Genomic DNA, 221,150 nt, shown 5'->3' with positions numbered 1-221,150 from the left:
GGATCTTCTCCGCCCCCAGCGCCTCGATGCGATAGCGGGGACCGGAGACGTTGATCGCGCCGACCAGGCGGTTGCCGTGGCCAAAGATGGGGGCGGCGAAGGCGGCCGTTTCTGGGTCGCGCTCGCCGAAGGAAGCGGCGTACATCTGCTGGCGCACGAGGTCAAACCGCTTGCCGGCGGCGCCGTTGAAGGCGCACAGCACATGGCCGGAAGCGCCGCTGGTGAGCGCGAAGCGGTCGCCCTCACGCACCGAATCGCGCACCGCCTGCGCAGACTCGACGCGGTGCAGAACCACGCGCCAGTCGGCGTCCACGACGTAGAAGGAGGCGCCCTCCTTCAATTCCTCGACCAGTTTGCGCAGCACCGGCAGCACCAGTTCGCTGGCGTTGAAGTGCTTCTGGTACAGCGAGCCGAGGTACAGCACCTTGGAGCCGAGGCGGTAGCAGCCGTCGGAGTCGCGCAAGACATAGCCAAACCTTTCAAGCGACTTGATCAGGCGCAGCAGGGTGCTCTTGTAGAGACCCGTGCGCTTGGCCAGGTCGGCGAGCGTCGACTTCTCGCTGGTCAGGGCGTCGAGGATCGTCAAAGCGCGGTCAACCGCCGCCACGCCGGTTTCGTCAGTCATTCGAATTCCTCCAAGGTAGATATCGAGGGTCATCGGCATCGCAGTCCAAAGCTGTCCCCCAGGCAGCATTAATTGTCCTGTGCGTTCCGAGTTTGCCCTAGGTGTTTATAAATAGAACTCTATTATGATGGACGGAACGACCGATTGAAGCCCGCCTCTGAGCCAACCCACCGCATTGACCTTCTTTTCCAGCCCGACGGCCCTTGAACGATGAGCACTCCAGCACTTCCCAGATACGAGCATTACATCGACGGCGCGAGCGTGCCGCCAGCCTCCGGCCAGTACCTGCCGACCGACGACCCCTACACCGGCCAGACCTGGGGCGAGATCGCCCGCGGCAACGCCGACGACGTGGCGCTCGCCGTTGCCGCAGCGCAGCGCGCCTTTGAAGGCCCGTGGTCCCAACTCACGCCGTCGGAGCGCGGACGGCTGCTGTGGAAGCTCGCCGATCTGGTCACCGCCAATGCTCACCGTCTGGCGCTGATCGAGCAGCGCGACAACGGCAAGCTCGCCACCGAAGTGGTCGCACAGGTGCGCTACATGGCGGATTACTTTCGCTACTACGCGGGCTTGGCCGACAAGGTGCATAGCGATGTCATTCCTACTGACAAGAAAGGCGTGTTCGCCTATACACGCTATGAGGCGAAAGGCGTGGTGGCGATCATCACGCCGTGGAATTCGCCGCTGACGCTGACCAGTTGGAAGCTCGCTCCCGCGCTGGCCGCGGGGTGTACGACGGTGATCAAGCCGTCGGAATTCACGTCGGCATCGATGGTCGAGTTTGCCGCGCTGTTCGATCAGGCGGGTTTTCCGAAGGGCGTCGTCAACGTGGTCACGGGGCTGGGGCCGGAAGTCGGCGAACCATTGGTCACGCACCCGGACGTGGCGCACATCGGCTTCACGGGCGGCTCGGCCGCGGGGCGCAAGATCTACGAAATCGCGGCGCGCAATTTCAAGACCGTGACGCTGGAGCTGGGCGGAAAGTCGCCCAACATCGTGTTCGACGATGCGGACCTCGATCAGGCGGTCAAGGGCGTGGTGTCAGGCATCTTCGCGGCGTCCGGTCAGAGCTGCCAGGCTGGGTCGCGGCTGCTCTTGCAGCGCGGCATCCACGATCGCTTTCTCGAGAAGCTGACGGCCTTCATGAGTGACGTGAAGCTCGGCGATCCGAAGGACCCCGCGACACAGGTGGGGCCGATTTCGACCAAGCCGCAGTTCGAGAAGATCATGGGTTACATCGAAATTGCGAAGAAGGAAGGTGCTCGCCTGGTGATCGGCGGACGCAGCCGGCCTGACTTGGGCTGCGGCCAGTTCGTCGAGCCGACCATCTTTGCCGACGTGCGCAACGACATGCGCATCGCGCAGGAAGAAGTCTTCGGCCCGGTGCTGGTGGTGATTCCATTCGACGACGAGCAGGACGCAATCCGCATCGGCAACGACATCGACTTTGGCCTCGCCGCCGCCGTTTGGACGCAGAACCTCAAGCGGGCGATGTTGATGACCGAGAAGATCAAGGCCGGCACGGTGTGGGTCAACAACTACCGCGCGACGAGCTTCACGTCGCCGTTCGGCGGCTACAAGGAGTCGGGCATCGGGCGTGAATCGGGGACCGAGACGATCAAGGAGTACCTGCACACGAAGTGCGTCTGGGTCTCGTCGGACCTCGACGTGCCCAACCCCTTCATTCGCCGATGAACAGCATGACGACAATCAAGGCGCTCGCGGGCATCCGCGTGCTTGACCTGACCAACGTGCTGGCTGGCCCCTTGTGCGCCTACCAGTTGGCGCTGATGGGTGCCGAGGTGATAAAGGTCGAGGCACCCGACAGCGGCGACCTCGCCCGCCAGTTGGGCAACGACCGCTCGCTCAACGCAAAGCTGATGGGGTCCTCCTTTCTGGCGCAGAACGCGGGCAAGAAATCGATGACGGCGAACCTGAAATCGCCGCAGGGCAAGGAATTGCTGCGGCGCCTCGTCGCGTCGGCCGACGTGCTGGTCGAGAACTTCCGTCCCGGCGTGATGGAGCGCCTCGGCCTCGGCTATGAGGAACTGCGCAAGGACAACCCGAAGCTCGTGTACTGCGCGATCACCGGCTTCGGTCAGGAAGGCCCGATGCGCGACGCACCCGCCTACGACCAGATCATCCAGGGTTTGAGCGGCATGATGAGCGTGACCGGCGACGCGCAGAGCGCGCCGCTGCGCGCAGGCTACCCGGTGGCCGATACGGTGAGCGGCATGGTCGGCGCGTTCGCTATCTGCGCCGCGCTGCTGCGCCGCAACGCAACGGGCGAAGGCGGCTTCATCGACGTCTCGATGCTCGACTCAGCGCTGGTTGCGATGGGCTGGGTGGTCTCGAACTACCTGATCGCGGGCACCGAGCCGCAGCCGCATGGCAACGACAACTTCACCGCCGCGCCGTCGGGCACCTTCCGCACCGGATCTGGACCGCTGAACATCGCGGCCAACAAGCAGGACCAGTTCGAGACGCTGACCCGCGTGATTGGCCGCCCCGGCATCGCGCATGACCCGCGCTTTGCCGAACGCGAAAGCCGCAAGCAGCACCGTGCCGCGCTCACGCAAGAGATCGAAGCCGCGCTTGCCACGCGACCGGCGAGCGAGTGGGAACAGTTGCTGACCCGCGCCGGCGTTCCCGCGGGCAGCGTGCTCAACATGCCCGATGTGCTGCGCTCGGAACAACTGACGCAGCGCGAATTCGTCCAGACCTTCAGCAACGTGCCGGGCGCTGAGCGCGAAGTGCGCGTAGGGCGCACGGGCTTCAAGCTCTCCGGCGGCGATCCGCGCGCCGAGACGCCGCCGCCGGTACTCGGCGCACACACCGACGAGATCCTCGCCGGGCTTGGCTACACGGCGAGCCAGATCGCCGAATTACGTGAGGACAGTGCGATCTGAGATGAAACATCCATCGTGTATGACTTCCTTTCCCCGCTACGCCACGGAGGGCTGACATGGCCGACCTCACCCAGCGCCCACCCGAGCAATTGGTCAAGCAGGCCAGCGACTGGTGGTCCACGAGCATCGTGGACATCGAGCCGGGCAAGATTCATTTCCGCGGCTATCCGATTCAGGACCTGATCGGTCGCGTGAGCTATCCCGACATGGCGTGGCTGCTGCTGCGCGGCGAGTTGCCGACGCGCGAGCAGTCGGCGCTGCTCGAAGCGGCGATGGTGGCTGGCGTCGATCACGGGCCGCATGCGCCGTCGATCGCGATTTCTCGCATGGCCGTGAGCTGCGGTCTGCCAGTCAACGGCGCGATGGCGAGCGCGGTCAACGTGCTTGACGACGTGCACGGCGGCGCGGGCCAGCAGTGCATGGAACTGATGTACGGCATCGACCGCATCGCGGGCGACGGCGCGCCGCACATGGGGCACGTCGTCGCCGGCCTCGATGCCTTCATCGCCGAGCACGGCAAGATCATTCCGGGCTTCGGCCATCGCTTCCACGGTATCGATCCGCGGGCGGTGAAGCTCATGAAGATGGTCGATGAAGCGCGTGAACGCGGCTTCGTCTCGGGGCGCTTCGCCGTCATCGGCAAGCTTATCGACGAGGAACTCACGCGCCGCAAGGGCGCGCCGATTCCGATGAACATCGACGGCGCGACCGCCGCCATTTATTGCGAACTGGGCTTCGCGCCCGAACTCGGGCGCGGCCTGTTCGTGCTTTCGCGCTCGATCGGCATCCTGGCCCATGCGTGGGAGCAGAAACAGCAGAACGCCCGCATCAAGGGGCCGATGCCTCCGTCTATTCCCTATACCTACACCGGACCGGCCAAGCGCGCGGTCGAGCGTTGAACTTCACCTAAGGAGACACCATGAGAGAAACCATCGCCAAACAACTGGTCCGCGAGCTTGAGCGCCGCGGCGTCGAATACCTCTTCGGACTGTGCGGCCACACCAACATCGCCGTGATCGCAGCGCTGGATGGAGCCAAGGTCAAGTTCATGAACACGCGCCACGAGCAGGTCGCCGCGCACATGGCCGACGGCTATGCGCGGGCGAAGAAGAAGACCGCCGTGATGCTGTCGCACCTCGGCCCCGGCCTCACGAATGCGGCAACGGGCGTGGCGAACGCGGCCCTGGATTCGATCCCGATGGTGGTGATAGCGGGCGACATTCCGACGCACTACTACGGCAAGCATCCGCACCAGGAAGTGAACCTGCACGCCGACGCGGCGCAGCACGAAATCTACCGCCCCTTCGTCAAGCGCGCGTGGCGCGTCGACCGGCCCGACATGTTCGCGCAGATCCTCGACAAGGCGTTCCAGTTGGCCGAGAGCGGTCGTCCGGGGCCGGTCCTGGTGTCGGTGCCGATGGACATCTTCTCGGCGGAAGTCGATACCCGGCTGTTCGAGCGTCTGAGCCACCACACGCCGCATCTGCTCAAGCCCTCGCTCGATGAAGTCGTCGCCGAGAAGATCGTGCGCACCATCGCCGAAGCCGGGAAGCCGGTGATCTATGCCGGCGGCGGCATCCTGCTGGCCGATGCCGCGGAAGAACTGCGCAGACTGGCCGAGCATCTCTCGCTGCCCGTGGCGCACAGCCTCATGGGCAAGGGCGCGTTGCCCGACGACCACCCGCTCGTGCTCGGCATGACGGGCTTCTGGGGCACGAAGTTCGTCAACGACAAATGCCTCGGCGCCGATTGGGTGATCGGCCTGGGCACGAGCTTCCGCGAGGCCGATTGCAGCTCGTGGGAGCCGGAGTTCACCTTCAGCTTTCCGCCGTCGAAGCTGATCCACATCGACATCGATCCGAACGAAATCGGGCGCAACTTCCCCGCGGACATCGGAGTGGTCACGGACTTGAAGGAAGCGCTGGTGGTGCTCAACCGCGTGGCGCGCCGCCTCTATCCCGAGGGCCGCAAGAACGAGGCGCTGGTCAAGGAGATCGCCCAGTACCACGCCGATTTCGTCAAGGGCAACGAGAAGTTGGCGCAGAACGACGCCTATCCGATGCAGCCCGAGCGCATCCTCGCCGCCGTGCGCCGCGTGTTGCCGCGCGATGCGATCATCACGACCGACGTGGGCTGGAACAAGAACGGCGTCGGCCAGCAGTTCCCGATCTATACGCCGGGCAGCATCCTCACGCCGGGCGGCTTCGCGACCATGGGCTTCGGCGCTCCCGCGGCGCTCGGCGCCAAGCTGGCCTGCCCGAACAAGGTGGTCGTGGCGCTCGTCGGCGACGGCGGCTTCGGCCAGAACCCGGCCATGTTGGCGACTGCCGTGGAAAGCGACATCGCCGTGGTGTGGGTGGTGATGAACAACAACGCCTTCGGCACCATCGCGGGTCTGGAAAAGGCCCACTTTGACACGACCTTCGGCACGGTGTTTACCAAGGACGGCAAGCCCTACTCGCCGGATTTCGCCGCCATCGCCCGCGCTTACGGCGCGGAAGGCGTCAAGATCGAGTCGGCTGCCGAGTTCGAAACCGTGCTGCAACAGGCGATTGCCGCCGGCAAGCCGTTCGTCATCGATGTCTCGATGTTGAACAACCCCGTCCCCACGGCGGGCCACTGGAACATCAACGACATCTACTCGCCGGGCAAGAAGGTGTCTCATGCATCAACGGATTGAAGCCCGGCGAGGGAACCAGCGCCAGCGCGGCTTCACGCTGCTCGAACTGCTGGTCGTGATGGTCATCATCGGCCTGCTCGCTGCCTACGTCGCGCCGCGCTACTTCTCGCAGGTCGGCAAGTCCGAGGTGCGCAGCGCCCAGGCGCAGATCGATGGGCTGCGCAAGGCGCTCGATACCTACCGGCTCGACACCGGCGCCTACCCGACGACCGAGCAGGGACTCGCTGCCCTGAACACGCGCCCGGCCAACACGGCGAAATGGAATGGCCCTTATCTCCAGCGCCCGGTGCCGGGCGACCCGTGGGGCAAGCCGTATCAATACAAGGCGCCTGGCGATCACGACGAGTTCGACCTGTTCTCCTTCGGCAAGGACGGACAGCCCGGCGGAACCGGCGACGCAGCCGACATCACGAGCTGGGAATAAAACGCATGCGGTTCGATGTGCGCGCTCTCGACGGGCAGCGGCGGGTCGTCTCACTGTCGCTCGAGGCCGCCGATGCCTCCTCGGCGACGGCGCTGGCGCAGGCCCAGGGGCTTGTGGTGCTGTCGACGCGGCAGCGCGCCGCTGCGGGCGCCGCGTTCGGCCGGCTTTTGAAGCAGAACTTTCCGCTCCTGCAATTCACGCAGGAACTCGTCGCGCTGCTGCGCGCCGGTCTCTCGCTGCCGGAAACGCTCGAAGTGATGGTCGAGAAGGAAACGCGGGCCGAGGTCCGCCAGGTGTTCGAGCAGATCCGCGGCGCGATCTATGAAGGCCGCTCTTTTTCGCAGGCGCTGCAAGGCAACGCGCGCCACTTCCCCGAGCTGTACATCGCCACCGTCCGCGCCTCCGAGCGCACGGGCGACCTGCCCGAGGCGCTGATGCGCTTCATCGAATACAAGGAACGGCTCGACCTGGTGCGCAAGAAGGTCGTCTCGGCCTCGATCTACCCGATGGTGCTGCTGGCGGTGGGCGCGCTCGTCACGCTGTTCCTGCTCGGCTACGTGGTGCCGCGCTTCTCCGAGATCTACGCCGAGTCGGGGCGCGAACTGCCGTGGCTGTCGCAGTTGCTGATCGACTGGGGCCGCATGATCAACCAGCACAGCCTGGTGGTCGGGGGCGTCGCGCTGGCACTGCTCGCATTCATCGCCGCGTCGGCCCGGCGCATCCCTGCGCTGTTTGGCCGGCTGATGCGGCGCATTCCGGCGGCGCGGCGGCGCTTGCTGGTCTATCACCTGGCGCGCTTCTACCGCACGCTGGCGATGCTGCTGCGCGGCGGCATTCCGATGGTTCCCGCGCTCGGCATGCTGGCGACGCTGCTGCCGGAAGACCTGCGGGCGCAACTGCTCGCGGCGACGCAACGCATCCGCGAAGGCGTCGCCACGTCGCAGGCGATGGGCGAGACCGGACTCACGACGCCTGTCGCCGCCCGCATGCTGCGCGTCGGCGAACGCAGCGGCGACATGGCCACGATGATGGACCGCATCGCCGCCTTTCACGATGAGGAACTGGCGCGCTGGGTGGACTGGTTCACCAAGCTGTTCGAGCCGCTCCTGATGGCGCTGATCGGCGTGGTCATCGGCGGCATCGTGGTGATGATGTACATGCCGATCTTCGAACTCGCGGGGAGTCTGAATTGACGATCGCCCCCGATCTGTTCGCGCAGGCGCGACGCCTCGCGCCAAGTCGCGGCCACACGATCGTGGCGACGCTCGAAGAACTTGCGGGCCTGGAACCCGAGGCGTTCACGCGCGAACTTGCGCAGTCGCTGCATCTGCGTTGCGCGAGCATCCAGGATCTGCACCGCTGGACGCCGAATTTCGAGCTGCTGCCGTTCTCCGACTGCATGGCGGCGCAGTTGATCGCGCTGACCGATGACGACGGCGCGCTGCGCCTCGTGACCGGCGACCCGTTCCGCGAAGACAATGCCGCCGCCGCCGAAGACCGCATCGAGCAGGCCGGCCATGCGCCGCAGCTCACGCTCGCGCATCACGCCGACGTGGCGGCCTACCTCGCTCGCCACGAAGAGGGCCTGTCGGCGATGGCCAACCTGCTGCCCGACGTGCGCGGCAAGGGCGAGCGCGACGTCGACGTGGAGGCCCTGTCGTTCCAGAGCATCACCGAAGACTCCAGCCCCGTGGTGCGGCTGGTGCGATCGACGCTCTATGACGCGCTCAAGGCCGACGTCTCCGACATCCACCTCGAAACCGGAGCGCACGGTCTGGCGATCAAGTACCGCATCGACGGCGTGCTGGTGCCCGTCGGCGCGGTCGGCGACGCCGAAGTAGCTGAGCAGGCCATCTCGCGCATCAAGGTGATGGCCCAACTCGACATCGCCGAGCGCCGTGTGCCGCAGGATGGCCGTTTCACTGTCGGCGTGCGCGGGCGCGAGATCGACTTCCGCGTCTCGATCATGCCCTCGACCATGGGCGAGGACGCGGTGCTGCGTATCCTCGACAAACAGCGCTTGGCCGACGAGGCGCGGGGGCTGACGCTCGATGTGCTCGGCTTCTCGGAACCCGACCGCGTGCTGATCCGCAAGCTCGGGCGCGAGCCTTACGGGATGCTGCTGGTGACCGGCCCGACCGGCTCGGGCAAGACCACCACGCTGTACGCGACGCTGACCGAGACCTACGACGGGCGCGACAAGGTCATCACGATCGAAGACCCGGTCGAGTACCAGTTGACGGGCGTGTTGCAGATCCCGGTCAACGAGCGCAAGGGATTGACCTTCGCGCGCGGCCTGCGCTCGATCCTGCGGCACGACCCGGACCGCGTGATGGTCGGCGAAATCCGCGATGCCGAGACGGCGCAGATCGCGGTGCAGGCGGCGCTGACCGGCCACCTGGTGTTCACCACCGTTCACGCGAACAACGTGTTCGACGTGCTCGGACGCTTCACGCACATGGAGGTCGATCCGTACAGCTTCGCCGCAGCGTTGAACGGCATCGTCGCGCAGCGGTTGGTGCGGCTGAACTGTCCGCATTGCAGCGTGCCGGCAGTGCCGCCGGATGAGTTGCTCAGCGAGTCGGGCATTCCTTTGCAGCAGGCCGCAAGCTTCCGCTTCATGGCTGGCCGCGGTTGCGGGCAGTGCCGCAGCACGGGCTTCAAGGGGCGGCGCGCCATCGCCGAAATCATGATCCTGACCGACGAACTGCGCGAAATGATCGTGGCGCGGGAACCGATCCGCAACCTGAAAGAAGCAGCGCGCCGCGGCGGCACGCGCTTTCTGCGCGACGCGGCGGTCGAACTGGTCCAAGAAGGGCTCACGAGCCTGGAGGAAATCAACCGTGTCACCTTCGTGGCGTGATCGCGTCGAGGTTTTCGTCGGGGCGCGGGAACTGCGCCTCGTGGTAACGCCGCGCGGCTGGAAGGCGCAGGAGTCGCGGCGCATCGTGCGCGAGACGCAGGACGCCGCCGCCGACCTCGCGGCGGCACTGGCCGAATCGACGCATCGCGGCTGTGACGTGAGCATCGTGCTGTCGAACTTTCACGTGCGCCATGCGGCGGTCGGCGATGCCGGGCTGCTCGATGGAGCCGCCGAACGCGAGGCGGCGGGACGGCAGGTGTTGCGCTCGGTGTATGGCGAGGCAGCGGATGACTGGCGCATCGTGATGGACGCGGACAGCACCGGCGTTGCCCTGGTGGCCGGCGCGGCGCGGTCGCTGATCGACGGCTTGCGCCACGCCTGCGCGAGCGTCGGCGCGAGCCGGGTGCGGATCCAGCCATTGCTGGCCTGCGCGATGAATGGCGCCTTGCTCGCGCTCGACAAGGACGAAATCGGCCACGCCGGCTGGTTCGGCGTGCTCGAAGACGACCGGCTGGTGCTGGCGACGCTCGACGGGGACGGTATCCGGGCCGTGCGCGGCCTGCGCATCCGCCAGGACGCGGGCGGCGAGATCGCGGCGATGCTGCAACGCGCGCGGCTGCTCGATGCGGATGCGTCAGGGCGGTCGCTGCTGGTGCTGGCAAGCGACCGCACCGTGCCGTTGGCGCTCGGCCCCGAATCCGACCTGCGGGTGCGAACCGTGCCGCTGACCGGCACGCTGCAGGGAGGCTGACGTGAAACACATCACCGACTTCCTGAGACACCCGCGATTCCGGAAAGCCGCCGTATTCACGCAATGGAGCGCCCACATGCGTCCCTTGCGCATGGATTTCATCGACAACCGCGTGGCGATGTCCCCCGCCGCGCTGGCCAGTCTGGCCGTGGGCGCGATCGCGCTCATCGTGGCGATATGGGGCTATTCGTCGGCCAGCGCCGAGCACAAGAGCCTCGCCGCCGCGGCCAACGTCGCGCCGGCTGCGGACCCGACGGCGCGCGAAAGCGAAGCCCGCCGCCGGGCCCGCGAGGTGGATGCGAAGCGCTCCGCCAAGGTGCTCGCCAACCTCACCGTGCCCTGGCCGACGCTCTTCACCGCGCTCGAATCCGCCGCTGGCGAAGGCGTCGTGCTGACCGGCCTGATGCCCGAAGCCGAAAACCGCCGCGTGCGCATCAGCGGCGAAGCGCGCCGCTTCCAGGACATTCCGATGTACACGAAGAAGCTGCTCGGAACCAAAGCCTTCGCCAACGTGCTGCTCCTCTCGCACGACACGCTCGACAACCGCCGCATCGCCTTCACGCTGCAAGCGGACTGGACGGAGACCGCCGCGCCATGATGAACAGGATCAACGTCATCGCCGCGCGCCAGTGGCTGATGCGCCACCGCGCCGCCTGGCTTCATGCCGCCGGCGCCGTGCTGCTGCTGGTGGCCGCGCTGGTGTGGGCCACGGCCCAGCGCCCGCTCTCCGCCGACAACGAGCGCCTGCGCGAGCTGGCCGCCGAAGCGGCGCAACGCCCGCGCGCCGCCGCCGCGCCCAGCCCCGCCGAACAGCTCAGCGCCTTCGAGGCCCGTCTGGCGCGCCCCGACGACGCCGTGCACATGGTCTCCGTGATCTACCGCCTCGGCATCGCCAACGGTCTCGAGATCCCCACCGGCGAATACCAACTGGAGCGCGTGCAGGACGACCGCATGCAGCGCTACCGCCTGAACCTGCCGGTGAACGGCAGCTATCCGCAGATCCGCGCCTTCATCCTCCAGGCGCTGCAAACCCTTCCCGTCGCTGTTGACGACATCCAGGTGCGGCGCGAGTCGAGCGGCGACAAGCTGCGGGCGCGGCTGCGTCTGTCCCTCTACCTGCTTCCCCCCTGAGCCATGAAGATCCCTGCCAAGGCTCGATGGAGCTTGTATGCGATCGCCGCCGTGTTGACCGTGGCGGCGATGTGGCTCGTCAATCGGCGCGAAGACGACGAAATCGTCAGGCCGGCGAGCGCCTCGTCGCCATCCAGGCAATCCGCGAAGCCCGCCGACGACGCGCCCGACCACCGCGCCCCGGCCGCCAACGACGCGATCGCGCGGCTCAAGCGGCAGGTCGAAGCGGCCATCGGCCACGGCGGCATCGATCCGTTTCGCGACGGGCCGACCGCCGAAGAACTCCAGGCCGCCGCCGCGGCGCAGGCGGCCGCGGCGGCGGTGCAGGCCGTGGCGATGGCCCAGCAGCAACGCGCTGCGGCAGAGGCGCCGCCGCCCCCCCCACCGCCGCCATCGCCGCCCTTCCGCTACCTTGGCCGCTGGAAAGAGCAAGGCCGCACGCTGGCGTTCCTGCAATCCGGCGACCACGTGGTGCAGGTCGATGGCCCCGGGCCGCTGGACGGCACTCCCTGGCGGGTCGTCGCGCTCGGCGACGACGTGGTCACGCTGCAAATTCCCAAAGGTCCCACGCACACGCTGACGTTCGATGCGCCGGGCAACGACGCGCCCGCGCCCTCGGCCGCCGCCCCAGCCGCTGCCGCCACAACCTCCGCAGCTGCCACACCTACAGCCGCGCCCGCGCAGACACCCCCCTCCACGCCGGCGCGCGCGGCCCCGTCGGCCACGCCCGCGCAAGAAACTCCATCCAATTCCGCCGGCCTCGAGCACGCCCCCGGCTGGGAAGAAAACTGACTCACCCCGACATGAACTGCCCCCACCGCTTCGTCCGCTCCCGCATCTCGCTGGCTGCGATTGCCCTGGCCCTGCTCGCCGGTTGCGCCTCGCCCGAACAGGCCCGCTCCGACGAAGCCGCCCGCCTGATCGCCGAAGGCCGCATCGAAGAAGGGCTTGCCGTGATGGACCAAAACGTCAAGGCCCACCCCCGCGACCGCGAGATCTACGCCGAGTACCAAGTGCAGCGCAACGGCATCATCCATCTGCTGATGCGCGAGGCCGACCGCTTGAGGTCGCTCGACAACCTCGATGCCGCCGAGGCCAATTACCGCCTCATCTTGCGTATCGATCCGCAGTCGGACCAGGGCCGCTCCGGGCTGGACGCCGTCAACCGTGCCCGCGTGCAGGACGCGCGCGTGCGCGAAGGTCAGGCCGCGCTGCAAGCGGGCGATCTGGTGCGCGCCGAGCAGGTCACCCGACTGGTTCTCTCCGAAGATCCGAACCACCGCGACGCCCGTGCGCTCGCCAAGGCCGTGACGACGCGGAACACCGACACCGACGCCACGCCGGTGCGGCTGCGCGAAGCGTTCAAGCGCACCGTGACGCTGGAACTGCGCGACGCGCCGCTGGCGACCATCTTCAGCATCCTGTCGAAAGCCGGCGAGATCAATTTCATCCTTGACCGCGACGTCAAGACCGACGCCCGCACCAGCGTCTTTGTGCGCGACAGCTCGATCGAGGACGTGCTCAAGATCCTGCTGATGACCAACCAGTTGAGCCGCAAGGTGCTCAACGACAACTCGCTGCTGATCTACCCCGCCACGCAGGGCAAGCAGCGCGAACACCAGGAACTGGTGATGCGCAGCTTCTACATCGCCAACGCGGAGGCCAAGCAGACCGCCGCGATGATCAAGGCGATGGTCAAGACCAAGGACATCTTCGTTGACGACAAGCTCAACCTGGTGATCATGCGCGACACGCCCGAGGCCGTACAACTGGCCGAGCAACTGGTCGCCACGCAGGATTTGGGCGAGCCTGAGGTGATGCTCGATCTCGAAGTGCTCGAAGTGTCTTCCTCGCTGGCCCAGACCCTGGGCGTCGAGTACCCGACGTCGATCGGCGTCTATGGCGTGGGCGTCGACGGCACCGTCCCCGACAAGGTCCAGATCAGCGGCCCCGGCAGGGCCACTGGGCTGCGCGCCTTCACCACCAACCCGCTGATGCTGCTGAACCTGTCGAAGAACGACGGCAGCAGCAACATCCTCGCCAACCCGCGCATCCGCGTGAAGAACCGCGAGAAGGCGCACGTCCACATCGGCGAGCGCGTGCCGGTGATCACCACCACCTCGACCGCCAACGTGGGCGTGTCGTCGTCGGTGAACTATCTGGAGACCGGGCTCAAGCTCGAAGTCGAGCCGAACGTGTTCCTCGACCAGGACGTGTCAATCAAGGTGGAGCTGGAGGTGTCGAACATCCTCGAACAGCTCAACATCTCCGGCACGGTGGCCTACCGCCTGGGCACGCGCAACGCCGCCACCACGCTGCGCCTGCGCGACGGCGAGACACAGGTGCTCGCGGGCCTGATCGACAACGAGGACCGCAAGTCCAACACCGGCATACCGGGCGCAAGTGACCTGCCGATGCTGGGCCGGCTGTTCCGCAACGAGACCACGACCGGCGCCAAGTCGGAGATCGTGCTGCTGATCACGCCGCACATCGTGCGCAACGTGACGCGGCCCGCACTGGTGCGGGCGCAGTTCCCCGCCGGCACCGACGCCGTGCCGGGCGCGGCGCCGCTGCGCGTCGGCAAGATGGAGCGCATGGAGATCAGCACGGGCAGCGGCGGGCCGGCGGTGGTGCCAGCCAAACCGGCTGCTGCGACGCCGAACCAGCAGGGCCTGGAGATCGCCGTCAGCGCGCCGGCGGAAGTCAAGGTCGGCGAGACGGTCACGCTGGACCTGAAACTGCCCGAAGGCACGACCGCCGCGACCGCGAAGGTGCAGATCAACTACGACCCGGCGGTGCTCAAGCCGATTGGCGTGGCGCCTGATTCGAGCGCCGGTCAGGGACAGACGACGGTCGAACTGTTCACCTCCGGCATCACCGGAGGCACGCCGTCGCGTCCGGGATCGGTGCGGTTCCAGGTGCTTTCCAAAACGCCGACGAGCACGGACATCGACATGCTCGTCGTGGAGTCGAACGCCCGCGTGTCGGTGCCGCGGACCTTCAACCTGTCGGTGGTTCAGTGATCGCCCTTTCCCCCCAAGCGCGGCGAGGGAACACGATGCGCGGGTTCACGCTGATCGAACTGCTGGTCACGCTCGCCATCCTGGCACTGCTGGCGACCGCCGCGGCGCCGATGGCGGAGTTGACCGCGCGCCGTATCAAGGAAACCGAACTTCGCCACGCGCTGCGCGAAATCCGCACCGCGATCGATGCCTACAAGCAGGCCGGCGAGGAAGGCCGCATCGCCCGCGCCGCCGACGCCACGGGCTATCCGGCCTCGCTCAGGGTGCTGGTCGATGGCGTGCCGCAGGAGAACGATCCCGCCAAACGGCGCATCTACTTCCTGCGCCGCGTGCCGCCTGATCCGTTCTACAGCGGCGCGTCCGTCAGCCGTCCGGAAGAAACCTGGGGGCTGCGCGCCTATTCCTCGCCACCGGACCGCCCTCAATCGGGCAAGGACGTGTTCGACGTCTTCTCGACCTCCCAGGCCACCGGCCTCAATGGCACGCCCTACAGCCAGTGGTAGCCCTATCCATCATGCCCAGACAACGCGGCTTCACCCTGATCGAACTGCTGGTCGTGATGGCCATCATCGCCACGCTGCTGTCGGTGGCGCTGCCGCGCTACTTCGGCTCGCTGGAACGCGCCAAGGAAGCCACGCTCAAGCAGTCCCTGGTGGTGATGCGCGACGCCATCGGCCAGTACTACGCCGACAAAGGCCGCTACCCCGAACAACTCGAAGACCTGGCAACGCAGCACTATCTGCGCGCAGTGCCGATCGACCCCGTCACCGGCTCACGCGAGACATGGCAGATCGTGCAGCCGCCGTCCGATGCCGCGAATCTCGCGGGCAACGTGTACGACATCCACAGCGGCGCGCCAGGCAAGACCAGCGATGACATCACCGACTTCTCGGCCCTGTAAGACCTGGCGGCAAAGCCAGGGCGGCTACACCTACATCGGCCTGCTGTTCCTCGTCGCGGTCATGGGGATCACGCTTGCCGCCGCGGGCATGGTCTGGCGCGTCCAGGCGCAGCGCGAGCACGAGGCGGAATTGATGTTCATCGGCCGCCAATTCACCGCCGCGATCGCCCGCTACTACGAAAACACGCCGGCCGGACAACGGCCGGGCTTCCCGTCCAAGCTCGAAGACCTGCTCGACGACCGCCGCTGGCCCGTGCCCAAACGGCACCTGCGGCGGATCTTCATCGACCCCATGACTGGAACGACCGAATGGGGACTGGTGCGCACGCCAGCGCCGGACAACCGCATCATGGGCGTTTACAGCCTGTCGAAAGACACGCCGATGAAGCAGGTCGGTTTCGGCTGGCCCTACGACGCCGGAGATCTCGCGGACTTCACGTCGGCACTCACCTACCGGGACTGGCGCTTCATCTATGTCGCGCCGGGAGATAGAGGGAGTTAAGGACACGCCGATCAATGAGCGCGACGGTGGGTGGTGAGTAAATCAGCACTTCCTTGGATTTAGAGGAATTGACGCCCGAGCCTCCGAAACTTGAATGAAAGAACACTCATGAAATCGATCTTCTCGCTGCGCAAATCCCTGCTTCTGCTGGCCCTGTGCCTTCCCGTGGCCGCCGCGCAGGCGCTGGCCGCCGGTGACGATGGGGGTGAGATCAGCAGCGGCGCTGGCGAAGACGTCCGTTACAACGGAGTCTGGAACGTTCACTTCGACGGCGGCGGCAGCGCCGTTCTGATCTTCTCGCCCCAAGGGGAGTCGTGGGTAGAGAAGGGCCGCGCGGTCATGCCCAAGGTCTGTCAAGGCAAGAGCCTGCCGCTGACGATCCAGGGCGGCACGGACAACGGCGTTCAGTTCACCGTCTTCGGCTCGCCCATCGACAAATCCTGCCCGGACATCACGTACGTCTTCAGGGTGGTTTCCGATGCCAAGGTGCAGACGCTGAAAGCCAGACTCCAGGGCGGCGGCGTGGCGACGATGACGCTGGCGCCTGCCAAGCGGGGCAAGAAGAATTAATCAGCGCCCTGCGTGCGGGATGCCCGCAACCCCGTGAGCGTCAGCGGGATCGCGGGCATCAAGCCGGCGTCGCCGTCGCCGGTTCTCCCGTGATCGTCGCAGCGGAGAGGACGAACCTGACCGACTGCGAATAGGAAAGAGGAAAGGCAAATGGCCCCGCGCGCGAAGCGCGGGGCCATTCAACCAATCAATACACCGTCACCTTGCCCGTGGACAGCGGGTTCGTGCAATCGTTGTAGAAGTAGTCGCCCTTCTTGCTGAAGGTGTACGAGTACGACTCGCCCGGTCGCAGATGCGGATCGAACAGACCTTCGAAGAACTGCGTGGCGCAGTACTCGCGGCTGTTGCTCTCGGGGTTGGTGAACGTCACCGTGGTGCCCAGCGGCACGCGCAGGTTGTTCGGGTAGTTACCCGCCGTCTGCGTCAGCCCGGCTTCGGCGCTCGTCGCCGTGGTGCGGCCCAGCAGCACGGTGTTGTTGACGGTCGAACCTTCGGTAGCCGTTCCGCCCACCGCACGGCGCGTGTCGATCGGCGCCGGAGCGGCAGCCTGCGTATGCGTGCCGCCGAGCTTGAAGGCCCACAGCTTGTCGCCGCGCGTCACCGCGTTGCCGTAAGGAATGCCCGTGCCGCCGGCATAGATGGCGACGTACTGCTCGCCGTCGATCTCGTAGGAGACCGGGCTGGCGCTGATGCCCGCGCCAGTCTGGAAGCGCCACAGTTCCTTGCCGTTCTTCGCGTTGAGCGCGATCAGGTTGCCGTCGGGCATGCCGATGAAGCCGACGTTGCCGGCGGTGCTCAGGAAACCGTTGCCATGCGCCAGGTCATAGGGTTCCGGAACGCGCCACTCGACTTCGTTGGTGCTGGCATTCACCGCCACGATGCCGCCGGACTGGTATTCACCGATGGCGCGCTGACCGTTGGAGCCTGCTTCCGTGTAGTGAGCGGCCGCCGAGACGGCATAGCCGGTGTAGAAGAGCCCCGTCTTCGGGCTGAAGGACTGGGCGTTCCAGTTGGCGCCGCCGTTGTGGCTCGGCGCCGTCAGAATCGGCTTCTTCTCGCCGAGGTTCTGCATCCAGAAGGCGTCGTACATGCAACCCTGTGCATAGTTCGGAACCGCGCGGTTCGGATTGCCGGGGATCGGACCGCCGAGGTCGGACGGCGCCACGCAGTCCTCCAGATAGCCGCCCTGGTTCGGGTACGGCTGGGTGGCCGAGGTCAACTGGCGCTCTTCCTGCGGTACGGACCGCTCGGTGATGCCCAGGGGCGCTTCGCCGGTCTTGCGATCGAGGATGAAGTACATGCCCGACTTGCTGCCGTAGGCCAGCACCTTGCGGTCCGCGCCATAGATCTTGACGTCGGCAAACACCGGAGCCATCACGTTGTCCATGTCCCAGATGCCGTGGTGGACGGACTGGAAGTGCCATTTGTATTCGCCCGTCTTGGCGTCCAGCGCGACGATCGAGCTGGTGTACAGGTTCGTTCCCGGACGGGTCGCGCCGTTTTGCGAAGAGCCGCAGCTGCGCGCATTGCCGAAGGTGTAGTACACCATGCCCAGTTCGAGATCGACCGCCGGGTGCATCCACGGCGCGCCGCCGCCCACGCGGGCACACGCCTCGGCGGCCACGGGGTCGCTGCCCCAGGTGGGAATGACGCCCGTCGGGTCGTCGCCATTGCGAGGCGTGCTGTAGAAGTGCCACTTCTCCGCGCCGGTCTTGGCATCAAACGCCAAGGCGGTGCCGACGTTGCCGTCGTTCGAGCCGGCATAGACCAGACCGTTGGCATACACCACCGCAGCCTTCTGAACCGTGCCGTAGTTGGCGTTGGCCTTGACCTTCCAGATTTCCGCGCCGGTTTGCTCATCGACCGCGGCCAGGTAGCCGCTGGCAATGGTGAACACCTTGCCGTCGCCGACAGCCGGACCGCGGCGCACGCCGGTGCCGCCCAGGTTGTAGGTCCACTTGATGGCGCCGGTCTTGCCATCGATGGCTTGGAGGTGGCCCTGCGCGGTTTCCATGAAGATCACGCCCTTGGAGACCACGGGCGAGCTTTGGTTGTCGCCGGTCGTGGCGCCGCCTTCGAGGTTGACCTGCCAGGCCGCGCCGAGTTGGCTGATGTTGTCCTTGTTGATCTGGTCCAGAACGCTGTAGTTCTGGTTGCCCAGGTTGCCGCCGACCTTGGGATGGTCCTTGAGCGAGTCCTTGACCGATTGCTTGGCCGCGGCGGCGTCGATGGTGGCCTGCGCCTTCAGTTCGGCCTTGTCCCCCTTGGCGTCGAGGAGTAGCGCATCCTTCTTCGCCTGGGCCGCGGCGATGAGGTCCGCTTTCTGCAGTTGAGCGTCAGCCACGGCGGCGGCCTTGGCCGCGGAATTGGGATAGGTCGCGGCCTTGGCGGCTGCGATCAGCGCATCGCCCTGCGCCTTGGCGGCGTCAACCAGTGCATCGCCATCGGCCTTGGCCGCATCGACGAGTGCCTGGCCGTCGGCCTTGGCCTCGGCCTTGATCGCCTGAGCAGCGGCCTGAGCCGCGGCATTGGCAGCCAGAGCCGAGCCGGTAAAGCCCATGACCGCTGCAGCGATCGCGAGCGTGATGGGGGACAGTTTCTTCATGTTGGATCCCTCGGTAGGAAAAGAGTTATGCGGGTGCGAGCGCTGGGGAGATTTCAGTCCCTTGTCGCCACGGACCCAAACACCGGCAAGGACGCCGGCGACGAACCGGATAGAAGCCTGGCCTGTGGCTTCGGGTGTCTCCTTGTTAGAAACAACGGGGCGGTTGGTGGGTTTTTGGTAGTTCTGTCTTACAGAACGCCATTCCATTACAGAATTCTAGACGTGGACGATCGGGCATCAACTAGGGTTGTCACCAGCGCCCGACGTTTTTGTGAAGGAACGCAAGATGACGCAGCCAACCGAAGCCCCGCGCTCGGGATCGCGGGGCGTTTCGCCCGCTTTGTTGGCCATCGGACAACGCCCGCTGTTCAGGCCGTCGCGGCCCAGCTGCCTTCAGAACCGATACGCCGCACTCATGCCCAACGTCCAGTTGCGCCCGGGGGCCGGCTCGAAGTAGCGGAAGTTGCCCTCGTTGACGATGACCGAGCCGATGTAGCGCTTGTCCAGAAGGTTGTCGATGCGCGCGAAGGCGTTGAATTCCCAGCGCTGCCAGTGCTTCACATAGCCCGCGAACAGGGCCACCAGGCCGTAGCCCGGCGCGCCGACAGTGTTGCGATCGTTCGCCTCGACGCTCGCCAGCGCGCGCAGCTCGGTGCCGGCGCGCCAACCGTCAGGCGGTACCCAGCCGAACGAGGCAAAGAACATCTGCGGCGCAATCCCCGGAATCTTGTTCCCCGCGGGCACGAAGCTGTTCGCGGTGCATGGGACCGTCGAGCAGAACGGATCGCTGTAGCGCGCGTCGAGCCAGGTGTAGGCCAACTGGGTGCGCCAGTGGTTCTCCGTCTCGTGCTGCCAGGCCAGTTCGAAGCCGTCGCGCTTCGTGCGGCCGGCGTTTTGGTAGGTGGCGCGGCCGCCGACGTTCGTGGCGGTCACGATCTCGTCATCCGTCCGCGTCTGGAACACCGCCGCCGTCAGCAGGCCACCCACGATCCGCGCCTTGGCGCCCACCTCGACGCTGTCGTTGGTCGCCGGCTGCAGCGCGAAGTTGAGCCCACCCAGGCCGTCCGGACGGTAGGACAGCTCGTTCAGCGTCGGCGTCTCGAAGCCCCGGCCCACCGAGGTGTAGAACGCCAGGTCGCGCGTCGCCTCGTAGCGCAACGAAGCCACGGGCAGCGTCTGCTCATAGCGCACGCTGCCGCTGTCGTTGACGTTGGCCCCCACGATGTAGTGGTCCTGCGAGTCGAAGTCGACACTGCTGCGGCGCACACCGGCTTCGAGCGTCCAGCGATCGGCGAAATGCCAGGTGCCCTGCACATAGGGGTCGAGGTTGTTGACCGTGTTGATCTCGTTGCGCCGCAGGCGGCCCTGCACGCCGAGGATCGGATTGGCCACGGAGCCGATGTAGTTCTCGTAGCCCGTGCGGTGCTCGCGCAGATCGTCGTAGTCCAGCCCCGCCACGAGTTCGAACGGGCGATCCGCCAGTTGCATCCTGGATGTCCAGCGCAGGTCGACGCCGCCAAAGTCGCGCGACAGGCCGATGACGCCGCCGGCACTCAACGGATTGACCTGCGCCGAAGGTGGAATGGCCTGGAACTGGCTGGTCTTGCGCTCGCCGCCGTAGACCATGAGTTGCAGCGAGTTGTCGGCATTGATGCGGCGATCGTAGGTGAGGCCTGCTTGCGTCTGGTCGACGGACTTGCGGGTGTTGAACTGCGTGGCCACCGTCGCGCTGCGGGGGTTCAGCGCGTACTGGTCGGCAGTGAGCCCCAATGGGTCCTGCGCATCCAGGTGCACGCTGTTGGCCACCAGGCTGAGGCGACTGCCGTCGTCGAAGGTGACACCCAGCTTGCCGTTGACGATGTCGCGCGTCGCTGCGCTGTGATCGCGGTAGCCGTCGGTCTCGAAGTGGGTGCCGCTCAGCAGGTAGTCCACTGCACCCGTGGAGCCACTCACGATGGAACCGATGCGCGATGTGCCGAAGCTGCCGCCGGCGATCGAGAAGCCCAGCTTGGGCGGGCCTTCACCAGTCTCCGTGAAGGTCTGGATCACGCCGCCCGAGGAGTTGCCATAGAGCGAGGAGAAGGGGCCGCGCAAGACTTCGACGTGATCGATCGAGCCGATGTCGATGTTGGAGGTCTGGCCCTGTCCGTCGGGCAGCGTCGCGGGAATGCCGTCGACGTACAGGCGCACGCCGCGCACGCCGAAGGTGGAGCGCGCGCCGAAGCCGCGAATGGATATCTGCAGGTCCTGCGCGTAGTTCTGGCGGTTCTGGATCTGCAGGCCCGGCACCGAGTTCAGGCTTTCGGAGAGATTCACGCCGAGCCGGCTGTCGCGCATGTCCGCGCCTTCGACCCTGTCAACGGAGCCCGCGACATCGAACACCGGCTCGGTTCCCCGAGGGGTGGAGACGGTGACCTCGCCAAGGGTCGGCGCGGCGGTCTGTGCATGGACCGCGAACGAAGAAATAGCCAGCAGGCAGGCGCCTGAGAAGACGTTGTTTTTCATGAATGAAGCGCTATGGGAAGGGCCAGCGGCTACGACTTCTTCTGCCTGTGCGCCAGCTTCATCGTGGCCGGGCCGTTGCCCCTGGCCGTGGCCTTCATCGTTTTGGCGGCGGCATCGACCGGATTGAACCGGTAGCTGATGTTGGGGCACTTGGGATTCACCGTCGAGGCGAAGACGGTGAACGAAAGGCCAAGGTCCGGGTGGGTGAGTTGCACCGTCAGCGGCAGCTTCTTGCCTTGGCAGACGGCGGGCATGACGGAACGGCCCTTCTCGGTCCAGAAGCCGTCCCAGTCATGCAGGTCCAGCACGGCGCTGCCGCCTCGGTCGAAGCGGACGTTCCACACGCCGGCGAACACGGGCGCGTCGTCCTTTCTGTCGCTGCCCTGGGAGGGAGCTTCCCTGTCGCCCCCGTCGCCGTTGATGTCTTCTTCGTCGTGACCATGCTGGCCGAAGACGGCGACGGGCAGGCACAAGGCCAGGAGCAAGAGGGATTTGCGCAAATTGAAAAGAGTCATGTCGATCTCACAAGCGTTTTACAAACGTTCTCTCAGAAAGAACAGAGTTTCAAAAAATGAACCCGCGAAGTTAAGGGACTCCCCCGCATACGTCAACGGGGACGAATCCGGAGTTCACAAAGAGCACAAAAAGGGGTTTTCCCTTGTACGCTCAAATTCAGAACACAGTTATGCTGCGCGGAACGATGCGGAGCGGCGCACCTAAAGTCCCGTCGCCCCCTTCGGAGCAAGACATCCACCCATTCACCCGGCGATCCGTCGCCTTACGAGGAGCTCTCATGAAAAACCTGTTCTTCCGCACCACCGTGTGCGCCGCCCTGCTCGCCTTCGGCGCCGCGGCGGCCAACGCGCAGGACGTCAAGGAACGCACGATCAAGTTCGGCCACATCAACAACACCGACCACCCCGTGAGCCTGGGTGAACACAAGTTCGCCGAACTGCTGGCCGCCAAGAGCGGCGGCAAGCTCAAGGTGCAGGAGTACCCAGCTTCGCAACTGGGCTCCGAGTTCCAGCAGCAGTCGGCCCTGCAGGGCGGCGTGCAGGAGATCAGCACTCCGGCGACCACATCCCTCGTGGGCATCGTCAAGGAGTTCGGCCTGATCGACTTCCCGTTCGCGGTGTCCACCTTCGAGCAGGCCGACGCCCTGCTCGACGGCCCGCTCGGCCAGGCGCTGATCGCCAAGCTGCCCGAGAAGGGCCTGGTGGCGCTGGGCTACTGGGACCTGGGCTTCCGCAACGCGACCAACAGCAAGCACCCCATCGCCAAGGTCGAAGACTTCGAAGGCCTCAAGCTGCGCGTGATCCCCAACCCGGTGTTCCTCGAAACCTTCAAGGCCTTCAAGGCCAACCCGGTGCCGCTGCCGTTCGGCGAGCTCTACAACGCGCTGGAGTCAAAGGCAGTCGACGGGCAGGAGAACCCGTTCTCGGTCATCGAGTCGAACAAGTTCTACGAAGTGCAGAAGTACCTGAGCGGGACCAACCACGTCTACGCCGCCAACATCCTGCTGGTGAGCAAGAAGTTCTGGGACAGCCTCTCGCCCACCGAGCAGCGCTTCATGAAGGAAGCCGCCGACGAGACCCGTGCCTACCAGCGCGCCGTCAGCCGCGAAGCGGCGCAGAAGTCGCTGGCGAGCCTGAAGGCCAAGGGCATGGTCTACAACGAGGTCGCGCCGGCCGAGACGGACCGCATGCGCGCGCTCGTCAAGCCCGTGACCGACAAGTTCGCGGCGAGCTACGACCCCGCCATCGTGAAGCTCTACAACGACGAGCTGGCCCGCATCCGCGCCAGCGCCAAGTAACGCCCCCGAACGTTCACGCCGAGCCTGTCGAAGCGCCGCACCGGCAACGATCAGGTTCGGCCGAACGGGAGCGGGGTGTTCCCCGTTCACTGAACGACTTGGGGTGGGCATCCTGTCCCACCCCTTCTTTTTCCCAAGGTACTTCCTCCCATGACATCCACTCTCGCGCCGCATTCACCCGAAGAGGGCGGCGGCGACGAACTCTGGTTCGACCGCGTCCTGCGCCGCTACTGCCGCTTCCTCGAATTCGCGATCGCCGGCTGCTTGGCGGGCATGGTGGTGCTGGTCTTCACCAACGTGATCCTTCGCTACGTGTTCAATTCGGGCCTCGACATCGCGGAGGAAATGTCGCGCTGGCTGTTCGTGTGGCTCACCTTCCTCGGTGCCGTGGTCGGCATGCACCGTCACGCCCACCTCGGCACCGAGGTGCTGGTCGGGCGGCTCGGGCCCGCCGGCCGCAAGGTCTGCCTGGTGATCGGCTATGTGCTCATGTTCATGGTCTGCTGGCAGTTGTTCAGCGGCTCCTGGACGCAGACGGTCATCAACTGGGACGTCTCCGCGCCCTCCACCGGATGGTCCATGGCCTGGGTCTATGGCGTGGGCCTGGTCTTCAGCGTGTCCGCCGCGCTCGTCCTCGCGGCCGACCTCTTCAAACTGCTCACGGGTCGCATCAGCGATGACGACCTGATCATCATCAAGGAATCGGAAGGCTGAAATGACGCTGCTGGTTTTCGTCGGCTCCCTGCTCGCCGCCATGGCGGTGGGCATCCCGATTTCGTTCGCGCTCCTGGTCTGCGGAAGCGCGCTGATGGCGTACCTGCACATGCTGGATCCGCAGATCCTGGCGCAGAACGTGATCAACGGCGCCAACAGCTACCCGCTGCTGGCCGTTCCCTTCTTCCTGCTGGCCGGCGAGGTGATGAACGTGGGCGGCCTGTCCAAGCGCATCGTCAACGTGGCCATGGTCATGGTGGGCCATGTGCGTGGCGGCCTCGGCTACGTGTCGATCGTCGCCGCCTGCCTGCTGGCCGCACTCTCGGGCTCCGCGATCGCCGATGCGGCGGCGCTGTCGTACCTGCTGCTGCCCATGATGATGGCCGCCGGCCACGACAAGGCGCGCTCGGCCGGCCTGATCGCCGCGGCGGGCAGCATCGCACCGGTGTTTCCGCCGAGCATTGGCCTGGTGGTCTTCGGCGTCATCGCCAACGTCTCGATCGCCAAGCTGTTCTTCGCCGGGATCTTCCCGGGCCTGATGCTGGCCGGGTCGCTGTGGATCACCTGGGGCTGGCTGGCACGGCACGAGAAGATCGAGCCGCCGCCCAAGGTCAGCTGGGGCGAGCGCCTGCGCGCCATCCGCGATGCGGCCTGGGCGCTGGTGATGCCGTTCATCATCATCATCGGGCTGCGCATGGGCGTTTTCACGCCGACCGAGGCGGGTGTCGTGGCGGCGGTCTACGCCGTGATCGTGTCGACCTTCGTGTATCGCGAGTTCAAGTTCTCGCAGTTGCTCGAGGTGTTCATCTCGGCCGCGCGCACGACCGCGCTGATCATGTTCATCATCGCCGCGTCAGCCGTGAGCGCCTGGCTGATCACTGTCGCCAACATCCCGGGGCAGGTCGTGGGGCTGCTGAGCCCGCTGCTCGACAGCCCGCGCCTGCTGATGGCCTGCGTCATGGTGATCGTGATGATCGTCGGCACGGCACTGGACATGACGCCCACGATCCTGATCCTGAGCCCGGTGCTGATGCCGCTGGTCAATGCCGCGGGGATCGATCCGGTCTACTTCGGCGTGCTGTTCATCATCAACAACGCCATCGGCCTGATCACCCCGCCGGTGGGCGTGGTGCTGAACACAGTGGCGGGCGTCGGCAAGGTGAGCATGGACTCGGTCACCCGCGGTGTGATGCCGTTCATGTTGGTGCTGTTCGTCATCATGTTCGCGATGGTGTTGGTGCCCGAACTGGTGACCGTGCCGGCCCACTGGTTCTACAAGTAACTTGCCTGTCGCCATTTGGCAGCACCCTTCCATCAACATGAGAGAACTGGTCCGAAAGCACATGAAAAAATTGGTACTCGCAAACTCCGTCGCCGCCATCCTGGCAACCTTCGCCCTTGTCGGCTGCGGAGGTGGGGGTGGAGGCGGAGGTGGCGCGGGCAGTGGCGGCGTCGCAGCCGTCCCGACGACGACCACGACCGAATCGGCCCCAGCGCAGGAAACGCCGGCGCCTGCAAAAAACCCCGTCCCCACGGAGGCGGCGGGTCCCGGCGTGACGCTGACACTGACGGATTGCGCACGGATCACCGGCAATCCGGTCCCCTCGCCTGCGATCACCGGGGCTGACATGCAGGAAGTCAACGACGTTCTTCTGAGCCAGGATGCCGCGCACAGCTATGACATGTTCCAGCGCTCACCCGCCGACGTAATGTGGTGGGTTCGAAGCTCGGGTAGGGCGGTGACGCTTGGCACGCTCGGAACCGGCGTTCATGAAACGAATCACGTCATCGATTTCCTGATATCGGCTATTTGCAGCGGAGATGGGTACTCGCGATACCTTCTCGATGGGCAAGTTCACTTGACCGGCACGCGCATGGGAGACACCGCAAATCGCGTGATCGTGGACAGCACGTATCCGGCGGCGTTGAAAGTCTCCCGCGCCGCGCGCTTCGACGCCTATATCACGGACACAGCTGGCAACTCGCGCAACGACTTTTCCTCGCTGCTGGACGAATTCAATGCCTATGCGGGTGCTGCCGCTCTGGAAGCGGCGGTGCGTGGCGCCCCCGAAATGGCCTATCTCTATCAAGAGAATGTCATGTCCGACGAAAACATCGGTGGCATGGTCGATTTCATGCTGTTCATGCAGCACTACCTGCTGGCAGCCAAATCCAGCAGTCCGCTGACGTACTCGGCCATTCAAGGACAACCCGATACCCTCGCATTCATGCAGGTACTCTGGACTCGGGCGGAGTCGGTGCTGGTGCGTGCGTACCCGCATTCGACCACTGCAACGGGCAAGGGTGGGACGATCGTCCCCGCGGATGTTTTCGCGGAAATCTATTCGCCGCAGATGCTCTCGGAGTTGGATGCGCTCGGCATCACGCACAAGGTCGCGGCCGACTGGGTCGGCACCTATCTCCATTAAGCCTGGGTCGCTGGGGCGAAATCGTGAGCGCCCCGCCCAGTCACCCTGCGCAGCCCGATGGTGTCAAAGCAATAGCTAAAATCGTTGTTATGCGCTTGACCCTCTTCACCGACTACTCGCTTCGCGTACTGTTGGTGCTTGCCACCCGCACCCAATCCCTGATGACGATTGCCGACCTGACCCACGCATATGGGATCTCGCAGGCACACCTCATGAAGGTGACTCACATCCTCGGCAAGTCCGGCTGGGTCGAGACAGTCAGAGGCCGCAACGGAGGCATGAGGCTGGCAGTGCATCCGTCCAGGATCAAGATCGGGACGGTGATTCGTCAACTGGAAAGCGACTTTGTCGTCGTGGAGTGCTTCGGCGCTGACAACCAATGCGTCCTGACGGGTGGATGTGAACTCGCCGCGGTGCTGGCCCGCGCGACCCGGGCATTTCTGGACGAGCTCGATCGCTACAGCCTGGCCGACCTGGCCAACGCCAGTCCGGCGCTCGCAGGCCTTCCCCTGTGGCAGGAGATCACCTGGCGATCGCCGGTCAAGAATCCTTCGGTCGATATCGTGCCCGGCGTGACGAACAGGCTTCTGCGCGAGACCCCGAAGAAGCGCTTGGTGCGAAAAAAGTCGGCGGCATGAACGGCGCCCCGAAGCCGTCAGCCGCGGTCGCACCACTCCAGCCCGTGGTAGTCGAAGCCATGCTGCAGTCCGGGTTTCACGATATCGAAATAGGGCGAGATGTCGAAGTCCCGCGGCGCGTACAGGCTGTGGTCCCGGATGTGCAGAACTTCCCGATGGCAGTGCCGACGGTCGGGGTCGTCGGCGTCGATGCGAGTAATGTCCGGCAGGATCGGATAGCGCAATGCCTGGAAGGCCTGCGCGATGAGCGTCGAGCAGATGGCGCGCGACGGATCGCCGCTGCCTAGCGCGATCAGGCGCCGCCGCCACCGTACCGGCACGGGTGGCATCGGAAGCAAGTAGCGCCCCAGATCGACCAGGTTCTTCAAGTCGTAGCCTTCACCGATGCGGTCGACTGCATAGTCGATCAGCCGCAGCACGTCCGGTGGCGAAAGCCCGACCGGGCGGCAGATGCGGGTGTGCATCAGGGTATACGCATCGAGCGGGACGGCACGCACGCCGAAGCGCAGGTCCGCCTCGACGAGCGTGCAGCGATTGGCATCGCCTGCTGCGCCGGGGATCGCATCGCCGACGAACAACGCCGCGTGCGACCAGTTGGAGTGGGTCAGGTACTTGATCGCCGCGCTGATCCTGGCGTTGCCTTCCACAAGCAGCACGTCACCGGGCCGCAGTGTCGCGACGAGCAGTTCCGGCGAGACCGTCGCGACCATGATGCCTTGCGTCTTCGGCGCACAGAGGTAGTCGGCAATCCGCTGTCCCAGCGCGGCGAGAAGCTTGTTCATGGGTCTTTCGGCTCTGTCAGGTCGCCGTTGGATGAGCGATTGTCCAATTCGGTTCCGAAATGGAGACGCGCATGCACGAGAGTCCACAGGGTTTGAAATGAACAATATTGCATTGAAAGTCCAATAAATGTCGTTGTACTTCTCGCCCGGGTTGACCGAACATTCACCCAAGAATGATCGTGGTGAAGGAGCCAAAAATGTCCATGACACAAGGAGCTTGGCGATGAATGCAAAGGACATCATGACTACGCCGGTCATCACCATCGCGCCCGACACCCAAGTGCGTGAGATCGTGGCGCTTCTGATCGAGAAGCGCATCAGCGGAGTGCTGGTCGCAGAGAACGAACGCGTCGTCGGAATAGTCAACGAAGGCGATCTTCTTCACCGGTACGAGATCGGCACCGACGGCGGCGCACCCGACCGCTCCTGGTGGGCACGATTGATCAGGCCCGATAGAAACTCGGTCGCCTACGTCAAATCGCACGCCGGCCGGGCTCAAGACATCATGACCCGGCACGTCGTTTCGATCACCGAGGACACGTCGCTCCGGCAAATTGCGTTGATCCTGGAGGCGCGTCACATCAGGCGTGTCCCTGTCCTGCGCGGCAATCAAATGGTCGGCATCGTGACCCGTGCCGATCTGATCCGAGCACTCGCCCAGAAGACGCAGGCCCTTGAGCAGCCCCACGCGCAGACAGACGAGGGCATCAGGCGGCGATTGCTGGCCGAACTGGAGAAGCAGCGATGGTGGCGTCCCGATTGGTCAGCCGTGGATGTTCGCGACGGCATCGTGAGCTACCGCGGCTTGCTCGAAAGCGAAGACGAGAGAAATGCGGCCCGCGTCGCAGCGGAAAACGTGCCCGGAGTTCGTGCCGTGGAAGACAATCGCATGCCGTGGGCCGCCTGGCAAGCGATGACTTGACGTGGCGCGCGGGCCCGAAGCGCATGCGGTCAGCACACGTCGCGGACCTCCTCGGAATCCGAATGAAAAGCGAGCTTCGCGCATTTCCATGCCGCGAGAAGCGTCGCACACCTGGAATGCCCACTCGCCAAGGGAACGCGTACAACCGCACCGACAGCGCGACCCAGGAAGCTCAGCCCAAGCGGTGTCAGAATCGACACGCGGCGCGCAGCAGGATCCGCGTCTCTTGGGCAAACCAGCGTGAACTCGAGCTGATCGCCACAACCCAGCATCTGGATCTGAACGGTTGAGTTGATGCTGGCGATGTCCACACGTCCGCAGTCCATCTGGCGAAGCGTCGCTTGCTTCAACAGCTTGAGGACGTGCTCGCCCAGGTTGAGCTCGACTTCGGCCAAGCGCAGCAAGCGTTCCGCAGTCCGGCTCAACAGCATCGATTCTTCCGCGGTGAGATAGCGTGCGCCGTTCACAGTGCCTGCCCTCTGTTCGACAAAAAGGCTCCCCGCCCGTCGACTCGCTCAACTTCGAGCCTCAGCTTCGCCGCGGCGCGCGTTGACGAACGATGGTCATGGGGCACGACCAACACATCGCTGGACGACCATGACAAGAGACGTTGCGCCACGCTTCCACAGAAGAACTCGGCGACCGCCGATCGGCGGCGTTTGCCAACCACGACCAGGTCGGCACCGACGTATTCTTGCTGAACCGCGGCCTGGCGCTCGGTGACGGCGAGGATTGATTTGATGTTCATTGGTCGTTCCTGGGTCGCAGAAATGGGAACCCCGCTGCTCCGTCATGAGATGACGGGGCAGTAGGAGTAAACGACGGGGCGTCGCGCCGGGCCGCTAGATCGAGTAGTCGCCGCTGGCTTCGGGCTGAAAAAGAACGGCTGCCACTTCGGCTGAAACTTCTTCTCCACTCGGCGTTTGCCATGTGGCGACAGAGCCAACCCGCAAGCCGAGCATGCTCATGCCCACGGGCGAGAGCACGGAGATGAATCCTGCGGCGGGCTCGGCATGACCCGGGTAGCAGACGGTGAGCTTTTGTCGACGCCGCGTACGGACGTCGACAAGCTCCACTTGCGAATACATCGTGACGATGTCGACCGCGACCTGGCGTGACGGGACGACTTCCGTTGCTGCCAGGAGGTCCGCGAGTTCCGGCGGCATGTGACCGTTGAGCAGCTTGGTGAGACGAGCGAAATCAAGCTCGGTGAGCGTACGCTCGCCCTGAATCGTTGCATGCATGGCGCACTCCAATCGAATGTGACCGAGCCGCAAAAAGCGGCGGTCACTACCGCGCGGGGCTTGTGCCCGGCGATCGATGGTCTGCGCTGAAAGGGAGGAAGTGGATCGCCGGGCTTAAGGATGTGCGGCCGGCTGACGAAGTCCCGGAGCAGTCACCGCGAACCAGCACGCGTGCAGGACAGCACCCGCCGAAAAGGGCATGGGCACTGCAGCTTTGCAGGTACTGTTGATGAAAGACGGAAGACGCATGCGGTCGAGTGTACGAGTGGCCGTCGACCCAATCAAGCAATGGCCTCATGGTTCATGCCAGATGGCCGCCGGCTGCGGAGTGACCCACTGCGCCGCGAGTTTGCATGACGATGACCCTACGTTCTGGTGCGACTCACGCTACACCTTTGAAGTGCAAACTTCCTCATGCTATGGTGCCTGCAAGCCCTTCTCCCAACCCCTTCGATGGACGTGATGCCAAGAATCCTGCCCCACTTTGACGAGATGCATGGCACCCCCGCTTGGGTGAAGGCGTGTTCGTCCGGCTCATCACTTCTTGCGACTTCGATGGTTCTTACGTGCCCCATTCAAGGCGTTCCTGCCTTTCTTGTTTGATGCGGTAGGCCGCGCGTCTCTGTGCGTTGAGCCAGACGTCACCTGCCGATCATTCCAACAAGCCGCTCATTCTCAAGTTACCGGTTTCGCGTCGGCGAAGCGGGAATGCGCCTTCATAGAGCAGTAGACGAGGAGATCCGCATGACAACAGACTTCATTCGATTGACGTATCTCGCACGGTCGCAGATCGCGGAGTACGAACGCGTTGCGTGGTTCCTGTTCGAATGTCTCGAGCGCGAGCGTCGGCTCAATCTCAAGGCTTTGTCAGCGAGTTCACCCCTTGTCTTCATGACGTTGATGTGTGGAATGCAACCTGCCTTCTTCTATCCGGCATCGACATTGACCTTCTCCGAAACCGAGGAGTGAATCACACCGTGTAGCACGATCATGGTCGAAAATGGACGCTCTGCGCAAAGACCCATACCGGTGCGTCTGAGAAAGCCTTTCCACCGATCCGAACAACACTTTCAATGAACACGATACTTCGCGCCTGGACGTTCTGGATCCTCACGCCTTTGCGCGAAGAGTGCAATGACCACTTGGAGCGCAGCAAGCTCAAGGAATACCGCTCGGTCGAAGGCTGTCAGCGCGCCGTCGCTTTGTTCCGTGATCTCGGCGACGGAAGTACCGAAGTGGCTTTCGTCTCAGTCTGGAATTCGATGGCCCACATTCGGGCGCACGTGGGGGAGGACCTCCAGAAATCGACCATCGATCCAGCAGACCGCCAAAAACTGCTCGACCGTGAGCCGACCGTGCGGCATTATGAAATGAATGTTCCGAGTGCGATCGGGGCGATGCCTCCAGAATGGAGAGCGCTGCTCGAGTGATCGGCCGAAGGCTTCGTCAATCCATGAAACGCAGTCCCACGAGCGCCGGGTCGAGGACGTGTTCCTCCATTCGATACGGAAACCTCGGAACCCAAGACATCAACGCGCCTCTAATCCATATGACACTCAAACGAATGTCGCGTTGAGAATGAGTAGAGGCAATCATGCAAAGCACAAGCGCTCTGGTCGAGCAGCACATCCGGGAATCAGAGGCGCGTCTCCGGCATATCGACGAACTAATGGCCCGGTCGAGCCAGCGTCCCATTGACGCGGCGGCAGCCCCTGAAGTGCACACACTGCTGACTCACACCAGAGAAACTCGGGCGAAGCTGGCGAAGGAACTTGAAGACCTCCGCCGAGGATGCGTCAACGGCACCGACCAAGCCATGATCCGCCGCGGCGAAGGTCTCAAATCTCTCCTGGAGGCGGCGGGAAGGCAATTCGAAAAGACCCTCTCCGGGATCTTTGACTGCCGCGGACTTTAGTTCCGCAGGAACGATCTTCGCCAAGCCTTCGACTTCAGTCTCGCAGCGGATGAAGCCTGACATACTCTGCCGCCTCCTCATCGGGCTGCTGGGTCAGGTGCATGAATTCGGCCAGACCGACAACCGTCGCCAAGATTGCAAGAATCAGGCAAAGCGGACCCACAACTCCGATGACAGTCGATAGGAGTCGGAATGAAAGGAACGTCGCCGCCACGCTGGTCGCAGCGGAGATCATCAGCATGCCCAGGGCCCGCGCTGCGACTGCCAAGCATCTCAACGAATATCTAGAGACCTGCATCGATATCGTGGAGGAAGCCAGCCGCGCCATGGTCACGATGGCGTGCATGGCGGTATCAGTCGCGCGCTACGGAGCGCTGTAGCGAGCTTCGCGAACTCGGTAATCAAGAAGTTCGCCTCGAATGAGGTCGCCGGGACCGCCGCCTCTCTCCGCTTCAACGCCGGCATCCGCGACCTCGGCACAAAGCTCCGCGCCGATCAAGCCATAGCGGACCGCCAACGCCTTGAGCAACTTATCCGGGTCGCACGCACCAGCATTCACTACCTCGCCTTCGATCATGGTGTCTTCCTTTCCGCGTAGTCGTGGTGACTGCCGCCGCGTTTTGTCACGATTCGGAGAACCGGCATCGTTCGACTGACTTCATCGCTTGGAGTTCAAGTCACGACGGAAAATTCGCACCAGAACCAGGCCGTGGATCCTGTGCAGACCTCGGGACGCCATTCGCTGATCAGTCAGTCAGCGTGACGATCTGATTCAAGGTCCCGCACGCCTCCTCGAGTACGTCCGGCGGCACCCGCTTCCAAGGATGCGCTTTGCCGCCCCGAGCCCGCCAATCAAAGGACTTGGGTTGATGCGCGAGCACATAGCTCACGACACCCTTGGCACCCGTGAAACGAACTGCAAAGGGATTCGTGTCGTTGTAAGCCGCAGTGGTCATCGGCAAGCCGACGACCAAGCTTGTACGGTCGTTGAACACTTTGGGAGACAGCACCAGCATCGGATGCATGTCCCTCATCTCCCTGCCAGCCTGCGGATTGAAATCGATCCAGATGATGTCGCCACGTTCGGGCACCCACCGCGGCCTGTCCGCCGCCATCAGAAGACTTCGGCGCCGACCCGTGCGCCCGCCATGATTTCGCCGCCATGGCGCTTCGGATCAAAGGCCTGGAGCTTTTGCGCCAGGCTCAGGGTTGGCTTGCCAGTGACGCGCAAAAAGATTCCACCTTCCACAACTTCAACACTGATGGGCACGCCGCGGGCAAGATGCGCCGCACGCGCCACCGGCGCCGTCAGGCGTACTGCGAGGCCGTTGCCCCAGGTCTGGACGGTCTGCTCGACTCGGAGCGAGGAGTTGGCCATGGCGCGCACACTTTCATATGTTGACACGAGTTTATACGTCGACGGCCTACGTGTCAACGTGTTGATACGCCCGTAGGCGAACACCGATGACCCGCTCTTCGTTGACAAGCGGCAATGGTTCTGTGGTGCTCGCGCCAGATCGGCTTCGCTGCCGTGGACGAAATAGTCCGGGTGATCATCCGCCCAGGGGGAGGCAGCGAGGTTTGTCCACGAAATCACCGTGCGGAATTCTCGGCTGCTGCAGCAACACGCAGTGCGTGCGCCGCCGCCGCCTCGGCGCCCGGCATGAGCAACAAGTCCTTCGTCACCACCGCGTTCGTCTGGATGATGCGCGCCACGCAGCCGGTCCAGCCAGTCTGGTGATTCGCACCGATGCCCGCACCCGAGTCGCCGTGGAAGTATTCGTAGAACAGCACCAGGTCGCGCCAATGGGGATCGTCGCTGAACTTGTGCGCGGCGCCGTGCGCCGGCCGCCGGCCCTCGCCGTCGCGCAGGAAGATTCGGCTCAGGCGCTCGCCCAGTTCCTTCGCGACTTCGAGGAGGTTCATCATCTGCCCCGATCCGGTCGGGCACTCGACCTTGAAATCGTCGCCGAAGTACGCATACAGGCGCGCCAGCGACGTGTAGAGCAGAAAGTTGATCGGCATCCATACCGGGCCGCGCCAGTTGGAATTGCCGCCGAACATTCCCGAGTCGGAATCGCCCGGCACATAGGCCACCTGATACGACTGCCCGCCGTGCTCGAAGACATAGGGGTGATCGCGGTGGACGCGCGACAGCGCGCGAATGCCATGCGGGCTGAAGAATTCGTTCTCGTCCAGCATGCGTGCGAGGATGCGGCGAAGCTTCTGTTCGTTGACGATCGCCAGCATTCGACGATTGGCCACGCCCGGCTCCTGCGGCAGATGCATGTTCGCCGCGAGTTCGGGATGCCGCATCAGGAACACGCGCGCACGTTCGCGGAACCTCGGCAGCTTTTCGATGATGTTTTCCTCGAACACGGCGACGCCGGCCAGCGGCAGCAGCCCGACGATCGAACGGACCTTCAGGCGCGTGGCGCTACCGTCCGGGAGGCGAAGCACGTCGTAGAAGAAGCCATCCTCCTCGTCCCACATCTCGTCCTGCCGCTCGCCGACGCGGTCCATCGCGCCTGCAATGAACAGCGTGTGTTGGAAGAACTTCTCGACGAACTCCTCGTACAACGGCTCGCTCAGCGCCAGTTCGACCGCGATGCGAAGCATCTGCTGGCTGAAGAACACCATCCATGCCGTCCCGTCGGCCTGGTCGAGGTAGCCGCCCGTGGGCAGTGGCGCAGAGCGGTCGAACACACCGATGTTGTCGAGCCCGAGAAAGCCGCCCTCGAACACGTTGGCGCCGGTACGGTCCTTCCGGTTGACCCACCAGGTGAAGTTGACCAGCAGCTTGGAGAAGGCGTACTTGAGGAACTCGATGTCGCCGTCGTCGCCGCGACGCTCCTTGTCGATCAGGAAAAGCTGCATCGTCGCCCATGCATGCACCGGCGGATTGACGTCGCCGAAGTTCCACTCGTAGGCGGGCAGCTGGCCGTTCGGATGCAGATAGTCGTTGCGCAGCATCAGGTCGAGCTGTTGCTTGGCGAAGTCCGGGTCGACCATGCCCAGCGGGATCATGTGGAACGCCAGGTCCCAGGCGGCGTACCACGGGTACTCCCATTTGTCCGGCATCGAGATGATGTCGTCGTTGAACATGTGGCCCCAATCGAGATTGCGCACCTTGCGGCGCTCCGACTGCGGCAGCTGGTTGCCCGCGCCGTGCTCGTCGAGCCAGAGATCGAGGTCGTAGTAGAAGTACTGCTTGGTCCACAGCATGCCGGCCAGCGCCTGGCGCATGATATTCGCGCGATCCGGGTCGTCCCGCACGGCGGGCGGCGTCATCGCTGCGTAGAAGTCGTCCGCCTCTTTCAATCGATTCGCAAAGATGGCATCGAAGTCGTCGAACGGCTTCGGCAACGTATCGGGCCCTTGGGTCGTCAACCGCAGGCGGACGACCTGCGACTGTCCGGGGCCGACATTGAGCTGGTAGTGGGCCGCCACCTTGGTGCCCCGCCCCGCGGGATTGACTGCAGCCGGGTCACCGTGAATGACGAAGTTGTGGATGCCATCCTTCACATAGGCTGACGCGTTGGTCCCGCCGAAGAGCCGCGCGTTGTTGGTTTCGTTCTCGGTGAAGAGCAACGGCACGTCGCCCTCGCCATGGAGGTAGTACTCGTCCAGCGATTCCAGGAACAGCGGATCGGTGTGACGGGCGCGGACGGTCGCAGGCCCGGTGGAGGCCACACGCTCCAGCACCGGCTTCGAGCCCCCACCCTGCTGCGTCCACGTGTTTCGGAACCACAGCGTCGGCAACAGATGCAGCGGCGCCGCATCAGGACCGCGATTGAAGGCGGTGATCCGCACCAGCACATCGTCGGGCGCCGCCTTCGCGTATTCGACGAAGACGTCGAAGTAGCGGTTGTCGTCGAACACGCCGGTGTCCAGCAACTCGTATTCCGGGTCCTGCTTGCCGCGACCACGGTTGGTGGAGACGAGGTCGTTGTACGGATAGGCCCCCTGCGGATACTTGTACAAGTACTTCATGTACGAGTGCGTCGGCGTCGAGTCGAGATAGAAGTAGTACTCCTTGACGTCCTCGCCGTGATTGCCTTCGCTGTTGGCCAGTCCGAAGGCGCGCTCCTTCAGGATCGGGTCGCGGCCGTTCCACAGCGCCAGGGCAAAGCACAGTATCTGGTGGTCGTCGCTGATGCCTCCCAGGCCGTCCTCGCCCCAGCGATAGGCGCGCGAGCGGGCCTGGTCGTGGGTGAAGTAGTTCCAGGCATCGCCGTTGTCGCTGTAGTCCTCGCGAACCGTTCCCCATTGCCGCTCGCTGAGATACGGCCCCCACTTCTTCCAGGCTGCGAGATTCGCATGCGCGTCGTCGAGCCGGCGCTTTTCCGCTGGTTCAGTGCTCATGGGACGTTCTCCTTGAGGAGCCATGATTGGGCACCATGTCGGCATGTTTGATCAAGGCAATCATCAATCCGGCGCAGCACGGAAGTCGGGTTTCTCCTGTAGGTGGCCCATGACGCGGCTCTTACCGTTGCCGCCTTTGGAGGAGACAAGCCCATGATGCGTACTGCCTGGTTTGTGGTCGCGTGTGTCACGCTTCTGTCGCAGACACCTTCGTGGGGTCGCGACGATCCTCCTGACATCGAGCGTCACACGCACTTCGGAAAGGTCGTCGGCGTCGACGACTCGAGAGACACGGGAACCATCGCATGGAAGGGCGTGCCTTTCGCGAAACCGCCGGTGGGCGCGCTGCGCTGGAAAGCCCCGGTCGACCCCGATTCCTGGAAGAAGACCAGGGCGACGCAACAGTTCGCCAATGCATGCGCGCAGTACGGCCGCATCTATGGCCCGGGCGCCAACAACCGCTACGACGCGACGATCGGAACGACGTTGAACCAGGCCGTGGGCAGCGAGGATTGCCTGTACCTGAACATCTGGCGTCCGGCGAACGACCGGGACGACCTGCCCGTCATCGTTTTCGTCCACGGCGGGAGCGACGTGTCGGGCTACACGGCGGACCCTGTCTACGACGGCGCGGCGCTCGCCAAGGCGGCCCATGCTGTTGTCGTGACAGTGAACTATCGCCTCGGCATCTTCGGCTTCCTGGATGTGCCGCAACTCAAGTCCGGCACGAATCCGGTCGAGGACTCCGGCAACTTCGCCCTGCTCGACATCGTCAAGGCGCTGGAGTTCATCCGTCGCGACATCGATGCCTTCGGGGGCGACCCGCGCAATGTCACGCTGATGGGACAGTCGGCGGGCGCCATCAACGTCTATGCGCTGCTGACTTCCCCGGTGGTCACGAATGCGCGCCACAAGCTGTTCCATCGCCTGGTGCCACTCAGCGGCGGCCTGTCGCTGGGCACGAACCTGCCTCCAGGCAGCATCCCGACGCTGAGCCCCGAATCGACATATCTCGCTCAGGGCAATGCCTTGCTCGCGAACCAATTGATCGCTGACGGCCTCGCCAGCGACGCCGCCTCTGCGACTGCCTACGCAGCCAGCCAGCCGCCCGCGCAGATCGCGGCCTATCTCCGCTCGAAGAGCCCGGCGACGCTGCTGGGCACCCTGCTCACCAAACTGGCCCCGCTCGGCTTGGCGGGCTCGGGCCCGATTCCCGATGGCGCCGTGTTGCCGGTCGACCCGATCGCGGCGATCCAGGGCGGAAACTACCTGCGGGTGCCGGTCCTTGCCGGCAATACGCGTGACGAGGCCAAGCTGTTTCCCACCTTCCTGGCGCTGTCGCCCGCACTCGGCGGCGTCAGCGGTCGACTCGTGAGCGATGCAACCCTGTTCTCGACGCAGTTCAGCTACAACCCCAACGGCCCGGCCACGGTGAGCATCGACCAGTGGATTCCCGCGCAATACCTGCCGGTGACGACGCCAGTCACGGGCTTCAATGCAAGGACGGATCTGCTGAACCAGGTGTTCTTCATTCCGAGCCGCAACAACATCCTCAACGCACTCAAGGCGCAGCAGAACGATGTCTGGTACTACCGGTTCGACTGGGACGTGGAGCCGGCACCATGGAACGACATCTACGGCGCCGCGCATGCATTCGACCTGCCGTTCGTCTTCGGCAATTTCGGGCCGTCTCTGTTCTCGAACATCGCGAACTCCACGGCCAACAAACCGGGGCGACTGCAGTTGTCCGACGCGATGATGAAGAGCCTGGGCGCCTTTGCCAGACGGGGCGATCCGAACGCGCCGCACGTGCTGGGCGTCACCTGGCAGACGTGGCCCTCGACGCTCATCTTCGACGCGACCGCGACGAGCAAGAAGATTTCCGTTCAATAGTCCGCACGCGCAGGGGCCTCGGGACCTGCGCCCGATTGAACCGTTTCCTCGTCAACTGGAATCAACCGTTCCAGTCGGCCAGTGCCGTCCGGGTCAGGATGGGCTGTGCCGAAGTTCAACGAGGCTTCGATGACCCCAGTAACACGTGCGAAGGCAGCGACGGCGTACAGTCCGCTGGACGCCGCCACTCATGAGCCTCTCATGCCGAGCATGCCCCTCGATGCCGTTCGCACGCACGACGAGGGCGTGGCGTTGGCCGAGCGCGCCGAGGTGGGCCTCCTCGGCCGAATCGCAAACGGCGAATTGCCGGCATTCGAGCAGCTCTACCGCGCCTATCACCCGCGACTCACACGCTTCCTCGACCGTTTGACACGTCGTCCCGGGCTGGTCGAAGAACTGCTCAACGACACGATGCTGGTCGTCTGGAACCGGGCCGCAACCTACAACGGCGCCAGCAAGGTATCGACCTGGATTTTTGCCATCGCCTACCGAAAGGCCATGAAGGCGCTGAGCCGGCTGGACGAGCCCATGCCGGAAGAAAACGAAGACGATCAACCCGCGCCGACGGAGTCCGGTCCCGAATACCACGCGGCGCAGTCGCAGATACGCGCAGCGTTGGCGCAAGCCATGGACCACCTCTCCTTCGAGCAGCGTGCGGTCGTCCACCTGACCTATTTCCACGGCATCGGCTATCGCGAGATCAGCGAGGTCGTCGGCTGCCCCGTCGACACCGTGAAGACGCGAATGTTCCACGCCCGGCGCAGGTTGAAGACGCTGCTCTCCGGCCGGCTGGAGGATTGGCTATGAGCGCCGCGCCGGGCCGCCCCAAGCAAGCTCGCACCGCAGTGCGCAGCACGGAGGTTAGCTTATGAGCGGGCGAGTCGTTCAACTCGGCACCGACCTGCATCAAAGGGTGCAGGCGCTGCTGCCGTGGTACGTCGGCGCAAACCTCGACGAAGCGGAACGTGCACGCGTCGAAGCGCACATCGCCGAATGTCCTCGTTGTCAGGCCGAGTTGGCCTGGGAACGGGAGATTCAGTCCGCCTGCGCACATTCAGAGCCCGCCGCCACCGGCAATGCCGACCAGGGATTCGCCTTGTTGCGCAATCGCATCGCCGCCGATGCGCCGCCGCGACAACGCCGAGGCGTCTGGGCGCGGCTGAAGGACCGATGGCTTGGAACCCCTGGGTGGACTCGCTGGGCACTGGCGGGCCAGTGCGTCCTGGTTGCGGCGTTGGGCGGCGTGCTGCTCGTTCAGCTTGCGCCCGATCAGCGCTACCGGGCACTGGGCGGGCCGGCAGGAGCCTCTGGCGCAACCGCCGGCGGCAACCTGATCGTGAGATTCCGGCCCGAGGCCACCGAGCAGGAAATGCGGCGCGTGCTGCGCGACAGCGAGGCGCGGCTGGTCTACGGGCCGACTGCGACCGATGCCTATCTGCTGGCCGTGCCGGCCGGCCTCGAAACGGCGGCGGTCCAGCGGCTGCGCAAGGAGAGCGCCGTGCTGCTTGTCGAATCGCTCGATGGCCGGGCGGCGCCATGACCTTGAAGTGGATTCTGGTCGCATGGCTGGTCGCCCTCACCGCCATCCAGCCGCCCGCGCGCGCCGCGCCGCCCGATCAGACCCCGGCAGTGGCTTCGCCCGCGGCCAATCAGCAGGTGCTGCTGCTGTTGCGCCTCCCGCCGGAGCACTATCGACCCGAGAATGCCTATTCAGGCGGCTATGGGGACGGCCCGGCGATCGGCGCGCGCCGCCGCGTGGCCGCCGCGCTGGCACGCGAGCACGGGTTGACGCTCATCACCAATTGGGTGATGCCGCTGCTGGGCGTGGACTGCTTCGTGATGGCAGTGCCGGACGACCAGTTGCCCGAGCGTGTCGCTCAGGACCTGTCTCGCGACCCACGCGTCGCCTGGGCCCAGCCGATGAACGTTTTTCGGACCCGCGGCCATGATGACCCGCTGTACCCGCTTCAGCCGGTGGAACAGGCCTGGCACCTGCTGGATCTGCACGAGATGTCCACCGGTCGCGACGTGCGCGTCGCGGTCGTCGACAGCGGTGTCGACGAGCAGCACCCCGACCTCGTGGGCCAGGTGGTGCTGAAAGAGAACTTCGTCGAAGGCCATCGCGACGTCCCAGAGGATCACGGCACGGCGGTCGCCGGCATCATCGCCGCGCGCGCAGACAACGGCGTCGGCATTGTCGGCGTCGCGCCGAACGCACGGCTGCTCGCGTTGCGCGCCTGCTGGCAGCAGAGCAGCCAGGCCACGCTGTGCTCGAGCCTGAGCCTTGCGATGGCGCTGCACTTCGCGATCACGCACGATGCGGCCGTCATCAACCTGAGCCTCAGCGGGCCGCCCGATCGCCTGCTCGACAGGCTGCTGGACGTGGCGCTTTCACGCCACATCAGCGTCATCGGTGCCGTCGATCGAAAGTTGCCGGACGGCGGCTTCCCGGCTTCGCATGCCGGGGTCGTGGCCGTCGCCGACGACACCGGCGAGCCGGCCTTGCCGCGCGCCCTGGTCGCACCCGGACGCGATGTACCGACCACCCTCCCCGGCGCCCGCTGGAACCTCGTGTCCGGTTCGTCCTATGCGGCGGCCCATGTGACGGGACTGTTCGCCCTGATGCGCGAGCGGTCGCCAGGAAATGCGGCGGCGCCCTCTTTCGCCAGCGTCGTATCTTTTCCCGGCGGAGGAATCAACGCTTGTGCCACACTGGCACGCGTCGCAGGCGATGATGCCTGCGTCCGCACCGTGACGCGCTCCACGATACCCTCCAACGTCCGTCAGTGACATGCCGACCGCCGGTCTGCGTGCCGCGCTCTGCCCCTCGTTGTTCCTCGTCTGCGGCGTCGCGTTCGCACAGGTCGGCGGGAACATCGCATTCCTCTCGGACTATCGCTACCGCGGCATTTCGCTCAGCAATGAAAAGCCGACGCTTCGCCTGAGCGCCGCCTACGACGATCCCGGCGGATGGTTTGGCGGCGCATCGCTCACGGAGGTGATGCTGTACCGGCCGCGTTGGCAGGTGCAGGTGCTCGGCTACGCGGGGTATGCGGGCCGGCTGTCGGATCGCCTCGGCTGGGAAGCCGGCGTGACCGGTGTTCACTTCGGCACGGATTCGCGCTACGACTACTACGAGGTGTTCACCGGGCTGAACGGCGAACGGTGGAACACGCGGTTGCACTATTCACCCGACTATTTCGGCAGCGGCACCCGCACGGCCTATGGCGAGTTCAACGTCGGCCTGCCCATCTCGGCCATCACACGCGTGACCGCCCACATCGGCGCCCTGATGCGCCTTGGCGGAGCCCCCCCCGAAGGCGGGGGCGTGAACCTCGATGGCAGCGTCGGGCTCGCCGTTGCGCGCGATGCGTGGGAAGTGCAACTCGCCTGGGTCGAGGGCGGCCGCAGCGCTGTCTACCCGACGGCCTACGCGCGAGCGTCGCGCGGCGCGCTGGTGCTGAGCGCGTCGCTGGCCTTCTGACTTTCTGAAGCGTGGACGCATGAACCTTTCGGCATAGGTGCGGAATACACCGGGCCCGGTCTGAAAGGAAATGCAATGAAAGCCTATCGCCTGAAGTTGTGCGGGCTCGCCTGTGCGAGCGCATTGATGTTGGCCGCCTGCGGCGGCGGTGGCGGGTATTCCGGTGGCGGGTTCGTGCCGGGCACTATCCCAGGCGCCGGCACCGCCTCTCCCCCCGGCATGGGCACCGTCACCGGCATGAGCTATGTCGCGACCAACCTCGTGTCTGATCTCTCTGCCGCGAACAACATCTATGGCAGCTCCGGCAGTGACGCGCGTCTCATCAATGCGTGGGGCGTGGCCTTCAACCCGAGCGGGTTTGTCTGGGTGGCGAACAATGGGTCGTCGACCTCGACGCTCTATGACGGCAACGGCGTTCCGCAATCATTGATCGTGTCGATCCCGCCCGGCGTTTCTGGCAACGCAATGCCAACCGGCATCGTCTTCAATGGCCATCAGGACTTCATGGTCACGGCAAACGGCATGTCCGGCGCGAGCGCTTTCATCTTCGCAGGACAAGCCGGCACGTTGTCGGGCTGGTCACCCGGCGTCGACATGACCCATGCGGTCACGGTCTTCGACGGCGGACCCGCGGGCACGGTCTACACGGGCCTCGCGCTTGCCAGCCAAGGCGCGTCGGACTTTCTGTACGCGGCGGATTTCCATCATGCGACCGTCGACATGTTCGACTCGAACTTCGCGAAGGCCAACGTCGCGGGCAGCTTCGTCGATCAGGCAATGCCGGCCGGCTATGCGCCGTTCGGCATCCAGGCGATCGGCGGTCAGATCTACGTCAGCTACGCCAGACAGGACGCGCAGGAGCTCAACCCGGTCGCGGGTGCCGGCCTCGGCGCCGTCGACGTCTTCGACACCTCGGGTCACCTCGTCACGCGGCTCGTTGCGCCCGGCGGCGCGCTCAATATGCCGTGGGGCATGGCGATGGCACCGGCCAACTTCGGGCCCTTCAGCAACGCATTGCTCGTCGCCAATACAGGCGACGGAACGATCAGTGCCTTCAACCCTACGACCGGCGCATTCATGGGGACGCTCTCCACATCTGCCGGAAACGCGGTCATGATCGATGGTCTTCGCGGAATCGCGTTCGGAAACGGCATCAACAGCCAGCCCACGAACACGCTGTTCTTTGCCGCCGGGCCCAGCGGAGGGACCCATGGCGTTTATGGCCGCATCGACAACCGTTGATTTCCCTGTCATCAAGGAGCAACTCACCATGAAACATGCAATCGTGATGTTCATTTCCGGCGTGTCCCTTGCCTTCAGCCTGTCCGCACTGGCCGCCGGCGGTGGTGGAGGTGGGGGCGGCGGCGGAGGCGGTGGAGGCGGCGGTGGCGGCAGCGAGGCGGTCAATGTCAATCCGGACCCCGACTTCAGGGCGGGCATGGCCGCGGTCGGCAAGGAGGACTGGAAGCAGGTCGAGGCGCACATGACCGTCTACGTCGCGCGCAGTCCCGGCGACGCCGACGCCTGGAATGAGCTCGGCCACGCGCAGCGCAAGATGGGCAACATCGATGCAGCGCTGACCTCCTATGACAAGGCGCTGAAGATCAACCCGAAGCACAGGGGCGCGCACGAGTATCTCGGCGAAGCCTATCTGCAGATGGGTGACGTTGCCCGGGCCGAGCAGGAATTGAAGGTGCTGGACAAGCTCTGCTTCCTGCCGTGCGAGGAGTACTCCGACCTGAAGGCGGAGATCGCGAAATACCGGAGCCAGCGCGCGGCGAAGACGGGGACGTGATGCTTCCGAGGGCGGCGCCAGGCTGCGCAGCATCGAATCTGCGCGCGGGCGCCGTGGCCCTGCTGCTTGCCGGGGCCCTTTGCGCCCAGGCGGCCGCCAACGTGCCGCAGGTCGAGATCGAGACCAACGGCCAAGGCGACTACATCACCGTGACGGCGTCCGCCGAGATGCTGGTGGACTCGCGCACGGTGTGGGCCGTCATCACCGACTACAACCACCTCGCCGAATTCATTCCCTACATGCTCACCTCCCGCGTGGTGCAGCGTGATGCCGACCGACTCCTCGTCGAGCAGACTGGCGAGTTCAACTTCCTCTTCTTCAGGCAGGCGGTGCAGACGCAACTGGCCGTCGTCGAATCACCTCAGCGGCGTGTCATGGCGCGCGCCGTCAGCGGGAACCTCCGGGAGATGGAGGGCCGCTACACCCTCGAGATACTGCCCGCCGGCACCGTACGCCTGAGCTATTCGGGTCGGGTGGTACCCGACTTCGCGGTGCCGCCGGTCGTCGGCAAGATCGTGGTGCGCAACATGCTCGCGAATCAGTTCACCGCGATGGTGAAGGAAATCGTGCGTCGCGATGCGGAGAAGGAGCGCTGAACCCATCGGCGGTGCTTCGAGGCGACGATGGACGCTACCCCGTGCATCGCCCCACAATTGAGCGATGAACAAACGACGCTTCCTCGGCACGGCGACACTCGCCGGCCTGCTCCCTTCGGTCCACGCAACAGCCGCTGAATCGACCCATCGGGGTCCCGGCCTTCTGACCGTCAGCGGTGCGATCGGCAAGACCAACAGAGGCCCCGTCGATCCGGCGCTCGATCAGCTCATGGTCAAGCATGGCGTCAAGTTCGACAAGGCATACGTCTTCGATCCCGAAGCCTTGCGCCGTCTACCCGCCGTTCGAATCCGCGCAACGCTGGAGTACGACGGCAAGATGCATTCGCTCGCCGGCCCGCTGTTGACCGGCGTCGTGGAAGCCGCGGGCGTGGCGGCTGCCGACGACGTCATGCTTGCCCTTCGCGCCGTGGACGGCTATGTCGTGCCGCTGAAGATGGCCGATGCGCGAAGCTACCGGATGATCGTCGCGACGGAAATCGACGGGACGCCGCTCGCGCTTGGGGGACTGGGACCGCAATGGGCGATCTATGAGGCCGATACGCTCGCCGCGTTCAAGGACAAGCCGCTCAAGGAACGGTTTGCGCTGTGCCCGTGGGGGCTGTACAGCATCGAGGTGACGCGCGGCTGATTGCGAAAGCCTGGCTTCAAAGGAGATTCCGATGACGATGACGAAAACGCAGGTGTTGGTGATCGGATTGGAGCCGAGTCTGGTCGACTTCAGCACGATGCCGGACATGAATGCCGACAAGGTTCGGGCGGGACTCGATGCGGATCAGGCAAAGCTTGCCGGCCTGGGCTACGAAGCGGAGCTCTGCCTGACCGACCTCGGGGAAACGGCTGCGGACGTGGTGGCTCGAAAGCTCTCTGAAAAGCCATTCGACTGCGTGGTCATCGGTGCCGGTATCCGGACCATTCCCACCTACTTTCTTCTCTTCGAGCGGCTGATCAACGTGGTGCACCAAGCGGCCCCTGGCGCCCGGATCTGCTTCAACACCAAGCCGAGCGACACCGCCGAAGCCGTCCGGCGTTGGGCCTGACACTCCGTGACATGACATAGATCAGCCGAGGCGGGCTGCGCCGTGGTTCAACCGGCTGGCGGCGACGCAGGCTCGCTCCAGAGCTTGCCGCCGGTTGCCCAGTCGTGCTTCGCGATGTCGTAGAACAGGATGTCAACGCCGTCGGGCGATCCGCCCAGTGTGCGGACGGTGGCCTCGGTCAAGGCTTGCGCGAGGGCGCGCTTCTGCTCGACCGTACGACCCTCGAACAGTTCGACGCGGATGGTGGGCATGTGAGTTCTCCAGATAAATCGTTCAATCGTTCAATCAACCAATCAGTCAATCCCGATAGCCTGGCGCGGCGCGGTCGAGCCGCCGCAGCAGGGCTGGCCATTCCACGTCGCCATCCCATTCGCTGCCGTCGCCGACCCATTCACGATAGGTACGCGCAGCGAGTTCGTCGCTGACCACTCGCACTTCGCCGCCCGTGGCCGCCATGGCGCGCAATTGCGCCTGCGCTGCGCGCTCGAGCAGGTGCATCAGCATCCAGGCCTCGGCCACGGTGCGGCCGACGACCAGCGTGCCATGGTTGTCGAGGATCAAGCCATCGAGCGCACCGAGATCCGCGACGAGTCGTCGTTGCTCATCGACGCCGAGCGCCAGCCCTTCGTAGGCATGGCGGCCGAGCCGCCGGTGCAGGCGCATCGCGTATTGCGAGGTTGGCTGCAGGCCGTTCGGCAGCATCGACAACGCCACACCCCAGGGCGTATGCAAGTGGATCACGCATTCGACCTCCGGTCGCGCGGCATGCACGGCGCCGTGGATCGCGAAGCCGCTGGGGTTCACGCGTGCGCCGGAGCCATCGACGACCTCGCCGCGCAAGTTGACCTTGACCAGGCTCGATGCAGTGATCTCGTCGAAAGTCGCGCCGAACGGATTCAGCAGGTAGTGGCCCGCCTCGCCGGGGACGCTGGCCGACAGATGGGTGTAGACGGTGTCATCCCAGCCGTTCTGCGCGGCCATGCGGTAGGCCGCGGCGAGGTCGACGCGGACCTCCCGCTCGGTGCGTGCCGGGCGTAGGTCGGCCTTGGCGTGCTGGTTCATGGCGCAACTTTAGCGGGTGAGGCAAAGTGGCGTGCACCACGCATGCATGAACTGACAAATATCAATGCGCGCAGTCGAGACGGTCAGATAATTATCGATCGCCGGCCGTGATTGCCGATCCAGGCGCGCAGACCAAAGAGGAGACCACGTTCGTGAAGCCTGAACTGGCGACTGCGGTGTTCATCATGGCTTTTGCCTCCGCCGCCTTGGCGCAGCAAGATCCGGCCATCCCCGCCTTCAAGTCCGTCGATTCGATGGAAGCGCGCGTACAAGGCTGCGCAACCTGTCACGGCCAAGGGGGACAAGGCACCGGCAACCCGTACTTTCCGCGCATTGCGGGCAAGCCTGCGGCCTATCTCTACAACCAACTGGTCGCCTTTCGTGATGGCAAGCGGGTGTATCCGCCGATGAACTACCTGGTGGCCTATCTGCCGGACTCCTATCTGCGGGAGATCGCCGAGCACTTCGCGAAAGAGCGGCCTGCCTTCGAACCGAAGCAACCGACCACTGCCCCGGAGTCGGTGATCAAGCGCGGCGCGACGATCGCCGTCTCGGGCGATGCGAGCAAGCAGATACCACCCTGCATCTCCTGCCACGGCCCCGGGCTCACCGGCATGGAGCCGGGCATCCCGGGACTGGTCGGATTGCGCTCCTCGTACATCGTTGCGCAGCTCACGCGCTGGCGCACGGGCAACCGGCAAGCGGCGCAGCCCGATTGCATGAAGCGCATTGCCGACCGCTTGTCGGAACAGGATGTGTACGCGGTGGCGACCTGGCTCTCGTCCCAGGATCCGCCGCGCGATGTTTCTCCCGCATCGTCCAACCTCCAGCGCATGCCCTTGTCGTGCGGAAGCCAGATGTAGGCCCCCATGCGGAGAGGAACACGCAACCTCCTTCTCGCCGCGTCGGCGATCGTGGTGGTGCTCGTCGCCGGCTTCCTCTACTTCATGCCCGGGTATCTGCCAACGGAGCCCGGCAAGGTTGAAGCGAGCCCGACGACCCAGGTGATCACGAGGGGCGAGTATCTGGCCCGCGCCGGTGATTGCATCGCATGCCACACCGCGCCCGGCGGCCAGCAGTTTGCAGGTGGCCGCGCGATGGAAACTCCCTTTGGCAGCCTCTTCGTTCCCAATGTCACCCCGGACGATGAAACCGGCATTGGCCGCTGGACCGCCGACGACTTCTATCGAATGATGCATCAGGGCGTCGCGCGCGATGGCTCGCTGATGTACCCGGTGATGCCCTTCGCCTCCTACACCAAGGTGACGCGCGAGGACTCGGACGCCATCTACGCCTACATGATGTCCGTGCCGCCGGTGAGCCAGCAGAACCGGCCCCATGAGTTGAAGTTCCCGTTCAATCAGCGTGACCTGCTGATCGGCTGGCGGGCGCTTTACTTCAAGGAGGGCGAATACCAGCCCGACAAGAGCAAGTCCGTCCAATGGAATCGCGGCGCCTACCTGGTGGAAGGCCTTGGCCATTGCGCGATGTGCCACACGGCCATCAACAAGCTCGGCGGCTCGAAGACGTCGCAGGAGTTCGAAGGCGGGATGATCCCCAACCAGAACTGGTATGCGCCTTCGCTCACGTCGAACCGCGAGGCAGGACTTGGCAACTGGAACCTCAAGGAAATCACCGACCTCCTGCAGGCCGGCATTTCGGATCGGGCCACGGTCTACGGGCCCATGGCGGAAGTGGTCTACAACAGCCTGCAGTACCTCTCCGACGCGGATGTCGAAGCCATGGCGGTCTATTTGAAGGAGCTTCCGCAGCGCGACTCCGAACCGCCGCCGCCGAGCAGCGCGCGGCTGGTCAGCCCGAACGTGATGGAGCTCGGCCGCAAGATCTACGCGACGCAGTGCTTCATGTGCCACGGCGAGGAAGGCAAGGGTCATCCGCCGCAGTTTCCGCCGCTCGCCAGTAATCAGTCGATCACGATGAGTTCGCCGGTGAATTCGATCCGCATGGTGCTGAACGGCGGCTATGCGCCCGGCACGAAGCGCAATCCGAAGCCGCACGGCATGCCGCCCTTCTCGCACATCCTCAACGACGACGAGGTGGCGGCGGTGGTGACCTATATCCGCGTCGCATGGGAAAACAGCGGGACGCCGGTGACCGCCGCCAGCGTCAGCGAATTGCGCACGCTCGTCCCCGAATAGCAGCAAGGAAGGCCCGCGCAATGGCAACCCACACCGATCTTCCGACCGCGGCCGAAGGCGCCGACCCGGCGCGGGAGGATGCGCGTGTCGACGACATCGTCGCGCGTGGACCGGCGGGCACTTTTGCCGTCGTCGGGCTCGCCACCTTCATCGTGGTCGCCATCGTCTTCCTCTTCTACTTTCTGGTCTACCTGCCGCGAGGAGCCATCCAGTGACTTCGATGAACGCCGGCGTGTCGCACGCATCGGAGGCGGTTGCTGCCGGGGCGGAAAGGCGCTGGGCGATCATCGTCATGCTCATCATCGCCCTGCTGCTCGTGATGATGATCTTCACCGGACTGCATTGGGCGTCGATGCCGCCGTCCCGCGTGGAGACCGTCGATCCGCGCACGCTGCACGTGTCGGGCGAGTTCGTCGAGAACAACCTGGGCACCACGGTCGATGCGAACGGCAAGGTCGTGGTGCGGCTCGTCGCGCAGCAGTATTCCTTCGAGCCGCAATGCCTGGTCGTTCCGGCCGGCGTGCCGGTCACCTTTCGCGCGACCAGCGCCGATGCCGTGCATGGCTTTGTCGTCGACAAGACGAACGCCAACGTGATGCTGATTCCGGGATTCGTCGCGACCTTCACCGCCACCTTCGACAAGCCCGGCGAGCGCCTGATGCCTTGCCATGAGTATTGCGGCACGGGCCACGAGGCCATGTGGGGTCATGTGCAGGTGCTGCCGGCCGACGAGTTCCTCGCCAAGGCCAAGGGCGCAGAGAGGATGAGCTGTGTTCCTCGCTAGAAAACTCGTGCTCGCGCACTTCTGGATCGCCTTCATCGCGTTCGGCGCGGCCATCGTGCTGGGTGAATGGCAGATGTTCGTGCGCAGCCCGCTCAGCGCGTGGGTCGGCGACCCCGAACACTACTACCGGTCGGTGACCGCGCACGGCACGGTGATGGGCTATGTCCTCCCGACGCTGGTGGCCATGGGCTTCGGCTACGCCATCAGCGAACTGGCGCTGAAGCAGCCGCTCATCGGCCTGCGCTGGGCATGGGCCGGCTTCTGGCTCGTGGTCGCCGGCACCGTGACGGCGGCAACGCCGGTCGCGCTGGGCCTTGCCTCGGTGCTCTACACCTTCTACCCGCCGATGATCGGCAGCCCCTTCTACTACCTCGGCATCGTGCTGGTGGTGGTCGGCTCGTGGATCTGGGTCGCGCTCATGGCGGTCAATCTGCGGGCATGGAAGAAAAGGAACGCCGGCGCAACGGTGCCGCTGGCGATGTTCGGCAACGTGGCAGGCGCCTACCTGTGGGCGTGGACATCGGTGGGTGCGGCGGTCGAGATCCTTCTCCTGGTCTTGCCCGCTGCGCTGGGCCTGACGGACACGATCAACGCCGGACTGGCACGCGTGTTCTTCTCATGGACGCTGCACGCCATCGTGTACTTCTGGCTGATGCCGGCCTACATCGCGTTCTACACGATCGTCCCGCGCGCCATCGGCGGGCGACTCTACAGCGACACGATGGGGCGCGTCGCGTTCGTGCTCTTCCTCGTGTTCTCGATGCCCATCGGCATCCACCACCTCTTCGCCGACCCGCAGGTGGGGGCCGGATTCAAGTTCATGCATGCGGCGTTCACGGCGATGGTGGCGGTGCCCACCTTCCTCACGGTGTTCACGATCGTCGCGTCGGTCGAGATCGCCGCGCGCTTGCGCGGCGGCAAGGGGATCTTCGGATGGGTGAAGGCGCTGCCCTGGGGCAACCCGATGATGCTGGCCGTCACCTTCTCGTTCATCATGCTGGGCTTCGGCGGCGCGGGCGGGCTCATCAACATGAGCTTCCAGCTCAACGAGACGGTCCACAACACGCAGTGGGTCACGGGGCACTTCCACCTGATCTTCGCGGGCGCCATCGTCATCATGTACTTCGTGGTCGCGTATGACCTGTGGCCGCAACTCACCGGCTGCAAGGCGCTGCCGGTCGGCCTCGTCAAGACGCAACTTTGGCTGTGGTTCGTCGGAATGATGGTGATGACCATGCCGTGGCATTGGGTCGGCCTGCTCGGACAGCCGCGGCGCATGTCGTACTTCGACTTTTCGAACCCGGCGCTCAGCAATCAGGGCTGGACGCTCGTCGCGGGGAGCCTCGGCGGGCTGATGCTGGTGCTGTCCGCCCTCCTCTTCATCTACATCCTGGCACGCGCGGGCAAGAGCGACGCGGCACCCGCGCCCTACAGCTTCAGCACGCCGATCCACATGCCTGCGACCACGCCGGTGGCATTGAACGGCTTCGCGCTCTGGGTCTCGCTGATGATCGCTCTCACGGTGGTGAACTACGGCTTTCCGATCGCGCAGTTGGCGTCGCTCCAGAATGCCTCGGTTCCTGTCATTCCCATTGGAGGCCGGTGATGCAGGAAGCCGGCATGTTCTCGTGGAGCAACCGATGGTTTCGCTGGAGCGTGCTCGGACTCGTTGCGCTGACCGCGGTGGCGCTGCTCGTGGGCTTCGTGTGGCTGCCGTCGAGGCACGGCGACTTCACCGCCAAGAGCGTCTGGGACAGCATCTGCCGGGCGGCAGGCGTGCCCAGCGAATGGACCGCCGCGGAGGAGTGGCCGAAGCCGGGCGCCGGCACGACCAACGTCATACTGACCAACGCCATGGGGCGCTCCGGTGCGGGCGACGCAACCGGCCGCGGCGCCACCATTGCCATCCAGCAATGCAGCATGTGCCATGGTGCGCAGGGCATGAGCGATGGTGGCTCGCCCAACCTCGCCGGACAGTATCCGGAGGTCATCATCAAGCAGTTGCATGACTACAAGCTCGGCAACCGGACCAGCGCATTCATGCAGACCATTGCCAACAGACTGTCGGAGCGCGACATCCAGGATGTCGCCGCGTACTACGACTCGTTGCCCAAGGCGCGCGCGGCGCCGGTGCATGCCGATGAACCGGGCGCACCGGCGCTGGTGCGCGTGGGCGATCCGCTGCGAAACATCGTGCCGTGCGTGGCGTGCCATGGCGGCATCGACCACAAGCTGGGCGCGCCGTGGCTGGAAGGGATGCCGAAGGAGTACCTGTTGAAGGAGCTGAAGGCTTTTGCGTCGGGCGATCGCCGCAACGACAGCTTCGGCCAGATGCGCAACATGGTGCGGCCCTTGACGGCACAAGAACTCGACAGCGTCGCGGAGTTCTATGCGCGTCGCGAGCCCGCGCGCGAACGCTGAATATCGCCCAGACTGCCTCACGAATTGAGAAAGTACTCCGCGCTCGAAGGCGGCCGCGCAGCCTGGATCCATCTCGATTGCCATTTGGCAGTCGGATCGAGAAACCCACCGACCTCGACCGGCGGCGGCTTTCCGGTGGCGATCAGCGACTTTCTCAATTTGTCCGCCAGCTTTGCACGCATGACGTAGTGGTCGTAGACATCCAGTACGTGGATCGCATAGGAAATCGCCAGCGCCTGATTGCCACGAATGATCAAGAGGTTCTCGTCGTTCTGGTACGACGCCTTGTAGCCAAGGTTGTGGCTGCCGGTGATCACCGTGCAGGCCACCGGGTCCAGCGGGTCGATGACGATGATCTTGTCGTGAATGATCGCGTGTCCGGCGCTCAAGAGCTCCGGCTCCAGGTCTCCCGTCTGCGCCGTGACCGCCGCGGCACGGACCATCGCGATTCGCCCATCCTGGCCCGCAGGCCACCAGATGGCCGGCGCCGGCAGCTTTGCCGTCGAGCCGTCCGGCTTCTTGTAGGTTGTCGGTTCGCCGGCGATCGATTGCGGCGGCAACGCACTGGGGTCGCTGATCGCGCCCTGCACGAGCAGGCCCGCCCGTTGAGCGGCAAGGGCCGCTGCCTCGCCAATGATGTTCTGTTCGCCTTTCACCCCGGGGAGGAAGGTCAGGAACAGGATCGCGCTGTTGGCATGCTCCATGAGCGCGTAGACCCGGCCGAGATCGACAGGCGTCGGCGAACTCGAGCTCTTGGTCTTCGTTTTCGTGTTCGGCGAGAACATCACCTCGATCGTCGTGCTGCCGTCGGCCAGCGTCACGGGTGCGATCGGCTTTGCGTTCGCGGTGCGGAGGTCCACGCCCTGCACACCGCTGTTCGGGGCGAAGCCGTCGATCTTCTTGTTGCCGTTCACGGGCATGCTGACGGCTTGCCCTGCCGGTTGCGGATCGTCGAGCAGGCGCTTCCAATAGTCCAGGTAGATCGCGGCCAACTGAGGGTCCTCCACCAGGATCGCATTGTTGGACTGGGTGCAGAGGCCGGTTTCCGTCCAGTTCGTGCTGCCGGTCAGCACCGCCAGCGCAACGCCGCCCTTCACGTAGATGGCGAATTTGTTGTGGCCGATGTGCGACTGGTTGTTGAAGAGCCGGTCCTGCACATTGACGGCGGAGGCAGCGTGCAGGCCCACGCGGGCATCATGGTTCTCGGTATCCCAGACCATCGGTTTCTTCGGCACCGGTGGATTCTTCTTCGGATTGGGATCCGTCGAGCCCGCAGTCGACAAGATGACATGCGCCTGTCCGGACTTCACCAGCTTGGTCAGGCGGCCGATCAGTTCGGGGTCGTGCAATTCGTACAGCGCCAGATACAGCTCGCCCCCGTCGCGCTCGGCCCGATCAAGCAACTCGAGCAGGAAAGAGAGCACGTCGGCCGTCAGGAACTCCCGGATCGGATCGCCCTCGACCGGGATGTGTTTCTTGAGCGTGGACAGCAACCCGGGTGTCACCCCGGTCGTCGGACCCGGTGCGACACCGGCCGGTTTGGTTCCCTGCACGGATTCCAGCTGCTGGAGCAGGTTCTGCGTGGACAGGATGCCGTTGGTGTAGGTTGCGCGAACCGACGCGCCCGCGGCGTGCGTGACGTCGATGGACGCAGTCGAGAAGGCGTTGTCGAGGATGAAGAGCTGCCTCGGATTGCCTTGGTAGCGAGGCTTTCCATTGGCATCCAGATAGATCGCCGTCGCGGAAGGCGGCACAGGTGGCCTGCCCGGAGCTGGGAGGCCCACGGGAACGATCTCGTAGTGGACCTTGAAGTCGATCGGACGCACCGTGGCCGTGTTTCGCGAGCGGCGCAGCGTGAGGTCGCGCCATTCATATTGCTGGATCGGCCAAACCGAGCTGTCCTGGTCGAGCCAGTCGGGATTCGACTGGTCCCTGAAGGCGATCCAGGTGGGCAGGATGCGCCGCTGGCCGGCGTCAGGCCCGGTCTCGTGGACCCGCGTGATCATGAAGCCGAGGCATTCCGCAATGGGCGCGTCGGCCTCCCATGCCAGATAGGCAATCTCGCCGTTGCACCAGGCACCGGCCTTGATGATCTTTCCCATGGCTTTTCCTCCGGATGGTGGATGGGGAGGACTTGCGCCGCACCGATCCCCGTTGCCTCGAAACCCTTGGGTGCGAGTTTGTACCGGGTGACGGCTGCTCTGATCATCAATTTTGAGGATGCATCTCCGTGCTCAGGGTCGGCATCGGCGCCGTAGCCGAAGGCCGACTTCAAATCCACGGCAAGCCCCGGCAGCAATCAGGCCGGTGACGGCGAGCGTCGCCGCGGTGTGAATGCCGACCGCGGCAAACGCCAGCATCAGCGAGCCCGATGCGGTGATCTCGCGCGCCGACGTGTCTCCCATGCAGATCGGGATCAGCGCCGGTACCAGCATCAATCCGGCGCCATGCGCGGTGGCCATCAAGAACGACCAGAGCGCCAAGCCGGCATGACCAGCCGGCGCGCGCGCCATCTTGGGCGTATGGCCGGTCAGGCGAACGATCGCACCGACGACAAGCAGCCCGGCCGCGACGGCTTGCAACACGCCCCGATTCATCGACAGGCCGAACGCCACCGCGGCAGCCACGAGCGCGATCGACGTGACGTGCCCGATCGCGATCGGCACCAGCGCCCGCAACGCCTGCACCCTGTCGCCTGAACGCACGCCCCAGGCGGCGGCAAACATCCAGCCGGTGGTGGGGTTCAGCCCATGGAGGGCGCCGACGCCCGCGACCACCAGCCACGGCCAGAGGTTTGCCATGACGCGTGCTCGATGATGTTCAGGCCGCGGCGGCGACGGGCGCAGGCTCGTAGCGATCGTGATGGCGCACCCAAGCCATGCCGTGCCCTGCTTGCTCGTCGCGGCCCTTGGGCGTGAGGTCCAGCATGTTGTAGGTGCCCATCATCACCTCCACGCCGCGACCGTAGGTCGAGTAGGTGTGGAAGACTTCACCCGCATCGTCCTTGTAGAAAACGCTGACGCCAGGCGCTTCCTCGCTCGGGAAGGCGCGCATGCTGAAGTTGTAGTTCACGTCGCCCTTGGCGCGCTCTTCGGGCGTAAAGCTGACGCCGAAGTCGTAGTTGAAATCGCTTCCGTTCGATGACACCCACTTGAACTGCCACCCCATGCGCTGGCGAAAGCGCTCGATCTCGGCGAGCGGTGCGCGCGAGACGACCAGCACCGTGACGTCACGGTGTTCGAGGTGGACCTGCATCCCGCCGATGTGATCGGCCATGTAGGAGCAACTCGGGCAGCCTTGCGCCCAACCCGGGCCCAACATGAAGTGCTGCACCAGAAGCTGGCGGCGTCCCTCGAAAAGATCCGCGAGGCTGCGCCGACCCTCGGGGGCCTCGAAAACGTAGTCCTTGTCGATGTGCGCCCATGGCAGCGCGCGGCGCTCGCTGGCGATCTGGTCGCGCAGGCGCGTCAGCTCTTTTTCGCGGGCCAGGAGTGCCTTGCGCTCGGCAATCCATTGCGCCTTCGGCACGACGGGATGATTCAGTGTGTTCATGATGTGCTCCTTGCAGTCACGACGGGTGGTCGGTTTTCGGGCGCCGCACGACGCGGATCTTTCCGCTCGATCCGCCGCCGCAATAGAAGAGATCCGCCCCGTCGGATTCGAGCCCGCTGACACCAGTGCCGCTCGGCATCTCCAGCCGCTCGAGCACGGTGCCGTTCGCCGGGTCGATCCGGCGAAGCTCGCTCTGCTCCCCTTCCCAGGTCGCGTGCCACAGCTCGCCGTCCACCCAGGTCACGCCGGTGACGAAGCGGTTGGATTCGATGGTGCGCCTGACCTTGCCGGTCTCGGGATCGATCTGGTGGATCTTGCGATCGCGGTACTCCCCGACCCACAGGCTGCCCTCGGCCCAGGTGAGCCCCGAGTCGTATCCGTGGCCGGGCGCCGGGATCGACGACATCACCTTGCCCGTGGCCGGATCGATCTTGTCGATGCGCTCCTCGGCGATCTGATAGAGGTACGTGCCGTCGAAGGCGGTGCCGGCGTCGCAGGCGCGGTCGAGCGTTTGCGTGGTCTCGCCGCTCTCGGGGTCGAAGGCGACGAGCCTGGTGCCGGTGGCGGCCCAGATGTGGTGGCCGTCGTGCGTCACGCCGGCGACCTTGCTGACGCCCTCGAAGGGGCCGTATTCGCGCACGATCTCGGCCGCGCGCACCGTGGCGTGGGGTCTGCTTCTGCTTGTCTTGCCGGTCATGTCGAGTTCCTTGTGATTCGCCGGGGCCCGGCGCGACAAGGCAACTCTATTCAATCGAGAGCGCAGCGGGGAGTAACAAGATCGTCGTGAATCCCGCGAGCGGCGGCGACAGCCAGCGACGCGCCCTCGCCTGCCCGATCGAACGCACCCTGCCGGCAGCTTCGAGATCGGCCAGGGCGCGCTGGACGGTGCGTTGACTGGCTCCCAGGGCCAGCGCCAGCGCCGAGGTCGACCAGGCTGCGCCGTCGGAGAGCAATGCCACCACCGACCCCTGGTCGCCATCGATCGGCGGCGCCAGGACGACGACGGCGCGCTCGCCGCGCGGCCGGAGCGCGAAACCCCGCGCGGTGGCCTCGACAAGCGCCAATTCCGTGACATGCGCGCGCAGGCGACCGACCTCGACCCGCAGGCGCGCCCGATGCGTCTCGTTGGCGTGGTGGGTGCGGAAAGCGCAGGCGATCAGCGTTTCCCGATCGACATCGCCGGGCCATGCCGCGGCGAGCGTACGCGCCAATGAGAACAGCACGGGCCGGCGCGCCAGCGGCCGCCACGCGTCGCCGACCTGCAGACCGCGACGGCAGGCATCGACAACCAATGCGTCCGAGGCCAGCAGCGCCGCAACCTCGTCGAGGCGCAACGCCTGCTCGCCGTCGACGGAAAGTCGCCGGGCCGCGGGCCGATCGAGCGCGGCCCGGGCTTCCGCCACCTCGGCCAGCAGCGCCGGCACGCCCGCGCGAGAGGCCGCCTCCTGCGCACGGGCGAGCGCCGCACGCGCCGCGCCGATGCGCAGCGAGCGCAGCGACAGTTCCGCCGCAGTCAGTTCGGCCACCGCCGCCAGCGACGGTGCCAGGCCACGCGCATCGAGCCGCGCCAGCGCCGCCGCGGCTTCCTCGAGGCGACCGAGCAGCAGGAGCCGTCGCGTCGCAATCAGCCGCGCCTGCACGGCATTCACGTGATCGGCATGCGCCTCGAGCGTCGCGGCCGCCGCAGCCAGCGATCGCGTCGAGCCGCCCAGATCGCGCATCGCCAGCGCCACTTCGGCCTCGGCGACGACGCAACGCGCACGCGCCAGGACTTCGTGGCTGCCGAAGGCGCGCGCGGCGCGGCGCAACAACTCGCGGGCGCGCGGATGCTCGCCGAGCTGGGCCATGGCGATGCCGCGCAAGGCCAACGCCGGCGGATCGTCGCGCAGCGCGATCCGCTTGAGCGCACCGAGTGCATCGCCGGCGGCAAGGGCGCGCCCGGAAGCGGCGATCAGGGAGTCCATGCCTGGGATGGGGCGGCGTCGTTGGTGACGCTGTTGGTCACCAGTCCCACGCTGGCCGCGATGTCGGCGAGCGTCGCACCCTTCACGCCCTGCTCGTTGAACCGCGAGGCGGCCGCGCTCAGGATGGCGTCGCGTTTTTCCTGGAAGCGTGCGGTCTGCGTTTCGCGTTGGGTCTCGACGGGCATCGTGTGGGAACAAAAGAGCGGGCGCGCCAATTATGCAGACGGCCGGCCGCGCGACCGCTCGGCGAGCGAATGGCATACGATTCCGGCGATGGCTACACAACCCTCCCCGCCGGTCTCGGATTCAAAGTTCGGACGGCCCGACCATGGGTGGAGACTGACCGCCTACACCATCATTTTCGAAGCCGACACGCGCGCTGGACGTCGATTCGACCTGGCGCTCATCGCCGTGATCCTGGCCAGCGTTGCCGTGGTCATGCTCGACAGCGTCGCTTCTATCCACGCCAAGCATGAAGTTTTGCTCGACACCCTCGAATGGGTCTTCACGATTGCGCTCACGGTCGAATATGTGGCCCGGCTTGTCTGCGTTCGGCGCCCCTTGCGCTACGCGAGAAGCGTGTTCGGCATCATCGATCTGCTGGCGCTGTTGCCCTCCTACATCGCGGTCTTCGTGCCCGGCGCGAATGCGCTGATCGATGTTCGGCTGTTGCGGCTGCTGCGCATCTTCCGGATCCTCAAGCTCACCGAGTACGTCGCGGAATTCGGAGCCCTCGGACACGCGCTTGCTTCGTCGAGGCGGAAGATCCTCGTGTTCATGGCCTTCGTGATGCTGGTCGTTGTGATCATGGGGACGCTCATGTACCTCGTGGAAGGACCCGAGAACGGCTTCACCAGCATCCCGACTGGCGTGTACTGGGCCATCACCACATTGACCACCGTCGGCTTCGGCGACATCGCACCCCATACGGACATCGGTCGCTTCATCGCTTCCATGATGATGCTGCTGGGCTGGGGCACGCTTGCCGTACCGACCGGCATCGTGAGTGCGGAACTCACCTCGCAACGACTGCGTCACGAACCCACCACACGCACGTGTCACGAATGCCTGAGCGAAGGCCACGCGCCTGATGCCAAGTTCTGCAGCGACTGCGGCGCCGAGTTGCCCCCGTGGCAGCGTCACTCCCCCAAGGCTGAATGAGTCGAGCGTGCTGGTAAGCGCCACAGCGCACGTCGGATTTTCCCTACACCAACGCAGCAGCTAAAGGACTATCTTCCGATACCAAATCGGGCAAGGGAGTGTGCTGCCGGAGATTGGGAAGAGAAGATGCTCAAAGCAATTGCGGTGGGCTTTTTTTTGGCGTCGATCATCTACGTGCACCTGCGCGGAAAAGAGCGTCACCGCTTCCGCAAGCAGTTGTTCGATCATTCCGCTTTCCTGGCCCCGCTCAATGTGATGCTCTACACGCTGTCCCGCGTGCCGACGACGCCCTACGTCAGCGTGGATCAATTCGAGGGACTGCGCGAGCTGGAGACCGAATGGGAGACGATCCGCGGTGAGGCCGAGGCCTTGGCGGCCCTTCGCCGCATCAAGGCTTCGGAGAAGAACGACGACGCGGGTTTCAACTCGTTCTTCAAGCATGGCTGGAAGCGCTTCTACCTCAAGTGGTATGAGGAATCGCCGCGCTCCGCCGCACGGTATTGCCCCCGCACCGTCGAGTTGCTGCAGCGCGTGCCCTGCATCAAGGGCGCGCTTTTCGCAGAGCTTCCGCCCGGCGCCGAACTCAAGCGCCATCGCGACCCCTACGCGGGCTCGCTGCGATATCACCTGGGACTGTCCACGCCGAATGACGACCGTTGCCGGATATGGGTCGATGGCGAACCCTACAGCTGGCGTGACGGCGCCTCCGTCGTCTTCGACGAGACTTTCATTCACTGGGTGCGCAACGACACCGACCGCACACGGCTGATCCTGCTGTGCGACCTGGAGCGACCCTTGCGCTTCCGTTGGGCCGAGGCGATCAACCGCGCCTTCGCCCGCTACGTGATGACTGCGGCGGCATCGCCCAATGATGTCGGCGACCGCACCGGCCTGATCAGCAGAATGTTCCGCATCTCGCTCGTCACCGGCCGGTGGCGGCGCCGCTTCAAGGCCTGGAACCCCACCGTCTACAAGTTCACGCGCTATGCGTTGATCGTGCTCGTGGCTGCCGTCCTGGTTCAGTGGTGACCTTCGACGCAAGGATGCGACGACGGCCTGATTGACGTCAAATCGACGAGACACATTCGAGTCTCGTCGAATGTCTCTCTGTTGATTCCCGGTACGTAATTCCCCTCACGCGTCCGTCAGATTCCGATCAGGAACAGGAAATGACCATGGGCGCCCGCTCTTGTGGAATCCGGAGGAATTCAGCGTATGAACCGAAATCTTGTCAGCGGTCTATTCCTCATGGCGATCTCACTCGCCTTCGGCCTTCAGGCGCTGCGTTACCCGATCGGGGATTTCAGTCGCGCGGGACCGGGATTGTTTCCCGCGCTGGTGAGTTCACTCTTGTTGCTGATCGGCGTGATCACCGTGATTCGATCGTTCTACGTCGAGCGCGTGCAACTGAACCTCAACTTCAAGAACATCGCCATCATCCTGGCGAGTCTCTGTGGCCTGGCACTGATTTCCACCTACGTGAACATGATCGTGGGGATCATCTTCATGGTGTTCTTCTCCACCTTGGCCGGCACTTCCTACTCGTGGGTGCGCAACGTCAAGATTTCCGCCGCCTTGGTCGCGATGGCTCTGGTCCTTCAAAAATTCCTCGGCTTGAACCTGCCGCTCTATTGATGGACGTCCTCAACAACCTGGCGTTCGGCTTTTCACACGCCCTGACCCTGCAGAACCTGCTGTTCTGCGCCATCGGCTGCACGGTGGGCACCCTGGTCGGCCTGCTGCCCGGCCTGGGCCCACTGGCCACCATCAGCCTGCTGCTGCCGCTGACCTACTCCATCCCCACCACGGGTGCGCTGATCATGCTGGCGGGCATCTATTACGGCGCGCAGTACGGCGACAGCGTGAGCGCCATCACGATGAAGATCCCGCACGCCAGCAGCATCGTCGCGTGCATCGACGGCTACCAGATGACGCTCAAGGGCAAGACGGGCCTTGCGCTGTTCACCGCAGGCGTCTCCAGCTTCATCGGCGGCTCGGTCGCCATCCTGGTGCTGGCGTTCCTGGCGCCCATGCTGGGTGAAGTGGCCTTCCTCTTCGGTCCGGCGGACTACTGCGCCATGATGATGGTGGGCTTCGTGTGCGTGAGTTTCGTCACCACGGGCAGCCTGCTCAACGGCCTGGCCATGTGCATGATCGGTGTGCTGCTCGGCACGGTCGGCACCGACGTGAACAGCGGGCTCGCGCGCTTCACGCTGGACCTGCCCTTCCTGATCGACGGCGTCGGCATCGTGAGCATCGCGCTGGGCTGCTTCGGCATCGCCGAGATCACGAAGAACCTTGATTCCCGTGAGGAACGCTCACCCTTCAACGGCAAGATCCACCTGATCCCGACGTGGGCGGAGTTCAAGCGGATCATCCCGAGCGCCCTGCGCGGCAGCGTCGTAGGCTCGTTCCTGGGGATCCTGCCCGGCGGCGGTCCCACGATTGCGCAGTTCGCGGCGTACGCCATCGACAAGAAGGTCAGCAAGTACAAGCACGAGATCGGCACAGGCTGCATCGAAGGCGTGGCCGGCCAGGCCGCGGCCGACGAGGCGGCAGCGCGCACCAGCTTCATCCCGCTGATGAGCATCGGCATCCCGGAGAACGCCGTGATGGCATTGATGCTGGCGGCCTTCATCATCAAGGGCATCCAGCCGGGGCCGAACATGATTGCCAGCCACCCCGAGCTCTTCTGGGGCCTGGTGGCCAGCATGTGGATCGGCAATGTCTTCCTGCTGGTGCTGAACGTGCCACTGGTGCGCTATTGGCTCTCGGTGTTCAAGATCCCATACAGCGTGCTGTTCCCGTCGATCCTCTTCTTCTGCTGCGTCGGCACCTACAGTGTGAACAACAGCCTGGAGGACATCTACATCACGGCTGCGTTCGGCCTCACGGGCTACATGTTCTTGCGGCTGGAGCTGGACGCCGCTCCGCTGATGCTGGGCTTCATCCTGGGCCCCATGCTGGAAGAGAACTTCCGCCGCGCATTGCTGCTGAGCCGTGGGAGTTTCACCACGTTCTTCACGCGGCCCATCAGTGGCACGCTGATGGCGCTCATTGCATTTTTCATCGGCTGGCAGGTGGTCTCGTTCGTCTTGCAGGTACGCAAGAAGAATGCGCTTCGACGGATGGTCGCCTCGCCTCCCGTGACGACGGCCGATGCTTGATACCGATGCGGAGCTCGACGACATGCTCTCCCGCCTGATCGTTGGCACCGGGCGCCGGGCCCGCCTCAAGGTGCAACTGCCTCCACGCTCGGCAACCGGCTGATGATGAGTTCGGCCATCGGCGACGGTGTGCGACCGCGCAGGGTGACGATGCCCATTTCCGTTGACAAAGGTGGCAGCCCGGTCACTTTCACCGGGTGAAGCTTGCCGGCCGCGACCTCCTTTGTCACGGAGGCATGCGTCGCAGCCAGGACCGAGTCACAGGCGAGCGCGACGTCCTTCAGCACCTCGACGTCGTCGCATTCGAGGGCCAGGGAGATTTCCGCCGACGACTCAAGGCCGAGAAGGCGACAGAGCGCCGCGCGCACGTCGACAGGCAACCGCACGGAGAGGACGCCATGCGTCCAGACCTGCTTCAGCGTGACGGAGCCGCCCTCCGTCAGAGGATGGCCGGCACGCACATAGAAGCCCCCCGGATCGCTGCGCAGCGGCCGGATATGCAGGTTGGGGTCCGAAGGGAGGTCCCTGTGGTCGGCAATGAAGAACTCGATGTCTTCCTCGAGCAGGCGCTTCAGCAGCAGTTGCCAGTTGCTGATCTCGACGCGCAGGTTGATGCCGGGAAACTCGCGCCGCATCGCGGCCAGCAGCGGCTTCAGGAAGGTGGCTGCGGGAAACGGACCCGCGCCGAACGCCGTGTCGCCCAGGCCGCGGCTGCGGTAGAGCTCGACGTCGCGTTCCAGGCAACGGCTGTTGAACACCAGTTGCCGGGCCCGCGCGACGACGAACTCACCCGCGGGCGTCGGCACCACCTCCAGCGTTCCGCGGTCGAACAACTGCAGTCCCAGCTCGGCTTCCGCCGCCTGGATGCTGCGGGTGAGCGCCGGTTGGCTGAGGTGCACCTGTTCGGCGGCACGGATGAAGCTTCGCCGGTCGGCGACCGCGACGATGTGTGCCCAGCGCTTGAGGTCCATGAGCCGCTCCTTCATTGGCAATTGCGTCCACTGCATTCATTCTTGACCAACTATGCATTGGACTCAATCGGAGTTCGCCTGAACAATCGCGCTCATTCCAAGAGCCCCGGCGTTCAGACACAGGACCCGGCCTGCCGATCAAAGCCAAGGAGACAACCTGGTGAATCTCATCCAAAACATCGTGCTCGTCGCGATCATCCTGTTTTTTGCCGTGCTGGAGATCCGCTCCGGCAAGCACGAACGCTTCAATGCCACCAAGGACGACACCAAGCTGGAACTGTTCATGTTCCTGGCGCTGCTGGCGGTGTCGCAGCCCTTCATCTTCGGGGTGACGGGCAAGCTGAGCGAACTGGCCATGCCCGGCCAGCGCGGGGCGTGGGCGCACCTGCCGTGGTGGGCCATGGGCGCGATCCTGCTGGTCGCCGACGACATGACGCAGTACTGGTGGCATCGCATCTCGCACTCGCCGCTGCTGTGGCCGCTGCATCGTGCGCACCACACCGCGCACTACATGAGCATCCGCATCACGTACCGGAACAACTTCTTCTACTACCTGATGATGCCGGGCCTGTGGGCTTCCGGCGTGCTCATCTACCTGGGTTTCGGTGACGCCTACCTCGTCTACATCGTGGTCAAGCTCACGGTGATCCTGGGCGCGCACAGTGCCGTGCCGTGGGATGCGCCGCTGTACCGCACGAAGTGGCTGCACCCCCTCGCCTGGGTGCTCGAACGCACGGTCTCGACGCCGGCCACGCACTGGGCGCACCATGCGCTCACCAACGACGACGGCATCGGGCACTACAAGGGCAACTTCGGCAATCTGCTGTTCATTTGGGACCTGATCTTCGGCACGGCCAAGATCACCCGTCGCTACCCGGCCAAGGTCGGTCTGCAGGACGACCTAACCTTCGGCAAGGAGCGTTGGTTCGTGGAGATGTTCTATCCGCTGATCCATTCGCGCCGCGCACACTCGGCCCTGGTGCCCGGCGGCAGGGCGTACGAAGAGACAGCGGCCGACGGGGATGCCAAGGCCGAACTTCACACGGCCACGAGGTAGACGTCAGCGCCATGAAGGCGCACCCACCCGCAGCGATTGGTTGTCAGTGCTTTCGGTGACGCGAGATACTGGCGCCGGACGATTGTTCGGCATTGCTGCGATATGGTGGGATCGATGTTCATCCAACCCGAGGTTGTCGCGACTCTCAAGCGCCGCATCGCGCGGGAAGGCTGGGCCATGGCGGGCGTCGGCACAAGGAACACAGCCGCGACTTTCGTGTACACGGTCGGATTGCAGAAAACCTTCGCGCATCCGGACTTGATCATGTTCGGCGTCGCACCGCCGCAGGCCAAGGGGGTCTTCGACGTCATCGCGGAACGTGTGAAGGCAGGCGAACCCGTGCACGAAGGCGTCATGGTCCTCGGCGCCGCGCGGGTTCCATTGATGCCACGGTCGGCAGACGCTTCACGCATCGAACTGCTGGTCCCTCCCCAGCTCGCACGCGGTCGCTACAACTACGTGCAGATCGTGTGGCCCGACGGAAAAGAGCGGTTTCCCTGGGAGGCCGGCTTCGACAAGAGGAGGCTTCGCTCCCAGTCGTATCTCTTCGAGGTCGGAGCGATCGAAACCCCCTGAGCCCCGGGAAATTCCTCGGGAAATCCCTCGCCTTTGCCACCTCGATTTTCTTGAAAGCTTTGCTGATAATGCGCATTACCAACTCGGTAATACGCATCAGCAAAGCCCCGTGCCCGCCGCTCGCCGCATCACACAGCAAGACATTGCCAAGCTCGCAGGCGTGAGCCAGGCGACGGTGTCCCTGGTGCTCAACGGCGCGGAGAACGCGCTGGCGCGCATTCCGCAGGAAACGCGCGAACGGGTGCAGAAGATCATTCGCGACACCGGCTATGTGCCCGATCCGATCGCCCGCCGCATGGCCAGGGGCTCGAACCGGATCCTGGGCGTGTTCACCTACGAGCCGGCTTTCCCGAACGCCCACGCCGACTTCTTCCTGCCCTTCCTGTTCGGTATCGAGGAGGAGGCGCAGGCGCGCGGCTACGACCTGCTGCTCCTGACCGGCGCAGGCGAAGGCGCCCAGCGAAAGATATTTGCGGAGGAAGGCCGACTGCGCATCGCCGACGGCTGCATCGTGCTGGGCAAGACCTTCGACCGGGCCGAACTCGCGCGGCTGGTGGCGGGCGACTATCCCTTCGTCGCGATCGGCCGGCGCGAGGATGCGGGCGGGCCCGTGCCCTTCGTCGGCGGCGACTACGCGACGGCCACCGGCGCGCTGGTGCGGCAGGCACGCGAACTGGGGCATCGGCGGCTGGCCTATCTGGGGTCGATCGGCCCGGCCGAATCGCCGCTGGATCGCTGGACGGGATTCACGGCCGCGCTCGGCAACGACCTCGAACTGGTCCTTCAATTGCCGGACACGACGGCCGACGACGGCGAGTTGCTCGATGCGTTGCTGGCCAGTGGCGCGACCGCGGCTTTCTGCGTCGAACTGGCCGATGCGGTGCGCCTCGAGCGCGCGGCAAGAACACGCGGGCTGGGGTTGCCGGCCGATTTCTCGGTCGTGGCGCTGGGCTCGCACGTCCGCACGGAAGGCAGCGGCACGCGCTTCGCGTCGTTCGCCATTCCGCGCGAGCAGATGGGCCGCCAGGCCACCGCGATGCTCGTGCGCCGCGTGGAAGGCGGCATGACGCAAGCGGTGCAACAAGTGCTGCTGCCCTGCGAGCCGATCCGCGGCGAAACCCTCGGTCCCGCGAAGGCGCGCTGAACCCTGCGAACTCACCCACTGGAACGACACAAGCATGCGAGAAATGAAGACGGACATCCTCGTGGTCGGTGGCGGGCTGGGCGGCGTGGCCGCCGCGCTGGGTGCGCTGGAAGCCGGCCGCACGGTGGTGATGAGCGAGGAGTACGACTGGATCGGCGGGCAACTCACCAGCCAGGCGGTGCCGCCGGACGAGCACAGCTGGGTGGAGCAGTTCGGCGTCACACGCCGCTATCGCGCGCTGCGCGACGGCATCCGGCGCTACTACCGCGACCACTACCCGCTCACCGCGGCCAGCCGCGCGTGGGACGAACTCAACCCGGGCGCGGGCTGGGTCAGCCGCATCTGCGCCGAGCCGCGCGTCGGTCTGGCGGTGCTCGAAGCCATGCTGGCGCCCCATCGCGGCGCCGGCCGCCTGACGGTGCTTCAACCGTACCGTCCCGTCGCGGCCGATACCCAGGGCGACACGGTGCGCGCGGTGACGCTGCGCCATCGCGACACGGCCGACGAGATCACGGTCGAAGCCGCCTTCGTGATCGACGCGACCGAACTGGGCGACCTCCTGCCACTGACGGGCTGCGAGTACGTGATCGGTTTCGAGAGCCAGCCCGACACCGGCGAACCGAGCGCGCCGACCACGGCGCAGCCGCACAACGTGCAGGCGGTCTCGATCTGCTTCGCGATCGACCACGTCGACGGCGACCACACCATCGACAAGCCGCGCAACTACGACTTCTGGCGTGCGTACCAGCCGCACTTCTGGGGCGGGCCGCTGCTGGGCTTCAAGGCGCCGAATCCGCGCACGCTGGAGATCACCGAGCGCTCCTTCACGCCCAACCCGGATGACGATCCCTTGCGGGTCGATGCCGACCAGCGCAAGAGCGGCGGCGACCAGAACCTGTGGACGTTCAGGCGCATCGCCGCGCGGCGCAACTTCACGCCGGGCGCCTACGCCTCGGACATCTGCCTGGTGAACTGGCCCATGATCGACTACATGGAGGGCTCGATCCTCGATGTGTCCGAGGCCGAGAAGGCGCGCCATCTGCAATCGGCGGCCGAGTTGTCGCACTCGGTCTTCTACTGGCTGCAGACCGAGGCGCCGCGCACCGATGGCGGCGCGGGCTTTCCGGGACTGCGGCTGCGCGGCGACGTCACCGGCACTTCGCACGGCCTGGCCATGGCGCCCTACATCCGCGAGAGTCGCCGCATCCTGGGCGTGACACGCATCGTCGAGCAGCACCTGTCGCATGCCGTTCGCGGCGACCAGGGCGCCGTGCGCTACCGCGACAGCGTGGGCGTGGGCATGTACCGCATCGACCTGCACCCGTCCACGGGCGGCGACAACTACATCGACGTGCCGTCCTGCCCCTTCGAGATTCCGCTCGGCGCCTTGCTGCCGCGCCGCATGACGAACCTGCTGGCCGGCGGCAAGAACATCGCCACCACACACATCACCAATGGCTGCTACCGGCTGCACCCGGTGGAATGGAACGTGGGCGAAGTGGCCGGGATGCTGGCCGCCCATTGCCTCGACCACAACGCCACGCCGCATCAGGTGCAGGCCGACGACGCACGACTCGCCACCTTCCAGGCGCTGCTGGCGCGCGCAGGCGTGGAAACACGCTGGCCCGACGTGCGCGCCTATTGATATCGAGACACCGAGGAGACCACCATGTTCCAACGCAAGAAGTCCGTCACGCTCCGCGCCATTGCCGGCGGCTTGGCCCTGTCGCTGGCCCTGGCCGCCGGCGCGTCGGCCGAGACCCAGCTGCGCATGACCATCTGGAGCGCGAATGAAGCGCACCTCAAGCTCTTCAACGGCATCGCCGAAGGCTTCAAGAAGGAACACCCCGACGTCACGGTCAGCTTCGAGTCGCTGCCCTTCGAGAACTACACCACCGCGCTGACCACGCAGATCGCCGGCGGCAACGCACCGGACATGGCCTGGATCTTCGAAACCAGCGCCTACGACTTCGTCAACTCGGGCGCGCTCGTGCCGCTCACCAAGGCGCTCGCCGCCACGCCGGGCTACAACGTGGCCGAGATCAGCCCGTCCGCCGCCGAGCGCTGGTCCAAGGACGGCGTGCTCTACGCCTATCCCTTCTCGACCTCGCCCTTCGCCGTGTTCGTCAACAACGACCTCATCCGAAAGGCGGGCGCCAAGACCCCGGCGGAACTCATCGCCGCCGGGCAATGGACGTGGCCCAATGCGATTGCGACCGCGCAAGCAGTGGCGCAGTCCGGCAAGGGCGGCCTGGTGGTGCGCGACTTCAACTACCAGGCATGGCAGTACCTGTCCTCGGTCTGGAATGCCTGGGGCGCGGCGCCCTGGAGTGCGGATGGCAAGCGCTGCACCTTCGCCGACAAGCCCATGGTCGATGCTCTGGGTTTCATCCACGACGCGATCTTCGTGAAGAAGGCGATCCCCGGACCGAACCAGAACGTCGACTTCTTCGCCGGCGACGCCGCGATGACGATCACGCAGATCAGCCGCGCTTCGCTGCTGCCCAAGGACAAGCGCTTCGATTGGGACCTGGTGCCGCTACCCAAGGGTCCGGTGGGTGACTACGCGATCGTCGGCCAGGCCGGCATCGGCGTGCTGAAGGCGGGCAAGGACGCGGCGATGGCGACCACATTCGTCGGCTACATGACCAACCCGGAGAACTCGGCCAAGCTGGCGCAGTTCTTCCCCTCGGCGCGCAAGTCACTGCTCAACGCCGAGGTGCTCGGCAAGACCAACGCGCTGCTTTCGCCGGCACAACTCGACAAGGTCGTGGTCTCGGGCATCTCGACCGGCAAGGTGATGCCTGCGCACACGGACTTCGCGCGGCTCCAGCAGATGGTGCGCTCCGGCCTCGACGCGGTCTGGCAGCCCCAGGCCGACATCCCGGCGGCGACACGCGCGATCTGCGCCCAGATCGGCCCGCTGCTCGCGCAGTAAGGCGCCGCTGCAAGCGCCATGGCTCGTTCACCAGATCCCGCGCCAGAGTTGCCGCTCGCCACGCCACGGCCGTTCTGGACGATCGCGCGGCGCGACAGCGTAGCGGGCTTGCTGTTCGCCGCGCCGCAACTGGCGGGCACGCTGGTGTTCGTGCTCGTGCCGCTGGTGCTGGTGTTCTGGTATTCGCTGCACGAGTGGAACGTGCTGGCCAACACCTTCAACTACACCGGCGCGCGCAACTACGAACTGTTGCTGAGCGACCCCACCCTGCCCGGCGTGCTGCTGGCCTCGGCGCTGTTCTCGGCCGGGCTGGTGGTCCTGAACATGAGCCTGGCCCTGCTGCTTGCCGTGCTGCTGAACCAGAAGCTTGCGGGCATCACTGTGTTTCGCACGCTGTTCTTCTCGCCAGTGGTGGTCTCGCTGGTCGCCTGGACCATCGTGTGGGGCTTCCTGCTGCAGCACAACGGCGGCATCAACGGCGTGCTCAAGTTGATGGGCGTCGAAGGGCCGAACTGGCTGCGCGCGCCCGCCACCGCCATGCTCTCGGTGATCGTGGTGCAGGTGTTCAAGAACGTGGGGCTCAACATGGTGCTCTTCCTGGCAGCGCTGCAGGGCGTGCCGCGCGAACTCTACGAGGCTGCACGCATCGACGGGGCGCCGCGCTTCAAGCAGTTCCGCCGCATCACGCTGCCGCTCATCAGCCCGACGATCCTGCTGACGTCCATCATCACGATCGTCGGCTCGTTGCAAGTGTTCGCACAGATCGCGGTGCTGACGCAAGGCGGGCCGGGCGTGTCGACGACGGTGCTGGTGTATTACCTCTACCAACAGACCTTTCAGTTCCATCGCTTCGGCTATGGCTCGACGCTGGCGATCGTGCTGTTCGCGATCGTTGCGTTGCTGACACTGGCCCAGTGGCAGATGCGCAAGAAGTTCGTCTTCCATGAACAGTGAGATCTCCGCGCGCATGAAGGTCGTGCTGTACGGGCTGCTGTGCGTGCTGCTGATCCCCTTCGTGTTCCCGACCTGGTGGATGCTGACGTCTTCGCTCAAGCCGATCAGCGACATCTTCGTGTTTCCGCCGCAGCTCTTTCCGACGCACCCGGACTGGAGCACCTACAAGCAGGTGTTCACGGTCCAGCCCTTCGCGCAGCAGTACTGGAACTCGGCATGGATCGCGGCGGTGGTGACGGCGGCCACGCTCGCCATCTCGTCAATGGCCGGCTATGCCTTTGCACGCATTCGCTTCCCCGGCGCCAATGCCTTGTTCGTCGTCGTGCTGACCGGCTTGCTGATCCCTTCCGAAGTGACCATCGTGCCGCTGTTCCGGATGTTCCTGAAGCTCGGCTGGGTCAATACGCACTGGCCGCTGGTGCTGATTCCGGTCTTCGGCGCGCCCAGCGTCTTCGCGACCTTCGTGATGCGCCAGTTCTTCATCGCGCTGCCACAGGAACTGGAAGAAGCCGCGCGCGTGGATGGCCTCGGGCGCTTCAAGATCTTCCGCACCATCGCATTGCCACTGGCGCGGCCGGCCCTGGCGTCGGTGGCGATCTTCACCTTCCTCCACAGCTGGAACCTGTACCTGGAACCGATCGTTTTCCTGTCGACGCCATCCAAGTTCACGCTGCCGCAGGCGCTCACGCAGTACACCGATGCCTACGGCGGGCCGATGTGGAACATCCAGCTTGCCGCGGCCACGCTCACCGCGCTGCCTGTGCTGATCGTCTTCGTGCTGGCGCAGAAGCAGTTCGTCGAAGGACTGGCCCACACGGGGCTCAAAGGCTGAGCTTCCACATCCCCATCTCGTTCATGGCAGAAGTCCTTCTCTCCGGAATCCAGAAACGCTTCGGCGCCGTGCAGGTCATCCACGGGCTGGACCTGCACATCCACGACGGCGAGTTCGTGGCGTTGGTGGGCCCCTCGGGCTGCGGAAAATCGACCTTGCTGCGCACGATCGCCGGGCTGGAGGCCGTCACGCACGGCCGCATCCGGATCGGCGGGCGCGACGTGACCGACCTCGATCCGAAGGACCGCGACATCGCGATGGTGTTCCAGAACTACGCGCTCTATCCGCACATGACAGTGGCGGCCAACATGGGTTTCTCGCTGGAGCACCGCGGGCGGCCGAAATCGGAGATCGCCGAGCGCGTGCGCTGGGCGGCCGACATCCTGGGGCTGGCGCAGTTGCTCGAGCGCTATCCGCGCCAGCTCTCCGGCGGCCAGCGCCAGCGTGTCGCCATGGGGCGCGCCATCGTGCGCGATCCGCAGGTGTTCCTGTTCGACGAGCCCCTGTCCAACCTGGATGCGAAGCTTCGCATCGTCATGCGCGGCGAGATCAAGGGCCTCCACCAGCGCCTCAAGACGACCACGGTCTATGTCACGCATGACCAGGTCGAAGCGATGACGATGGCGGACCGCATCGTGGTGCTCAATGCGGGCCGGGTCGAGCAGGTCGGCTCGCCGCTCGAACTCTTCGACCGTCCGGCCAATCAGTTCGTGGCGGGCTTCATCGGCTCGCCGGCGATGAACTTCATCCCCGGTCGCTGCATGTCGAAGGGCTTTGCAGCCGCAGGTGCTTTGTTGCCTCTCTCATCGGCTGCCACGCTCCTGCATGAGGGACGCGAGGCCGTCTGCGGCATCCGGCCCGAGCACTTCGAGATCTGTGCCGCGGGCGAAGGTACGCCAGCGCAAGTGCTGCTGGTCGAGCCACTGGGTTCCGAGACTCAACTCAGCCTGCGCCTGGGCGATACGCAGGTGATCGCCCTGTTCCACGATCGCCTGGCCATGGCGCCGGGAGATGTCATGCACCTGCGTCCGAAGACGGGCGCGGTGCATCTGTTCGACGCGGCAAGCGGCATGCGAATGGAAACCGGCGGGTGACCCCATCGTCTTCGACGGCAAAACAACTTCGCGCCAGTCTGCACTGGCCTCCGACCGGGACCATGTGCAAAATCGAGGCATGACTGAACCCGGTGAACTGTCCGACGAGGAACTGCTGGATCGCGCACACCAGCTTCGGCTGCTTGCGTTGCGCGGTCACCGCAATGCAAGAGGCGCGGCCCACCAGCATGAGGCCGAAGTGCGGCGGCGCTTCGGAACTCCATCGACAATGAGCGCTTCGCTCGAGTCGACGCCAGCCCGTCGGCGGCCGTTCTGGCGCTTTTGGTGATGAGGAGCGCGCCGCTTCAGCCGTTCCCAGCCAGCAATGCCTCTTCGAACAGCACAAGAAGGTGGCGCGCGAACAAGTCCATGTTCGCCGCACGATCACCGCTGCCGGTCTCGATGGTCCTGCTCTGCGTGGTCGCGCCAACGACGGCGACGCACACGTGTCCCGGCGCATCGCCATAGGGACTGCCCGAGGGGCCAGCCGCGCCGCTTTCACTGATGCCCCATGACGCGCGATGACTGTCACGCATCTTGCCTGCGACCATGACAGCGTAGGGCTCGGTTTCTGCGCGAATGCCCGCGACGTCGGCCGTCGTGAGACCGAGCAGCGCCTTGCCCGCACGCCTTGAGTAGACGACCGCGCCACCAAGGAAGAAGCGTGACGCGCCCGGTATGGCAAGCAGTGCGGCCGAAACAAGCCCGCCGGCCGACGATTCCACGACCGCAATCGTTTCCTTGCGCTCTATCAATATGGCGGCGACACGTTGCGCGAGGTCCGCGAGCGACGGAAGGTTGGAGTTTTCAGAGGTGACCATTTTTTGAGGGAGCACGGCTCAGTTCCAGGGCTGCATCGCCTTGGCGAAGTCGACGAAGGCGCGCAGCGGCGCTGGCAGGTGCCGGCGGCCGGAGAAGTAGAGAAAGGGTCCGGAGAAGCTCGGCCACCAAGGTTCGAGCACGGGCTCCAGTTCGCCGCGTTCGATGTAGGGACGCAGCCAGTCCTCGAACAGGTAGACGATCCCGCTGCCAGCCACGGCGGCGTCTACCGCGAGGTCGGTGGTCGCACCAATGCCGACGATCAACGGTCCCTTGGGATCAACCTTGATCAACTCGCCGCCGCGTTCGAACTCCCACGCGTTCATCGCCCCGCTCGCGAAGCGCCCGCGCAGGCAGGCGTGTTCCAGCAGCTCGCGCGGGTGCACAGGGCGGCCACAGCGATCGAGGTAGGCCGGCGACGCGGCGGTCGCGAAGCGCTGCACACGAGGGCCGATGGGAACGGCAACCATGTCCTGCTCGAGCCGCTCCTCATAGCGAATGCCCGCATCGCAGCCTTCGGCCAGCACATCGACGAAACGATCTTCCGCGACCACCTCGAGGCATATGTCGGGGTATTTTGCGAGGAAGGGCGGCACGATCCGTGGAAGGACGAGTCGCGCGGCGCTCACCGGCACATTGAGCCGCAGGCGACCGGCCGGTCGGTCGCGGAAGCCGTTCATCACGTCCAGCGCCGAGCGCACTTCACCGAGCGCTGGCGCCAGCCGCTCCAGAAGGCGCGCTCCGGCGTCCGTCGGCGCGACGCTGCGCGTGGTGCGATGAAGCAGGCGGACACCCAACCGGGTCTCGAGCCGACGGACAGCGTCACTCATGCGCGATGCACTGGTGCCAGCCACACGCGCTGCGCCGCGGAATCCGCCCTCACGGGCAACCGCCAGAAAGGCGGTGAGGTCTGCCAGATCATCCATCGACTGTCCTGATTTCCGCACGGCCTGTGCAGATTGCACTGGATTGTCGCGCAGTGCTTGCAGTTCTAGATTCGTGGCATCCCATCCATCGAAGGACTGTTCCATGACCGACATTCATCTCGCAGGCACCTACCGCCTTGGCTCCCGCACCGTCAACCGTCTGGGCTACGGTGCCATGCAACTCGCCGGCCCCGGTGTCTTCGGCCCACCCAAGGACGAGAAAGCCGCGCTCGCAGTACTGCGGGAGGCCATCGCCCAGGGCGTCAACCATCTCGACACCAGCGACTTCTATGGGCCGCACATCACCAACCAGCTGATTCGCGAGGCGCTGCATCCCTATCGCGACGACCTGGTCATCGTCACGAAGGTCGGCGCTTGCCGCGGCAACGACGGATCGTGGAACCCGGCCTTCTCCGCCGCGGACCTGGAACGCGCCGTGCACGACAACCTGCGCAACCTCGGTCTGGACGTGCTCGAGGTCGTGAACCTGCGCGCCATGTTCGATGTCCACGGCCCGGCCGAGGGATCGATCGAGGCGCCCCTGAGTGCGCTGGCCGAACTGCAGCACCGCGGACTGATCCGGCACATCGGCCTGAGCAACGTCACGCCCGCCCAGATAGGGCAGGGCCGCACGATCACCCGGATCGTCTGCGTGCAGAACCACTACAACCTCGCACACCGCGACGATGACGCCTTGATCGACCAGCTCGCCGCCAGCGACATGGCCTATGTGCCCTACTTCCCGCTGGGTGGCTTCACACCACTGCAGTCGAGCGCCCTGAGCGATGTGGCCGCACGACTCGGCGCGACGCCGATGCAGGTCGCCCTCGCGTGGCTCCTGCGCCGCTCGCCGAACGTGCTGCTCATTCCGGGCACGTCATCGATCGCGCATCTCAAGGAGAACCTCGCGGCTGCAACGCTCACCCTGGCCGCCGAAGATCTGGACGCCTTGGACCGCCTTGCATAGCGCAATCCCCCACGAAATCACGCGAATCCGTCGCGTCGAACTATCCTTCGACTCCCACCTTGTCGAGAGAAGTCCGATGTCCGACTCCGATTTCGAAAAACAACTGCAAAGCTGGCGCCACCACCTGCACCGCCATCCCGAGATGGGCTTCGACGAGAAGCGCACGGCGGACTACATCGCGCGGGTGCTGGGGTTGCTGGGGCTCGAAGTGCATCGCGGCATCGGGGGGACCGGCGTCGTCGGCAATCTCAGCGTGGGTGATGGCGGAGGGGTGATTGGCCTGCGCGCCGACATGGATGCGCTCGCCATAGCGGAAGCCGCCGAAGGCCGGGCGCACGCCTCGCTCCATGCGGGCTGCATGCATGCCTGCGGACATGACGGCCACATGGCCATGTTGCTGGGTGCTGCGCAACTGCTTGCGCAACGGCGGGATTTCTCGGGAACTGTCCGTTTCATCTTCCAGCCCGCCGAAGAGCACGGCCGAGGCGCGGCAGCGATGATGGCCGACGGCCTGTTCGAGCGCTTCCCCGTCGACGAGATCTACGGCGCGCACAACATCCCGGGCATGCCCACCGGCCACATCGCGACGCGCGTCGGCGGCCTGATGGCGAGCGAAGACAACTTCGTGATCCGCATCAAGGGCCGCGGCGGCCATGCAGCGAGACCGCAGATGGCGATCGATCCGTTGGTGATCGGCGCCGAGATCGTCCTCGCATTGCAGACGGTCGTCTCGCGTTCATTGGAGCCCGGTCAGCCGGCCGTCATCTCCTGCACCGAGTTCATCACCGACGGCATTCGCAATGCGATCCCGACGCACGTGATGATCAAGGGCGACACGCGCAGCTATTCACTCGAAGTCCAGGCCCTGCTGGAGCGGCGCATGCGCGAGATCTGCGATGGCATTTGCGGCGCGCACGGCGCGTCTTGCGAGGTCGAGTACACGCACGAGTTCGCGCCGACCATCAACTGGCCCCAATGCGTGCCTGTGGCGATCGCGGCGGCCACGGCCGTCGTCGGCGCCGACAAGGTCGATGCACAGGTGCCGCCGATGATGATTTCCGAAGACTTCGGCGCCTTCCTTCGCGCGGTGCCGGGCGCCTTCGTCTTCATCGGCAATGGCGACGGCGACAGCGCCGGCGCCATCCCGCTGCACAACGCACGCTACGACTTCAACGACGCACTGCTGCCTATCGGCGCCCGCTACTTCGCCGAGATCGCTCGCATCAAGCTTCCCCAAAGTGACAACTGACATGCTGTTCGCCAACCCGCAAGCCCGCCGCCAGCCCTACGACGACGCGCTGAAAGAGATCATGAACGCCGACCGCGCTCGCGAATGCCGGCGTTGGTTGTCGCCGTGGCATCAACTTCATCCGGGCGCGACGCCGCTTTGGAGCTTGCCGCGCCTCTCGCAGCGCATGTCGCTGGCGCAGATCGAGATCAAGGACGAATCGAAGCGATCGCCGCTCGGCAGCTTCAAGGTGCTGGGCGCGCCCGTCGCCCTGTTGCGATTGATCCTGCGACGACGGCCGGATCTCAAGCCCGACGATCTGCTGGCCGGTCGGCATGCCGATGCCTTGCGCGATCTCGTCGTCATCAGCGCGACCGACGGCAACCACGGACGCGCACTCGCTGCCGCGGCACAGAGCGTCGGATGCCGGTGCGTGATCGTGCTGCATGCGCATGTCAGCCCCGAACGGGAAGCACCGATCGCGGCCCTGGGTGCGGAGATCGTGCGCATCGCAGGCAACTACGACGAATCGGTGCAGGAAGCCGCGCGACTCGCGGCGCGCAACGGGTGGACCGTCGTGTCCGACACTTCGTACGAAGGCTATGAAGACATCCCTCGCGACGTGATGCAGGGTTATGGGGTGATCGCCGACGAACTGCTCGACGATGCGCCGGCCGGCCCCGCCAGCCCGTTCACGCATGTATTCCTGCAAGGCGGGGTCGGCGGATTGGCAGCCGGCATGGTTGCCCCGTTGTGGGAGCGCTATGGCGCCGAGCGGCCCGTGTTCGTTGTCGTCGAGCCCGAGCAGGCCGACTGTCTGCTGCAGAGCGCGCGCAGCGGCCGCGCCGATCGCGCCACCGGCTCGGTGGACTCATTGATGGCCGGGCTGGCCTGTGGGGAGACATCGCCGCTGGCCTGGCGCTTCCTGCAGCCGACGGTGGATTTCTTCATGACCGTGACCGACGACCAGGCGGTGCAGGCGATGCGCGCGCTCGCCGAAGGCGTCGCCGGGGACGTGCCCGTTCTCGCTGGCGAATCCGGCGCGGCAGGGCTGGCCGGCCTGATGGCGGCGATGGCCGATCCGGATATGGCGCGTCGCATCGGGCTCGACGCGTCGTCCCGCGTGCTGCTGGTGAATACCGAAGGCGCGACCGCGCCGGCCGTGTATGCATCGGCCGCTGGGCAATCCGCCGACGCAGTGCTTGCCGCGCAAGCCGACTGGCTTTCACGCGAAGGCATTGCCGAAGCTGACCTCATGGCGCGCATCGAAGCGCACGCCCGCATCGGCGCGATCGACGGCGGCGGGGTCAGCCGCGTCGCACTGACTGATGCGGACAAGGCCGGGCGCGATCAACTCGTGCGCTGGATGAAGGATCTCGGCCTCGACGTGCGCATCGACGAGATCGGGAACATCTTCGGGATCCGGGCCGGCATCGACGACGCAGCGCCGGTGATGACCGGTTCGCACATCGACACCGTTGCCACCGGCGGCCGATACGACGGCATCTACGGCGTGATGGCGGGCCTCGAAGTCATGCGATGGCTCGATCGTCACGGCGTGACGACCAGGCGCCCGCTGGTCGTCGCGGCTTTCACCAACGAGGAAGGCGTTCGCTTCATGCCAGACATGATGGGCTCGCTGGTCCATGCGGGCGGCTATCCCTTGCAGCAGGCCCTGGACACGAAGGGTACGGACGGCGCGCGACTCGGCGACGAGCTGCGACGCATCGGCTACGCCGGCGACATGCCTTGCGGCACGCTGAGGCCGCACGCCTTCGTGGAGTTGCACATCGAGCAAGGTCCCGTGCTCGAAGCCGAGGGTTTCGCGATTGGCGCCGTGCAGGATCTGCAGGGCATCTCATGGCAGGAGATCACGATCATCGGCCAATCGAACCATGCAGGCACGACACCGATGCGCATGCGCCGCGATGCCGGGTACTGCGCGGCGGCGATCGCGGTCTTCGTGCGCGAGTTGGCGGAGCGCTACGGCGGCGGCCAGGTGAGCACGGTCGGGGCGATCGAGCTGCATCCAAACCTGATCAACGTCATCGCATCGCGCGCGACGCTGACCGTCGACATGCGCAACACGGACGAGCCGACGCTGCAACGCGCGGAGCGGGAACTCGGGGAATTCATTGCGCGACTGGCGCGCGAGCAAGGTGTCGATATCAAATCCAGAACGCTGGCTCGCTTCGACCCCGTGGTGTTCGATCAGCGGCTTGTGCGCCGCGTCGAGGAGGCCACCGCATCACGCTGCCTGTCGCAGCGACGGATGACCTCGGGTGCCGGACACGACGCGCAGATGATGGCGCGCATCTGCCCGGCAGCAATGATCTTCGTGCCCAGCCAAGGCGGGATCAGCCACAACCCGCGCGAGTTCACGCGGGCGTCCGAACTCCGCAACGGCGCGAACGTCCTGCTGGACGTCCTGCGCGCGCTGGCGAACGAGTGACGATGTGAGCGCCTTGGCGCGGTGCGTCAGGGCTTCTGCTTTTCCGGCGCGTCGGCGTTACCGCCGCGGGCAAGTTCGCCTGCCTTGTTGGCTTCGCGTGCGGCGGCACGGCGCTTGGCATTTGCAGCCTTTCGGTCGGCCCTCGACACCTTCGGCGCCGCCGTCGGCTCGCTCTGTCCTTCTCCGATCTGCGGGCCACGTGCGGCTTCCTGGCCCGTCGTCTTGCGCTCGGCGCGACCGGCAGCTCGTGAGTCAGGCGTCTGCTTCGCCACCGGCGGTGCCTTGCCTTGTGCAGGATCTACTTCACCGCTGGACTGCGCAAAGGCCGACGTCGCGACCAGCTGGATCAGGGCAAAGCTTGCAGGCAGGAGAATCTTTCTCATTTGGACTTTCTTGAAGTTGGACAAACCCACCGCGTGGGCATGGGCATATTGCCAACTCTCGCTGTCCGTGTCCACCAATCCGGCCTGCGCTGCGTGGTGTCCTGCCCACGATCACGTCATTGCGACGCGCCCATGCGCGCGCTTCCTAGTGGGCGGCGCGGACCTTCAAGGTGGTGAAGTTCAAGAAATCGGTAGGCGCAAAATTCGACTCGGGTGCTTCCCGCTTGCGGGACTTGAGCACCGGTTGCGCGAAGTCCATGAAGTCGGTGGGCGCGAAGCCGATGTCGCGCGACACGGGCGCCTGCACCTGACGCTTCCTCGACTTCTCGCGCAGGCGGGCCAGGTCGGCCCGGACTTCTTCGAGCGTGCGCATCGGCTTCGTGGGTGCGACCTCTTGCACCTCTTGCCTCGGCGCCTCGACGGGTTGCCTGGTCACGGCAACAGGCGCGGCAGGTACAACCGGTGCAGCGGGCACCACAGGCGAAACAACGGGCGGCTCGACCCTGTGGGTTCGTGTCGGCGCCGTCGAAACTCTGCGTCGTACCGCGGCTCGCGGGGCCGGCCGCATCGGCACGGGCTTCGTGAGCACAGCCCACAGGCCATGGAGGATTCGATGGAACGTACCGAGAGAGTGGGATGCTTCCATGACACAGTTGGGCCAAATAAGGATTGGCGCGATTGTGTGACCGAGGCGACTGAAGCCAAATGGCCTACAACGCATCGCAACTGGTGAACTGCGCAAAATTCCACGCAGTTCGAACTTAGGTGTTCAGCGCTCCTCCTGGCATGCGCCGCGCGCTTTCTTCAGGGTGCCGATGGGGCAGCTGCCTTCAGATACGGCATCGGATCGACCGCATGTCCCCCGCGCCGAAGCTCGAAGTGCAGCCTGGTGACGTTCGAATCCGTGTTTCCCATTTCGGCGATCTGCTGGCCGGCCTGCACTTGCTGGTTCTCCCGCACAAGAATCTTGCGGTTGTGCGCATAGGCCGTCATCAGGTCGTTGTCATGCTTCACCATGACCAGATTGCCGTAGCCCCTCAGCGACGAGCCCACAAAGACCACACGTCCCTTTGCCGCCGCCACGACGGGGTCGCCAGGATTCCCGCGAATGTCGATGCCCTTGTTGGTGCCACCGTTGTATCGCCCACTGACCTGGCCTGAGGCGGGCCACAGGAACGTCCCTGCCGCGGTGCCGGGCGCCGGCGAAGCCGCTACCTTGGGTGCAATGGACGAGCCTGACTTGCCGGCAGCCGCTGAGCGCGTCTTGCCCTTGCCCTTTGCTTGACGTTTCGCCTGGCGCTGCGCCGGTGGCTTCGACGCCGCGAACTTGGGTGAAGCGGCGCTGGATGAAGAAGATGCAGAGTCAGCGCGCGCAGCCGTCGTCGAAGACGCAGCGCGTGGACGCGAACTCTCCTTGGGCGATGTGCCGCATGCGACGACGAGTGCGCAAAGAATCGCGCCGATCCCGAAACGGATACCCGAAACCAAGCTTGTACGTGTGAAGACTCCTGCCACCTGACTCCTAACCCCCCCGTTCGATGCGGCCAGCGGCCCGGACCCAGTAGAAGTCCTTGCCCGGCCGGGCGGGGCCAACCCGCAGCACGTGCCGACGGGTGGACTGGATCTCGTCTTCCGCCCCGCAGTAGAGCGGCAGCCCTTTCGCCGTCGTGCGGTGCGCGTCCAGCAACTCTCGCAATGGCACGCGGATGCTTTCGATCCCCTTCGACGACGACCGCACCGTCACGAATTCTCGCGACACGATCAGTTTGCTGGGCGCCTGGAACTCGACGGTCTCCATCAGCCGCCGAGTCTTCCAGATGGCCTCGACGGCCGGCGCCATCATCACCGAGTCGGGTGTCGAATAGCCTGGAAGATGCGCGCTGTTGGCCGCGGCGAGACAGGCGAGCAGGTGCGGCGTGAGCTCGATGCTGACGGAGCCGGAATCCACGGCGGCCGAGGCTTGTATTTCGATGATTGCGGTTCGGGCAAAGTGGCGCACGCTTTCCGCGATGGCGGCGCGCGCGCGCCGACGTCGGGCCCTGACATGTGCGTAGGCCGCCAGTCCCGCGACCGGCGAAGCGGCCGCGAAGACTTTGATCGCGAAGAGATCGTCCCCGGTGAATATCACCACCGCGTCCTCGGGCAACGAAGGTGGCGGCGCGCCGTGAAGAGAGAGTCGGTCATCGGAAGTGGTTCGTTCGCAAGTCGTTCCAGCGGTGACGCTTTGCGGAACGCATGTTACCTGCGAACCGCTGTTTCACAGGATAGACGCGCGCGTCGTGAGGGAAAGACTGGATCAGCTCCCGGCCACCCAGCGCTTCCACCAAGGGCGACGCGGGGCCGGTGGCTCTTCGGCGAGCTGTTGCATCAAGCTCGTCCTGACGCGCCGGCGCAATTCGACTTCCAACGCGTGCGCGACGCCGTAGGCCGATTTGTCTCCACGCGAGGCGCGAGCGCGCCACTCCATTGCATAGGCTACCAGCGCCTCCTCGTCGAGGCTGGCGAGTTCTTCATTGGAGGGGATGGCGGACATGGAACGATGGTCGCGAAAAGCAGGCTGCAATGGCGAGAATCTACACGAGGTCGGCACGTCAGGCCTTCCTTCTGTTGCGCAGCGCCATCGCGAAAGAAAGCTGCGCCACCACGCCCGAGGCCGCGAGCACCAGTGCCGACGACAGCGCGGGGTTGGACCCGATGCCGGCCAGCATGGTGCAGAACGCGCCGACCGCCATCTGCGTGAAGCCATACAGCCCCGACGCCGAACCGATGACCTGCGGGTCGACACTGATCGCCTGCGTCAGAGCCGCGGGCGAAGCACTGCCCACGCCGACGGTGAAGAGAAACATGGTCCCGATGATCAGCGGCACCGACAGGTGGTCCGACAAGACCGCCGCAAGGAACGCAAACGCGGCCAGCACGCTCACGGCATTGGCGCGGATCAGAAGACGATCGAGACTGACCTTTGCGATGAGACGACTCGTCAACGCACTGCCGAGCCACATGCCGGACACCAGGAAGGCGATGTAGATGCCTGATTCGTGCACTGAGCGATGCAGCTGATTCACGAAGATGAACGGCGCAGAGGCGATGAACGCATACATGGACGTCGTGGCGCAGCCTCCTCCCACCGAAAAGCCGAGGAAGGCCCGCGAACCCAGCAGGCGGCGATAGTTGCGCGCAAGCACCGAGACGCCACTGCCTGAAGACGGCGTACCCGTTTCCGGCAGCATGCGCCATGCGAAGAACAGGCACACGACGCCCAAACCGGTGAGCGCAAGGAAGACGGAACGCCAACCCCATGTCGTCGCCAATGCACCACCCGCGATCGGTGCAAGGCTCGGGCCCGCGGTGATCATCAGGTTCATCAATGCGAGCCGCCGCGCGGCCTCGGACGGCGCCGCCGTGTCGCGAACGATCGTCCGGCCCAGCACGAGTCCGGCACAGCCGCCGAGTGCCTGGAAGAGGCGCGCCGCAATCAGGACGTGAACCTGCGGCGCCAAGGCCGCGACAAGACCGGCCACCGTGTAGAGCGCAAGGCCACCCATCAATACCGGCCGACGCCCCAGCCAGTCAGCCAGCGGCCCGTAGAACAGTTGCCCGGTGGCAAGGCCGAGGATGTAGAGGCTGACCGTGCTCTGCATCGCCGCGATGCCCGTGCCCAGGTCTGCGGCGGCGCTCGGCAACGCGGGCACGAAGATATGCATGCCCAGCGTGCCGCTGAAGGTCGCCAGCGCGAGGAGCCAGAGCGGCGCGTGAACCGGGCGTGATGCATTGGGACTCGACATCACCAGCCCCCGCCCAATGCAAGGAACAGCGCGACCTGTTTGTCGGCCAGTTGCGCATCGGATGCGGCAAGCGCCGACTCGCTGGTTGCGAGCACACGCTCGGCATCCAGCGCCTCGAGATAGCCGGTCTTGCCATTGCGATAGAGCTGCCGCGCCTGTGTCGCGACGATGGCGCTCTGTTCGCGCGCGGCTTCCAGCGCGGCGCTGCGGTCGAGTTCGCGGGCATACGCGCTGAGCGCCGTTTCGGTTTCGCGCAGCGCCGTGAGCACGGTGCCGTCGAACTTCGCGAGTGCTGCGCGCGTGTCGGCATCGGCCTTCGCGATACGGGCTTGCGCTATGCCGTTGACGGGCAGCGACCATGAGATCAGCGGACCCAGGCTCCAGTTGATCGTGTCGCCATGGCCAAAGCCGCTGGTCGGCCCGGCGGATGCAGCAGCCAGGCCGAGCGTGACCTTCGGATAGAGGTCTGCGGTGGCCACGCCGATGTTCGCGGTGGCTTGCGCCAGACTGCGCTCCGCTTGTCGGATGTCTGGCCGTCGACGCAAGAGCGCGGCGCCGTCGCCAACTGGAATGGTGCCTGCCACGCGCGGTGGCTCGGTGCAGGCGGCGACGTCGGCCGGGAAGTCGCGCGGCATCGATCCCGTGAGCGTCGCGAGTCGAAAAAGCGCGCTGTCATGCTCTGCCTGTAGCGGCGGCAGCGCGGACTTCAGTTGTTCCAGTTGGGCGCGCGCACGCGCTTCGTCGATGGCGGCGACTCGCCCTGCACTGTGCAATCGTTCAGAAACATCGACTGCCTCCGCCTGCAACTGAACCGACTTCTGCGCGACCTGCAGGCGCAGGCCCAGCGCGCAGGACTGCGCATAGGCACGCGCTGTACCGGCGGCCACGTTCACTCTCACGAGGTCGCGACCGGCCTCCGCGACGCCAGTGCCGGCCTCGGCCGCTTCGATGGACCGTCGAATCTGGCCGAACAGATCGAGTTGATAGGACAGCGCAAAGCCGGCGTTGTAGAGAAACTCGTTCGGCGGTACGTAGCCCGGCTGCAAATACGACAGGCCCGACTCGTGTCCGAACACCGGCGCGCCTTCGAATGCGACGCCTGGCTTTTTCGCGCCAGCGACCTCCGCCTCGTTGGCGCGTGCTCGTTCGAGGTTCGCGGCTGCCTGCCGCAAGTCCGTGTTGTGGGCCAGCGCCTGCGCGACGAGTCGATCGAGCACGGGGTCCTCGTAGAGCCGCCACCAGTCAGACGGCAATGGTTCGGACGAGAAGGGATGGCTTGAAGCCTTGGCGGTGGCGTGCCCAGCCGCTTCGACGCCGGCAAAGGGCCGCGCGGCCGAGGGCTGGCTCGCAAGCGCTTCATCGGGCTGTCGGTAGTCGGGGCCGACCGGCGCGGTACCGCAGGCCGCGAGGCCCATCGCAGCGAGCAACGAAATCAGCCGCAACGCAAGATGACGATTCGGGTTCATCCTTCGTGCGCCTCACCGTTGGCCGCGTGCGTGCTTCCAGTGGTCTTCTCGACCACCTGCACCGTCACCGTCTGGCCCGCGATCAAACGAGCGCCTTCGGGCAACGCGTCGAGACGAACGCGCACGGGAATCCGTTGCGCCAGCCGCACCCAGTTGAAGGTCGGGTTCACGCTCGGAAGCAGGTTGGTGCCGGTGCTGCGGTCGCGTTCCGCGATGCCGGCGGCCACGCTTTCGACCGTGCCGCCCAGGACGGCGCCGCCGCCCATCTGTGTCACGCGCACGCGGTCGCCTGTATGGATGCGAGGCAACTTGGTCTCTTCGAAATAGCCTTCGACGTAGAACGAGTCACCGTCCACCAACGCCAATGCCGGCCGTCCCGCCGTTGCGTAGCTGCCTTGCCTCAGATCGAGGTTGGTGACGAGCCCCCCGGCTGGCGCCCGCACCTGCGCACGCTCGAGGTTCAGCGCCGCCGCATCGACCGCCACCGTGGCCTGCGCCACTGCGGCCTGTGCCTGGTCGAGACGTGCGCGCGTCTGCTCGCGTACTTCCTGCGAGACCAGCGTCTCGAGTCCCGTGTTCCGCGCGTCCTCGCGTCGCGCTTGGCCGAGCGTGACGCGCTGTGCGGCCAGTACGGCTTGGGCCTGACGGAGTGCGAGTTCGAAGCGCGCCCGATCGACCTCGAACAACAGCGCACCCTTGGCGATCGGCTGGTTGTCGTGGATGGGCACCGCCGTGACCAGGCCCGAGACGTCGGGGGCGATCTGGACGACGTTGGCGCGCACGCGGCCATCGCGGGTCCATGGCGCCATTTCGTAGTGGTCCCAGAGCCGGAACGCGGCCCATACAGCAGCCGCCACGACCAACACGGTAACCAGGATTCGGGACAACTGCATCGCCCATGCGATGCCTGTGGAATGGTTCTTCATCTTTGACTCATTGAAGCAGGGAGGTAGCGCGGTGAATGCCGTAGAGCAGCAACACATAGAGCGCCATGTCGAACAAGGCGGGGTGCCAGACCCGGCGATAGAAGCCCGTGGCGGCCAATGCGCGTCGCACGACCCACAGCGCGGGCAACGCAAGCAGGGCCAGCAGCATCAACCATGGAAAGTAGAGACCGTAGAAAGTTGCCTCGCCGATCATGGGGCGGCTCCTTCGGGAAGACTGAGCGCCGGCGGCGCCTTGGGAAAGAGATTGCGGCGAAGCCCCACCAGGGCCGTCACCGCCGAACGCCATTCGTCGATCGGTGCCGGAAAGCGCAGCGCTCGCTCCAGCGCCAGGTCGATCTTCGGCAGAAGGCTCGGCAACGCCTCGGCCTTGCGCCCGATGCCACGTGATGCAAAGAAGCGCGCGATGTCCGCCAGCAGTTCGGATACGGCCGGCAGCGGAAGCGCAGCGCGCGTCCGCTGCAGCGATGCGATGTCGACGCCGACGCGCAGATCGCGCAGCGCGTCGTTGGCAGGCACGCCTTCGATGGCGCCGCCTGCTTCGGACAGTCGCGGTGCCAGCAGGCCGATGCGGTCGAGCATGCGCGATACCTCGGCCTGTGCCCGATCGGGTGCCCGCGGCGCGGCCGCCATCGCGCCTAGTTCGCGCCATGTCGCTCGCTGGATGCGGCGCGCGCTCCAGTCGGCACCCACGGACCGCACCAGCCGCGTCACGCGTGCAGCCACGACGATGCCGACCACCTGCGCCAGGGTGCTGTTGATGAAGGTCACGATGTCGGCAGAACCCGTGTCGTGCAGCGCCATCGTTCCGGCCACACCGGTCAACAGCATCGCCATCGCGGCCATGAAGTGGCTCGGACGTCCGAGGTAGAGACCCAGCACGAAGAAGGTCGGCGCGCAGATCAGGACGAGCATGCCGAAGTCCTGCGCCAGCGGCAGCAACACCAGCACGTAGACGGCGGACAGCGGCACGGACCAGAGGGTCCATTTCAGGAAGGTATGGATCGCCGGCACCGGATCGTCCATCGTCGCGAAGAAGCTGCAGAAGACCGCGGCCATCATGGTCGCCGCGGAGCCCGAGGGCCAGCCCGTGAGAATCCAGATCGCGCTGCACAGGCAGATCGATATGACTGCGGCCAGCGCCGACAGCAGGGCCATGCCGTGATCGCGATGCAGTGCCCGGCTGTCCAGCGCGGATGTCCCCCGCGACGGGATCGCGGCGCCCGTCAATCCGTGGTCGATGTCGCGCCGCAATTGGTCGCACGCGTGCCAGCCATCGACGAGTTCTTCAAGACGCGCTGCCAGTGCGATTCGCAGCGCGCCATTCCAGCCGACAGCCATCTCGGGCGGCGGGTTGGTCAGGCGCTGGATGTCGTCTCGCAAGGCTTTCATCTCGATGGCGTCACCCGCGTCTTGCGCCTCGCGCGGGTGTTCGAGCCATGCGCCAACGCGCGCCAGCAATGCGGTCACCTCGGATGGCAGAGCGCCCTCCGCCTCTTCCAGCGCCTGCAGCAGTTGTTCGACAGCGGACAGCGTGGGCGTGAGCGCCACGACACGGTCCTGCATGCCCCTGATGGCGCCCGCTGTCCAGCGCAGGTGCGTGGTGTCGAAAGGAACGTGCGTGGACAGCAGCCGCAACTGCGTGATGTCGCCCGCCAGCCGGCGGCGATCGTCGGCGATCGCGCGCGAATCCGGTGCGATGAGCTTGCGGTGCGGCGCCAGCAGGTCGGCCATCCACTGCCTGGCGTCGCGCAGCGTGCGGTCGAGAAGGCCCAGCACGCTCGGCGCCAATCCGCTCGGAAGAATCACGCTGTGAACCAGGGTCGCGCAGAGGATGCCGATCCATATCTCTTCCACGCGGACCGTGGCGACGTCGAACAATGTCTGCGGCGTCTCGACGGAGGGAAACCCGATCAACGCCGCCGTGTACCCCGCGAGCATGAACACGTACGAACGCGGCGTGCGATCGAGCAGCGAAACATACAGGCAGAACCCCACCCAGAGGGCCAGCGCGAGCGTGAGCAGCTCCGGCGCGTTCGACAGGGCCGGAACCATCACCAATGTGACCGAGCTGCCGACGAGCGTTCCCAGGAAGCGGTAGATCGCCTTCGACCTCACGGCACCGGCGAGCGGATTCGCGACGATGTAGGCCGTCATCAGCGACCAGAACGGCCGCGGCAGTCCGACACGGCTTGCGCAGTACATGGCAAGCATGGCCGCGGCAAGGCTCTTGAGGGAGAAGATGACTTCCGCGCGCGAAAAGCGCGGAAGCGAGGGCAGGTTCATCGCGCTACTCCGCCGTCCCGCCCGCGTTGCCCGGCGCCCCGGGAAGCACGCAGCCAAGGCGCTCTTCCAGCGTCGCGAAGACGCGCAGACAAGCGGCCACGTCGTCGTCCGGAACGCCTTCGAACAGGTCGGCGCGCAATCGATGCAAGCTTTCCTCGATCTGCGCCTGCGCGGCCGCGCCAGTGGGTGTCAGGTGCAGCGTCTTGGCCCGCCGGTCGCTCGGATCTTCGCGGCGCTGGAGCAGACCGGCCGCCACAAGCTGGTCCACCGAACGGACCAGCGAAGGTCCTTCGATGCCCAGCAGATCGGCAATGGCGCCCTGCCGCACGCCGCTTCCCTGACGGCCGACCATCACGAGCGGCCACGCCATCGCCTGCGAGACCCCAACGTGCGCGACCGCCTTGTCGGCGGTCGCGCGGTACGCCCGCTGCAGGACAGACAACAGGATGGTCAGCGCCATGAGCGCTGATTCGCGCTCCTTGCCTGCGGTGGGCGTGGTGGTGGTGGTCATTTCTTCGCTCAATTAGATAGCTTGCTAACCATTATAGAAAATAAAGGGAAAACCCTAGCACCGGCTTAGGATGGTGCGTTTGGCGGGATGATGTGGAAACGAATGGTTGCCAAAATCGATGTCCCTGCACCACCTGCTCGCTAACTACGGGTATGTCGCCGTGTTGGCGGGCAGCCTGCTTGAGGGTGAGACCATCCTGATCCTGGCGGGCTTCGCCGCGCACCAGGGTCACCTGTCGCTGCCGTGGGTCATCGCCGTGGCCTTCTTCGGCGGAACCCTGGGCGACCAGATCTTCTTCTTCCTCGGTTGGCGCTACGGCGAAGCGCTGTTGAGGCGCGTGCCACGCATGGCGTCCAACGCAGAGCGAATCAACCGGTTGTTGATGCGGCACCATGCGTGGCTGATCGTCGGCGTGCGCTTCATGTATGGGGTGCGGATCGTCGGCCCGGTGGTGATCGGGATGAGCGATGTTTCGGCCCGGCGCTTCCTGTTTTTCAACCTGATCGGCGCGGCGATCTGGGCAGTCGCCGTGACCGGGGCGGGCTACCTGTTCGGCCACACGTTGAAATGGCTTCTCGCGGATGTGGAGCGTTACGAGGTGATCGCCCTGGTGGTCATCGTCACGCTGGCTGCGCTGGTGGCCCTGGCGCATCGCTGGCGGACCCGCAGGAAGTTGCCTCCTCACCGCTAGCCTCAATACTCGTCACTTAAGAATCCGAATCGTCGGCGTTGTCACGTTGAGGGTCMGTGGTCGCAACGTCCCCTGCCGATGTTGCGACCACGGACCCTCAACGTGACAACGCCCCATGACCATGACGATGACGACGCGCGAAGCAGACGGCTCAACACGACCCTTCAACCAACGCGGGCCCGCCATTCCATTGATGTCGCTTCTCTGGATTGCCGAGACGCTGGCACTGATAGCTAGTGGTAGTCGTCCTCACGCTGGTGCCGGATCGCTGCGACCACGACCTCCTTCTCGCTGACGATTCGAAACAACGCTACATATCCCGACGCCCCGAAAGGAATGACCAATTCTCGCTCGAGCCGGTCATCGTCGGCGATGCGGCAGGTGAACGGATTCGTCTCGAGGATTCGGAGTTCCGTGCGGATCGATGCCACTGCGCGACGCGGCAGATCGAAGTCCCCGTGTTGCAGCACCGATTCAATGAGAAAGTCCTCGAGACGCATCAGATCCTCAAGGGCCTCATGCGTCAGGGAGACGGTGTATGTCACGAACGAGCGGCTGTGCCGCGCTTTCCTCGCGCAAGTTGCGCCATCCGCGCATCAAGGCGCGCCTGCATTGCATCGAGCGCATCCTTCGCGGAGTAGTACTGACCACTCTTCTTTGCCCGCTCCAAGGATTCGCGGCCACGCTTGAGGAAATCCTGCTGCGATCTGCGCCGCTGAGCGGCTTGCACAGCCGCATTCTCCACAAACTGCGAAAGAGTTTCGCCCTGGCGTAGCACGCTTTCGATCTCTTTGCGCACGGCTGGTTCTACACGAACGGGCGGCAGCTGGGCAGTTTTCATGCATCGATTGTAGAGCAAATGCTATGCGATCGGCTCAAGTTCCTGCGGCTCGCTGTGCGACACTGGGCGAAGCCTTTCCGCATCTCAAGATTGGCGTCGTCCAGCCAGTGTGGCCGCAGGCCGAAGAGCGCACCTCCCGGTACCGTGCGGATCGGACCGTTTCCAGAAAGCTCAGATAGTTGGCTGAACTTGCACTGCGGTTTTCAATCCTCTATGCAAGTTCGAAAATCGACGCCTGCTCCCGCCACAATCTCCGTTCTGCCCCCTGAACACTCATGCAACCAAAGATTTTCTCCATCCTCCCGCTCGTCTTCGCGATCGCCACGGGCGCTCTGGTTCCCAACTCGGCGTCTTTCGCGGCCTCCCACGCCGCCAAGCATGCAACCCCTAAGAAGCCCACGGCCGATGCGCCTGCCCCGGCGCCAGTAGCCGGACAGACCGCTGTTGCCGGCGGGCCCCCAGCGCTCCCCGCCAAGGCATGGCTGTTGATGGACTTCGACTCTGGCGAGGTACTCGGCTCTGCCAACCCCGACGAACCGCTGCCGCCAGCGTCGCTGACCAAGATGATGACCAGCTTCCTTGTCGAACAGGCACTTCGCTCGGGCAAGCTCAAGAAAGACGATCTTGTCTCGGTCAGTCAGAACGCTTGGTGCCGTGGCTCGAGCACTGAGTCATGCATGTACCTGCCGCTAAACAGCCAGGCCACGGTGATCGACATCCTGCGCGGCATCATCATCCAATCGGGTAACGACGCGTCCAAGGCGATCGCCGAGCATCTGGCAGGCTCCGAAGAGGGCTTTGCCAAGCTCATGAATGCCGAAGCCCAGCGCCTCGGGATGACGCACACGCATTTCGTGAATGCGACGGGCCTGCCCGACCCGGAGCACAAGGCGTCTGCGCGCGACCTCGCGATCCTGGCGCGAGCGATCATCCGCGACAGTTCCGACTATTACCCGATCTACGCGGAGCGCGAGTTCAAGTACAACGGCATCAAGCAGGGAAATCGCAATGCCCTGCTCTACACCGATCCAACAGTTGACGGACTGAAGACGGGCCACACCCAGGAGGCGGGCTACTGTCTCGTCACTTCGTCCAAGCGCAACGGAATGCGCCTGATCACGGTGATCCTCAACACCAATAGCGCGCAGGCGCGTGCCGACGAGACGCGCCAGCTACTCGGGTGGGGCTTCGGCAACTTCGAGAAGGCCACGCCCATTCAGCCGAACACGGTAGTGACGACGGCCAAGGTCAACTTTGGCAAGGCCGACACTGTGGCCGCGGCTCTGGGGTCGCCATGGACGGTGACGGTGCCGCGTGGTCAGCAAGTGCAGACCTCGGTGCAGGTCAAGCCTGATCTGGAGGCGCCGGTGGCCAAGGGTGCGGTGATCGGCAAGGTGGTCGCGAACTCGAACGGCAAGCCGGTCGGAGAAGCGCCACTGATCGCGCAGGCCGATGTGGAACGCGCGGGCTTGATGCTGCGCACGTGGCAGCACGTGGCCAAGTTGTTTGGCAAATGAACGACGGCGACGCACGACGTGCCGTGATCTCGCGTGCCGCCACGTCGCGTTGATCAGGTGCTAGAAAATGTGGATCGGGGCAGACATACTTCAGAACGGCATTGTCACGTTGGCGATGACGGGTTGCAAAGCTGGCAAAGGACTGATGGCTCAGAAGGCGGCGGACGGATTTTGGGCACTGCCTGTGAACAGGCGCCATGCTTCGAATCGCGCGGCCAGATGTTTACGATAGAGCGAGGCGCGCAGCAGATGGCGCTTGATCGCAAAGTGCTGGCGGATGGGCCCGAAGCTTGAGAGAAAGCCTGGGTGCGCTCAGGCAGGCGGAAGCCATTGGCAAGCTGCGCGATCTCGGCCTTTGCGGCCGGATAGCTGCGCGGTTGATCGGTGACGATCTTGCGGGGAGCCTCCGGGCAGGCGGCGAGCACGCGCTTGAAAAGGCGTTTCGCTGCGAGCTTGTCGCGGCGCTCCTGCAGAAGAATATCGAGCTCGGCGCCATGCTGATCGACGGCGCGCCACAGCAAGTAGGGCTCGCCGCGCAGCGTCACGAACATCTCGTCCAGGTGCCAGGTCAAACCCGGCTTGCGGCGTGCGCCCTTGACGCGATGCGCGAAGCTCGCGCCGAACTTGTCGCACCAGCGCCGGATCGTCTCGTAGCTGACGACAACACCGCGCTCGAACAAGCAGCTCTTCGATGTCGCGCAGGCTCAGTTGAAATCGAAAGTACCAGCGCACCGCCTGGCTGATCACACCGCAGGAACCGATGACCGTGATACAGCGACTTCTTCTTTTGCATCCAGCAAGCTTATGCCATCGCCAACGTGACAATGCCTGCGTCTCTGTTGCGGGTGCGTGCCGACATCAAAACCCTATTCGATGTGCGCTCCCGTCGCCTTCACCATGACCCCGGCCGCCTCGTAGTCACTCTTCAGCATCTTGTTCAGCTCGCCGACGCCCATGCTGCCCGGCTCCATGCCCAAGCGCGAAAGCCTCTCCTGGACGGCGGTCTCCGCCAGCACTTTCTCCATGGAATCGTGGATCCGGTTCACTTCGGCGCGCGGCATGCTGGCGGGCGCCAGGATGGCGAACCAGGTGTCGTACTTGAAGCCGGAGAATCCGGATTCAGCGACCGTCGGCAACTCCGGCAGGAAGCGCGAGCGTTTGGCACCGGTGTAGGCGAGCAGCTTGATCCGAGGATCATTGCCAAAACCGGTCAGGGCCACCGTCGCTGCCATCGTGCCCTGTGCCCGACCGGACAGCACCTCGTTCACCGCTTCGCCCGTGGCCTTCATCGGGATGTGCTGCATCTGGGCGCCTGTCGTCGACAGGAAATGCGCCATGCCCAGATGCGTCGCGCCGCCGTTGCCTGCGGAAGCGTAGTTGAGCTCGCCAGGCTTGCTCTTGATCAGCTTGACGAAGTCCGTCAATGATCCGACGCCGAGATTGCCAGGTGCCGCAATAACGAAGCCCGAGTTGCCGACATAGCTCACGCCGGTGAAATCCTTGATCGGATCGTAGCCGGGGTTCTTGTAGAGATAGCTGGCGAAGTTGTGGCTCGCGGCTGTCATCAGCAGGGTGTTGTTGTCGGTGGCTCGGGCCACAGCGGTCGTGCCGATGCTGCCGCCCGCGCCCGGCCGGTTCTCCACGATGACAGTGGCGCCGAGCGCCTTCCCCAATTCAGTGCTGACGCTACGCGCAACCACGTCCAGCGAGGCACCACTGCCGTAAGGCACCACCAGCTTGATCACGCGCTCGGCGTGGGCGGCGCCGGCCGCGCCGGCAGACAGCAGCAGCATCAGCGCTGCGCGTCGGACGTTGAAGGCCATTGTTTTCATGCTTGTCTCCATTGATCGATCGATGCCTTACTTGGAAACAATCCGGTCTATCGCAGTTTCCAGTCGCCGATCGGATTCGTCCAGACGCCTCCGGATGGCCACCGTTGCCGCGACATCCTGCTCGACGCGCGCACGCGCACGGTCGATGTCTTCCTGCACGCGTTCAGGCGCTGGGCCGCCGGTCAGCTGGCGGGCCTTGACGCATTCCATCGGCGTGAGTGCTTTTTGAATCGTGGCCTCGGAAAGACCCAAGGGCTTTCCCATGTACTCGATCGAGGCCTCGTCCACCAGCACGCTGGTCACCCCAGCCTGGGTCAGTCCCTTATCGATGCCGATGCGCACCAGGATCGCAGTGATCTGGTGCGCAGTGCGGAACGGCAAGCCCTTCTCCAGAACCATCATGTCGGCCAGGTCGGTGGCGCAGATCCAGTTCATGGTGGTTGCATTGGCCAGCATGCGGTCCTTCTTGATCTGCAGGCTGGAGAGCACGCCCGTCATGATCTCGGTGGCTTCCAGCACGTCGTCCAGCGTTCCGCCCAATTGGCGCACGTAGCCCATGCAGACATCGTGCATTTCATAGAGGTACGAGGCCAAGTGACCGTAGGTACGGGCCGCCGCGCCGCGCACCCACATCAAGGTGTACGGATTCTTTTTCTGCGGCATGATGCTGCTCGTGCCGCAATACCGGTCGGCCAGTTCCACATACGAGAACTCGGTGGTGGACCAGAGGTACAGCTCCGAAGCGATGCCCGAGACATTCATCATCAACAGCGACGGCACCGTGTAGGCCTCGGCGGGCACGCCCAGCCAGCCGTCGAAGCCCAGCACGGCATAACGCGTGTTGGTGATGGTGGAGTCGAAGCCGAGCAACTCCGCCGTGCGTTCGCGGTTGATGGGATAGCGCGAGCCGGTCATGATCGCTGCACCGGCGGGACTTCGATTCACCCGGTCGTACAGCTGGGAGAGGCGCTCGAAGTCATTCTCGAGCGCCAGTTCCCACGACATCACGTAATGCGCGAAGGTGGTGGGCTGCGCATGTTGCGACCAGGTCGAGGCCGGCATCACAGTGTCGATGTGGTCCTCCGCCATCTTCACCAACTGTTTTCTGAGCGCGATCGACGCGTCCATCACCTTCAGGATGAATTCGCGGATGAAGATCCGGCTGGTGACGGCCATGAAGTCGCCCGAGCTGCGACCCGCGTGAATGCGGCCGCCGACTTCCTCCCCCAGCTGCGTGATCAGCCAGGCCTCGCCGGAATGCTCCCCGGCCGTGGTTTCCGCGCGCACGGTCTCGACTCCCATCTCTTCCATCCGGCGCAGCGCCTGAAGCATGGCGGACGCATCGGCGTTCGTCAGGAAGCCCTGCTCGGCCAGCATCACCAAGTGGGCCTTGTCGAAACGGTGGTAGATCTTGAATTCGCGCATCTGTTGCGCCGGATCGCCCAGCTTGGTGCGGTATTGCACCTCCTCCGCGTCCTCGGTCAGGCGGGCGCCTGCCTTGCGATAGGGCTCGCCCTTGGCGACCTTGCCGTAAATGCTTTGCTCGTCCATCAGTTGGTTCTCCTTGAGTTGATCAGTTCATTTCGCGCATGAGCGTCGCGCAGCCGGTGCCGCGCCCAAACGAGCCCAGTCGATCCAGGATGCGGTCGCAGCGCTCACGGCCGATCACCGGTGCTGCAATGGCCCGGAACTTGGCATCCACGCGCCTCGCCTGCTCCCCCTTGTCGGCAAGGGCGGCCCCGACGTCCAGGTGACGCGTCAGGGTGCGACCGTCGGCCCGCTGCAGCGTGACGGTGGATTCCGAAAGCCCCTGACCCGGGCCCAGCTCCACGTGCACACGCTCGAGCACCCTGCGCACGTGTTCCTCGCGCACGCCGTCCCAGGCCTGGAGGCTGCTGGTATCTATCCCCAGCAGCGCCAAGGCTGCCGCCGCGCGGAGACTGAACTTGGCTTCAAGGCCCGTGAATGGCTGCTGGATGTTGCAAATCGCGCAGGCCTGTCCCGCAGACACGTGAACTTGCACGACGTCATCAGCGGCCAGGCCGTGCTCATTTCGCAAGGCCAGAACGGCCTCGATGGTCGAATGCGTGCTGAAACAGGCCGCATGAATCTTGAAGATGCTGTGCAACAGATGCCAACCGCCGGCAGGCGTCGACAAGGCCTCTTCGACGTGGAAGGCGGCGCCGTGCGCGCGGCCGAATCCGCCTTCGCATTCCAGCGCGTCGATGCGGCTCTCGAATCCCTTGCTCGCCAGCAAGGCGGCCCTGACCCCCGCCTGCGCCGCCTGGCCGGCATGGAGCGGCTTGGCCATGCTGCCGAACATCGATTTCAGGCCCGCCGCCTGCGTCGCAGCCACGCCGAGCGCGTGGGCGGCCTGTGTCGGGGACAGCTGCAGCAGATGGGCACAGGCCATTGCCGCACCGAGGGTTCCGATGGTCGCAGTGGCGTGAAAGCCGTTGGCGTAGTGGTCTGGCGCCAGAAGCACCCCGAGGCGGCAAGCGGTCTCGTAGCCGGCGGCAAACGCCGCCACTACCGCGTCCCCTGGCGCGTCGCGATGCTCTGCAAGCGCGAGCAGCGCCGGCAGGATCGCCACGCTGGGATGTCCCGGCAAAGCCAGGTTCACGTCGTCGTAGTCCAGCGCGTGAGATGCCGTCCCGTTGGCCAGTGCGGCTTGCGCCATGCTGGCCTTGATGCCGCGCCCGACCAGAGTGGACTGTGGCGCGCCGCCCTCCTCCAGCACGGCGCGCGTGACGATCGCCGCGGTCGGCTCTTGCAAGCCGGCGAACGTGCAGCCCAGCCAGTCGGCGAGGCAATCCCGCGCGACGCCGCGGACAGCCGCAGGCATCTCCTCGTGACGTATCTGGAGGGCCTCTGTCGCCATTCGCATGGTGAGGCCCTGTTCGCGCTTGTCTGTCTCCATGCGCCGCATCTTGTCCGGGCTTCGTATTTGGAGCCAATGAATATTCTTCGGTACCTCATCACTTAAAGTGATGGCTTTTTCGGGGCATCGTCGTGAATCTTCGCCACCTTGAGGTCTTCCACGCTGTGATGCAGTCCGGGTCCGTGACAGGCGCCGCACAACTGCTCAACGTGACCCAGCCGGCGGTCAGCAACGTCCTGCGCCATGCCGAACAGCAACTCAAGTTCAAGTTGTTCGAGCGGATCGCAGGACGGCTGCAGCCCACGCCGGAGGCAACCGACCTTTTCCCTGATGTGCAGGAAATCTTCGGCCGCATCGAGACCCTGAACCGCTCGGTCGACCAGCTGCGCGACGGCCGCATCGGACGGTTGGCCATCGCCGCTTCGCCCACCTTCGTGAACGCCTATCTGCCTCGGGCGGTGTCGCGCCTGCACCGGCACAGTCCGGGGGCGCAGGTGACCATTCATGCGCTGCCGACGGCACGCGCCATCGAGGAGCGCGTGGCCAGACGGGACGTGGACATCGGACTGGTCTATGCGCCGGTGATGGACCCCAGCGTCGTGGTTGAGAAGGTGGGCAAATCGAGTGTCGTGTGCGCCGTGCCCGGCAAGTCGCCGCTCGCACGCCGCAAGCACCTGACCCCCAAGGATCTCGCCGGCCAGACTGTGGTGGCCACCGGCCCGGCAACGCGCACCGGCATGGCGATCCAACAGACCTACGGCGCGCACGGACTGGATTCCCCCGTGGTCGCCGTCGAGGTCAATTCGTCTCAAGCAGCCTGCTTGATGGTGGCTGAAGGCGTCGGCATCGGCTTGGTGGATCTGGCCACGGTGCATCAGTATCCACTTCCCGACGTCGTGTTCCGGAAGTTCCGGCCGCTTGTGGAACTCAGCCTGTGCCTGATCTTTCCGAGAGACCGGCCGCGTTCGCGGTTGGCGATGCGCTTTGCCGAGGGGCTGCGCGCGCAGTTCCTTGACGATGCGAAGGACGCAAACTCTTCGTCCGCTATCGAATAGGTGCGATCTCGCTTCGCAGTTGCAGCACCAGCATGCGCAGTCGGAGCGCGAGATCGCGCATCTGCGCGAGAGTCTGGCCGCAACGGCGGCCGCATTTTCGAGGCCCATGCGAAAGGCAAGAAAGCCGCATCGTCCGCGCGCGCCAGGAAACCTTCCAAGTGAGCGCTGCGTCGACGGACGCGATGGCGCGTGCGCCCAGGCGCCGGAACTTCAGCAATGTCGTCGCGTCGGGCACCGACTCGCGCGACAAGTCGATGCCCACGAAGTCGCGCAGCGACTGGCTATTGCACAGCGCCTCCTCCAGCGCCTCGTCGGCCAGACCGTACCACTGCTGAAGGCAATATATGCGCAGCATCTTGGACACGCCGATCGGTTGTCGACTCACGGCGCCCGCTCTTGGGGTGGAGCGGTTCGATCACCACGATCAACCGTGCCCAGGGCACAATGCGCTCCATCTCGGCGTCAGCTCAACGGGCACGATCCGTAGGCCGACCTGCGGAACATGTTCCTGCGCTTGCCGACGCAGCCACATAGCGACATCGACGAACTGCTTCCGCATCGCTGGCAGCAGAGCTGAACGTCCTGTCACGCAGGCTACCGTCCGCTGTGACCGTCGCCAAGATGTGTTCGTTCGCCGCATGCTCACACTCAAAGTCAGCAACGGGCGGCCGATCACGAATTACGACGTGGTGTCGCGTTGCAAGGCCAAACCTGGAGAAATGACCATCACGGATCCGTCGACCACCACCGCGAGGAACCCACTCGCGCGTGTGGGGCGCACTGCTGCGCCCTGGAATTCGCGTTCATCATTCGGCTGTGATATTCGCGGACTTGATGATCTGCGCCCACTTGCGCGTCTCGCTGGCGATGAACGCACTGAACTCGGCGCTAGTGCTTCCGCGCAGCTGCAGTCCAGCGGCCTCGGCTTTGCGACGGACATCTGCGTCGGCCACTGCAGCATTGATCTCAGCGTTTAATCGCGCGACGATGCTCGCTGATGTTCCTGCAGGCGCGAGCATGCCGTACCAGCCATAGCCGACGACGGAGGGCAGTCCCTGCTCCCGGAAGGTCTGCGCATCCGGGTAGAGCGGCGTGCGCTCTTCCGTGGCGACTCCCAAAACGCGCAGCCTGCCGGCTTGGATGTGGGGGACCGCAGTCGTGATGGCCGTCAAGGTGGCGTCGATCCGCCCGGCAAGAAGCTCGGTGTAGGCCGGCGCATCGCCACGGTACTGCACCACGATGCCTGTGACGCCAGCGGCGCGCAACAGGAGCTCGGCCGTCAGGTGAGGCGACACCCACGATGCGCGGTGCGGCGGCACGGCTGCATCTCAGCCAGCCTGCCATCAGCAAAATGCTCGGCGAGCTCGAGAGCTGCTTCGGGGCCAAACTGTTCGAACGCAGCCATCAAGGGATTCATGCGAACGCCTTAGGATCAAGTGCCGTACTCCGAGCGCGAGCAGTGCTGAATGAGCTGGCCTGCGCCACCGAGGACGTTGATGCCATGCAAAGCGGGATTACCGCAGTGTTGCGCGTGGGTGCCCCGTCGGTCACCGCGACCGTTCCAGCGGCCATCGTCGAGCTGCGGCGGCGAATGCCGGGCGCGGCCGTTCAGTTGCGAGAGGGCCGCGTCCATGAGCTCATCCATCGCCTGCTCGACGGCGAACTCGACTGCGTCTTCGGAGCCATCACTCCGGAGCTGATCTCCAGTGACGTGATCGGCTTGCTCGAGCCTGTCGTGCTGCTGAAGGACCAGCTGTGTGTGCTTGCGTCCAGTGCGAACGAGAGCGTGACAGGGCGGAGGTTGCGGTGGGCCGATCTGCGAGCCGCGCCGTGGGTGGTGCCACCGAAGGAAACGCTGGTGAGGCAAGCATTCATGACCGCCTTCCTCAACAGCGGCGTGACGCCGCCCTTACCGGTCATCGAGGCGATGTCCTCGGTGACTATCGGCACCGTGCTTCGCAAGGATCCTTCACTGGTGTGCGCGGTGCGACTGGAGCATGCGCTGGACGAAGTCGCCCGAGGCGGTGTACAGAGACTCAGAGTCCTGCCGCAGATCATCCTGCCCTCGTTCGGCCTGTTCTTTCGACGAGGCGGAACGAAGAGGCCTGCGATCCTCGTCGAGTTCGCAGATGCAATACGCTGCGCCAGCGGAAATTTCGTGCCGAAGAGGCGAGTAACCGGGAGATAGCGCCAGGGCCTCTCGTGGAAGAAAGTCGTGAAGCGCGACTACGACCGTTGGGGCGCCTACGTGAGACAGGCCAGGATCGCGCCGGAATAGCCCGTCTCGGCACGATCCGAACGCCACGCAGCCCATCGGCACGCTCGCTATCCACTGCGGACGGCAGCAACCCGTTGGCCAAGGCGTCGGCCAGGCGCTCGAGCGCGAAATCGCAAGTCCGGGCGTTGATAAGATTCAGCGGCGTCGCGTTGGCTCGCGACGTCGCAAGCGCAGGGCCGCATTTGGCCGTCTCACCACACCCCTGGCCAACCCTCAACAAATGAAATACCGATCGTCAGAAGAATTCCTGAACTGCGTTGCAACGCGCAATCCCGACCAGCCGGAGTTTCTGCAGGCTGTCGGGGAAGTGATCGAAAGCTTGTGGCCGCATATTCAGAAGCACCCCAGGTATGCGGACCACGGACTGCTCGACCGCCTTGTCGAACCTGAGCGGGCCATCATTTTTCGCGTGTCCTGGGTGGACGACCACGGCGATGTGCATGTGAACCGCGGCTACCGTATCCAGCACAGCTCGGCGATCGGGCCCTTCAAGGGTGGATTGCGCTTTCATCCCTCGGTGAACCTTTCGATTCTGAAGTTCCTCGCGTTCGAGCAGACTCTGAAGAATGCGTTGACGACGCTCCCCATGGGCGGTGGCAAAGGCGGATCCGACTTCGATCCCAAGGGGCGCAGCCCGGGCGAGATCATGCGGTTCTGCCAAGCCTTTGTGAGCGAGCTTTTCCGCCACCTGGGTGCCGACCGGGATGTTCCCGCGGGCGATATCGGCGTCGGCGCGCGTGAGATCGGGTTCATGGCGGGCATGATGAAGAAGCTCAGCAACAGCGCTGACTGCGTCTTCACCGGCAAGGCGTTGAGCTATGGCGGATCACTGATGCGGCCCGAAGCCACCGGTTACGGCGTTGTTTACTTCGTCGACGAGATGCTCCGGCAGGAGGGGCGCTCGCTTGAAGGTCTGCGGATCAGCGTCTCCGGGTCAGGGAACGTGGCGCAGTTTGCGATCGAAAAGGCCATGGCGCTTGGCGCCCGTGTCGTCACGGTGTCCGACTCGAGTGGCATGGTCTACGACGAGGCCGGTTTCACGCAGGACAAGCTGGCGCAACTGATGGAAGTGAAGAACCATCTCTATGGCCGGGTGGACGAGTACGCTCGGCGGGTTGGCGCCGAGTTCTACGCAGGAAAGCGTCCGTGGAATGTACCTGTCGACGTTGCGCTGCCCTGCGCCACGCAGAATGAACTCGGCGGCGAAGACGCGGCTACGTTGGTCCGCAACGGCGTGCGCTGTGTCGCCGAGGGCGCGAACATGCCCTCCACCATGGACGCCATTCGAACGTTCGAAGGCAGCGGCGTTCTGTTCGCGCCCGGCAAGGCCAGCAACGCCGGGGGCGTGGCAACCTCCGGACTTGAAATGAGCCAGAACGCGATGCGCATCTCATGGCCGCGCGAGGAAGTCGACACGCGGCTGCACGGCATCATGCGCAGCATTCACGAGGCTTGCCTTCAGCACGGCCGGCGAGAAGACGGCACGATCAGCTACGTGAGCGGCGCCAACGTCGCTGGATTTGTGAAGGTGGCCGACGCGATGCTGGCGCAAGGCGTCATCTAACCGTCCGGCGCTTGGCGTCTCGTGACGGGCCTCGTCATCAGAGAGCCCGGAGTCTTCAGGACGTGCAATCTGGCAGAGGCCGTGAGGACATTGGGTTCCGACGATTGCGGAATAAATTGAACCGCCTACACTCCCCCTCATGACGACCACCCTGATTTGCACCCACGCTGCCTTGGCTGCACTGCTTCTCGCAGTGAGCTACGCGAGTGCTGCCGCAAAGACGGCGCGTCGTCAGCTGACGCCAGCACATTCCTAAGCCCGGCGGTCCGCTCTCTCCCCTTTTAGCGCAACCATCCACCGCCGGGCACAAGCCCCGCGCGTTGGCGAACGCCATTCTCAGACGGCGTTCGCATTCGATGGAGTGCAGACATGCATGCAGTTGTTCACGACGAGCGCACGCTTACCGACCTTGATTTTGCCCGCCTGACGAAGCTTCCAAGCCAGCAGCTTCCACCCGCTCTCGCGGATTTGCTTGCCACCGCGGAGGTCACCAGCTCCCGCGCCGTCAACGCGGATGTCGTCACGATGTACTCACGCGCGGAAGTCGTCGACGTGCGCACGCGCCGGCGCCAGGTGCTCACGATTTGCTACCCGGGAGACGCCGAGCCCGTCGCGGGCTTCATTTCTGTGCTCTCGCCAGTGGGCAACAGCCTCTTGGGCCTGAAGACCGGTGACGTCGCCCGATGGCTCACACCGACCGGCGAGGAGTGCGCCGCCGAAATCGCGGCGATCCAGTACCAGCCCGAGGCCACCGGCGACTACTCCCGGTAATCCCCCCGACCACCAGGTCGACCACGGCTCGCCTGAGAGCCGCCGCACTCCGCACCCGCATTCCCGTGTCGCAATGCCTGCGCCGGGAGGCTGGCGCTAGCCATATCGAAAGGATTTGCCATGACCCCTCACTCCATCCTCGCTGTGACCGATTTCTCCCCGCGCGGGAACAACGCGCTGGCTCGCGCGGCCCTTCTCAGTGCGGAACACAGCTCGACGCTCGAGCTCGTCTGCCTGGCCTACTCAGGCGAGGCACCGCCTGCAGATGCTGCCACCAGGCTGGCGCACCACGCTACACAGCTCAGTCAGCGCCATGGCATCCGGGCACGTGCAGTGAGCCGCCGTGGCTTCACTGTCGAGGACCTTCTGCCTGAAGTGCGACGCGCTGACCTGGTCGTCTGGGGTACTGCGTCGGTGAAGGGTCTGCGGTCCTTCTTCATGGGCCAGCCGGTCGAAGAGCTCCTTCGAACCGCCAAGCGGCCCGTTCTCGTCGTGCGGCGCGAGGCCGAACATGATTACCGCAGCCTGCTTGTTGCCGTCGACTTCACGGAGGCGTCCCGCGGGCTTGTCGACCTTGGCTTTGCTCTCAGCAAGTCGGCCCAGGTCGAGCTCTTCCATGCGGTGAGCACGGCCAACGAGGGAAAGCTTCGGTATGCCGAGGTCTCGGATCGCGCCATCAAGGCCTACCGCAGCGAGTGCCGGCGCTACGCTCAGGACAGGATGTTCTGGCTGACGGATTCGTATGACTCCAGGCGCAATCGTGTGATGTCCGCTGTCGGCCACGGCGACGCTGCCAGGCAAACGGTCGTGCAGCAGCAGAACAGCGGCGCTGAACTCATCGTCGTTGGCAGGCATCCCTCATCGCGACTGAGGGACCTCTTCTTCGCAAGCACCGCGAGCAGGATTCTTGGCTACTCGAACACGGACGTCCTCGTGGTACCTCACGACTACGAGCCCGCGTCCAGCGCCACTGCTGCGAAGAGGCTGTCGACGGGCGAACCTGCAGTGCGCAGGGTCAGGGCCGGCGCACCCAAGCCACCTCACCTCCCCAATCCGGCTGCGGTGTTTGGCGGAGCATAAGAAGCCTCAGCCGAATCGATCAGCCTCGGATAGCTGCGACTTGCCCATCAGGAGAACAACGATGAACTTCCATTCCATTCTCGCCGTCACCGACCTTTCGCCGCAGGGCAATCGCGCAGTGCTTCGTGCTGCGATGCTCGCTGCACAGCAGCGCTCCCTGCTGAAAATCATGTATGCGCCGTGGGATCTTGGTGGTTCCACCAACACAGATGTCGAGCAGGACGTGAAGCGACTCGCCGCAGAGATCTACACACGCTTCGACATTCTCGTAAAGAACGTTGCCGACACCAGCGGACACCTGCAAGCGGTCGCCGAGGAAGCTCGGTGGGCAGACTTGCTGGTTGTCGGCGAACGTTGGAAAAAAACCGCCAAAACCTTCTTCTGCGGCCAACCCATCGAACGCCTGCAGCGCATCGTGCCTTGCCCGATCTTGTTGGCACGGCTGGAGGTGTTTCATCGCTACCGCCGGATTCTGGTGGCGATCGACTCCACGCCCAACTCCCAGAAGCTGTTGAAACTGGCTCGCTCGCTCGACGCTGAAATCGAGCCGTTCCACGCGCTGAGCACCAAGCGCGCGAGCGAATCGTCGACTGGTCGACGCAACCGGGTCGCCACCAGGATCGGCAGGAGCGATGTGGCGCGCCAGTCAGTCATTCAACAACAGCATTCCAACGCCGAACTCATAGTGGTCGGCAAGCGCAGGCGTTCTGGCTTCTCGGATTTCCTCTTTGGGAGCGTGGCACACCGCGTGCTGTGGTGGTCCAGGGGCGACGTTCTGTTGGTACCCCACGATCTGCGCATCGAGCCAAAGCCTCAAATGGACGCTATTCAATGGGCCGACCGTCGATGCACGGCTCGTGGCGCTCAGACCTTCCAATTTTCGAAGAGGTGATGTGAATGTTCAATAACGACAGACTTGCCCACTATCCGCTGCGGCAATCGCTGCTACCGGGCGCAAAAGGACTCCGGATCTTCGAGGAACGTGGCGTGGTGGAGTGGTTGTCACGCCCGGATCGATATCTCGTGGTGTGCGAAGGCCGGGGTGGGCGGATCTACGCCGCCGACGAGCGCTTCCTGGAAGAGGCGCAGCATGTGATTGGGAATGTGCATGACGCGAAGGTCGTCTTCCGCAAGCCCGAGATTCACACGTACATAGACCCCGAGTTGGACGCATGGGTCGAGCCCGTGATGTTTCTGCGCATCAAGGTTCCGCATGCCCATGCTCGTGAAGTTCTGGCCGAACTCAGTTTCCGGGGGGTACGGATTCTGGAGCAAGACATGCAGTCGTATGACCTGGTGATTCGTGCTGAAGGCCGACTTGTCAATCTCATTGGATTGGCGCGCATCGTCAATTCATTCGGACACGGTTCTGCCGCCTTCTGGACATGGCTGGACCGGTATGAACGAGCGATGACTACTTCTGTCGACCTACTCCGAGCCGAAAGCTGGGCAGCAGACGGGAAGACTCTTCCTGGATCGACACCTTCCAATCCCACGGGCTGACAGCCATGATCCTTGCACTGCCGTTTCCCCATTTCCGAATCCCTTTTCACCGCCCGGCTGAACTTCGGCTCGATGTCGACCCGTCCACGGACCGCGGCAAGTCGCTCGCGTCCGTTTACGACCGCATTCATAAGCCGGGCGACCCACTGCACGGCCTGCCGACCTTCGGTCTTCGCGATCCACATCTCAAAGTGCGCATCCGGGAGGCCGACGGCGAGCTCTACGCGTACGTCGAAGACATGCAGCGGCGATGTCTTGCGGGCTGCACGGTCTTCAACAGATTGGTCGAAGTCGACCGTCGGGCGGATCGACATCTTCGCTCTCCTCACTCACGCTATAGGGCGGAATACCAACGGCTGGGTATCGCAACGGCGGTTTACGACTGGGCGCTCGCCACCGGAATCTGCCTGATGACAGGGGCGCGTCAGTCAGCGGGTGCGCACGCCCTGTGGCGTAGTCTGGCGCGGCGCTACGAATCGGGGTTCGCCGAACTTCGCAACAAGAAGCTCACGTATCTGGGCCGTGATATTGATCCCGGGGATCTCGATCGACTGGAAACTCGGATGTTCTTGCTCCCGGCGAAGTGGTCGCTGCCACAGTTCTGCGCGGCGGTCGGAATGCAACATGTCCCGTTCTGAAACCGGATGCCTCCGCCGCAATCGGTTCAGGCGAAGCCGGCGTACTCGTATCGCGCGCGTGGCGCAGCGCGGCCGAACATCCGAGGCCTTTGGCGTCGCGCGCGAACGCTGATCGGGGAGGCAGTAGATCGCGCGTTGACCACGGCCGCCCACAGGGTGGCTTCGTGGGCGGCCTGAGAGGGCGTTGCGGATCGACGCACGGATAATTCGCACACTTCGATCCACCCCGACCTCCGATGAAGACGTTGAGCGTGGAGGTGGTCACCGCCAGGCCGCGGCTCTGGTAGGTGGGGTTGATCAGCGTGGCGAAGTCGTTGCCCTGCTGGAACCAGCCGCCCTGGCAGCCGCCGCCCAGCGGATAAATGAGACCACCGGTCCAACCCGCCGGGCGCGAGCTGGGCGACGGCGGCGGCTCGTTGAGCACGTCATGCAGGATCGCCGACTGGTACAGGCCGCGGTTGATGGTGCCGCTTTCCAGCCGCACCACGTAGGGCACCGTCTTGCCGTCAATGGTGAGGTAGCTCATGTTGGCCGGGTACGCCGTGATGCTCTCGGGGATGAAGCGCGTGTTGCCGCCCGAGGTGTTGCGGTAGTAGTAGTCCACCCGCGTCACGACCGAGCACTTGTCGTCGCCCGTGGGGGTGAGCGGCTGCCCGCCCATGCGGGTGAAGGTTGCGTAGCCGCAGACGAAGGGCTGCTCGTGCGGGCCCGAGATCATCGGCCCCGTCACGGGATAGGCCGTGAGCACCTGGTGCGCACGGTAGCCGCGGAACTTGGCCACCAGGTCGTTGTCGCCCGGCTTCAAGCCCGTGAGCTTGCCGACGAGTTTGCCGGTGGTCGGAAGCGTCTGGAACACGTCGGTCACGTCAACGTCGTTGAGCGTCACCCGGAAGTCCGCACTGGGCTGCGGCACCAGCTTTTCCAGCTCGACCAGGGCGTCGTCGCCCGACACCAGATGCGGCTTGGAAGACAGCACGTTGATGCGGATGGTCGGCGCGCTGTTGCGCGGCTCGCCGAGCACCGAGTTGTCAGACTTGGCGAACGTGGTGCCTGCCGTGCCTGTACCGCTGCTGCCGCTGCTGCCGCTGCTGCCGCTGCTGCCGCTGCTGCCGCTGCTGCCGCTGCTGCCGCTGCTGATGCTGCCATCGCTTCCCCCGCCGCAGGCGGCCAGGATGAGCGCCGCGCTGAGCGCACTCAGCTGCGCGGGCACGCGCCGGCTGCGAAAGACCTTGTCGATCGTGTTCATCGTCTCTTGTCTCCTTCTTGGACTTGCGAAAAGTGCCCAGGGCCGCGGTCCGCACCACCACCGCGCGGTGGCGCCCGATGCCGGGGCGCACGTCAATAGCAACGCACATGCCAAGCGAGGCCTTGCTTGCAAGTCCTTGAATTCAAAGGAGACAGGAGATGCCGCTCATGGTTTTCCCTGGCCTGGGCGGATGGAAAACCGCACGGCGGAAATCAGCTTTGTCCGGAAAATGGCACAGCGCGGCGAGCGACGGGATGCTGGGCACCCAATGGTTCTGTCGCGATAAGGCCGCGCTGGTAATCTTGTAGTCGGTGCACGATCGAACGAAAAAGGCCAAGACATGTCCGCAGCATCGACGTTCTACTCGTTGGCATTTTGATCGACCTGGAAGACCAGGGTCGCTCATTCCGGCGCTGCTACTGCGACAGAACCGGATCCCCCGCTTCGCTGCATCGCGCGCCAAGTCGCCGAGCACCCAGCTCGGACTGGGCAATGTCCTCAGCGACCTCACGACCGAGCCGCCGCGACAGAACCCCTATCCGGCCTCTTCGACGAAGGCTTCTTCGCGCTTGGATCGAATCGACGGCAAGAGTACGATCACCATCAGCAGCACAGTTGCGATCAGCAAACCCAACGAGATCGGACGCGTGACGAACACGCTCCAGTCGCCGCGCGAGAGGAGCAGTGCCCGCCGCAGGTTTTCCTCCATCATCGGCCCGAGAATGAGCCCGAGCAGTAGTGGCGCAGGTTCGCAGCCGAGCTTGATGAAGGCATAGCCCACCACGCCGAAGATCGCGACCAGCCAGATATCGAACACGTTGTTGTTGGTCGAGTACACGCCGATGGCACAGAACAGCACGATCGCCGGGAACAGCCACTTGTAGGGAATCGTGAGCAGCTTGATCCAGAGGCCGATTAGCGGCAGATTCAGGATCACAAGCATCAGGTTGCCGATCCACATCGACGCGATCAAACCCCAGAACAGTTCCGGGTTGCTGGTCATCACCTGTGGGCCAGGCTGGATGTTGTGGATGGTCATGGCGCCGACCATCAGGGCCATCACAGGGTTGGGCGGGATGCCGAGCGTCAGCATTGGGATGAAGGACGTCTGCGCACCAGCGTTGTTGGCCGCTTCGGGGCCGGCCACCCCGCGGATGTTGCCCTTGCCGAACGGAACCTCTCCTGTCTTGAGCCTTACTTTCTTTTCCAGTGTGTAGGACGCGAAGGCCGACAGCAACGCGCCACCCCCAGGCAAGATGCCGAGAGACGAGCCGAGCGCAGTGCCGCGCAGCACTGCGGGCAGCATGCGCTTGAAGTCATCCTTGGTCGGGAACAGGCCGGACACCTTGGCCGTGAATACCTCACGCTCTTCCTCGGGCCTGGCCAGGTTCGCGATGATCTCGCCGTAGCCAAACACGCCCATCGCAATGGCAATAAATCCCAGTCCATCCGTGAGTTCGGGGATGTCGAAGGTGTAGCGCGCAACGCCCGAGTTGACATCGGTGCCGACTAGGCCCAGCAGCAAACCGAGCAGGATCATGCAGATGGCCTTGATCAGCGAGCCGGAAGCAAGCACGACGGCACCGATCAGACCTAGGATCATCAGCGAGAAATACTCGGCGGGGCCGAACTTGAAGGCGATCTCGGTCAGCGGAGGCGCAAAAGCCGCCAGGATCAGCGTGCCGACGCAGCCGGCGAAGAACGAGCCGAGACCGGCGGCCGCCAACGCAGGCCCCGCCCGCCCTTGCTTGGCCATCTGGTGACCGTCGATCACGGTCACGACAGACGAGGCCTCGCCGGGGAGATTGACCAGGATGGCGGTGGTCGACCCCCCGTACTGCGAGCCGTAATAGATGCCGGCCAGCATGATCAGCGCGGCCACAGGTGGCAACGCGTAGGTGGCCGGCAGCAGCATAGCGATCGTGGCCGTGGGGCCGATGCCCGGCAAGACGCCGATCAGCGTGCCCAGCAGGCAACCAAAGAACGCGTAGACCAGGTTCTGCAGCGTCACCGCAGTGGCGAAGCCGATCGAAAGGTTGTTGATCAGATCAGTCATAGGTGCGGGTTCGTGTTCAACCGCTGATGAAGGTGGGCCACACCTGGAACTGCAGCTTCAGGCCGATGATGAAGATCAGGTAGCAACCGATGGCGAGCACGGTCGCGAGGATCAGTGCTAGCCTCATCGAGAAATTGGTGCCTGCCATGCACGCCACGATGACGAGCGCGTAGATCGCAATGATCAGTCCCATGGCCGGCAGGCCGACGCTATGCAGGCCCGCGAGCAAGATGCCGAATAGCAGGTTGGCGCCGATGACGAAGCCGAGTGGCTTCCAGGCGATCTTGCCGACCGGATCCCCGTCGACCGTCTTCCCAGTGAGCGATCCGGCGACCACCACAAGTCCCAGCGCCGCCAGCAGCACACCGACGATCAGCGGGAAGTAGCCCGGCCCCATTCGAGCCGCACTGCCGACGTTGTAGCTGGTGGCTCCCAGCGCGAACGCCGCACCCACGCAGGCGAACATGAGGCCGGAGACGAAGTTCTTCTTGCTCTTGATTGGCATAGGCGGTCTTCCCATTGATCAGAATGGGTTTGGTCATTTGCGCCGCAGGCGCAGCATGGAGCGAGGGCTTGCATGGAATCTGCGTTCGGCGCCCCAAAGAGCGCACCGCCTACGCGAGTCAGACAGCAGTCAGACTGCAGTCAGGTATGTCATGTTATGAGGATAAATACATCATGTTGTGAGTGAATACCCTCATGTGACCACGCCGCTGCTACATTGCATTGCCTCATCTCCTTCAGAGCCAACAATGTCCAGCACGCGGGGACCCATCGACAAGCAGCGTTTCGAAGCGCTTTCGGACTTCAGGTTCAGACTCCGAAGCTTCCTTCGCTTCAGCGAGGACGCGGCACGCGCCGAAGGCATTACCGTGCTTCAGTACCAGGTGCTGCTGCACACGCAGGGTTTTCCGGGGCGGGAGTGGGCCTCGATCAGCGAGATCGCGGAAAGGCTGCAGGCCCAGCCGCACGGGGTGGTTGCGTTGGTGTCGCGTTGCGAGGAAGCGGGTCTCGTCAGGCGCAGTTCAAGCACCACGGATCGCCGCCAGGTGGAGGTTCATCTGCTGCCTGCGGGCCGCGGGAAACTCGATGCGCTCGCCACCCAGCATGCGGACCATGTGGCCGAGCTTGCAGAGGTCGTGGCTTTCGCCAAGCGCACACGACTTTCCTGAAGCGTTGAGATCGCCCAGCGTGAGCATCGCCAGCCTCCGGTCACTCTACGAACGTCGCCAGACGCTGTACGAGCACCAAGTCTGGGCTCGCACCTATCTTGGACTGAACGACCTGGATGAGGTCCAGCGGCAGAAGCTCGAACAGGTTCTCGCGGTCGCTGCCCTGGAGGCCGCTCACCCGGACGACCTGGTGCGAACCGCCCGCATCTGGCTGTACGGCAGACGAATCATCATTCCAGGCTCACGCCGAATTGCCGACTGGGCCCGCAAGGCGTTCGACGCCACGGAGGCTGCGATGGCCGCAACGATCGAGACGGCGATTGGAAAGGCGGCGTTGCGCCCGGCCATCGATTGGGCTTATGCACCCTCCCCCGCAGCATCAGGCAGCCACTTGGAGTGGCTCAAGACACCGCCCCAGCGTCACTCGCGAGCACGATCGCGGAGACCCTGGAGAAGATCCGCGCCCTCAAGGCATTGTGGGTGCATAACTGGGCGCTGGATTCGATCGCCCTGAGCAAGCAACAGGCCTATGCGGCTCACGTCGTGATGCGCCGCCCATCGATGACCGCGCGCATCGAACAGCGACGCCAGGCTGTGGAGGTCGTCGATCCAGGACCTGCTAGCCTTGGGCTAGGTGGTCGGCCGACCGTCGCGGTGCCTCGGTGGGCTCAAGCGCCCGGGAGCGGCGCCTCGAAGTTGGACAGCAGCCGCTCCCTGCCGGCGAGCACGTGGCGTTCCGCCGCCGCCCGCGCGCGCGTGCGGTTCGATGCCGCGATGGCATCGTAGATCGCGCGATGCTCCACGTTCGAACGGCGCATGTTGCCCGGCGCGTTGAAGTACTTTCGCCGCACGAGGTGCAGTTCCTTCACGTAGTCGTCGTAGGCCTGATGGGCGCGCCGGTTGTTCGAAAGTACGAGGATCAGGGCGTGGAACTGCAGGTTGAGTTCGTAGTAGAGCGTGCCGTCCTCCGCCTCGCAGGCAGCGTCCATCGCTGCAAGCAGTTCCTCAAACTGCTTCTTGTGATCCTCCGTCAGATGCTCGCAGGCACGCTCGGCGGCGTAGCCGAACACGAGCGCGCGCAATTCGTAGATCTCGACCATCTCACGCAGCGACAGTTGCCGCACGAACACACCGCGGTTGGCGACGGCCGTGACGATGCCCAGGCCTGCCAGCACCTTGATGGCCTCGCGGATCGGCCCGCGGCTGGTGCCCATGCGCAACGCCAGCGCCGCTTCGTTGAGCCGCTCCCCCGGCTTGAATTCGCCGGTATAGATCAGCTGCTTGAGTTCAGTGACGATCGCGTCCGACAGTGCGGAACCACGAGTGCTGGAAGATGGGGGCGGCATGACCAATCCTAACGTCTGACGATGTGGGGGACCTTGCCGGCCAGCCCTTCACTCCACCTTGACGTTGGCGCTCTTGACCAGGTTGACCCAGAACTTGCTGTCTTCGGCCAGGAAGCTGTTGAACTGCTCGGGCGATTTCGAGAGCGACACCTCGGTCCCTTCGCGCGCCAGCGTTGCCTTGACCGTTGGCTGCTGCATGGCGCTGATGGTCGCGTCATAGATCTTCGCGACGATCGCAGGCGGCGTTCCGGCCGGCAAGAACATGCCGTACCAGAATTCGAGGTTGTACTCAGGCAGCCCCGCCTCCTTCATGCCGGGCAGCCCCGGCACCAAAGGCGAACGCTCTCGCGTGCTGACTGCGAGCGCGATCAGGCGCCCTCCGCTCGCCATCGGCAGCACCGAGGGCGAAGTGCCGAAGGTCAACTGCGTATCGCCCGCCATCACCGATTGGATCGCCAGGCTGCCCCCACGATAAGGAATGTGGGTCATGACCGCGCCGGTGACCTGGCTGAACAACGCAGCGCCCAGGTGCGGTGCCGAACCGTTCCCCGACGTGGAGTAGTTGAGCTTGCCAGGCTCCTTCTTCGCGGCGGCGATGAGATCGGCGACCGAGTGAATCCCGGTGGAAGGATTGACGGCCAGCACGAGCGGCGAAGTCGTGATCTTCGTGACGGGCGCGAGATCGCGCGCCGTGTACGTCAGCTTGGGATTGAGCGCGGGATTGACGGAAATGCTGCTCGGGCTCGCGATCAGCAGCGTGTAGCCATCGGGCGGTGCCTTGGCGACCAGATCCGCGGCGATGCTCGATCCATTGCCCGGCTTGTTGTCGACCACCACCGGTTGGCCGAGCGCCTTGCCCAATGAATCGCTCATGGCTCGCGCAACCAGGTCGGCTGCACCACCCGGCGCGAAGCCGATGACCAGCCGGATCGGTTTGTTCGGATAGTCGGCCGGCTGCGCCCACACCGTGCAGCCGAATGTGCACAGGCCAAGTGCCAATGCAAGGGTTTTCATCTTCATGCGCTTGTCTCCATTTTTTTGCGTTGTCTTGTCTTGGGATCAGGCCGCGGCCGGCATGCGCAGGACGATCTTTCCGATGTGGCCTCCGGCTTCCATGTGCGCCTTGGCGTCCTGAAGCTGCGAGAAGTCGAACACCCGATCGATCTGCGGCCTGATGACGCCGGATGCGATGTGCGGCAGCACGTCCGCGACGAAAGCAGGCACTGCGGCCGCCCGCTGCGCCTTGCTCCGCAGCTTGTTGGAAACCCCGAACAGCGTGAGCCGCTTTGCATGAAGCACCGCAAGGTCGAGGTCCGCATGCACGACGCCGTCGACGTAGCCCACGGTCGCAAGCCGGCCTTCGAAGGCGATGGCGCGGATGTTCTCCGCGAAGACCGTCCCGCCGACCGTGTTGACGACCAGGTCTGCGCCGTGCTGCCCGGTCGCCTCCATCACTGCTGCTGCGAAATCCGACGCGCGCGTGCAGAGCGCGACGTCCAGACCGAGGTGCTTCAGCGAAGCCAGCTTGTCCGCCGAACCCGAGGTGCCGATGACTTTCGCACCCAGGACCTTGGCAAGTTGAAGTGAGGCCACGCCGACGCCCGACGACACACCGTTGATCAGAACCCACTCGCCAGCCCGGAGCCGGCCCTGCAACACCAGCATGTCATACGACACGAGAAAGGTCAGCGCGACGCTCGCGGCTTCTTCCCACGACAGGCCGGACGGCATGGCCATCGCCTCGGCTCCCTCCATCAACGCGTACTCGGCAAACGCACCGGCGCATCTGCCCATGACCCGGTCGCCCGGCCTGAAGCGGGTGACTTCGGCCCCGACGGCGACAACCTCGCCGGCGCCCTCCCCGCCGATCGCCTTCCAGCTGCCGGCCTGGCCGTGCAGGCCGTGTCCCGCGACGAACTCGCCGCGGTTGAGCGCCGCGGCGTGCATGCGCACCAGCAACTGCTGCGGTCCGGGCTTCGGCACATCGGTTTCGCGCACTTCCAACACCGTGGCCGTGTCGGTCATCTGCATCCAGTAAGACTGCATGGTGTCTCCGATTCCCTGGCTAGCGGCCCTTGAAGACCGGCTTGCGTTTCTGCATGAAGGCCGTGCGGCCTTCGGTGTAGTCGGCGCTCTCGAAGCAACCGCGTATCAGCGACGTGCACAGCGCCAGGTCCAGTTCCGGCGAAGGCTTGAGGATCTCGCGCGTGATCGCCTTGCCGGCCGCCACCGTCAATGGCGCGTTGTCGGCGATGGCGTCGGTGTACTCGGCCAGCAGTTGCTCCAGCGCTGCCGGAGCGGCAACGCGTGTCACCAGTCCCAGTGACTTGGCTTCGACGGCGTCGATGCGACGGGCCGTGAAGAACAGATCCTTCGCTGCGCCGGGGCCGATCAGGTCGACCAGGTTCTTCATCGCCGAATAGCGGTAACCCAGACCCAGGCGCGCCGCTGGGATCGAGAACACCGCGTCCTCGGACGCAATACGGATGTCGCAGCTGATCGCCACATTCACGCCGCCGCCGATGCAGTAGCCGCGAATGCAGGCGAGCGTCGGCTTCGGGAAGTCGTGGATGCTCATCAGCGCCTCTTCGGCCATGGCTTCGTAGCGGGTCACGGCTTCGCGCGCGGCGCGCATATCCTCGAACTGCGAGATGTCGGCGCCGGAGACGAAGGCCTTCTCCCCAGCCCCCGAGAACACGACGAGACGCACACGATCGTCTTGCTGCGCCAGACGAAGCAGCGGCGGCACGGCTTCCCACATGTCGACCGACAGCGCGTTGTGACGCACTGGGTTGTTGAAACGGATGTGCAGCGTGCTTGCGTCGAGCCAGGTCTGGACGCGTTCGGTTGGGGATTCGTAGGTGGGATTCGACATGTTCAAAAAACTCCGGTCGCTTTCATGCGGGCGAGTTCGTCCGCATCGATGCCCAGTTCGCGCAGGATTTCCTCGGTGTGTTCTCCCCGGCGCGGGGCGGCGCGGGCGATCGTGCTCGGCGTGCGCTCCAGTTGCATCGGCTGCCCGACAAGGCGTTGCGGACCCAAGCTCGCCGAGACGACTTCCTTGACCATGCCCAGATGCTCGATCTGCGGCTCCCCGAAGACCTCGCGCATGTCGCTGATCAGGCCGCAGGCCACGCCGCCGGCGTTGAACTGCTCGATCCAGTGGCTTCGGTCATGCGTGGCAAGGCGCCGGTTGATCTCCGCGTTGAGCGCATCGCGGTTGACCGAACGCGACGGCTTGTCGTGATAGCGCACATCGGTGATCCATTCCGGCGCGCCGAGGATGTTGCAGAAGCGTTCCCAGATCTTGGAGCCGAACACCGCGATGTTGAGATAGCCGTCGCGCGCCTTGTAGACGCCCGTCGGGATGCTGGTCGGATGGAAGTTGCCCGCCTGCGTGCCGACCTCGCCATCGATCAGGTAGCGCGAGGTCTGGAAGTCCATCATGTAGACCATCGACTCCAGGAGCGAGGTGTGCAGCCACTGGCCGCGGCCGGAGGTCTCGCGCTCCAGCAGTGCAACCAGGATGCCCTGTGCCGCAAAGATGCCGGCGCACAGGTCGGCGATCGGAATGCCGACGCGCACGGGGCCGTCGCCCGGCAGGCCGGTCACTGACATCAAGCCACCCATGCCCTGCGCGATCTGGTCGAAGCCCGGTCGCGTCGCGAGCGGGCCGGTCTGCCCGAAGCCCGAGATGCTGGCGTAGACCAGCCCCGGGTTGTCCGCCGCCAGCGTCTCGTAGTCGATGCCCAGGCGGTATTTCACGTCGGGGCGGAAGTTCTCGACGACCACATCCGCGCCGGCAATCAGTCGCTTCAATGTCGCGATGCCCGCCTCTTCCTTGAGGTTCAGCGTGATGGAGCGCTTGTTGCGATGGGTGTACTGGTAGTCGGAGCCGTCCTGCCCACCGAGCGTGTCGTCACCGCGCATGTGTTCGGGCATCTGAACCTGAATGACATCGGCGCCCCAGTCGGCCAATTGCCGGCAGGCGGTCGGGCCTGCGCGCACCTGGGTGAGGTCGATCACGCGAAAGCGCTGCAGGGCGGGTGAGGCGGGCAGATGGGGCATTCGGAGAGGTGGGAGGAAGTGCTGGGATGCGCCAGATTGTTTTCATTTTATCTATAAGTGTCAACACTTATCGATGAAACGTGGACATTTGATGGAGTTGTCGTATACGATATGCCAACCTTGAAGGACATCCGGATGCTGCCCTGGCTCTCCGACACACCCGCCGACCAACGCTCGACCGTGCGCGACATTCCGCTGGCCAAGCTGGTCCGCGACGACATGCTGGCCATGATCCTGCGGGGTGAACTCCAGCCCGGCCAGCGCATCAACGAGCCCGACGTCGCCGCGCGCCTCGGCATATCGAGGGTTCCCGTGCGCGAGGCCCTGCGCGAACTCGAAAGCACCGGCCTGGTCGTGGCGCGCAAGCACGCGGGGGTGTTCGTCCGCGAGCCGAGTCCCGAAGAGGTGCGCGATCTCTACGAGATGCGTGGCGTGCTCGATGGCTTTGCGGGGCGGCGCGCGGCGCGGCTCGACGATGGCGCTCGCATTGCATTGGCCGATGTGCTCGATGCCTCCATCGTCGCCATGAACGCCGCCTTTGCCGCTCACGATGTACAGCGCTACTACCGCGAGAACCTTCGCTTCCACTGGGCCATCGTCAAGGCCGCGGGCAACAATGCCATGGCAGACACCTATCGGGGCATCGTCCAGAAGCTGCACCTGTCGCGCCTGAAGAATCTTTCGCAGGACACAGGCATGCGCGCGTCAATCACCGAGCACACCAGGATCGCCGCCGCCCTGCACAAGGGCGACATCGCCCGCTGCGAGCACCTGATGGCACGCCACGTCAGCGACGCCTACGCCCGCTTGCAAAGCACCCGGCGCTGACCGACAGCACAGCCGCTTCCCTCAAAAGCAAAAGGAGACATCCCATGCAACGCCGTACCTTCACCCTCGCAATCCCTTCGACCCTGCTGGGGCTCCATGGCATCGCGCACGCGCAGGCCTTCCCCAACAAGCCCATCCGCTACATCGTGCCGGTGGCTGCCGGTGGCGGCAGCGACATGGTGGGCCGCACGGTGACCGAGCGCTGGGGCAAGCTGCTCAACCAGACCTTCATCGTTGACAACCAGGGCGGTGGCGGCGGCGTGATCGCGTCGCAGAACACGGCGCGCGCATCTGCGGACGGCTACACCTTGATGCAGGGCTACGTCGCCACGCACGGCACAAGCCCGGCCACGCGCCGCGTGCCCTACGACCCCATCAAGGACTTCACCCCGATCGGGATGATCGGCGGCACGCCCAATGTGCTGGTCATCAATGCCGACGTGCCTGCGAAGGACTTCAAGCAGTTCGTCGAGTACGTGAAGAGCAACCCGAACAAGCTCAGCTACGGCTCGGCGGGCGCTGGCTCGCTGACCCACCTGACCATGGAACTGTTCAAGCAGCAGTTGGACCTGCAAATGACGCACGTGCCCTATCGCGGCGTCGCACCTGCCTTCACCGACCTGATCGGCGGCCAGACCCAGGCCATGTTTCCGGGCTTGGCCGCCGCCATGCCGCACATCAAGTCGGGCCGGGCGCGCCCCCTGGCCGTCACCGGCAAGACGCGCCATCCGCAAATCAAGGACGTGCCGACGCTCGAGGAACTCGGCCTGCAAGGCTTCGACGCCATGCAGTGGTACGGCGTGGTCGGCCCGGCCGGCATCCCTGCCGACGTGGTGCAGACGCTGAACAACACGCTGAATACGGTCCTCAAGGCGCCTGACATGGCCGAGAAGCTGTCGATCGAAGCCATCCAGCCCATGCCCATGACCTCGAAGGAGTTCGGCGACTACATCCGCGCCGATGTCGCGCGTTGGACCCAACTCGCGCAAGACCGACACATCCAGCTCGAAAACTGAGCCCTGCTCCCCTTCCCTTTCTTTCTCCTTCTTCAACCGATCACGCGAAGACTTTTCATCCATGGCCCGCAACACCCAGGTCGCCGCAGACCACAACGCCCCGCCCATCACACGCATCCTTGCCGACTACGTGGCAGGCCACGCCTCGCGCGGCTGGAGCGACGCGGTGGACCACGAGGCCCATCGCACCTTTCTCAACTGGCTCGGTTGCGCCGTGGGCGCCGCACGGCATGAGGCCGTCGAGGCCGCGCTGGCGGCCGTCAAGGAACTGCAACCCGCGCCGCAGGCCACGATCCTCGGGCGCGCCGAGAAGGTCGACATCGCGAACGCGGCGATGCTCAACGGCATCACCTCGCACACCTTCGATTTCGACGACACGCATCTCAAGACCATCATCCACCCGGCTGGCCCCGTGGCCTCGGCCCTGCTGGCACTGGCCGAGCACACCGGTGCGAGCGGCCGCGAAGTGCTCGACGCACTGGTGCTCGGCATCGACGTTGCCTGCCGCCTGGGCAACACCGTCTATCCCGAGCACTACGACCGCGGATGGCACATCACCGGCACTACCGGGATGCTCGGGGCCGCGGCAGGATGCGCGCGCCTGCTCGGCCTGGACGCGGACCGGACCGCGATGGCGCTCGGCATTGCCGCTTCGCAGCCGGTCGGCCTGCGCGAGCAGTTCGGCACCATGACCAAGCCTTTTCATCCGGGCGGTGCGGCGCGTGCCGGCCTGATGGCTGCGTTGATGGCCAAGCACGGCTACACCGCGAGCCCGAAGGCGATCGAAGCGCCTCGGGGCTGGGCGCAGGTGGTGTCGACGAAATACGCGTGGCACGAAGTCACCGACGAGCTCGGCGAACGTTTCGAGATTTCGTTCAACAGCTACAAGCCCTTTGCCTGCGGCATCGTCATTCATCCGAGCATCGATGCCTGCGTCCAATTGCGCGAGCGCGGCATCAAGGCCGAGCAGATCGAGCGCATCGAACTCAAGGTGCATTCACTGGTGCTCGAGCTCACCGGCAAGAAGGAACCGGCCGACGGCTTGCAGGGCAAGTTCAGCGTCTATCACGGCTGCGCGGCCGGCTTGCTGTTCGGCCGCGCCGCCGAAGAGGAGTTCGCCGACGCCATCGTGGCACGCCCGGACGTCGTCGCGCTGCGCCGCAAGGTCGTCGCGACGGTGGATGACCAGATCAACGAGGCCAGCGCCGACGTGACCGCGGTGCTCATCGATGGCCGTCGTGAGCATGTGTTCGTCGAGCATGCGATCGGCTCGCTGCAGCGCCCGATGAACGACGCCGACCTGGAGCGCAAGTTCCATGGGCTGTCGGACGCCATTCTTGGCGCCGAGCAGACCACCGCACTGTTGAACGCCTGCTGGGCGCTGGGCGGGGCTTCGGACGTTCGCGAATTGACCAGGCTGGCGCGCCCCTGAGTTCGGCCTCGGGAATTCACCTTTTCCAATCCTGGAACCCCCTCATTGTTTCCTGAGAACGAACACTGCAGTTCGTTTTGTGTTGTTTCTGCCCGGGTAATTTGCCCCAAACTCTCTTCCCTGAGAGGCAGCAATGAACACGACATGGAACTTCATCTTGGCCGGGGCAGTGACCCTGGCATCTGCGGCCGGAATCGTCACCGGCGAAGCCGCAAAGGGTGAGCTGAGGCTCGCCGAGGCGGCCACGACAGTCAGTGTCGCAAGCCCCGACGTGTTTGCGTGGCTGAGCCACAGCACGGCGTCCGTGGCTTCGGCCCAGTAGGAACGACAGGCGCGGGCTTGTCTTTCCTGCCGGGGCGAGGCAGAGTCGGGCATCCATTTTCCGGAGCCCATCCATGTCGCCCAGCCCGATCGAGATCTGGCACCGCCTCGTCAAGGAACGCGATGTGCACGGCCTCGATGCGCTTCTTGCCGATGAGGCGGTCTTCCATTCGCCGGTTGTGCACACGCCGCAAATCGGCAAGGCCATCACGAAGGGCTATCTGACCGCCGCCTTCGACGTTTTCTTCAATCCGTCGTTTCGCTACGTCCGGGAGTTCACGGGCGACCGCGATGCGGTTCTCGAATTCCAGGTCGAGATGGACGGCATCAGCGTCAATGGCGTCGACATGATCAAGTGGAACGACGACGGCAAGATCACCGAGTTCAAGGTGATGTTGCGTCCCCTGAAGGCCGTCAACCTGATTCACCAGAAGATGGCGGCGATGCTTCAGGCAAATCAGTAACTCCGGCCGCGAGAAAAGCCTGTGCACACATCGGTCCCTGCGGACAAACCGTCGGACCTGTCCCGCGTTTCAACCGGTCGGCTTCCTCCACCGGACGAAGTGCGGGCGCTGGTGAATGAGGCGTACGCGCTTTACAAGACCGCAGACGAGGGCAAGGTCGCCGATTACATCCCGGCCCTGGCAAAGGTACCCAGGGAGCTTTTCGGGGTCTGCGTCGTTTCGGTCGACGGCTCGATTCACGCCGTCGGCGACACGGACCACGCGTTCTCGATACAAAGCGTTTCGAAGCCCTTCGTTTTTGCGCTGGTCTGCGAGGCGATCGGGGCGGAAGAGGCTCGAAAGAAGCTGGGCGTCAACGCGACCGGAATGCCGTTCAACTCGGTGATCGCTCTCGAGATCAACAAGGATCGGACGATGAATCCAATGGTCAATGCCGGCGCAATCGCTGCGACAAGCCTGGCGCCGGGTTCAAGCGCGGAGGAAAAATGGCAGTTCATCCATGAAGGGCTGTCGCGCTTCGCAGGACGGAGGCTCGAACTCGATTCGGAAGTCTATGAATCCGAGTCGGAGACGAACATGCGCAATCGCGGGATCGCCAAGCTGCTCGAAGGCTATGGCCGGCTTTACTTCGATGCCTTGGAGGCCACCGACATCTACACGCGGCAGTGCTCGTTGATGGTCACGGCCAAGGACCTCGCCGTGATGGGTGCCACGCTGGCGGACGGCGGTGTCAATCCGCTGACGGAGGAGCGCGTCGTCGACGAGTCGGTCTGCAAACGCGTGCTCGCGGTCCTGGCGACGGCCGGGCTCTATGAACTCTCGGGCGACTGGCTCTACGAGATCGGCCTGCCCGGCAAGAGCGGCGTCAGCGGCGGCATCGTGACGGTCGCTCCCGGCAAGGGCGGCTTGGGCACTTTCTCGCCCGCGCTCGACGACGCGGGGAACAGCATCAAGGGTCAGCGCGTTTCGAAGTACCTCTCCGAAAAGATGGGCCTGAACCTGTTTGCGTCCAAGCCAGATCATTGAACGCGCCGGAATCCAAAACGTTCGCCTTGCGTGAAGCGCATGCGAGTGCAATATTCCGTGCCATGAAGAAATTGATCTCGGCAATGCTCCTCGCGATCGCAGGGCTCACGACGACCGGGTCCGCCATGGCCCAGTGGCACAACAGCCCCCAGTTCGATCGCGACCTCAGGGCTTGCGACCGGCGGGGCGTGAACTTCGACCGCTGCATGTGGGAAAGGGGCTGGCAGCGCGGCCCCGGCCAGCGGTGGAATCACAACCAGAACTGGCACCAGCCCCCTCGCCATCCGAACTGGCACAGCCCGCCGCCGAACCACTGGAACAATTCGCCTCCACGGCGCAATCAACCGCGACTGAGCGACATGCAGCAACGCGCCCTGGACAACTGCCGCCTGCTGCCGCCTGCCGAGCAGCCCAGGTGCCGCGCGACCGTGATGTCGACGGTGCGTCGATAGCGCGCGACGTGCTCAGAAGGCCGCGGGCCTCCATTTGAGAAGGCGCTTCTCGAGCGACGTCAGGAGGAAGTCTGCAGCCAGCGCCACCACGGCCAGCACGATCATCGCGGCGAACACGCCGCTCGCGTTGAAAGCGCCCTGCGCGGTCGAAATCAGCAGGCCGATGCCCTCTTTCGCGCCGAGGAATTCCCCGACCACGGCGCCGACCAGCGCAAAGCCGAAGCTCACGTGCAGGCTCGCCAGGATCCACGACATCGCCGAGGGAATGACGACCGACATCGTGACCTGCCGCGGCGAGGCGCCGAGGATCTGCGCGTTCGCAATCATGTACTTGTCAGCTTCGCGCACGCCCTGGAAGGCATTGCCGAAGACGACGAAGAACACCATCACCACGGCGAGCGCCACCTTCGACGCCATGCCCAGCCCCAATGCGATCACGAAGATCGAACCCAGCACCACGCGCGGAATGGAGTTGGCGATCTGGATGTAGAGGCTGAAGACATCCGACAGCAGCTTGTTGCGGCCCAGCAGGATGCCGCACACCACGCCGGCGATCGAGCCGATGAGGAAGCCGATGACGGTTTCTTCCAGCGTCACGGCGACCTGCATCCACAGCGAGCCCTGCGCGGTGCCTTCGCGTATCCACTCGACGAGCTGGTCCCAGATCATCGAAGGCATCGAATAGAAAAACGGGTCGATCCACTTGTGGCGGGCGGAAATCTCCCAGCCGCCGAGCACGACCAGCAGCACCAGCACGCGCAGCGAGATGATCATGGAACGTCGGCGGCGAATGCGCGCCTGCGCGCGCTCGGACTCGCGGGCCAGCGCGTCGTCGCTCAGGACGGCGGGCAGGACTAGTTCGGTCATTGTTGAAAAGGCTCCGGAAAACGAAATTCGGCAAGGGACTCAGGCAAGGACCACCTCTTGGCGAAGGTCGTCCCAGATGTGCTTCGAAAGCTCGATGAACTGCGGCTCGTAGCGCACCTGCGAGGTGATGCGCGGGCGCGGCAGGTCGATGTCGTAGACGCGCTTGAGCGTGCCGGGGCGTGCCGACAGGACAAACACGCGGTCAGCGAGCGCGATGGCCTCTTCGAGGTCGTGCGTGACGAAGACGACCGAGCCGCCCGTGCCCGACCAGAGCTTGAGCAGTTCGTCCTGCATCAACGTGCGGGTCTGCATGTCGAGTGCCGAGAAGGGCTCGTCCATGAGCAGGATCTCGGGGCTGTTGATGAAGGTCTGCGCCAGCGCGACGCGCTTGCGCATGCCGCCCGACAACTGGTGCGGGTAGTGCTCGCCGAACTTGCCGAGGCCGACGCGGTGAATCCATTCCGCGGCCATCTCGTGCGCTTCTTTCTTCGACTTGCCGCGGAACATCGGGCCTGCGGCGACGTTCTCGGTCACGCTGCGCCACGGGAACACCGCATCGGCCTGGAACACGAAGCCGATCCGCGGATCGATGCCCTGCACCGGCTGGCCCATCACCCGCACCTCGCCCACCGTGGGGCGAAGCAGGCCGGTGACCATGTTCAGCGTGGTCGACTTGCCGCAGCCCGTCGGACCGACGATGGCGACGAACTCGCCGCGCGCCACCGACATGCTGAAGTTGCGCAACGCGACCGTCGCGTTGCCGTCCGCCGAGATGAAGCGAAGCGAGACGTCGCGGAACTGGATGGCTGGCGTGTCCGCCGCGTTCGTCGTGTTCGTCACTTGGCGCTCGCTGCGAGGTAGGCGTTGGTGTAGGTCTTCGACAGGTCGATGTTCTTGCTCTTGATGAGCGGCTTGTAGGTGGCCAGCACCTTCAGCACCGTCTCGGGACCGCCCGCGGGCATCTTCGCGTCGGCGGTGAACATCGGAAGCGAGGCGCCCAGCGCTTGCACGTACAGGGCCTTGTCGCTGCCGTAGTAGTCGCGCGGCACCTTCTCGGCAATTTCCTCGGCGCTGTGCGTGTGGATGTATTCCATCGTTCGCGCGAAGGCGTGGGCCAGCTTCGCGGCCTGCTCCTTGTGCGATTCGGCCCATGCGTTCTGCACGTAGAAGCTCGCGGCCGGATAGAGGCCGCCGAGCGCCGCGCTCGTGTCCTTCTCGGTGCGCAGGTCGACCAGCACCTTGGCATCTCCGGTCTTGAGCATCTCGGAAACGGTGGGCTCGGTGGTCATGCCCGCCTGGATGCGGTCCTGCTTCATGGCCGCGATGAAGGTGTTGCCTGCGCCGACCGGCAACAGCGAATAGTCCTTGGTCGCGACGCCCTGGCGATCGGCGAGGTAGCGGGTGAGGAATTCGGTCGACGAACCCAGGCCAGTCACGCCCAGCGTCTTGCCCTTGGCGTCGGCCATCGTCTTGAAATCGGCTGCGGCCTTGGTCGACACCAGTTCGACTTCGCCCGGGACCTTGCAGAACACGGCGATCGCCTGGATTTCCTTGCCCTTGCTCTGCAGGTCGATGGTGTGGTCGTAGAAGCCGACCACGCCCTGCACCGCACCGGCGATCAGCTGATTCTCGGCATCGACGCCGGCCGGCTGCGATTGCAGCTCCACGGTCAGGCCTTCGTCCTTGAAGTAGCCCAGTGCCTCGGTGAGCTTGGCCGGCAGGTAGATAATCTTGTTGATGCCGCCGACCATGATCGTGATCGGCTCGGCAGCCTGGGCGAAGGGGGCCGCCGCTGCCAACGCGGAACACAGGGCGGTGGCAAGCAGGTTGCGGTGGAAAGCACGCATTGGAATGTCTCCTGGAGGCTGGAAGAAATGCCGCGCGACCGAGGTGTCGCAGGACGCGGCCAGTCTAGGTTTCGCGTTCTTTCAGCCGGCTTTCGGTGCATACCGCGATTTCCGCTGGTAAACCCTAGGCCGCACGGACCTTCGCCGGGTTTTCTAGAATCCCGCACCTCCATGAAACTCCTGCTCGTCGAAGACAACCCGCAACTCGCCCTATGGCTTGCCAACCTGCTGCGGGAACAGGACTTCGTGATCGATCACGTCGAAGACGGCGATGCCGCCGACCGCCTGCTGCAGCAGACCCGCTACGACGTCGTGTTGCTCGACCTCAACATTCCGGGTCTCTCGGGCAAGGGCGTCCTGCGGCGCTTGCGGGCGCGGCGGGATGATGTGCCGGTACTGGTCCTGACCGCGACCGCATCGCTGGACCAGAAGGTGATGTGCCTGGAGATCGGCGCCGACGACTACCTCGTCAAGCCCGTCGAAGTCCGTGAACTGGTCGCGCGCATCAAGGCGCTGGTCCGTCGCCAGGTGCCGGGCAAGGCCAACGACATCCTCTGCGGCGATCTGCACTATGACCTGCGCACACGTCAGTTCGCGCTCGCAGGCGCAGAGTTGGCGCTGCCGCCGCGCGAGCGCACGTTGCTGGAGACGCTGATGCTCAAGATGGGTACCACCGTTTCCAAGCCAACACTGGTCGACGCCATCTTCGGCCTCGACGAGGAAGCCAGCGCCGACGCCGTGGACCTCTACGTGCATCGTCTTCGGCGCAAGCTGGAGACGGCGCAGGCCACCATCATCACCCTGCGCGGCGTCGGCTACCTGCTGCGCACGCGCGACGAAGGCTGACTTGCTCGCAAGCCTGCGCGTGCGACTGGCGGCATGGCTGCTGCTGCCGCTGTCGGTGTTCGTCGGCGTGTGCGGCTACCTGAGTTGGCGCAACGCCGCGGCAGTGGCCGACTATGTGCAGGACCACGACCTGCTGGCCTCCGCCAAGGTCTTGTCGGAGCGCCTGATCTGGGAAGGCGACAACGTGCAGGCCAGCGTGCCGCCCTCGGCGCTGAGTCTCTTTGCCTCGCCCGATCGCGACCAGGTCTTTCTCAGCGTGACCGATGCTGCCGGCAACGTGCTCGCGGGGATGCCCGGATTCCCGCTGCCGGCGAAACGAAAACTGGTGGGTGTGGACCGCGCGCAGTGGTATGACACCGAGTTCCAGGGCCTGCGACTGCGCGCCGTCGTGACCCAGCGCGCCATGTACGACGTCGGCGGCGGCGCGGAGGTCACCATCGCCGTCGGCAAGACCACCCGCAGCCGGGATCACATGCTGCGCGCGCTCTGGCTGCCGACGGTCGGCTTCCTGCTGATTGCGCTGCTGCTGGCCATCGGGCTCACGACGCTGGCGCTGACCTGGGAACTCCGCCCGGTCCTTCGGCTGAGCCGGCAACTCGCGCAGCACGATCCGATGCGGCTGGATTTCGCGGTCGATCCGCGTTCGCTGCACACCGAATTGCGCCCCGTTGCCGAGACGATCAACGGCTTCGTCCGACAACTTCGTGCGCACTCCGAAGCGCAACGGCGCTTCATCGCGGACGCCGCCCACCAGTTGCGCACGCCGCTTGCGCTGCAAGCCTCGCAGATCGAATACGCGCGCTACACGCGGCAGCATCGCCAGGAGTGGGACACACGGCGCGCGGACATGGACGCCATGTGGGTCGCCATGCAAACCAGCAACCGGCGCCTCGTCGACGTCACCAACAAGCTGTTGCTGCTCGCCCAGGCCGAGCACCGCGATGCGTCCGCGAGCCTCGAGCGTGTCGACCTCGCGGCGGTGGCGCTGCACAGCATCGAGCAACTGGCTGCGCTGGCCGACCGGCGCCGCATCGATCTGGGGATGGAATTGCCCGAGAAGGCCGACACCGCATGGGTGGTGGCGCAGCCCGCGTTGCTCGATGCGCTGGTGAGCAATCTCGTGGACAACGCGCTGCGCTACACGCAGGAGGACGGCCGCGTGACGGTGCGAGTGCGCCGCATCGGCGATCAGGTCGAACTCTCGGTGGAAGACAACGGCCCTGGCATTCCGGCCGAAGCGATGGGACGCGTGTTCGAGCGCTTCTACCGCGTATCGCAGAACACCGACGGCACCGGCCTCGGCCTCGCCATCGTGCGCGAGATTGCGCGTGCATTCGGTGCCACCGTCTCGCTGGCTTCGAACGAGAGCGGCCGGACAGGTCTGCGCGCGTCGGTGTTGTTTGCGGCGGCAGGCAACGAAGACCGGGCGGCGACATAGGTCCGGCAGGAAGCGACGGTCACATACTCGGCTCCGTCTTGAACAGACCCCGAACATTCAGCGCGGCCAGGCAAACCTGCAAGGCGATCAGCGCCCAGGCGCCGGTGTGAAGCCCCCAAGCCACCCACAGGACATTGCTGAGCAGAAATATCCAGAAACCTGCATTGCGTCTGCCCCTTGCATTCGAAGCGACGAGATAGGCCGCCGCGATCGATGCCGCAAACGCGGGCCACTGCACGAGGTCCAGGAGTTCCATTGCCCCGGGGGTTCACCGGGAGAACAACGCAATCAGGATGATGATCGGGATCGGCACGCCAAGAAAATAGAGCAGAAGTGAGCGCATGTGAGTTCTCCTTGAGTCGAGGATCAGAGATCACGACGACGACCGCCATAAGTGGCCGCGAAGCTCGCCACGAAGGCACCGACCAGCATCGAGATCACGAGCCAGAGGGATGCATAGGCAGAAGCCTTGCGCGCCGCGTCCGCGGCCTCCTGTGCCTTGGCCTTCGCATCGTTGAGCGCCGCCTGGGCCTTGGCGAAGGCATCGGTCACGCGCTTCTCGGCATCTTGCTGACTGAGCCCTGTGCGCTGCGCCACGACTTGCCCCACGTACTTGCCGTCCTCGGCCGGCAAGGCGCCGGTGCGAATGCCGTTCATGAAGATGCGGGTGACTTCGGTGGTGATTACCGCATTGCTTCGCTCGGGCATCGTCGGCGCGCCGGTCGTTGCAGTCGACGCGGCGCCTGCATCGGCCGGAGCCGCCGCAGGTGCGCCGCCCTCTCGGCGGAACAGCGAGTCAATGAAATAGCCGACGGGGCCGGACGAAGAGTTGCTGGCGGAAGCCCCCGCGGCCGTCGCAGAGGCTGCGGCGGTTGCCGCACCGCCCGCCGCCGTGGCACCCGCCTGCGCACCTGCCCCGATGATCGATCCGACGGCGGATGTCAGAAGCGCAGCAGTGAGCAGCGTTGCGACAGCCCACGCCAGGAAGCCGTGCGCGGTGTCTCGGAAGTACACCTCATCGATGTCGACCCCTGCCCACTTGGTGCGCAGCCTGCCGGCCAGATAACCGCCCATGCCCGATGCGGCAAGTTGCGTGAACGACAGCCAAAGAATGGATGCGACGCCAATGGCCGTGGCGCTGGCGCCCCTGTTTGCCCACGGGCTGACCGTCGATAGCCCGAGGCCGGCGCCGAGCAGCAGAAGAACAAGCGACAAGGCTGCGGCGCCGGCAGCACCGGCAAATATGGCGCCCCATGAGACGCCACTGCCACCTGCGGGAAGCCCGCGCACGGACAAATCCGCCATATGGGCGGCGCCACGCGGCTCGGCGGTGGGGTTGATGCTGTACTCGGCCATCGCATTGCTCCTCGTGTGTGAAGGCTGCAATGTCCGTTTCGACGCGTTCGACCCTGGTCATCCAGCGGCCAGACGTCGAGTAGGCGATGGACCCACTTGGCCGCGCGATGAATTCCACGCCCGCCCGCGCCGGCGACAGGGTGCCTGAACCATCTCGGCAATCACGGTGGGAGAGGTCCTACCGCTAGTCAAGACGCAGCCGACACGCGTGCCGCGCCTGCGTACGGATGCTCCCCCACTCGTCCAAGTCAACAACCCAACCGGAGCCCACGATGCCGACCACCACGACCAAACGCGCCGCACCCGACGCCTGCAGCCTTCTCGACGCGGACCATCGCAGCGTCAAGAAGCTGTTCAAGGCCTATGAGGAGCTGACCAAGTCCAAGGCGGCCAGCGCCCCCCAGAAGAAGCGCGATCTGGCGCAGGAGATCTGCTCGGAGTTGACCGTCCACGCGCAGATCGAGGAGGAGATTTTCTATCCCGCCTTGCGTGAAGCGATCAAGGAGACCGACCTCCTCGACGAGGCCGAGGTCGAGCATGCCAGCGCCAAGGACCTGATCGCCCAGATTCAGGAGGCGACCGACGTCGATGACAAGTTCGACGCCAAGGTGATCGTGCTCGGGGAATACATCGATCACCACGTCAAGGAAGAACGCAACGAGATTTTCGTCAAGGCGCGTGCGGCGCACGGCCTCGACCTGATCGCCATGCGCGAGCAGCTTGAATCGCGCAAGGAAGAACTCATGGCCGAGCTGACCGCGACCGCATGACCATGACGCTCGCGCGCGCGGGCCTTCAGCCAGCACCAGCCGGGCCTTCGTCATCCAGGTACCGCGCGGTTGGCTGTGATACTGGATCACAGTGACCACAGCGGGCGACATCCTGACCCCCTCGTCTGGACAAGTACCTCTCCAGCCCGAAGTAGATCCCCACGGCGCCCGCGAGCGGGACCAGGTAGTAAACCGCCCGATAAGCCAGAACAGCGGCCACGAGCCTGCCCTGGGGAACGGTGCCCGATAGCAATGCCAGAAAGACGGCCTCCAGCACACCCAGTCCGGCAGGAACGGGCGTGACGACGCCGGCGATCGCCGCCGCCATGAGCACGGCGAGCACGATCGGATACGGGACCTCCATGCCCAGCAGCAGATACATGACAGCCCCCATGGTCGCCCAATGGCCCGCAGAGACAAGAAGCTGCGACAAGGCAAGGCCCGGCGCTGGAAGGCGGATCTTGCGCTTGCGTACTTGCCAGGTGCGCCCGCGGGCCATCGCACAGACAGCGACATAGGCGAGTGCCAACAGAATCATCGCCATGCCGAGCGCCTGAAGGGCTCCCGGCGTCAGATGAGATCGGGAAGGCGGTGCGATGGCCCCGGCGGCGAACAGGGTCCCCGCAACGACGCCATAGCCCATCCAATTGGTCGTCGCCCCCAACGCGATCAATTGTGCGATCGTGACCTCGTCGAGATTGGCGCGCGCATAGAGGCGCACGCGCGTTGCGACGCCTCCCAGCAATGCTCCGAGGTTCAACGTGAACGCATAGCTCGCCATGCCGATGCACCAGGTGTGCCAGCGCGGGAGCTCGTGGCCTGTGTGTCGCCTTCCCAGCAAGTCGAAGCACCCATACAGCATGTGGCTCAGGACAGCCATTGCAAGCGCCTCCAGCAGAACCGTTGGTGGGTATCGCCTCAGGCTTTTCCAGGCACCGGCCCAATCGATCTCATGCGCATGCGAAAGCAGCACGCCCAGGACAACGATCGACACGAGGATGAAGCCCCAGCGCCTGAAGACACGCAGGATCGTTTTTGTGTTGGCCATTGACGTGACGGGAACTTGGCGCCAATCACAGGCTGCGGCTGTCGGTCGAGAGCGCTGATTGCGGGTGCAAAAGGCGGACACCGCGGCATCGCGACCCCTCACTTGAATTTCTCGCCCCTCGCCTTTTCCTTACAACCACTCCCGCACGCCACGCACAACGCAATCCTTGCAACGGTGCAATCTCGTGCGGCGATCAGGCATTGAGAACTGCGAGGAGCCGATGAACACGTCCGACCCCAGCATTCGAAAGACGCAACACTCGACGCAACAGTCCGAAGAGTCCGTCCAAATCGAGGATCCTCGTTCAACGATGTCCCCGGGCGACGAGGCGCCGGCAGGTACGCCTTCCACCGGCCAAGCCCTCTGCCGCGTATGCGGTGGCTCCGGCCGCGATCCGGAACGCCGCGTGTGCCAGGCCTGCGGCGGCACCGGCAAAGTCACCGTCGGAATCGGCGGCGCCTGAAGACGGGAACGTGGCAAGGAGACGACGATGGCAACCGCTTTCCGAGAGCCCGCGAATCCCAACGGAGCGCCACTGCCCGAGGTCATGCCGACGCAAGCGGAGGCAAGGGCCTTGCAGCTTGAAAGCGCCGAAGCGGCATCACCTGCACGGCGCGAGGCATCGGCAGGCCCGCGGGGCCGTGCCGTTCCGCTATGTGGCGACCAAGGCCATCAGTCATCCGTTGCACGATGCGGACGCGGAGGGCCCGCGCGACTGGGAGGAGTCGCCTCACACGCTCAGCGACAAGACAGTGCCGCATCCGGTCATCGAGAGCTATCTGGGCGCTTTCAAGCACGTCAAATCGGTGACCTCTCGTTGCATCGCGGGAGCCGACCACGCGCTGTCGGATGAAAGAAGCCGGCAGGCCCACGGCATGCTCCTGGTATCGTGGATGACGGAGATGACCCTCGGCGCCCGCGCCGCGAGCGGGCTGCTGCGACCCGCACCGGGCAGTCCCGCCTAGCCGCGGGAGAGCGAGGCTCTGAAGGAGACCACGCGGTCCTTCGGCACACCGTCACTGGAGATCTCGAAAGGTCGAGTCCCTTGCAGTCTGGCCGGGCGGCAGGTGCACCAAGGTGAGCGCGGTCCAGCCTATCCGCAGACCTCGGCCCATCTGAATCAGCTGAAGCCCTTGCAGCGGCCGCAGAAGCTCATGAAACTTGTCATCGAGCGCGTTTTGCGAGGCCGTGCTCCGCTCGGTAAAGCCCAGCCTGTCTCGAAGCACCGGGTCCGGCGCCGAAGCCTCGCGACCAGCGCCTGTCGCAAAGTAGAGCTCTACCAGCACCCGCGCATGTGTGCTCGTCAGCTTGCCTCTTTCCGCCCCTAGAACCGTGGCCAGTGCTGCAGTGAACGCCGCGGGCGGAGCCTCCCATTGGCCCGGAGCAGCGCCCAACACGTCGAGCAACGTTCCGACCAGTGCCCAGCTGGGCAAGTGCAGGCGCCTTGGTTGACGGTCCCCGGCGACATCCAACGTGGCCGCCCGGACCGCCGCCGCCAGATTTCCGGTCAGGTATTCGGCCACTCCCTGCACCGAAGGCCACGGATAGATTTCGTTGCAGAACTCCGTGAGTTCGCTGGGTCGCTCCCGGCCGGTCGCAAGCGCTTCGAGCATCGCGCGGAAGACCAATTGCTCTTGCTCTGTCGGCACGGGTCGCCAAGGCTGCATGAGGACGCTCTCGGCCTTTGGCGCCAGGTCATCGAGTACGCCTCGTCGCAACACCCAGAGCAACCGCCTTCCGCTGGACGGCAAAAAAGTCTCGGGGTGAAAAGCGTTCCAAAGGTCGACCTGCCTCGACGGCGGCAATTCGGCCATCGCCGCATCGAAGGCGGCCTGGCACGAAGCCACCAGGCCGATGTACTCAGGAACGGTAAGGCGGCGCTCGCCACGCAAGAATGCGTGTCCGAAGACATGCGCTTCGCCATCCATTCTGAGCTCCCGAGTTAACCGACGAGCCAGAGTGTCGCACTACGAGCGCTTAAATGGGAACTTTTGTTTTCAAGCCTTGCAAGACGGGCGCGCTCAAACCCCCTCGATGATCCGGAGATCCCTTTCGGCCCCATCGCCCAGCGCGGCCAATGCAGCTTGGTAGTCGGGGCCGTCATGCGTGGCCGTGGCCTGCTCGACGCTGTCGAACTCGATCAACACGGTGCGCTGGGCCACCCCGAACTCGTAGACCTTGGCGGGCAGACCGCGCGCCAGGAAGCGCCCGCCGCCCGCAGTGATGGCGGGGCCCGCCAGCTTGGCGTAGGCCGCCAGTTTGTCGGCATCCTTGACGGCACGGTATGCGCTGACCCAATAGGCTTTTGCCATGGTGAATTCTCTTTCTCTGCTGCTGCGTCATCGAAATGGCCCGAGGCCACTGAATGGCCCTCGCGACATCGATCATATTTGAACGCCGAGGTTGTCGCGCTGAAGACTCAAGCCTCAAAGCGTGCCTCGAATCCTCGCCACATCAGATCCATCAAGAGATCCACCACCACCGGACGTTCGACCTGTTCGTTCTCGACCCACCACTTGGCCAGCTGCTCAGCCGCCCCCGAGAGCGCGTGGGCATGCATCACGACAAAGGGTTGCGCGACCTGGGGCATCAAGGGGGTGAGCAGTGCTGCGATTCGGTCGACCGTCTCGAATCGCATCCGCCTGGCCTCGCCGACGGCGGACCCTGCGACCGCAGCACCCCCGCCGAAAAGCAAACGCCACGCGGCACGATCCTGCTCCACGAATTGGAAATAGCCTTCGATGCCTGCACGCAAACGTTCGCGCCCAGTGGCGTCGACATGCGCGCCAGCTGCTTCCATCAGGCGCTGATCGAGGCAGCGTCGGGCCAGCCGAAGGCATGCCAGATAGATGGCGTCTTTCGCGCCGAAGAGGTTGTAGACAACAGGCCGGGTCACTTCGGCGGCCTCCGCGATGTCTTCCATCGTCGTCCCCTGGTACCCCTTCGAAATGAACAAATCGAGTGCAACGCCCAGGATCTGGCGCTCACGCGCGGGTCGCGGCAGTCTGAGTTTCTTCGAAGTGGGAGGAGTCAACTTGGTGCTTTCGACTTGTATTCGGTGGCCCGTATTGTGTCCGGGCGCTACGGCACCGGTCGGCATCGCCGCACTGAAAAACAAGAAGCCGGGACCGAATGGAGTCCATCCGATCCCGGCTCGGCCTTCATGGCCGCTCAACGCTCAGCCTACAAATCAGCAGGGCGGCCCTGGTCCGGCTTGCTGTAGTCGCACACGCCGGTGCCGAAGATCTGCAATAGCCGTTGCTCCTGGGCGACGCTGAAGAACACGCTGCCGTACGTACCGTCATGCAGAGCGCTGACGACCGGTTTGAGCGCGCACTTGAAGATCGATCCGGACACAGGTGCACCCGAAGCCACGCGGGCGTCCGAGTAGATCGGGAACTGCTTCGTGCAGGCGCCACCGTTCACAGTGTCGGCCACGACTTGGGTGCCGTCCGCCGAGAGCTGACCATCCCAGACGTGTGGGCCCGCCGCGATGACGCCGCCGTTGCTGTCATAGCACTGGTCCTGAACGCTGCTGGGGCGACTGCCGGCCAGCAACCACTGGGTCTCGGCCTGCAGCGCCTGCTGGACGTAGGGAGCCAGGCTGGCATCGTCGTCGCCCGTTGACGTCATCCAGATGGCCAGGTTGTCGGCATTGCCCTGGTTCTCGATCAGGCGCTGGCGGGCAGCGAATGGCTCGCGCGTCGCGTGTTCGTTCAGTCCGGCTTCGAGGTAAGGCTCAATGTGGATGAACGGCGTGTTGACCTTGCCACGGAAGACCAGGCCCGCCTTGTACGCATTCTGGATAGCGGCCAGGCTGGCTGCATTCGCGACGGTACGGGGCGCGATGTCGTTCGGGTTGCCGGCATGCGTCGAGGCCGATCCGTTGCGGGCGCTCCAGGGATCCCAGTCGCTCATGTTGCTCCCGTCGCCAAGATACGGGAAGCCCTCCGGCAGGAAGTCCTGCCCCGCCTTCCAGCCGCCGACGTGAGCGTTCAACGACAGGAACTCGTCGACCGTGATCTTGCCGGCCTTGAGCGCGGTCAGTCCGTACTGCACGCCTTCGTTGTCGAAGGTCGACGGCGTGGTGGCCGACGGTTTCGCGTTCGGGTCGCCGGCGAAGACTGTCACGACGTCGTTGAAGTAACCCCAGAAGGTCGACGCGATGCCCTTGGCGCCCAGCACCTTCAGGCTGCCGTCGGTGTAGTAGGTCTGGCCCCAGTACGGGTCCATGAACTCGGGGACGGCCCCTCGCCACTCTTCCATGCAGACATCCGAGCCTTTGACGGCGCTCGAGGTGCCCGGAAGGATCGCGTCGGTCGGCTTGGCGTAGCCGTCGATGCCGTGCAGGCCTGTGACCATGGCGCGGTTCGCCCAGGACGTCCATTTCGGGTTGACCACGCCGGTGCCATTGACCTGCGCATCGACCTTGTCGAAGTAGTAGTGCAGCAGTTCGCAGTCGCCGACCGGCGCAACCTGCGTCACCATGTCCGGGAAGTTCTGGATCGGGATGCCCGCGTCCAGCAGTCCGGGGTAGTTCTGGGCGAAGATCGTCTGCTGCACAGCGCCGCCCGAGGAACCCACCGCGAACGTGAAGCGCGGCTTGCCGTAGGCAGCCGTGAACTGCTGCTTGATCATGGACGCGGTCTGGCCGGAGAGCATCAGGTTATAGGTCGTGGAGGTGGCCATGCCGGACGACATCACAACCGCGTAGCCCTGCTGCAGCAGGTAGGGCATCTGTTCCTCCTGGCCCGGGTTCACGAAACCGCGCGTGGCGTTGCCGATGTGACCCTGGGTATGGCCGGTTCCCACGCCCCCGATCAACTGGAAGACGAGATCCTTGTTCCAGACCGATGTGTCGATCGCGGTCGGATTCTTCGGGTCCAGGTTGGGCGCCAGCATCGCGATGCCGTAGAGGAAGCGATTGATCGTCCCGCGTTCATAGCGGACGATGAACTTCACGCTCTTGCCGTTGACGTTGATCGTCGCCACGTCGTTCGGCGGATTGGCAGGATCGTAGGGAGTGAGGTCCGTGTTGTTGTTCGGGTCGCTGGCCTTCCGGTAGAAGTAGTCGACTCGCGTGGCCAGGCCGCAGTCGGCACTGTAGCCGATGACCTTGCCGTTCGAGTCCGTCACCGGGAGGCCGTTGCCGTTCTGGTTGTCGACGACAGGTTGTCCCATTCCGATCTGCTGGCTCACGCACGCAAACGGCTGTTGGCGCGGGTTGTCCGCCGCGATGGGCCCCACCTTCCCGATCTGCACGGGATAGTCAGAAGGGGCGCCGGGAACAGGAGCGCTGGGCACCGGAGCGCTGGAGACAGGACCACTGGGGGCGGGAGCGCTTGGACTCGGGGCAGCGGCGCTCGGCACGCTCGGAAAACTTCCTGAGCCCCCTCCTCCTCCGCAGCCATAGAGCAGCGTTGCCGCGGCCGCGGCAACAGTAATGGTTATCCGTTTGGACACGCTTGTTTCCTTCGTTGTTCGAGCACTCGGGATGAGTTCGCCTTGTTAACTTACAACTCTGTAAGTTACATGACTGTAATTTCCGAACGCGTGCTGCGAATCGGGGAAACCCCGGTGCCTCTCCCGGCGAGTCGATCACGAAGTTGAACGCGAGACGGGGGAAGTTCCGGAATCGCGAAGGTAGTCGTCCAAGCCCGCGATGTTCTGCACATGCGAGGACAGCATTTCGGCCAATTCATTTTGAAGGCGCTTTTCGCGCAATCGAGGCGTCAAGGTCTCGAGCTTCCTGGCCACCCACGCCTGGCCGCGATTGAGAAATTCCAATCGTTTTCTCAAATCCGGGATGGCCATCAATTTGTCGTAGAACTCGCCAGTGCGAGTGCTCGGCACTGCGTTGCAAGCTTGTATCGCGCGGATCAGGACACCGCACCACTTCACTTCGTCTTTCCATATGCCCCGTGCGATCACTCTCAGCGTGTCATCCTCGGTCTGGCGGGCAAGTTCCATCGACACACGAGCGCCGGCGCGTTCGGCCTCCAACAGTTCGTTCAGCGCGCCAAGCACCTCATCGTCGCTTGCGAGGTCCAGATAGGCCTCCTCCAACTCGCCCGCATAGCAGACCGGCGAGGAGACCTCAACCCTCTCGGCCACAGCTTCGGTGGCAACAAACAGAGACGCGGCCGCTTCGCGCGCAATGCTCTCGATACGCTCGCCCGCGGCCCGAACATCCCGGATGCGTGCAGCACCCTCCCCGGCGTACAAGGCCATGGCCTCCAGGTCGCCCGTCGTTGTTCGCAGAGGCGAGTCGGTGCTGAAAAGATAGATCGGTCGATCGGGTTCCCGGCCGATGGCCGTCAGTTCAGGCCCAAAAGGATCACCCCGATCGCCTCGGGTCACGCTGTTTTGCAGCACTCGAACCCGTGCGCCACGCGGCCAGTTGATGTGGAACGCTTGCGTCAGGATCGTGTCGCCGTCCCCCGCGTCGACGATCGCCTGCTTGTGGAAGTCATGAGCGAACGACTCCCGCGTCGCCAGCAAGGCCGTCCCCAGCATTGCGCCTTGTGCGCCGAGCGACAAGACAGTCGCCACGTCCTGACCATCTGCGATGCCGCCCGCTGCGAGGACGGGAAGGTCCACCTTGGCGAGCACGTCCGGAAGCAGGTCGCACAAGGGTTGGCTGCCGCGCACATGACCACCAGCCTCCCTCCCTTGCGCGATCAGGACTTGGGCACCCGCTTGCTGTGCCAGCACTGCCTCGTCGGCACTGCCGACCTGGCACATGACCAGCGCGCCCGCTTCACGCAGACGGCCGATGATGGCGTGCGAGAGATCCCAGAACAAGCACACCACGGGCACCTTCAGGTCGATGCAGGTCGCGACTTGTTCGTCAAGCAGTTTCTGATCCGTCGCGGCAGGAATGATGCTCACACCGAAGGGGCTGCTGGTGAGTGAACGAACCTTCCCGACCTCTTGCCGGATCAAGCCTGGCGATTCCCTCACCATGCCCAACAGCCCGAAGGCTCCCGCCTGGGTGACTGCTCCCACCAGTTCGGAGCGCGCAACCCCGCCCATTCCCGCCAGAACCAGCGGATAACGGCATCCCAGCAAATCGCACACGGGGCGATACAGCGCGCCGGAGCGCAGAGGCTCAACGGCCGGCAATCGATCAGACATCGCCATGGGCGGCTTCCTTTCAGCGGATGACCAGCACTGGGACTTTTGAATGAGTCAGGACCTGGTCCGTGTCGCTGCCGATGAGCAGCCGTGCAAACCCCGATCGCGCGTGAGAAGCCATCACGATCAGGTCGCAACCGTATTTGGCCGCCGCGGCGATGATCGCATCCGCAACGCCGTCCGAGACGGTGATTGAAGGTTTGAGTCGCACGCCGCTGGCTTCGGCGCGCGTCACCATCGGCTGCAGTGACTGTTCGGCTGCATCGACGGAGAGGGCTTCCGCACGGGCAATCTCGTCGGGCGTGAACACCGTCATGCCATCGAAGTAATTCATCGCGTATCGCGGCACGACACGCAGTGCGACGACATCCGCATTGCGCTCCATCGCCAGGTCGATCGCACGATCCACGGCCTTGTCGCAAAAGCGGGTGCCGTCCGTGGGCACCAGGATGTGATGGAACATGAGTCTTGTCCTTCAGGAAGATTGATCGAGCCGCAAGTCCTCTTGAGCGGAAAGCTCCGCCTCACAGGCACGCGCGCCAGTGATCTATCGTGTCCTGATCCATGCTCCATGTAAAACGACATTTATTGCCCGTTGAATGCAATGATCTTGCATTGATCTCGGTAGTCGCGGCCTTCGAACAGCGCGCTGTCACATCCAGCCCGGTTGTTGCATCTAAGGGGAAGGACTGCGAAGTCGCAAGTCCGCATCCCCGACGAAAGGGAATCAGAGCTCGCGCAATACCTCAGGTCGCTTTGACGGCGCTCTTCATCATTCACCACGGCAAGAAGACCCATGTTCCGAACGACAGAGACCTTGGACCCGATCCTCACGACCGGCCCAACGCCTGCGCCGATGAGCGCATCCGATCGCATCCGCTACCGGCTGATCGGTGCCGCCGCCCGCTACCACGCCAACGACAACATCTCGGCCTTCATCCTGCCGGGTGAACTCGAAGAGCTGAAAGCCGAAGTCGAGCATCGGATGCAGGAGGTGCTGCGTGCACTCGTCATCGACACTGAAAACGACCACAACACGAACGAGACCGCCCGGCGCGTCGCTCGCATGTTCCTGACCGAAGTCTTTCGCGGGCGCTATGTACCGATGCCGGCGATCACGGAGTTCCCGAACGCCTCGCGTCTCAACCAGATGATGATCATCGGCCCGCTCAACGTGCGCAGCGCCTGCTCGCACCACCTGTGCCCGATCATGGGAAAGTTGTGGATCGGCATCATGCCCAACGAGCATTCCAACTTGATCGGTCTTTCGAAGTACGCCCGTATCAGCGACTGGATCATGGGCCGCCCGCAGATTCAGGAGGAGGCCGTGATGATGCTCGCAGACGAACTGGAGCGGCGGGTGAAGCCCGATGGGCTGGCACTCGTGATGGCGGCGGATCACTCCTGCATGCACTGGCGCGGCGTCAAGGACAACGGCGCCAGCATGACCAGCAGCGTGATGCGCGGCGCCTTCCTGAAAGACGCCACACTGCGTCGCGAATTCCTGGCCTTGCTGCACGAGAAAAATTCCAGCGACCACTAGCGGTCCGCGTCCGTCGCGGGACGCCAATTACGGCTTCGAACGCCGGGTCCGCAAGACATCAGCCACGAGGAAAGCCAGTTCCAGGCTTTGCGATCCATTCAATCGCGGGTCGCAGGCGGTGCGATAGCGCTCTGACAGTGCCTCGTCGCCGAGGCCTTGGGCGCCTCCCCTGCATTCCGTGACGTCTTGTCCCGTCATCTCGAAGTGCAACCCGCCCGGATAGGTGCCTTCCTGCTGATGGGCCGCGAAAAATCCCCGCACTTCGTCGAGGATGCGACCGAAGTCACGCGTCTTGTAGCCGTTGGAAGAGGTGACGGTGTTGCCGTGCATCGGGTCGCAGGACCACACGGGCGTGCGTCCGGCATCCCGGACCGCGCGCAACAGTGGAGGCAGCGCATCGGCAACCTTGTCGCTGCCCATCCGGGCAATCATGACGACGCGACCAGGCTGCTGATCCGGGTCCAGACGATCCAGCAAGGCAAGCACATCTTCGGGCTTTGTGGAGGGTCCCAGCTTGACCCCCAGGGCGTTGTCGACGCCGCGGAGGTATTCCACATGGGCATCGTCGATGGCGCGCGTGCGATCGCCCAGCCAGAGCATGTGGGCAGAGGCGCCGTACGCGCGGCCGGTGTCCTCGTCATTGCGCGTGAGTGCCTCCTCGTAAGGCAGATGAAGCGCCTCGTGCGAGGTGTAGAACTCCACCGCATGCAGTTGTGGCGCCCTGGCAGCGTCAAAGCCACACGCCTCCATGAAAGCGAGCGACTGCGCGATGCGATCCGCCAGTTCCTCGAACCGCTCGCCCTGCGGGCTGCCGCGCACAAAATCGGCGGTCCACCCATGCACCCGGTGGAGATCCGCGAAACCGCCCTGTGCCAGCGCCCGCAGCAAATTGAGCGTGGCCGCCGAATGGGAGTAGGCGGTCAAGAGTCGTTCCGGATCAGGTGTACGCGCCGCGGTACTGAACTCGGCGCCATTGATGATGTCGCCCCGATAGGAAGGAAGGGTGACGCCCTGAATCGTCTCGGTATCGGATGACCTGGGCTTGGCGAACTGCCCGGCGATCCGACCGACCTTGATGACGGGGCAGGCGGCGGCGTACGTGAGCACGACGGCCATCTGGAGGATCACGCGGAAAGTCGACTCGACGGGCATCTGGCCCAGCTCGTCGAAGCTCTCGGCGCAATCACCCCCTTGGAGCAGGAAGGCCTCGCCGCGGGAGACGGCCGCAAGCCGATCCTTGAGCTGGGTGATCTCGCCAGGAAAGATCAGGGGCGGCAGGGAAGCAAGACGCGCCTCGACCGCCTTCAGCGCCCCTGCATCCGGGTACGTCGGAAGCTGCAGCGCCTTGCGTTGACGCCACGAGAAAGGTGACCAGGATTGCACGCCTGCGATGCTATTGCAGGTTCGGATGCCGGGATAGTCCAGGCTCACCTGGCGCGACGGGTGGGCTGGTATTTGTGTTTACTTTGGCATTAAATTCGAAGCTCGGCTGGTTTCCTTCTCTTCCGGCAAGTTTCGGGGGGTGTCATGAGAATTCAATCGAGTTCACGCTCGCCGGCGGTCGAACCGCTGCAGTCCATTGAAAATCAAGAGGTCGTGCGGAACCAGTACGAATGGACGCTGAGTTCCTTGGAGCGCGAATACCCGGTCATCGATCCTGACTCGAGCGAATACGACGAAGACCTGATGTTCGAGGTCTATCGCCGCTTGAAGCAGCTCGTCAGCAAGGACTCACCGCCAGCACGAGCCTTGGAGATAGCGGCCGCCGAAGTGCTTCGTCCATACGGCACGCATTGAGGGCGCGCTCGCTGCTCGCCTCCGTCCCGCCAGCGGACCCGTCGGTGGCATGGCCGCCTGCGCGAATGACACAGTGAGAGAGTCCGGCTCATGCAGAAACCCGCGCCTCTGCTGCGGGCCGGTTGGCGAGCACGAAGTCGGCGACCTGGATCAGCCCGGGAAAGATGCGCTGCGGATGCGAGTCGGCAATCGGAACGCCCGCGTTGTAGCCGTAGGGCACCGCCCAGGCGGCCACGCCGGCATTGCGCGCAGCGTCCATGTCGGTGCTCGAGTCGCCCACATGCGCGGCGCGGCGCGTGTCGCCGTTCAGCGCTTCGACCACGTGGCGCAGCACGCTCCCGTGGGGCTTCTTCTGCGGCAGGGAGTCGCCGCCAATCACGAGCTCGAACAGGCTGTCGAGCCGAGTGGCCTCGAGCACCCGGCGCGCGTGGCGCAGTTCCTTGTTGGTCACGCAGGCGAGTCGAACGCCTGCTTCGCGTAGCCGCGTCAGCGCCTCGTGCGCGCCGGTGTACGGCACGCACATGCTGCCGATCGCGGCGTTCAGGTCGTGCTCGAAGCTTTGCAGCACGGCTTCGACGCGGACCGTTTCCACCAGCGCCGGCTGCTCGAGGTACAGCCGTGCCAGCAGCTTGAGCATCAGCTGTCGGGCGCCGTCGCCAATGAGATGGGTGATCTCCTCCGTAGGCCGGCGTGCCACGCCGTGCGCGCCGAGCGCGAGATTGACCGCCTCCGCGATCTCGGCGGCGGTATCGACGAGCGTGCCGTCGAGGTCGAAGCTGACGATGTCGTAGACCATGTATTCACAAGGCGCTCAGGGCCGCCTTGCGGCGCTCCATCATTCGCCAGATGAAGGGCGTGAAGATCAGTTGCATCGCCAGCTCCATCTTTCCGCCGGGCACCACGATCGTGTTGGCGCGCGACATCCACGAGTTGTTGATCATGTTGAGCAGATACTGGAAGTCGATGCCCTTCGGATCGGCGAAGCGAATGACCACCATGCTCTCGTCGGCCGAGGGGATGTCGCGGGCGATGAAGGGGTTCGAGGTGTCCACGACCGGCACGCGCTGGAAGTTCACGTGCGTGTGCCTGAACTGCGGGCAGATGTAGTTCACATAGTCGGGCATGCGGCGCAGGATCGTGTCGGTCACGGCTTCGGTGCTGTAGCCGCGCTGCGTCTTGTCGCGATAGAGCTTCTGGATCCACTCCAGGTTGATCACCGGCACTACGCCGATGAGCAGATCCGGATGCCGGGCGACGTTCACCTCGGGCGTGACCACGGCGCCATGAAGCCCTTCGTAGAACAGCAGGTCGGTGCCCTCGGGCAGGTCTTCCCAAGGCGTGAAGGTCCCCGGCTGCTGATCGTAGGGTGCGGCCTCCTCGGCGTCGTGCAGATACTTGCGATGGCGGCCGACGCCGGTGTTCGCATAGTCGCGGAACAGTGCCTCCAGCTCCGGGAACAGATTGTTCTCGGCGCCGAAGTGGCTGAAGTTCATGTTGCCCTCACGCTCGGCCTCTGCCTGGCGCAGCTTCATTTCCTTGCGGTCGAATCGGTGGAAGCTGTCGCCCTCGACGACCGCGGCCTTCACGCGCTCGCGGCGGAAGATGTTCTGGAATGTTCGCGTGACCGACGTGGTCCCCGCGCCGGAGGAACCCGTGATCGAGATGATGGGATGGCGTTCAGACATGGTGTGTCCCCGAAGCTGGAATCTCTCATTCGCGGAACAGGCTGTGCCGGGCGAACAACGGGCTTTGCAGTTCGCCCCTGGCGGGCTCGGTGTGATACCGCTCGATGCGCTCGACCTCGATCTTCGAGCCGAACACCAGGCCGATGCGCTGGTGAAGCGACGTGGGTTGCACGCCCAGCACAGGCTGGCGCCCGGTGCTGGCGCGGCCGCCGGCCTGCTCCACGATGAATGCAATGGGGTTGGCCTCGTACAGCAGGCGAAGACGACCCAGCCTGGTCGGGTCCTTCGAGTCGCGCGGGTAGAGGAAAACGCCGCCGCGCATCAGGATCCGATGCACCTCGGCCACCATCGACGCGATCCAGCGCATGTTGAAATCCTTGCATCGCGTGCCGGTCCTGCCGGCCAGGCATTCGTCGACGTAGCGCTTGACCGGCGCTTCCCAGAAGCGGCTGTTGGAGGCGTTGATCGCAAACTCCTGCGTGTCGATCGGCACCCTGATGTGCGGATGGGTCAGCATGAATTCGCCGAGGTTGGGGTCGAGCGTGAACCCGGCCACGCCGTTTCCCACCGACAGCACCAGCATCGTCGTCGGTCCATACAGTGCATAGCCCGCAGCCACCTGCACCGCACCAGGCTGCAGGAAATCGGCCTCGGTCACATCGCGACCACTGTCGACCACCTCCTGCGGCGCGCGCAGCACACTGAAGACGCTCCCGACCGAGACGTTCACCTCGATGTTGCTGGAGCCGTCCAGCGGATCGAACACCAGCAGGTACTTGCCGCGCGGGTGCTGCGGAGGGATCTGGTAGGGCTCATCCATCTCCTCCGACGCCATGCCGGCGCAGTGGCCTCCCCACTCGTTCATGCGCACGAAGATCTCGTTGCTGATGACGTCCAGGGGCTTCTGGATTTCGCCCTGCACGTTGAGATTGCAGCCGAGTTCCCCGCCCTGCTCGCTCGCTGCGCTGCCGAGTTCGCCGAAAGCCACCGCGCGAGCGATCGCCTTGGCTGCGAGCGCCACGTCCAGGATCAGCGCGTTGAAGTCGCCGCTGGCCCCGGGAAAGCGCCGGCGCTGTTCGATCAGGTATTGCGTGAGAGTCGATCGATGGGACAAGGGCATGGTCGTCTTTCGATGCGTGAATCCGGATTCAGCGCTGCGCGCTTGCGTGCCAGTTGCTCAGTTCGGCCACTGTCGTGCCCTGCAGGTCGGACAGGACATGCAGCGCGCCCACGAAGTTGTGATGCACCGTGAAGTCGTTGGGGGTCACGATGGTCGGCAGACCGGCGTCGATGGCCGACTTGAGTCCGTTGGCCGAGTCCTCGAAAGCCAGGCACTGCGCGGCGCGCAGCTGCAGCCGCTGCAGCGTTTGCAGGTACACCTGCGGATGCGGCTTCTTGCGAGGGGCGGTGGAGGCGTCCTCGACGACCTGGAAGGTGTCCGCCCAGTCGAGACCGATTGCCGATCGCAGCACGAATGCGATGTTGACGGGCGACGTGGTGGTCGCGATCGCCAGGCGCAGCCCCGCATCGAACGCCGACTCGATCAGATGCAGCACGCCGGGTCGCAGCTGCACGGCACCTTCGTGCACCCTGCGCTCGTAGTGCGCAGTCTTGAGATCGTGAATGCGCTGCACGGTGTCGGCCAAGGCGCCGGCATCGATGACCTTGATGTCTCCGCGCACCTGGCCCCAGTAGTGCAGGATGCGCTCCTTGCCTCCCGAGACCTCCAGCAGCTGCGTGTAGAGCGGCTCGTCCCAATGCCAGTCGAGGCCGGCCTCGTCGAAGGCATCGTTGAACGCGGCGCGATGCGCGCTCTCGGTGTCGGCGAGCGTGCCGTCGAAATCGAAGATCAGGGCGCGCAAGGGTTCGGGCTTCACGGCGCCTCCTTTTCAGCGTTTGCAAACACCCGGCTGGCGAGGATGTCGCCGGCGGCGATGGTGCTGAGCTCGTCCGCCCCGAGCACGCGCTCGCGGTCGGCGTAGAGGCGGCTGGCCTGGCGCAGCCGCGCCCGGTCGAGTGCGTTGCGCACGCTGCGCGCGTTGGCGAAATGCGGTTGGGCGATGCGCAGGCGCAGGTAGTTGTCGAAGGCTTCGCGCGCCTCGGCGCCGAAGCGGTAGTGCGTGGCCGACAGCATGCGGTCGGCAATCTGCAGCAGCTCCGGCGTGGCGTAGTCGGGGAAGTCAAGGTGGTGCGCAATGCGCGAGCTCATGCCGGGGTTGGACTGGAAGAACGTGTCCATGCGGTCCTTGTAGCCGGCGAGGATCACCACCAGGTCGTCGCGCTGGTTTTCCATCGTCTGCAGGAGGATCTCGATCGCCTCCTGGCCGTAGTCGCGCTCGTTCTCCGGGCGGTAGAGGTAATACGCCTCGTCGATGAAGAGCACGCCGCCCATCGCCTTCTTCAAGACCTCCTTGGTCTTGGGCGCGGTATGGCCGATGTACTGGCCCACCAGGTCGTCCCGCGTCACGCTGACCACGTGCCCCTTGCGCACATAGCCCAGCCGGTGAAGGATCTGCGCCATCCGCAGCGCGACGGTGGTCTTGCCGGTGCCGGGGTTGCCGGTGAAGCACATGTGCAGCGAAGGCGCTTGCGCGGCCAGGCCGTGCTGGGCGCGCAGCTTGTCGATCACCAGCAGCGCGGCGATGTCGCGGATGCGGCTCTTCACCGGCACCAGCCCGATCAGGTCGTGATCGAGTTCATCGATGACCGTCTCGACCTGGCTTTGCGCCAGGACCTCGGCGACCGTGCGCGCGGCCGGCGCCGGTTCATCCGGCGCGGCGGCGGCAGGGGTGCCAGGGATCGCGTACAGAGGTGCGGTCATGGAGGTGACCGCTCCCCTTCGGGCTTGTCGGTCGCATAGCTGCGCACCGTGTAGCGCATCGTGCGGCCATGGGACTCCTGGCGCACGAGGCTGAAGCCGGCCTCGCTGGCGGGCCGGTTGACGATGAAGCTCATCGTGATGGTCTCGACGCCGCGTGTGGAGTCAAACGCCATCAGCCGGATGTAATGATGAGGGAAGGTCTTGCGGCATTCCTTCAGCTCGATCATCACGCCCGCCGCGTCCTCCAGATCGAACATCGGCATGCCGTACATCTCCCAGTACGTGTTGCGCGGATGCGGGTCGTCGGTGTATTCGACGCTCCAGGCGTAGCCCTTCCTGAGGCCGTAGTCGATCTGCATCGAGATCTCGCGGTCGGTGAGATCGGGCAGGAAGCTGAACTGGCCCTGGGTGATGCGGCCGGTTGGGTTGGTCATCATGGTCGGGATCTCCTTCAAGCCACCGATGCGGTGGTGGCGAAATCGCTGGTGTCGGTGGACGCGTAGTTGAAAGACACGTCCTTCCAGGTGTCGAGCGCCTGCTTGAGCGGTGTGCAATGGCGCGCCGCGGCCTGCAGGATCTCGGGGCCCTCCTGCCTGATGTCGCGGCCTTCGTTGCGCGCCTTGACGATCACCTCGAGCGCGACGCGGTTGGCAACCGCACCGGCCTGGATGCCCGCCGGATGACCGATCGTTCCGCCACCGAACTGCAGGATCACGTCGTCGCCGAACAGGTCGATCAGCTGGTGCATCTGCCCGGCATGGATCCCGCCCGAGGCGACCGGCATCACCTTGCGCATGTCGGCCCAATCCTGGTCGAAGAACAGGCCACGCGGCAGGTCCTGCTTCGTGAAGCTGTCCCGGCAGACGTTGTAGTAGCCCTGGACCGTCATCGGGTCGCCTTCGAGCTTGCCGACCGCAGTGCCGGTGTGCATGTGGTCGACGCCGGCCAGCCGCAACCACTTGGCGATCACGCGGAAGCTCACGCCGTGATTTTTCTGCCGTGTGTAGGTGCCGTGACCGGCGCGGTGCATGTGCACGACCATGTCGTTCCGGCGCGCCCAGTTCGCCATGCTCTGGATCGCCGACCAACCGATCACCAGGTCGAGCATGACCACCACCGAGCCCAGTTCCTTCGCGAACTCCGCCCGCTCGTAGATGTCTTCCATCGTCGCACCGGTGACGTTCAGGTAGCTGCCCTTGACCTCGCCGGTCGCCGCGCTGGCCTTGTTGACGCCGTCCATGACGTAAAGGAACCGGTCACGCCAGTGCATGAAGGGCTGCGAGTTGATGTTCTCGTCGTCCTTCATGAAGTCGAGCCCGCCCTTGAGCCCTTCGTAGATCACGCGGCCGTAGTTGCGGCCCGACAGGCCCAGCTTGGGCTTGGTGGTGGCGCCGAGCAGCGGACGTCCGAACTTGTCGAGCCGCTCGCGCTCGACCACCAGGCCGGTCGGCGGCCCCTTGAAAGTCTTCACGTAGGCGACCGGGATGCGGATGTCCTCGAGCCGTGCCGCCTTCAGAGGCTTGAACGAGAAGACGTTGCCGATCAGGCTCGCCGTCATGTTGGCGATCGAGCCCTCCTCGAAAAGGATGAGGTCGTAGGCGACCCAGGCGAAGTACTGGCCGGGTTGGCCGGGCACCGGATCGACCTTGTAGGCCTTCGCGCGGTAGCTGTCGCAGGCGGTCAGCCGGTCGGTCCAGACCACGGTCCATGTCGCCGTGCTCGATTCGCCGGCCACCGCGGCGGCAGCCTCGATCGCATCGACCCCCTCCTGCGGCGTGATGCGGAACAGGCAAAGAACGTCAGTGTCCTTGGGTTGGTAGTCGGCGTCCCAGTACCCCATTTGCCGGTATTTCAGGACGCCTGCGCTGTAGCGCTTCTTCGCGTCGGTGATGACGCCCAGTTCGACGGGTAGGTTCACAGAAGCCTCCAAGCAGCGTTGGGTGAGTGGGTGAACTCACTTTAGAAGTCGAATCAAGTAAGGTAAATTCAGACATTCTTTGCGTTTGAATAAGCATTTGCTTAATCATGAACATCACGTTCCGCCAATTGCGGGTGTTCGTCGAAGTGGTGCGCCACGGCAGCGTGCTGCGCGCCGCGGAGGCGCTGCACCTCACGCCGCCTGCGGTGTCGATGCAGATCAAGGAGGTGGAGTCCCAGGTCGGCCTGCCGCTTTTCGACCGCGCCGGGCGGCGGTTGTCGCTGTCGACCGCCGGTGAATACTTCGCGGTCTACGCGCAGCGCCTGCTCGGCACCCTGAAGGATGCCGAGGACGCCATGGCGCGCTTCAAGGGCGTCGAGTCGGGCGTGTTGACGATCGGCATGGTCAGCGCGGCGAAGTACTTCCTGCCGCAACTGCTGGCGCAATTCCATGCCGAGCACCCTGCCGTCGATGTGCGGCTGCGCCTCGGCAACCGCGAGCAGTTGGTGGCGCTGATGCAGGCGAACGAGGTAGAGCTCTCGGTGATGGGCCGGGCGCCCAAGGAATGGCCCAACCGCGCCGAACCCTTCGCGATGCATCCGCACGTCCTGGTGACTGCGCCCGGCCACCCCTTCGCGAGGGCGGAGAACGTGCCCGCGGGCGCGCTGGCGCGCGAAGGATTCATCGTGCGCGAACCGGGCTCCGGCACGCGCGCGGCGCTCGAGGAGTTCCTCGCCGTGCACCGCCTGGAGCCGATGTTCATCATGGAGATGCCAAGCGACGAGGCGATCAAGCAGTCCGTCATGGCCGGATTGGGCGTGAGCCTGGTCTCGCTCCACACCATCGGCCTGGAATGGCGCAGCGGGCTGATTGCTGCGCCGTCCGTGGAAGGTCTGCCGTTGATGCGGCGCTGGCACCTCGTGAACGCAGCGGCCAAGATCCTGTCGCCGGCGGCGGAGGCCTTCCGCTATTTCATCCTCGAGCGCGGCGAAGCGCACCTGGCCGCGATGTTCAGCGAGACGGCGCTGGCGTGAATCTCACTCCCCGTCAACTCCAGGAAAATCGAGATCCCTGCAGCGAAATCCGTCTGGTCGTACCATGCGGCCCTCGCATCTTCCGGAGGCGGCCATGCCCGACGGCAACGCGAAATTCGACAAGGAAGCCCTTTCCCTGATCGAGTCCCTCAAGGGCCGGCGCAAGCCCGCCAAGCGCGCTCCAAGGAAGGCGGCAGTGCCGCAAGGTGAAAAGCCACCGGTCAAGGGGACAGTCGTCGTTCGACGGGCTGCGAATCGCTTCTAGGCATTGGCTGGCGAAGCCCCGCTTGACGCCCAGCCGAGCCGCAGACATACTTAGGCAACCACCTAAGTATTGAGCTTTGCGATGCGCTGGACCCTTTACTACCACCCGCTCTCCTCCTTCTGCTGGAAGGTGCTGATCGCGCTCTATGAGGCTGGCGTCGACTTCGAGCCGCGACTGGTCAACCTCGGCGATCCCGCCGACCGCGCCGCTTTCGAGGCGGTCTGGCCCCTGGCCAAGTTCCCTGTGTTGCGCGACCACGCGCGAGGCAAGACGGTCCCGGAGTCGAGCGTCATCATCGAGTATCTGGCTCGCACCGAGCGCTCCGCGGCCTCCCTGGTTCCAGAAGACGCGGACCTGGCGATGCAGACCCGCCTGATCGACCGACTCATCGACAGCTATATCCACCTTCCGTTTCAACAGGTGGTCGCCGAGCGCTTGCGTCCGCAAGGGCAGCACGATCCTTTCGGGGTCGAGAAGTCGCGCGGCCAAATCCGCTCTGGCTACAACATGATCGCCCCGATGATCACCCGGCCCTGGGCCATGGGCGAGACCTTCACCTTGGCTGACTGCGCCGCCTTGCCCGCGCTGTTCTATGCTGACTACGCCGTTCCCTTGGCCGATTGGCCCGAACTCGATGCCTATCTCGGCCGCCTGAAGGCACGGCCCAGCGTGGCCAGAGTGCTGGCCGAGGCCGAACCCTTCTTCCAATACTTTCCGTTGAAGGACGGCTGATGCGTCCGAGGGCCGTCGATCTCGACCTGACCTTCCAGGCGCTTGCGGACCCGACCCGGCGCAACATGGTCGAGCGCCTGTCCCGCGGTCCCGCGACGGTCAGCGAGCTGGCCCAGCCCTACGGCCTGTCGCTGCCGGCCATCGTCCAGCACCTGGCGATGCTGGAGGACAGCGGCCTGGTGCGTTCCGAAAAGGTCGGCCGGGTGCGCACGTGCCGGATAGAGCCTGCCGCGCTCAGCCTCGCCGAGCGGTGGTTCAACCAGCGCCGGGCGGAATGGGACAAGCGTCTCGACCGTCTCGGCGAGCACCTCCAACGCTTTCCACACGGAGAACCGAAATGACCACCCCGACCGGACCGGACCGCAGCGTCGCCCATGGCGTTTTCGCCATCGAGCGAACCTATGCGTCAGTGACACCGCAGCGGGTGTTCGACGCCTTTGCGAGCATCGAGGGCAAGAACGGCTGGTTCACCGCGCCCAATGAACAATGGGACATCGTCGAGCGGGCCATGGATTTCAAGGTCGGTGGCCGCGAGCGATTGAAGGGCCGGTGGAGAAGCGGCCTGATCACCGAGTTCGACGCGACCTACTTCGACATCATCCCCGGAGAGCGAATCGTCTATGCGTACGAGATGCGCCTGGACGGGCGGAAGATTTCGGTCTCGCTCGCCACCTTCGAGTTCAAGCCTGCGGGCGCCGGCGCGAGGCTGATCATGACGGAACAAGGCGCCTTCCTCGACGGCTACGATGACAACGGCAGCCGTGAGCGCGGCAGTCGCGACATCATCGACAAGCTCAGCGCCTATCTGACATCAGCCTGAAGCGTCCTTGCGACGCTCACGGCCCAGCTGCTCCATGAGCTGTTCCCCTTCGTCGTCCTTGCCGTCGCTCGGTATCGACTCTTCCTGGGTCAGCTCGGGCTCTTCGTTCGTATCGGTGTTGCCACGCGAAGGGCGTGGCGCCATGGCTTTGTGGTTCATCTGCGCTCCATTCGGTTGATGAGGCGTCGATAGTGAGCCGGTGCCTTGCCCCGGGTCTCGGATGGAATCTCGCGCCGCTGTCGGCGTTCGCCGACGGGTTTGTCGGACTACTTCAGCTTGGCGTCTTCCCGCTTTGCTTCGGCCATGGCCTCCGGCTCCAGCTCTTCCGCATAGCGGTTGAACCGTATGAAAAGCCCCCATCCGGCCAGGATCACCCCGACAGAGCACAGCGTCGCCGCAGCGTAGAGCAGCAGCGAAGCGGATTGACGCGCCTTGAAGGTGGCGACGAGCGCTTCAACCGCGACCGCCACGACCACCACGACCATGAAGCGCGAGAGGAAACGTCGCACCCGGGTGGGCGCGCTGATGTGCGCGTCGCGGATGACTTCCTCCTCCGCGATGGTCTGGGAGATCTGCAATGCGACCACGGCAGCGGCCAGCAGCCCCATGGCCTCGATGATGGCTTCCGCCGCCGAGGCGTCCAGTTCGTTGGCGAATGCCGCCCACGCGATGCGCGCCGCAATGGCAATCAACATCAGTGCGGCCACCGCAAACAAGGCCGCCATGAACGCGTGGATTGCCGAGTAAAGGCCGAGCATCAGCTTCATGAGACCCTGATGCTGGCGTTCCCTTGCGCGCTACGGTGTCAGTCGCAACCTCGCGTCACCTCCCCATGGATCGAAAAGTCGTGTCAGGTTTTCGGATTCCACGATGGAATTTCGCCTACGCCGAGACGGCCTTCGCGAGTGACTGTCGAGCACATTGCAGCGCCATACATTCCGCCCCATGACCGATGTTCGCAAAGGCCAGGCGCCAGGCCATCTCGAACGCCGCGAGTTCCACGAGCGCTTCATGGAACCCTACCGCGACCCGGCGTTCAAGCCTGAAGCGAAGCCGCTCGAACGACTCGAATCCATCGCATGGAAGGCCTACGAGCAGGGGCGCAAAAGCCCGGTGACTCGCAAGGCGGGAGCCGGATTCGAAGACCCTGACTACGAGCTTTCCGTCGATTGGCTCGCGGCAAGGGATCGCATCCAGAAGGCGCAAGTTGAATGGGGCAACCCGCGCACGCCTTCGCGTGTCCTGCTCGTCAACGGCTCCCCGCGCAACGATGGTATGGGCGGACGATTCACCCGTGCAAGGGTTGCGTGTCCACTGCCATGCCGCTTTGCCATTGGCCTTGCAGCTGCTATCCGAACCACTCGCTGCGCCAGACTGGCGACTGGATGAACGAGATCTACGAGCGATGGGTTGCGGCGCATGGGGTGATCCTCTTCACGCCGACTCACTGGTATCAGGCCCCGAGCGCCCTCAAACTCATGATCGACCGCCTGGTTTGCTCGGACGGCGGCAACCCTGATCCCACCACCACGCACGGCAAGAACGCCGAAGAAGCCAAGGCGCTGGAGCTCAAGGGATGGAGCTACCCCAAGCATCTGCAGGGCCGCGCCTACGGTGTTGTCGTGCATGGCGACGTGGCCGGCATCGAAAGCCTGCGGCGCAATCTCTGTGACTGGCTCGAATGGATGGGCTTGATCGACGCCGGAGCCCAGGCGCGGCTGGATCGGTACATCGGCTACTACGAACCTTATGCGACCAGCCAAGAGGCACTGGATCGCGAGCAAGCCTTGCAGGAAGAGGTTCGAAATGTCGCGCGGGCCGTTGCGCGCGCCGTGGCCCAATTGCGAGCGGGGCAACTGAAGCCTGCCGACTCCTGCCTCCACCGCCCGCGGCCTAAATGAATGGCGTCATGAATCTTCCTTGCCAATGACGGTCACCTTGCCATCCGTCTCCAAGACGGCGCGAGCGACGTCCGAAATCTGCTTGTTCCCAAGCGCCTGGCGAATGGCCTCATGGAGGTTTCTCTCGGTGACGAGGGCTTTCCGCATGGCTGCGTGGTCCATTTGGCCGGCACGGACGAGTTCGATTTCATGCCCGTTGACCAAATCCTCGAACCAATACCAGCGTGTGCTTGCCAACGCCACTGCGCGGTGGATGAGCACGAGGACCGCAGACGCGGCGACGGTAGCCCAGAACGGTGAAGCACCCACCACCGCCCGGCTGAGCACGGCACCGAGAAGAACGGTGATGCATGCGTCGAACGGGCTGTGCTGGCCGAACGAGCGCCGTCCCGATGCGCGAATGAGGATGAGCGCGACGACGAACACCACCGCCGCCCGCATCGCCATTTGCCAGATTTCCAGATCGGCGCCTTCTCCGAATACCAGGCGGACGAGTTTGATCACGGCGTTCTCCTACTACGTGGCGCCAAAGGACTGCGCGAAGATTCTTCCCTCATTCCCAGGGGGCCTTCGATGTACAGCATTGGCTCAGAGCTCAAGGATGTGAAGCTCGAGAAGCTTCGTCCAACGCAGATCACTGTCGGGTTCAAAGAGGTCGACAAAAAACGTCAGTCGTGGGCTAAGTTGGGCCGCAAGGAAAGGCGCGATGCCATGCGCCGAGAGCTGTTCCCCGCCGTCAAGGGTCCGGGGAAGACCTACTACATCCTGAACCACCATCACACCGCCGCGGCTCTGGTCCGGGAAGAATCCGAATGCGTTCTGGTGGGCGTCGTGAAGGACCTGTCCCAGTTGGAGCCGGAAGGCTTCTGTGGCCGGCGAGGTTCGGGATGCCGGCGGCTTTGCGAAGTCTGAGGCGCCCTTTCTCGAGTTCCTCTGGGCGAATCACTTTCGGAGCGCTATTCCGAGAAAGCTTTTCGAGAAAGATCCGAAGAAGGCCTTGGCCCAGGCGCTGGCGCTGGCCCGATCGAAGAAGAGCTCATTTCTGCCCGGCTGGCCAGGGCACAGCTGATACTTCCTATGCCGCCCGGCGTGCCTTGCGCCGACTTTTCGATCGTTCCACCCGTTTCGTCCACCGAACCGCCAATGCATTGGCGGTTGCGAGCAGGCACAGCACCACGAGCCGCTTGGCAAGCAACCGCATGGCTCTTTCCACGCGGCCGTCAACTTCGCGTTGCACATCCGCGGTTCGACCCAATCCGGAATAGTCGGGCAACGGCTGCCGAACGACCGGGGCCATCGATCCTCTGCTCGGCGCCGCGCCGTCTGCGCTGTCCTGGGTGGCCTCCATCGCCCTGGCAGCGGCGCGCGAGCCGTGTTCATCCGCATAGGCTTTCGTGAACTCCGCACCGAGCAGGAAGATCTGCGCCGCGTAGTAGACCCAGGCCACCAGCACAACCAGGGAGCCCGCGGCCGCAAAGGCCTGCTGGAAGCCGCTCTTGCCAAGATAGAGCCCGATCAGCAGCTTTCCCAGTTCGAACAACAGCGCGGTGACGAAGGCGCCGATCGCCACATCCTTCCAGGCAATGGGCACCGTCGGCATCAGCTTGAAGATCATCGCGAAGAGAAGCGTGAAGATCCCGATCGAAAACAACTCGTTGACGCTCTGCAGGATGAGCTCCCGCCCTGGGAGCAAGGCGCCGAACCAGGTATCGAATGCGGCGAGCAGTGCGCTCACCATGAGCGACACGATCAGCAGGAATGCCAAGCCGAGGATCAAGCCGAAGGACAAGAGGCGCGCGCGCAGCACGGCCCAGAGCCCCGAGGGCTTCTCCTTGTCGGGGACATGCCAGATGCGATCGAGCGCACTCTGGAGTTCTGCGAAGACCGAGGTCGCGCCGACCAGCAGCACCACGACGCTGATCGAACCCGCGACCAGGCCACGCTCGGGCGCGCTCGCGCTGCGCAGCAGTGCTTCGACAGCCGAAGCGCCGTCGCGCCCGACGAGGCCGGCAATCTCCGCAACGATCTGCCCCTGCGCGGCTTCGCGGCCGAACAGCGCGCCCGCGATGGCGATGACGATCACAAGCAGTGGCGCCATCGAGAAGATCGTGTAGTACGAGATGGCTGCGCCCATGCTGGGCGCATAGTCATCGACCCACGCGGATGCCGACGTTTTGCAAAGTTCGATGAAATGGGTGGCCTTCATGGCTGACTCCGTCTGCGGGAGAAGCTTGGGGGACGGTTCGGTTCAGGTCGTCGCGTTCGCTGGCGGAGCGATCGGAGGGGCGAGCGGAATGTGGGACGCGATGGCGTTGACCAGCGCGTCGGCAAAGCCGCCTTTGGCCCGGCCTTCCCGGCGGGCGCTGGTGAAGACGCGCGGCTTTGCGCTCCAAGCAATGCGCGCGCCGCTGCGTTCGAGGGTGCGCACCAGTTCGACATCCTCATTGCAGGCCAGATGCCTGAAGCCTCCTGCGCGGCGATAGGCGACGGCGGAAACACCGAGATTCGCACCGTGGATGTGCCGATGTCCGTCGACGTCGGAATAGGTGCGCAGAAAATGTGCGCGCAACCAGTCGGCGTGGAGGCCATGGGTCGACCAGTCTTGTATGGCGACGCAGCCGCATACGGCATCTGCATCCAGCACCAACTGGTCCACCAGCCAGCTTGCCGAGACCTGGGTGTCGGCGTCCGTGAAGGCAAGCCAGCGTGCACCCATCGCCAGTCCGGCTTCGGCACCCACGGCCCGGGCGACGCCGACGTTGTGGGCCCGAATGCTGACGGTGCGAGCGCCGGCACGCGTCGCGTGCACGGAGGTGGCGTCGGTGCAAGCGTCGAGCACGACGACGATTTCGACCCGCTCGCCGCCGAGTCCCGCGTCGCTGGCTGCAAGCCGCGCCGCCTGGACTGTTTCGCCGATGACCTTTTCCTCGTTGTGCGCGGGAATGATGATGCAGATCATGGCGATGGGTGGCGTGTGCGTTGAAGGCTATTCGCCTCCGGTTCGGCGCGCCGCCAGGTCCTTTGCGCGAATCGCTGTAGGCAGCCACCTGACCGGGTAGCAACGCAACGTGCACCGCGGTCGCTTCCTACAGCTGTGGCCGCCATCAAGGAGTAGCGTCTTTGGCTGCAAAGGAGCCGACATGCAACTCGTTCGTCCGCGCCGCGGGTTCATACCTGCAAACACGATCGAAGAGAGGCTGTGCCAACTGCAGCAGCGACATGAAGGGACGTTGACACTCGAGCTGCTCACCGATGCCGGAATCGATCGCCTGCCCTTTCCCGGTGCCGGCGATACGCTCGCGCGATGGCGGGTGTTGGCGGAGGTTGCGGCGCACGATCTTTCGCTCGCCAAGCTATTCGAGGGGCATACCGACGCGCTCGCGATTCTCGAGGAGTGCGGGGTGCCGGGGCCCGAACAAGGACTGCAGTGGGGTACCTGGTGCGCCGAACCTCCCGACGCACGACTGAAGATCCGCGAGCATGACAAGAAGGCATCCAAAGTGCGACTCACCGGCAGAAAGGCATGGTGCTCCGGCGCCGCGACCGTCACGCACGCGGTGGTGAGCTGCTGGAACGCCGCCGACGAACCTTGTCTCGCTGCCGTCGCCATCGCACCCCCGGCGGTGACTGTCACCGACAAAGGCTGGCAAGCCGTGGGCATGGCGGCGAGCGGCAGCGTGGATGTCATCTTCGACGCGGCCGACGCAATTCCAGTCGGGCGGCCCGGCGACTACGTGACCCGCCCCGGCTTCTGGCACGGTGGCGCGGGCATCGCAGCAGTTTGGTTCGGGGGCGCGCTCGGCATCGCGCGCATGGCCCATGAATCGACCGGGCGCGCACCCGATCCGCATCGATTGGCCCATCTGGGTGCGATCGACGCTGCGCTCGCTGCAGCGGCTGCAGTGTTGCGCGAGACGGCCGCCGCCATCGACCTGCATCCGAAGCGGAATGCGCACCGAGATGCCCTGCGAGCGCGGCTGTTCGTCGAGCACGCGGCCGAAGAAGTGATGCACCACGCCGGCCGGGCGACGGGCGCAGGTCCGTTGTGCCGCAATCCACGCTTCGCGCGCGCGATGGCCGACTTGCCGGTCTTCCTCCGGCAGAGCCACGCAGAGCGCGACATGGCGCAACTCGGCGAACTGGCACTCGAAGCCGGAGGCCAGCCGTGCGCGCTTTGACAGGCTCCTCTTTCACCGGGCAAGGGACGTCTGAGGTAGCTTGGAGCGCATGGCACGGCCTTTCTCGCCTACCGCCTGTCTCTCTGGAGGATCTCGTTCCAGAGGGCTCACGCGCGGTCGTTGTGGCACCGCATCCCGACGACGAAGTGCTGTGCGCGGGTGGCTTGCTCGCGCTGCTGGCACGCGCCAGGATTGCGCCAAGCATCGTGGCGGCCACCGACGGCACTGCCAGTCACCCGGGCTCGACCGAATGGCCGGTCGGTCGCCTTCGCAGTGAGCGACCGCTCGAAAGCCGGCGCGCGCTGCGTTGTCTCGGCGGCGACGTCGAGTCGGTCCGGCTGGGGCTGCCCGATGGTGGACTGCACGCATTGAGTGGTCTTCTCGCGGACCGCCTCTTGGCGCTCCTGCGTCGCTCCGATGTGATCTTCACGACTTGGCGAGGCGATGGCCATCCCGATCACGAAATATGTGGTCACATTTGCGCGCTGGTGGCCGGGCGCATCGGCGCGCGCCTCGTGGAAATCCCCGTGTGGGCCTGGCACTGGGCCGAACCCGGCGATGCACGGCTTCCATGGGCCCGTGCACGGCGCTTGGCGCTCGACGATGAAGCGACGCGCCAGAAGCGCGAGGCCGTCCAATGCTTCACCAGCCAGTTGCGGACCGACGCGTCCACAGGGTCCGGCCCGATTCTGCGGGCCACCACTGTCGAGCGTGCTGCGCGCCCCTTCGAGGTGATGTTCACATGAGCGCCGGTTCCAGTGCCTATTTCGATGCGCTCTACGGCGCCAGCGACGATCCGTACGAGCTGCGCGTGCGGTGGTACGAAGCACGCAAGCGCGCGCTGCTGCTTGCAGCCCTGCCGCAACGACACTACCGGCGGATCTATGAGCCTGGTTGCGGCATTGGCGAGCTGACGGCCCAACTCGCGCCGCGCTGCGATGAACTCCTCGCCAGCGACGGGTCTGAATCCGCCGTCGAGATCGTCACGGAGCGTGTGCGCGGACTGCGCAATGTGCGCGTCGAGCGGCAGACGCTCCCGGCCGAATGGCCCTTCGCTGCCGGGCCCTTTGATCTCATCGTTCTGAGCGAGGTCGGCTACTTCCTTGAGAAACAAGGGATGAACAGCATCGCACTAGCCTGTCTCCGGTCCCTGAGCGACGATGGCGCTCTGGTGGCCTGCGACTGGCGCGCAGACTTTTCGGAACGCGTTCTGCCGACCGAGTCCGTGCATGCCTCGCTCGCAGCACTGGGCCTCCCTCTCGTCGTGCGGCATGAGGAAGAAGACTTCCTGTTGCAGGTGTGGGCGGCGCGCGGCCTTTCGGTCGCTCGACGCGAAGGCATCTGCTGACGAGCCGCCTACCGCCGGCTTTCCGTGCAGAAATCGAAGAACTCCTCGAGTTCGGTCGCCTTGTCGAAGAAACCGTCGGCACCGGCTTCCTTGCAGGCTATCCGCATGGCGTCCGTGGCGTCGTTCGTCAGGACGGCCACCCGCTGGCGCGGTTCTCGCCCATCGCACCAGCGCACGACGCCGAGCCCATTGCCTTGTTCCAGAAAGAGGTCCACGACCGCAAGATCCCATTGCCCCTTGTGCTGAGCCAGCCAATCGATCGCCTCGTCCTCCGACGCAGCAACGGCCATCACGGTCGCGCCGCCCAGAACCGCCAAGGCAGGGACCAATTGCTCCCTGATCTTGCGGTTGTCTTCCACGAGGAATACCAATAGCGCGGTCATGAAGAGCGTCCCGGTCTTGTTTGATTCGACCGTAACGCACCGCATGCAAAGCGAAGTGGGCGCTCAGGACTTGCCCGAGTAGGCGCTATTCCCCATGGAGCGCAGCGGGTTGCGCAGAACTAGGACTGACCAGCGACACGCTCTGTTTCATCCGGCATACGCCCGACGAGCTCTGCGATGGCGGTGATCAACCGGTGCGGCTGCAACGGCTTGCCCAGGTGCATGTCGAAGCCTGCGGCCAGCGCGCGATCCCTGTCCTGATCGCGAGAGAAGGCCGTCAGCGCAACGGCACGCAAACGCCTTCCCTGCCCTGCGCCCGCGGCGTTGCGAAGCTCGCGAACCAGTTCGTAGCCGTCTCGCCCGGGCAGTCCGATGTCACTGACCAGCACGTCCGGCCAGCTTTCCGTTGCGGCTTCAACGGCACTGACGTAGTCCGTTGCCATTCGCACGCGAGCGCCGGCATCCGCCAGCACGACGTGGAGCATTTCGCTGGCATCGGTGCTGTCCTCGACGACCAGGACGTCAACACCCTTGAGCGGCGAGCTCTCCTGGGTTGAAGGGACTTCATCGGCGTCACTGACCATGCACGCCGCGGCGTCCGTGTCGGTCTGGGCCACCTGCAACTCGACTTCGAAAAGCGCCCCCTTGCCCTCCCCTTCGCTCGCGGCGACCACGCCGCCGCCGTGCAACTCCGCGAGGTGCTTGACGATCGACAGCCCCAGCCCCAGGCCACCGTGAAAGCGACTGTCCGGGGAGTCGCTCTGGCTGAACCGGTCGAACAGATGGTCGATGAAGTCGGCCCGGATGCCTCTGCCGAAATCCTGAACGGAAAGCCTGAGCATGTCCCCTTCATGCGCGAGCAAGACCTTGATGACGCCCCCATCCTTCGAGAATTTGATGGCGTTGGTCGTCAGGTTCCAGACGATCTGCTGGAAGCGCGTCGGGTCGAACCATGCGGGGCGAGATTCGGTCGGGCATTGAATCTCCACAGTGAGCCGCTTGGCCTCGATCGATTCGCGAAGCGCGTCGATGGCGGTGTTCACGACCTCCGTCGGGTCGGACCACTGGCGGTCGAGCCGCAGCTTGCCCGAGTTGATGCGCGACACGTCCAGGATGTCCGAGATGATGCGCGCCTGGGCATGGACATTGCGGTCGATGGCCTCCAGTCCTTTCAGGATCTCGGGGGACGCGCCGCGGTTCTTGAGGATGTGCACCCAGCCGGAAATCGAGTTGAGCGGCGTACGCAGCTCGTGCGAGAGCACAGCCACGAAATCGTCCTTGGTGCGGCTTTGGCGCTCGGCCACCGTGCGCGCCGCCTGTTCGCGCTCCAGCACTTCCTGGCGCCGGCGATCCAATTCCTGCCGCTCGGACACATCGACCGCGATGCCGATTCGAAGCCCCGGTTCGAGGTGCGCAGAGATGCTCCATTGCAGGTACACCCAGGTGCCGTCGGAGCGCACGAGCGGAAACTCGCCGTGCCAGGACGCTCCTTCCTCCAGGGCCGTGATGGTGCGGTGGCTCACGAATTCGCTCCACTCGGGCGGCGCGAAGTCGCTGATGGGTCGACCCAGCAATTCTTCCCGCGACCGGCCCAGCATCCGCGCCATGGCCGCGTTCACATCCGCGAAGGCCCCGTTGGCCTGGAACAGCGCCATGCCGCTGAGTGCCTGGCTGAAGACTGCACGAAAGCGGATGTCGCTGCGCCGGAAGCTGTCTTCCGCAAGCCGCGCGCGGATCAGCGCCTGCAGCGTGGCCGTGAGCACCGCCGGCTCCACCGGGTGTACCAGGTAGGCGTCGGCGCCCGCGTTCAGGCCCGCGACCTTGTCCTCGTTCTCCACGTAGGTGGCCGACAGATGGATGATGGGTAGCAGCGATGTCCGCTCGTCGGAGCGAATCCGCTGGCACACCTCGAAGCCGCTCATGTCCGGCAGATGGACGTCCAGCACCACCGCCGAAATGCCCTTGATGGATTTCTCCACCGCCTCGCCGCCGGTGGCCGCTTCCTCGGTTCGAAAGCCGGCTGCACGGACGAAGCGTGTCGTGGAATAGCGCGTCGTCGGGTTGTCGTCGACCACCAACACGGTGTGCTGGCTGCGATCGATGGTGATCTGGATGACGCTTTCGGGCACGAATCACTCCCTGGTGCCGGCGCTTTGCTGCGGAGAAGAAATCTCCAGTTGAAACGGGACGATCACCGAGAACGTCGATCCTTTGCCCAGCACACTCTCCATCTCCACGCGGCCACCCAGCAGGATGGCCAACTGCCTGCTCAGCGAAAGACCAAGGCCCGTGCCGCGCAGGCGCTTCTGAACCGGCGAATCGATCTGGGAGAAATCGCTGAACACCGCACCGTGGAACTTCGCGTCGATGCCGATGCCGGTGTCGCTCACGGAGAACCTGACGTAGTCCTCGCCCTCGCGCGTTGCCGATACCCGGACTTCCCCATGCGTCGTGAACTTGAGCGCGTTGGAGATGAAATTGCGCAGGATCTGGGACAGCTTCCGGTCGTCGGTGTAGAGCTTGGGCAAACCCTCCGGCTCCTCGAACACCAGCGACACGTCGGGGTTCGTCAGCACCGACTTGAACATGCCGCGCAGCGCCGAGAAGAGATCCACCATCTCGAACCAGGCCGGCGAGATCTCGACCCGGCCGGCCTCGATCTTGGCGAGGTCCAGCAGGTCGTCGACCATTTCCGAGAACTCCGTCGCGGTCGACTGGATGAAGGTGACTTGTTTTTCCTGCTCCGGCGTCAGGGGGCCATCGACGCGGTCCACGAGCAGGCGCGCAATGCTGCGGATCGCGCTGATGGGCGTTCGGAACTCGTGGCTCATGTAGGCCAGGAAGCGGCTCTTGAGTTCGGTTGCCCGCTTGAGCTGCTCGGCCTGCGCGTCGAGTTCGGCGTAGAGCGCGACCACGCCCCGGTTTGTTTCCTCGAGTTCGGATCGCAGCGCGTCGATTTCTTGCCGGCTCGCCATCAGGGCTGCCGCATCGATGCTGGCCTGCGCTGTATTTGTCGTCGACATCCCTAGGTCCTCCGACGGAGCACCACGATGGTGGCGTCGTCGCGCTTTCTGGAATGGTGGCGCATCAGGATGGCGGCCACCAAGACAGGGTCTCGCCCAAGCACCGGCAAGAGGTGTTGAGTATCCCACCGTGTTGCGATGCCGTCGCTGTGCACGATGATGAGCGCATGGGCGGGCAGTGCCATCGAGGATTCCTCGGGCTTTCGTATCTGCAAGCCCGCAGTGCCGTGCTGGGTCACCATCGAGCGGTCGAACACGCCGGACACCACCCGCACCGACACATTGCCGGCGCCGGCGCACCGCAGCGTGTCGTCCGAGCCGGAAAGCCGGACCACGCACACCGCCGCGCCGCGAGTCGTCTTGAGCTCCAGATGAACCTTGTCAACGATGCCCCGGAGGTCGAGCTCCGGGTCTTCCGAAAACGCGGTGACCGCGAGCTGTGAAGGCTTGGCCGCATCCGGTCCGTGCCCAAGTCCGTCCGCGACCAGCACTGTGGCGCCGGCGGCGTCCAGGGCCGCCCCCCAGGCGTCACCGCACACGACCTCGCCTGGAATCGGCACGCAGACAGCGCCGACCTCGAAGGCGGGCCTGTCGGCGGTGTCCGCCGTGACTGTCGCGCCCTGCTTGCGTACGCGCGCGAGGCACACCGTGCCATGCGGCACCGCGCTATGGATGTCGAAGTCGCTCGCCAGGCGCTTGACCGCGCCGAGGCCGGTCCCCGGGGAACTGCCCGTCGTGAAGCCGTCTTCCAGGGCTTGCGCAACGTTCTGAATACCGGGCCCCTCGTCGACGGCCAGCACCTCGACATCCGCATGCTCCGGCCGGGCTGCAATCAGCAGCTGCCCATGGCGCGCATGACGCAGCAGATTGGTGCCAAGCTCCGTGACCACCAGCGCCAGGCGCCCCGCCTCGATATCACTCAAGCCCAACTGCGCCGCGGCTTGCGCGGCATGGCGCCGCGCCTCGCCGACACGGCTGGCATCGCCCATGGGAAAAGGGATGTGGGTCCAGCCCCGGATCACTTCCACTTCGTGATGCTCACTCGCGTGCCCCGACCGGGTGCCGAGTCGATCAGGAATTCATTCACCAACCGCTTGCTGCCGGGCAAGCCCAAGCCCATGCCGCTACCAGTCGTCCAGCCGTCCGTCAAGGCAAGCTTCACATCGGCGATGCCGGGTCCTTCGTCTTCGAAATGCAGTTGCAGGCCCTGCCTGCCTTCGCGCTCCACCAGCTCCCAGCGCATCCGTCCGCCGCCACCGTGGGTCAGCGTGTTGCGCGACAACTCGCTGGCCGCTGTGATCATCTTGGTCTGGTCCACCAGGGAGAGCTTCAACTGCTGGCAAAGAGCACGCACCAGCTGGCGGCTGGCCACGATGTTCTGTTCGGACAGCACCGGCACCTCGCCAGAGCGTTCAGTTTCCAAGATGGCTCTCCTGGCGCGTCCTGCGCAGGAGCTCCATGCCGCGCTCGACATTGAGCGCGGTCCTGACGCCTTCGAGCGACAAGCCGAGTTCGATCAGCGTGATGGCGACCGCCGGCTGCATGCCGACGACGACCGTCGTTGCGGAGAGGATGCGGGCGATGCGCGAAATGCTGGAGAGCATGCGCCCCACGAAGGAATCGACGATCTCCAAGGCCGTGATGTCGATCATGACGCCGCTGGCGCCGGTCTTGGCGATCTTGTCGGCCAGGTCGTCCTGCAATTGCAATGCAGTCTGGTCCTGCATGTCCACCTGGATGGTGACCAGCAGGGTCTCGCCCATGCGCAGGATCGGGATGCGTTCCATGGCGATGTCAATCGCTGCGCGTGATGCGCCAGCCCGTCTTCTGCAACGCCAGGGCAAGCGCATCGGCCAGCGTGGCCTTGGTGCTGATGCCCTGCAAGTCGATGCCCAGGTGGACGATGGTCTGCGCAATCTGGGGACGGATCCCGCTGATGATGCAGTCGGCGCCCATGAGGCGGATCGCGCTGACGGTCTTGAGCAGGTGCTGCGCGACCAGCGTGTCGACGGTGGGCACGCCGGTGATGTCGATGATCGCAAGCTCCGATTCGGTTTCCACGATCTTCTGGAGCAGGGTCTCCATGACGATCTGCGTCCGGTTGCTGTCCAGGATCCCGATCATGGGGACCGCCAGCACGCCGTTCCAGAGCTTGATGACCGGCGTGGAAAGCTCGAGAAGCTCTTCCTGTTGACGCTTGATGATGTCCTCGCGCGCCTGCTGGAAGCTGGCGGCTGTTCGCTGCGCGAGCTTGTCGACCATCGTTGTCGCGGCCCACAACGCCTGCATCTGCGCGCCGGGGTCGGAAGCGAGTTTGCGCTGCAGACCATCGAACAGCGGCTTCTTCAGGGCCAGGACGAACAGGCTGGTTTCGCCCGCCGACTGGCCCCTTGCAGCGCGCGAGCGCGACAGCGACTCCAGGACATGCCGGACGCTTGTCCATGCCGGCGCTTCCATGGCATTCGGATCGGCGTCCGCCGCCAGCGCCTCGCGCAGCAGCTTCAGCAGTTCCTCCGCGTCCGGTTGAATGGCCCGACGCGCACCCGCCTCTTTCACTCCGAGTTCGTCGAGCCAGGTTTCGACGATGGTGCCTTCGTTGCCCTGCAATATCGACAGGATCGCTTGGAGTTCACTCTTCATGGTCTTGATTTCCCCGTCTTGTGGCGATGGCGCTCGTCCCGAAATGCCCTGAACAGGCGTCAAGGCGCGGGCAATTCTAGGACGCGGCGGCCTGTCTGAATGCCCCAAATTTCCTGGTGCGGCATTGGCCTACAGGGCGACGACGCGCTCGCCTACCGGCCGCGGTTGACGGTTTTCGGCGAGCCCCTCCGAACCTCGCGCTCCCTCGTCGTCTCCGGGCCTATGAGAGCTGGCGACTGCTTCCTACGACGGTGCGATTGCCGCTGTCCGAAGCTGTCGGAATGATCCGAACCGTGCGCAGTCGAGCCGTCACTCATGCCATGCGCCGCATGGCGAGTGTGAGCGTCGTCGCTGCAATCACCTCCCTGCTTGCAGCGTGTTCGGGGAACCTGCAATTGCTGGAGGAGGGACGCAGCCATCCAGGGACCTGGAACTCGGCCACGGGGCAGATCGAAGCAGTGATCGACGGTCAGAGTTTCACAGGGACCTACAGCGATCCGCCGGCGATCGGCATCGGCATCGGCGTGGGTGGTGGAAGCGGCTGGGGAGGCGGTTGGGGCCGAGGCGGCTGGAGCGGCAGCGGCGGCGCGGTGGGCCTTTCGACCGCCACCGGCGGCACAGGAGGCCATGCGGTGCTGGCCTCAGCGGATGGACGCGTCATCGAATGCTTCTTCGCGACATCGTTCGGCAGGGGCCAGGGGGAATGCCGTGGCATGGACGGACGACGCTTCCTGATGGTGATCGGCAGTTAGCCGTCGGACCACCCCTTTCTTCTCAAGAGAACGGCAGCACCTTGAGGTCGAAGATCCTCTCCAGGAACCAGACCGCCGCGATGAGGACCGCCATGGTCGACCCACCGTGCAGCAGCACCGGCTCGTAGCGACGCCAGTTTCTCATCGCCAGCAAGAAGCTGAGCGCCGCGAACACGACGATGAGTTGACCCGCCTCCACGCCGAGGTTGAACTGCAGAAGGGTCAGGACGAAACTCTGCGTGGGAAGCGCCATCTCGGCCAACGCGCCGGCAAATCCGAAGCCATGGATCAGACCGAACAGGAAGCTGAACAGCTTGCGCCGGCGGCGCAGCAAGGGGTAGATGTTGTCGACCGCCGCGAGCGCGATGGTCACCGCAATGGCGGGCTCGACCAGCCGCGGCGAGAGGTTCACGATCTTGAGCGCCGCCAGCGCCAGTGTGATCGAGTGCGCAACGGTGAACATCGTGACGATTCCGAGCATCGGCAAGACCGCCTCGCGCCAGGTCACCACGGGTTCCCGTCCGCCGGGCCGACGGCGCAGCACCGAAGGCAGCAATAGGCAGATCAGGAAGAGGATGTGGTCATAGCCGATAAGGATGTGATGAACACCATCGCGAAACACGCTCGCGTTTGGCGATGCGGCATTCGGTGCAACCCCGCCCTGACCGCCGTCGTGCGATGCCGAAGCCCAACTCAGGGTGATCGGGCCTCCAGACGGGTCCAGGGAATGCACCAGCGGATCTGCTCCGCCGTGACCCACGATGCGCAGCAGGCCCCGGTGCGTGGGGTCGACTTCGCGGAACAGGCGATAGTCGATCGACAGCATCGTCGAGACATCGCATCGGGCCTTGAGCTGGAAGACGAGGTAGACGCCGTCGATGCGATCGTCCACGGCGGGTGGCGCGTTGGGGGTCAAGGCGCAGCGTCCCTGCTGCAGCCGCAGGTGCGCGAGCGCATAAGCCCGGATTTCGTCCATGCGGGCGTTGACCTCGCCCCAGGTCAGCTTGCGGTCGCCATTGCGGTCGAGATCGAGCGCTGCATCGAGGTCGCGCAGCGCGATGTCCCAGCGAAGATCGACCTCGTCGCTGCCCACCTGCAGTTGCAGGTAGGCGTCGCTGGCCTTGTGCGCATGCGCGGTGCGCGGTCCGACCGCAAGCAGGGTGAACAGCAAGACCACCGCACACGCGCTCATCCATCGCATCAGCCGCGCGGACGGAGGTGCCGTGTCAGAGCAGGGATTCGATACGCGCATCGCGAAGCCCCGTCTTTTGCATGAGCGCCCTGAGTTCGCTTCGCGCTTCCTCGTCGTTGGCCGCGGCGGCGGCGCGCGCAAGCAGAAGCAGGTCGATCGGCTCGCGCTGCAGCCGGACGTTGACGCGGGCGAGGTCGAGCGCTCGCATGGCGTCGCCTTGGACGTCGAGCGCGAACAACGCACCTTCGCGTGCGTGTGCCTCGGCATTGCCGGGCCGCTGCGCCGCCGCATCGAAACGAGCCTGCAGTTCTTCTGAATCCTGGCGTGCGATGCCTGCGCTGTCTGCCCGGCGTGCGGCAATGGCCAGCCGCAGCAGCACCGCATCACTGCGGGGCTCCTTGGCGAGCAACGCAGGCACCTCGGCGGGCCGTTTCTGGCGCAGCAGGAAGTCGCTGTACGCGAGCAGGAGGTACCCCGAGCGCTCGGCTTGCAGCGCCTGCTTGTACAAGGCCTCGGCTGCGCTGGGGCGGCCTGCGAGTTCCTCGACCTCAGCCAGGGTGGTGAGCAGCCACTGGCGCGTGCCCGCCTGCTGCGCACCTTGCAGGTTCGGATCGGCGAGCAAGCTGCGCAGGGTGTCACGTGCCGATGCATGGTCGCCGCGCAGGCCGGCGTTCTCGGCCAAGCAGGCCAGACCATAGAACGCCGGTCCGGCGCGGCCGAGCGCACGGCACGCGGCGTCCGACTCGGCATAGCGGCCACGCACGCGCAGGATCGTGGCCAGCGTGATCCACGCCTGCGCATTGCCGGGCTGCCGGGCCAGCGCCGACTTCAAAGTGGTTTCGGCGGCATCGAAGTCATGCAGGAACTGCGCAACCGTGGCACGCATCACCAGCACTGCTGGCGGCGTCTGCATCTCCGCCGTCGAGTCCCAGGCCTGCAGCGCGCCCATGGCGTAGCCGGCGTAGCGTGCATCGCCCTGCGTTCGCGCCAGCTCCAGGTAGGCTTGGGCGGCAGCGATCGCGGTGGCTTCGTCATGCGGATGCTGTGCCAGCGCCTGCCGCAATCGCCGCTGTTCGAGCGACCACCCCGCGATGGCGGGAAGGGTCTCGACGATGACGTCGTCGCCGGCCGGGACGCGCGGCGCGGCGCCCAGCGGCACGCTGGCTGCAAGCAAGAGCGCCGCCAGCATCCCGCATCGCACGAGGCCGGCCCTGTGGGCATGAAGCGTGCGCATCACTGCGTACCGATGGGCTCTCGAGTCTCCGTGGTCTTCGGCGGATCGAAGGCCGTCACATCGGCCGGTTCTGCCGTGTCCGCCGCGGTCGCGACGAGCGCCTTGACATAGGCCAGGAACTCATCAAGGGCGTCCGTAGTCGTGGCGGACGTCGCGCCGCCTATGGGCGGAACATAGCCGCCCCCACCACCACCGCCACAGGCGGCAACAACCAATGCCGTAACCAGCGGGAGACCGATTCGAATGAACATGCGGTTCATGGCGTGCTCCTTACTGCGCACCCGGCAGCGGCGTGTTCAGGTAGGGAAACGCATCCGGGAATTGCGCCGGACTCTGTAGTGCGCCATCGGTCAACGCCGCACCGCCTGCAGGAGCGTCGCCTGGCTTGCAGCCGACCTTGAGCGTGTCGGTCGCACCGGTGGCCACGCACAGCGCGCCCATCGCAACGCGCAATTCGGCGTCCACCACGTCGTCGCCGGGGCGGCGGCCGTTGGGGAATCCGGCGGTGTCGCCGGCCAGCACACCGAGATTGTTCTGCTTGGCCCTGGGTGTCGGCGCCACCGATGTGTTGAGCCGCAGCATTTCCGAAGCCTTGCCGTCGGCAGGCTTGTTGACGCCCTCCACGCCGGTGAGGAAAGCAGCCACCAGGTCGGTGCGCGGAAAGTTGGTCGGTGCAGCAGCACCTGGGAAGAGCGTCTGGATCAGGGCAGGCAGCGTCGGATTGGTCACGTAGTCGGCAAACTGGGCGTCGTCCTTCGGCTTGGAACTGTTGAACCTGTCCTTGTCCTTCAGCCCGATCACGACCTCATTGACCAGCGGCATACCCAGGCGCGAGACCTGTGCCCACGGCCCGCCGTTCAGCGCTGCCGTGCCGTGGCCGCTTTTTGGCGGGTTCGCAATCAGTCGTCCTTGGCGCACGCTGGCGGTGGTCCAGCCGCCGATGATGGGTCTGCCCGCAGTGGTCACGCAGGAGATCGGAACTTCCAGCGCCATCGTCGTCACGTTCCTGCCGGCGAGCGCGTCCGGATTGGCGTTGGTCGAGCCGAGCGGATTGAGATTGACCAAGTCGAACACCTGGCCCAGCGCGACGGTGAACGGGTCCTTGCGCTGGCCCACGAACACGCGGCCGGGCGTGGCACAGCCCGGGATGTTGACCGCATAGAGATGCTGGTCCGCGTAGCTTGCATAGCCGGTCGGGCCGCCGAAGGTCTTGTCACCGATGTTGTCCGTCGGTTTGTCGAATACCGTGCCTCCGCCGGCCATGGAAACCGCCTCGACCCTGCCTGCGCGGCGATCTCCGCGCACGATGTCCAACGTGTAGGTCTCGCGCAGATTGCTCGTGGCCTGGTTTGGCGCCGAGATGGGGCCCGCCTGCACCAGCGGAATGGACACCTTCTTGTCGGCAACGGGCAACTGGGTGTCGCGCAGCGTGTTGGTGAACTTGAAGCGGAAAGTGATGTCCTCGACTGCGTCGCCGTCCGTGTCGAGATGGATCTCGTAGAGCGCGTTCGGGTCCATCGAGTAGTAGTTCGGGCCGCCATACGGGCTCTGGTCGGGCTGGTAGTTGGCGATCAGCGTCACGAAGCCCTCGCGGCCGGCTTCGTAGCTTCGGAACATGTAGAAGTCGGTGGCATCGACCTTTGGCATCCCCGTGATCGAGGGTGCCTCGCGGTGACTGGATGCCAGTGCGCTGGCGGCGGCGATCGCACATGTGGCGAACACACCGAACTGGATGGATGGCTTCGAGAGTCTCATGGGCATCACCTCAAGAGGTTGTTGGCGTACAAGTGGGTCCTGCAACGGGTGCATGAATGACCCGAGCCTTGTACGCAGCAACAGCCCCCTTGGATGTGTAAATAAGTGCGTCGCGGCGACTGCTTTGATCAGCAGTCCCGCTGATGCGATGGAGCACAATTTGGAGATTGATCCCAACTCACCCCCTCTGGCCGACGCCGACATGACGGCATTGGATGCAACGACGCCGCCGTCATCACACCCTGGACGGAACATGTTGAGACAGGCGATCGAGACAGGCTCCAAATGGGTTCTGGCAGCGGCCATCCTGCTGTCCGCCGCAGTGCTTGCAGGATGTGCGAGCGATCCGTCGCGCGTACCACTCGGCGCCGACCGGGCGCAAGTGCTGCAGCAAGCAGGGGCGCCCACCGCCATCTACCAGATGCCGGATGGCCAACGGCTTCAATATTCCCGGGGGCCGGCCGGCTTCGCGGTTTTCAATGTCGATCTCGACAGTTCGAATCGCGTGATCTCGGTGCGGCAGGAGCTCTACGAAGGTCTGTTCGGCAGCACGATCAAGCCCGGAGAGTGGCGCGTGGATGACGTGCTCCGCACCTACGGGCCGCCTTACCAGCAAAGCCGTGTGACCTCCTTCAACGGGACTGTCTGGTCATGGCGCTACCTGAACATCAACAACCGGCGTTTCCTGTACATCTACATCGATCCGACCGGCCGGGTCGATCACTACAACGTAGGTGACGATCTGGAGTACGAACGCTGGCGCTGGTGAAGAAAGCGCTCCGCTTCAGGCTTCGCTCCTTCGGCGGCGACCGAACAACATCGCAGCGAGCGGAATGGTCGTCAGCACGCCGACGGCCACCAGCGTCCAGCCGATGTTCTTGCGTTGCTCCTCGCTGAGCTTGTCGGAAAGCAGCAAGCCGACGCCCGCACCCAGGGCTCCGCGGGTCCCTGCCAACAAGGCGAGTTCAGGCAAATGAACTTCAGTTGTGAACACGATTGCACCCCTTTCATGACGGACTCGTCTTGCAGTATGCACGGGAGCCGTCCGTCACCGTCTTCATCCGAACGCTGAATCCTCGTTGCCTGCCCTTGCGCCATATTTCTCATACGGTCCCGGCAAAACCTTCACGGGTACTCCGAAGCCGCGAGGGCCCTTCGGAAGAACGCAAGTCTCCGGAGGGCCCTTCGTCGTGCCCGCAAGGGCCCTCAGCTCAGTCGTGTCGCCATTGATGGCGGGGAATCCACCCCTGCTCAAGGATAGAAGCCCGAAGCCACCAAGCTTGGAACTCCATCCACCTTGACGGCCTTGACGTAAGCCCACTTTTGCGATGGTTGGGACTGCCTCGGCTCCAGGCGGCGTCAGATTGCATTGGGCGAGAGGCCCGGCACGAAGTTCACTTGAATCAGACAACTGTCGGGAACACTCTGGGCGGACGCTATCGAACTCCCGGTGGGACCGCTGCGAGAACGCGCGCCGCAAGCGCCTCATAGTCGCCGCCAAAGTGATGGCCGCCCGGCATGGCGACGACCTGCGCGCCGAGGCTTTCCAGTAGCGGGCACAAAGAGTCCTTGCGTTCGTCGGCCCCATAAACGCAGAGCGTCGCCTTGGCGGGCAATTTCCGCGCTTCAGGAGCGATTGGCAGGTCGCCGCTCTTGCCGATCCAGTTGCTCAGGTGGAATTCGAAGGACGCCTTCTCGCCGGGGCCGAGCAGTGCGGTGAGGCTCACCTTGGCGCGCGTGCGCGCCGGCAGGCGGTTGAACGCAAACGGCAGGACGTCGGCGCCCTGGGAATATCCGATCAGGACCACCTCGCTTCGCTTCCAGCGTGCCGTGTAGTAGCGGATGACTCGATCCAGATCCGCGGCAAACCCGTCCGGCGTGCGTGCGGACCAGAAGTAGCGCAGAGAATCGATGCCTGCGACCGGTACCCCGCTCTCGGCAAGGGCCGCCGCAACGCCCTTGTCGATGCCGGCCCAGCCGCCGTCGCCCGAAATCATCACGGCAAAGCGCGCACCTCCTTGGGTCGCTGGCGCTTCGGTGATCGGCAAATCCACGAGCTGGGCGGGGAGGACGTCAAGGGCGGCGCGTCGGCCAGCGAGTTGTTCGAAGGCAGGACCGAAGCCGGCCGGTATGTCCTCGATGCCCGGCTTGGCAGTCGCGGTTGCGTCGACCCAAGTGGCCCCCGGCACCTTGCGCGTGAACGCCTCTGCCTCTGACGCACAAGACTGCGGAGCGTCACCGCGCAACGCAGTCCAGGCTGCTGTGGGCCGAGCGCCGGCTTCGAGCTCGACGCCATCGACAGCCGGCCTCCATCGAAGCACCCCTTCGGCACACAGCGGCATGGGCAGCGCCAGTCGTGGACAGAAGTCCACCGAAAGTGCCGCCGTGAACGTATCGGCGGGCGCCTGGGCGAGCAACCCATAAACGAATGCGCCGCCGTTGCCTGTGCCGACGAGCAGCGGCTCGATGTAGCCGGTCAGCTTCTCATACGCCTGCACATAGCGCGCGAAGTTCTCGACGGCGCCGGGTCCATGGACGCATTGACGGCTCACTGCCGCGATCCCGTCGTAGAAGACCGGAAGCGGCACGACCAGCACCATGGCGCCCTTGCGCACCATCCATTGCACGAGCCGCAGGTCCCTCGAGGTCGGCTTGGCGACGCCCGAGAAGAGAAGGACAAACTGCTGTACCTGCCCCGCCGGGCGAAAGACCGGGATGTCCACGAACACGCCGTGCGTGATGACATGGGTGGGCGTGAGCGTCATTGCCGGTTCACGCGTCTGCGCGCCGGCAAACCCAACGAGGCTCGCGAAGAGTACGGAAAGCAGCGCGCGCGCAAGGCGACTTGTCATTTCGCTATCACTCCTTTGGCGCCACCACCGATCAAGGCCGCCAGATCAATCAGCACAAGCAGAGGCGAAACACCGCCCGAGGCGGCCAGGTAGCGCGCTTCCCAGACGGGTTCGAACTTGTCCTTGAAGCTGTACAGGCCGCGGAAGTTGTAGAAGCGCTCACCGTAGTCGAACAGAACGCGGCCCAGTCGCTGCCAACGCGGCGCGTTTTGGCGCGTTGCCATCCCGGCCATCGGCGACATTCCGAGGCCGAATCGCTGAAACCCTTTGGCCTGCAGGTGAAGCAGGATCCTTGCAAACAGGAAGTCCATGGTGCCTGGCGGCGAATCGGGCAAATGACGCATGAGGTCGACGCAGGCCTCCTGCGCCGCGTCCGTGACGAACAACGTGGCAAAGGCGATGATCCGGCCTTCATGCCGCACCACCGCAACCGGGAAGCGCCGCAGGTGATCGGGGTCAAAGCGCCCCACGGAGAAGCCCTTTTCGCGGGTGTTTTGCTTGTCCAGCCAGGTGTCGGAGACGGCCTGAAGCTCTGGCATGGCGTCCATCGTGGCTTCCGGCGCCAACACTTCGAACGACAGGCCTTCGCGTTCGCCGCGATTCATGCCTGAACGCAGATTGGCTCTCTTGGCTCCCTTGAGGCTGAACTCGGGCAATTCGATATGCGCGTACTCGCCCAGTTTGAATGCCTGCAATCCGCAGTCAAGGTACAGGGGCAAACTGGCGGGCTCGACCTGGTAGAACGCCGGCCGGCCGCCATGGGCCGAGGCAAGTTCGACAAAGGTCCAGACCAGGTCCGGCCATTCATTCGGTTCCCCGAACGGGCCGAAGAGGGTTATCCACGAGCGCCCGCGCTTGCCGTACATCAGGAAACTCTTGCCGGTCGGCGAAAACAGCAGGTGCTTGTCTCCCATCAGGGCCATGCAGCCTTCCGGCGCAGAACCGGATCGGACGATGGCGGCCGCGCGATCGATTTCTTCGTCGGACGGAGATCGGACTTCGCCGGCCGGAGGACGCAGCAACTGCCACAGCCCGAAGCTCAGGGCCGTCAGCGCCACCCCCAATAGCGCGCGCAGCGAACGCGGGGCCTGTGCATCGAGCTCGAACTCCCACCACAACCGACGGGTGTAGCTCACCTCCTGGTAGGCGAAGAGAAGTATCCAGACACAGGCCGCAAGGACGGCAGCCAGCGCAAGGAGCCATCCGGGTTCCAGACGTTGGGAAATCAGCGACGACGGTCGATCGAACTGGCGGTGTGAGAGCAACAGCAACACCGCGAGGGCCGACATCAGCGCGGCCTCGTTCAGTGCGATGCCCTTGGGTAGCGCAAGGACGGCAGACACGACGGAGAGCCCCAGTGCGACCCACCATGCCGCATCGAGCCGGTGGAACAGCCCGCGAGCCACCAACAGAAAACCCAGGCCGGCAACACTGCCGAGAAAGTGCGACGCCTCGATCAGTGGAAGCGGGACTTTCAACGCTTCGAGCAGATCTCGCGCGTCTTCGGTCAACGGCGTCACGCCCGACACCAGCAGCCAGATTCCCGCAACCAGCGCCAGCGCCGCCAGGAGGCGCGGGCTCAGGCGTACCGCTGCGCGTCCTGCGGGGGCGGCGACGCCCGAACGAAGTTCGTAGGTCAGCGCGATGGCTGTCGCGACCACCAGAGGGAGCACATAGTAGATGCCGCGATTGAGCAGCAACGCACCAAGCATGGCTTCGGTCGGCACGTGCGAGCCGCTGGTCAACAGCATGACCGCCTCGAAGACACCGACGCCACCCGGAACATGGCTCACGATCCCCGCTGCCACCGCGATGGCATAGAAGCTGATGAAGGTCGGCAAGGGAATGCGATCTGCGGGCAACAGGAACCACAGCGCCGCTGCCGAGGCAGACAGTTCGACGGCTGAAATCGCCAACTGACGCGCAGCAAGCCCGACGGGCGGAAGTCGCAGCGTCCAGCGCGCGCCCAGGTCGAGCGCCCGCCGTCGATGGCAAAGCCAGAGGAACACGGCCAGCCCCAGAAGCGTGAGTCCTGCCATCAGTCGTAAAAAGGCAGGAGGCAGGCGCAGGAGCGGCGCAACGTCGGATGCGCCCCAAAGAACGCCGAGTGCACCGAATGCCGAGATGCCCAGGCCGAACGCCAGGGCGTTGAAGGCGATCACCTGCGCAATCTGGTGCGGCGTCAATCCAGCCGCCGTGTAGATCCGCGTCCGGACCGCGCCGCCGGTCAGCGGACCGAAGCCGATGGTGTTGGAAAGCGCGTAGGCCACGAAGGAAGTGAGAAGCACCGTGCCGCGTTGGACACGGGCGTGTGCATACGAGAGCGAAGAGAAGTCGTATCCGGTCAGGGTGAGATAGCTCAGCGTCGTCGCTGCCAATGCAAGGCCGATGTGAAGGCTGGGCGTCGCCGCAATCGCCTGCATGACGCTGCCGTAACGCACTTCGCGCAACAGCCCGTGAAGCGCCGTACCGATCAACACGCACAACAGCGCACCCAATGCCGCCACCAGCCATGGCTTGAGCCGTGGCCAGGAGTTGGCAAACCGGTAAGTCAGTTGCGCGAGACCTCTGGGAATTGCGGCTGGCAATTCAGTCACGACTGGGTGCACATCCGTGGGAATTCTTCTCACCAGCCAACAACGCAGCATCGCGCTTTCGGTTGTCATGCATTCGGCGTTCCATGAAAGCCGGGGCACTACTTTGGCGCAATGGAGTCTACGAATAGCCGGTTCGGTCGAGCGCGAGTTCGAAGCTCAGGAACATTCAAGACGGAGGTACATCATGGTCAGGCGAATCCTGTTGGCGTATGACGGGTCGCAAAGCGCCGAGAACGCGTTGACGTTTGCAGTGGACCTTGCGCTTCGGTATGACGCACAGCTTCACGTTCTGACGGTGGCGAGGTTGCCTGACTTCGCCAACGAAATGGCAGTTTCCGCAGGAATGGAAGGTGTGTACGAACACTGCAATGAACTCCTCCGATCCGTCAGGGAGAGACTGGAAAAGGACTCGATCGCCTTGACACTCGAAGTCGCAATGGGACAGCCCGGAGAGCAAATCGTGCTCTATGCGGAGAAGCACGCCATCGATCTGATCGTTGTCGGTCATCGGGGACACTCATTGTTCGATCGCTGGCTGATCGGGTCGGTCGCGCGCCAAGTCATCGGCTATTCACACTGCACAGTGACGGTGGTGAGGTAGTACGTGCCCGCCCGGGATTTCGCGCCGCGTAGCGGCTCCCCTTACGGCCGCGGAGTTCCTCACATTATGAGGTATTCGTCGACCCTGGGGCATCGGACGCCTCGCCGTCGGATGAAACCTTTGTCGGAACGCCGGTGTCTATCAACCTGTCGGACGAGGCCGCCGACCTCCTGTCGCGGCGCTGATCCAGATGCCTTCTGCGCAATCCATCGGCTCTGCCCGGGCCGTCGGGTGGTTCTGCGCGCTGACGCTGGTCCGCTGCCGGATTCAATCACCGGCCTCCTTCCAATGAAAGGAGAAGTCATGAACTTCGACGCAAGCAGCGGCATCCGATTTGCTCTCTCGCTCGTAGCCGCCGGCATCCTCGGTTGCACCGGGGCGACCCCGATTGCAGGTGCATACGCAAATACGGCGCCCCCGCAGCCTGCGGACGTTCGGGCCCCGACGAGCGCACTGGACTTCACGGCCATCGCGCAGCGCAGCGGGCCGGCTGTCGTCAATGTCAGCGTGACTGCGGCGCCAAAGAAAACGCGGCTCGATGGCAACGGGTCGAGCGGACGGCGCGGCGACGGGCCTGGCCTCGATCCACGCGATCCACGCGATCCGTTCTTCGAGTTCTTCAAGCGCTTCGGGATACCCGGTGGCGGCATTCCGGGTGAACCCGATTTGCCGTTGCGCGGTCAAGGCTCCGGATTCATCATCAGCCCCGACGGCGTCATTCTGACCAACGCCCACGTGGTCCAGGGCGCGGCCGAGGTCACGGTCAAGCTCACGGATCGCCGCGAATTCCCTGCGAAGGTGCTCGGATCAGACCCGAAGACTGACGTGGCGGTGCTCAAGATTGCTGCGCATGACCTGCCCGTCGTGACGCTTGGAAATGCCCGCGATCTCAAGGTCGGAGAATGGGTCCTTGCCATCGGGTCGCCGTTCGGCTTCGAAAACAGCGTGAGCGTGGGTGTCGTCAGCGCGAAGGGCCGATCGCTTCCCGGCGACAGTTTCGTGCCTTTCATCCAGACCGATGTCGCCGTCAATCCCGGAAACTCAGGTGGTCCCTTGCTCGATGCTCGCGGCGAAGTGGTTGGCGTCAATTCGCAGATCTACAGCCGCAGCGGAGGCTACCAAGGGCTGTCTTTCGCGATCCCGATCGACGTGGCGATCCGTGTCAAAGACCAGATCGTCGCGACCGGGCATGCCACTCATGCGCGCCTCGGCGTGTCGGTCCAGGACGTGAACCAGACGCTGGCTGACTCCTTCGGTCTCGCCAAGCCCGAGGGCGCGCTCGTGTCCGACGTCCAGAAGGATGGCCCCGCCGACAAGGCTGGATTGAAGGTCGGCGATGTGATCAGCAAGATGAACGACCAGCCGATCGTTGCGGTTGGAGACCTTCCGTCAGTTGTCGGTGCGGCGCATCCCGGCGCAAATGTCAGGCTGGATGTCTGGCGACAGGGAAAGGCGTTGACGCTGACAGTCAGATTGGGAAACGCCGACAACAGGGTCCCGACCGATGTCGCCAAGTCCGGCGAATCTGCCGATGGAGGGCAAGGCAAGCTCGGTCTGACACTGCGGTCGCTGCGACCATCCGAAATGCGCGAAGCGGGCGTCGATGGCGGACTGCTGGTCGCAGGTGTGAGCGGGTCGGCGGAACGGGCCGGCATTCGGCCTGGCGATGTGCTGATAGCAATCAATGGAACGCCGACTCAGAGTTCCGCACAGGTCCAGGCGCTGGTGAAGAAGTCCGGCAAGACGGTGGCGTTGTTGATCGAACGGGATGGCAGCAAGATCTATGTGCCGCTGCGTCTGGGGTAAAGCTGGCGTTGGCCTCGATCCAATATCCCTCATGGCGTGAGACAATTTTCATCATACTGTGACTAATTTGAGGCGGCGTGCATTCCTGAACGGGTTCGTCCGTTTGATGCTTGGCCCCCACATTTTTTTCTGCTCTCCGACCCTGAGGTATCCCATGGCAGCCCGTCCATCCCTGTCCAATGGCTTATGCGACGAGTACGGACGCGCGATCGCGAGGCGGCTGTCCGACGCGGAGCGCGGCCTATCGGGCGAGATTGTCGAGCGGTTGCGGGCTGGGCGCTGCCGGGCGATTGCCAATCGCAAGGTGGAGCCACAACGGGTGCGACAAGCTCTCCCATGGCCGAATCTTTCCATCTCCCTTGAAAGCAGCCGGCGCTGGATACGCATCGCATCCGTCGCCCCGCTCGTCCTGCTCATCGCAGGGCTTGTCCTCATCAAGGGTGAACTTGACGACCGTGCGGCGCAGATGGAGGCAGACGTCGACGCGCAGTTGCTCACGGATGTCTTGCCACCGTCCGCATACGTCGACGCCGGCTTTCGCGAATTCCTCAGACCCAGCCATCGGCGACGGGCAATTCACCCGCACCCGTTGGAGCCGGGCGCCGTCCAGACAGCCAGTCAACACGCCTGAAGCTCCGCTCGTGAACAAGCGCACGATGAGCATGGCCGCTACCACCCCGGTCTTGAAAGCAGGGGCGAACAGGTAGCGCCCGATCTCCGGACTCCGCAACCGCGCGCGATGACCTCTCAAAAATACAAGTTGAGCGAATCGCCCGTTCCGCCGCAAAGCGGGGTCAAGGCAGCTACGTTCCGATTGCTGCTCGACACTGCCCAGACTCGGCTCCGACAATCCGGACGGTCGTGAGCGGGTGCGCGAATTGTTCCTGCAGACGTTTCCGCGTTTCGGGGAATTCGAAGCGCAACTCCGCGCGGCCGTTCAACTGTCGCTCGAGCAATGGGCTCTGGAGCGCGCAGGACTGCTGGATGAGGAGCCGTATCGACGCGGCCATCGCGTGCGCATCCTCGAACACGCAATCAGCCCCCCTCGCGCCGCCCATGCGGCCGGCCGTTCGGATCCGCCTCCACCGCGCCTTGTCGGTCGTCTATGGCATCGAGGCCTATGTGATCCTGAGGGATATCTGGGGGCTGGGCGATCGCGAGATCGAGCGCATCGCTCTGTGGATGGCGGACGCACTGGTCGACGCGGCGTTGCGTGAATCCGCGCAAAGGCCGATGGATCGGCCGCATCCTCGCAAAGGTTCAAAGGCCTTGGCGGTCATGGCCGAGTCGTTCTAGACCAGGGACGATTTCGGCTGATACGCGTCGAGCACTGGCCCGCTCCGCCGTCCCGACGGCAGCTACGGGGCCCGTTCCGGTCACAGTGCCTTCCCGAGCGCTATTCAGTGGAGCTCAACTGGAGACGAAAACGGCTTGGTCGCGTCCACCACGAACAGGACAAGGGCGCTCAGTTCAGTCTTTCCGCTGTTGAAAACTTCCATCGGCATGCCGGCAGAATGTCCATTCATCGTGTGCCCGGCCTCGACATGACTAACTCCCTGTGGAGTTCTTTGGCCTAGCTCGCCCGAGATCACGTAGAAGGCTTCGGAGCCCGGATGACTATGCTGCGGTGTCTTCGCTCCGGGCGGCCCCGAAGCGTGGTTGATGCGCAGCAGGTACTCGGGTGCGGTGATCGGCGGCACGGGCCCTATCTCGGCGACCTCGGTTCCGCCACGTGTCGAGCCACCCTTGGGACCGAGCGTAAAGAGCCAGTACTTGCCCGCGACTTCAGCGGCCAGCGACGGCGCGCCGTCATAACTCACCGTGTTTGGATTCCAACGATCAGGGCCAATGGCGGCCTGCGCCTGCGCCAAACTGGGGAAATTCTCAATCCGCCAATACAGGGGCCCATCCGGTAGTTGCTTGACCCTCTTCTCGGCCACGGGTTTGACGACATAGACTGCGTCGGCCCCCGCTGTCGATTGCACTGCACATAGCCCCAAACCCAATACCGTAGCCATAGCAATCAGGAGCCGTTTCATCGCTACCTCCGATCCGGCGACCATTTCCCGCGGCCAAACATTGCAGGGAAAGCCACCTCCGCTAGGGATAGAAGCCCGAAGCCACCAAGCCCGGAACTCCATCCACCTTGACGGCCTTGACGTAGGCCCACTTTTGCGATGGTTGGGTCTGCCCGGGTTTCGGGAACATGTAGTCGACCCACCCTGACCCCTTGGTTTCGGCTGTTCGAATCATTGCGTCATGGAAGAGCTTGCCGTTGGCGTCTTTCTGACCCGTGACCTTGGTCCCCTCGCGGGCTGGGAAGGCGGGGTTCAACAAGACATCCGACTTCAGATCGTAGACAAACAGATATGTATCGCCGTGGAACCACTCGGAGTCCTTCACTCGGAACTCGGGGAATGCTGCCTTGCCTTTACTGTCGATCAAAGCCGCGGCCTTGTTGACCAACGTTTCTATCTGCCTGGCTTTGTCGGATGCCGGCGGAGCCTGCTGGGCAGTAGCAAGGTCGGCCATCGCCAAGTTGATCAACATTGCGCAAATCACCATTTGCTTGAGCATCGATTTCTCCTGCACAAAGACGGGCCAATGTCTTTGCCCCGCCTCACGCAACGACGCGCACGTTGCCTGATCAGCATGGGCATTCGATCGGTCAGCCGGTGGTCAGCCAGTCGGTGGCCTGCGCGATTGCGCTGTTGGGGAAGACTTTTATCGGGCACGGCATGGCAAAGCTGAAAAAGCGACTGAGGTTGGCAATCCAATCGACATCGGTCACGATGGCGATCCTTTCCCACGCCTTCCAATGGCCGACGCCGAGTTTCAGGTCGTCCCACATCGCTCCCGCGGAGAAGCCTTTGAACTCGGGGCCGACTTGATAGAGAAGCCGCAGCTTGTCGAACTGCTTCACCCTCGATTCGACGGTCGGAACGAAGACCGCCTCATAGTCGCTTGCGCTCACGTAGCCGGAAGCGACGATGCCAACGACATTGTCGGGAAGACCGGAAATCGGTTCGATCATGTTCGTGCCCCATCGGTCGGGTGGAAAGATGGAAAGCAACTCCGGCTCTAGCCGGCGTCAGAGTGCATTGGACGGCGGGCCCGGCACGAAGTTCACTTGTGAATCGGGCATCTGTCGGGAACACTCGCTTCTGGGCGGATACGGGCTGCTACCGAAAGGACCGTGTTCGCGGCGCGCGCTTGCACGACCAGCCGATCGTCGCAGTCGGAGACCTTCCGTCGAGTTCCGTTCATGGATCCGGAACCTTCCTCAATGTTCATCGATCTGCTCAACAGGACGTCCCGCATTCTGGTGCTGTCCTCGGAAACGTGGTCGGCACATGCGATTGCTCCTCAGCTATCCTGCCAACTGCGGCAGATCTTGAGCGTCGGATCGAAGGCTCACAGCCCGATGGCGCGACCAAACAGGGCAGGCGCCTTCATAACGAAAGGACCGCGCATGACTCAGATCACAGGTGTGCTTGGCGACGTCGATCCCGATCGCGTCTTCAAGGACCTTGCAGTCCAATATCGATTGCTGCCGGACCATGGCGAGTCTGTTGGCGACGAGCTTTGGGGATACACGATGGCTGTGGTGACTCTCTGCGCCAAGATCGCTGATGCTCACGACAACACACAAAGTGGCGGCTCTCCGGGTGACTCCATTCGAACGGCGCTCCTCGACTATCGAATCCGCTAGCGGCATGCGAGTGTGACCTCGCGACCCTCCCTTGGCCGCAGCGCCGAGGCAGTTCGCGTCTGGCTGCTACATTCGTAGGCAAAACCCAGCCAATCGCCATGCCGACCCCTACAGGTGACCCTGAAAAGCAGCGTTTCGAAGCTCTTTCAGATTTTCGGTTCAGATTGCGCAGCTTCCTGAGATTCAGCGAGGACGCCGCGCGAGTTGAAGGAATCACCGTGCTGCAGTATCAGTTGATGCTTCATACGCAGGGCTTTCCGAACAGAAACTGGGCGACCATTAGCGAGATCGCGGAACGGCTGCAGGCTCAGCCTCACGGCGTGGTCGCCTTGGTCTCGCGTTGTGAAGAGGCCGGCTTGGTAAAGCGCAAGACAAGCAAGACCGATCGAAGGCAGGTCGAGGTCCACCTCCTGGCCGCAGGCCGCAGAAAACTGGCCTCGCTCGCCGCTCAGCATGCGGGACGGCTCGATGCGCTTGCGGAGGCGGTCAAGCTGGCCAACCGCATTCGCGATTGAGACTGGACTCTTTGGCGGGCCGCGTCCCATTCCGCGTACGTCCACGGCCCGGCCGCTTTCGACTCCAAATGTAAACTTCTGTTTCAGCGCGTGAACTTTCACACACTGCAAAACGCGGGCACTCTGTCAATCTAAGCAGATGAGCAATTGCTTTCCGACAGACCCAGCGTGTCCGGGACATGACGCGGGTCCGTCGTGCTCATGGCCCTGATCTGTCCCAAATGCAAGACGCGGAACCGAACGGTCGCCAAGTTCTGCATCGAGTGCATCGCATCGCTGCCGACGGGCTGCTCGGACAGTGATTTCGCGCCCTCGACGCTGGCCGCGCAAAAGGCCTCGTACCTGAATCTGTTTCGCGCACTGGACGCTCTGGGACGCGGTTCGCAGCCCACCCCGCGCGCAACCAGAGAAGCGGCCGCCAAGAGGGTGGCTCCTGCCTCCAAAGGCCTTTGGATCAGCGTAGCCAGCCTGATCACTTTGCTGGCAATCGGATCGGCCGGGTGGCTCGCGGCGGGCGCGAGCGGCTGGTATCCCTTTACCGCCGGCAGCGCACAGGTGGACCCTCCGCGGCCGGACGGCTTTGCCAACGAAGTAGCGCCAACGAAAAGCGCTCCGGAGATTCAGGAAGCGCCCGCCCTGACTGCTGTCCAACGGCAGATCGCCCCGGTCCTGGAACCATTGCCTCCCGCACACGCCTCGCAACCCGCCGTGAACGAAGCCCCAAGGCCAAAGGCCGTCGCGCCAGCCGACCCGATGCCAGCTTGCTTGGGCATGAATTTCATCGCCAAGGCGCAATGCATGGCCTCTCAATGCCTGAAGCCGGCCTTCAAGGCGCATGCGCAGTGCGAGGCCGTTCGCCGCCGGCAACAACTGGAAGAGGAGAAACGCAATCCGGTCGCCCCATAGGCATCGCCGCCAAAGTTGAATGCCCGTCGATCGTCATGGGTCGTTCGAAAGATGCGAACAGTTTCAACGTTTAATGGCGTTCCGAACCGGACAGCAACCGGCATCTCCTCCGATCTTGAGGTTTCATGAAAAGACCCTATCGAAGCTCTGTTCTGCTCGTGGTTGCCGTCGGCGCATTGGGCGGCATGAGCGCGATGGCTGGACCGACGACCACGCAGGCGCAGGTCGGCGACATCGTCGATTCGTCGGGGGCGGTTATCCGGAGTTTGTACGTCAAGATGGCGGCCCAACTCAGCAAGGAAGCGGGCATCGCGTATCGCTATGGTCCCGATGCGAACTCTTACGGCACGGCCAACAAGGGTCCTGCGCTGTCCAAGCCTGCGGACACCAAGCTCACCGCGCCGGCGCAGAACGTCCCGTTCTACTGGTCGGTCGGCGGTCCTGTGACGGGCAATTCCGCGGCGTATTCCACGAACCAGGCCAACGCGATCTTCGTGGCCGACGACCCGACGCAGCGTGTCGGTGTGAGCCTGCTCCAGGTCTCTGGCTACATGTACAACGTGTTCGCCCAACTGCCGCAGCTTGCGTGGCAGATCTATCAGGCGGGCCAGGGCATCGATACGCCGAACGTCATGAACTACAAGGCCGCCGGCATCACGAGCGGCGACCCGGTGGCCATCGCCCGATGCGAAGGCGCCGTCGGCTTCTGCGCCGAAGCCGTGGTCGCCTTCCAGAACGGCGTGCTCGGCACGGTGGGGAGCAACACGGCAAGCAACAACGCGACCACCATGCTCGCGCCCAACAAGGTGCCCACGGGCGTCGCTGTGACCAACGGCAACGAGTTCGCGCTGGTGACGGTGTGGGACACCGCGGCGCTGAAGGGCCAGGTTGCCGTGGTGGCGCTGGCGGGCCTGTGCGACGGCTGCGACCCGATGAACTCCGCGCCGCACAAGTCCAATGGTGTCACGTATGCGGCGTGGTACGAATGGTGGCATGAGTGGAAGGGCGTCTACCCCGGCCTGCCCAACATGGGCAACACCGCCTTCATGAAGGTCCTGGGCTATGTGGACATCCCCGGCATGGCGGCGCCGACGGAAATCGCGGTGACCACCAATCTGCACCAGTTCAGCGGCATCCTGGGCGGCGGAAGCTTCATGGGCGAACCCAACTCGCCCTTGACGAGCAATTGGGCGAACTTCGTTCGAGGCGCCGACCACTACGGCCGCTATGCCAAGGGCGGCGTAGCAGTGGTGATTTCCAAGTCGGAACAGAAGGCCGCCTTCATCGACCTGAAGCCGCTCTTCAGCTACTTCAACGACATGTACTTCAGCGCCAACGTGACGAGTACGTCCAACCTCGGGCGGGCCGCCAATCAGTGGCCCTACACCTTCGATCACGTGTCCTCGCAGAAGCCGACGGTGATCAAGACCATGTCGCTGGGCGCACGTCCGACGGCCGTGAGGACCACGGTGACGACCAACAACCCGCGCGCCTGGATCGCCACGCAGGACGGCACGCTGCACATCTACAGCCTGGGTGGCTACGCGCCCGGCGCGACGGTCGCCACGCCATCGCCGAGCGCCATCGCCGAGGTGGGCACCGTGCCCGGCATCGGCCGCAACCCGACCTCGCTGGCCGCGTCGAAGAGCGAACCGAGCGATGCCATCGACGACTCGATCAATCGGCAAGTCATCGTCGGTTCGCGCGGCGACAACAGGATCTCGTGGGTGCGTTTTTCCAAGGACGGCAACAGCGGCAGCGTCGTCCGGACCATTCGACACAACCTGCTGACGGATCTGGTCGCCGTGGAGGACGCGGACAACTTCGCCAACGCGAACAACGTGGTGAGCGTGGCCGACTACGGCGGCAAGGCCATCCGCAACTACCGCTACGGGCCGGTGATCTTCTCTGACGGCGGCGCCTGCCCGCCACCCAAAGGATGCCCGGTCAATGCGATCAACGGCAGCATCGCCGAATACGCTGGCGCACTGCCGCTGCCGGGCAAGCCCTTCCAACTCTCGACAGCCAACGTGCCCTGAGGCAAATCGCCGATGCACTCGTCGTCGAGCGGCAGTTGGCCTACCATCGGCCCATGCACGAAATGCTCCAGCTCACCGTCGGTCTGCCGGAGATTGGGCTTGCGCCCGGCGAGGCCGTCGTGCGCGAAGGCGGCCTGGCGATGGTTTCGGAAGTGCTGGACCAACTGGCGCACCGCCAGGGACCGCCCGCGAGCCCCGGCTCGGCCAGGGACCCGAACCCCGAATACTGAGGGCCTTCTTCTCCGCGCCGTTCGAGACTCAGAAGACCGATCGCGCAGGCGGGCGTTCGGCGTCCAGTTCCAGCGCCTCTTCACCCATCAGCGAGCGCCACGACGCGGTGCCGGCCGCCAGGTCGATCACGATGTGCGCGGGAACCGGCCCGATCTGCCTGCCGGCATTGAACACCCAGGTGGTGCCGAAGCGGTCAGCCCACGCTCCGGCAGGCTTGAAAGGCGGCTCGTGCACATGCCCGGTGAGCACGAGGTCGGGCCGATACTTTGCAATCCAGGCGGCGACATCCGGATCGCCGTACTCCCGCTTGCCGGTCCAGCAGGTGGGCAAGCCGAGCGGCGGCCAGTGATAGATCCAGACCCAGCGTGCGGGTCGCCGCCCAGCGTTCGCGGCCAATCGCAGCTCGAGCTCTGCCCGTCCCTTCGGGCCGTCCCACCACGGACAGATCGTGATCAGGGTGTCGCCGATCGTCACCGAATCGCCATCCGTGGAGACGCCTGCACGCCGGCTCTCCGGCAGCCACAACGCCGCCCTTTCCCCATGCCGGTCCGTGCCCGTCAGGTCGTGATTGCCCGACGCCACCACCAGCGAGTGGCCTGGATTCATCAACGAAAAGTAGCGCAACAGGACGACCGATTGCGCATCGAGCGAAACCGGCGAACTCACATCCAGATGATCGCCGGCGATCACCACGAGATCGTAGGAAGGCGCCAACCGCACCACCCAATCGAGTTGAGGCAGCGTGTAGTGAAGGTCCGAGACAAGAAGGATGCGCACGACATTCCCTGCAGCGGCGGACCTCGCATTGTGACCTGCTGCCTCCGCCACGTACGTGCTGATAGGTGGCGGCCGGGATTTACCCGTCTAGCCACCGGGACAAGAATCGGTTCGCGTCTGCTGGCAGGTCGCATGAGGTATGCGACCCCGCGCGGGCACACCATTTCATCAAGGAGCCCGAAATGAGCAAAATTCTTGCAGCCATGATCACCGCGCTGATTGCGGCAGGTGCTTACGCCCAGAACCCACCGGGTGCTTCGTCGCAGGAGCAGGTCATCACCAACACCAAGCCGCAGCAACGTGCTCAGGCGAAGGACAAGACAAAGTCGCAGAAGGAGGTAGGGAACACCGGCGGCGATGAAGCGGGCTCGGCCATGAACGATGACATCGGTTCCGGCAAGGCAGCGGCGGCCGGCCAGGCGAAAGCCAATGCGCGCATGGCCAAGAATCCAAAGGACAACGCTGGCCAGTTCCCCGCTCCGCCCAATACTCCCGGCATGCCGGCAGCCAAATAGGCCAGGACTTGCCTGAGCGGCTTGGGTCCTCGATCGGAACCGGGGGCTCTTGGAGGACCCAGGATCGCAGATGGAAGAACTGCTGCACACCTCTGCGCACATCCTCTCGCGACTGCTCGAAGCCGCTACGCTGGTGCTTCTTGCGCTGGGTGCGTTGATGGCCATCACAAGGCTGGTCGCCGGCGCGCTCGCACGTCGGCCGGCGAACGAGGTGGCGTTGGACGTGTGGCAGGGCCTGTCACGCTGGACGATGGTGGGCCTCGAGTTCCTCCTGGCCGCGGACCTGGTGTCGACGGTGGTTTCGCCGAGTTGGGACGAACTCGGACGCCTGGCCACCATTGCGGCGATACGGACCGTGCTCGGCTTCTTCCTCGGGCGTGACCTTGAAGCCGCTCGCAGGATCGCACGCGAGAACGCCGAGATGGCCGCCGCGGTCGGCAAGGGCCGAAGTTGACCCAGCGCTCCCAGCTGTCAGCTCGGAACTGTCGCGTCGGTCATCAACCTCGGCAACTCGCCACTCGCGATGAGCTTCTGGAGATCCTCGGCTCCACCGATCAGCGTGCCCCGCACGAACACCATCGGCAGCGTTGGCCAGCCGGTCCACATCTTGAGCGCATTGCGCTGGCGCCATTTCGAGAAATAGCTTCCATAGCCGATGTAGTGGTAGGGCACCCCGGCTTCATCGAGCAGGCGCCGGGCCTTCTTCGGAAATGGGTTGATCCCCATCCCGACCACGACGACCGGATGCGCCGCCACGGCGCCCTGCACCTCGCGGACGATGGCGGACTGGTGCCGGGCAATCTTGTCGCGGACGGCGGGATGAATGTGGGTTTCGGCAAGGACTGCGCGGGGCATGAGTGCCTTCTTTGGCTTTCTTTGAAAGCAAGGCAGCTTACATGCGCCGCACGACTGGGTAAAAGTCTCCTGGGGAATCGAATCGCCCCCGGCGTTCGCTTTGGGGGCTCTTTGATCGGCGATCTCCGTGGACGATGAGCAGATGACTCGCGCGGCGCTCATCTCCGACCGGATCGTCGTCTTCGTCTTCATCGCCGGGGTCGACCAGGCGACCCGGATCGACGTCCAGGCGATCATGAAACGCGTTGAGATGAACCCGCAGCGCGGGCTCGAAGTCTGGCTGGGGCATGGCGAGCGACATGATGGGCACTCCAGTTACGTTTGCGAGGAAGGTATGTCCCTTGGCCCGCACCCGGTGTAGGAGGCCGGGCGCGGCGTAGCGCTCCGCCGGCTAATTCGATGGGTCAATGAGTCCTACGAAATCGCGTCCTTGTCGGCTCTGTCGTACATCGCTTCGTTTCGATTGCGGACGCGCCCTGCCCTGCTCTATCGTCGGGGCTCTTCAGGAGAACACATTCATGGCAACCAACACCGTCCGTCTGCACCGCGTGCTGCGCACCCCGCCGGAGCGGCTCTACCGTGCATTCATCGACCCCGGCGCCTTCGAGCGCTGGCTGCCGCCATTCGGGTTTACCGGCAAAGTCCACAGCATGGAACCTGTGGTCGGGGGCGCCTGGCGCATGTCCTTCACCAACTTCGGCACCGGCCACAGCCACTCGTTCGGCGGAAAGTACCTGGAACTCGTTCCCGGCCAGCGCATTGCATACGACGCGACATTCGACGACCCCAACCTGCCGGGCAGCATGAAGACCACCGTGACGCTGACCCCGGTGTCCTGCGGCACTGAGATGTCCGTCGTGCAGGAAGGCATCCCCGATGTGATTCCGACCGAGATGTGCTACCTGGGCTGGCAGGAGTCGCTTGTCGCGCTGGCCCAGTTGGTCGAGCCGAACATCCCGGGTTGAGCAAGCGAATCTATCGCCCTGCGACGGACCAACCCGCCTGCTGGTTCGTTTTGTCGTTTTCATACTCCCACCGCGTGCCGCAGGCGTCGCAACGGTAGCTGGTGATGGTGACCGTGTGACCGCCGGTGTCGCCATCACTGCGTTCCGCCTTGCGACTGGAAGTCTGAACGAGCTCTGCGTGCCCGGGCGCACGGCGCCAATTGCGCTGGATTCCTGCGCACGAGGTGCAAAGCACCATCTTTTTCTGGTCTTCTCGTCGGTCGGAATCGTTGGTCATACAGTTTCGTCACCCAGTCAGTCGTTTTCGAGCATGGGCCGGGACGCGTTCGACCATGCTTCAGGAAGCACAGATTGTCGGTCCAAGCACCTACGCCATGGAGCATGCCGTGCAGATATCCGCCACCGTCAGGAACTCGCGAGCCCACCACGAAGTCGCCGTGCGCACCGGCGGAAACACGCAATCGCTCGCCGTGCTCTCCAAGCCCTCTGGCAGGGGCTCCGCGATCAATGGCGGCGAGTTCCTCATGCTCGCGCTCGCAACGTGCTACTGCAATGACCTCTACCGGGAGGCTGAGCGTCTGGACATTCCGGTAGAAGGGGTCGCGGTCGAGGCGACGGCAGAGTTCCCGGGCATTGGCTTGGCGGCAACCAACATTCGATACGAGGTCACCGTGTCGTCTCCGGCGCCGCTTGAGGCCATCGCCGCCCTGGTGCGCCAGACGGATGCGGTCGCCGAAGTACACAACACCATTCGTGCAGGAGTTCCGGTCGCTCTTTCAGAGCCTCCCGCCGGCTTGGCAGCAGCTACCGGCTCAATTTGATGAGACTGAATACGATCGCCGCGAGCTGGGCGATGTTGATCAGGATCGCGGTGATGTGAGTCCTGCGGAATCCCGGAATTGCATCCATGTCATTCGACTGGATCTGCGTTCCGAGCGAGTCCATCTTGGGGATGATCATCTTGCGCAGGACGACGGCAATCAACGCCAGCGCTGCAGCACCCGCCGCGATCCCCGGACGACCCGCAGATGCAAAGCTGACCGCTGTTGCACTCGCCGTCAAGAATGCGGCGCGGTAGTAAATGTTGAAGAAGCCCCGCACAAAGCGGGCGTCGAGCGGCGTGTCGTGCTTGAGGATCAACAGCGGAATGGAACCCATGATGAAGTAGGCCGTCGTGACGAGGAGTGCCACCGTAAAGAACAGGGCAAGAATCAAGGCGGCAGACATGACTGTATGGAAGCCTTCATGCGAGCGGCAACTCGCGCATCAGGTTGCTGCGCACCCACGTGAACGCCCCCGACTGGACATTGCTCGCTTGCCAGCGGCGGAATTCGGGATCGGCCGACAACAGATCCGTGACCTTGGCGTACGCCGTCGCGTTCTCGAACTGAACCGTCATGACGTAGTTGCCCAGCTCCCCAGCGGCCACGGCCCACAGTTGGGCGTCGGGCGCTCCGTGCTTCTTCCAGAGCGCCGCGCCCGCCTTCACGGCTTCGATGACGGCTCCGAGATCGGCTCCGGGGTTGGGTCGCAGGACATATCGCGCTTCGTAGGCCATGGAAGTCTCCTTCGATGCAGAAAGAGCCGACATTGAAGCACTTGGGCGGTTGCAGGGCAATCGAGAAAGACTTGCCGCTGGCGATGCTCACCCTTCGGCCTCCACGCAATAGGTCTGGATCGGCTCCGCCTTGCCCTTGACCATTGCCGGCGGCATGGCCCGCAGGCGAAACTGATCGCCCACCGTGAGGCGAATGTCCTCCGTGATCAACAGATCGACTTCGTACTTGCTGGTCAGCCCTTCGACCCGGGAGGCGACGTTGATCGGATCGCCCGTCACGCTGAACTTCGAAAGGCCGGCGGTGCCGATCACGCCCGCCACCACCTCCCCGCCGTGAATGCCGATGCCGAAGCGCAGTTCGGGCAGGCCCTTCTCGCGCAAGGTGGCGTTGTACCGCGCCAGTTCCGATCGCATTTCCAGGGCGGCCAGTACGGCGTCCCGCGCCTGCCAGGGGTTGGCCTCCATGGCGCCGAACAGGGCCAGCAAACCGTCGCCCACGAACTCGGTGACATGACCATGATGACGAGTGATCGCAACCGTCATGTGGCGGAAATAGTCGTTCAGGATGCTCACCGTGACTGCGGGATCGAGCCGGTCGCACAGGGCCGTGAAGCCGCGCAGGTCCGCAAACAACATCGTCACTTGCCGTCGCTCGGGTGCAAAGGCGTCGCCGGTACGGGTGAGCCGCTCCACCACGTCAGCCGGCACGAAACGCTCGAACTGACGTTGCAGTCGCTCCAGCCTGTCATCGGCCGCCAGCAGCAACTTCTCGAGTTGTTCGTTCTGGCGACGGCCGCGCAGAACGAGCACCACGATGCCCGAAAGGACGATGACCCCGACCGCGGCAAGGACCCAGGTCAGCGCCATCACTCCAGCAACATGGCCAGCCGGACGGTTCCATTCGCCAGCGAAGCCACGCCGATGGCTTCGAGCAGCGCGTCATCGGCGCCCAGTTCGGCACCGAGGGCGCGTGTCTTTTGCTGGATCGACGAAGGTTCGTAATACACCGTGTCGCGCGCCCAGGCCAGGAGGCCGACTTCGCGTTGCGCCAGTCGGGGGCAGCGAAGCGTCGACATGGCGTCTGCGATTTCGGCCTGGCTCAGGCCCTCCTGGAGCAACATGCGGGTCGCCGCGCCTTCGCAATACGGGCAGCCCAGCGTTCGCGCGACCACGGCGAACATCAGCGCCTTTGCGTTGCGGCTCAGCACCCCCGACTCGAACGCGCCATCGAGCGCCGCCTTCACGACCCTGCCCGCAGGCAGACCGGCAAGCGGCGCCACCACCACGCCAAAGGGGCCGGTAGCCAGCGCAGCCTGATCCTGCGGCGCTTGCTCCGGCCTGCTCGGCGCGAACTTCTTCATCGTCCGCATCATGAGCGCGAGCAGCCAACGGAAATGTCCGCTGGCCATGCGTTCGAACTTCTGCTCCGGCGGACATGCCAGCAGGGTGCTCACGCGGTTGTAGAAGCAGCCGAGCGAGATCGCAAAGGCGATTTCACCGATTTGCGCCGGGGTGTAGCCAAGTTCGAGCAGCTTGGCACGCTCCGCCGCGGCCGGGCGTGGCCTCGATCGCGCAAGACTGCGGCAGAAGGCGATGTAGGCGCGCTCCTTGTCGTCCAGTTCGGCGGTCTGCACGTCACGCTCGACCTGCTGGATGAAAGACTCGGAATAGCCCAGCACCTTCATGTAGGCGCGGTTCGCGCCATAGCAGTAGCGGCACGAATTCTCCTGGGCCGTCACCATGTTGCCGATGCGAAGCAGCCGCTCCGGCAGCGCGACCCCCACATAGTTCGTCGCCTCATAGGCAGCCTCGCGCAGCCAGCGGCTGGGTGCAACCCGACGGTCGACCTCGAGGACCTGGGCACCGCGACGCTTGAGTTCGGCTTCCCACGCCTTGTCGTGCGCCGCCGGCAGGACCGGCTCGCTCCACTGGATTTCACTCAGCAGTACAGCCATCTGCCGCTCCGGTGTCGGATCGTTTGCACATGGGACAACTCCTCAAGGACGGCTCGAATGCTACCCAATGCGGGCCGCCTCCGCTTGCCTTGCAACGTTCGAAGCAGATTCGCGCGCGGTGGCTTCACGGCATACTTGAAGCAGTCACAACTGTGTTGAATGCTCCCGTATGGACAAAGAAGTCGACCCTGCAGTACTTGCGGTCATCAATGAAAAGCGCCTGACAGGCGAAAAAAGAACGCCCGTCGAGATCATCACCAGGATGGGCGTGTTCGAAGCACGCGAAAAAGCCTCCGAGCACGCCTGGCTGGCAACGGGCGACAACGTCATCGCCACCGTCTGGGCCGAATTCGTGAGCGTCGGCGCCGGCGGGCGGTGGTTCTATCTCGAATCCCTGGACACCCATCATCGGATTGGCGGCGGCGAGCGCAGTGCCCTGCAAATGCAGCGCGCCAAGGACCGGCTCAACCTGCTCAAACGCACGCTGGACGCGGGGCAGGGGTTGAGGGTCGTCCTGCAGACGAACCGTGTCGCCATTCTCGATATGGAGACCGACAGGGCCGCGAGGGTTTCGACGCGGGTGCCGGACGACGAGCACTGGCATATCGCGGCGTGGAATCCCGAACAGAGATTCGCGGTCATGGTTCGCGGCCCGCAAGGCTGGCAGCCGACCGAGGAAGAGATCCAGGCCGCACGGGCGCGAGGAAGCCTCCCCGCAGTGGCCGTGGTGCCGGAGGGCACGTCCGGCCAGGCGTCCCGGGAAGACGTCCAGACGGCCGCGCTGGACTACCTGACGCGTCATTTCGCGGGCTACGGCTACAAGGCCGAGAACGTCGCGAGCCAGAAGCTCGGCTACGACATCGAGGTGTCGGACAAGAAGGGCAACACCTTGCTCAAGCTCGCGGTCAAGGGCACCTCGCCCGGCATGACCAGCTTTCAGCTGACGGGTGAAGAGCGCGCGTGCGCAAAGCGCGGAGATCCGTGGCGCCTCGTGGTGGTGACGGACGCAACCAGCCCTGCGGCGCAGCACAAGCTCTACAAGCCCTCGGAGGTCGAGAGCGCACCGGGTCTCGAACCGCTGCTCGAATAAGGCGTTGCGCCCTCGGCCGCGAGGCTGCCCATGCCGACCAGCGCGGCCTCGACGGCCTGATCCAGCGGCGTATGCGGCTCGTACCCCAGGGCTGCGACGAGCCGTGCGTTGTCCATGCGTATCGGCGTGCGCCACAGGTAGCGCATCTCGCGCATTTCACGGAAAGTCGTCACGAATGGCGAAGCCAGCATCAGCAGCCACCAGGGGAAGGCCGAGACGCGCGGCTCGCTGCCCGTGCGGCGCAGGACCACGCGCCGGATGGCGTCGCTCATCTGCGTGCCGTCCGCGTCCCAGTGGCCTGCCATGTGAAAACTCGCGAAGGTGCCGAGCGAGTCGCGGCGCGCCAATAGCTCCACCATCGTTCGCGCCACGTCGGGCAGGTACGACCATTGGTGCCCGACGCCACGCTCGCCGGGATCGCTCACAGTCTTGACGGGCTGCCCGGCCTTGACCAGCCCCTGCGAGAACCAGTTGTTGGCCGCCTTCGGCCCGAAGAAATCACCGGCCCGCACGATCAGCACGCGCGCGCCGTCCTGGCTGGCTTTCAGCAGGCGCTGTTCCATCTCCACGCGAATCGCACCCTTGCGCGTCAACGGGTGCTGCGGCGAATCTTCATGCAGCACCGGGAAGGCGTCCGGTCCGAAGTTGTAGACCGTGCCCGGCAGCACGATCGTCGCGCCTTCGGCGATGGCAGCGGCAATGGTGTTGTCCAGCATCGGCAGCACCCATTCGGACCACCGGCGATAGCCGGGCGGATTGACCGCGTGGACGATGACCGAGCAGCCTTTCGCCGCATTGGCAACGTCTTGCCGATTCAGTGCATCGCCGCGCAACCATGTCAGGCCGTCCTTGCGCTCCACGGCTTGCTCGGCGCCGCGTTTCAGCGCGCGCACCTGCCAGCCTGCGTCTTGCAGTTGGCGGGCAAGTTCGCCGCCGATGCCCCCTGTGGCGCCGAGAACCAGAACCGTTCTGCTGCTGCTCATGACTTTTCTCCATTCGTTGCTGATGGACGAATTCTTGGCGGTATCCCATCGGATTGAAATTGCATGGAACCATCCAGCCGCTATACATTGATGTATGAGAGAAGACATTGGCTGGGAGCTCTACCGCTCATTTCTTGGCGTGCTGAAGGAAGGTTCGCTGTCCGGTGCCGCACGGGCGCTCGGCATCACCCAGCCGACCGTGGGCCGCCATGTGGCGGCGCTCGAAGGGGCGCTCGGCGTCGTGTTGTTCACGCGGTCGCAACTGGGGCTGATGCCCACCGAGCTGGCGCTGGCGCTCCGGTCCTACGCCGAGGCCATGGAAAGCACCGCCGCCTCCCTGGAGCGCGCAGCTTCCAGCCACGGTGAGGGCGTGCGTGGCGTCGTGCGTGTGTCAGCCAGCGAAGTGGTCGGCGTCGAAGTATTGCCGCCCATCGTTGCGCGGCTGCGAGACCGCCACCCGGACCTGAAAGTCGAACTGGTGCTGACCAACCGTGTGCAGGATCTTCTTCAGCGCGAAGCCGACATTGCGGTTCGCATGACGCGCCCACGGCAAGAGCAACTCGTGGCGCGCCGCGTCGCGCAGATCGAACTCGGCCTGCATGCGACCAGGGACTACCTGAGCCGGCACGGCACCCCGCGCAACGTGCGCGATCTGGAAGTCCACTCGATCATTGGCCACGACCAGCCAACCGACTTCATCCGGCGCATGGGCAAGTCCCTGCCAGCCTACAGACGCGAGGGCTTCTCGCTGCGCACCGACAGCGATCTCGCGCAACTGGCGCTGATCCGCTGCGGCGCGGGCATCGGCTTCTGTCAGGTCGCGCTGGCCAGGCGCGACGACTCGCTGCGGCGTGTGCTTGCGAAGTCGTTCTCGCTCCAGCTGGAGACTTGGGTCACGATGCACGAGGACCTGCGCAACAGCCCGCGGTGCCGCGCCACCTTCGATGCGCTGGCCGAAGGAATGCAGGAATACGCCGGAAACGTAACAGGGCCCGCTAATTCTTGCCAGAGGTAACCAGTATTGGCAAATCGTGGGTGTGTCCGGGTCTCGTACGTGGTTGCTACGTGGCCGCCGGGATTTCGCCTCCGTGCGTTGCATTCCATCATGTCCAGCGCCAACAACCAGCCGACAACCGGTAACCACCATGACCTACCTTCCCGTTTCATCGCTCAAGCACCTCGCGGCCGTCGCCTTGATCGCTCTGGCGGCAGGATGTGCCAACAACGCGCTCAACAACGACAACCTGGCCATCGCCTCCGGCTTCAAGGTCGTCACGCCCGTCAAGCCGGAACAGCGCGCCATGCTGGCGAAGCTGCCCAAGGACCAGGTCTCGCCGGTCAATTACCAGGGCAAGACGTACTACGTGATTCCCGATTCGATGAACAATCTGGTCTACGTGGGCGGACCGACGCAATACCAGGACTATCAAAAGCTGCGGGTGGCCAAGCAACTCAGCAACAACAACCTCGAGGCAGCCCAGATCAATCAGATGGACATGGACTGGGGTGGCTGGGGCGGATGGGGTGGTCCGGGATTCATCGGATTTCGCTAGCACGATCGTCGTTGAACGTGCGCTTTTTCCCTCGAGAAAGGCAGTCCCATGAAAAAGATCATCGCCATCGCATGCGCCGTCCTGGCCATGGCGGCTTTGCCAGGGTTCTCGTCGGCACAGGGGGACGGCGGCAGCCAGACATCCTGCGAGTTGCAATTCAGCACTTGCAAGCAGACGGCCCACGCTGACTACCAATTCTGTGTCCAGGCCTCGGAACAGAACTGCAAGCGGAATCTGGACAGGGCACTGCAGCAATGCAGCAACGCGCAGTACCGTTGCAACATGGCCACGGGCAATTACTAGCCATAGCAATAGCGAAGAACAACACTCCCGAACGGCCTATTGCCGTTCGGCAAATCGCGGCGTTAGCATCGGCGCCCTGACAGCAACTGGACGTCGTCGATGGCCGTGCGCCCCTCCGAAGCCTGCGCGACACCGGCTGCCATGCGATTCGCTTCCGATTCGCCGGTGGCCCAGGTGAAAAGGCCAACTCTGGCTTCGGTGCACGACTTGCTGCGCTTCGAGCGCCTCCTGTCGGATCTGTCGGCGACATTCATCGCCCTGCCCTCCCAGGAAATCGATACGGCGATCCAGGACAGCCTGGCGCGCGTCGTATTTGCGCTGAACATCGATCGATCCACCCTCAGTCGGGTCTTCCCCTTGAGCGGACGGATCGAGGTCACCCATTCGTTCGCTCGGGATGGCATCGAGCCGGTGCCCAAGAGCCTTGCGGCGCGCGAAGTCAGCCCCTGGGCGCTCAAGATGGCGATGGCCAACCGGCCGGTGGTTTTCGAGCGCCTCGACGACCTGCCGCCTGAAGCCAGCGTCGACAGGGAAACGCTGCGCAGCATCGGGCTCAAGTCGCATGTGACGATGCCGATCATCGTGGCCGGCGAACTGCATGGCGGCCTGAGCTTCGGTTCCGTCCGTGCGGAACGTAGCTGGTCGGACGAGCTTCTGAGTCGCATGCGGCTGCTGGCGAATGTTTTCGGTAGCGCCCTGGCGCGCAAGCGCACACAGGAACAACTCGACAATGCGATCGGGTTCGAGCGGCTGGCCAGTGGCATCCTGGCCTCCCTGGTACTGGCCGAGCCGGGCCAGACCGAAGCCGCGATCGGGATCGGCCTGCGCCAGATCGGCCAGTTCATGGGAGCCGAACGGGTCGGCCTCTGGGATCGCGTATCCGGTGACGCGACGTTTCGCACCGTCCAGCGCTGGCATGCCGATGGCTTTGAGGCGCCGTTCGCCGTGGGCGACACGCCTGATCTCCCCTGGATCATGCAGCGACTGGCGGCGGGCAACATCGTGCGCCTGCCTCGGGTCGGCGATCTTCCGTCTGCAGCCGAGGTCGACCGGATCGCATTGCAGGCATCCGGGGTGCGCTCCTTGCTGGTGGTGCCGATCTCCGTATCGGGCAGGATCGCCGGTGCCTTGTCGATCGCCAGCACGCAGCTCCAGCACGAGTGGCCGGACGCGCTGATGCCCGGCGTCAGCCTACTGGCCGAAGTGTTCGGCAGCCTTCACGCGCGCGATTCGGCCGAGCGCCGCAAGCTCGCCGCGGAGGTGGAGGCGGCACATTGGCGCGAGCGGCTGGCGCATCTTGTCCGGGTTCATACGGCGGGCGAGATGTCGGTCGCACTCGCCCACGAGATCACCCAACCGCTCGGCGCGATCGAGAACTACGCGCTGGCGGCACGCCGGCGTGCCGGCGAATCCGCGCCTGACCTGCCGCGTGTGTCTGAACTGCTGGACAAGGTCATCGGACAGGCCACACGTGCCGGCGACGTGGTCACGCGCATGCGAAGCATGGTGCAGCGGCATGAACTGGATCCGAAGCTCATCGACATCGAACGCGCGATCGCCGAATGCATCGGGATGGTGAAGATGGACTGCGAGCTGCGCGAGATCGATGTCCGTATGTCGGCAAAGAGCGGGCTGCCGTCGGTCACGGTCGACGAGATCCATTTGCAGCAGGTGGTGCTCAATCTGCTGCGCAACGCGATGGAGGCGATCGAGAATGGCGGCGGTGCGCGCGTGATCAGCGTCTCCATTGCACTCAACCAGCGCGAGGAGATCCAGGTGGAGGTCGCGGACACCGGCAGCGGCATTGCCGAAGGCGATCTGGAGCGGATCTTCGAGTCTTTCTACTCGACCAAGCCGAGCGGCCTGGGGGTTGGCCTGGCGATCTGCCGCAAGCTGCTCGAGGCGCATGGCGGCATGCTGTGGGCGTCGCACAATCCGGAAGGCGGCGCCCTCTTCCGATTCACGATTCCGGTCGCCGCACAGGCGGATTGACGATCAAAGACATGGCCGAACCCACTGTATTCATCATCGACGACGACGAGGGCTATCGCGACTCGGTACAGGAACTCGTGAGTTCGGTCGGCCTGCCCACCGAGACCTTCAGTTCGGCGCTCGAATTCCTCGACGTCTTCGATCCCGCGCGCCCTGGCTGCCTGGTGCTGGACGTTCGCATGGCACGCATGAGCGGCCTGGCGCTGCAGGAGCGACTGCACGCGATGGGCGCCACCATCCCGATCGTCTTCATCAGCGGCCACGGCGACATCGCCATGGCGGTCAAGGCGGTCAAGGAGGGCGCGGTGGATTTCGTGCAGAAACCCTACCGCGAGCAACAGCTGCTCGATGCCATCGACGAAGCGCTGCGCCGCAATGCAGCGCCGCGTCCGTATAGCGGGGACACGCAGCAGGCCCTGGCGAGCCGCATCGCGGCCCTGAGCCCGCGCGAGCGCGAAGTGATGACACTGGCGCTCAGGGGCCTGCCAAGCAAGGTGATCGCGAAGGAACTTGCGATCAGCCATCGCACCGTCGAGCAGCACCGCAGTCGCCTGCTCGAAAAACTGGGCGTGGGCTCGATTACCGAGCTTCTACGCCTCAATCTCCAGGTCTCGCCCGACTAGACCGCCCGCGGGCGCTACGTACGTGGCGCTGCGTGGTCGCCGGGATGGACTGCCCGCGTGCGCGCGTTCACCATGGGTATTCGAAAGGGCCGATCCGGCGGGCGCCGAAGGGCATGCCGCTGCCAAACGGTGGCGTGGCGGTGTCAGTCGAGATGCGTGCCGCCTCGTCGGAATTCATGCCTACACACGTGTATGTCGTCGCCGCCGATTCGCACGATCGCGCATGGATCGAATCGGCGCTCGTGCGCTGGGTGGACTCCTTGGTCTTCCTCGACGATGTCCGCGGGCAGCTCGCGAAAGTACCGCGCGCGCCGGGGCACTGCCTGATCGCCTCTGCCGACGAAGACGAGGCCGCGACGCTACGGCTGGTGCGCGAACTCAGAAGCTCGGGCGCCACCTTGCCGGTCATCGTGCTGGGCCCGCACACGGCGTTTCGGACGGCGGTCGACATCGCGCGGCTGGACGCGACCGATTTTCTCGAACGGCCGGTCAGCGTCCGACAGCTGTGTGCAGCCGTGCGCCGCGCCTGCTCGGAGACGCAGTGACATCGAGCGGCGCGCCCGACCATGGCCGACACGAAGATTGATACCGACCTGCTTCCTGGCGCCCTGTCGACAGCCACGTCGGAACTGTCGAACATCCGCCCCAGCCTGATCGAGAACGCGCTGACCCAGGCGTTGCCTCTGCCCGACATCATGTTCGGAGGCTTTGTGCTGCTGGTGGTGATCATGTTCCACGCGTTCTGGATCCGCATCATCACCAACTCGTTTCTGAAGCGATCGCAAGACCTCCGGATGCGCGAATCGTTGTGGCGGACGGACCTGCTGTTTGCCGCCGCGGTGATGGCGATGCTGGTGCTGCATCTGGCCGAAGTGGTCGTATGGGCGGCCGCGCTGGTCTTCGGCGAGATCGTCGGCAACTGGGCCAGTGCCACCTACTTCGCAGCCAACTGCTACACCGCACTCGGAGAGCCGTTCTCGCTGCCGCGCGCCTGGCGCGTCGTGGCGCCCATCATTGCCATGTCGGGCATCTTTGCCTTCGCCTGGACGGCGAGCGTGCTGGTCAATTTCGTCGCTCGGTACAACGAGCTTCGGGCAGCCACCCTGGCGCCCGGGTCCTAGCCTCCGCGAACGCCATGCCGTTGCCTGCAGTACGTGGCCGCACCTATGTTCTTCCGTGTGCGCACTGCATCCCCAGTCGTGCGCGCCCCGATGTCGGCAGCCTGCGGCCGGACCTAATCTTCCCCCTGCTTCCCAACAGGAATCCTCATGAACGCGTCTCCCCTCTTCGCCGCTTCGCTGGCCTGCGTGGCGATCTGCGCCGCCCAGCTGACAGGTTGTGCCGCGCCAAGCGGCGGCGCCGACGTGGTGGCGTCCGAAAACTCGAAGGACAAGGTCCGCAACGTTGGCTTCCTGAGCGAGCCGGGCCGGCTCAAGGCGGTTTCAGCCGATGGCGGACTGCTGTGCTGGCGCCAGTCCGGCGTCGATTGGAAGCGCTATGACAAGGTGATGATCGAGCGCATCCAGGTCTACATCAAGCCGACGGCCGACCAGCGGCCGATCGACCCCAGCGATCTCAAGACGCTGCTGGACTACTTTCATGCTGCGCTCGTGCGCGATCTGAGCCCGGAAGTGAAGATCGTCGACGCCGCCGGACCGGGCGTGCTGCGGGTCCGGCTGGCATTGACGGCATTGGTGCCGACCAACACCGTCAAGAGCCTCGCAGGCACCGCCGTGCCCTATGGCTTCGTGGCCGAACTGGGGTCGGGCGCCAGTACCGGGCGCCCCGTCGGCTCGACACCCTACATGGGCCAGACCGGCCTCGAAGCGCAGTTTCGCGACGGCGCCACCGGCGCCGTGGTCGGCGAATGCGCCGACACCGAGATCGGACTCAAGTACGCGGCGGACCTGAACAGCGGCGCATCCACGGCGGCGCAGGCGTGGCTGGACGGCTACGCCAGCTCGTTCCAGAGCTGGACCTACGCACAGGATGCTTTCAACAAGTGGTCCGCCGTGTTCGCCCGGCGATTCGCCCAGCTGCGCGCGGGATCCTGATTTTCCTTGCAAGGCCATGGCACGCTCGAACACCCTTTCCATCACGGCGATCGGTCTGGTCTCGCTGCTCGCGGGCCTGCCCGCGGCCGCGCAGAACCTGGCTTCGGCGGACGCATGGCAATTCGAATTCGTCCCCTACCTGTGGTTCGCCGGCATTCGCTCGGACATCAAGCTCGGTCCGCTGCCCGGAAGCACCGTCCATATCAAGAGCAGCAGTGTGCTGGATGCGCTCGACTTCGGCGCGATGGGCACGCTGGAGGCCCGCAAGGGCCCCTGGGGCGGGCTGCTCGACATCATGTACGTGAAGCTCGGCGTATCCAACCAGTTTCTGGGCGGACTGGCGGGTGGCTACAACTTGAAGTACGACCAGACGGTCGTCACCATGGCCGGCTACTACCGGTTCGTCGACAACCCTACGGTGCAGGTGGATGTGCTGGGCGGCGCCCGCTACATCGACGCAAACAGCACGCTCGACGTCCCACCCAGCCTGGTCGGGCCGGGACGGCGGTTCGACAATTCCGCGGCTTGGTGGAACGGAATCATCGGCGTGCGTGCGCTCATGCCGGTTGGCGACAAATGGACCCTGATGGGCTACCTGGATGGCGGCGAAGGCAACTCGACATCGAGCTGGCAGGCGATCCTCGGAACCAGCTATGCGTATTCGCCCACGACTTCGTTCAAGTTCGGCTACCGCCATTTGGCCGTCAAGCTCGACGAGCACGCTCTCAACAAGGTGGCGCTGGGCGGCTTCTATGCGGGCGTCGGATTCAAGTTTTAATTCGACCTCATGAAGATTGAAGAACTCGCATCGAGCAACGCCATTGCTTCTCCCTCTCCCGGCATGCGATGGGTACCCGGCGGCACCTTCCGCATGGGTTCGGATCACCATTACCCCGAGGAAGCGCCAGCCCATCGCGTGACAGTCGACGGTTTCTGGATGGACGCGACCCCGGTGACCAACGCGCAGTTCCGGTCCTTCGTGGAGGCGACCGGCCATGTCACCTTCTGCGAGTTGCCGCCCAATCCCGGGGACTACCCCGGCGCGCTGCCGGAGATGCTCAAGGCTGCCTCATCGGTCTTCGTGCCGCCGCCTCATCGCGTGAGCCTGCACGATCATTACCAGTGGTGGCAATTCGTCGCCGATGCCAACTGGCGCCAGCCGCAGGGCCCGGGCAGCACCATCGCGGACAAGGACGACCATCCCGTCGTGCACCTCGCCTTGAGCGATGTGGAGGCCTATGCGAAGTGGGCCGGCAAGCAGCTCCCCACCGAGGCCGAATGGGAGTTCGCCGCCCGCGGCGGGCTGGATGGCGCCGAGTACGCGTGGGGTGACCAGTTCACCCCCGGCGGTCGGCACCAGGCCAACACGTGGCAGGGCGAGTTTCCGTGGCAGAACCTGGCCGAGGACGGCTTCGTGGGCACCTCGCCCGTGCGCAGCTTCGAGGCCAACGCATACGGTCTCCACGACATGATCGGCAACGTCTGGGAGTGGACCGACAGCTGGTATGCGCCACGCCACCCGGACGAGCAGCGCAAGGCCTGCTGCATTCCACTGAACCCGCGTGGCGCATCGATGGCGCAGAGCTTTGATCCGGGCATGCCGCAGCTGCCGATCCCGCGCAAGGTGATGAAGGGCGGCTCGCACCTGTGCGCGCCGAACTACTGCCGCCGCTACCGGCCCGCCGCCCGCATGGCGCAGCCGGTCGACACCTCGACCTCGCACCTCGGCTTCCGATGCATCGTGCGCACCGCGCCGGCGGCGGTCGAGACCCCTGCGAATTCGCGTCAGGGCGCCGGGTAGCCCCGCTCGACCACCGACGCGCGTTGCGCAAAGCGCTCCGTCAACAGGGGCCCGACGATGGACGTGAACAGAACCATGATCAACACGCCATCGAACATCCGCCCGTCGAGCAAGGGCTGTCCGGCTGCGTTGAACGTTTGCTTGGCGACCAGTGCGGCTGCGAGCGTCGCGGCCACCTGCGGCAACGTCAACGACCACATCGTCATCCGCGCATCGGAAAGATAGCCGAACGCCCGCCCGCAGCCCTCCGACGCGGCCAGCTTGCCGACGAAAAGCGCACCGATGATGCCGGCCGCGAGGACCCCATCCGCCGACAGGCTTCGCAGCAACGCCAGCGGGTCGATCAGAAAGCCCGTGACGACGAAGAAGACCGGGATGAACAAGGTGGTGCCCATGAATTCGAGCTTGTTCTTGGCGGGCTTGTCCTTCACCGCGGCATTGACCGCCAGGCCTGCCATGAAGGTACCCACGATGCCCGGCAGGTTGATGGCCTGAGCCAGCAGCGCCGTGATCGCGAGGATGGCCAGCATGATCACGAAGTAGGTTTCCTCGTCATGCTCCACCCTCTTCAGGATGTAGGCCGCCGCGCGACTCAGTCCAGCCAGCACGAAGGCGACGAACGCGACGATCTCGAAGACCTGCAACGCCAGGCCCGATGCCGAGAACCCGCTCACGAACATCGGGACGCAGGCGGCGAAGACCAGCAGGGACAAGGTGTCCGACACCATCGTGGCGCCGATCGTGACGACCACCGGCTCCGTTCGCGTCAACCCGCGTTGCGTGACGATGGGCAGCGCGAGCAAGGTGTGGGAAGCCAGCAGCGACCCGACCACGATGGCGGGCAGGAGCTGGTATCCCAGCCAACTGGCCACGAGCGCACCCAGCACCAGCGGAACGGTGGTCGTGACCACGCCGAAGATGATCGATCGCGCGAGCTTCTGACGGAACAGTTCCAGATCGATCTCGAGGCCGGCAAAGAACATCAGCAGCAGCATGCCGAGTTCCGAGAAGAACTGTGCGATCGGATGATCCCTGGGAAAGACATCGAGCATGTGCGGCCCGAGCACCACGCCACTCAACAGCAGCCCGACCACCACCGGCACACGAAGGAGGCGCGCGATGTGTGGCATCACCAGGATCAGCGCCATGAAGATCGCCATCCTCGCAAGGACAGGAAGCAACTCGAGCGCCCGATGTACGACTTCAAGGAACACCATGTCGAACTCCCGGTGGTTGGCTGACGGCGCGACGATTCCCTCGCGATTTTGGATGCAGCGGGCTGCGCTGCCTATGCCTGCGCGTACTGACCACCACGTACGTGATGAAGCCGTGTCCGCCACGATTCTCCCGGCGTCGATCAGCGCCTAGTCTTCCTCTCGCACTTCAATCTGTCCCGGCGGCCTTCCATGAGCTCCTCATCACGACGTCCATCGATCCCGAGTCGGGCACCGCCGCCACCGTCGACCCCTGCCTCTGCCTCTGCCTCGGCGGCGCAGACGAACACGGACCTGGCGGTTTCTCGCACCGTCATGGCGGCGGATCGGACCTTGATGGCGTGGACGCGGACCGCGCTCTCGATGATCAGCTTCGGCTTCACGATCTACAAGGTTCTGGAGGCGCTCATCAGCCAGAGCACCCTGCCGACGAGAGCGGGTCTGCCACGCGACGCAGGCCTTTTCCTGTCGGGGCTCGGCACCTTGGCGATGTTGATGGGCGTGATCGAGTACTGGGTCCACATCAAGGAGCTGCAGCAACTCAAGCGTTTGCGGCTCTTTCAGCCTTCATTCGTCATGGCGCTGATCATGCTCGTGGTGGGGGTATCGATCTTCTTCAGCATCGTGTTCAGGACGCTCTGAGCACGAGAGAAAAAATCACGTACGTGGTGCTGCGTGTGCACTCGGATGGCATTCGCGGACCCGTGTCATGAGAATTTTGACCGGTGCAATTCCGGGGTGATCCGACACCTCTTCACTAGCGAGGACTAACCATGACGACGACGAAGAAGCCCAACATCCTGATCCTCTGGGGCGACGACGTGGGCTGGTGGAACATCAGCTACAACAGTCGAGGCCAGATGGGTTTCCGCACACCCAACATCGACCGCGTCGCCAACGAGGGCGTCGCCTTCACCGACTACTACGCCCAGCAGAGCTGCACGGCCGGTCGCGCGGCCTTCATCACCGGCCAGAACCCGATCCGGACCGGCTTGACGAAGGTCGGAATGCCGGGTGCCGCCGTAGGTCTGCACGCGGAAGACCCGACCATCGCCGAGATGTTGAAGCCGCACGGCTACGCAACAGGCCAGTTCGGCAAGAACCACTTCGGCGACAAGGACGAGTACCTGCCCACGCTGCATGGCTTCGACGAATTCTTCGGCAACCTCTACCACCTCAACGCCGAGGAGGAGCCCGAGGACCCGGACTACCCGAAGGACCCCGAGTTCAAGAAGCGCTTCGGTCCGCGCGGCGTGCTGCACTGCCTGGCCGACGGCAAGGGCGGACAGACGATCGAGAACACCGGCGCGTTGACGAAGAAGCGCATGGAAACCATCGACGACGAAACGACCGAAAGGGCGCTCAAGTTCATCGACAAGTGCCACGCCGACGGCAAGCCTTTCTTCCTCTGGTACAACACCACGGCCATGCACTTCCGCACCCATTGCGCGGAAAAGCACAAGGGCAAGAGCGGCGGGCAGGGCGACTACAACGACGTGATGGTCGCGCATGACGAACACATCGGAGAGATGCTCGACAAGCTGGACCAGCTCGGCATCGCCGACGACACGATCGTCATGTACTCCACCGACAACGGCCCGCACTACAACAGCTGGCCCGATGCAGGGATCACGCCCTTCAGGGCCGAGAAGAACACCAACTGGGAAGGCGGCTGGCGCGTGCCGTGCTTCGTTCGCTGGCCCGGCAAGTTCAAGGCCGGGACGGTCATCAACGGCATCGTGTCCCACCAGGACTGGCTGCCGACGCTGCTGGCTGCGGTCGGCGAAGACGACGTGAAGGAGAAGCTCCTCAAGGGCTGCAAGATCGGCGAGAAGAGCTTCAAGGTGCACATCGACGGCTACAACATGCTGCCGTACCTGACCGGGCAGGTGCAGGAAAGCCCGAGGCAGTTCTTCTTCTACATCAGCGACGACGGGGACATCATGGCCATCCGCATGAAAGACTGGAAGGTCGTGCTGATGGAGCAGCGGGCGAAGACCCTGCAATGCTGGTTCGAGCCCTTTGTCAGATATCGGGCACCGAAGATATTCAACTTGCGCCGTGATCCGTTCGAGCGCGCTGACGAGAATTCGAACAGCTACTGGGACTGGGTCATCTCGCACGCCTACATCATCTACGCGATGCAGGGTGCCGTCGCGAATCAGATGGAAGCGTTCGAGAAGTTCCCGCCGCGCCAGAAGCCCGGTTCGTTCAACCTCGATGAACTCATGCGCAAACTCCAGGAAGCGAACAGCGCTGCGCATTGACCGCGCGCCGCATCCCGCGATGAACCACTGGCCCATCCGGATCGGCAAGCCGACCCGGATGGGACGCAGAGACTAGATCGGCGTCGACTGCGGGGCCGCCGGCAGCGGCACGCCGCCCGGGCCGTTCACATACGTGCGCGGCGAGACGGGCGCTTGCTGGCCGACCCCCGGCTTCGTGTAGTCGCAAACGCCGGTGCTGAACACCGTCTGCAGACGGCTCTGCTGCGACCCCGTGAAAGTGATGCCGGTGTAGTCGCTGAAATCCAGCGGCTTCAGCGTGCACTTCAGGATGTTCTCCGCGCGCGGGCCACCGGCGACCTGCCGCGGCGAAGCGTGGATCGCGAGCTTGGGGTCCGCATCGCATGTTGCCTGGTCAGTCACCTTGGTCGAGAAGGTCGTGTCCGTGCTCAGGTAGCAGAAGTCGAATGCCGCCGCCGGCTTGGACGCGAGAACCTGGGCCGGTGTGCGCTCGCTGTTCAGCGTGGCCTTCGGGGCGGCCGTGACCAGACTGGAAAGCCAGGTGTCCATGGTCAGGAAGGACTGGAGCGTCAGCGGTGCCGGTGCAACCAAGCCGGTCCCGAAGCGCCACATCACCTGATTGGCATGACCACCGCCATCCTGGTCGAGGCGGTCGCGCTCGGCGAAGCTGCGCCAGATGTAGTGAATGCCGGTTTCGTCGTAGCCCCGCAGATCGATGATCGGGAGCTTCGCCAACTGCGCGCCGCTCGACAGGATTCCACTCTGGTAGGCAATCGGTAGTGCAGCCGCATCCGCCACCGAGCGGGACGTCGTCAAATTGGAGTCCGCGTCGCTGCCGCCGACCCCTTCGTTCAGCGTGACGAATTCCTCGGCATTGATGGCGCCGGAGAGCAGCGCCTTCAGGCCGTACTGAACGCCGACGTTGTCGTTCGTCTGGTTCGCGCGCGTCGTCCCCGGCGCGAGGCCCCACACCGCGACTGCGAGATCGGGGTCGCCGCAACGTGGCCCGGTCGGATTCGTCAACAGGTCGTAGACCTGGCTTGCCGGCAGCTTGCAATTGTTGGTTGGCCCACTCGGCGACGGCGCGAGAGTACCGTCGGCTTTGACGAGATTCGGCGTGTAGTTGCCCGGCTTGTTGTTGTATCCGAATGAGTTGACCCAGGACTGGCAGCTCGTTTGATCGATGTGGCCATTGATGGCGGTTTTCTTGGCGTTGATCTGTGTCGGCGTAAGGCCTTCACTACTCGTGAGAGTCCCCCAAGCACTACCGGCGTAGAAATTCACAAGCTGCACGCAGTCCGCCACTTCGATGCCTGTCGTGATCGAATCGGAAAAGTCGCATTGCACCTGAATGCCGTCGAGCAGACCGGGGAATGTCGAGGACACAGTGTTCTGCCCGATCGATCCGCCGGAACACCCGTTCCCCATCGTGTACTTGATCTCGCCGTAGGACTTGGTGATGTATTCCTTCATCATCATCACGGTCTCGCCGGCCAGGATGCGACTCGAGTTGTAGAGTGAATCGGTCATGCTGTTGTCGACGACCATCACCCCTCGGGAAAGCGCGCTGTCGTCCGCCCAATTCTGTTCAGAGCGGAACTGCAGGCGCGGCTGGCCCGTGCTGGCGCCGAAGGAATAGACAACCTTGCCGGTCCACTGCGCCTGGGGCGCGTTGGCAGTCCACGGCTTGGTGGGATCGAACAGCACGGCGATGTCGAAGATGCCGCGGTTCACCGTGCCGCGCTCGACCCTGACGATATAGGGCACTGGTGCCGTCGCCCCAAGCGGCGTGGTGGTTGCGACCGATGCCATCGGCGTCGTGCCCGGCACATAGGGCTGCAGGCAGGAGGTCGCTGGGGTCGTCGGATTCGGGTTGGCGATCGTCGGTGAGGGATCTGGCAGTTGCGAGAACGTGCAGCCGCCGTCGTTGGCGGCCACGCTCAGTGGAGTGAGTGTTCGATAGAACAGCTTGGTCTCGGTCTTGATATTGCATTGCGCATCGATCGCGGTCGTGGAGAGCCCACTCGCATTGGTCGCAGCAGACGACGCCGTTGCGGCTGTCGGCGCTGGCGTCGCGCAAACCCACGGCATCACCTGCGTGCTCAAAAGCACAGGACCGCCGATCGGATGGTTCGTCAGCTTGAGTGACGCGCCGCGGAACGAGTCGTCCGTGGCCGTCACCTTGAGTGTGTTGTCGCCATTGGCGAGCCCCGTCACGAGGCCGACGGTCCGTCCGTCGCTACGGGTTTGCTTGAACGCACTCGTCACGTCTGCAGAGCCGAGTGAGACTTTCAATGCGGAAGTCTTGCCCCCCGACGGCAACTTGATCTCGACCAATGCCGATCCGCCCGAAACCATATCGGCCCGCGTTGACAGGGACTGCACTTGGACTTGCTGCGCAGTCGGAATGGGGAGCCCTCCTCCCCCACCGCCGCCGCAGGCGACCAGAAAGACGCACAAGGTCGAGCCCGCGGCACAAGCCGCCACCTTTCGATAGAGCCTCATAGGTTGTCTCCGTTTTTGGCGTTGGAAGCCGGCTCATGCTATGGATCACTCAATGGCGGATAGACGAGGTTTTCCCTAGTCCGGAGTCCGCGCATGTGACTGAGAGTCGCATTGGAGACACTTGAATAGTTCGGTCTTAAAGGGTTACCCCAATGTGCCGGCCACACCCTCGATCAGGTAGTCCATCTTCTCGAGGATCGGGTCGTAGTTGCCGTAGCCCTTGTCCAGCACCACCGCGCCGGTGTTGCTCTTTACGGGCGCGGTCCAGATCGGCTTGCCGGCCTTCAGGTCGGCGATCGCAAGGCGGGAGTACAGCTCAGGTGTAGCGCTTTTCCAGCGCATCCCACTCGGGCTTGCCGACCAGGCGCTGGCGTTCAGCGAACGGCGTCACCAGCGCCGGGTCCTCGTCGATGCGCCTGGTGTCGCGCAGCACCGTCAGCGCCTTTTGCATGCCAGCCACGGCGCCTTGCAGCGCAGCGTTGGCATACAGCACGATGCCGTAGCCCAGTCCGCCCAGTTCCTCGGCACCGAAGATCGGCGTCCGGCCACCGATCACCATGTTCATCAGTTGAGGCTTCGCCAGCCGCTGGGGCAATGCGCGGATCTCCTCGGCCGTGGTCACGGCTTCGACGAACAGGATGTCTGCACCGGCCTCGGCGAACTTCCGGGCGCGCTCGACGGCAGCCTCGAAGCCTTGCATCGCGCAGGCGTCGGTGCGCGCCAGGATGAGAAAGTCCGGGTCGTGCCGGGCATCGACCGCCGCCTTGATCTTGCTGACCGCCTCCTCGGTCGAAATGACCTCCTTGCCCGAGAAATGCCCGCAGCGCTTGGGCGCGACCTGGTCTTCGAGCTGAATGCAATCGGCGCCGGCACGCTCGAGCACGCGCACCGTGTGACGCACGTTCAATGCGTTGCCGAAGCCGGTGTCCGCGTCGACGATCAGCGGCACGCTCACCGCATCGCGAATGCGCGCCGTGTGGTCGGCGATCTCGTGCAGGCCCATGAAGCCCTGGTCCGGCATGCCGAACCACATGTTGGTGACGCCGGCTCCGGTGACGTAGATGGCTTCGTAGCCGAGGTCTTCGATAACCTTGGCCGACAGCGCGTTGAACGCGCCGGGCACGATCACGCCACGGCGGGCTTCGGCCAGGGTCTTGAGTTGTTTGCGGGTGGACATTCGAGATTCCTTTGAGATTCAATAATTGTCGCCAGGCACGTCTTGAGGGCGGAAGAAGACGCCCTTGCTGGTGCCGCCGCGCATGGACGTGGCGGGGACCTTGATCTGTGGAGCGTGTGGCATCAGGCAGATTGTGCAGATGCAAAGAAGTCTTGCGCAAGACGTTGCAGCACGCCGCCGGCCTCCTAGATCGAGACCTCGTCGGCCGTGGTCGCTCAGGCTGTCGCGCGCAGGGTCCTGGCGGCTTCCACCATGTGGGTCAGCGCGGGAATCACTTCCGCCCACTGGCGCGTCTTCAATCCGCAGTCCGGATTCACCCACAGCCGCTCGGCCGGAATGCGCTCGGCGGCCTTCCTCATCAGTTGCACGATGTGCGCCTGCGTCGGAATGTTGGGCGAGTGGATGTCGTAGACGCCGGGGCCGATTTCATTCGGGTAGTTGAAATTGTCGAACGCATCGAGCAACTCCATGTCCGAGCGCGAGGTCTCGATCGTGATGACGTCCGCATCCATGTCGGCGATCGACGCGATGATGTCGTTGAATTCCGAATAGCACATGTGCGTGTGAATCTGCGTCTCGTCGTCCACGCCGTTGGCGGTGATGCGGAAGGACTCGACGGCCCAGTCGAGATAGGCCTTCCACTGCGCCTTGCGCAACGGCAGGCCTTCGCGCAAGGCTGCCTCGTCGATCTGGATCACGCGCACGCCGGCCTTCTCCAGATCGAGCACTTCCTCGCGGATGGCGAGCGCCAATTGCCTGCAGGACACCGAGCGCGGCTGGTCGTCGCGCACGAAGGACCAGTTCAGGATCGTGACCGGTCCGGTCAGCATGCCCTTCACCGGCTTGTCGGTCAGCGACTGCGCATAGCGGATCCACTCCACCGTCATCGCCCTGGGGCGCATGATGTCGCCGAACAGGATCGGCGGCTTCACGCACCGCGAGCCATAGGATTGGACCCAGCCGAATTGGCTGAAGGCATAGCCATCGAGTTGCTCGCCGAAGTACTCGACCATGTCGTTGCGCTCGGCTTCGCCATGCACCAGCACATCCAGGCCCAACGCCTCCTGCTCGCGCACGCTGCGGGCTATTTCCGCCTGCATCGCGGCCTTGTAGGCCGCTTCATCGAGTTCACCGGCCTTGAACTGGCTCCGCGCCTGACGGATCTCCGCGGTCTGCGGAAACGATCCGATGGTGGTGGTCGGGAAGGCGGGAAGCTTCAGCCGGGCCGCTTGCAGCGGGGCACGTTGTGCGTAACCGCTCTTGCGCTGTCCAAGCTTTGCATCGAGCCGGGCCATCGCTGCCTTGACCGCCGGGTTGTTGACGCGCGGCGAAGAGCGACGCGTCGCGATGGCGGCATGGTTGGCTGCCAGCGCATCCTTGACTGCATCGCGGCCCTGATTGAGGGCTGTCGACAGCACCTTCAGTTCGTCCAGCTTCTGCAGTGCATAGGCAAGCCATGGCTTGACTTCCGGGTCGAGCTTCTGCTCGCTTGCCAAGTCGACAGGCACATGCAGCAGCGAACACGATGGGGCAATCCACAAACGGTCGCCCAACTGCTGCGCGATCGGCTCGATCCAGTCAAGGACCGCGGTCAGATCGGTCTTCCAGATGTTGCGGCCATCGATCACGCCCAGCGACAGTACCTTGTGGGATGGCAACAGGTTCAGCAATGGCTTCACGTCGTCGCGCCCATTGATCGCGTCGATGTGCAGACCTGCCACTGGCAGGTTGACCGCGAGATAGCGGTTGTCCAGCAACTCTCCGAAGTAAGTAGCCAGCAGCAGCTTGATCCGACCGCCCTTGAGTTGGTGATAGGCGACGTTGAAGGCATGCTGCCAGTCGGCATCGAGCTCGGTGACCAGCAAAGGCTCGTCGATCTGCACCCATTCGACGCCCTGGGCAGCGAGCGTGGCGAGCAAGTCGGCGTAGACCGTGAGAAGGCGCGGCAGCAGGGCCAGCTTGTCCGATCCGTCCTTCGCCTTGCCGATGGCCAGGTAAGTGACGGGCCCGATGATCACCGGCTTGGCCTTGACGCCTTGTGCCTTGGCTTCTGCCAGTTGTTCAAGCAGGCGGGCGGCATCGAGTTTGAACTCGGTCTGCGCAGTGAACTCCGGCACGATGTAGTGGTAGTTGGTGTCGAACCACTTGGTCATCTCGCCGGCGGCGACCCCGCCGCAGCATGCGCTGTGGTCGTCGGCGCCTTGCGCCGAGCGTCCGCGAGCGACCCGGAAATAGTTGTCGAGCGCGTCGCCGTGGAACCCCCGCACGCGCTCGGGCAGATTGCCCAACGTGAAGCTCATGTCCAGCACCTGGTCATAGAAGGCGAAATCGCCGACCGGGGCGAGATCGAGGCCCGCTTGGTGCTGCCAGTGACGCTGGCGCAACTGTGCGCCCAAGGCTTTCAGTTCGTCGCGTGACGATGTGCCCTTCCAATAGGACTCGAGCGCGAACTTGAGTTCGCGCTTCGCGCCGATGCGGGGAAAACCAAGACTGTGCGTATGGACCATGAGACTGCTTCGAATGCTTCGGATTGCGGGAAGACGCGATCCTAGGTTCCGAGGTCCATGAAGTAAAATGGTCTTATTTCAACGATCGATTAATTTCATTCATACCAAATGCTGGAGCGAATTCATCTGTCCATCGTGCAGGAAGTCGCCAGGCAAGGCTCCCTCACCGCAGCTTCGGCCACGCTTTGCCTCACCCAGTCGGCCCTGAGCCATGCGATGAAGAAACTCGAGCAGCAGCTGGGCACTGCGATCTGGCATCGTGAAGGCCGCAGCCTTCGGCCCACGCAGGCCGGCGAATATTTGCTCGCCGTGGCCAACCGGGTTCTGCCTCAGCTCGACGTCGCGGAAGAACGTCTCCGGCAATACGCCCAGGGCGAGCGTGGCACGCTGCGCATCGGCATGGAGTGCCACCCCTGCTACCAGTGGCTGCTCAAGGTGGTGGCGCCGTATCTGGCCGGGTGGCCCGACGTCGATGTCGACGTCAAGCAGAAATTCCAGTTCGGCGGCATCGGCGCGCTGTTCGGTTTCGAGATCGACCTGCTGGTAACGCCCGACCCGCTGTTCAAGCCGGGTCTGCGCTTCGAGCCGGTGTTCGACTATGAACAGGTCCTGGTGGTCGGTGCCAGCCATCCGCTGGCGTCAGCCCCCTATGTCAAGCCGAGGCAACTGACATCGGAGGTCCTGATCACCTATCCGGTGGCGGCCGAACGGCTCGACGTCTACAACCAATTCCTGATGCCGGCCGGCATCACTCCCAGGCGCCACAAGACCATCGAGACGACGGACATCATGCTGCAGATGGTGGCCAGCGGCCGAGGTGTGGCGGCCCTCCCCCGTTGGTTGGTCGAGGAGTACGCGGGAAAGCTGGAGATCGTTCCTGTCCGGCTCGGCCGCCATGGAATCGCCAAGCAAATCTTTCTCGGAGCACGCGAGTCCGACCTGGAAGTGGACTACCTGAAGGCCTTCATCGAACTGGCGCGCCACGTGCCCGCACAACAAAAGGCATGACCCGCCCGCGACGTATCAGCGAATCGTCGAGAGGCGCCCGGGCGCGGATCCCCCCGCACCGCAATCCCTCAGCAGTTCGGCCGACTGGGTGACCTGATCGGCCATCCGGTCGTTCAGCGAGCCCCACACGCGGTACACAGGGCGAATCACGAGAAGCCACCCGAGACCGGCGGCAAACGCAATGAAGGCGGACACGAACAACCAGTGCATCGATTCCATCCGAGATTCCTCTTGTTCTTGTTGATCCCGGAGTTTCTTGCCTGTGTCCATGGAAAAGCATCCTCAATTTTGGTGAGGAAGGGCCAGCGTATCCGAGGCCAGACTGGCGACGGCGCGCTCCATGCCTCCACGGCCGAAGGGAATGCCCTGTACCGTCATCGCCGCCTCGACACCTGCGAGGCAGCCGAGGATCATTGCCGGGTTCATGTCGCCCAGATGGCCAATGCGGAACGCGCGGCCCGAGAGCGGACCCAAACCACCAGCGATCGCGACCTGGAAACGCTCGCGCGCGACGCCGCGCATCGCTTCCGGGTCGATGCCTGGCTCGACTGCGATGGTTGTGACGGACACCGAGCGCGATGCCGGCGTGCGGGCAAAGTAGCGCAGCGCACCCGCCTCGCTCCAGCAATCGACCGCCGCATGCACCGCGTCAGCGATGCGTCGGTGACGCGCGATGACTTCGTCAAGGCCTTCGCGGAAGATCAACTCCAGCGATGCCTCCAGGCCGGCCAGCAGGCTCTGCGGCGGCGTGCCGCAGAACTTGCGATACGACTGCGGGCTTTGCCGCCGCCGCCAGTCCCAATAGAAGCGAGGCGCTGGATTGCGGTGAGAGACTTCCATCGCTTGCGCATCGACCGCGACGAATGCGAGCCCCGGTGGCACCATCAGCCCCTTCTGGCTGGCGCCGAGCGCGACATTGATGCGCAACGCATCCATCGCGAACGGTGCGGCCGCGAGCGATGCGACCACGTCGACCACCAGGAGCGCCGGATGTCCGCTTCGATCGATCGCCGCTCGCAACGCGGCCAGATCGCTGGTGATGCCGCTGGCCGTGTCGGTGTGGACGACGAAGACCGCGGCGATCTCATGTTCCGCGTCATTGCGCAGCGCAGCCTCGACATCGGCCGGATCGATCGGCAACCCTTCGACCCACGGCGTGCGAATCACGCGGCCGCCCATGCCTTCGGTCTGCAGTGCCCAGGATTCCGAGAAGTGCCCGGTGCCGGCCACCAGCACCGCCTGCCCCGGCGCTATCAGATTGGCGATCACCGCCTCCCAGGCGCCGTGGCCGTTCGCGGCATAAAGGTACACCTCTGATTGCTCGGTTCCGAGCAGGCGCTTCAGTCCGGTCTCACAAGACGCTATGCATCGGTCAAGGCGCGGGTCGCCCAGATCCATCGGCTGGCGGCTCATGGCGTGCAGGACCTCGTCGGGCACCCGAGTCGGGCCGGGGGAATGCAGGAATCGGTGGCCTGGCAGGCGGGTGGAGTCGTTCATGCTGGGATGGCTCGAGGCAATGGAGCGCCGATGCTAACGCTCGGCGGAGCGTGCCAGTAGTCACGTCCTGCGACTGTGGAGCATCCAGGCACCCATGCCGAGGGCGGGGTCAAGAATCGCAAAGGCTCCAAACGTATGTGGAAATATGCCAGCGATCACCAACGGCACGAGCACCAATGGAACGAGGATCACCCGGTCGAGCACCGAAGCGGGGCCGAAATTCCGCCCCCCGGAACGACCACCGAACACATAGAGCCAGCCGATGACGGCGACCGTCATCCCGAGCACCCGGAAGAGCGCCCCTTCGTTTCCAACGAAAGGTGGATCGAACAAGAGCGTCTGCACCGCGCCCGGCCACACAACGAGCAGGCCTCCGGCCCCGAGGTAGATATAGCCGTTCATCACCGAGTACTTCGATGCCATGGACAAGTTGGCTGGCTGGGCGAGAAGATCACTCATGAACGACATACCGTGCTCCTTGGCTGAATTCGCTGGTACCAACGCGCGCACGACGACTCAGCTCACGCACCGACACTAGCAACCGCTGCCCAGCGCCGTCTTGCTTTCGTCCAGAGGCTTGACGCCACGCTCCATGAGCGGACGCGCGACCCGGCCCGCAAATTTCTCCAGGTCGGCGGCGGTGTCCTCCCCATTCCAGGACACCTCGATGGAGAGCGCCCCCTTGGGCAGGCTCCAGCGTTCGATCTTGATGCCTTTCGACTGCGCGCGCAGCACGTGGCTGGTGCAGCCGAGAGGCTTTGCCATGAACCGTGCCGGCAAGAGAAGCTCGACCTCGCCGTCGACCTGGCAGCTGAGCGAGTAGCTCTTCCTCGTTCCGCCGTCGGCCGTCCAACCGACATCGACTTCACTTTTGGCCTTCGCGCTCGCCTGGGTCGGAAATGGGCACGTCCAACCGGCCAGCGCATCGGCACCCGGGAACGGTTGGGCGCTTCGTTCCTTGTACATGGATTCGTGCGCATGCCCGGAGGACCGCTGCCGGACGATGGCGGTGTACCCACCGGCCGCATCGGAAGGCTGCTTGATCGAGAAATACCGGACCTTGAAAGCCTTGTGTTTCCCGCCAGGCAACTGAAGCAGGTCGGCCACCTCTTCGATCGTCTTCGGCCCGCCTTCGGCCGGGTCCCAGCGAATGGCGAACTCCGCAGGAGCGGCTGCAAGCGCGGTGCTGGCCAGCGAGAGCCACGCCGCGGCCGCGAGGACCGCGCGAGCGCAAGTGCGCACCTTCATCGAGTTCAGCCTTCAGCCTTTGCCCTTGTGCTTCTTTGGCTGGCTCGAGCTTCCGTCGAGCACGAGATGACTCGGATCGAGTTCGCGCTTCTTGAGATCCTGCAGCAGACCTGCATCGCTGAGATCGATCTTGTGCGAGGACTCCCAGTCGCGCTGCGCGGTTTCCTCCAGCCGTTGCACGGTGCCGGGATCGTCGGTCTCGATCGCGAGTTCGCGCCGGCCATCGAAGCTGCCGGGCGCCAGGTTGATCGACCCGACGATGGCGCGCTTGCCGTCGGCCAGCATCATCTTCGCGTGCAGCTTCAGATGCTTCATCGTGTGCACCTTGACGCCGACATCCTGAAGGATCCGAAGGCCGCCGACGCCCTCGATCAGCTTGTCGACCTTCAGCGAATGGGGTGGCTTGGTCAGGATGTGGACCTTCACTCCGCGCACGGCCGCGCGCACCAGTCGTTCGATGATCACCATGTCCTGGTAGCGTTCGTTCTGCACCCAGAGCGTGCTTTGTGCCGAATCGACGAAAGCGGCCACGCGCTCACGGCCGTTGTCAGGGCACCAGATCAGCCGCGACTCGGCGTGAGGCGCGAAGTCCTCGTGCGCCCAGTCGGCGTCGAAGCAGGCGACCATTTCGCGCGTCTCGAGGTCGTGGGTGGTGATGACCGCGTAGTCGCGCGTCTCGGTCAAGTCCCTCGGTTCCCAGTTCAGCGACTCGACGAAGCCGGTCTGATGGTCGACCACCATCGACTTCTGGTGGGTCAGGCTGAACTTCGGATTGCTGTCGCGCACCTCGATGCCTGCGGCGACCAGCTTGTCGCGTGATTCCTCGTTCTCGCTTTCGCCGCTGCGGCGCGCCGGGTTCAGCATCACGCGGACCTTGACGCCGCGTTGCTTGGCAGCAATGACTGCCTGGAGCAGCGTCTCGTCGGTGAACAGGAACATCCGGATGTTCAGCGCGATCTTCGCCGCGTTGATCGCATCGAGGATGGGCTTCGCCGTATCGTCGGGCAGGACAATCAATTTGTGCGACATGGTGGGCCTCATGCGGATACGGCAACGGTGGACGGCTCGGATTCGTACTGGATGCGGTGCAGTTCGGCGTACACGCCGCCGAGCGCGACCAGTTCGTCATTGGATCCTTCTTCGACCACGACGCCGTCCTTCAGGACGATGATCTTGTCGGCGTCGCGAATGGTGCTGAGCCGGTGCGCGATCATGATCACGGTCCGCCCCTTCATCAGCCGTGTCAGACCCTCGATCACGAGGCGCTCCGATTCGGTGTCGAGCGCGGCGGTCGGCTCGTCGAGAATCATGATCGGGCTGTTGCGGATCACCGCGCGCGCGATGCCGATGCGCTGGCGCTGCCCGCCGGACAAGGTGTCGCCGCGCTCACCCACCACCGATTCGTAGCCGTGGGGCATGCGGCTGATGAATTCATCGGCATTCGCAAGCTTGGCCGCGGCGACGATTTCTTCCTTGCTGGCGCCCGGCTTTCCATAGGCGATGTTTTCAGCGATGGTGCCGCGGAACAGCACGGTTTCCTGCAGCACGAAGCCGATCTGCGAACGCAGCGCGGCGAGCTTGTACTTGCTGATGTCGTGGCCGTCGATCAGCACGCGCCCGCCGGTGGGATCGTAGAAGCGCGGCATCAGGCTGACCACGGTCGACTTGCCGCTGCCGGTGGGCCCGACAATGCCCACGACCTGGCCGGGCTCGATGGTGAACGAAACGTCGCGCAGCACCTGCGGCTCGTCGGCACCGTAGCCGAAGGCCACGTGCTCGAAGGTAATCTTGCCCTCGGCCCGACCCGGATCGACAGCGTCGGGTCGCTCATGGATGACCTCGTCGGCGCCAAGGATCTTCTGGATCCGCTCGAGTGCCACCGTCGTCTGCGCGATCGTGCTGGCCATGCTGGCGAGGTCTTTCACCGGCTTGAAGAACTTGTTGAGATAGGCGAGATACACGGTCAACGCGCCCGCGGTCATCGCGCCGGCGATGATGAGCGAAGTGCCTTTCCACAGCACGATGCCGGTGCAGAACGCAACCACGACGGCAACCACCGGCGACAACAGCGACTTGACCTTCCGCGCCCGCAACGCGGTTTCGACCGTGGCGTGGCTTGCGGCTTCCATGTGGGTCACTTCGAGGTCCTGGCGACCAAAGGCCTTGACCGCGCGCACCGAGCCGAGGCCTTCCTGGACGACGGCGACGACCTCGCTCTGCCGCGCGCGAACGTCGCGCGTGACTTCCTTCACCGCCTTCTTGAAGCGGAACACGAACAGCAGCAGGAAGGGCATCACCGCCACCGCGATCAGCGTGAAGTCCCAGTCCAGCCAGATCATCAAGCCCAACATGAAGATGATGGTCAGGAGGTCGATGGTGATGCCCAGCGTCGACGATGAAGCGAAGTTCTGCACCGTCCCCACATCGCTGGTGATCGTCGACATCAAGGTCCCTGTCTTGGCGCTGTCGTAGAACGCGAGGGACAGCCGATGCAGGTGCTCGTAGATGCGCAGGCGCAGGTCGTTCGCGACCCACTGGCCGATGCTGGCGGTGTAGTAGTTGTCGATGTAGGTCGCGATGCCGCCGATGACCGCGATCACCAGGGTCGCGATACCGGCGAACAATGCGACGCCGAGGGTGTGGCGGCCAATGCCAAGCTGGTGCGCCCATTCCAGCCACGACGGCAAATGGTGCTTGCCGAGCGCGTCGTCGAGCACCAGCTTGAGCGGCCAGGGTGCCGCCAGGCTCATCAGGACTTCGATCAGCATCGCGATCAGCACGATCACCAGCCAGGCGTGATAAGGCTTCATCAAGGCCAGCACGAGGTGCGTCATGTCCTGCCTCTGCGCCTTGGCGGCGCGGGTGGCGACAACGGTCGCTGAATCCAACGGCGCCGCCGGCGGTTCAGGTGCAACCGTCGCTTCGGAGGGAATCGGTATTGACATGGCGAATGGCCCAAGGGCTGGCTTGCCTGGATTTTCGATTCGAATGTGCCGACGGCACATCCCGGGGGCCACCTACTGACACGTACGTGATGCCTCGCGATTTGATGCACTCACCCGTGGCCACCGGGATTGACCCGTCGTATGCGCGGTTCGACGATGTCGACCTTCGATGTCGACCTTCGATGGCGGCGCCGGTCTCTCGCCTATCTGCAACAGGAGCCCATCAACATGTCATCTCCCGACTTCGCCCCACTCGTCGCCAGCCAGAGAGCCTTCTTCCTGGAAGGCCATACCCGACCCGCGGCGTGGCGCAAGACCCAGCTGGAAGCGGTCAAGGCCTTGTTCACCGACCATCACGACGAACTGTGCGACGCGCTCTGGAAAGACCTGAGGCGCAACCCGAACGACGCCGACCTGATGGACGTCGACTATTGCGCGAAGGAGGCCGCCTACGCGCTCGAGCACATCGACACCTGGATGAAGCCGATTCACGAACCGATGCCGCTGGTGTTCGAGCCCGGCTACATCCGGGTGAATCGCGACCCCTTGGGCGTCGCGCTGATCATCGGCGCGTGGAACGAACCTTTCATGCTCGTCTTCGGGCCGCTGGTGGCTGCACTGGCCGCAGGTAACACGGCCGTGCTGAAGCCCTCCGAGATCGCCACGCACTGCGCGGCCGCCGCGGCGCGCCTGGTGCCGAAGTACTTCGACCCGCGCGCGGTCGCGGTCGTCGAAGGCGCCGTGCCCGAGACCACGGCACTCCTTGCGCAGAAGTGGGACATGATCTTCTTCACCGGCAGTCCGCCGGTCGGCAAGATCATCCATCAGGCCGCGGCCAAAAACCTGACGCCGTGCGTGCTCGAGCTCGGCGGCAAGAGCCCCACCATCGTCCATTCGTCGGCCAACCTGAAATCGGCCGCGCGGCGCATTGCCTATGGGCGCTTCCTGAATTCGGGCCAGATCTGCACCGCGCCCGATCACGTGCTGGCATGGCCGGAAGTCAAGGACGAATTCGTGCAGCACATGAAGGACACGATCCGCGAGTTCTACGGCGATGACCCGAAGCAGAGCCCGGACTATGGACGCGTCATCAACCGCCGCAGTTTCGATCGCCTCGCCGGCCTGCTTGGGAGCGGCAAGGCGGTCGCCGGCGGTCAGTCCGACCCTGATGAGCTGTACATTGCGCCGACCGTGCTGGTGGACGTTGCAATCGACTCTCCGATCATGAAGGAAGAAGTCTTCGGACCGATCCTGCCCGTGCTCGAGATCGACTCGGTCGAGGCGGTCATTGAATGGGTCAACAGCCGTCCGAGCCCGCTCGGCCTCTACATATTCGCCGAGGACAAGCATGTGGCCGACAAGATCCTGTCGGCTACGCGCTCCGGCGACGCGGAAGTGAACGACTGCGCCATCCATCCGCTTTTTCCGGAGCTCCCGTTCGGTGGCGTGGGCAACTCCGGCATGGGCAAATACCACGGGCGATGGGGTTTCGAAGCCTTCACCAATGCGCGCGGCGTGCTCCATCACAGCAGCAGTGTCGACCCTGGCGTGCGCTATCCGCCTTACGAGAAGCATGGCCTCGAGCGCACCGTCGTGAACAAGCTGATGCCGTAGTCGCTGCGGCTTCATGACCCTCGCACTGCCACATCTTCAAGGCTTTAAACGCACGCCGGCGTAGCGCAAAGGTCGGTTATCGTTCGCTCGTTCATCCCTTTGTACAGAGAGAAAGAGCTTTCCCCCATGTTCCGTACGCTGCTCAAGTCCAAGATCCACCGTGTCGCGGTCACTGATTGCGAACTGCACTACGAAGGCTCCTGCGCCATCGACGAAGACCTGCTGGACGCCGCCGGCCTGACGGAGAACGAGCAGGTCCATATCTGGAACATCAACAACGGCGAGCGCTTCGTGACCTACGCGATCCGCGGCGAGCGTGGAAGCGGCATCATCTCGGTCAACGGCTCGGCCGCAAGGCGCGCCGCCGTGGGCGACCTGATCATCATCGCGGCCTTCGGACTGGTGCTGGAGGAGCAGGTGGCCACGCATCGGCCGAAGCTGGTGTTCGTCGACGACGCCAACCGCATCAAGGAAGAGCGCGCGCACGTCCCCGTGCAAGCAGCCTCGAGCGAGGCTGTCGCGGTCTGATGCCCCAGGCACCTGGCCGCTCTCAGTGCGACCGCGTACGCCAAATCGACAGCACGACCCACACGCTGTTCACGAATGCGAGCAGATAGCCAAACGAGCCAAGCACCGTGAAGATCGGGATGCCGAAGACTTGCGGACCGGAGGTGACCGTCATCACGATCGATGAGCCGATGACGACCGAGGCGGTCATGATGCCGATGGTGATGCGGTTGATCGTACGGTCGAGCTTGTGCACGAAGATGTCGAGCCGCTTCAGATCGAAATCCATTCGCAGGCGGCCGCGGCGCGCATCCTTGAGCAACCGCGCAAGGTCGCGCGGCATGGCTCGCATCAGATCGAGAAACTGGCCGATTCCCGCGCCACCACGGCGCCCCAATTCCGTCGGCGCGTAGCGCGCGGCGAGCGCGCGCTCGACATAGGGCTTCAGCCGGTCGGCGAGCACAAACTCCGGATCGTATTTTCGTCCGGAGCCTTCCAGTGTGATCAGCGCCTTGAACATCAGCGTGAGGTCGGGTGGCAGCACGATGCCGTGCGTTCGCAGCATCGCCGTGATTCGACCGATCAATTCGCCGATGCGCATGTCCTTGACTGGCAGATCGCCGTAATCGGCCACGAGTTCGTCGACGTCGGCGGCGAGCCCTTCTTCATCGACCGCCTCTGCACCGGCCCAGTCGAGCAGCACGTCGACCATCGGCTCGCTGTCGCGGCGCGTGATCCCGGCCAGCAAATCCATGATCTGATTGCGGCGCCCAAGCGACAGCCTGCCGGTCATTCCGAAGTCGATCATCGCGATGCGATTGCCCGGCAGGTAGATCACGTTGCCGGGGTGCGGGTCGGCCTGGAAGAAGCCATCCTCGAGAATCATCTTGAGCACGTTGTCAACGCCGCGCTCCGCGAGCAACTTGAGATCGAGTCCGGCACGCTCCACCGCGGCCAAGTCCTCGCCGCTGATGCCGTCGATGTGCTCCTGCACGTTCATCACTTCGCTGGTCCACTGCGGGAAGACGTGCGGGATGAGGACGTGTGGCTCGCCCCGGAAGTTGCGTTCAAAGCGCTCGATGTTGTGCGCCTCGGTGGCGAGATCCAGCTCGCGCATTGTCGAGCGGCGAAACTCTTCGACGACGTGCACCGGCTGATAGCGGCGCATGTCGGGTACTTCCTTTTCGACGAACTGCGCGAGACGCGACAGAAGCCGCAGGTCGGCCTCTACCTTGGCTTCGATGCCAGGGCGGCGGACCTTCAACACGACCGCGCGGCCGTCGTGCAATCGCGCACGATGTACTTGCGCGATAGAGGCGGCCCCCGTCGGTTCCTCTTCGAGATCGACGAAGGCTTCCGCGTGCGGCATGCCGAGCGACCGCTCGATCACCGGCAGGATCTGTTCGAACGGCACCGGCGCCGCGTTACTGCGCAGGCGCGCGAGTTCCGTTGTCCACTTCGGTGGAAGCAGGTCCTCGCGCAGCGAGAGCATCTGCCCCAGCTTGATGAAGGTGGGGCCGAGCTCTTCGAGAGCGAGACGCAGACGCTGTTGCGGTTCGAGCTGCGCACTGTGCGTCACTTGGCCCCAATGGAGTATTTCGCCAGCGCGCTCCAGGAGCGAGGCGACGCCGAGCCGCCGCACGAGATCGCCGAGTCCGTGGCGGATGAATACCAGGCTGATCTCGTGGAGGCGCGGCAGGTCACGCACCGCACTGGCCTCGCGCACGACCTACTTCGCTTTCTTGATTTCTGACTGCTGGCGCAGCGCGTCTGCGAATCCGGCAAGCAGCCCGCTGGTGAGCATCGTCATGTGGGCGCCGTATTGGCGCACGGAGTCGATCCCTGGCGCCGAACCCGCGCGATACGAGCCGATGCGATTGGCGAATTCGCTCATCACCTGCGCGAAGCGCACGCTGGCATCTGCGCCGACACGCTGCGCATGCAGCGAGAGATCGACGAGTTCACGGCGCAGGTTGCCGGTGGTGGCATCGGCAATCCGGTCGGCGACCGCGACGTAGTCCTGCTGCAGTATCTGCAGGGCCGCGAACGCATTCTTCAGATCGTTGTCGGAAAACTCCTTGCCGCGCGCCACCAGCGCCTGCAGTGCCGCGTGGGTCGCCAGCGATGAAGCGTGCAGCGCCTCATCAAGGCCGCGGATCGCCTCCGAGAAGGCCTCGCGTGCCTGCGCGCCCTCGAGCGGCGGCTTCGACACGCCGCCGCTCATGGTCCGCACGACTTCCTTGACGCCCTCGGTGTCGAGGCGACCGCCCGCCAGCATCTGCGCGGTCAGTTCGCGCACCCGCTCGCGGATCGCCTGTTCTTCGGCCTGCGCTTCAGCCGGCGCGGAGGCAGCGTTCCCCGCCGGCGCTGTGGGATCGGTCATTTCGCGCCCTCCTGTGAAACGATGGGGAGGAGAGGATAGACCAATTCGCGCCTTCACGGCCGCCACCAGCGGCTCGATCGACGAAGGCGGGAAAGGCGAGACACTACTGACGTTGATCTCGCAGAGCACGAAGCGTTCGGGTTGATCGGCAGTCGACTCGCCGAGCATGAAGTCGCAGTCCCACAGCATCGGCAGCTGCGCGCGCGTCAACCCGAGGCGTTGTTGCAGTTGCGCGATCCATTGCGTTTCCAGTTGGCGCTTCAGCGTCTGGAATCGCGGCAGATCGGCGCCGTGGTAGACACGTGGCCCGGGCGTGGGTGCCGCTTCGCCCAAGCGTGCCGGGTACAGGGCATTGATCGCCTGGTGGCCGAAGCCGGTCACGCGGTCCTCGACCAAATAGGCGCGCACCATGCCGTCGACCAGACGCGGTTGCCAAGCCTGGTCGATCATGTGGCCGCCATCAGCAGGTTCGAAATACGGCGCCATGCGCTGGAGCAATGTCGGCAGGTCGATGTGCTCCTCCTCGCTGCCGCGTTGCGCATGCCGCACGCGCAGCAGCGGCGAGTCTTCGATGCGCTCGACCCGCCACACGCCGATCCCGCCATGCCCCCGATATTGCTTGAGCACGCGCGCTCCGTGGCACAGGCGATCGGGCAGGCCGGCTGCGAGCTCGTCGAGGCTGTCGACGTGGACCGCATCGCTGCCGAAGGACAGGTCGCGTGTTTCGACCAGCACGTCCTTGGTCCCGAGGCGCAGGATGGTGTCCGGATGCGTGCTGACGAAGACGCCGACGTGCGCGGCTTCACGCAAGACGGCGTCGAGCCGGTCACGGCGGCGGCCGGCCTCTACCGGGTTGCACCAGACGAGCACGGCGTCGACGCCTCGCAACTGCACGGCGACCTCATCGGCGAAGTCATCGTGGTAGACGGCGGGTTCGGCGGCCACGTCGGCGGCTGCGAATGCGGTGAATAGCGGCGCAAAGCGGCTTTCGCCAGGGTCGCTTCGGTCGCGTGCCGCGCGGTCCCCCGGGTAGAGCAAGGCCACTGAAACGGGGCGTGCTGTGGTCATGGCGCGGGCTCGTCATTGTTCCGCTGGGCATAGTCCTCGCTGCGATCGAAAAGCTGACGGTAGGTCGTGGCCACCTCGGCGGAGCGTGGCTGAACAGCCATCAACCAGGCTGTGCCACCTTCGCGCAGGCATTCGAAGTTGTTGAACGGCACTTGCGCCACGGTACCTATCCTCTCAAACAAAGTGCGCGCAACCAGGCATCTACCTGACCGAAAGCATCCTGCTGCCACTGCTCGGGGCTGCGTTCACCGAGCACTTTCGTTTCCTCGACAAAGCGACGCACACAGGTCGGTCCGAAACCATCAACGGTGTCGAACTTGCCAGCAATGAATCCGTAGCCTGCCGCGCCACTGTCATGATTGAGCAAAGGCCGGCATTCCTCGGCCAACGCCTCCGGCCCTCCGGGGTAGTTCCGGACGCAGTAGTAGATGTCATAGGCGTCTTTCTGCTTGTAGCGCCCCTCGATCGCATGCCCCTTCATAGCCAGAAGGGCCGGTATCGAACTAACCGCGATCTCGACGCGGTTCGTACCACCGGCGGGCATCGAGCCGGTGATCGCCACCAGTTGATAGAAGCGAAGGGCCAGATCAGCGCCGTCCGCTCTTTGCACCGCGAAGTCGCTGATCAGCGGCGGCACGTTCTTGGCGATCTCGGCATTGCGAGGCATCAAGAAGTCGACAACGATGTCGATCGGAGCACCGCCATCTTCGGTCGCGATCTGGCGAACGAGCTGAAAACGCCGAAGGTCATGACGCTGCTGGTAGCCGTGCCTCTGCAGAGCCTCGACCAGCGTGGCGTATTCGCCGTCACCCAAGGCCTCGGAATCCAGACCGAGATCCACATCGAGCGTGCCGACGTGCGGCATGTCCTCATTGCCAAGCAGCAGCCACGGTACGGCACCGCCGACGATGGCGAACTTGCCCTTGAAACTTCCGAGGATCTGGCCGATTTCGATCAGCACCGTTTTGACGGCCGCCGTGGTGCGGTCGTCGTAGTCGGCGGCGGACTGTGGCTCGCCTGGGGTCATTTCTGCCATTTCAACCTTTCTTGTCGTAGATAGTCGGCCGCCTCTCGCCCCCGCTCCCCGGCCGCGGCGAGATCCAGGTACGTCTGGACAGGGCTGGTGCAGATCACGCCAGGTGCTGGCTCCACCGTGTCGCGGAATACGCCGAGATCCTTGAGCAAGGTCACCGTCACGTTCTCGCCTTTCGAGGCGGAAGAAAGCTTCAGGCCCGACCGTAGCTGGTCAAGACCAGCATCGTCCGCATAGAAGTACTGCGTACCGGTGCGGCCATACGGCGCAAGCCAGTGCGCCGCCGAGAAGGATGCCATTGCCAAAAGTCCCGTTTCACGCTCCGCGCTCATCACTCGCCGCGCAGCCTCCTCGAACCAACTGCCGTGCAACGTCGTGTAGAAACTCATATGCCGGCCAACTGGCGGCTCGTAGGCGTCGCGCCATTCATCGAGAAGCGCGTCGGGCTCGGACAGGTACAGGCCCTCGCCGGACACTTGCGCCCACTCGCGATCCAACAAGCCAACGCGCACATTGCTTACATGGCCCAGGCTGACCTCGGCGGCCTCTGCAAGTTCGGTGACGCGCCATGCTCGCTGCGGATCCCGAAGCATCACGCGCAACACCTGGGCGGACTTCGGCTTAAAAAGCGACCTGAGTTCACGCCGCTCCGCCGCAGGCTTGCTCGCAACCTGGCGCTCGATGAAAACACTGCCGAAGGCCAACCTCGCGTTGCCTTCCAGGTCGAGGTAGCCCACCTCGTGCTCGCGGCACAGCGCCTGGGCTTC

236 protein-coding genes and 7 pseudogenes (2 of these 243 cut by a window edge) are annotated in these 221,150 nt (G+C 64.6%); 125 read left to right on the top strand and 118 right to left on the bottom strand.

Annotated features, from left to right (window positions below; translation table 11 throughout):
* Nucleotides 1–625, bottom strand: partial view of an IclR family transcriptional regulator gene (locus AC1DN9_RS01975; RefSeq protein WP_478096760.1) — the 5' portion only. Its footprint begins 119 nt before the window's first position; the window shows 625 of its 744 coding nt (coding positions 1–625); it begins with the start codon at nt 623–625; its stop codon lies beyond the left edge, outside the window.
* Between the two features lie 210 nt (nt 626–835).
* On the opposite strand from AC1DN9_RS01975, the gene AC1DN9_RS01970 reads away from it, so the two are divergent.
* The 16 genes from AC1DN9_RS01970 to AC1DN9_RS01895 all read left to right on the top strand — a co-directional run bounded on the left by AC1DN9_RS01970 (nt 836) and on the right by AC1DN9_RS01895 (nt 16,379).
* Nucleotides 836–2,320, top strand: a complete 1,485-nt coding sequence (locus AC1DN9_RS01970) for an aldehyde dehydrogenase (protein ID WP_478096758.1) — start codon at nt 836–838, stop codon at nt 2,318–2,320.
* A gap of 5 nt (nt 2,321–2,325) precedes the next feature.
* Nucleotides 2,326–3,534: a CaiB/BaiF CoA transferase family protein gene (locus tag AC1DN9_RS01965; protein WP_478096756.1), complete on the top strand. Its 1,209-nt coding sequence runs from the start codon at nt 2,326–2,328 to the stop codon at nt 3,532–3,534.
* Between the two features lie 56 nt (nt 3,535–3,590).
* Nucleotides 3,591–4,433: a citryl-CoA lyase gene (locus AC1DN9_RS01960; protein WP_478096754.1), complete on the top strand. Its 843-nt coding sequence runs from the start codon at nt 3,591–3,593 to the stop codon at nt 4,431–4,433.
* A gap of 20 nt (nt 4,434–4,453) precedes the next feature.
* Nucleotides 4,454–6,214 carry a thiamine pyrophosphate-binding protein gene (locus tag AC1DN9_RS01955; protein ID WP_478096752.1) on the top strand — a complete coding sequence of 587 codons (1,761 nt, stop codon included), beginning with the start codon at nt 4,454–4,456 and terminating at the stop codon, nt 6,212–6,214.
* On the top strand, nt 6,198–6,638 hold the full coding sequence (gene gspG / locus AC1DN9_RS01950) for a type II secretion system major pseudopilin GspG (protein ID WP_478096750.1): 441 nt from the start codon (nt 6,198–6,200) through the stop codon (nt 6,636–6,638). Before AC1DN9_RS01955 ends, gspG begins: the two co-directional genes overlap by 17 nt.
* Nucleotides 6,639–6,643: 5 nt before the next feature.
* Nucleotides 6,644–7,831, top strand: a complete 1,188-nt coding sequence (locus AC1DN9_RS01945; protein WP_478096748.1) for a type II secretion system F family protein — start codon at nt 6,644–6,646, stop codon at nt 7,829–7,831.
* A 2-nt stretch (nt 7,832–7,833) separates the two neighbouring features.
* Nucleotides 7,834–9,501, top strand: coding sequence for a GspE/PulE family protein (locus AC1DN9_RS01940; protein WP_478096826.1), 1,668 nt, complete (start codon nt 7,834–7,836; stop codon nt 9,499–9,501).
* The gene (locus AC1DN9_RS01935) at nt 9,482–10,252 is read left to right on the top strand and encodes a hypothetical protein (protein WP_478096746.1); all 771 of its coding nucleotides are present in this window, start codon (nt 9,482–9,484) and stop codon (nt 10,250–10,252) included. Before AC1DN9_RS01940 ends, AC1DN9_RS01935 begins: the two co-directional genes overlap by 20 nt.
* A 1-nt stretch (nt 10,253) precedes the next feature.
* Nucleotides 10,254–10,850 (top strand): PilN domain-containing protein, encoded by a 597-nt coding sequence (locus tag AC1DN9_RS01930; RefSeq protein WP_478096744.1) that lies wholly within the window; start codon nt 10,254–10,256, stop codon nt 10,848–10,850.
* The gene (locus AC1DN9_RS01925) at nt 10,847–11,383 is read left to right on the top strand and encodes a hypothetical protein (protein WP_478096742.1); all 537 of its coding nucleotides are present in this window, start codon (nt 10,847–10,849) and stop codon (nt 11,381–11,383) included. Before AC1DN9_RS01930 ends, AC1DN9_RS01925 begins: the two co-directional genes overlap by 4 nt.
* A 3-nt stretch (nt 11,384–11,386) precedes the next feature.
* Nucleotides 11,387–12,175 carry a hypothetical protein gene (locus tag AC1DN9_RS01920; protein ID WP_478096740.1) on the top strand — a complete coding sequence of 263 codons (789 nt, stop codon included), beginning with the start codon at nt 11,387–11,389 and terminating at the stop codon, nt 12,173–12,175.
* Nucleotides 12,176–12,186: 11 nt separating this feature from the next.
* Nucleotides 12,187–14,406: a secretin N-terminal domain-containing protein gene (locus AC1DN9_RS01915; RefSeq protein WP_478096738.1), complete on the top strand. Its 2,220-nt coding sequence runs from the start codon at nt 12,187–12,189 to the stop codon at nt 14,404–14,406.
* A 35-nt stretch (nt 14,407–14,441) separates the two neighbouring features.
* On the top strand, nt 14,442–14,909 hold the full coding sequence (locus AC1DN9_RS01910; RefSeq protein WP_478096736.1) for a prepilin-type N-terminal cleavage/methylation domain-containing protein: 468 nt from the start codon (nt 14,442–14,444) through the stop codon (nt 14,907–14,909).
* Nucleotides 14,910–14,920: 11 nt separating this feature from the next.
* Nucleotides 14,921–15,307, top strand: a complete 387-nt coding sequence (locus AC1DN9_RS01905; RefSeq protein WP_478096734.1) for a type II secretion system protein — start codon at nt 14,921–14,923, stop codon at nt 15,305–15,307.
* The gene (locus tag AC1DN9_RS01900) at nt 15,279–15,809 is read left to right on the top strand and encodes a type II secretion system protein (RefSeq protein WP_478096732.1); all 531 of its coding nucleotides are present in this window, start codon (nt 15,279–15,281) and stop codon (nt 15,807–15,809) included. Before AC1DN9_RS01905 ends, AC1DN9_RS01900 begins: the two co-directional genes overlap by 29 nt.
* 108 nt (nt 15,810–15,917) lie before the next feature.
* A complete protein-coding gene (locus tag AC1DN9_RS01895) occupies nt 15,918–16,379 on the top strand; it encodes a hypothetical protein (protein ID WP_478096730.1) in 462 nt (153 codons plus the stop codon).
* Between the two features lie 187 nt (nt 16,380–16,566).
* Here the strand turns inward: AC1DN9_RS01895 and AC1DN9_RS01890 are convergent, their stop codons facing one another.
* From AC1DN9_RS01890 to AC1DN9_RS01880, 3 genes are all read right to left on the bottom strand, one after another.
* Entirely contained in the window at nt 16,567–18,984 is a 2,418-nt protein-coding gene (locus tag AC1DN9_RS01890; protein ID WP_478096728.1) for an outer membrane protein assembly factor BamB family protein, read from the bottom strand.
* A 393-nt stretch (nt 18,985–19,377) separates the two neighbouring features.
* Nucleotides 19,378–21,489, bottom strand: coding sequence for a TonB-dependent receptor domain-containing protein (locus AC1DN9_RS01885; protein WP_478096726.1), 2,112 nt, complete (start codon nt 21,487–21,489; stop codon nt 19,378–19,380).
* Between the two features lie 29 nt (nt 21,490–21,518).
* Entirely contained in the window at nt 21,519–22,004 is a 486-nt protein-coding gene (locus AC1DN9_RS01880) for a hypothetical protein (protein ID WP_478096724.1), read from the bottom strand.
* Nucleotides 22,005–22,282: 278 nt separating this feature from the next.
* Between AC1DN9_RS01880 and AC1DN9_RS01875 the strand changes: the two genes are divergently transcribed.
* The 5 genes from AC1DN9_RS01875 to AC1DN9_RS01855 all read left to right on the top strand — a co-directional run bounded on the left by AC1DN9_RS01875 (nt 22,283) and on the right by AC1DN9_RS01855 (nt 27,083).
* Entirely contained in the window at nt 22,283–23,302 is a 1,020-nt protein-coding gene (locus AC1DN9_RS01875) for a TRAP transporter substrate-binding protein (protein ID WP_478096722.1), read from the top strand.
* Between the two features lie 150 nt (nt 23,303–23,452).
* A complete protein-coding gene (locus AC1DN9_RS01870) occupies nt 23,453–24,016 on the top strand; it encodes a TRAP transporter small permease (RefSeq protein ID WP_478096720.1) in 564 nt (187 codons plus the stop codon).
* Nucleotide 24,017: 1 nt separating this feature from the next.
* Entirely contained in the window at nt 24,018–25,298 is a 1,281-nt protein-coding gene (locus AC1DN9_RS01865) for a TRAP transporter large permease (protein WP_478096718.1), read from the top strand.
* 37 nt (nt 25,299–25,335) lie between these two features.
* Nucleotides 25,336–26,445, top strand: a complete 1,110-nt coding sequence (locus AC1DN9_RS01860) for a hypothetical protein (RefSeq protein WP_478096716.1) — start codon at nt 25,336–25,338, stop codon at nt 26,443–26,445.
* Nucleotides 26,446–26,468: 23 nt separating this feature from the next.
* Nucleotides 26,469–27,083: an RrF2 family transcriptional regulator gene (locus tag AC1DN9_RS01855; protein ID WP_478096714.1), complete on the top strand. Its 615-nt coding sequence runs from the start codon at nt 26,469–26,471 to the stop codon at nt 27,081–27,083.
* A 17-nt stretch (nt 27,084–27,100) separates the two neighbouring features.
* Here AC1DN9_RS01855 and AC1DN9_RS01850 read toward each other — a convergent pair whose 3' ends face one another.
* Nucleotides 27,101–27,865 carry a YiiX/YebB-like N1pC/P60 family cysteine hydrolase gene (locus AC1DN9_RS01850; protein WP_478096712.1) on the bottom strand — a complete coding sequence of 255 codons (765 nt, stop codon included), beginning with the start codon at nt 27,863–27,865 and terminating at the stop codon, nt 27,101–27,103.
* A gap of 127 nt (nt 27,866–27,992) precedes the next feature.
* Between AC1DN9_RS01850 and AC1DN9_RS01845 the strand changes: the two genes are divergently transcribed.
* Nucleotides 27,993–28,787, top strand: coding sequence for a CBS domain-containing protein (locus tag AC1DN9_RS01845; protein ID WP_478096710.1), 795 nt, complete (start codon nt 27,993–27,995; stop codon nt 28,785–28,787).
* Nucleotides 28,788–28,816: 29 nt separating this feature from the next.
* Here the strand turns inward: AC1DN9_RS01845 and AC1DN9_RS01840 are convergent, their stop codons facing one another.
* The 3 genes from AC1DN9_RS01840 to AC1DN9_RS01830 all read right to left on the bottom strand — a co-directional run bounded on the left by AC1DN9_RS01840 (nt 28,817) and on the right by AC1DN9_RS01830 (nt 30,031).
* Nucleotides 28,817–29,212, bottom strand: coding sequence for a GreA/GreB family elongation factor (locus AC1DN9_RS01840; RefSeq protein WP_478096709.1), 396 nt, complete (start codon nt 29,210–29,212; stop codon nt 28,817–28,819).
* Between the two features lie 38 nt (nt 29,213–29,250).
* The gene (locus AC1DN9_RS01835) at nt 29,251–29,535 is read right to left on the bottom strand and encodes a universal stress protein (protein WP_478096708.1); all 285 of its coding nucleotides are present in this window, start codon (nt 29,533–29,535) and stop codon (nt 29,251–29,253) included.
* A 94-nt stretch (nt 29,536–29,629) separates the two neighbouring features.
* Nucleotides 29,630–30,031 carry a GreA/GreB family elongation factor gene (locus tag AC1DN9_RS01830; protein WP_478096706.1) on the bottom strand — a complete coding sequence of 134 codons (402 nt, stop codon included), beginning with the start codon at nt 30,029–30,031 and terminating at the stop codon, nt 29,630–29,632.
* 744 nt (nt 30,032–30,775) lie between these two features.
* Here AC1DN9_RS01830 and AC1DN9_RS01825 point away from each other — a divergent pair.
* The 3 genes from AC1DN9_RS01825 (at nt 30,776) to AC1DN9_RS01815 (ending at nt 31,946) form a co-directional block, all read left to right on the top strand.
* Nucleotides 30,776–31,000, top strand: a complete 225-nt coding sequence (locus AC1DN9_RS01825; protein ID WP_478096705.1) for a hypothetical protein — start codon at nt 30,776–30,778, stop codon at nt 30,998–31,000.
* Between the two features lie 104 nt (nt 31,001–31,104).
* Complete coding sequence (locus tag AC1DN9_RS01820) at nt 31,105–31,461, top strand: hypothetical protein (RefSeq protein WP_478096703.1); 357 nt, start codon at nt 31,105–31,107, stop codon at nt 31,459–31,461.
* 164 nt (nt 31,462–31,625) lie between these two features.
* Entirely contained in the window at nt 31,626–31,946 is a 321-nt protein-coding gene (locus tag AC1DN9_RS01815; RefSeq protein WP_478096701.1) for a hypothetical protein, read from the top strand.
* A gap of 34 nt (nt 31,947–31,980) precedes the next feature.
* On the opposite strand, the gene AC1DN9_RS01810 is transcribed toward AC1DN9_RS01815, so the two are convergent.
* The 5 genes from AC1DN9_RS01810 to AC1DN9_RS01790 form a co-directional block, all read right to left on the bottom strand.
* Nucleotides 31,981–32,292 carry a hypothetical protein gene (locus AC1DN9_RS01810; RefSeq protein WP_478096699.1) on the bottom strand — a complete coding sequence of 104 codons (312 nt, stop codon included), beginning with the start codon at nt 32,290–32,292 and terminating at the stop codon, nt 31,981–31,983.
* 18 nt (nt 32,293–32,310) lie between these two features.
* Nucleotides 32,311–32,523, bottom strand: a complete 213-nt coding sequence (locus AC1DN9_RS01805; protein ID WP_478096697.1) for a hypothetical protein — start codon at nt 32,521–32,523, stop codon at nt 32,311–32,313.
* Nucleotides 32,524–32,692: 169 nt separating this feature from the next.
* Nucleotides 32,693–33,037, bottom strand: a complete 345-nt coding sequence (locus tag AC1DN9_RS01800) for a type II toxin-antitoxin system PemK/MazF family toxin (protein ID WP_478096695.1) — start codon at nt 33,035–33,037, stop codon at nt 32,693–32,695.
* A gap of 23 nt (nt 33,038–33,060) precedes the next feature.
* Nucleotides 33,061–33,324 carry an AbrB/MazE/SpoVT family DNA-binding domain-containing protein gene (locus AC1DN9_RS01795; protein WP_478096693.1) on the bottom strand — a complete coding sequence of 88 codons (264 nt, stop codon included), beginning with the start codon at nt 33,322–33,324 and terminating at the stop codon, nt 33,061–33,063.
* Between the two features lie 215 nt (nt 33,325–33,539).
* Nucleotides 33,540–36,311, bottom strand: a complete 2,772-nt coding sequence (locus AC1DN9_RS01790) for an MGH1-like glycoside hydrolase domain-containing protein (RefSeq protein ID WP_478096691.1) — start codon at nt 36,309–36,311, stop codon at nt 33,540–33,542.
* A gap of 153 nt (nt 36,312–36,464) precedes the next feature.
* Here AC1DN9_RS01790 and AC1DN9_RS01785 point away from each other — a divergent pair, with 153 nt between their 5' ends.
* From AC1DN9_RS01785 to AC1DN9_RS01740, 10 genes are all read left to right on the top strand, one after another.
* The gene (locus AC1DN9_RS01785; protein ID WP_478096689.1) at nt 36,465–38,204 is read left to right on the top strand and encodes a carboxylesterase/lipase family protein; all 1,740 of its coding nucleotides are present in this window, start codon (nt 36,465–36,467) and stop codon (nt 38,202–38,204) included.
* A gap of 201 nt (nt 38,205–38,405) precedes the next feature.
* A complete protein-coding gene (locus AC1DN9_RS01780; RefSeq protein ID WP_478096687.1) occupies nt 38,406–39,011 on the top strand; it encodes an RNA polymerase sigma factor in 606 nt (201 codons plus the stop codon).
* 61 nt (nt 39,012–39,072) lie between these two features.
* Nucleotides 39,073–39,744: a zf-HC2 domain-containing protein gene (locus AC1DN9_RS01775; RefSeq protein WP_478096685.1), complete on the top strand. Its 672-nt coding sequence runs from the start codon at nt 39,073–39,075 to the stop codon at nt 39,742–39,744.
* A complete protein-coding gene (locus AC1DN9_RS01770; RefSeq protein ID WP_478096683.1) occupies nt 39,741–40,994 on the top strand; it encodes a S8 family peptidase in 1,254 nt (417 codons plus the stop codon). The genes AC1DN9_RS01775 and AC1DN9_RS01770 overlap by 4 nt, the downstream gene beginning before the upstream one ends.
* A 1-nt stretch (nt 40,995) precedes the next feature.
* Complete coding sequence (locus tag AC1DN9_RS01765; protein ID WP_478096681.1) at nt 40,996–41,688, top strand: TorF family putative porin; 693 nt, start codon at nt 40,996–40,998, stop codon at nt 41,686–41,688.
* A 75-nt stretch (nt 41,689–41,763) separates the two neighbouring features.
* Nucleotides 41,764–42,930, top strand: coding sequence for a TIGR03118 family protein (locus tag AC1DN9_RS01760; protein WP_478096679.1), 1,167 nt, complete (start codon nt 41,764–41,766; stop codon nt 42,928–42,930).
* Nucleotides 42,931–42,958: 28 nt separating this feature from the next.
* Complete coding sequence (locus tag AC1DN9_RS01755) at nt 42,959–43,483, top strand: tetratricopeptide repeat protein (protein ID WP_478096677.1); 525 nt, start codon at nt 42,959–42,961, stop codon at nt 43,481–43,483.
* A complete protein-coding gene (locus AC1DN9_RS01750) occupies nt 43,483–44,079 on the top strand; it encodes an SRPBCC family protein (protein ID WP_478096675.1) in 597 nt (198 codons plus the stop codon). Before AC1DN9_RS01755 ends, AC1DN9_RS01750 begins: the two co-directional genes overlap by 1 nt.
* A gap of 64 nt (nt 44,080–44,143) precedes the next feature.
* Nucleotides 44,144–44,728: a putative pterin-binding protein gene (locus AC1DN9_RS01745; RefSeq protein ID WP_478096673.1), complete on the top strand. Its 585-nt coding sequence runs from the start codon at nt 44,144–44,146 to the stop codon at nt 44,726–44,728.
* 31 nt (nt 44,729–44,759) lie between these two features.
* Nucleotides 44,760–45,137, top strand: a complete 378-nt coding sequence (locus AC1DN9_RS01740) for a hypothetical protein (protein WP_478096671.1) — start codon at nt 44,760–44,762, stop codon at nt 45,135–45,137.
* A 47-nt stretch (nt 45,138–45,184) separates the two neighbouring features.
* On the opposite strand, the gene AC1DN9_RS01735 is transcribed toward AC1DN9_RS01740, so the two are convergent.
* Together AC1DN9_RS01735 and AC1DN9_RS01730 are read right to left on the bottom strand one after the other, a co-directional pair.
* Nucleotides 45,185–45,388 carry a 4-oxalocrotonate tautomerase gene (locus AC1DN9_RS01735; protein WP_478096669.1) on the bottom strand — a complete coding sequence of 68 codons (204 nt, stop codon included), beginning with the start codon at nt 45,386–45,388 and terminating at the stop codon, nt 45,185–45,187.
* Nucleotides 45,389–45,434: 46 nt separating this feature from the next.
* Entirely contained in the window at nt 45,435–46,199 is a 765-nt protein-coding gene (locus tag AC1DN9_RS01730; RefSeq protein ID WP_478096667.1) for a class II aldolase/adducin family protein, read from the bottom strand.
* Between the two features lie 185 nt (nt 46,200–46,384).
* Between AC1DN9_RS01730 and AC1DN9_RS01725 the strand changes: the two genes are divergently transcribed.
* The 6 genes from AC1DN9_RS01725 (at nt 46,385) to AC1DN9_RS01700 (ending at nt 51,563) form a co-directional block, all read left to right on the top strand.
* Nucleotides 46,385–47,062: a c-type cytochrome gene (locus tag AC1DN9_RS01725; protein ID WP_478096824.1), complete on the top strand. Its 678-nt coding sequence runs from the start codon at nt 46,385–46,387 to the stop codon at nt 47,060–47,062.
* Nucleotides 47,063–47,068: 6 nt separating this feature from the next.
* Nucleotides 47,069–48,358 (top strand): c-type cytochrome, encoded by a 1,290-nt coding sequence (locus AC1DN9_RS01720; RefSeq protein WP_478096665.1) that lies wholly within the window; start codon nt 47,069–47,071, stop codon nt 48,356–48,358.
* A gap of 20 nt (nt 48,359–48,378) precedes the next feature.
* Nucleotides 48,379–48,573 (top strand): hypothetical protein, encoded by a 195-nt coding sequence (locus AC1DN9_RS01715; RefSeq protein WP_478096663.1) that lies wholly within the window; start codon nt 48,379–48,381, stop codon nt 48,571–48,573.
* A gap of 5 nt (nt 48,574–48,578) precedes the next feature.
* Nucleotides 48,579–49,142, top strand: a complete 564-nt coding sequence (locus AC1DN9_RS01710) for a cupredoxin domain-containing protein (protein ID WP_478096822.1) — start codon at nt 48,579–48,581, stop codon at nt 49,140–49,142.
* Nucleotides 49,129–50,748, top strand: coding sequence for a b(o/a)3-type cytochrome-c oxidase subunit 1 (locus tag AC1DN9_RS01705; RefSeq protein ID WP_478096662.1), 1,620 nt, complete (start codon nt 49,129–49,131; stop codon nt 50,746–50,748). The genes AC1DN9_RS01710 and AC1DN9_RS01705 overlap by 14 nt, the downstream gene beginning before the upstream one ends.
* 248 nt (nt 50,749–50,996) lie before the next feature.
* Nucleotides 50,997–51,563 (top strand): c-type cytochrome, encoded by a 567-nt coding sequence (locus AC1DN9_RS01700; RefSeq protein ID WP_478096660.1) that lies wholly within the window; start codon nt 50,997–50,999, stop codon nt 51,561–51,563.
* Between the two features lie 17 nt (nt 51,564–51,580).
* On the opposite strand, the gene AC1DN9_RS01695 is transcribed toward AC1DN9_RS01700, so the two are convergent.
* From AC1DN9_RS01695 to AC1DN9_RS01670, 6 genes are all read right to left on the bottom strand, one after another.
* Nucleotides 51,581–53,665, bottom strand: coding sequence for a phospholipase D-like domain-containing protein (locus tag AC1DN9_RS01695; protein ID WP_478096659.1), 2,085 nt, complete (start codon nt 53,663–53,665; stop codon nt 51,581–51,583).
* 132 nt (nt 53,666–53,797) lie between these two features.
* Entirely contained in the window at nt 53,798–54,364 is a 567-nt protein-coding gene (locus tag AC1DN9_RS01690; RefSeq protein ID WP_478096657.1) for a hypothetical protein, read from the bottom strand.
* A 19-nt stretch (nt 54,365–54,383) separates the two neighbouring features.
* On the bottom strand, nt 54,384–55,115 hold the full coding sequence (locus tag AC1DN9_RS01685; RefSeq protein ID WP_478096655.1) for a DUF899 domain-containing protein: 732 nt from the start codon (nt 55,113–55,115) through the stop codon (nt 54,384–54,386).
* Between the two features lie 16 nt (nt 55,116–55,131).
* Nucleotides 55,132–55,812: a Vgb family protein gene (locus AC1DN9_RS01680; protein WP_478096653.1), complete on the bottom strand. Its 681-nt coding sequence runs from the start codon at nt 55,810–55,812 to the stop codon at nt 55,132–55,134.
* Between the two features lie 46 nt (nt 55,813–55,858).
* Nucleotides 55,859–57,079, bottom strand: coding sequence for a helix-turn-helix domain-containing protein (locus AC1DN9_RS01675; protein ID WP_478096651.1), 1,221 nt, complete (start codon nt 57,077–57,079; stop codon nt 55,859–55,861).
* The gene (locus AC1DN9_RS01670) at nt 57,067–57,264 is read right to left on the bottom strand and encodes a hypothetical protein (protein WP_478096650.1); all 198 of its coding nucleotides are present in this window, start codon (nt 57,262–57,264) and stop codon (nt 57,067–57,069) included. The genes AC1DN9_RS01675 and AC1DN9_RS01670 overlap by 13 nt, the downstream gene beginning before the upstream one ends.
* A gap of 88 nt (nt 57,265–57,352) precedes the next feature.
* Here AC1DN9_RS01670 and AC1DN9_RS01665 point away from each other — a divergent pair, with 88 nt between their 5' ends.
* The 4 genes from AC1DN9_RS01665 (at nt 57,353) to AC1DN9_RS01650 (ending at nt 61,407) form a co-directional block, all read left to right on the top strand.
* Nucleotides 57,353–58,240, top strand: coding sequence for an ion transporter (locus tag AC1DN9_RS01665; RefSeq protein ID WP_478096648.1), 888 nt, complete (start codon nt 57,353–57,355; stop codon nt 58,238–58,240).
* Nucleotides 58,241–58,366: 126 nt separating this feature from the next.
* Nucleotides 58,367–59,269, top strand: coding sequence for an aspartyl/asparaginyl beta-hydroxylase domain-containing protein (locus tag AC1DN9_RS01660; protein WP_478096646.1), 903 nt, complete (start codon nt 58,367–58,369; stop codon nt 59,267–59,269).
* Nucleotides 59,270–59,455: 186 nt separating this feature from the next.
* On the top strand, nt 59,456–59,875 hold the full coding sequence (locus AC1DN9_RS01655) for a tripartite tricarboxylate transporter TctB family protein (RefSeq protein ID WP_478096644.1): 420 nt from the start codon (nt 59,456–59,458) through the stop codon (nt 59,873–59,875).
* Complete coding sequence (locus tag AC1DN9_RS01650; protein WP_478096642.1) at nt 59,875–61,407, top strand: tripartite tricarboxylate transporter permease; 1,533 nt, start codon at nt 59,875–59,877, stop codon at nt 61,405–61,407. The genes AC1DN9_RS01655 and AC1DN9_RS01650 overlap by 1 nt, the downstream gene beginning before the upstream one ends.
* A gap of 65 nt (nt 61,408–61,472) precedes the next feature.
* Here the strand turns inward: AC1DN9_RS01650 and AC1DN9_RS01645 are convergent, their stop codons facing one another.
* Nucleotides 61,473–62,378, bottom strand: a complete 906-nt coding sequence (locus AC1DN9_RS01645) for a LysR family transcriptional regulator (RefSeq protein WP_478096640.1) — start codon at nt 62,376–62,378, stop codon at nt 61,473–61,475.
* A gap of 157 nt (nt 62,379–62,535) precedes the next feature.
* Here AC1DN9_RS01645 and AC1DN9_RS01640 point away from each other — a divergent pair, with 157 nt between their 5' ends.
* The 9 genes from AC1DN9_RS01640 (at nt 62,536) to AC1DN9_RS01600 (ending at nt 71,262) form a co-directional block, all read left to right on the top strand.
* Nucleotides 62,536–63,435, top strand: coding sequence for a sterol desaturase family protein (locus AC1DN9_RS01640; protein ID WP_478096820.1), 900 nt, complete (start codon nt 62,536–62,538; stop codon nt 63,433–63,435).
* Nucleotides 63,436–63,549: 114 nt separating this feature from the next.
* Complete coding sequence (locus AC1DN9_RS01635; RefSeq protein WP_478096638.1) at nt 63,550–64,011, top strand: DUF4262 domain-containing protein; 462 nt, start codon at nt 63,550–63,552, stop codon at nt 64,009–64,011.
* A gap of 109 nt (nt 64,012–64,120) precedes the next feature.
* Nucleotides 64,121–65,155: a LacI family DNA-binding transcriptional regulator gene (locus AC1DN9_RS01630; RefSeq protein WP_478096636.1), complete on the top strand. Its 1,035-nt coding sequence runs from the start codon at nt 64,121–64,123 to the stop codon at nt 65,153–65,155.
* A gap of 43 nt (nt 65,156–65,198) precedes the next feature.
* A complete protein-coding gene (locus tag AC1DN9_RS01625; protein ID WP_478096634.1) occupies nt 65,199–66,800 on the top strand; it encodes an FAD-dependent oxidoreductase in 1,602 nt (533 codons plus the stop codon).
* Between the two features lie 24 nt (nt 66,801–66,824).
* Nucleotides 66,825–68,093, top strand: a complete 1,269-nt coding sequence (locus AC1DN9_RS01620; protein WP_478096632.1) for an ABC transporter substrate-binding protein — start codon at nt 66,825–66,827, stop codon at nt 68,091–68,093.
* An 18-nt stretch (nt 68,094–68,111) separates the two neighbouring features.
* The gene (locus tag AC1DN9_RS01615; protein ID WP_478096630.1) at nt 68,112–69,047 is read left to right on the top strand and encodes a carbohydrate ABC transporter permease; all 936 of its coding nucleotides are present in this window, start codon (nt 68,112–68,114) and stop codon (nt 69,045–69,047) included.
* A complete protein-coding gene (locus AC1DN9_RS01610; protein ID WP_478096628.1) occupies nt 69,037–69,879 on the top strand; it encodes a carbohydrate ABC transporter permease in 843 nt (280 codons plus the stop codon). Before AC1DN9_RS01615 ends, AC1DN9_RS01610 begins: the two co-directional genes overlap by 11 nt.
* A gap of 23 nt (nt 69,880–69,902) precedes the next feature.
* Nucleotides 69,903–70,973: an ABC transporter ATP-binding protein gene (locus AC1DN9_RS01605; RefSeq protein WP_478096626.1), complete on the top strand. Its 1,071-nt coding sequence runs from the start codon at nt 69,903–69,905 to the stop codon at nt 70,971–70,973.
* Nucleotides 70,974–71,052: 79 nt separating this feature from the next.
* Nucleotides 71,053–71,262 carry a hypothetical protein gene (locus tag AC1DN9_RS01600; RefSeq protein WP_478096624.1) on the top strand — a complete coding sequence of 70 codons (210 nt, stop codon included), beginning with the start codon at nt 71,053–71,055 and terminating at the stop codon, nt 71,260–71,262.
* Nucleotides 71,263–71,278: 16 nt separating this feature from the next.
* Here the strand turns inward: AC1DN9_RS01600 and AC1DN9_RS01595 are convergent, their stop codons facing one another.
* Together AC1DN9_RS01595 and AC1DN9_RS01590 are read right to left on the bottom strand one after the other, a co-directional pair.
* A complete protein-coding gene (locus AC1DN9_RS01595; protein ID WP_478096622.1) occupies nt 71,279–71,794 on the bottom strand; it encodes a CinA family protein in 516 nt (171 codons plus the stop codon).
* A gap of 18 nt (nt 71,795–71,812) precedes the next feature.
* On the bottom strand, nt 71,813–72,718 hold the full coding sequence (locus tag AC1DN9_RS01590; RefSeq protein WP_478096620.1) for a LysR family transcriptional regulator: 906 nt from the start codon (nt 72,716–72,718) through the stop codon (nt 71,813–71,815).
* 103 nt (nt 72,719–72,821) lie between these two features.
* On the opposite strand from AC1DN9_RS01590, the gene AC1DN9_RS01585 reads away from it, so the two are divergent.
* From AC1DN9_RS01585 to AC1DN9_RS01570, 4 genes and pseudogenes are all read left to right on the top strand, one after another.
* Nucleotides 72,822–73,685, top strand: a complete 864-nt coding sequence (locus AC1DN9_RS01585; protein WP_478096618.1) for an aldo/keto reductase family oxidoreductase — start codon at nt 72,822–72,824, stop codon at nt 73,683–73,685.
* 76 nt (nt 73,686–73,761) lie between these two features.
* The gene (locus AC1DN9_RS01580) at nt 73,762–74,934 is read left to right on the top strand and encodes a M20 aminoacylase family protein (RefSeq protein ID WP_478096616.1); all 1,173 of its coding nucleotides are present in this window, start codon (nt 73,762–73,764) and stop codon (nt 74,932–74,934) included.
* Nucleotide 74,935: 1 nt separating this feature from the next.
* Nucleotides 74,936–76,144, top strand: a pseudogene (locus tag AC1DN9_RS01575) (diaminopropionate ammonia-lyase); the annotation flags it as partial.
* A gap of 24 nt (nt 76,145–76,168) precedes the next feature.
* Nucleotides 76,169–77,365, top strand: coding sequence for a M20 family metallo-hydrolase (locus tag AC1DN9_RS01570; protein ID WP_478096818.1), 1,197 nt, complete (start codon nt 76,169–76,171; stop codon nt 77,363–77,365).
* A 26-nt stretch (nt 77,366–77,391) separates the two neighbouring features.
* Here the strand turns inward: AC1DN9_RS01570 and AC1DN9_RS01565 are convergent, their stop codons facing one another.
* From AC1DN9_RS01565 to AC1DN9_RS01515, 11 genes are all read right to left on the bottom strand, one after another.
* Nucleotides 77,392–77,748 (bottom strand): hypothetical protein, encoded by a 357-nt coding sequence (locus AC1DN9_RS01565; protein WP_478096614.1) that lies wholly within the window; start codon nt 77,746–77,748, stop codon nt 77,392–77,394.
* A gap of 145 nt (nt 77,749–77,893) precedes the next feature.
* Complete coding sequence (locus AC1DN9_RS01560; RefSeq protein WP_478096612.1) at nt 77,894–78,184, bottom strand: hypothetical protein; 291 nt, start codon at nt 78,182–78,184, stop codon at nt 77,894–77,896.
* Between the two features lie 368 nt (nt 78,185–78,552).
* On the bottom strand, nt 78,553–79,236 hold the full coding sequence (locus AC1DN9_RS01555) for a murein hydrolase activator EnvC family protein (RefSeq protein WP_478096610.1): 684 nt from the start codon (nt 79,234–79,236) through the stop codon (nt 78,553–78,555).
* 34 nt (nt 79,237–79,270) lie between these two features.
* Nucleotides 79,271–79,894, bottom strand: a complete 624-nt coding sequence (locus AC1DN9_RS01550; RefSeq protein WP_478096608.1) for a hypothetical protein — start codon at nt 79,892–79,894, stop codon at nt 79,271–79,273.
* Nucleotides 79,895–80,044: 150 nt separating this feature from the next.
* Nucleotides 80,045–80,281: a hypothetical protein gene (locus tag AC1DN9_RS01545; protein ID WP_478096606.1), complete on the bottom strand. Its 237-nt coding sequence runs from the start codon at nt 80,279–80,281 to the stop codon at nt 80,045–80,047.
* Nucleotides 80,282–80,339: 58 nt separating this feature from the next.
* On the bottom strand, nt 80,340–81,533 hold the full coding sequence (locus AC1DN9_RS01540; protein WP_478096604.1) for a multidrug effflux MFS transporter: 1,194 nt from the start codon (nt 81,531–81,533) through the stop codon (nt 80,340–80,342).
* A complete protein-coding gene (locus AC1DN9_RS01535; RefSeq protein WP_478096602.1) occupies nt 81,533–82,999 on the bottom strand; it encodes a TolC family protein in 1,467 nt (488 codons plus the stop codon). Before AC1DN9_RS01535 ends, AC1DN9_RS01540 begins: the two co-directional genes overlap by 1 nt.
* A complete protein-coding gene (locus AC1DN9_RS01530) occupies nt 82,996–83,925 on the bottom strand; it encodes an efflux RND transporter periplasmic adaptor subunit (RefSeq protein ID WP_478096600.1) in 930 nt (309 codons plus the stop codon). Before AC1DN9_RS01530 ends, AC1DN9_RS01535 begins: the two co-directional genes overlap by 4 nt.
* Before the next feature lie 7 nt (nt 83,926–83,932).
* Nucleotides 83,933–84,139 carry a DUF1656 domain-containing protein gene (locus AC1DN9_RS01525; protein WP_478096598.1) on the bottom strand — a complete coding sequence of 69 codons (207 nt, stop codon included), beginning with the start codon at nt 84,137–84,139 and terminating at the stop codon, nt 83,933–83,935.
* Entirely contained in the window at nt 84,136–86,229 is a 2,094-nt protein-coding gene (locus AC1DN9_RS01520) for an FUSC family protein (protein ID WP_478096596.1), read from the bottom strand. The genes AC1DN9_RS01525 and AC1DN9_RS01520 overlap by 4 nt, the downstream gene beginning before the upstream one ends.
* 4 nt (nt 86,230–86,233) lie before the next feature.
* Complete coding sequence (locus AC1DN9_RS01515; protein WP_478096594.1) at nt 86,234–86,740, bottom strand: MarR family winged helix-turn-helix transcriptional regulator; 507 nt, start codon at nt 86,738–86,740, stop codon at nt 86,234–86,236.
* Between the two features lie 118 nt (nt 86,741–86,858).
* Between AC1DN9_RS01515 and AC1DN9_RS01510 the strand changes: the two genes are divergently transcribed.
* Entirely contained in the window at nt 86,859–87,431 is a 573-nt protein-coding gene (locus AC1DN9_RS01510; protein ID WP_478096592.1) for a DedA family protein, read from the top strand.
* A 233-nt stretch (nt 87,432–87,664) separates the two neighbouring features.
* Here AC1DN9_RS01510 and AC1DN9_RS01505 read toward each other — a convergent pair whose 3' ends face one another.
* Entirely contained in the window at nt 87,665–87,976 is a 312-nt protein-coding gene (locus tag AC1DN9_RS01505; protein WP_478096590.1) for a type II toxin-antitoxin system RelE/ParE family toxin, read from the bottom strand.
* A complete protein-coding gene (locus AC1DN9_RS01500) occupies nt 87,973–88,272 on the bottom strand; it encodes a YlcI/YnfO family protein (protein ID WP_478096588.1) in 300 nt (99 codons plus the stop codon). The genes AC1DN9_RS01505 and AC1DN9_RS01500 overlap by 4 nt, the downstream gene beginning before the upstream one ends.
* Nucleotides 88,273–88,547: 275 nt before the next feature.
* Between AC1DN9_RS01500 and AC1DN9_RS01495 the strand changes: the two genes are divergently transcribed.
* The gene (locus tag AC1DN9_RS01495; protein ID WP_478096586.1) at nt 88,548–89,789 is read left to right on the top strand and encodes a D-alanyl-D-alanine carboxypeptidase family protein; all 1,242 of its coding nucleotides are present in this window, start codon (nt 88,548–88,550) and stop codon (nt 89,787–89,789) included.
* 150 nt (nt 89,790–89,939) lie between these two features.
* Here AC1DN9_RS01495 and AC1DN9_RS01490 read toward each other — a convergent pair.
* From AC1DN9_RS01490 to AC1DN9_RS01475, 4 genes and pseudogenes are all read right to left on the bottom strand, one after another.
* A pseudogene (locus AC1DN9_RS01490) lies at nt 89,940–90,582 on the bottom strand (IS6 family transposase).
* Nucleotides 90,583–90,655: 73 nt separating this feature from the next.
* Nucleotides 90,656–91,621 carry a tripartite tricarboxylate transporter substrate-binding protein gene (locus tag AC1DN9_RS01485; RefSeq protein ID WP_478096585.1) on the bottom strand — a complete coding sequence of 322 codons (966 nt, stop codon included), beginning with the start codon at nt 91,619–91,621 and terminating at the stop codon, nt 90,656–90,658.
* 27 nt (nt 91,622–91,648) lie between these two features.
* Nucleotides 91,649–93,172, bottom strand: a complete 1,524-nt coding sequence (argH, locus tag AC1DN9_RS01480; RefSeq protein ID WP_478096583.1) for an argininosuccinate lyase — start codon at nt 93,170–93,172, stop codon at nt 91,649–91,651.
* A gap of 22 nt (nt 93,173–93,194) precedes the next feature.
* Nucleotides 93,195–94,541, bottom strand: a complete 1,347-nt coding sequence (locus AC1DN9_RS01475) for an MmgE/PrpD family protein (RefSeq protein WP_478096581.1) — start codon at nt 94,539–94,541, stop codon at nt 93,195–93,197.
* A gap of 92 nt (nt 94,542–94,633) precedes the next feature.
* On the opposite strand from AC1DN9_RS01475, the gene AC1DN9_RS01470 reads away from it, so the two are divergent.
* Nucleotides 94,634–95,557, top strand: a complete 924-nt coding sequence (locus AC1DN9_RS01470; protein ID WP_478096579.1) for a LysR family transcriptional regulator — start codon at nt 94,634–94,636, stop codon at nt 95,555–95,557.
* 196 nt (nt 95,558–95,753) lie between these two features.
* Here the strand turns inward: AC1DN9_RS01470 and AC1DN9_RS01465 are convergent.
* Nucleotides 95,754–96,018: pseudogene (locus AC1DN9_RS01465) on the bottom strand (transposase); the annotation flags it as partial.
* 345 nt (nt 96,019–96,363) lie between these two features.
* Nucleotides 96,364–96,876: a Bug family tripartite tricarboxylate transporter substrate binding protein gene (locus AC1DN9_RS01460; RefSeq protein ID WP_478096577.1), complete on the bottom strand. Its 513-nt coding sequence runs from the start codon at nt 96,874–96,876 to the stop codon at nt 96,364–96,366.
* A 32-nt stretch (nt 96,877–96,908) separates the two neighbouring features.
* Here AC1DN9_RS01460 and AC1DN9_RS01455 point away from each other — a divergent pair, with 32 nt between their 5' ends.
* The 7 genes from AC1DN9_RS01455 to AC1DN9_RS01425 all read left to right on the top strand — a co-directional run bounded on the left by AC1DN9_RS01455 (nt 96,909) and on the right by AC1DN9_RS01425 (nt 103,391).
* Entirely contained in the window at nt 96,909–97,745 is an 837-nt protein-coding gene (locus AC1DN9_RS01455; RefSeq protein WP_478096575.1) for a LysR substrate-binding domain-containing protein, read from the top strand.
* 310 nt (nt 97,746–98,055) lie between these two features.
* Nucleotides 98,056–99,399: an NADP-specific glutamate dehydrogenase gene (gene gdhA, locus AC1DN9_RS01450; RefSeq protein WP_478096573.1), complete on the top strand. Its 1,344-nt coding sequence runs from the start codon at nt 98,056–98,058 to the stop codon at nt 99,397–99,399.
* Between the two features lie 369 nt (nt 99,400–99,768).
* Nucleotides 99,769–100,170 (top strand): GreA/GreB family elongation factor, encoded by a 402-nt coding sequence (locus tag AC1DN9_RS01445; protein WP_478096571.1) that lies wholly within the window; start codon nt 99,769–99,771, stop codon nt 100,168–100,170.
* Between the two features lie 120 nt (nt 100,171–100,290).
* Nucleotides 100,291–101,250 carry a universal stress protein gene (locus tag AC1DN9_RS01440; RefSeq protein ID WP_478096569.1) on the top strand — a complete coding sequence of 320 codons (960 nt, stop codon included), beginning with the start codon at nt 100,291–100,293 and terminating at the stop codon, nt 101,248–101,250.
* Nucleotides 101,251–101,311: 61 nt separating this feature from the next.
* Nucleotides 101,312–102,142, top strand: coding sequence for a universal stress protein (locus tag AC1DN9_RS01435; RefSeq protein ID WP_478096568.1), 831 nt, complete (start codon nt 101,312–101,314; stop codon nt 102,140–102,142).
* Between the two features lie 5 nt (nt 102,143–102,147).
* Nucleotides 102,148–102,753 carry a hypothetical protein gene (locus AC1DN9_RS01430; protein ID WP_478096567.1) on the top strand — a complete coding sequence of 202 codons (606 nt, stop codon included), beginning with the start codon at nt 102,148–102,150 and terminating at the stop codon, nt 102,751–102,753.
* A 5-nt stretch (nt 102,754–102,758) separates the two neighbouring features.
* Entirely contained in the window at nt 102,759–103,391 is a 633-nt protein-coding gene (locus tag AC1DN9_RS01425; protein ID WP_478096565.1) for an N-acetyltransferase, read from the top strand.
* A gap of 250 nt (nt 103,392–103,641) precedes the next feature.
* On the opposite strand, the pseudogene AC1DN9_RS01420 reads toward AC1DN9_RS01425, so the two are convergent.
* The 3 genes and pseudogenes from AC1DN9_RS01420 to AC1DN9_RS01410 all read right to left on the bottom strand — a co-directional run.
* Nucleotides 103,642–104,637, bottom strand: a pseudogene (locus tag AC1DN9_RS01420) (DUF6351 family protein); the annotation flags it as partial.
* A gap of 535 nt (nt 104,638–105,172) precedes the next feature.
* Nucleotides 105,173–106,693, bottom strand: a complete 1,521-nt coding sequence (locus tag AC1DN9_RS01415; RefSeq protein WP_478096563.1) for a tripartite tricarboxylate transporter permease — start codon at nt 106,691–106,693, stop codon at nt 105,173–105,175.
* Nucleotides 106,694–106,709: 16 nt separating this feature from the next.
* The gene (locus AC1DN9_RS01410; protein WP_478096561.1) at nt 106,710–107,198 is read right to left on the bottom strand and encodes a tripartite tricarboxylate transporter TctB family protein; all 489 of its coding nucleotides are present in this window, start codon (nt 107,196–107,198) and stop codon (nt 106,710–106,712) included.
* 247 nt (nt 107,199–107,445) lie between these two features.
* Between AC1DN9_RS01410 and AC1DN9_RS01405 the strand changes: the two genes are divergently transcribed.
* On the top strand, nt 107,446–107,865 hold the full coding sequence (locus AC1DN9_RS01405) for a MarR family winged helix-turn-helix transcriptional regulator (RefSeq protein WP_478096560.1): 420 nt from the start codon (nt 107,446–107,448) through the stop codon (nt 107,863–107,865).
* Entirely contained in the window at nt 107,783–108,379 is a 597-nt protein-coding gene (locus AC1DN9_RS01400; protein ID WP_478096558.1) for a DUF4158 domain-containing protein, read from the top strand. The genes AC1DN9_RS01405 and AC1DN9_RS01400 overlap by 83 nt, the downstream gene beginning before the upstream one ends.
* A gap of 154 nt (nt 108,380–108,533) precedes the next feature.
* Here the strand turns inward: AC1DN9_RS01400 and AC1DN9_RS01395 are convergent, their stop codons facing one another.
* Genes AC1DN9_RS01395 through AC1DN9_RS01375 form a run of 5 tightly spaced genes read right to left on the bottom strand, consistent with a single transcriptional unit; the run spans nt 108,534 to nt 113,279 of the window.
* Nucleotides 108,534–109,211 (bottom strand): GntR family transcriptional regulator, encoded by a 678-nt coding sequence (locus AC1DN9_RS01395; RefSeq protein ID WP_478096557.1) that lies wholly within the window; start codon nt 109,209–109,211, stop codon nt 108,534–108,536.
* Between the two features lie 48 nt (nt 109,212–109,259).
* Nucleotides 109,260–110,231: a tripartite tricarboxylate transporter substrate binding protein gene (locus tag AC1DN9_RS01390; RefSeq protein ID WP_478096555.1), complete on the bottom strand. Its 972-nt coding sequence runs from the start codon at nt 110,229–110,231 to the stop codon at nt 109,260–109,262.
* 39 nt (nt 110,232–110,270) lie between these two features.
* Nucleotides 110,271–111,257 carry a zinc-binding dehydrogenase gene (locus AC1DN9_RS01385; protein ID WP_478096553.1) on the bottom strand — a complete coding sequence of 329 codons (987 nt, stop codon included), beginning with the start codon at nt 111,255–111,257 and terminating at the stop codon, nt 110,271–110,273.
* 19 nt (nt 111,258–111,276) lie between these two features.
* The gene (locus AC1DN9_RS01380) at nt 111,277–112,086 is read right to left on the bottom strand and encodes an enoyl-CoA hydratase (RefSeq protein WP_478096551.1); all 810 of its coding nucleotides are present in this window, start codon (nt 112,084–112,086) and stop codon (nt 111,277–111,279) included.
* 2 nt (nt 112,087–112,088) lie between these two features.
* Nucleotides 112,089–113,279 carry a CaiB/BaiF CoA transferase family protein gene (locus AC1DN9_RS01375; RefSeq protein WP_478096549.1) on the bottom strand — a complete coding sequence of 397 codons (1,191 nt, stop codon included), beginning with the start codon at nt 113,277–113,279 and terminating at the stop codon, nt 112,089–112,091.
* A gap of 111 nt (nt 113,280–113,390) precedes the next feature.
* Here AC1DN9_RS01375 and AC1DN9_RS01370 point away from each other — a divergent pair, with 111 nt between their 5' ends.
* The 7 genes from AC1DN9_RS01370 to AC1DN9_RS01340 all read left to right on the top strand — a co-directional run bounded on the left by AC1DN9_RS01370 (nt 113,391) and on the right by AC1DN9_RS01340 (nt 118,818).
* Complete coding sequence (locus AC1DN9_RS01370) at nt 113,391–114,107, top strand: GntR family transcriptional regulator (protein WP_478096547.1); 717 nt, start codon at nt 113,391–113,393, stop codon at nt 114,105–114,107.
* A 44-nt stretch (nt 114,108–114,151) separates the two neighbouring features.
* On the top strand, nt 114,152–115,123 hold the full coding sequence (locus tag AC1DN9_RS01365) for a Bug family tripartite tricarboxylate transporter substrate binding protein (RefSeq protein WP_478096545.1): 972 nt from the start codon (nt 114,152–114,154) through the stop codon (nt 115,121–115,123).
* 61 nt (nt 115,124–115,184) lie between these two features.
* Nucleotides 115,185–116,555, top strand: a complete 1,371-nt coding sequence (locus AC1DN9_RS01360) for an MmgE/PrpD family protein (RefSeq protein WP_478096543.1) — start codon at nt 115,185–115,187, stop codon at nt 116,553–116,555.
* Nucleotides 116,556–116,688: 133 nt separating this feature from the next.
* Nucleotides 116,689–116,877, top strand: coding sequence for a hypothetical protein (locus AC1DN9_RS01355; RefSeq protein WP_478096542.1), 189 nt, complete (start codon nt 116,689–116,691; stop codon nt 116,875–116,877).
* Between the two features lie 73 nt (nt 116,878–116,950).
* Nucleotides 116,951–117,340: a nuclear transport factor 2 family protein gene (locus tag AC1DN9_RS01350; protein WP_478096540.1), complete on the top strand. Its 390-nt coding sequence runs from the start codon at nt 116,951–116,953 to the stop codon at nt 117,338–117,340.
* Between the two features lie 21 nt (nt 117,341–117,361).
* Nucleotides 117,362–118,366: a glutaminase A gene (gene glsA / locus AC1DN9_RS01345; protein ID WP_478096538.1), complete on the top strand. Its 1,005-nt coding sequence runs from the start codon at nt 117,362–117,364 to the stop codon at nt 118,364–118,366.
* A gap of 62 nt (nt 118,367–118,428) precedes the next feature.
* Nucleotides 118,429–118,818: a hypothetical protein gene (locus AC1DN9_RS01340; RefSeq protein ID WP_478096536.1), complete on the top strand. Its 390-nt coding sequence runs from the start codon at nt 118,429–118,431 to the stop codon at nt 118,816–118,818.
* Between the two features lie 12 nt (nt 118,819–118,830).
* Here AC1DN9_RS01340 and AC1DN9_RS01335 read toward each other — a convergent pair whose 3' ends face one another.
* From AC1DN9_RS01335 to AC1DN9_RS01325, 3 genes are read right to left on the bottom strand one after another with little or no spacing between them, the layout of a single operon-like run.
* Nucleotides 118,831–119,685 (bottom strand): ABC transporter permease, encoded by an 855-nt coding sequence (locus AC1DN9_RS01335; RefSeq protein ID WP_478096534.1) that lies wholly within the window; start codon nt 119,683–119,685, stop codon nt 118,831–118,833.
* Between the two features lie 39 nt (nt 119,686–119,724).
* Nucleotides 119,725–120,525 carry an ABC transporter ATP-binding protein gene (locus AC1DN9_RS01330; RefSeq protein ID WP_478096532.1) on the bottom strand — a complete coding sequence of 267 codons (801 nt, stop codon included), beginning with the start codon at nt 120,523–120,525 and terminating at the stop codon, nt 119,725–119,727.
* Nucleotides 120,522–121,532 carry an ABC transporter substrate-binding protein gene (locus tag AC1DN9_RS01325; protein WP_478096530.1) on the bottom strand — a complete coding sequence of 337 codons (1,011 nt, stop codon included), beginning with the start codon at nt 121,530–121,532 and terminating at the stop codon, nt 120,522–120,524. The genes AC1DN9_RS01330 and AC1DN9_RS01325 overlap by 4 nt, the downstream gene beginning before the upstream one ends.
* A 171-nt stretch (nt 121,533–121,703) precedes the next feature.
* Here AC1DN9_RS01325 and AC1DN9_RS01320 point away from each other — a divergent pair, with 171 nt between their 5' ends.
* On the top strand, nt 121,704–122,378 hold the full coding sequence (locus tag AC1DN9_RS01320) for a response regulator (protein ID WP_478096528.1): 675 nt from the start codon (nt 121,704–121,706) through the stop codon (nt 122,376–122,378).
* Nucleotide 122,379: 1 nt separating this feature from the next.
* Nucleotides 122,380–123,816, top strand: a complete 1,437-nt coding sequence (locus AC1DN9_RS01315; protein WP_478096527.1) for a sensor histidine kinase — start codon at nt 122,380–122,382, stop codon at nt 123,814–123,816.
* A 19-nt stretch (nt 123,817–123,835) separates the two neighbouring features.
* On the opposite strand, the gene AC1DN9_RS01310 is transcribed toward AC1DN9_RS01315, so the two are convergent.
* Together AC1DN9_RS01310 and AC1DN9_RS01305 are read right to left on the bottom strand one after the other, a co-directional pair.
* A complete protein-coding gene (locus tag AC1DN9_RS01310) occupies nt 123,836–124,072 on the bottom strand; it encodes a hypothetical protein (RefSeq protein WP_478096525.1) in 237 nt (78 codons plus the stop codon).
* A gap of 110 nt (nt 124,073–124,182) precedes the next feature.
* Entirely contained in the window at nt 124,183–125,172 is a 990-nt protein-coding gene (locus tag AC1DN9_RS01305; protein WP_478096523.1) for a hypothetical protein, read from the bottom strand.
* Nucleotides 125,173–125,444: 272 nt separating this feature from the next.
* Between AC1DN9_RS01305 and AC1DN9_RS01300 the strand changes: the two genes are divergently transcribed.
* Entirely contained in the window at nt 125,445–125,942 is a 498-nt protein-coding gene (locus tag AC1DN9_RS01300) for a hemerythrin domain-containing protein (RefSeq protein ID WP_478096521.1), read from the top strand.
* A gap of 25 nt (nt 125,943–125,967) precedes the next feature.
* Here AC1DN9_RS01300 and AC1DN9_RS01295 read toward each other — a convergent pair whose 3' ends face one another.
* On the bottom strand, nt 125,968–126,990 hold the full coding sequence (locus AC1DN9_RS01295) for a lysylphosphatidylglycerol synthase domain-containing protein (RefSeq protein WP_478096520.1): 1,023 nt from the start codon (nt 126,988–126,990) through the stop codon (nt 125,968–125,970).
* Between the two features lie 581 nt (nt 126,991–127,571).
* Between AC1DN9_RS01295 and AC1DN9_RS01290 the strand changes: the two genes are divergently transcribed.
* Nucleotides 127,572–127,955, top strand: a complete 384-nt coding sequence (locus AC1DN9_RS01290) for a hypothetical protein (protein WP_478096519.1) — start codon at nt 127,572–127,574, stop codon at nt 127,953–127,955.
* Nucleotides 127,956–128,006: 51 nt separating this feature from the next.
* Here AC1DN9_RS01290 and AC1DN9_RS01285 read toward each other — a convergent pair whose 3' ends face one another.
* From AC1DN9_RS01285 to AC1DN9_RS01260, 6 genes are all read right to left on the bottom strand, one after another.
* Nucleotides 128,007–128,918 (bottom strand): hypothetical protein, encoded by a 912-nt coding sequence (locus AC1DN9_RS01285; protein WP_478096517.1) that lies wholly within the window; start codon nt 128,916–128,918, stop codon nt 128,007–128,009.
* A gap of 93 nt (nt 128,919–129,011) precedes the next feature.
* Nucleotides 129,012–129,302 carry a DUF1330 domain-containing protein gene (locus AC1DN9_RS01280; RefSeq protein ID WP_478096515.1) on the bottom strand — a complete coding sequence of 97 codons (291 nt, stop codon included), beginning with the start codon at nt 129,300–129,302 and terminating at the stop codon, nt 129,012–129,014.
* Between the two features lie 107 nt (nt 129,303–129,409).
* On the bottom strand, nt 129,410–130,090 hold the full coding sequence (locus AC1DN9_RS01275) for a TetR/AcrR family transcriptional regulator (protein ID WP_478096513.1): 681 nt from the start codon (nt 130,088–130,090) through the stop codon (nt 129,410–129,412).
* A gap of 83 nt (nt 130,091–130,173) precedes the next feature.
* On the bottom strand, nt 130,174–132,237 hold the full coding sequence (locus AC1DN9_RS01270) for a DUF6351 family protein (RefSeq protein WP_478096816.1): 2,064 nt from the start codon (nt 132,235–132,237) through the stop codon (nt 130,174–130,176).
* A 351-nt stretch (nt 132,238–132,588) separates the two neighbouring features.
* Nucleotides 132,589–134,133, bottom strand: a complete 1,545-nt coding sequence (locus AC1DN9_RS01265) for a nitronate monooxygenase (RefSeq protein WP_478096512.1) — start codon at nt 134,131–134,133, stop codon at nt 132,589–132,591.
* A 13-nt stretch (nt 134,134–134,146) separates the two neighbouring features.
* The gene (locus AC1DN9_RS01260) at nt 134,147–134,590 is read right to left on the bottom strand and encodes a universal stress protein (protein ID WP_478096510.1); all 444 of its coding nucleotides are present in this window, start codon (nt 134,588–134,590) and stop codon (nt 134,147–134,149) included.
* 333 nt (nt 134,591–134,923) lie between these two features.
* On the opposite strand from AC1DN9_RS01260, the gene folE reads away from it, so the two are divergent.
* Nucleotides 134,924–135,670, top strand: a complete 747-nt coding sequence (folE, locus tag AC1DN9_RS01255; protein WP_478096508.1) for a GTP cyclohydrolase I — start codon at nt 134,924–134,926, stop codon at nt 135,668–135,670.
* 27 nt (nt 135,671–135,697) lie between these two features.
* Here the strand turns inward: folE and AC1DN9_RS01250 are convergent, their stop codons facing one another.
* Entirely contained in the window at nt 135,698–137,053 is a 1,356-nt protein-coding gene (locus AC1DN9_RS01250; protein WP_478096507.1) for a class II 3-deoxy-7-phosphoheptulonate synthase, read from the bottom strand.
* Nucleotides 137,054–137,197: 144 nt separating this feature from the next.
* Here AC1DN9_RS01250 and AC1DN9_RS01245 point away from each other — a divergent pair, with 144 nt between their 5' ends.
* Complete coding sequence (locus tag AC1DN9_RS01245; RefSeq protein WP_478096505.1) at nt 137,198–137,467, top strand: hypothetical protein; 270 nt, start codon at nt 137,198–137,200, stop codon at nt 137,465–137,467.
* A gap of 88 nt (nt 137,468–137,555) precedes the next feature.
* Here AC1DN9_RS01245 and AC1DN9_RS01240 read toward each other — a convergent pair whose 3' ends face one another.
* The 7 genes from AC1DN9_RS01240 to AC1DN9_RS01210 are packed head-to-tail and all read right to left on the bottom strand — an operon-like array spanning nt 137,556 to nt 143,891.
* Nucleotides 137,556–138,263, bottom strand: coding sequence for an HAD-IA family hydrolase (locus tag AC1DN9_RS01240; protein WP_478096503.1), 708 nt, complete (start codon nt 138,261–138,263; stop codon nt 137,556–137,558).
* A 4-nt stretch (nt 138,264–138,267) separates the two neighbouring features.
* Complete coding sequence (locus tag AC1DN9_RS01235) at nt 138,268–139,152, bottom strand: phosphoribulokinase (RefSeq protein ID WP_478096502.1); 885 nt, start codon at nt 139,150–139,152, stop codon at nt 138,268–138,270.
* Between the two features lie 25 nt (nt 139,153–139,177).
* Entirely contained in the window at nt 139,178–140,272 is a 1,095-nt protein-coding gene (locus tag AC1DN9_RS01230; protein WP_478096500.1) for a class 1 fructose-bisphosphatase, read from the bottom strand.
* Nucleotides 140,273–140,300: 28 nt separating this feature from the next.
* Entirely contained in the window at nt 140,301–141,029 is a 729-nt protein-coding gene (locus tag AC1DN9_RS01225) for an HAD-IA family hydrolase (RefSeq protein WP_478096499.1), read from the bottom strand.
* The gene (gene cbbX, locus AC1DN9_RS01220; RefSeq protein ID WP_478096497.1) at nt 141,026–141,973 is read right to left on the bottom strand and encodes a CbbX protein; all 948 of its coding nucleotides are present in this window, start codon (nt 141,971–141,973) and stop codon (nt 141,026–141,028) included. Before cbbX ends, AC1DN9_RS01225 begins: the two co-directional genes overlap by 4 nt.
* A complete protein-coding gene (locus AC1DN9_RS01215; protein WP_478096496.1) occupies nt 141,970–142,410 on the bottom strand; it encodes a ribulose bisphosphate carboxylase small subunit in 441 nt (146 codons plus the stop codon). The genes cbbX and AC1DN9_RS01215 overlap by 4 nt, the downstream gene beginning before the upstream one ends.
* A gap of 14 nt (nt 142,411–142,424) precedes the next feature.
* Nucleotides 142,425–143,891, bottom strand: a complete 1,467-nt coding sequence (locus AC1DN9_RS01210) for a form I ribulose bisphosphate carboxylase large subunit (protein ID WP_478096495.1) — start codon at nt 143,889–143,891, stop codon at nt 142,425–142,427.
* Nucleotides 143,892–143,998: 107 nt separating this feature from the next.
* On the opposite strand from AC1DN9_RS01210, the gene AC1DN9_RS01205 reads away from it, so the two are divergent.
* The 5 genes from AC1DN9_RS01205 (at nt 143,999) to AC1DN9_RS01185 (ending at nt 146,742) form a co-directional block, all read left to right on the top strand.
* The gene (locus AC1DN9_RS01205; protein WP_478096494.1) at nt 143,999–144,925 is read left to right on the top strand and encodes a LysR substrate-binding domain-containing protein; all 927 of its coding nucleotides are present in this window, start codon (nt 143,999–144,001) and stop codon (nt 144,923–144,925) included.
* 94 nt (nt 144,926–145,019) lie between these two features.
* Entirely contained in the window at nt 145,020–145,190 is a 171-nt protein-coding gene (locus AC1DN9_RS01200) for a hypothetical protein (protein ID WP_478096492.1), read from the top strand.
* 81 nt (nt 145,191–145,271) lie between these two features.
* Nucleotides 145,272–145,922: a glutathione S-transferase family protein gene (locus AC1DN9_RS01195; protein WP_478096491.1), complete on the top strand. Its 651-nt coding sequence runs from the start codon at nt 145,272–145,274 to the stop codon at nt 145,920–145,922.
* Nucleotides 145,922–146,263, top strand: a complete 342-nt coding sequence (locus AC1DN9_RS01190; RefSeq protein ID WP_478096489.1) for an ArsR/SmtB family transcription factor — start codon at nt 145,922–145,924, stop codon at nt 146,261–146,263. Before AC1DN9_RS01195 ends, AC1DN9_RS01190 begins: the two co-directional genes overlap by 1 nt.
* The gene (locus AC1DN9_RS01185) at nt 146,260–146,742 is read left to right on the top strand and encodes an SRPBCC family protein (protein WP_478096488.1); all 483 of its coding nucleotides are present in this window, start codon (nt 146,260–146,262) and stop codon (nt 146,740–146,742) included. The genes AC1DN9_RS01190 and AC1DN9_RS01185 overlap by 4 nt, the downstream gene beginning before the upstream one ends.
* Here the strand turns inward: AC1DN9_RS01185 and AC1DN9_RS01180 are convergent.
* Both AC1DN9_RS01180 and AC1DN9_RS01175 read right to left on the bottom strand, forming a co-directional pair.
* Nucleotides 146,734–146,901 (bottom strand): hypothetical protein, encoded by a 168-nt coding sequence (locus tag AC1DN9_RS01180; protein WP_478096487.1) that lies wholly within the window; start codon nt 146,899–146,901, stop codon nt 146,734–146,736. The two genes, AC1DN9_RS01185 and AC1DN9_RS01180, sit on opposite strands and share 9 nt — an antisense overlap.
* Nucleotides 146,902–147,008: 107 nt before the next feature.
* The gene (locus AC1DN9_RS01175) at nt 147,009–147,509 is read right to left on the bottom strand and encodes a hypothetical protein (RefSeq protein ID WP_478096485.1); all 501 of its coding nucleotides are present in this window, start codon (nt 147,507–147,509) and stop codon (nt 147,009–147,011) included.
* A 178-nt stretch (nt 147,510–147,687) separates the two neighbouring features.
* Here AC1DN9_RS01175 and AC1DN9_RS01170 point away from each other — a divergent pair.
* Nucleotides 147,688–148,643: pseudogene (locus AC1DN9_RS01170) on the top strand (flavodoxin family protein).
* A gap of 6 nt (nt 148,644–148,649) precedes the next feature.
* On the opposite strand, the gene AC1DN9_RS01165 reads toward AC1DN9_RS01170, so the two are convergent.
* A complete protein-coding gene (locus tag AC1DN9_RS01165) occupies nt 148,650–149,147 on the bottom strand; it encodes a DUF421 domain-containing protein (RefSeq protein WP_478096483.1) in 498 nt (165 codons plus the stop codon).
* A 69-nt stretch (nt 149,148–149,216) separates the two neighbouring features.
* Here AC1DN9_RS01165 and AC1DN9_RS01160 point away from each other — a divergent pair.
* Nucleotides 149,217–149,712: pseudogene (locus AC1DN9_RS01160) on the top strand (ParB-like protein).
* Nucleotides 149,713–149,718: 6 nt separating this feature from the next.
* Here the strand turns inward: AC1DN9_RS01160 and AC1DN9_RS01155 are convergent.
* Together AC1DN9_RS01155 and AC1DN9_RS01150 are read right to left on the bottom strand one after the other, a co-directional pair.
* Nucleotides 149,719–150,849 (bottom strand): YihY/virulence factor BrkB family protein, encoded by a 1,131-nt coding sequence (locus AC1DN9_RS01155; RefSeq protein ID WP_478096481.1) that lies wholly within the window; start codon nt 150,847–150,849, stop codon nt 149,719–149,721.
* A 42-nt stretch (nt 150,850–150,891) separates the two neighbouring features.
* Entirely contained in the window at nt 150,892–151,602 is a 711-nt protein-coding gene (locus tag AC1DN9_RS01150) for a glycosyltransferase family 2 protein (RefSeq protein ID WP_478096479.1), read from the bottom strand.
* A gap of 181 nt (nt 151,603–151,783) precedes the next feature.
* Here AC1DN9_RS01150 and AC1DN9_RS01145 point away from each other — a divergent pair, with 181 nt between their 5' ends.
* From AC1DN9_RS01145 to AC1DN9_RS01135, 3 genes are all read left to right on the top strand, one after another.
* Nucleotides 151,784–152,821 (top strand): acyl-CoA dehydrogenase, encoded by a 1,038-nt coding sequence (locus AC1DN9_RS01145; RefSeq protein WP_478096477.1) that lies wholly within the window; start codon nt 151,784–151,786, stop codon nt 152,819–152,821.
* Between the two features lie 122 nt (nt 152,822–152,943).
* A complete protein-coding gene (locus AC1DN9_RS01140) occupies nt 152,944–153,567 on the top strand; it encodes a PIG-L deacetylase family protein (protein WP_478096476.1) in 624 nt (207 codons plus the stop codon).
* Nucleotides 153,564–154,169: a methyltransferase domain-containing protein gene (locus AC1DN9_RS01135; RefSeq protein ID WP_478096474.1), complete on the top strand. Its 606-nt coding sequence runs from the start codon at nt 153,564–153,566 to the stop codon at nt 154,167–154,169. The genes AC1DN9_RS01140 and AC1DN9_RS01135 overlap by 4 nt, the downstream gene beginning before the upstream one ends.
* An 8-nt stretch (nt 154,170–154,177) precedes the next feature.
* Here AC1DN9_RS01135 and AC1DN9_RS01130 read toward each other — a convergent pair whose 3' ends face one another.
* From AC1DN9_RS01130 to AC1DN9_RS01100, 7 genes are all read right to left on the bottom strand, one after another.
* Nucleotides 154,178–154,552 carry a response regulator gene (locus AC1DN9_RS01130; RefSeq protein ID WP_478096472.1) on the bottom strand — a complete coding sequence of 125 codons (375 nt, stop codon included), beginning with the start codon at nt 154,550–154,552 and terminating at the stop codon, nt 154,178–154,180.
* Between the two features lie 119 nt (nt 154,553–154,671).
* Nucleotides 154,672–156,681, bottom strand: a complete 2,010-nt coding sequence (locus AC1DN9_RS01125) for a hybrid sensor histidine kinase/response regulator (RefSeq protein ID WP_478096470.1) — start codon at nt 156,679–156,681, stop codon at nt 154,672–154,674.
* A gap of 3 nt (nt 156,682–156,684) precedes the next feature.
* Entirely contained in the window at nt 156,685–157,575 is an 891-nt protein-coding gene (locus AC1DN9_RS01120; protein WP_478096468.1) for a sensor histidine kinase, read from the bottom strand.
* Nucleotides 157,576–157,577: 2 nt separating this feature from the next.
* Complete coding sequence (locus AC1DN9_RS01115; protein ID WP_478096466.1) at nt 157,578–158,603, bottom strand: ATP-binding protein; 1,026 nt, start codon at nt 158,601–158,603, stop codon at nt 157,578–157,580.
* Nucleotides 158,594–158,998 (bottom strand): anti-sigma regulatory factor, encoded by a 405-nt coding sequence (locus AC1DN9_RS01110; protein WP_478096464.1) that lies wholly within the window; start codon nt 158,996–158,998, stop codon nt 158,594–158,596. The genes AC1DN9_RS01115 and AC1DN9_RS01110 overlap by 10 nt, the downstream gene beginning before the upstream one ends.
* On the bottom strand, nt 158,988–159,362 hold the full coding sequence (locus AC1DN9_RS01105) for an STAS domain-containing protein (protein ID WP_478096462.1): 375 nt from the start codon (nt 159,360–159,362) through the stop codon (nt 158,988–158,990). Before AC1DN9_RS01105 ends, AC1DN9_RS01110 begins: the two co-directional genes overlap by 11 nt.
* 7 nt (nt 159,363–159,369) lie before the next feature.
* Nucleotides 159,370–160,215 (bottom strand): STAS domain-containing protein, encoded by an 846-nt coding sequence (locus AC1DN9_RS01100; RefSeq protein WP_478096460.1) that lies wholly within the window; start codon nt 160,213–160,215, stop codon nt 159,370–159,372.
* A gap of 293 nt (nt 160,216–160,508) precedes the next feature.
* Between AC1DN9_RS01100 and AC1DN9_RS01095 the strand changes: the two genes are divergently transcribed.
* Nucleotides 160,509–160,967: a hypothetical protein gene (locus AC1DN9_RS01095; RefSeq protein WP_478096458.1), complete on the top strand. Its 459-nt coding sequence runs from the start codon at nt 160,509–160,511 to the stop codon at nt 160,965–160,967.
* Nucleotides 160,968–160,989: 22 nt separating this feature from the next.
* On the opposite strand, the gene AC1DN9_RS01090 is transcribed toward AC1DN9_RS01095, so the two are convergent.
* Genes AC1DN9_RS01090 through AC1DN9_RS01075 form a run of 4 tightly spaced genes read right to left on the bottom strand, consistent with a single transcriptional unit; the run spans nt 160,990 to nt 165,148 of the window.
* Nucleotides 160,990–162,159, bottom strand: a complete 1,170-nt coding sequence (locus tag AC1DN9_RS01090) for a HupE/UreJ family protein (protein ID WP_478096456.1) — start codon at nt 162,157–162,159, stop codon at nt 160,990–160,992.
* A 34-nt stretch (nt 162,160–162,193) separates the two neighbouring features.
* Nucleotides 162,194–163,393: a tetratricopeptide repeat protein gene (locus AC1DN9_RS01085; RefSeq protein WP_478096454.1), complete on the bottom strand. Its 1,200-nt coding sequence runs from the start codon at nt 163,391–163,393 to the stop codon at nt 162,194–162,196.
* Nucleotides 163,393–163,653, bottom strand: coding sequence for a hypothetical protein (locus AC1DN9_RS01080; protein ID WP_478096452.1), 261 nt, complete (start codon nt 163,651–163,653; stop codon nt 163,393–163,395). The genes AC1DN9_RS01085 and AC1DN9_RS01080 overlap by 1 nt, the downstream gene beginning before the upstream one ends.
* 10 nt (nt 163,654–163,663) lie before the next feature.
* Nucleotides 163,664–165,148, bottom strand: a complete 1,485-nt coding sequence (locus AC1DN9_RS01075) for a DUF4331 domain-containing protein (RefSeq protein WP_478096450.1) — start codon at nt 165,146–165,148, stop codon at nt 163,664–163,666.
* A gap of 253 nt (nt 165,149–165,401) precedes the next feature.
* Here AC1DN9_RS01075 and AC1DN9_RS01070 point away from each other — a divergent pair, with 253 nt between their 5' ends.
* Nucleotides 165,402–165,917 carry a hypothetical protein gene (locus AC1DN9_RS01070; protein ID WP_478096448.1) on the top strand — a complete coding sequence of 172 codons (516 nt, stop codon included), beginning with the start codon at nt 165,402–165,404 and terminating at the stop codon, nt 165,915–165,917.
* A 15-nt stretch (nt 165,918–165,932) separates the two neighbouring features.
* On the opposite strand, the gene AC1DN9_RS01065 is transcribed toward AC1DN9_RS01070, so the two are convergent.
* The 3 genes from AC1DN9_RS01065 to mprF all read right to left on the bottom strand — a co-directional run bounded on the left by AC1DN9_RS01065 (nt 165,933) and on the right by mprF (nt 170,597).
* Nucleotides 165,933–166,142, bottom strand: a complete 210-nt coding sequence (locus AC1DN9_RS01065) for a hypothetical protein (RefSeq protein ID WP_478096446.1) — start codon at nt 166,140–166,142, stop codon at nt 165,933–165,935.
* A 442-nt stretch (nt 166,143–166,584) separates the two neighbouring features.
* Complete coding sequence (locus AC1DN9_RS01060; RefSeq protein WP_478096444.1) at nt 166,585–168,000, bottom strand: virulence factor family protein; 1,416 nt, start codon at nt 167,998–168,000, stop codon at nt 166,585–166,587.
* Nucleotides 167,997–170,597: a bifunctional lysylphosphatidylglycerol flippase/synthetase MprF gene (gene mprF / locus AC1DN9_RS01055; protein WP_478096443.1), complete on the bottom strand. Its 2,601-nt coding sequence runs from the start codon at nt 170,595–170,597 to the stop codon at nt 167,997–167,999. The genes AC1DN9_RS01060 and mprF overlap by 4 nt, the downstream gene beginning before the upstream one ends.
* 184 nt (nt 170,598–170,781) lie before the next feature.
* Here mprF and AC1DN9_RS01050 point away from each other — a divergent pair, with 184 nt between their 5' ends.
* The 4 genes from AC1DN9_RS01050 (at nt 170,782) to AC1DN9_RS01035 (ending at nt 174,300) form a co-directional block, all read left to right on the top strand.
* A complete protein-coding gene (locus AC1DN9_RS01050; protein ID WP_478096814.1) occupies nt 170,782–171,198 on the top strand; it encodes a universal stress protein in 417 nt (138 codons plus the stop codon).
* A 303-nt stretch (nt 171,199–171,501) separates the two neighbouring features.
* Nucleotides 171,502–173,004 (top strand): Do family serine endopeptidase, encoded by a 1,503-nt coding sequence (locus tag AC1DN9_RS01045; RefSeq protein WP_478096441.1) that lies wholly within the window; start codon nt 171,502–171,504, stop codon nt 173,002–173,004.
* Nucleotides 173,005–173,158: 154 nt separating this feature from the next.
* Nucleotides 173,159–173,635, top strand: a complete 477-nt coding sequence (locus tag AC1DN9_RS01040; RefSeq protein WP_478096439.1) for a DUF3619 family protein — start codon at nt 173,159–173,161, stop codon at nt 173,633–173,635.
* 353 nt (nt 173,636–173,988) lie between these two features.
* Nucleotides 173,989–174,300: a hypothetical protein gene (locus AC1DN9_RS01035; RefSeq protein ID WP_478096437.1), complete on the top strand. Its 312-nt coding sequence runs from the start codon at nt 173,989–173,991 to the stop codon at nt 174,298–174,300.
* A gap of 104 nt (nt 174,301–174,404) precedes the next feature.
* Here AC1DN9_RS01035 and AC1DN9_RS01030 read toward each other — a convergent pair whose 3' ends face one another.
* From AC1DN9_RS01030 to AC1DN9_RS01020, 3 genes are all read right to left on the bottom strand, one after another.
* Nucleotides 174,405–175,043 carry a cupin domain-containing protein gene (locus tag AC1DN9_RS01030; RefSeq protein WP_478096435.1) on the bottom strand — a complete coding sequence of 213 codons (639 nt, stop codon included), beginning with the start codon at nt 175,041–175,043 and terminating at the stop codon, nt 174,405–174,407.
* A gap of 61 nt (nt 175,044–175,104) precedes the next feature.
* On the bottom strand, nt 175,105–175,581 hold the full coding sequence (locus tag AC1DN9_RS01025) for a cache domain-containing protein (RefSeq protein ID WP_478096433.1): 477 nt from the start codon (nt 175,579–175,581) through the stop codon (nt 175,105–175,107).
* 91 nt (nt 175,582–175,672) lie between these two features.
* Nucleotides 175,673–176,038 carry a SpoIIAA family protein gene (locus AC1DN9_RS01020; RefSeq protein WP_478096431.1) on the bottom strand — a complete coding sequence of 122 codons (366 nt, stop codon included), beginning with the start codon at nt 176,036–176,038 and terminating at the stop codon, nt 175,673–175,675.
* A 252-nt stretch (nt 176,039–176,290) separates the two neighbouring features.
* Here AC1DN9_RS01020 and AC1DN9_RS01015 point away from each other — a divergent pair, with 252 nt between their 5' ends.
* From AC1DN9_RS01015 to AC1DN9_RS00995, 5 genes are all read left to right on the top strand, one after another.
* The gene (locus AC1DN9_RS01015) at nt 176,291–176,716 is read left to right on the top strand and encodes a hypothetical protein (protein ID WP_478096429.1); all 426 of its coding nucleotides are present in this window, start codon (nt 176,291–176,293) and stop codon (nt 176,714–176,716) included.
* Nucleotides 176,717–176,814: 98 nt separating this feature from the next.
* Nucleotides 176,815–177,231, top strand: coding sequence for a MarR family winged helix-turn-helix transcriptional regulator (locus tag AC1DN9_RS01010; protein WP_478096427.1), 417 nt, complete (start codon nt 176,815–176,817; stop codon nt 177,229–177,231).
* 195 nt (nt 177,232–177,426) lie between these two features.
* Nucleotides 177,427–178,137, top strand: a complete 711-nt coding sequence (locus AC1DN9_RS01005; RefSeq protein ID WP_478096425.1) for a hypothetical protein — start codon at nt 177,427–177,429, stop codon at nt 178,135–178,137.
* Nucleotides 178,138–178,262: 125 nt separating this feature from the next.
* A complete protein-coding gene (locus AC1DN9_RS01000; protein WP_478096423.1) occupies nt 178,263–180,176 on the top strand; it encodes a hypothetical protein in 1,914 nt (637 codons plus the stop codon).
* Nucleotides 180,177–180,229: 53 nt separating this feature from the next.
* Entirely contained in the window at nt 180,230–180,406 is a 177-nt protein-coding gene (locus AC1DN9_RS00995; protein ID WP_478096421.1) for a hypothetical protein, read from the top strand.
* Between the two features lie 28 nt (nt 180,407–180,434).
* On the opposite strand, the gene AC1DN9_RS00990 is transcribed toward AC1DN9_RS00995, so the two are convergent.
* On the bottom strand, nt 180,435–181,184 hold the full coding sequence (locus tag AC1DN9_RS00990) for a metallophosphoesterase family protein (protein WP_478096420.1): 750 nt from the start codon (nt 181,182–181,184) through the stop codon (nt 180,435–180,437).
* A 203-nt stretch (nt 181,185–181,387) separates the two neighbouring features.
* Between AC1DN9_RS00990 and AC1DN9_RS00985 the strand changes: the two genes are divergently transcribed.
* Together AC1DN9_RS00985 and AC1DN9_RS00980 are read left to right on the top strand one after the other, a co-directional pair.
* Nucleotides 181,388–181,699, top strand: coding sequence for a cell envelope biogenesis protein TolA (locus tag AC1DN9_RS00985; RefSeq protein WP_478096418.1), 312 nt, complete (start codon nt 181,388–181,390; stop codon nt 181,697–181,699).
* A gap of 70 nt (nt 181,700–181,769) precedes the next feature.
* A complete protein-coding gene (locus tag AC1DN9_RS00980; protein WP_478096417.1) occupies nt 181,770–182,153 on the top strand; it encodes a DUF1622 domain-containing protein in 384 nt (127 codons plus the stop codon).
* A gap of 17 nt (nt 182,154–182,170) precedes the next feature.
* Here the strand turns inward: AC1DN9_RS00980 and AC1DN9_RS00975 are convergent, their stop codons facing one another.
* Complete coding sequence (locus AC1DN9_RS00975; RefSeq protein WP_478096415.1) at nt 182,171–182,554, bottom strand: glutaredoxin; 384 nt, start codon at nt 182,552–182,554, stop codon at nt 182,171–182,173.
* A gap of 127 nt (nt 182,555–182,681) precedes the next feature.
* Here AC1DN9_RS00975 and AC1DN9_RS00970 point away from each other — a divergent pair, with 127 nt between their 5' ends.
* Nucleotides 182,682–182,915, top strand: coding sequence for a hypothetical protein (locus tag AC1DN9_RS00970; protein ID WP_478096413.1), 234 nt, complete (start codon nt 182,682–182,684; stop codon nt 182,913–182,915).
* A 157-nt stretch (nt 182,916–183,072) separates the two neighbouring features.
* Nucleotides 183,073–183,519: an SRPBCC family protein gene (locus tag AC1DN9_RS00965; protein WP_478096411.1), complete on the top strand. Its 447-nt coding sequence runs from the start codon at nt 183,073–183,075 to the stop codon at nt 183,517–183,519.
* A gap of 10 nt (nt 183,520–183,529) precedes the next feature.
* Here the strand turns inward: AC1DN9_RS00965 and AC1DN9_RS00960 are convergent, their stop codons facing one another.
* Nucleotides 183,530–183,796 (bottom strand): hypothetical protein, encoded by a 267-nt coding sequence (locus AC1DN9_RS00960; protein WP_478096410.1) that lies wholly within the window; start codon nt 183,794–183,796, stop codon nt 183,530–183,532.
* 55 nt (nt 183,797–183,851) lie between these two features.
* Here AC1DN9_RS00960 and AC1DN9_RS00955 point away from each other — a divergent pair, with 55 nt between their 5' ends.
* On the top strand, nt 183,852–184,340 hold the full coding sequence (locus AC1DN9_RS00955) for an OsmC family protein (protein WP_478096408.1): 489 nt from the start codon (nt 183,852–183,854) through the stop codon (nt 184,338–184,340).
* Here AC1DN9_RS00955 and AC1DN9_RS00950 read toward each other — a convergent pair.
* The 4 genes from AC1DN9_RS00950 to AC1DN9_RS00935 all read right to left on the bottom strand — a co-directional run bounded on the left by AC1DN9_RS00950 (nt 184,324) and on the right by AC1DN9_RS00935 (nt 187,032).
* Complete coding sequence (locus AC1DN9_RS00950) at nt 184,324–184,746, bottom strand: hypothetical protein (RefSeq protein WP_478096407.1); 423 nt, start codon at nt 184,744–184,746, stop codon at nt 184,324–184,326. The genes AC1DN9_RS00955 and AC1DN9_RS00950 overlap by 17 nt on opposite strands.
* Nucleotides 184,747–184,762: 16 nt before the next feature.
* Complete coding sequence (locus tag AC1DN9_RS00945) at nt 184,763–185,077, bottom strand: NIPSNAP family protein (protein WP_478096405.1); 315 nt, start codon at nt 185,075–185,077, stop codon at nt 184,763–184,765.
* Nucleotides 185,078–185,164: 87 nt separating this feature from the next.
* Entirely contained in the window at nt 185,165–185,944 is a 780-nt protein-coding gene (locus tag AC1DN9_RS00940; protein ID WP_478096404.1) for an adenylate/guanylate cyclase domain-containing protein, read from the bottom strand.
* Complete coding sequence (locus tag AC1DN9_RS00935; protein WP_478096402.1) at nt 185,944–187,032, bottom strand: carboxymuconolactone decarboxylase family protein; 1,089 nt, start codon at nt 187,030–187,032, stop codon at nt 185,944–185,946. Before AC1DN9_RS00935 ends, AC1DN9_RS00940 begins: the two co-directional genes overlap by 1 nt.
* A gap of 169 nt (nt 187,033–187,201) precedes the next feature.
* Between AC1DN9_RS00935 and AC1DN9_RS00930 the strand changes: the two genes are divergently transcribed.
* On the top strand, nt 187,202–188,122 hold the full coding sequence (locus tag AC1DN9_RS00930) for a protein NO VEIN domain-containing protein (protein ID WP_478096401.1): 921 nt from the start codon (nt 187,202–187,204) through the stop codon (nt 188,120–188,122).
* On the opposite strand, the gene AC1DN9_RS00925 is transcribed toward AC1DN9_RS00930, so the two are convergent.
* Nucleotides 188,068–189,105 carry an SDR family oxidoreductase gene (locus tag AC1DN9_RS00925; RefSeq protein WP_478096399.1) on the bottom strand — a complete coding sequence of 346 codons (1,038 nt, stop codon included), beginning with the start codon at nt 189,103–189,105 and terminating at the stop codon, nt 188,068–188,070. The genes AC1DN9_RS00930 and AC1DN9_RS00925 overlap by 55 nt on opposite strands.
* 94 nt (nt 189,106–189,199) lie before the next feature.
* Between AC1DN9_RS00925 and AC1DN9_RS00920 the strand changes: the two genes are divergently transcribed.
* The 10 genes from AC1DN9_RS00920 to AC1DN9_RS00875 all read left to right on the top strand — a co-directional run bounded on the left by AC1DN9_RS00920 (nt 189,200) and on the right by AC1DN9_RS00875 (nt 197,431).
* On the top strand, nt 189,200–190,120 hold the full coding sequence (locus tag AC1DN9_RS00920; RefSeq protein ID WP_478096397.1) for a LysR family transcriptional regulator: 921 nt from the start codon (nt 189,200–189,202) through the stop codon (nt 190,118–190,120).
* A gap of 130 nt (nt 190,121–190,250) precedes the next feature.
* The gene (locus AC1DN9_RS00915; protein WP_478096395.1) at nt 190,251–190,658 is read left to right on the top strand and encodes a hypothetical protein; all 408 of its coding nucleotides are present in this window, start codon (nt 190,251–190,253) and stop codon (nt 190,656–190,658) included.
* Between the two features lie 48 nt (nt 190,659–190,706).
* Entirely contained in the window at nt 190,707–190,961 is a 255-nt protein-coding gene (locus AC1DN9_RS00910) for a hypothetical protein (RefSeq protein WP_478096393.1), read from the top strand.
* A gap of 141 nt (nt 190,962–191,102) precedes the next feature.
* The gene (locus AC1DN9_RS00905) at nt 191,103–192,953 is read left to right on the top strand and encodes a GAF domain-containing sensor histidine kinase (RefSeq protein WP_478096391.1); all 1,851 of its coding nucleotides are present in this window, start codon (nt 191,103–191,105) and stop codon (nt 192,951–192,953) included.
* Nucleotides 192,954–192,964: 11 nt separating this feature from the next.
* Entirely contained in the window at nt 192,965–193,576 is a 612-nt protein-coding gene (locus AC1DN9_RS00900; RefSeq protein ID WP_478096389.1) for a response regulator transcription factor, read from the top strand.
* A gap of 113 nt (nt 193,577–193,689) precedes the next feature.
* Entirely contained in the window at nt 193,690–194,121 is a 432-nt protein-coding gene (locus tag AC1DN9_RS00895; RefSeq protein ID WP_478096387.1) for a response regulator transcription factor, read from the top strand.
* A 21-nt stretch (nt 194,122–194,142) separates the two neighbouring features.
* Nucleotides 194,143–194,697, top strand: coding sequence for a hypothetical protein (locus AC1DN9_RS00890; protein ID WP_478096385.1), 555 nt, complete (start codon nt 194,143–194,145; stop codon nt 194,695–194,697).
* 147 nt (nt 194,698–194,844) lie between these two features.
* Complete coding sequence (locus tag AC1DN9_RS00885; protein ID WP_478096383.1) at nt 194,845–195,630, top strand: DUF3313 domain-containing protein; 786 nt, start codon at nt 194,845–194,847, stop codon at nt 195,628–195,630.
* 16 nt (nt 195,631–195,646) lie between these two features.
* Nucleotides 195,647–196,408 (top strand): porin family protein, encoded by a 762-nt coding sequence (locus AC1DN9_RS00880; protein ID WP_478096381.1) that lies wholly within the window; start codon nt 195,647–195,649, stop codon nt 196,406–196,408.
* Nucleotides 196,409–196,417: 9 nt separating this feature from the next.
* Entirely contained in the window at nt 196,418–197,431 is a 1,014-nt protein-coding gene (locus tag AC1DN9_RS00875) for a formylglycine-generating enzyme family protein (RefSeq protein WP_478096379.1), read from the top strand.
* Here AC1DN9_RS00875 and AC1DN9_RS00870 read toward each other — a convergent pair.
* Nucleotides 197,416–198,648, bottom strand: coding sequence for a cation:proton antiporter (locus AC1DN9_RS00870; protein ID WP_478096377.1), 1,233 nt, complete (start codon nt 198,646–198,648; stop codon nt 197,416–197,418). The two genes, AC1DN9_RS00875 and AC1DN9_RS00870, sit on opposite strands and share 16 nt — an antisense overlap.
* Nucleotides 198,649–198,837: 189 nt before the next feature.
* Here AC1DN9_RS00870 and AC1DN9_RS00865 point away from each other — a divergent pair, with 189 nt between their 5' ends.
* The gene (locus AC1DN9_RS00865) at nt 198,838–199,287 is read left to right on the top strand and encodes a YidH family protein (protein ID WP_478096375.1); all 450 of its coding nucleotides are present in this window, start codon (nt 198,838–198,840) and stop codon (nt 199,285–199,287) included.
* A gap of 131 nt (nt 199,288–199,418) precedes the next feature.
* Nucleotides 199,419–200,912 (top strand): arylsulfatase, encoded by a 1,494-nt coding sequence (locus AC1DN9_RS00860; RefSeq protein ID WP_478096373.1) that lies wholly within the window; start codon nt 199,419–199,421, stop codon nt 200,910–200,912.
* A 72-nt stretch (nt 200,913–200,984) separates the two neighbouring features.
* On the opposite strand, the gene AC1DN9_RS00855 is transcribed toward AC1DN9_RS00860, so the two are convergent.
* From AC1DN9_RS00855 to metE, 5 genes and pseudogenes are all read right to left on the bottom strand, one after another.
* Complete coding sequence (locus tag AC1DN9_RS00855; RefSeq protein WP_478096371.1) at nt 200,985–203,396, bottom strand: DUF6351 family protein; 2,412 nt, start codon at nt 203,394–203,396, stop codon at nt 200,985–200,987.
* Nucleotides 203,397–203,540: 144 nt separating this feature from the next.
* Nucleotides 203,541–203,738: a hypothetical protein gene (locus AC1DN9_RS00850; RefSeq protein WP_478096369.1), complete on the bottom strand. Its 198-nt coding sequence runs from the start codon at nt 203,736–203,738 to the stop codon at nt 203,541–203,543.
* A complete protein-coding gene (locus AC1DN9_RS00845) occupies nt 203,713–204,573 on the bottom strand; it encodes an isocitrate lyase/PEP mutase family protein (RefSeq protein WP_478096367.1) in 861 nt (286 codons plus the stop codon). Before AC1DN9_RS00845 ends, AC1DN9_RS00850 begins: the two co-directional genes overlap by 26 nt.
* 33 nt (nt 204,574–204,606) lie before the next feature.
* Nucleotides 204,607–204,696 (bottom strand): annotated as a pseudogene (locus tag AC1DN9_RS00840) (PrpF domain-containing protein); the annotation flags it as partial.
* A gap of 92 nt (nt 204,697–204,788) precedes the next feature.
* Nucleotides 204,789–207,080, bottom strand: coding sequence for a 5-methyltetrahydropteroyltriglutamate--homocysteine S-methyltransferase (gene metE / locus AC1DN9_RS00835; protein ID WP_478096365.1), 2,292 nt, complete (start codon nt 207,078–207,080; stop codon nt 204,789–204,791).
* Nucleotides 207,081–207,188: 108 nt separating this feature from the next.
* On the opposite strand from metE, the gene AC1DN9_RS00830 reads away from it, so the two are divergent.
* Nucleotides 207,189–208,088: a LysR family transcriptional regulator gene (locus AC1DN9_RS00830; protein ID WP_478096363.1), complete on the top strand. Its 900-nt coding sequence runs from the start codon at nt 207,189–207,191 to the stop codon at nt 208,086–208,088.
* Between the two features lie 15 nt (nt 208,089–208,103).
* Here the strand turns inward: AC1DN9_RS00830 and AC1DN9_RS00825 are convergent, their stop codons facing one another.
* The 6 genes from AC1DN9_RS00825 to AC1DN9_RS00800 all read right to left on the bottom strand — a co-directional run bounded on the left by AC1DN9_RS00825 (nt 208,104) and on the right by AC1DN9_RS00800 (nt 213,721).
* The gene (locus AC1DN9_RS00825) at nt 208,104–208,358 is read right to left on the bottom strand and encodes a hypothetical protein (protein WP_478096362.1); all 255 of its coding nucleotides are present in this window, start codon (nt 208,356–208,358) and stop codon (nt 208,104–208,106) included.
* A 12-nt stretch (nt 208,359–208,370) separates the two neighbouring features.
* A complete protein-coding gene (locus AC1DN9_RS00820) occupies nt 208,371–209,585 on the bottom strand; it encodes a pyridoxal-phosphate-dependent aminotransferase family protein (protein WP_478096360.1) in 1,215 nt (404 codons plus the stop codon).
* A 60-nt stretch (nt 209,586–209,645) separates the two neighbouring features.
* Nucleotides 209,646–210,053 carry a hypothetical protein gene (locus AC1DN9_RS00815; RefSeq protein ID WP_478096358.1) on the bottom strand — a complete coding sequence of 136 codons (408 nt, stop codon included), beginning with the start codon at nt 210,051–210,053 and terminating at the stop codon, nt 209,646–209,648.
* 66 nt (nt 210,054–210,119) lie between these two features.
* Nucleotides 210,120–210,833 carry a hypothetical protein gene (locus tag AC1DN9_RS00810; protein WP_478096356.1) on the bottom strand — a complete coding sequence of 238 codons (714 nt, stop codon included), beginning with the start codon at nt 210,831–210,833 and terminating at the stop codon, nt 210,120–210,122.
* Nucleotides 210,834–210,845: 12 nt separating this feature from the next.
* Nucleotides 210,846–211,862, bottom strand: coding sequence for a phospholipase D-like domain-containing protein (locus AC1DN9_RS00805; RefSeq protein WP_478096354.1), 1,017 nt, complete (start codon nt 211,860–211,862; stop codon nt 210,846–210,848).
* 8 nt (nt 211,863–211,870) lie between these two features.
* Nucleotides 211,871–213,721 (bottom strand): ABC transporter ATP-binding protein, encoded by a 1,851-nt coding sequence (locus AC1DN9_RS00800; RefSeq protein ID WP_478096352.1) that lies wholly within the window; start codon nt 213,719–213,721, stop codon nt 211,871–211,873.
* Between the two features lie 285 nt (nt 213,722–214,006).
* On the opposite strand from AC1DN9_RS00800, the gene AC1DN9_RS00795 reads away from it, so the two are divergent.
* Together AC1DN9_RS00795 and panD are read left to right on the top strand one after the other, a co-directional pair.
* A complete protein-coding gene (locus tag AC1DN9_RS00795; RefSeq protein WP_478096350.1) occupies nt 214,007–215,392 on the top strand; it encodes an aldehyde dehydrogenase family protein in 1,386 nt (461 codons plus the stop codon).
* A 126-nt stretch (nt 215,393–215,518) separates the two neighbouring features.
* Nucleotides 215,519–215,920: an aspartate 1-decarboxylase gene (gene panD, locus AC1DN9_RS00790; protein ID WP_478096348.1), complete on the top strand. Its 402-nt coding sequence runs from the start codon at nt 215,519–215,521 to the stop codon at nt 215,918–215,920.
* A 22-nt stretch (nt 215,921–215,942) separates the two neighbouring features.
* Here the strand turns inward: panD and AC1DN9_RS00785 are convergent, their stop codons facing one another.
* The 5 genes in view from AC1DN9_RS00785 to AC1DN9_RS00765 are tightly spaced (at most 5 nt apart) and all read right to left on the bottom strand, a layout consistent with a single transcriptional unit that may run on beyond the window.
* Nucleotides 215,943–217,625, bottom strand: coding sequence for an ABC1 kinase family protein (locus AC1DN9_RS00785; RefSeq protein ID WP_478096347.1), 1,683 nt, complete (start codon nt 217,623–217,625; stop codon nt 215,943–215,945).
* A gap of 3 nt (nt 217,626–217,628) precedes the next feature.
* Nucleotides 217,629–219,350: a Cj0069 family protein gene (locus tag AC1DN9_RS00780; RefSeq protein WP_478096345.1), complete on the bottom strand. Its 1,722-nt coding sequence runs from the start codon at nt 219,348–219,350 to the stop codon at nt 217,629–217,631.
* Nucleotides 219,347–219,511 carry a hypothetical protein gene (locus tag AC1DN9_RS00775; RefSeq protein WP_478096343.1) on the bottom strand — a complete coding sequence of 55 codons (165 nt, stop codon included), beginning with the start codon at nt 219,509–219,511 and terminating at the stop codon, nt 219,347–219,349. The genes AC1DN9_RS00780 and AC1DN9_RS00775 overlap by 4 nt, the downstream gene beginning before the upstream one ends.
* A gap of 5 nt (nt 219,512–219,516) precedes the next feature.
* Entirely contained in the window at nt 219,517–220,386 is an 870-nt protein-coding gene (locus tag AC1DN9_RS00770; protein WP_478096341.1) for a hypothetical protein, read from the bottom strand.
* Nucleotides 220,374–221,150: the 3' portion of a type IV toxin-antitoxin system AbiEi family antitoxin gene (locus tag AC1DN9_RS00765; protein ID WP_478096339.1), read on the bottom strand. Its footprint extends 306 nt past the window's final position; the window shows 777 of its 1,083 coding nt (coding positions 307–1,083); its start codon lies off the right edge, out of view; its stop codon occupies nt 220,374–220,376. Before AC1DN9_RS00765 ends, AC1DN9_RS00770 begins: the two co-directional genes overlap by 13 nt.

Source organism: Variovorax sp. 05L425, from assembly GCF_056397705.1.
This window is presented reverse-complemented; position numbering and strand designations above follow the sequence as displayed.

Coding starts and splice junctions, on each gene's coding strand:
- AC1DN9_RS00975 (WP_478096415.1), bottom strand. CDS start 182,554: ATGCCCCGCGCAGTCCTTGCCGAAACCCACATTCATCCCGCCGTCCGC.
- AC1DN9_RS01440 (WP_478096569.1), top strand. CDS start 100,291: ATGACCCCTCACTCCATCCTCGCTGTGACCGATTTCTCCCCGCGCGGG.
- AC1DN9_RS00920 (WP_478096397.1), top strand. CDS start 189,200: ATGAGAGAAGACATTGGCTGGGAGCTCTACCGCTCATTTCTTGGCGTG.
- AC1DN9_RS01770 (WP_478096683.1), top strand. CDS start 39,741: ATGACCTTGAAGTGGATTCTGGTCGCATGGCTGGTCGCCCTCACCGCC.
- AC1DN9_RS01750 (WP_478096675.1), top strand. CDS start 43,483: ATGCTTCCGAGGGCGGCGCCAGGCTGCGCAGCATCGAATCTGCGCGCG.
- AC1DN9_RS01105 (WP_478096462.1), bottom strand. CDS start 159,362: ATGGAACGCATCCCGATCCTGCGCATGGGCGAGACCCTGCTGGTCACC.
- AC1DN9_RS01120 (WP_478096468.1), bottom strand. CDS start 157,575: ATGTCGACGACAAATACAGCGCAGGCCAGCATCGATGCGGCAGCCCTG.
- AC1DN9_RS00870 (WP_478096377.1), bottom strand. CDS start 198,648: ATGGTGTTCCTTGAAGTCGTACATCGGGCGCTCGAGTTGCTTCCTGTC.
- AC1DN9_RS01435 (WP_478096568.1), top strand. CDS start 101,312: ATGAACTTCCATTCCATTCTCGCCGTCACCGACCTTTCGCCGCAGGGC.
- AC1DN9_RS01195 (WP_478096491.1), top strand. CDS start 145,272: ATGCGCTGGACCCTTTACTACCACCCGCTCTCCTCCTTCTGCTGGAAG.
- AC1DN9_RS01400 (WP_478096558.1), top strand. CDS start 107,783: ATGCGCTCGCCACCCAGCATGCGGACCATGTGGCCGAGCTTGCAGAGG.
- AC1DN9_RS00950 (WP_478096407.1), bottom strand. CDS start 184,746: ATGTCTGCCGCCTTGATTCTTGCCCTGTTCTTTACGGTGGCACTCCTC.
- AC1DN9_RS00855 (WP_478096371.1), bottom strand. CDS start 203,396: ATGAGGCTCTATCGAAAGGTGGCGGCTTGTGCCGCGGGCTCGACCTTG.
- AC1DN9_RS00985 (WP_478096418.1), top strand. CDS start 181,388: ATGATCACCGCGCTGATTGCGGCAGGTGCTTACGCCCAGAACCCACCG.
- AC1DN9_RS01385 (WP_478096553.1), bottom strand. CDS start 111,257: ATGCAGTCTTACTGGATGCAGATGACCGACACGGCCACGGTGTTGGAA.
- AC1DN9_RS01815 (WP_478096701.1), top strand. CDS start 31,626: ATGCAAAGCACAAGCGCTCTGGTCGAGCAGCACATCCGGGAATCAGAG.
- AC1DN9_RS00930 (WP_478096401.1), top strand. CDS start 187,202: ATGGACAAAGAAGTCGACCCTGCAGTACTTGCGGTCATCAATGAAAAG.
- AC1DN9_RS01665 (WP_478096648.1), top strand. CDS start 57,353: ATGGCTACACAACCCTCCCCGCCGGTCTCGGATTCAAAGTTCGGACGG.
- AC1DN9_RS01200 (WP_478096492.1), top strand. CDS start 145,020: ATGCCCGACGGCAACGCGAAATTCGACAAGGAAGCCCTTTCCCTGATC.
- AC1DN9_RS01285 (WP_478096517.1), bottom strand. CDS start 128,918: ATGGATGGCGAAGCGCATGTCTTCGGACACGCATTCTTGCGTGGCGAG.
- metE (WP_478096365.1), bottom strand. CDS start 207,080: ATGGTCCATACGCACAGTCTTGGTTTTCCCCGCATCGGCGCGAAGCGC.
- AC1DN9_RS01835 (WP_478096708.1), bottom strand. CDS start 29,535: ATGAACATCAAATCAATCCTCGCCGTCACCGAGCGCCAGGCCGCGGTT.
- AC1DN9_RS01010 (WP_478096427.1), top strand. CDS start 176,815: ATGCCGACCCCTACAGGTGACCCTGAAAAGCAGCGTTTCGAAGCTCTT.
- AC1DN9_RS00845 (WP_478096367.1), bottom strand. CDS start 204,573: ATGTCCACCCGCAAACAACTCAAGACCCTGGCCGAAGCCCGCCGTGGC.
- AC1DN9_RS01415 (WP_478096563.1), bottom strand. CDS start 106,693: ATGACTGATCTGATCAACAACCTTTCGATCGGCTTCGCCACTGCGGTG.
- AC1DN9_RS01365 (WP_478096545.1), top strand. CDS start 114,152: ATGCAACGCCGTACCTTCACCCTCGCAATCCCTTCGACCCTGCTGGGG.
- AC1DN9_RS01375 (WP_478096549.1), bottom strand. CDS start 113,279: ATGCCCCATCTGCCCGCCTCACCCGCCCTGCAGCGCTTTCGCGTGATC.
- AC1DN9_RS01570 (WP_478096818.1), top strand. CDS start 76,169: ATGGCGCGCATCGAAGCGCACGCCCGCATCGGCGCGATCGACGGCGGC.
- AC1DN9_RS01715 (WP_478096663.1), top strand. CDS start 48,379: ATGGCAACCCACACCGATCTTCCGACCGCGGCCGAAGGCGCCGACCCG.
- AC1DN9_RS01655 (WP_478096644.1), top strand. CDS start 59,456: ATGAACCGAAATCTTGTCAGCGGTCTATTCCTCATGGCGATCTCACTC.
- AC1DN9_RS00940 (WP_478096404.1), bottom strand. CDS start 185,944: ATGGCGCTGACCTGGGTCCTTGCCGCGGTCGGGGTCATCGTCCTTTCG.
- AC1DN9_RS00875 (WP_478096379.1), top strand. CDS start 196,418: ATGAAGATTGAAGAACTCGCATCGAGCAACGCCATTGCTTCTCCCTCT.
- AC1DN9_RS01020 (WP_478096431.1), bottom strand. CDS start 176,038: ATGATCGAACCGATTTCCGGTCTTCCCGACAATGTCGTTGGCATCGTC.
- AC1DN9_RS00895 (WP_478096387.1), top strand. CDS start 193,690: ATGCCGCTGCCAAACGGTGGCGTGGCGGTGTCAGTCGAGATGCGTGCC.
- AC1DN9_RS00820 (WP_478096360.1), bottom strand. CDS start 209,585: ATGAACGACTCCACCCGCCTGCCAGGCCACCGATTCCTGCATTCCCCC.
- AC1DN9_RS01580 (WP_478096616.1), top strand. CDS start 73,762: ATGTCCGACTCCGATTTCGAAAAACAACTGCAAAGCTGGCGCCACCAC.
- AC1DN9_RS00980 (WP_478096417.1), top strand. CDS start 181,770: ATGGAAGAACTGCTGCACACCTCTGCGCACATCCTCTCGCGACTGCTC.
- AC1DN9_RS01600 (WP_478096624.1), top strand. CDS start 71,053: ATGACTGAACCCGGTGAACTGTCCGACGAGGAACTGCTGGATCGCGCA.
- AC1DN9_RS01135 (WP_478096474.1), top strand. CDS start 153,564: ATGAGCGCCGGTTCCAGTGCCTATTTCGATGCGCTCTACGGCGCCAGC.
- AC1DN9_RS01530 (WP_478096600.1), bottom strand. CDS start 83,925: ATGAAGAACCATTCCACAGGCATCGCATGGGCGATGCAGTTGTCCCGA.
- AC1DN9_RS01475 (WP_478096581.1), bottom strand. CDS start 94,541: ATGGAGACAGACAAGCGCGAACAGGGCCTCACCATGCGAATGGCGACA.
- AC1DN9_RS01405 (WP_478096560.1), top strand. CDS start 107,446: ATGTCCAGCACGCGGGGACCCATCGACAAGCAGCGTTTCGAAGCGCTT.
- AC1DN9_RS01875 (WP_478096722.1), top strand. CDS start 22,283: ATGAAAAACCTGTTCTTCCGCACCACCGTGTGCGCCGCCCTGCTCGCC.
- AC1DN9_RS00865 (WP_478096375.1), top strand. CDS start 198,838: ATGAGCTCCTCATCACGACGTCCATCGATCCCGAGTCGGGCACCGCCG.
- AC1DN9_RS01280 (WP_478096515.1), bottom strand. CDS start 129,302: ATGGCAAAAGCCTATTGGGTCAGCGCATACCGTGCCGTCAAGGATGCC.
- AC1DN9_RS01765 (WP_478096681.1), top strand. CDS start 40,996: ATGCCGACCGCCGGTCTGCGTGCCGCGCTCTGCCCCTCGTTGTTCCTC.
- AC1DN9_RS00900 (WP_478096389.1), top strand. CDS start 192,965: ATGGCCGAACCCACTGTATTCATCATCGACGACGACGAGGGCTATCGC.
- AC1DN9_RS01180 (WP_478096487.1), bottom strand. CDS start 146,901: ATGAACCACAAAGCCATGGCGCCACGCCCTTCGCGTGGCAACACCGAT.
- AC1DN9_RS00770 (WP_478096341.1), bottom strand. CDS start 220,386: ATGGCAGAAATGACCCCAGGCGAGCCACAGTCCGCCGCCGACTACGAC.
- AC1DN9_RS01970 (WP_478096758.1), top strand. CDS start 836: ATGAGCACTCCAGCACTTCCCAGATACGAGCATTACATCGACGGCGCG.
- AC1DN9_RS01645 (WP_478096640.1), bottom strand. CDS start 62,378: ATGGACCTCAAGCGCTGGGCACACATCGTCGCGGTCGCCGACCGGCGA.
- AC1DN9_RS00860 (WP_478096373.1), top strand. CDS start 199,419: ATGACGACGACGAAGAAGCCCAACATCCTGATCCTCTGGGGCGACGAC.
- AC1DN9_RS01775 (WP_478096685.1), top strand. CDS start 39,073: ATGAGCGGGCGAGTCGTTCAACTCGGCACCGACCTGCATCAAAGGGTG.
- AC1DN9_RS01035 (WP_478096437.1), top strand. CDS start 173,989: ATGAGGAGCCGTATCGACGCGGCCATCGCGTGCGCATCCTCGAACACG.
- AC1DN9_RS01320 (WP_478096528.1), top strand. CDS start 121,704: ATGAAACTCCTGCTCGTCGAAGACAACCCGCAACTCGCCCTATGGCTT.
- AC1DN9_RS01240 (WP_478096503.1), bottom strand. CDS start 138,263: ATGGTCTACGACATCGTCAGCTTCGACCTCGACGGCACGCTCGTCGAT.
- gspG (WP_478096750.1), top strand. CDS start 6,198: ATGCATCAACGGATTGAAGCCCGGCGAGGGAACCAGCGCCAGCGCGGC.
- AC1DN9_RS00880 (WP_478096381.1), top strand. CDS start 195,647: ATGGCACGCTCGAACACCCTTTCCATCACGGCGATCGGTCTGGTCTCG.
- AC1DN9_RS01675 (WP_478096651.1), bottom strand. CDS start 57,079: ATGGACTCCCTGATCGCCGCTTCCGGGCGCGCCCTTGCCGCCGGCGAT.
- AC1DN9_RS01335 (WP_478096534.1), bottom strand. CDS start 119,685: ATGACCGAACTAGTCCTGCCCGCCGTCCTGAGCGACGACGCGCTGGCC.
- AC1DN9_RS01685 (WP_478096655.1), bottom strand. CDS start 55,115: ATGAACACACTGAATCATCCCGTCGTGCCGAAGGCGCAATGGATTGCC.
- AC1DN9_RS00965 (WP_478096411.1), top strand. CDS start 183,073: ATGGCAACCAACACCGTCCGTCTGCACCGCGTGCTGCGCACCCCGCCG.
- AC1DN9_RS01265 (WP_478096512.1), bottom strand. CDS start 134,133: ATGGCGATGTCTGATCGATTGCCGGCCGTTGAGCCTCTGCGCTCCGGC.
- AC1DN9_RS01660 (WP_478096646.1), top strand. CDS start 58,367: ATGCTCAAAGCAATTGCGGTGGGCTTTTTTTTGGCGTCGATCATCTAC.
- AC1DN9_RS01525 (WP_478096598.1), bottom strand. CDS start 84,139: ATGATCGGCGAGGCAACTTTCTACGGTCTCTACTTTCCATGGTTGATG.
- AC1DN9_RS01025 (WP_478096433.1), bottom strand. CDS start 175,581: ATGCTCAAGCAAATGGTGATTTGCGCAATGTTGATCAACTTGGCGATG.
- AC1DN9_RS00905 (WP_478096391.1), top strand. CDS start 191,103: ATGCGATTCGCTTCCGATTCGCCGGTGGCCCAGGTGAAAAGGCCAACT.
- AC1DN9_RS01965 (WP_478096756.1), top strand. CDS start 2,326: ATGACGACAATCAAGGCGCTCGCGGGCATCCGCGTGCTTGACCTGACC.
- AC1DN9_RS01890 (WP_478096728.1), bottom strand. CDS start 18,984: ATGAAGAAACTGTCCCCCATCACGCTCGCGATCGCTGCAGCGGTCATG.
- AC1DN9_RS01805 (WP_478096697.1), bottom strand. CDS start 32,523: ATGATCGAAGGCGAGGTAGTGAATGCTGGTGCGTGCGACCCGGATAAG.
- AC1DN9_RS01845 (WP_478096710.1), top strand. CDS start 27,993: ATGTCGTTGTACTTCTCGCCCGGGTTGACCGAACATTCACCCAAGAAT.
- AC1DN9_RS01695 (WP_478096659.1), bottom strand. CDS start 53,665: ATGGGAAAGATCATCAAGGCCGGTGCCTGGTGCAACGGCGAGATTGCC.
- AC1DN9_RS01865 (WP_478096718.1), top strand. CDS start 24,018: ATGACGCTGCTGGTTTTCGTCGGCTCCCTGCTCGCCGCCATGGCGGTG.
- AC1DN9_RS00825 (WP_478096362.1), bottom strand. CDS start 208,358: ATGGACACAGGCAAGAAACTCCGGGATCAACAAGAACAAGAGGAATCT.
- AC1DN9_RS00945 (WP_478096405.1), bottom strand. CDS start 185,077: ATGGCCTACGAAGCGCGATATGTCCTGCGACCCAACCCCGGAGCCGAT.
- AC1DN9_RS00890 (WP_478096385.1), top strand. CDS start 194,143: ATGGCCGACACGAAGATTGATACCGACCTGCTTCCTGGCGCCCTGTCG.
- AC1DN9_RS01445 (WP_478096571.1), top strand. CDS start 99,769: ATGCATGCAGTTGTTCACGACGAGCGCACGCTTACCGACCTTGATTTT.
- AC1DN9_RS01390 (WP_478096555.1), bottom strand. CDS start 110,231: ATGAAGATGAAAACCCTTGCATTGGCACTTGGCCTGTGCACATTCGGC.
- AC1DN9_RS00795 (WP_478096350.1), top strand. CDS start 214,007: ATGTCATCTCCCGACTTCGCCCCACTCGTCGCCAGCCAGAGAGCCTTC.
- AC1DN9_RS01610 (WP_478096628.1), top strand. CDS start 69,037: ATGAACAGTGAGATCTCCGCGCGCATGAAGGTCGTGCTGTACGGGCTG.
- AC1DN9_RS01075 (WP_478096450.1), bottom strand. CDS start 165,148: ATGAGACTCTCGAAGCCATCCATCCAGTTCGGTGTGTTCGCCACATGT.
- panD (WP_478096348.1), top strand. CDS start 215,519: ATGTTCCGTACGCTGCTCAAGTCCAAGATCCACCGTGTCGCGGTCACT.
- argH (WP_478096583.1), bottom strand. CDS start 93,172: ATGGACGAGCAAAGCATTTACGGCAAGGTCGCCAAGGGCGAGCCCTAT.
- AC1DN9_RS01040 (WP_478096439.1), top strand. CDS start 173,159: ATGGCAGCCCGTCCATCCCTGTCCAATGGCTTATGCGACGAGTACGGA.
- AC1DN9_RS01900 (WP_478096732.1), top strand. CDS start 15,279: ATGACATCACCGACTTCTCGGCCCTGTAAGACCTGGCGGCAAAGCCAG.
- AC1DN9_RS01190 (WP_478096489.1), top strand. CDS start 145,922: ATGCGTCCGAGGGCCGTCGATCTCGACCTGACCTTCCAGGCGCTTGCG.
- AC1DN9_RS01700 (WP_478096660.1), top strand. CDS start 50,997: ATGGGGCGCTCCGGTGCGGGCGACGCAACCGGCCGCGGCGCCACCATT.
- AC1DN9_RS01885 (WP_478096726.1), bottom strand. CDS start 21,489: ATGAAAAACAACGTCTTCTCAGGCGCCTGCCTGCTGGCTATTTCTTCG.
- AC1DN9_RS01425 (WP_478096565.1), top strand. CDS start 102,759: ATGATCCTTGCACTGCCGTTTCCCCATTTCCGAATCCCTTTTCACCGC.
- AC1DN9_RS01680 (WP_478096653.1), bottom strand. CDS start 55,812: ATGACCGGCAAGACAAGCAGAAGCAGACCCCACGCCACGGTGCGCGCG.
- gdhA (WP_478096573.1), top strand. CDS start 98,056: ATGAAATACCGATCGTCAGAAGAATTCCTGAACTGCGTTGCAACGCGC.
- AC1DN9_RS01605 (WP_478096626.1), top strand. CDS start 69,903: ATGGCAGAAGTCCTTCTCTCCGGAATCCAGAAACGCTTCGGCGCCGTG.
- AC1DN9_RS01455 (WP_478096575.1), top strand. CDS start 96,909: ATGCTCGGCGAGCTCGAGAGCTGCTTCGGGGCCAAACTGTTCGAACGC.
- AC1DN9_RS01730 (WP_478096667.1), bottom strand. CDS start 46,199: ATGAACCAGCACGCCAAGGCCGACCTACGCCCGGCACGCACCGAGCGG.
- AC1DN9_RS00830 (WP_478096363.1), top strand. CDS start 207,189: ATGCTGGAGCGAATTCATCTGTCCATCGTGCAGGAAGTCGCCAGGCAA.
- AC1DN9_RS01920 (WP_478096740.1), top strand. CDS start 11,387: ATGAAGATCCCTGCCAAGGCTCGATGGAGCTTGTATGCGATCGCCGCC.
- AC1DN9_RS01080 (WP_478096452.1), bottom strand. CDS start 163,653: ATGAACCGCATGTTCATTCGAATCGGTCTCCCGCTGGTTACGGCATTG.
- AC1DN9_RS01030 (WP_478096435.1), bottom strand. CDS start 175,043: ATGAAACGGCTCCTGATTGCTATGGCTACGGTATTGGGTTTGGGGCTA.
- AC1DN9_RS01275 (WP_478096513.1), bottom strand. CDS start 130,090: ATGCCGACCGGTGCCGTAGCGCCCGGACACAATACGGGCCACCGAATA.
- AC1DN9_RS01925 (WP_478096742.1), top strand. CDS start 10,847: ATGATGAACAGGATCAACGTCATCGCCGCGCGCCAGTGGCTGATGCGC.
- AC1DN9_RS01880 (WP_478096724.1), bottom strand. CDS start 22,004: ATGACTCTTTTCAATTTGCGCAAATCCCTCTTGCTCCTGGCCTTGTGC.
- AC1DN9_RS01535 (WP_478096602.1), bottom strand. CDS start 82,999: ATGAACCCGAATCGTCATCTTGCGTTGCGGCTGATTTCGTTGCTCGCT.
- AC1DN9_RS01905 (WP_478096734.1), top strand. CDS start 14,921: ATGCCCAGACAACGCGGCTTCACCCTGATCGAACTGCTGGTCGTGATG.
- AC1DN9_RS01780 (WP_478096687.1), top strand. CDS start 38,406: ATGCCGAGCATGCCCCTCGATGCCGTTCGCACGCACGACGAGGGCGTG.
- AC1DN9_RS01670 (WP_478096650.1), bottom strand. CDS start 57,264: ATGCCCGTCGAGACCCAACGCGAAACGCAGACCGCACGCTTCCAGGAA.
- AC1DN9_RS01295 (WP_478096520.1), bottom strand. CDS start 126,990: ATGGCCAACACAAAAACGATCCTGCGTGTCTTCAGGCGCTGGGGCTTC.
- AC1DN9_RS00805 (WP_478096354.1), bottom strand. CDS start 211,862: ATGTCGCACAAATTGATTGTCCTGCCCGACGATACGGCGAAGCCCATC.
- AC1DN9_RS01520 (WP_478096596.1), bottom strand. CDS start 86,229: ATGAACCTGCCCTCGCTTCCGCGCTTTTCGCGCGCGGAAGTCATCTTC.
- AC1DN9_RS01090 (WP_478096456.1), bottom strand. CDS start 162,159: ATGAGCGCGTGTGCGGTGGTCTTGCTGTTCACCCTGCTTGCGGTCGGA.
- AC1DN9_RS00780 (WP_478096345.1), bottom strand. CDS start 219,350: ATGACCACAGCACGCCCCGTTTCAGTGGCCTTGCTCTACCCGGGGGAC.
- AC1DN9_RS01000 (WP_478096423.1), top strand. CDS start 178,263: ATGAAAAGACCCTATCGAAGCTCTGTTCTGCTCGTGGTTGCCGTCGGC.
- AC1DN9_RS00925 (WP_478096399.1), bottom strand. CDS start 189,105: ATGAGCAGCAGCAGAACGGTTCTGGTTCTCGGCGCCACAGGGGGCATC.
- AC1DN9_RS01810 (WP_478096699.1), bottom strand. CDS start 32,292: ATGCACGCCATCGTGACCATGGCGCGGCTGGCTTCCTCCACGATATCG.
- AC1DN9_RS00955 (WP_478096408.1), top strand. CDS start 183,852: ATGCTTCAGGAAGCACAGATTGTCGGTCCAAGCACCTACGCCATGGAG.
- AC1DN9_RS01340 (WP_478096536.1), top strand. CDS start 118,429: ATGAAGAAATTGATCTCGGCAATGCTCCTCGCGATCGCAGGGCTCACG.
- AC1DN9_RS01150 (WP_478096479.1), bottom strand. CDS start 151,602: ATGATCTGCATCATCATTCCCGCGCACAACGAGGAAAAGGTCATCGGC.
- AC1DN9_RS01205 (WP_478096494.1), top strand. CDS start 143,999: ATGAACATCACGTTCCGCCAATTGCGGGTGTTCGTCGAAGTGGTGCGC.
- AC1DN9_RS01755 (WP_478096677.1), top strand. CDS start 42,959: ATGAAACATGCAATCGTGATGTTCATTTCCGGCGTGTCCCTTGCCTTC.
- AC1DN9_RS01725 (WP_478096824.1), top strand. CDS start 46,385: ATGGCTTTTGCCTCCGCCGCCTTGGCGCAGCAAGATCCGGCCATCCCC.
- AC1DN9_RS01895 (WP_478096730.1), top strand. CDS start 15,918: ATGAAATCGATCTTCTCGCTGCGCAAATCCCTGCTTCTGCTGGCCCTG.
- AC1DN9_RS01310 (WP_478096525.1), bottom strand. CDS start 124,072: ATGGAACTCCTGGACCTCGTGCAGTGGCCCGCGTTTGCGGCATCGATC.
- AC1DN9_RS01785 (WP_478096689.1), top strand. CDS start 36,465: ATGATGCGTACTGCCTGGTTTGTGGTCGCGTGTGTCACGCTTCTGTCG.
- AC1DN9_RS01915 (WP_478096738.1), top strand. CDS start 12,187: ATGAACTGCCCCCACCGCTTCGTCCGCTCCCGCATCTCGCTGGCTGCG.
- AC1DN9_RS01510 (WP_478096592.1), top strand. CDS start 86,859: ATGTCCCTGCACCACCTGCTCGCTAACTACGGGTATGTCGCCGTGTTG.
- AC1DN9_RS00935 (WP_478096402.1), bottom strand. CDS start 187,032: ATGGCTGTACTGCTGAGTGAAATCCAGTGGAGCGAGCCGGTCCTGCCG.
- AC1DN9_RS00810 (WP_478096356.1), bottom strand. CDS start 210,833: ATGAAGGTGCGCACTTGCGCTCGCGCGGTCCTCGCGGCCGCGGCGTGG.
- AC1DN9_RS01545 (WP_478096606.1), bottom strand. CDS start 80,281: ATGTCCGCCATCCCCTCCAATGAAGAACTCGCCAGCCTCGACGAGGAG.
- AC1DN9_RS01410 (WP_478096561.1), bottom strand. CDS start 107,198: ATGCCAATCAAGAGCAAGAAGAACTTCGTCTCCGGCCTCATGTTCGCC.
- AC1DN9_RS01720 (WP_478096665.1), top strand. CDS start 47,069: ATGCGGAGAGGAACACGCAACCTCCTTCTCGCCGCGTCGGCGATCGTG.
- cbbX (WP_478096497.1), bottom strand. CDS start 141,973: ATGACCGCACCTCTGTACGCGATCCCTGGCACCCCTGCCGCCGCCGCG.
- AC1DN9_RS01960 (WP_478096754.1), top strand. CDS start 3,591: ATGGCCGACCTCACCCAGCGCCCACCCGAGCAATTGGTCAAGCAGGCC.
- AC1DN9_RS01870 (WP_478096720.1), top strand. CDS start 23,453: ATGACATCCACTCTCGCGCCGCATTCACCCGAAGAGGGCGGCGGCGAC.
- AC1DN9_RS00850 (WP_478096369.1), bottom strand. CDS start 203,738: ATGCGCTGGAAAAGCGCTACACCTGAGCTGTACTCCCGCCTTGCGATC.
- AC1DN9_RS00915 (WP_478096395.1), top strand. CDS start 190,251: ATGACCTACCTTCCCGTTTCATCGCTCAAGCACCTCGCGGCCGTCGCC.
- AC1DN9_RS01130 (WP_478096472.1), bottom strand. CDS start 154,552: ATGACCGCGCTATTGGTATTCCTCGTGGAAGACAACCGCAAGATCAGG.
- AC1DN9_RS01395 (WP_478096557.1), bottom strand. CDS start 109,211: ATGCCGCCCCCATCTTCCAGCACTCGTGGTTCCGCACTGTCGGACGCG.
- AC1DN9_RS01955 (WP_478096752.1), top strand. CDS start 4,454: ATGAGAGAAACCATCGCCAAACAACTGGTCCGCGAGCTTGAGCGCCGC.
- AC1DN9_RS01045 (WP_478096441.1), top strand. CDS start 171,502: ATGAACTTCGACGCAAGCAGCGGCATCCGATTTGCTCTCTCGCTCGTA.
- AC1DN9_RS01360 (WP_478096543.1), top strand. CDS start 115,185: ATGGCCCGCAACACCCAGGTCGCCGCAGACCACAACGCCCCGCCCATC.
- AC1DN9_RS01795 (WP_478096693.1), bottom strand. CDS start 33,324: ATGGCCAACTCCTCGCTCCGAGTCGAGCAGACCGTCCAGACCTGGGGC.
- AC1DN9_RS01355 (WP_478096542.1), top strand. CDS start 116,689: ATGAACACGACATGGAACTTCATCTTGGCCGGGGCAGTGACCCTGGCA.
- AC1DN9_RS01175 (WP_478096485.1), bottom strand. CDS start 147,509: ATGAAGCTGATGCTCGGCCTTTACTCGGCAATCCACGCGTTCATGGCG.
- AC1DN9_RS01495 (WP_478096586.1), top strand. CDS start 88,548: ATGCAACCAAAGATTTTCTCCATCCTCCCGCTCGTCTTCGCGATCGCC.
- AC1DN9_RS01430 (WP_478096567.1), top strand. CDS start 102,148: ATGTTCAATAACGACAGACTTGCCCACTATCCGCTGCGGCAATCGCTG.
- AC1DN9_RS01650 (WP_478096642.1), top strand. CDS start 59,875: ATGGACGTCCTCAACAACCTGGCGTTCGGCTTTTCACACGCCCTGACC.
- AC1DN9_RS01370 (WP_478096547.1), top strand. CDS start 113,391: ATGCCAACCTTGAAGGACATCCGGATGCTGCCCTGGCTCTCCGACACA.
- AC1DN9_RS01825 (WP_478096705.1), top strand. CDS start 30,776: ATGACAACAGACTTCATTCGATTGACGTATCTCGCACGGTCGCAGATC.
- AC1DN9_RS01620 (WP_478096632.1), top strand. CDS start 66,825: ATGTTCCAACGCAAGAAGTCCGTCACGCTCCGCGCCATTGCCGGCGGC.
- AC1DN9_RS01050 (WP_478096814.1), top strand. CDS start 170,782: ATGGTCAGGCGAATCCTGTTGGCGTATGACGGGTCGCAAAGCGCCGAG.
- AC1DN9_RS01500 (WP_478096588.1), bottom strand. CDS start 88,272: ATGAAAACTGCCCAGCTGCCGCCCGTTCGTGTAGAACCAGCCGTGCGC.
- AC1DN9_RS01590 (WP_478096620.1), bottom strand. CDS start 72,718: ATGGATGATCTGGCAGACCTCACCGCCTTTCTGGCGGTTGCCCGTGAG.
- AC1DN9_RS01595 (WP_478096622.1), bottom strand. CDS start 71,794: ATGGTCACCTCTGAAAACTCCAACCTTCCGTCGCTCGCGGACCTCGCG.
- AC1DN9_RS01945 (WP_478096748.1), top strand. CDS start 6,644: ATGCGGTTCGATGTGCGCGCTCTCGACGGGCAGCGGCGGGTCGTCTCA.
- AC1DN9_RS01235 (WP_478096502.1), bottom strand. CDS start 139,152: ATGTCTGAACGCCATCCCATCATCTCGATCACGGGTTCCTCCGGCGCG.
- AC1DN9_RS01820 (WP_478096703.1), top strand. CDS start 31,105: ATGAACACGATACTTCGCGCCTGGACGTTCTGGATCCTCACGCCTTTG.
- AC1DN9_RS00815 (WP_478096358.1), bottom strand. CDS start 210,053: ATGTCGTTCATGAGTGATCTTCTCGCCCAGCCAGCCAACTTGTCCATG.
- AC1DN9_RS01850 (WP_478096712.1), bottom strand. CDS start 27,865: ATGAACAAGCTTCTCGCCGCGCTGGGACAGCGGATTGCCGACTACCTC.
- AC1DN9_RS01830 (WP_478096706.1), bottom strand. CDS start 30,031: ATGCATGCAACGATTCAGGGCGAGCGTACGCTCACCGAGCTTGATTTC.
- AC1DN9_RS01260 (WP_478096510.1), bottom strand. CDS start 134,590: ATGTTCCATCACATCCTGGTGCCCACGGACGGCACCCGCTTTTGCGAC.
- AC1DN9_RS00995 (WP_478096421.1), top strand. CDS start 180,230: ATGCACGAAATGCTCCAGCTCACCGTCGGTCTGCCGGAGATTGGGCTT.
- AC1DN9_RS01185 (WP_478096488.1), top strand. CDS start 146,260: ATGACCACCCCGACCGGACCGGACCGCAGCGTCGCCCATGGCGTTTTC.
- folE (WP_478096508.1), top strand. CDS start 134,924: ATGTTCCGAACGACAGAGACCTTGGACCCGATCCTCACGACCGGCCCA.
- AC1DN9_RS01485 (WP_478096585.1), bottom strand. CDS start 91,621: ATGAAAACAATGGCCTTCAACGTCCGACGCGCAGCGCTGATGCTGCTG.
- AC1DN9_RS01350 (WP_478096540.1), top strand. CDS start 116,951: ATGTCGCCCAGCCCGATCGAGATCTGGCACCGCCTCGTCAAGGAACGC.
- AC1DN9_RS01735 (WP_478096669.1), bottom strand. CDS start 45,388: ATGCCCACCATCCGCGTCGAACTGTTCGAGGGTCGTACGGTCGAGCAG.
- AC1DN9_RS01245 (WP_478096505.1), top strand. CDS start 137,198: ATGAGAATTCAATCGAGTTCACGCTCGCCGGCGGTCGAACCGCTGCAG.
- AC1DN9_RS01085 (WP_478096454.1), bottom strand. CDS start 163,393: ATGCGCACGCTTCATGCCCACAGGGCCGGCCTCGTGCGATGCGGGATG.
- AC1DN9_RS01565 (WP_478096614.1), bottom strand. CDS start 77,748: ATGAGAAAGATTCTCCTGCCTGCAAGCTTTGCCCTGATCCAGCTGGTC.
- AC1DN9_RS01540 (WP_478096604.1), bottom strand. CDS start 81,533: ATGTCGAGTCCCAATGCATCACGCCCGGTTCACGCGCCGCTCTGGCTC.
- AC1DN9_RS01305 (WP_478096523.1), bottom strand. CDS start 125,172: ATGGCCGAGTACAGCATCAACCCCACCGCCGAGCCGCGTGGCGCCGCC.
- AC1DN9_RS01155 (WP_478096481.1), bottom strand. CDS start 150,849: ATGAAGGCCACCCATTTCATCGAACTTTGCAAAACGTCGGCATCCGCG.
- AC1DN9_RS01745 (WP_478096673.1), top strand. CDS start 44,144: ATGAACAAACGACGCTTCCTCGGCACGGCGACACTCGCCGGCCTGCTC.
- AC1DN9_RS00910 (WP_478096393.1), top strand. CDS start 190,707: ATGAAAAAGATCATCGCCATCGCATGCGCCGTCCTGGCCATGGCGGCT.
- AC1DN9_RS01625 (WP_478096634.1), top strand. CDS start 65,199: ATGAAGACGGACATCCTCGTGGTCGGTGGCGGGCTGGGCGGCGTGGCC.
- AC1DN9_RS01515 (WP_478096594.1), bottom strand. CDS start 86,740: ATGACCACCACCACCACGCCCACCGCAGGCAAGGAGCGCGAATCAGCG.
- AC1DN9_RS01635 (WP_478096638.1), top strand. CDS start 63,550: ATGTTCATCCAACCCGAGGTTGTCGCGACTCTCAAGCGCCGCATCGCG.
- AC1DN9_RS01100 (WP_478096460.1), bottom strand. CDS start 160,215: ATGAAGAGTGAACTCCAAGCGATCCTGTCGATATTGCAGGGCAACGAA.
- AC1DN9_RS01910 (WP_478096736.1), top strand. CDS start 14,442: ATGCGCGGGTTCACGCTGATCGAACTGCTGGTCACGCTCGCCATCCTG.
- AC1DN9_RS01790 (WP_478096691.1), bottom strand. CDS start 36,311: ATGAGCACTGAACCAGCGGAAAAGCGCCGGCTCGACGACGCGCATGCG.
- AC1DN9_RS01585 (WP_478096618.1), top strand. CDS start 72,822: ATGACCGACATTCATCTCGCAGGCACCTACCGCCTTGGCTCCCGCACC.
- AC1DN9_RS01060 (WP_478096444.1), bottom strand. CDS start 168,000: ATGACAAGTCGCCTTGCGCGCGCGCTGCTTTCCGTACTCTTCGCGAGC.
- AC1DN9_RS01070 (WP_478096448.1), top strand. CDS start 165,402: ATGTTGAGACAGGCGATCGAGACAGGCTCCAAATGGGTTCTGGCAGCG.
- AC1DN9_RS01860 (WP_478096716.1), top strand. CDS start 25,336: ATGAGAGAACTGGTCCGAAAGCACATGAAAAAATTGGTACTCGCAAAC.
- AC1DN9_RS01145 (WP_478096477.1), top strand. CDS start 151,784: ATGCAACTCGTTCGTCCGCGCCGCGGGTTCATACCTGCAAACACGATC.
- AC1DN9_RS01690 (WP_478096657.1), bottom strand. CDS start 54,364: ATGGCAAACCTCTGGCCGTGGCTGGTGGTCGCGGGCGTCGGCGCCCTC.
- AC1DN9_RS01615 (WP_478096630.1), top strand. CDS start 68,112: ATGGCTCGTTCACCAGATCCCGCGCCAGAGTTGCCGCTCGCCACGCCA.
- AC1DN9_RS01230 (WP_478096500.1), bottom strand. CDS start 140,272: ATGCCCTTGTCCCATCGATCGACTCTCACGCAATACCTGATCGAACAG.
- AC1DN9_RS01015 (WP_478096429.1), top strand. CDS start 176,291: ATGTTCATCGATCTGCTCAACAGGACGTCCCGCATTCTGGTGCTGTCC.
- AC1DN9_RS00960 (WP_478096410.1), bottom strand. CDS start 183,796: ATGACCAACGATTCCGACCGACGAGAAGACCAGAAAAAGATGGTGCTT.
- AC1DN9_RS01380 (WP_478096551.1), bottom strand. CDS start 112,086: ATGTCGAATCCCACCTACGAATCCCCAACCGAACGCGTCCAGACCTGG.
- AC1DN9_RS01300 (WP_478096521.1), top strand. CDS start 125,445: ATGCCGACCACCACGACCAAACGCGCCGCACCCGACGCCTGCAGCCTT.
- AC1DN9_RS01325 (WP_478096530.1), bottom strand. CDS start 121,532: ATGCGTGCTTTCCACCGCAACCTGCTTGCCACCGCCCTGTGTTCCGCG.
- AC1DN9_RS01760 (WP_478096679.1), top strand. CDS start 41,764: ATGAAAGCCTATCGCCTGAAGTTGTGCGGGCTCGCCTGTGCGAGCGCA.
- AC1DN9_RS01740 (WP_478096671.1), top strand. CDS start 44,760: ATGACGATGACGAAAACGCAGGTGTTGGTGATCGGATTGGAGCCGAGT.
- AC1DN9_RS01710 (WP_478096822.1), top strand. CDS start 48,579: ATGAACGCCGGCGTGTCGCACGCATCGGAGGCGGTTGCTGCCGGGGCG.
- AC1DN9_RS01215 (WP_478096496.1), bottom strand. CDS start 142,410: ATGATGACCAACCCAACCGGCCGCATCACCCAGGGCCAGTTCAGCTTC.
- AC1DN9_RS00885 (WP_478096383.1), top strand. CDS start 194,845: ATGAACGCGTCTCCCCTCTTCGCCGCTTCGCTGGCCTGCGTGGCGATC.